The organism is Natronorubrum thiooxidans (genome assembly GCF_900156475.1).
GTDB classification, from domain to species: domain Archaea; phylum Halobacteriota; class Halobacteria; order Halobacteriales; family Natrialbaceae; genus Natronorubrum; species Natronorubrum thiooxidans.
Genome location: NZ_FTNR01000001.1, coordinates 222715 through 448614, shown reverse-complemented (window position 1 = coordinate 448614; position 225900 = coordinate 222715). Strand labels below are relative to the sequence as shown.

Annotated in this window: 221 protein-coding genes, 1 tRNA gene and 3 pseudogenes (2 of these 225 cut by a window edge); 145 read left to right on the top strand and 80 right to left on the bottom strand. The window is 62.7% G+C overall.

The features are described from left to right. From BW940_RS02255 to BW940_RS02225, 7 genes are all read left to right on the top strand, one after another. A protein-coding gene (locus BW940_RS02255) for an ATP-binding protein (protein WP_076607709.1) crosses the window boundary here: on the top strand, positions 1-1092 show its 3' portion. 318 nt of this gene lie to the left of the window's left edge; only the last 1092 of its 1410 coding nucleotides appear in the window; its start codon lies beyond the left edge, outside the window; the stop codon is at positions 1090-1092. A gap of 63 nt (positions 1093-1155) precedes the next feature. Next, positions 1156-1938, top strand: a complete 783-nt coding sequence (locus tag BW940_RS02250) for a PHP domain-containing protein (RefSeq protein ID WP_076607546.1) — start codon at positions 1156-1158, stop codon at positions 1936-1938. An 81-nt stretch (positions 1939-2019) separates the two neighbouring features. After that, complete coding sequence (locus tag BW940_RS02245) at positions 2020-2403, top strand: DUF2237 family protein (RefSeq protein WP_076607545.1); 384 nt, start codon at positions 2020-2022, stop codon at positions 2401-2403. A gap of 130 nt (positions 2404-2533) precedes the next feature. After that, the gene (locus BW940_RS02240) at positions 2534-3358 is read left to right on the top strand and encodes an MBL fold metallo-hydrolase (RefSeq protein WP_076607544.1); all 825 of its coding nucleotides are present in this window, start codon (positions 2534-2536) and stop codon (positions 3356-3358) included. An 81-nt stretch (positions 3359-3439) separates the two neighbouring features. After that, positions 3440-4162 (top strand): helix-turn-helix domain-containing protein, encoded by a 723-nt coding sequence (locus BW940_RS02235; RefSeq protein WP_084776710.1) that lies wholly within the window; start codon positions 3440-3442, stop codon positions 4160-4162. A 73-nt stretch (positions 4163-4235) separates the two neighbouring features. Next, a complete protein-coding gene (locus BW940_RS02230) occupies positions 4236-5681 on the top strand; it encodes an APC family permease (protein WP_076607543.1) in 1446 nt (481 codons plus the stop codon). A gap of 14 nt (positions 5682-5695) precedes the next feature. Next, positions 5696-6916: a M20 family metallopeptidase gene (locus tag BW940_RS02225; RefSeq protein WP_076607542.1), complete on the top strand. Its 1221-nt coding sequence runs from the start codon at positions 5696-5698 to the stop codon at positions 6914-6916. A 225-nt stretch (positions 6917-7141) separates the two neighbouring features. On the opposite strand, the gene BW940_RS02220 is transcribed toward BW940_RS02225, so the two are convergent. The 3 genes from BW940_RS02220 to BW940_RS02210 form a co-directional block, all read right to left on the bottom strand. Continuing rightward, positions 7142-9508, bottom strand: a complete 2367-nt coding sequence (locus BW940_RS02220; protein ID WP_076607541.1) for a PAS domain-containing sensor histidine kinase — start codon at positions 9506-9508, stop codon at positions 7142-7144. A gap of 308 nt (positions 9509-9816) precedes the next feature. Further along, positions 9817-10800, bottom strand: a complete 984-nt coding sequence (locus tag BW940_RS02215) for a DUF5787 family protein (protein ID WP_076607540.1) — start codon at positions 10798-10800, stop codon at positions 9817-9819. A 66-nt stretch (positions 10801-10866) separates the two neighbouring features. Continuing rightward, positions 10867-11862, bottom strand: a complete 996-nt coding sequence (locus BW940_RS02210; protein WP_076607539.1) for a phosphate signaling complex PhoU family protein — start codon at positions 11860-11862, stop codon at positions 10867-10869. A gap of 185 nt (positions 11863-12047) precedes the next feature. Between BW940_RS02210 and pstB the strand changes: the two genes are divergently transcribed. The 8 genes and pseudogenes from pstB (at position 12048) to BW940_RS21000 (ending at position 21277) form a co-directional block, all read left to right on the top strand. Continuing rightward, positions 12048-12938, top strand: coding sequence for a phosphate ABC transporter ATP-binding protein PstB (gene pstB, locus BW940_RS02205; RefSeq protein ID WP_235847761.1), 891 nt, complete (start codon positions 12048-12050; stop codon positions 12936-12938). 5 nt (positions 12939-12943) lie between these two features. Next, positions 12944-13621 (top strand): phosphate signaling complex protein PhoU, encoded by a 678-nt coding sequence (gene phoU / locus BW940_RS02200; RefSeq protein WP_076607537.1) that lies wholly within the window; start codon positions 12944-12946, stop codon positions 13619-13621. Positions 13622-13925: 304 nt separating this feature from the next. Beyond that, a complete protein-coding gene (locus BW940_RS02195; RefSeq protein WP_076607536.1) occupies positions 13926-14909 on the top strand; it encodes a PstS family phosphate ABC transporter substrate-binding protein in 984 nt (327 codons plus the stop codon). 51 nt (positions 14910-14960) lie between these two features. Further along, a complete protein-coding gene (gene pstC, locus BW940_RS02190) occupies positions 14961-15896 on the top strand; it encodes a phosphate ABC transporter permease subunit PstC (protein ID WP_076607535.1) in 936 nt (311 codons plus the stop codon). Positions 15897-16035: 139 nt separating this feature from the next. Continuing rightward, a complete protein-coding gene (gene pstA, locus BW940_RS02185) occupies positions 16036-17748 on the top strand; it encodes a phosphate ABC transporter permease PstA (protein WP_076607534.1) in 1713 nt (570 codons plus the stop codon). A 237-nt stretch (positions 17749-17985) separates the two neighbouring features. After that, positions 17986-18573, top strand: a pseudogene (locus BW940_RS22060) (metallophosphoesterase family protein); the annotation flags it as partial. Positions 18574-18654: 81 nt separating this feature from the next. After that, positions 18655-20860, top strand: a pseudogene (gene ppk1 / locus BW940_RS02180) (polyphosphate kinase 1). A 138-nt stretch (positions 20861-20998) separates the two neighbouring features. Next, entirely contained in the window at positions 20999-21277 is a 279-nt protein-coding gene (locus BW940_RS21000) for a hypothetical protein (protein WP_143823850.1), read from the top strand. Between the two features lie 111 nt (positions 21278-21388). Here the strand turns inward: BW940_RS21000 and BW940_RS02175 are convergent, their stop codons facing one another. Then, positions 21389-22174 (bottom strand): DUF7260 family protein, encoded by a 786-nt coding sequence (locus BW940_RS02175; protein ID WP_076607533.1) that lies wholly within the window; start codon positions 22172-22174, stop codon positions 21389-21391. Between the two features lie 276 nt (positions 22175-22450). Between BW940_RS02175 and BW940_RS02170 the strand changes: the two genes are divergently transcribed. From BW940_RS02170 to BW940_RS02140, 7 genes are all read left to right on the top strand, one after another. Further along, a complete protein-coding gene (locus BW940_RS02170) occupies positions 22451-22678 on the top strand; it encodes a DUF7511 domain-containing protein (RefSeq protein WP_076607532.1) in 228 nt (75 codons plus the stop codon). Between the two features lie 110 nt (positions 22679-22788). Beyond that, complete coding sequence (locus tag BW940_RS02165; protein WP_076607531.1) at positions 22789-23244, top strand: cupredoxin domain-containing protein; 456 nt, start codon at positions 22789-22791, stop codon at positions 23242-23244. A gap of 148 nt (positions 23245-23392) precedes the next feature. Beyond that, positions 23393-24625, top strand: coding sequence for a translation initiation factor IF-2 subunit gamma (locus BW940_RS02160; RefSeq protein ID WP_076607530.1), 1233 nt, complete (start codon positions 23393-23395; stop codon positions 24623-24625). Between the two features lie 16 nt (positions 24626-24641). Beyond that, positions 24642-25034 carry a PIN domain-containing protein gene (locus tag BW940_RS02155; protein ID WP_076607529.1) on the top strand — a complete coding sequence of 131 codons (393 nt, stop codon included), beginning with the start codon at positions 24642-24644 and terminating at the stop codon, positions 25032-25034. Next, positions 25035-25604: a DNA-directed RNA polymerase gene (locus BW940_RS02150; protein ID WP_076607528.1), complete on the top strand. Its 570-nt coding sequence runs from the start codon at positions 25035-25037 to the stop codon at positions 25602-25604. 2 nt (positions 25605-25606) lie between these two features. Further along, the gene (spt4, locus tag BW940_RS02145; protein ID WP_076607527.1) at positions 25607-25804 is read left to right on the top strand and encodes a transcription elongation factor subunit Spt4; all 198 of its coding nucleotides are present in this window, start codon (positions 25607-25609) and stop codon (positions 25802-25804) included. Positions 25805-25806: 2 nt separating this feature from the next. After that, the gene (locus BW940_RS02140; protein ID WP_076607526.1) at positions 25807-26382 is read left to right on the top strand and encodes a GTP-dependent dephospho-CoA kinase family protein; all 576 of its coding nucleotides are present in this window, start codon (positions 25807-25809) and stop codon (positions 26380-26382) included. Between the two features lie 19 nt (positions 26383-26401). Here the strand turns inward: BW940_RS02140 and BW940_RS02135 are convergent, their stop codons facing one another. Together BW940_RS02135 and BW940_RS02130 are read right to left on the bottom strand one after the other, a co-directional pair. Beyond that, a complete protein-coding gene (locus tag BW940_RS02135) occupies positions 26402-27793 on the bottom strand; it encodes a cryptochrome/photolyase family protein (RefSeq protein WP_076607525.1) in 1392 nt (463 codons plus the stop codon). A 72-nt stretch (positions 27794-27865) separates the two neighbouring features. Beyond that, positions 27866-29875 (bottom strand): SLC13 family permease, encoded by a 2010-nt coding sequence (locus BW940_RS02130; protein ID WP_076607524.1) that lies wholly within the window; start codon positions 29873-29875, stop codon positions 27866-27868. A gap of 331 nt (positions 29876-30206) precedes the next feature. Here BW940_RS02130 and BW940_RS02125 point away from each other — a divergent pair, with 331 nt between their 5' ends. Together BW940_RS02125 and BW940_RS02120 are read left to right on the top strand one after the other, a co-directional pair. After that, positions 30207-31298 carry a geranylgeranyl reductase family protein gene (locus BW940_RS02125; RefSeq protein ID WP_076607523.1) on the top strand — a complete coding sequence of 364 codons (1092 nt, stop codon included), beginning with the start codon at positions 30207-30209 and terminating at the stop codon, positions 31296-31298. A gap of 105 nt (positions 31299-31403) precedes the next feature. After that, on the top strand, positions 31404-32834 hold the full coding sequence (locus BW940_RS02120) for an MATE family efflux transporter (RefSeq protein ID WP_076607522.1): 1431 nt from the start codon (positions 31404-31406) through the stop codon (positions 32832-32834). A 58-nt stretch (positions 32835-32892) separates the two neighbouring features. Here BW940_RS02120 and BW940_RS02115 read toward each other — a convergent pair whose 3' ends face one another. Both BW940_RS02115 and BW940_RS02110 read right to left on the bottom strand, forming a co-directional pair. After that, the gene (locus BW940_RS02115; RefSeq protein ID WP_076607521.1) at positions 32893-33609 is read right to left on the bottom strand and encodes a DUF502 domain-containing protein; all 717 of its coding nucleotides are present in this window, start codon (positions 33607-33609) and stop codon (positions 32893-32895) included. A gap of 39 nt (positions 33610-33648) precedes the next feature. Next, positions 33649-34497, bottom strand: coding sequence for a proline dehydrogenase family protein (locus BW940_RS02110; protein ID WP_076607707.1), 849 nt, complete (start codon positions 34495-34497; stop codon positions 33649-33651). Positions 34498-34696: 199 nt separating this feature from the next. On the opposite strand from BW940_RS02110, the gene BW940_RS02105 reads away from it, so the two are divergent. The 6 genes from BW940_RS02105 to BW940_RS02080 all read left to right on the top strand — a co-directional run bounded on the left by BW940_RS02105 (position 34697) and on the right by BW940_RS02080 (position 42288). Continuing rightward, positions 34697-36079: an aspartate aminotransferase family protein gene (locus BW940_RS02105; protein WP_076607520.1), complete on the top strand. Its 1383-nt coding sequence runs from the start codon at positions 34697-34699 to the stop codon at positions 36077-36079. Positions 36080-36097: 18 nt separating this feature from the next. Beyond that, positions 36098-36487 carry a Rid family detoxifying hydrolase gene (locus BW940_RS02100; RefSeq protein ID WP_076607519.1) on the top strand — a complete coding sequence of 130 codons (390 nt, stop codon included), beginning with the start codon at positions 36098-36100 and terminating at the stop codon, positions 36485-36487. Between the two features lie 111 nt (positions 36488-36598). Further along, a complete protein-coding gene (locus tag BW940_RS02095; protein WP_076607518.1) occupies positions 36599-37879 on the top strand; it encodes an amidohydrolase in 1281 nt (426 codons plus the stop codon). An 85-nt stretch (positions 37880-37964) separates the two neighbouring features. Further along, complete coding sequence (locus tag BW940_RS02090) at positions 37965-38612, top strand: hypothetical protein (RefSeq protein WP_076607517.1); 648 nt, start codon at positions 37965-37967, stop codon at positions 38610-38612. Between the two features lie 555 nt (positions 38613-39167). Then, positions 39168-40802 (top strand): BCCT family transporter, encoded by a 1635-nt coding sequence (locus tag BW940_RS02085; protein ID WP_076607516.1) that lies wholly within the window; start codon positions 39168-39170, stop codon positions 40800-40802. Between the two features lie 124 nt (positions 40803-40926). Further along, positions 40927-42288, top strand: a complete 1362-nt coding sequence (locus BW940_RS02080) for an aminotransferase class III-fold pyridoxal phosphate-dependent enzyme (protein WP_076607515.1) — start codon at positions 40927-40929, stop codon at positions 42286-42288. A 200-nt stretch (positions 42289-42488) separates the two neighbouring features. On the opposite strand, the gene BW940_RS02075 is transcribed toward BW940_RS02080, so the two are convergent. From BW940_RS02075 to BW940_RS02065, 3 genes are all read right to left on the bottom strand, one after another. After that, positions 42489-42728 (bottom strand): glutathione S-transferase N-terminal domain-containing protein, encoded by a 240-nt coding sequence (locus BW940_RS02075; RefSeq protein ID WP_084776709.1) that lies wholly within the window; start codon positions 42726-42728, stop codon positions 42489-42491. Positions 42729-42830: 102 nt separating this feature from the next. Beyond that, positions 42831-44081: a threonine ammonia-lyase gene (ilvA, locus tag BW940_RS02070; protein WP_076607513.1), complete on the bottom strand. Its 1251-nt coding sequence runs from the start codon at positions 44079-44081 to the stop codon at positions 42831-42833. Beyond that, on the bottom strand, positions 44078-45379 hold the full coding sequence (locus tag BW940_RS02065; RefSeq protein WP_076607512.1) for an amidohydrolase: 1302 nt from the start codon (positions 45377-45379) through the stop codon (positions 44078-44080). The genes ilvA and BW940_RS02065 overlap by 4 nt, the downstream gene beginning before the upstream one ends. A 148-nt stretch (positions 45380-45527) precedes the next feature. On the opposite strand from BW940_RS02065, the gene BW940_RS02060 reads away from it, so the two are divergent. Further along, the gene (locus BW940_RS02060) at positions 45528-46499 is read left to right on the top strand and encodes an NAD(P)-dependent oxidoreductase (RefSeq protein WP_076607511.1); all 972 of its coding nucleotides are present in this window, start codon (positions 45528-45530) and stop codon (positions 46497-46499) included. 5 nt (positions 46500-46504) lie between these two features. After that, entirely contained in the window at positions 46505-49696 is a 3192-nt protein-coding gene (locus BW940_RS02055; protein ID WP_076607510.1) for an FAD-binding and (Fe-S)-binding domain-containing protein, read from the top strand. An 86-nt stretch (positions 49697-49782) separates the two neighbouring features. Here the strand turns inward: BW940_RS02055 and gdhB are convergent, their stop codons facing one another. Beyond that, entirely contained in the window at positions 49783-51066 is a 1284-nt protein-coding gene (gene gdhB, locus BW940_RS02050) for a glutamate dehydrogenase GdhB (RefSeq protein ID WP_076607509.1), read from the bottom strand. Positions 51067-51077: 11 nt separating this feature from the next. Next, positions 51078-52256, bottom strand: a complete 1179-nt coding sequence (locus tag BW940_RS02045) for a M24 family metallopeptidase (RefSeq protein ID WP_076607508.1) — start codon at positions 52254-52256, stop codon at positions 51078-51080. Between the two features lie 210 nt (positions 52257-52466). Here BW940_RS02045 and BW940_RS02040 point away from each other — a divergent pair, with 210 nt between their 5' ends. Then, a complete protein-coding gene (locus BW940_RS02040) occupies positions 52467-53012 on the top strand; it encodes a CDP-2,3-bis-(O-geranylgeranyl)-sn-glycerol synthase (RefSeq protein WP_076607507.1) in 546 nt (181 codons plus the stop codon). A 161-nt stretch (positions 53013-53173) separates the two neighbouring features. Here the strand turns inward: BW940_RS02040 and aglF are convergent, their stop codons facing one another. Together aglF and BW940_RS02030 are read right to left on the bottom strand one after the other, a co-directional pair. Further along, complete coding sequence (aglF, locus tag BW940_RS02035; RefSeq protein WP_076607506.1) at positions 53174-53908, bottom strand: UTP--glucose-1-phosphate uridylyltransferase AglF; 735 nt, start codon at positions 53906-53908, stop codon at positions 53174-53176. Positions 53909-53959: 51 nt separating this feature from the next. Beyond that, on the bottom strand, positions 53960-55423 hold the full coding sequence (locus tag BW940_RS02030; protein ID WP_076607505.1) for a flippase: 1464 nt from the start codon (positions 55421-55423) through the stop codon (positions 53960-53962). Positions 55424-55570: 147 nt separating this feature from the next. Between BW940_RS02030 and BW940_RS02025 the strand changes: the two genes are divergently transcribed. The 3 genes from BW940_RS02025 (at position 55571) to BW940_RS02015 (ending at position 58991) form a co-directional block, all read left to right on the top strand. After that, positions 55571-56698 (top strand): glycosyltransferase family 4 protein, encoded by a 1128-nt coding sequence (locus tag BW940_RS02025; protein WP_084776708.1) that lies wholly within the window; start codon positions 55571-55573, stop codon positions 56696-56698. Beyond that, entirely contained in the window at positions 56695-57813 is a 1119-nt protein-coding gene (locus BW940_RS02020; protein WP_076607503.1) for a glycosyltransferase, read from the top strand. The genes BW940_RS02025 and BW940_RS02020 overlap by 4 nt, the downstream gene beginning before the upstream one ends. 95 nt (positions 57814-57908) lie before the next feature. Beyond that, complete coding sequence (locus BW940_RS02015; RefSeq protein ID WP_076607502.1) at positions 57909-58991, top strand: glycosyltransferase family 4 protein; 1083 nt, start codon at positions 57909-57911, stop codon at positions 58989-58991. Positions 58992-59697: 706 nt separating this feature from the next. On the opposite strand, the gene BW940_RS02005 is transcribed toward BW940_RS02015, so the two are convergent. From BW940_RS02005 to aglG, 3 genes are all read right to left on the bottom strand, one after another. Further along, a complete protein-coding gene (locus BW940_RS02005) occupies positions 59698-59973 on the bottom strand; it encodes a hypothetical protein (RefSeq protein ID WP_076607500.1) in 276 nt (91 codons plus the stop codon). Positions 59974-60039: 66 nt separating this feature from the next. Continuing rightward, positions 60040-61182, bottom strand: a complete 1143-nt coding sequence (locus tag BW940_RS02000; RefSeq protein ID WP_076607499.1) for a glycosyltransferase family 4 protein — start codon at positions 61180-61182, stop codon at positions 60040-60042. A 63-nt stretch (positions 61183-61245) separates the two neighbouring features. Further along, positions 61246-62163 carry a glucosyl-dolichyl phosphate glucuronosyltransferase gene (gene aglG, locus BW940_RS01995; protein WP_076607498.1) on the bottom strand — a complete coding sequence of 306 codons (918 nt, stop codon included), beginning with the start codon at positions 62161-62163 and terminating at the stop codon, positions 61246-61248. A 165-nt stretch (positions 62164-62328) separates the two neighbouring features. On the opposite strand from aglG, the gene BW940_RS01990 reads away from it, so the two are divergent. Beyond that, positions 62329-65277, top strand: coding sequence for an oligosaccharyl transferase, archaeosortase A system-associated (locus BW940_RS01990; RefSeq protein WP_076607497.1), 2949 nt, complete (start codon positions 62329-62331; stop codon positions 65275-65277). Positions 65278-65365: 88 nt separating this feature from the next. Next, positions 65366-66292, top strand: a complete 927-nt coding sequence (locus BW940_RS01985; RefSeq protein ID WP_076607496.1) for a DUF368 domain-containing protein — start codon at positions 65366-65368, stop codon at positions 66290-66292. Between the two features lie 141 nt (positions 66293-66433). On the opposite strand, the gene BW940_RS01980 is transcribed toward BW940_RS01985, so the two are convergent. From BW940_RS01980 to glpA, 4 genes are all read right to left on the bottom strand, one after another. After that, positions 66434-67597, bottom strand: a complete 1164-nt coding sequence (locus BW940_RS01980; protein WP_076607495.1) for a Cdc6/Cdc18 family protein — start codon at positions 67595-67597, stop codon at positions 66434-66436. Continuing rightward, on the bottom strand, positions 67598-69025 hold the full coding sequence (locus BW940_RS01975) for an anaerobic glycerol-3-phosphate dehydrogenase subunit C (protein ID WP_076607494.1): 1428 nt from the start codon (positions 69023-69025) through the stop codon (positions 67598-67600). 75 nt (positions 69026-69100) lie between these two features. Further along, on the bottom strand, positions 69101-70390 hold the full coding sequence (gene glpB, locus BW940_RS01970) for a glycerol-3-phosphate dehydrogenase subunit GlpB (RefSeq protein ID WP_076607493.1): 1290 nt from the start codon (positions 70388-70390) through the stop codon (positions 69101-69103). A 1-nt stretch (position 70391) separates the two neighbouring features. Beyond that, the gene (glpA, locus tag BW940_RS01965) at positions 70392-72095 is read right to left on the bottom strand and encodes an anaerobic glycerol-3-phosphate dehydrogenase subunit GlpA (protein WP_076607492.1); all 1704 of its coding nucleotides are present in this window, start codon (positions 72093-72095) and stop codon (positions 70392-70394) included. Between the two features lie 309 nt (positions 72096-72404). Here glpA and glpK point away from each other — a divergent pair, with 309 nt between their 5' ends. The 5 genes from glpK to twy1 all read left to right on the top strand — a co-directional run bounded on the left by glpK (position 72405) and on the right by twy1 (position 77235). Beyond that, complete coding sequence (glpK, locus tag BW940_RS01960) at positions 72405-73940, top strand: glycerol kinase GlpK (protein ID WP_076607491.1); 1536 nt, start codon at positions 72405-72407, stop codon at positions 73938-73940. A 3-nt stretch (positions 73941-73943) separates the two neighbouring features. Then, positions 73944-75017, top strand: coding sequence for a hypothetical protein (locus BW940_RS01955; RefSeq protein ID WP_076607490.1), 1074 nt, complete (start codon positions 73944-73946; stop codon positions 75015-75017). A gap of 73 nt (positions 75018-75090) precedes the next feature. Then, positions 75091-75774, top strand: a complete 684-nt coding sequence (locus BW940_RS01950) for an HAD-IIB family hydrolase (RefSeq protein ID WP_076607489.1) — start codon at positions 75091-75093, stop codon at positions 75772-75774. 71 nt (positions 75775-75845) lie between these two features. Further along, positions 75846-76148 (top strand): hypothetical protein, encoded by a 303-nt coding sequence (locus BW940_RS01945; protein ID WP_076607488.1) that lies wholly within the window; start codon positions 75846-75848, stop codon positions 76146-76148. A gap of 52 nt (positions 76149-76200) precedes the next feature. Continuing rightward, the gene (twy1, locus tag BW940_RS01940) at positions 76201-77235 is read left to right on the top strand and encodes a 4-demethylwyosine synthase TYW1 (protein WP_076607487.1); all 1035 of its coding nucleotides are present in this window, start codon (positions 76201-76203) and stop codon (positions 77233-77235) included. Positions 77236-77370: 135 nt separating this feature from the next. Here the strand turns inward: twy1 and BW940_RS01935 are convergent, their stop codons facing one another. After that, the gene (locus BW940_RS01935; protein WP_076607486.1) at positions 77371-77544 is read right to left on the bottom strand and encodes a DUF1059 domain-containing protein; all 174 of its coding nucleotides are present in this window, start codon (positions 77542-77544) and stop codon (positions 77371-77373) included. 312 nt (positions 77545-77856) lie between these two features. Here BW940_RS01935 and BW940_RS01930 point away from each other — a divergent pair, with 312 nt between their 5' ends. From BW940_RS01930 to ribB, 3 genes are all read left to right on the top strand, one after another. Continuing rightward, entirely contained in the window at positions 77857-78591 is a 735-nt protein-coding gene (locus BW940_RS01930; RefSeq protein ID WP_076607485.1) for a histidine kinase, read from the top strand. Between the two features lie 200 nt (positions 78592-78791). Further along, entirely contained in the window at positions 78792-79499 is a 708-nt protein-coding gene (locus BW940_RS01925) for a DUF120 domain-containing protein (protein WP_076607484.1), read from the top strand. Further along, the gene (gene ribB / locus BW940_RS01920; RefSeq protein WP_076607483.1) at positions 79496-80203 is read left to right on the top strand and encodes a 3,4-dihydroxy-2-butanone-4-phosphate synthase; all 708 of its coding nucleotides are present in this window, start codon (positions 79496-79498) and stop codon (positions 80201-80203) included. The genes BW940_RS01925 and ribB overlap by 4 nt, the downstream gene beginning before the upstream one ends. Positions 80204-80225: 22 nt before the next feature. Here ribB and BW940_RS01915 read toward each other — a convergent pair whose 3' ends face one another. Further along, complete coding sequence (locus BW940_RS01915; RefSeq protein ID WP_076607482.1) at positions 80226-80606, bottom strand: DUF7471 family protein; 381 nt, start codon at positions 80604-80606, stop codon at positions 80226-80228. 225 nt (positions 80607-80831) lie between these two features. Between BW940_RS01915 and BW940_RS01910 the strand changes: the two genes are divergently transcribed. The 3 genes from BW940_RS01910 to BW940_RS01900 all read left to right on the top strand — a co-directional run bounded on the left by BW940_RS01910 (position 80832) and on the right by BW940_RS01900 (position 83140). Next, positions 80832-81359 carry a winged helix-turn-helix transcriptional regulator gene (locus tag BW940_RS01910; protein ID WP_076607481.1) on the top strand — a complete coding sequence of 176 codons (528 nt, stop codon included), beginning with the start codon at positions 80832-80834 and terminating at the stop codon, positions 81357-81359. Positions 81360-81437: 78 nt separating this feature from the next. Beyond that, a complete protein-coding gene (locus BW940_RS01905) occupies positions 81438-82367 on the top strand; it encodes a branched-chain amino acid transaminase (RefSeq protein WP_076607480.1) in 930 nt (309 codons plus the stop codon). A gap of 65 nt (positions 82368-82432) precedes the next feature. Further along, on the top strand, positions 82433-83140 hold the full coding sequence (locus BW940_RS01900) for a phosphoglycerol geranylgeranyltransferase (RefSeq protein WP_076607479.1): 708 nt from the start codon (positions 82433-82435) through the stop codon (positions 83138-83140). 51 nt (positions 83141-83191) lie between these two features. On the opposite strand, the gene BW940_RS01895 is transcribed toward BW940_RS01900, so the two are convergent. The 3 genes from BW940_RS01895 to BW940_RS01885 form a co-directional block, all read right to left on the bottom strand. Next, a complete protein-coding gene (locus tag BW940_RS01895; protein ID WP_076607478.1) occupies positions 83192-84082 on the bottom strand; it encodes a ZIP family metal transporter in 891 nt (296 codons plus the stop codon). A gap of 188 nt (positions 84083-84270) precedes the next feature. Next, positions 84271-85041: an SIR2 family NAD-dependent protein deacylase gene (locus tag BW940_RS01890; protein ID WP_076607477.1), complete on the bottom strand. Its 771-nt coding sequence runs from the start codon at positions 85039-85041 to the stop codon at positions 84271-84273. A gap of 107 nt (positions 85042-85148) precedes the next feature. Next, a complete protein-coding gene (locus BW940_RS01885) occupies positions 85149-85829 on the bottom strand; it encodes a helix-turn-helix domain-containing protein (RefSeq protein ID WP_076607476.1) in 681 nt (226 codons plus the stop codon). 148 nt (positions 85830-85977) lie between these two features. Here BW940_RS01885 and BW940_RS01880 point away from each other — a divergent pair, with 148 nt between their 5' ends. The 5 genes from BW940_RS01880 to BW940_RS01860 all read left to right on the top strand — a co-directional run bounded on the left by BW940_RS01880 (position 85978) and on the right by BW940_RS01860 (position 93974). Beyond that, positions 85978-87324, top strand: a complete 1347-nt coding sequence (locus BW940_RS01880) for a cytochrome P450 (protein WP_076607475.1) — start codon at positions 85978-85980, stop codon at positions 87322-87324. 145 nt (positions 87325-87469) lie between these two features. After that, positions 87470-88774, top strand: coding sequence for an aspartate--tRNA(Asn) ligase (gene aspS / locus BW940_RS01875; RefSeq protein WP_076607474.1), 1305 nt, complete (start codon positions 87470-87472; stop codon positions 88772-88774). Between the two features lie 298 nt (positions 88775-89072). Continuing rightward, entirely contained in the window at positions 89073-89858 is a 786-nt protein-coding gene (locus BW940_RS01870; RefSeq protein ID WP_076607473.1) for a hypothetical protein, read from the top strand. A 61-nt stretch (positions 89859-89919) separates the two neighbouring features. Beyond that, positions 89920-90753 (top strand): pantoate kinase, encoded by an 834-nt coding sequence (locus BW940_RS01865; protein WP_076607472.1) that lies wholly within the window; start codon positions 89920-89922, stop codon positions 90751-90753. 326 nt (positions 90754-91079) lie between these two features. Next, positions 91080-93974 (top strand): DUF1508 domain-containing protein, encoded by a 2895-nt coding sequence (locus BW940_RS01860; protein ID WP_076607471.1) that lies wholly within the window; start codon positions 91080-91082, stop codon positions 93972-93974. A gap of 24 nt (positions 93975-93998) precedes the next feature. Here the strand turns inward: BW940_RS01860 and BW940_RS01855 are convergent, their stop codons facing one another. Continuing rightward, complete coding sequence (locus BW940_RS01855) at positions 93999-94967, bottom strand: DUF6176 family protein (RefSeq protein WP_076607470.1); 969 nt, start codon at positions 94965-94967, stop codon at positions 93999-94001. 83 nt (positions 94968-95050) lie between these two features. Between BW940_RS01855 and BW940_RS01850 the strand changes: the two genes are divergently transcribed. Further along, positions 95051-95698, top strand: a complete 648-nt coding sequence (locus tag BW940_RS01850; protein WP_076607469.1) for a helix-turn-helix domain-containing protein — start codon at positions 95051-95053, stop codon at positions 95696-95698. Positions 95699-95702: 4 nt separating this feature from the next. On the opposite strand, the gene BW940_RS01845 is transcribed toward BW940_RS01850, so the two are convergent. Next, positions 95703-96401, bottom strand: coding sequence for a class I SAM-dependent methyltransferase (locus tag BW940_RS01845; RefSeq protein ID WP_076607468.1), 699 nt, complete (start codon positions 96399-96401; stop codon positions 95703-95705). A 446-nt stretch (positions 96402-96847) separates the two neighbouring features. On the opposite strand from BW940_RS01845, the gene BW940_RS01840 reads away from it, so the two are divergent. After that, positions 96848-97627, top strand: a complete 780-nt coding sequence (locus BW940_RS01840) for a 4-phosphopantoate--beta-alanine ligase (RefSeq protein ID WP_076607467.1) — start codon at positions 96848-96850, stop codon at positions 97625-97627. 18 nt (positions 97628-97645) lie between these two features. Here BW940_RS01840 and BW940_RS01835 read toward each other — a convergent pair whose 3' ends face one another. After that, complete coding sequence (locus BW940_RS01835) at positions 97646-98302, bottom strand: hypothetical protein (protein WP_076607706.1); 657 nt, start codon at positions 98300-98302, stop codon at positions 97646-97648. Between the two features lie 155 nt (positions 98303-98457). On the opposite strand from BW940_RS01835, the gene BW940_RS01830 reads away from it, so the two are divergent. Further along, entirely contained in the window at positions 98458-99438 is a 981-nt protein-coding gene (locus tag BW940_RS01830) for a tyrosine--tRNA ligase (protein ID WP_076607466.1), read from the top strand. Positions 99439-99532: 94 nt separating this feature from the next. Then, positions 99533-100672, top strand: a complete 1140-nt coding sequence (locus BW940_RS01825) for an acyl-CoA dehydrogenase family protein (RefSeq protein ID WP_076607705.1) — start codon at positions 99533-99535, stop codon at positions 100670-100672. A 25-nt stretch (positions 100673-100697) separates the two neighbouring features. Here BW940_RS01825 and BW940_RS21655 read toward each other — a convergent pair whose 3' ends face one another. Further along, entirely contained in the window at positions 100698-100868 is a 171-nt protein-coding gene (locus BW940_RS21655) for a hypothetical protein (RefSeq protein ID WP_173834831.1), read from the bottom strand. A gap of 196 nt (positions 100869-101064) precedes the next feature. On the opposite strand from BW940_RS21655, the gene BW940_RS01820 reads away from it, so the two are divergent. Continuing rightward, positions 101065-102009, top strand: coding sequence for a biotin--[acetyl-CoA-carboxylase] ligase (locus tag BW940_RS01820; RefSeq protein ID WP_076607465.1), 945 nt, complete (start codon positions 101065-101067; stop codon positions 102007-102009). 30 nt (positions 102010-102039) lie between these two features. Here BW940_RS01820 and BW940_RS01815 read toward each other — a convergent pair whose 3' ends face one another. Both BW940_RS01815 and BW940_RS01810 read right to left on the bottom strand, forming a co-directional pair. Beyond that, on the bottom strand, positions 102040-102513 hold the full coding sequence (locus BW940_RS01815) for a universal stress protein (RefSeq protein WP_076607464.1): 474 nt from the start codon (positions 102511-102513) through the stop codon (positions 102040-102042). Between the two features lie 79 nt (positions 102514-102592). After that, positions 102593-103615, bottom strand: coding sequence for an amidohydrolase family protein (locus BW940_RS01810; protein ID WP_076607463.1), 1023 nt, complete (start codon positions 103613-103615; stop codon positions 102593-102595). Positions 103616-103774: 159 nt separating this feature from the next. Here BW940_RS01810 and BW940_RS01805 point away from each other — a divergent pair, with 159 nt between their 5' ends. Continuing rightward, positions 103775-104221 carry an SRPBCC domain-containing protein gene (locus tag BW940_RS01805; protein ID WP_076607462.1) on the top strand — a complete coding sequence of 149 codons (447 nt, stop codon included), beginning with the start codon at positions 103775-103777 and terminating at the stop codon, positions 104219-104221. 180 nt (positions 104222-104401) lie between these two features. Further along, a complete protein-coding gene (locus BW940_RS01800; protein ID WP_076607461.1) occupies positions 104402-105010 on the top strand; it encodes a DUF6735 family protein in 609 nt (202 codons plus the stop codon). Positions 105011-105016: 6 nt separating this feature from the next. On the opposite strand, the gene BW940_RS01795 is transcribed toward BW940_RS01800, so the two are convergent. Next, the gene (locus BW940_RS01795) at positions 105017-106792 is read right to left on the bottom strand and encodes a MutS-related protein (protein WP_076607460.1); all 1776 of its coding nucleotides are present in this window, start codon (positions 106790-106792) and stop codon (positions 105017-105019) included. Positions 106793-107074: 282 nt separating this feature from the next. Between BW940_RS01795 and purF the strand changes: the two genes are divergently transcribed. After that, a complete protein-coding gene (gene purF, locus BW940_RS01790; protein WP_076607704.1) occupies positions 107075-108547 on the top strand; it encodes an amidophosphoribosyltransferase in 1473 nt (490 codons plus the stop codon). Positions 108548-108604: 57 nt separating this feature from the next. Here the strand turns inward: purF and BW940_RS01785 are convergent, their stop codons facing one another. Together BW940_RS01785 and BW940_RS01780 are read right to left on the bottom strand one after the other, a co-directional pair. Next, a complete protein-coding gene (locus BW940_RS01785; RefSeq protein WP_076607459.1) occupies positions 108605-109168 on the bottom strand; it encodes a DUF420 domain-containing protein in 564 nt (187 codons plus the stop codon). A 248-nt stretch (positions 109169-109416) separates the two neighbouring features. After that, positions 109417-109501, bottom strand: a tRNA-Leu gene (locus BW940_RS01780). A 138-nt stretch (positions 109502-109639) separates the two neighbouring features. On the opposite strand from BW940_RS01780, the gene BW940_RS01775 reads away from it, so the two are divergent. From BW940_RS01775 to BW940_RS01750, 6 genes are all read left to right on the top strand, one after another. Further along, positions 109640-110170 (top strand): helix-turn-helix domain-containing protein, encoded by a 531-nt coding sequence (locus tag BW940_RS01775; protein ID WP_235847760.1) that lies wholly within the window; start codon positions 109640-109642, stop codon positions 110168-110170. Positions 110171-110262: 92 nt separating this feature from the next. Further along, positions 110263-111501: a mandelate racemase/muconate lactonizing enzyme family protein gene (locus BW940_RS01770; protein ID WP_076607457.1), complete on the top strand. Its 1239-nt coding sequence runs from the start codon at positions 110263-110265 to the stop codon at positions 111499-111501. Positions 111502-111668: 167 nt separating this feature from the next. Continuing rightward, the gene (locus tag BW940_RS01765) at positions 111669-112322 is read left to right on the top strand and encodes a bifunctional 4-hydroxy-2-oxoglutarate aldolase/2-dehydro-3-deoxy-phosphogluconate aldolase (RefSeq protein ID WP_076607456.1); all 654 of its coding nucleotides are present in this window, start codon (positions 111669-111671) and stop codon (positions 112320-112322) included. Positions 112323-112587: 265 nt separating this feature from the next. Next, complete coding sequence (locus BW940_RS01760; protein ID WP_076607455.1) at positions 112588-112809, top strand: hypothetical protein; 222 nt, start codon at positions 112588-112590, stop codon at positions 112807-112809. 127 nt (positions 112810-112936) lie between these two features. Then, a complete protein-coding gene (locus tag BW940_RS01755; RefSeq protein WP_076607454.1) occupies positions 112937-114004 on the top strand; it encodes a glucose 1-dehydrogenase in 1068 nt (355 codons plus the stop codon). Between the two features lie 50 nt (positions 114005-114054). Next, on the top strand, positions 114055-115293 hold the full coding sequence (locus tag BW940_RS01750) for a mandelate racemase/muconate lactonizing enzyme family protein (RefSeq protein WP_076607453.1): 1239 nt from the start codon (positions 114055-114057) through the stop codon (positions 115291-115293). Positions 115294-115312: 19 nt separating this feature from the next. Here the strand turns inward: BW940_RS01750 and BW940_RS01745 are convergent, their stop codons facing one another. Next, on the bottom strand, positions 115313-117217 hold the full coding sequence (locus BW940_RS01745; RefSeq protein ID WP_076607452.1) for a glycoside hydrolase family 15 protein: 1905 nt from the start codon (positions 117215-117217) through the stop codon (positions 115313-115315). A gap of 175 nt (positions 117218-117392) precedes the next feature. Here BW940_RS01745 and BW940_RS01740 point away from each other — a divergent pair, with 175 nt between their 5' ends. The 3 genes from BW940_RS01740 (at position 117393) to BW940_RS01730 (ending at position 119227) form a co-directional block, all read left to right on the top strand. Then, on the top strand, positions 117393-118469 hold the full coding sequence (locus BW940_RS01740) for a S1C family serine protease (RefSeq protein WP_076607703.1): 1077 nt from the start codon (positions 117393-117395) through the stop codon (positions 118467-118469). A 147-nt stretch (positions 118470-118616) separates the two neighbouring features. Then, positions 118617-118790 (top strand): protein translocase SEC61 complex subunit gamma, encoded by a 174-nt coding sequence (locus BW940_RS01735; RefSeq protein ID WP_076607451.1) that lies wholly within the window; start codon positions 118617-118619, stop codon positions 118788-118790. Then, entirely contained in the window at positions 118790-119227 is a 438-nt protein-coding gene (locus BW940_RS01730; protein ID WP_076607450.1) for a transcription elongation factor Spt5, read from the top strand. Before BW940_RS01735 ends, BW940_RS01730 begins: the two co-directional genes overlap by 1 nt. 265 nt (positions 119228-119492) lie before the next feature. Here the strand turns inward: BW940_RS01730 and BW940_RS01725 are convergent, their stop codons facing one another. Continuing rightward, complete coding sequence (locus BW940_RS01725; RefSeq protein ID WP_076607449.1) at positions 119493-119885, bottom strand: cupin domain-containing protein; 393 nt, start codon at positions 119883-119885, stop codon at positions 119493-119495. A gap of 256 nt (positions 119886-120141) precedes the next feature. Beyond that, entirely contained in the window at positions 120142-120429 is a 288-nt protein-coding gene (locus BW940_RS01720; RefSeq protein WP_076607448.1) for a DUF7565 family protein, read from the bottom strand. Positions 120430-120662: 233 nt separating this feature from the next. Between BW940_RS01720 and BW940_RS01715 the strand changes: the two genes are divergently transcribed. Together BW940_RS01715 and BW940_RS01710 are read left to right on the top strand one after the other, a co-directional pair. Further along, a complete protein-coding gene (locus BW940_RS01715; protein ID WP_076607447.1) occupies positions 120663-121475 on the top strand; it encodes an enoyl-CoA hydratase/isomerase family protein in 813 nt (270 codons plus the stop codon). Between the two features lie 86 nt (positions 121476-121561). Then, positions 121562-122320: a PHP-associated domain-containing protein gene (locus tag BW940_RS01710; protein WP_076607446.1), complete on the top strand. Its 759-nt coding sequence runs from the start codon at positions 121562-121564 to the stop codon at positions 122318-122320. A gap of 36 nt (positions 122321-122356) precedes the next feature. On the opposite strand, the gene BW940_RS21650 is transcribed toward BW940_RS01710, so the two are convergent. From BW940_RS21650 to BW940_RS01695, 4 genes are all read right to left on the bottom strand, one after another. Beyond that, complete coding sequence (locus BW940_RS21650) at positions 122357-122512, bottom strand: hypothetical protein (protein WP_173834830.1); 156 nt, start codon at positions 122510-122512, stop codon at positions 122357-122359. Between the two features lie 80 nt (positions 122513-122592). After that, complete coding sequence (locus BW940_RS01705; protein ID WP_076607445.1) at positions 122593-123057, bottom strand: Mut7-C RNAse domain-containing protein; 465 nt, start codon at positions 123055-123057, stop codon at positions 122593-122595. A gap of 5 nt (positions 123058-123062) precedes the next feature. Then, on the bottom strand, positions 123063-124814 hold the full coding sequence (polX, locus tag BW940_RS01700; RefSeq protein ID WP_076607444.1) for a DNA polymerase/3'-5' exonuclease PolX: 1752 nt from the start codon (positions 124812-124814) through the stop codon (positions 123063-123065). Continuing rightward, positions 124814-125254, bottom strand: coding sequence for a DUF5788 family protein (locus BW940_RS01695; protein ID WP_076607443.1), 441 nt, complete (start codon positions 125252-125254; stop codon positions 124814-124816). The genes polX and BW940_RS01695 overlap by 1 nt, the downstream gene beginning before the upstream one ends. 128 nt (positions 125255-125382) lie before the next feature. Here BW940_RS01695 and BW940_RS01690 point away from each other — a divergent pair, with 128 nt between their 5' ends. The 4 genes and pseudogenes from BW940_RS01690 to BW940_RS01675 form a co-directional block, all read left to right on the top strand. After that, positions 125383-126327 carry a rhomboid family intramembrane serine protease gene (locus BW940_RS01690; RefSeq protein WP_076607442.1) on the top strand — a complete coding sequence of 315 codons (945 nt, stop codon included), beginning with the start codon at positions 125383-125385 and terminating at the stop codon, positions 126325-126327. A 56-nt stretch (positions 126328-126383) separates the two neighbouring features. Then, positions 126384-127175: an endonuclease V gene (locus BW940_RS01685; protein WP_076607441.1), complete on the top strand. Its 792-nt coding sequence runs from the start codon at positions 126384-126386 to the stop codon at positions 127173-127175. Between the two features lie 318 nt (positions 127176-127493). After that, positions 127494-128420: an SDR family oxidoreductase gene (locus tag BW940_RS01680; RefSeq protein ID WP_076607440.1), complete on the top strand. Its 927-nt coding sequence runs from the start codon at positions 127494-127496 to the stop codon at positions 128418-128420. A 96-nt stretch (positions 128421-128516) separates the two neighbouring features. Continuing rightward, positions 128517-128834 (top strand): annotated as a pseudogene (locus BW940_RS01675) (hypothetical protein); the annotation flags it as partial. Positions 128835-128857: 23 nt separating this feature from the next. On the opposite strand, the gene BW940_RS01670 reads toward BW940_RS01675, so the two are convergent. Both BW940_RS01670 and BW940_RS01665 read right to left on the bottom strand, forming a co-directional pair. Next, complete coding sequence (locus BW940_RS01670) at positions 128858-129094, bottom strand: DeoR family transcriptional regulator (protein ID WP_076607439.1); 237 nt, start codon at positions 129092-129094, stop codon at positions 128858-128860. 177 nt (positions 129095-129271) lie between these two features. Then, positions 129272-131071, bottom strand: coding sequence for an SLC13 family permease (locus tag BW940_RS01665; protein ID WP_076607438.1), 1800 nt, complete (start codon positions 131069-131071; stop codon positions 129272-129274). Positions 131072-131297: 226 nt separating this feature from the next. Between BW940_RS01665 and BW940_RS01660 the strand changes: the two genes are divergently transcribed. The 3 genes from BW940_RS01660 (at position 131298) to BW940_RS01650 (ending at position 133522) form a co-directional block, all read left to right on the top strand. After that, the gene (locus BW940_RS01660) at positions 131298-131672 is read left to right on the top strand and encodes a tautomerase family protein (RefSeq protein ID WP_076607437.1); all 375 of its coding nucleotides are present in this window, start codon (positions 131298-131300) and stop codon (positions 131670-131672) included. Positions 131673-131766: 94 nt separating this feature from the next. Next, positions 131767-132963 carry an MFS transporter gene (locus BW940_RS01655; RefSeq protein ID WP_076607436.1) on the top strand — a complete coding sequence of 399 codons (1197 nt, stop codon included), beginning with the start codon at positions 131767-131769 and terminating at the stop codon, positions 132961-132963. 97 nt (positions 132964-133060) lie between these two features. Continuing rightward, positions 133061-133522: a universal stress protein gene (locus BW940_RS01650; protein WP_076607435.1), complete on the top strand. Its 462-nt coding sequence runs from the start codon at positions 133061-133063 to the stop codon at positions 133520-133522. A 34-nt stretch (positions 133523-133556) separates the two neighbouring features. On the opposite strand, the gene BW940_RS01645 is transcribed toward BW940_RS01650, so the two are convergent. Then, positions 133557-134723, bottom strand: a complete 1167-nt coding sequence (locus tag BW940_RS01645; RefSeq protein WP_076607702.1) for an ArsA family ATPase — start codon at positions 134721-134723, stop codon at positions 133557-133559. Positions 134724-134967: 244 nt separating this feature from the next. Here BW940_RS01645 and BW940_RS01640 point away from each other — a divergent pair, with 244 nt between their 5' ends. Next, positions 134968-135225 carry a hypothetical protein gene (locus tag BW940_RS01640; protein ID WP_076607434.1) on the top strand — a complete coding sequence of 86 codons (258 nt, stop codon included), beginning with the start codon at positions 134968-134970 and terminating at the stop codon, positions 135223-135225. A 37-nt stretch (positions 135226-135262) separates the two neighbouring features. Here BW940_RS01640 and BW940_RS01635 read toward each other — a convergent pair whose 3' ends face one another. Next, complete coding sequence (locus tag BW940_RS01635; protein ID WP_076607433.1) at positions 135263-136363, bottom strand: pyridoxal phosphate-dependent aminotransferase; 1101 nt, start codon at positions 136361-136363, stop codon at positions 135263-135265. A 114-nt stretch (positions 136364-136477) separates the two neighbouring features. Here BW940_RS01635 and BW940_RS01630 point away from each other — a divergent pair, with 114 nt between their 5' ends. Both BW940_RS01630 and BW940_RS01625 read left to right on the top strand, forming a co-directional pair. After that, positions 136478-136990: a CinA family protein gene (locus tag BW940_RS01630; RefSeq protein ID WP_076607701.1), complete on the top strand. Its 513-nt coding sequence runs from the start codon at positions 136478-136480 to the stop codon at positions 136988-136990. Positions 136991-137062: 72 nt separating this feature from the next. Then, entirely contained in the window at positions 137063-137548 is a 486-nt protein-coding gene (locus tag BW940_RS01625; RefSeq protein WP_076607432.1) for a metal-dependent hydrolase, read from the top strand. Between the two features lie 99 nt (positions 137549-137647). Here BW940_RS01625 and BW940_RS01620 read toward each other — a convergent pair whose 3' ends face one another. After that, positions 137648-138613 (bottom strand): cell division protein CdpA domain-containing protein, encoded by a 966-nt coding sequence (locus BW940_RS01620; protein ID WP_076607431.1) that lies wholly within the window; start codon positions 138611-138613, stop codon positions 137648-137650. Positions 138614-138732: 119 nt separating this feature from the next. On the opposite strand from BW940_RS01620, the gene BW940_RS01615 reads away from it, so the two are divergent. From BW940_RS01615 to BW940_RS01600, 4 genes are all read left to right on the top strand, one after another. Continuing rightward, a complete protein-coding gene (locus tag BW940_RS01615) occupies positions 138733-139017 on the top strand; it encodes a DUF5789 family protein (RefSeq protein ID WP_076607430.1) in 285 nt (94 codons plus the stop codon). A 6-nt stretch (positions 139018-139023) separates the two neighbouring features. Beyond that, a complete protein-coding gene (locus BW940_RS01610) occupies positions 139024-139722 on the top strand; it encodes a CPBP family glutamic-type intramembrane protease (RefSeq protein ID WP_076607429.1) in 699 nt (232 codons plus the stop codon). Positions 139723-139773: 51 nt separating this feature from the next. After that, the gene (locus tag BW940_RS01605) at positions 139774-140238 is read left to right on the top strand and encodes a DUF302 domain-containing protein (protein ID WP_076607428.1); all 465 of its coding nucleotides are present in this window, start codon (positions 139774-139776) and stop codon (positions 140236-140238) included. Positions 140239-140334: 96 nt separating this feature from the next. After that, the gene (locus tag BW940_RS01600) at positions 140335-141450 is read left to right on the top strand and encodes an AI-2E family transporter (protein WP_076607427.1); all 1116 of its coding nucleotides are present in this window, start codon (positions 140335-140337) and stop codon (positions 141448-141450) included. A 15-nt stretch (positions 141451-141465) separates the two neighbouring features. Here BW940_RS01600 and BW940_RS01595 read toward each other — a convergent pair whose 3' ends face one another. Both BW940_RS01595 and nreA read right to left on the bottom strand, forming a co-directional pair. Further along, a complete protein-coding gene (locus tag BW940_RS01595; protein ID WP_076607426.1) occupies positions 141466-141648 on the bottom strand; it encodes a hypothetical protein in 183 nt (60 codons plus the stop codon). Positions 141649-141744: 96 nt separating this feature from the next. Next, positions 141745-143055 (bottom strand): DNA repair protein NreA, encoded by a 1311-nt coding sequence (gene nreA, locus BW940_RS01590; RefSeq protein ID WP_076607425.1) that lies wholly within the window; start codon positions 143053-143055, stop codon positions 141745-141747. Positions 143056-143266: 211 nt separating this feature from the next. Here nreA and BW940_RS01585 point away from each other — a divergent pair, with 211 nt between their 5' ends. From BW940_RS01585 to BW940_RS01575, 3 genes are all read left to right on the top strand, one after another. Next, on the top strand, positions 143267-143446 hold the full coding sequence (locus tag BW940_RS01585; RefSeq protein ID WP_076607424.1) for an HVO_2753 family zinc finger protein: 180 nt from the start codon (positions 143267-143269) through the stop codon (positions 143444-143446). 12 nt (positions 143447-143458) lie between these two features. Further along, complete coding sequence (locus BW940_RS01580; RefSeq protein ID WP_076607423.1) at positions 143459-143725, top strand: elongation factor 1-beta; 267 nt, start codon at positions 143459-143461, stop codon at positions 143723-143725. Positions 143726-143870: 145 nt separating this feature from the next. After that, on the top strand, positions 143871-145172 hold the full coding sequence (locus BW940_RS01575) for an MFS transporter (RefSeq protein WP_076607422.1): 1302 nt from the start codon (positions 143871-143873) through the stop codon (positions 145170-145172). Positions 145173-145196: 24 nt separating this feature from the next. On the opposite strand, the gene BW940_RS01570 is transcribed toward BW940_RS01575, so the two are convergent. Further along, complete coding sequence (locus tag BW940_RS01570) at positions 145197-145871, bottom strand: RNA ligase partner protein (RefSeq protein WP_076607421.1); 675 nt, start codon at positions 145869-145871, stop codon at positions 145197-145199. A gap of 164 nt (positions 145872-146035) precedes the next feature. After that, complete coding sequence (locus BW940_RS01565; RefSeq protein WP_076607700.1) at positions 146036-146482, bottom strand: hypothetical protein; 447 nt, start codon at positions 146480-146482, stop codon at positions 146036-146038. Positions 146483-146643: 161 nt separating this feature from the next. Here BW940_RS01565 and BW940_RS01560 point away from each other — a divergent pair, with 161 nt between their 5' ends. Continuing rightward, positions 146644-147774: an RNA ligase gene (locus BW940_RS01560; RefSeq protein ID WP_076607420.1), complete on the top strand. Its 1131-nt coding sequence runs from the start codon at positions 146644-146646 to the stop codon at positions 147772-147774. Positions 147775-147899: 125 nt separating this feature from the next. Here the strand turns inward: BW940_RS01560 and BW940_RS01555 are convergent, their stop codons facing one another. After that, on the bottom strand, positions 147900-148586 hold the full coding sequence (locus tag BW940_RS01555) for an MBL fold metallo-hydrolase (RefSeq protein WP_076607419.1): 687 nt from the start codon (positions 148584-148586) through the stop codon (positions 147900-147902). A gap of 175 nt (positions 148587-148761) precedes the next feature. Between BW940_RS01555 and BW940_RS01550 the strand changes: the two genes are divergently transcribed. From BW940_RS01550 to BW940_RS01495, 12 genes are all read left to right on the top strand, one after another. Further along, entirely contained in the window at positions 148762-149070 is a 309-nt protein-coding gene (locus BW940_RS01550; RefSeq protein ID WP_076607418.1) for a 50S ribosomal protein L21e, read from the top strand. A 6-nt stretch (positions 149071-149076) separates the two neighbouring features. Beyond that, positions 149077-149433: an RNA polymerase Rpb4 family protein gene (locus BW940_RS01545; protein ID WP_076607417.1), complete on the top strand. Its 357-nt coding sequence runs from the start codon at positions 149077-149079 to the stop codon at positions 149431-149433. Positions 149434-149683: 250 nt separating this feature from the next. Then, positions 149684-150940 carry an MgtC/SapB family protein gene (locus tag BW940_RS01540; protein WP_076607416.1) on the top strand — a complete coding sequence of 419 codons (1257 nt, stop codon included), beginning with the start codon at positions 149684-149686 and terminating at the stop codon, positions 150938-150940. A 107-nt stretch (positions 150941-151047) separates the two neighbouring features. After that, positions 151048-151644, top strand: coding sequence for a DUF655 domain-containing protein (locus BW940_RS01535; RefSeq protein ID WP_076607415.1), 597 nt, complete (start codon positions 151048-151050; stop codon positions 151642-151644). Between the two features lie 56 nt (positions 151645-151700). Further along, positions 151701-152543 carry a 16S ribosomal RNA methyltransferase A gene (locus BW940_RS01530; RefSeq protein ID WP_076607414.1) on the top strand — a complete coding sequence of 281 codons (843 nt, stop codon included), beginning with the start codon at positions 151701-151703 and terminating at the stop codon, positions 152541-152543. A 97-nt stretch (positions 152544-152640) separates the two neighbouring features. Further along, positions 152641-153825, top strand: coding sequence for a mechanosensitive ion channel family protein (locus BW940_RS01525; protein ID WP_076607413.1), 1185 nt, complete (start codon positions 152641-152643; stop codon positions 153823-153825). Beyond that, positions 153826-154404 carry a HemK2/MTQ2 family protein methyltransferase gene (locus BW940_RS01520; protein WP_076607412.1) on the top strand — a complete coding sequence of 193 codons (579 nt, stop codon included), beginning with the start codon at positions 153826-153828 and terminating at the stop codon, positions 154402-154404. Positions 154405-154442: 38 nt separating this feature from the next. Beyond that, positions 154443-155654: an outer membrane protein assembly factor BamB family protein gene (locus BW940_RS01515; protein WP_076607411.1), complete on the top strand. Its 1212-nt coding sequence runs from the start codon at positions 154443-154445 to the stop codon at positions 155652-155654. Positions 155655-155786: 132 nt separating this feature from the next. After that, complete coding sequence (locus tag BW940_RS01510) at positions 155787-156785, top strand: 5-methyltetrahydropteroyltriglutamate--homocysteine methyltransferase (protein WP_076607410.1); 999 nt, start codon at positions 155787-155789, stop codon at positions 156783-156785. Continuing rightward, positions 156782-157858 carry a methionine synthase gene (locus BW940_RS01505; RefSeq protein WP_076607409.1) on the top strand — a complete coding sequence of 359 codons (1077 nt, stop codon included), beginning with the start codon at positions 156782-156784 and terminating at the stop codon, positions 157856-157858. The genes BW940_RS01510 and BW940_RS01505 overlap by 4 nt, the downstream gene beginning before the upstream one ends. 231 nt (positions 157859-158089) lie before the next feature. Beyond that, on the top strand, positions 158090-158704 hold the full coding sequence (locus BW940_RS01500) for a nitroreductase family protein (protein WP_076607408.1): 615 nt from the start codon (positions 158090-158092) through the stop codon (positions 158702-158704). Positions 158705-158794: 90 nt separating this feature from the next. After that, complete coding sequence (locus BW940_RS01495; protein WP_076607407.1) at positions 158795-159742, top strand: carbohydrate kinase family protein; 948 nt, start codon at positions 158795-158797, stop codon at positions 159740-159742. A gap of 6 nt (positions 159743-159748) precedes the next feature. Here the strand turns inward: BW940_RS01495 and BW940_RS01490 are convergent, their stop codons facing one another. After that, the gene (locus tag BW940_RS01490; protein WP_076607406.1) at positions 159749-160591 is read right to left on the bottom strand and encodes a hypothetical protein; all 843 of its coding nucleotides are present in this window, start codon (positions 160589-160591) and stop codon (positions 159749-159751) included. 198 nt (positions 160592-160789) lie between these two features. Between BW940_RS01490 and BW940_RS01485 the strand changes: the two genes are divergently transcribed. The 10 genes from BW940_RS01485 (at position 160790) to BW940_RS01440 (ending at position 171233) form a co-directional block, all read left to right on the top strand. Further along, the gene (locus BW940_RS01485) at positions 160790-161866 is read left to right on the top strand and encodes a TrmB family transcriptional regulator (protein ID WP_076607405.1); all 1077 of its coding nucleotides are present in this window, start codon (positions 160790-160792) and stop codon (positions 161864-161866) included. Positions 161867-162046: 180 nt separating this feature from the next. After that, positions 162047-163513: an extracellular solute-binding protein gene (locus BW940_RS01480; protein ID WP_076607404.1), complete on the top strand. Its 1467-nt coding sequence runs from the start codon at positions 162047-162049 to the stop codon at positions 163511-163513. Between the two features lie 2 nt (positions 163514-163515). Then, the gene (locus tag BW940_RS01475) at positions 163516-164529 is read left to right on the top strand and encodes a carbohydrate ABC transporter permease (RefSeq protein WP_076607403.1); all 1014 of its coding nucleotides are present in this window, start codon (positions 163516-163518) and stop codon (positions 164527-164529) included. Between the two features lies 1 nt (position 164530). Further along, positions 164531-165529 (top strand): carbohydrate ABC transporter permease, encoded by a 999-nt coding sequence (locus tag BW940_RS01470; protein ID WP_076607402.1) that lies wholly within the window; start codon positions 164531-164533, stop codon positions 165527-165529. Between the two features lie 2 nt (positions 165530-165531). Then, positions 165532-166734 (top strand): ABC transporter ATP-binding protein, encoded by a 1203-nt coding sequence (locus BW940_RS01465; RefSeq protein WP_076607401.1) that lies wholly within the window; start codon positions 165532-165534, stop codon positions 166732-166734. Further along, complete coding sequence (locus BW940_RS01460) at positions 166727-166930, top strand: hypothetical protein (protein ID WP_076607400.1); 204 nt, start codon at positions 166727-166729, stop codon at positions 166928-166930. The genes BW940_RS01465 and BW940_RS01460 overlap by 8 nt, the downstream gene beginning before the upstream one ends. Before the next feature lie 60 nt (positions 166931-166990). Further along, the gene (locus BW940_RS01455) at positions 166991-168073 is read left to right on the top strand and encodes a Gfo/Idh/MocA family protein (protein WP_076607399.1); all 1083 of its coding nucleotides are present in this window, start codon (positions 166991-166993) and stop codon (positions 168071-168073) included. Positions 168074-168222: 149 nt separating this feature from the next. Further along, positions 168223-169185 carry a sugar phosphate isomerase/epimerase family protein gene (locus tag BW940_RS01450; RefSeq protein WP_076607398.1) on the top strand — a complete coding sequence of 321 codons (963 nt, stop codon included), beginning with the start codon at positions 168223-168225 and terminating at the stop codon, positions 169183-169185. Between the two features lie 102 nt (positions 169186-169287). Then, positions 169288-170457, top strand: a complete 1170-nt coding sequence (locus tag BW940_RS01445) for a Gfo/Idh/MocA family protein (protein WP_076607397.1) — start codon at positions 169288-169290, stop codon at positions 170455-170457. Between the two features lie 62 nt (positions 170458-170519). Next, a complete protein-coding gene (locus BW940_RS01440) occupies positions 170520-171233 on the top strand; it encodes a creatininase family protein (RefSeq protein WP_076607396.1) in 714 nt (237 codons plus the stop codon). Positions 171234-171241: 8 nt separating this feature from the next. Here BW940_RS01440 and BW940_RS01435 read toward each other — a convergent pair whose 3' ends face one another. The 5 genes from BW940_RS01435 to BW940_RS01415 all read right to left on the bottom strand — a co-directional run bounded on the left by BW940_RS01435 (position 171242) and on the right by BW940_RS01415 (position 177232). Further along, positions 171242-172786, bottom strand: coding sequence for an ABC transporter substrate-binding protein (locus tag BW940_RS01435; protein ID WP_076607395.1), 1545 nt, complete (start codon positions 172784-172786; stop codon positions 171242-171244). 4 nt (positions 172787-172790) lie between these two features. Then, entirely contained in the window at positions 172791-174782 is a 1992-nt protein-coding gene (locus tag BW940_RS01430; protein WP_084776707.1) for a dipeptide ABC transporter ATP-binding protein, read from the bottom strand. Continuing rightward, positions 174783-175718 carry a nickel transporter permease gene (gene nikC, locus BW940_RS01425; protein WP_076607394.1) on the bottom strand — a complete coding sequence of 312 codons (936 nt, stop codon included), beginning with the start codon at positions 175716-175718 and terminating at the stop codon, positions 174783-174785. It lies immediately after the preceding gene. Beyond that, a complete protein-coding gene (gene nikB / locus BW940_RS01420; RefSeq protein WP_076607393.1) occupies positions 175715-176662 on the bottom strand; it encodes a nickel ABC transporter permease in 948 nt (315 codons plus the stop codon). Before nikB ends, nikC begins: the two co-directional genes overlap by 4 nt. Positions 176663-176983: 321 nt before the next feature. Then, a complete protein-coding gene (locus tag BW940_RS01415) occupies positions 176984-177232 on the bottom strand; it encodes a hypothetical protein (protein WP_076607392.1) in 249 nt (82 codons plus the stop codon). A 145-nt stretch (positions 177233-177377) separates the two neighbouring features. On the opposite strand from BW940_RS01415, the gene BW940_RS01410 reads away from it, so the two are divergent. Next, on the top strand, positions 177378-178610 hold the full coding sequence (locus BW940_RS01410) for an HD domain-containing protein (RefSeq protein ID WP_076607391.1): 1233 nt from the start codon (positions 177378-177380) through the stop codon (positions 178608-178610). 234 nt (positions 178611-178844) lie between these two features. Here BW940_RS01410 and BW940_RS01405 read toward each other — a convergent pair whose 3' ends face one another. Then, a complete protein-coding gene (locus BW940_RS01405; protein ID WP_076607390.1) occupies positions 178845-179612 on the bottom strand; it encodes an SDR family NAD(P)-dependent oxidoreductase in 768 nt (255 codons plus the stop codon). Beyond that, on the bottom strand, positions 179605-179805 hold the full coding sequence (locus tag BW940_RS01400; protein ID WP_143823849.1) for a hypothetical protein: 201 nt from the start codon (positions 179803-179805) through the stop codon (positions 179605-179607). Before BW940_RS01400 ends, BW940_RS01405 begins: the two co-directional genes overlap by 8 nt. A gap of 122 nt (positions 179806-179927) precedes the next feature. Between BW940_RS01400 and BW940_RS01395 the strand changes: the two genes are divergently transcribed. Further along, a complete protein-coding gene (locus BW940_RS01395) occupies positions 179928-180698 on the top strand; it encodes an NAD-dependent epimerase/dehydratase family protein (RefSeq protein WP_076607388.1) in 771 nt (256 codons plus the stop codon). A 95-nt stretch (positions 180699-180793) separates the two neighbouring features. Continuing rightward, entirely contained in the window at positions 180794-181006 is a 213-nt protein-coding gene (locus BW940_RS01390; protein WP_076607387.1) for a DUF7535 family protein, read from the top strand. Positions 181007-181019: 13 nt separating this feature from the next. Here BW940_RS01390 and BW940_RS01385 read toward each other — a convergent pair whose 3' ends face one another. From BW940_RS01385 to BW940_RS01375, 3 genes are all read right to left on the bottom strand, one after another. Continuing rightward, positions 181020-182027, bottom strand: coding sequence for a glutathione S-transferase family protein (locus BW940_RS01385; protein WP_076607386.1), 1008 nt, complete (start codon positions 182025-182027; stop codon positions 181020-181022). Between the two features lie 109 nt (positions 182028-182136). Beyond that, positions 182137-182535, bottom strand: coding sequence for a DUF7344 domain-containing protein (locus tag BW940_RS22055; RefSeq protein WP_235847759.1), 399 nt, complete (start codon positions 182533-182535; stop codon positions 182137-182139). Between the two features lie 63 nt (positions 182536-182598). Next, positions 182599-183255: a helix-turn-helix domain-containing protein gene (locus BW940_RS01375; protein ID WP_076607385.1), complete on the bottom strand. Its 657-nt coding sequence runs from the start codon at positions 183253-183255 to the stop codon at positions 182599-182601. Between the two features lie 273 nt (positions 183256-183528). Here BW940_RS01375 and BW940_RS01370 point away from each other — a divergent pair, with 273 nt between their 5' ends. The 4 genes from BW940_RS01370 to BW940_RS01355 all read left to right on the top strand — a co-directional run bounded on the left by BW940_RS01370 (position 183529) and on the right by BW940_RS01355 (position 185322). Continuing rightward, positions 183529-184176, top strand: a complete 648-nt coding sequence (locus BW940_RS01370) for a helix-turn-helix domain-containing protein (protein WP_076607384.1) — start codon at positions 183529-183531, stop codon at positions 184174-184176. Positions 184177-184264: 88 nt separating this feature from the next. Next, positions 184265-184618 (top strand): HalOD1 output domain-containing protein, encoded by a 354-nt coding sequence (locus tag BW940_RS01365; protein WP_076607383.1) that lies wholly within the window; start codon positions 184265-184267, stop codon positions 184616-184618. Continuing rightward, complete coding sequence (locus BW940_RS01360) at positions 184615-184800, top strand: hypothetical protein (protein WP_076607382.1); 186 nt, start codon at positions 184615-184617, stop codon at positions 184798-184800. The genes BW940_RS01365 and BW940_RS01360 overlap by 4 nt, the downstream gene beginning before the upstream one ends. Before the next feature lie 144 nt (positions 184801-184944). Further along, the gene (locus tag BW940_RS01355; RefSeq protein ID WP_076607381.1) at positions 184945-185322 is read left to right on the top strand and encodes a hypothetical protein; all 378 of its coding nucleotides are present in this window, start codon (positions 184945-184947) and stop codon (positions 185320-185322) included. Positions 185323-185332: 10 nt separating this feature from the next. Here BW940_RS01355 and BW940_RS01350 read toward each other — a convergent pair whose 3' ends face one another. Next, a complete protein-coding gene (locus BW940_RS01350) occupies positions 185333-186292 on the bottom strand; it encodes a calcium/sodium antiporter (RefSeq protein ID WP_076607380.1) in 960 nt (319 codons plus the stop codon). A 180-nt stretch (positions 186293-186472) separates the two neighbouring features. On the opposite strand from BW940_RS01350, the gene BW940_RS01345 reads away from it, so the two are divergent. From BW940_RS01345 to BW940_RS01335, 3 genes are all read left to right on the top strand, one after another. Further along, positions 186473-188044: a Na+/H+ antiporter NhaC family protein gene (locus tag BW940_RS01345; protein ID WP_076607379.1), complete on the top strand. Its 1572-nt coding sequence runs from the start codon at positions 186473-186475 to the stop codon at positions 188042-188044. After that, entirely contained in the window at positions 188041-188316 is a 276-nt protein-coding gene (locus BW940_RS01340) for a DUF7513 family protein (RefSeq protein ID WP_076607378.1), read from the top strand. The genes BW940_RS01345 and BW940_RS01340 overlap by 4 nt, the downstream gene beginning before the upstream one ends. A gap of 91 nt (positions 188317-188407) precedes the next feature. After that, positions 188408-189466 carry a DNA methyltransferase gene (locus BW940_RS01335; protein ID WP_076607377.1) on the top strand — a complete coding sequence of 353 codons (1059 nt, stop codon included), beginning with the start codon at positions 188408-188410 and terminating at the stop codon, positions 189464-189466. A 303-nt stretch (positions 189467-189769) separates the two neighbouring features. Here the strand turns inward: BW940_RS01335 and BW940_RS01330 are convergent, their stop codons facing one another. Then, a complete protein-coding gene (locus tag BW940_RS01330; protein ID WP_076607376.1) occupies positions 189770-190432 on the bottom strand; it encodes a potassium channel family protein in 663 nt (220 codons plus the stop codon). Positions 190433-190582: 150 nt separating this feature from the next. Continuing rightward, positions 190583-191938 (bottom strand): glycerate kinase type-2 family protein, encoded by a 1356-nt coding sequence (locus tag BW940_RS01325; protein WP_076607375.1) that lies wholly within the window; start codon positions 191936-191938, stop codon positions 190583-190585. 285 nt (positions 191939-192223) lie between these two features. On the opposite strand from BW940_RS01325, the gene BW940_RS01320 reads away from it, so the two are divergent. After that, a complete protein-coding gene (locus tag BW940_RS01320) occupies positions 192224-193705 on the top strand; it encodes an NCS2 family permease (protein ID WP_076607374.1) in 1482 nt (493 codons plus the stop codon). 109 nt (positions 193706-193814) lie between these two features. Continuing rightward, the gene (locus BW940_RS01315) at positions 193815-194072 is read left to right on the top strand and encodes a glutathione S-transferase N-terminal domain-containing protein (RefSeq protein WP_076607373.1); all 258 of its coding nucleotides are present in this window, start codon (positions 193815-193817) and stop codon (positions 194070-194072) included. 26 nt (positions 194073-194098) lie between these two features. Here BW940_RS01315 and BW940_RS01310 read toward each other — a convergent pair whose 3' ends face one another. Then, on the bottom strand, positions 194099-195067 hold the full coding sequence (locus BW940_RS01310; protein ID WP_076607372.1) for a transcriptional regulator: 969 nt from the start codon (positions 195065-195067) through the stop codon (positions 194099-194101). Positions 195068-195247: 180 nt separating this feature from the next. Here BW940_RS01310 and BW940_RS01305 point away from each other — a divergent pair, with 180 nt between their 5' ends. From BW940_RS01305 to BW940_RS01285, 5 genes are all read left to right on the top strand, one after another. Further along, positions 195248-196543 carry a tRNA(Ile)(2)-agmatinylcytidine synthase gene (locus tag BW940_RS01305; protein WP_076607371.1) on the top strand — a complete coding sequence of 432 codons (1296 nt, stop codon included), beginning with the start codon at positions 195248-195250 and terminating at the stop codon, positions 196541-196543. 169 nt (positions 196544-196712) lie between these two features. Continuing rightward, the gene (locus tag BW940_RS01300) at positions 196713-197822 is read left to right on the top strand and encodes an OBG GTPase family GTP-binding protein (protein WP_076607370.1); all 1110 of its coding nucleotides are present in this window, start codon (positions 196713-196715) and stop codon (positions 197820-197822) included. A gap of 104 nt (positions 197823-197926) precedes the next feature. Further along, positions 197927-199636, top strand: a complete 1710-nt coding sequence (locus BW940_RS01295) for a Na+/H+ antiporter NhaC family protein (RefSeq protein ID WP_076607369.1) — start codon at positions 197927-197929, stop codon at positions 199634-199636. A 48-nt stretch (positions 199637-199684) separates the two neighbouring features. Beyond that, positions 199685-200476, top strand: coding sequence for a VOC family protein (locus tag BW940_RS01290; RefSeq protein WP_076607368.1), 792 nt, complete (start codon positions 199685-199687; stop codon positions 200474-200476). Positions 200477-201156: 680 nt separating this feature from the next. Further along, positions 201157-203568, top strand: a complete 2412-nt coding sequence (locus BW940_RS01285) for a BGTF surface domain-containing protein (protein WP_076607367.1) — start codon at positions 201157-201159, stop codon at positions 203566-203568. Between the two features lie 307 nt (positions 203569-203875). Here the strand turns inward: BW940_RS01285 and BW940_RS01280 are convergent, their stop codons facing one another. Beyond that, complete coding sequence (locus BW940_RS01280; protein WP_076607366.1) at positions 203876-204298, bottom strand: thiol-disulfide oxidoreductase DCC family protein; 423 nt, start codon at positions 204296-204298, stop codon at positions 203876-203878. Positions 204299-204445: 147 nt separating this feature from the next. Here BW940_RS01280 and BW940_RS01275 point away from each other — a divergent pair, with 147 nt between their 5' ends. Next, positions 204446-206023: an HTTM domain-containing protein gene (locus BW940_RS01275; RefSeq protein WP_076607365.1), complete on the top strand. Its 1578-nt coding sequence runs from the start codon at positions 204446-204448 to the stop codon at positions 206021-206023. A 122-nt stretch (positions 206024-206145) separates the two neighbouring features. Here BW940_RS01275 and BW940_RS01270 read toward each other — a convergent pair whose 3' ends face one another. After that, the gene (locus BW940_RS01270; protein ID WP_076607364.1) at positions 206146-207459 is read right to left on the bottom strand and encodes an FAD-dependent oxidoreductase; all 1314 of its coding nucleotides are present in this window, start codon (positions 207457-207459) and stop codon (positions 206146-206148) included. Positions 207460-207597: 138 nt separating this feature from the next. Here BW940_RS01270 and BW940_RS01265 point away from each other — a divergent pair, with 138 nt between their 5' ends. The 4 genes from BW940_RS01265 to BW940_RS01250 all read left to right on the top strand — a co-directional run bounded on the left by BW940_RS01265 (position 207598) and on the right by BW940_RS01250 (position 209833). After that, complete coding sequence (locus BW940_RS01265; protein WP_076607363.1) at positions 207598-207882, top strand: DUF357 domain-containing protein; 285 nt, start codon at positions 207598-207600, stop codon at positions 207880-207882. A gap of 172 nt (positions 207883-208054) precedes the next feature. Next, complete coding sequence (locus BW940_RS01260; protein ID WP_076607362.1) at positions 208055-209026, top strand: transcription initiation factor IIB; 972 nt, start codon at positions 208055-208057, stop codon at positions 209024-209026. 124 nt (positions 209027-209150) lie between these two features. Then, complete coding sequence (locus tag BW940_RS22050; RefSeq protein WP_076607361.1) at positions 209151-209330, top strand: DUF7836 family putative zinc-binding protein; 180 nt, start codon at positions 209151-209153, stop codon at positions 209328-209330. A 266-nt stretch (positions 209331-209596) separates the two neighbouring features. Beyond that, positions 209597-209833: a UPF0058 family protein gene (locus BW940_RS01250; protein WP_076607698.1), complete on the top strand. Its 237-nt coding sequence runs from the start codon at positions 209597-209599 to the stop codon at positions 209831-209833. A gap of 159 nt (positions 209834-209992) precedes the next feature. Here the strand turns inward: BW940_RS01250 and BW940_RS01245 are convergent, their stop codons facing one another. Further along, positions 209993-210493 carry a DUF555 domain-containing protein gene (locus BW940_RS01245; protein WP_076607360.1) on the bottom strand — a complete coding sequence of 167 codons (501 nt, stop codon included), beginning with the start codon at positions 210491-210493 and terminating at the stop codon, positions 209993-209995. A 148-nt stretch (positions 210494-210641) separates the two neighbouring features. Between BW940_RS01245 and BW940_RS01240 the strand changes: the two genes are divergently transcribed. The 3 genes from BW940_RS01240 (at position 210642) to BW940_RS01230 (ending at position 212300) form a co-directional block, all read left to right on the top strand. Then, the gene (locus tag BW940_RS01240; RefSeq protein ID WP_076607359.1) at positions 210642-211547 is read left to right on the top strand and encodes a DNA-3-methyladenine glycosylase family protein; all 906 of its coding nucleotides are present in this window, start codon (positions 210642-210644) and stop codon (positions 211545-211547) included. Positions 211548-211622: 75 nt separating this feature from the next. After that, positions 211623-211940 carry a DUF3784 domain-containing protein gene (locus BW940_RS01235; protein WP_076607358.1) on the top strand — a complete coding sequence of 106 codons (318 nt, stop codon included), beginning with the start codon at positions 211623-211625 and terminating at the stop codon, positions 211938-211940. Positions 211941-212021: 81 nt separating this feature from the next. Beyond that, positions 212022-212300 carry an acylphosphatase gene (locus BW940_RS01230; RefSeq protein WP_076607357.1) on the top strand — a complete coding sequence of 93 codons (279 nt, stop codon included), beginning with the start codon at positions 212022-212024 and terminating at the stop codon, positions 212298-212300. Here BW940_RS01230 and BW940_RS01225 read toward each other — a convergent pair. Together BW940_RS01225 and BW940_RS01220 are read right to left on the bottom strand one after the other, a co-directional pair. Then, on the bottom strand, positions 212297-212521 hold the full coding sequence (locus tag BW940_RS01225) for a hypothetical protein (protein ID WP_076607356.1): 225 nt from the start codon (positions 212519-212521) through the stop codon (positions 212297-212299). The genes BW940_RS01230 and BW940_RS01225 overlap by 4 nt on opposite strands. Positions 212522-212602: 81 nt before the next feature. After that, on the bottom strand, positions 212603-213100 hold the full coding sequence (locus tag BW940_RS01220) for a hypothetical protein (RefSeq protein ID WP_076607355.1): 498 nt from the start codon (positions 213098-213100) through the stop codon (positions 212603-212605). A gap of 346 nt (positions 213101-213446) precedes the next feature. Between BW940_RS01220 and BW940_RS01215 the strand changes: the two genes are divergently transcribed. Both BW940_RS01215 and moaC read left to right on the top strand, forming a co-directional pair. Next, on the top strand, positions 213447-214874 hold the full coding sequence (locus BW940_RS01215; protein ID WP_076607354.1) for a bifunctional ADP-dependent NAD(P)H-hydrate dehydratase/NAD(P)H-hydrate epimerase: 1428 nt from the start codon (positions 213447-213449) through the stop codon (positions 214872-214874). Beyond that, on the top strand, positions 214867-215379 hold the full coding sequence (gene moaC / locus BW940_RS01210; protein WP_143823848.1) for a cyclic pyranopterin monophosphate synthase MoaC: 513 nt from the start codon (positions 214867-214869) through the stop codon (positions 215377-215379). Before BW940_RS01215 ends, moaC begins: the two co-directional genes overlap by 8 nt. A gap of 95 nt (positions 215380-215474) precedes the next feature. On the opposite strand, the gene BW940_RS01205 is transcribed toward moaC, so the two are convergent. From BW940_RS01205 to BW940_RS01185, 5 genes are all read right to left on the bottom strand, one after another. After that, positions 215475-216218 carry a beta-ketoacyl-ACP reductase gene (locus BW940_RS01205; protein ID WP_076607352.1) on the bottom strand — a complete coding sequence of 248 codons (744 nt, stop codon included), beginning with the start codon at positions 216216-216218 and terminating at the stop codon, positions 215475-215477. Between the two features lie 176 nt (positions 216219-216394). Beyond that, entirely contained in the window at positions 216395-217849 is a 1455-nt protein-coding gene (phaC, locus tag BW940_RS01200; protein ID WP_076607351.1) for a class III poly(R)-hydroxyalkanoic acid synthase subunit PhaC, read from the bottom strand. Further along, positions 217846-218394, bottom strand: coding sequence for a poly(R)-hydroxyalkanoic acid synthase subunit (locus BW940_RS01195; RefSeq protein ID WP_076607350.1), 549 nt, complete (start codon positions 218392-218394; stop codon positions 217846-217848). Before BW940_RS01195 ends, phaC begins: the two co-directional genes overlap by 4 nt. 51 nt (positions 218395-218445) lie before the next feature. Next, positions 218446-218931, bottom strand: coding sequence for a hypothetical protein (locus BW940_RS01190; RefSeq protein ID WP_076607349.1), 486 nt, complete (start codon positions 218929-218931; stop codon positions 218446-218448). A gap of 4 nt (positions 218932-218935) precedes the next feature. Next, positions 218936-219247 carry an AbrB/MazE/SpoVT family DNA-binding domain-containing protein gene (locus tag BW940_RS01185; protein ID WP_076607348.1) on the bottom strand — a complete coding sequence of 104 codons (312 nt, stop codon included), beginning with the start codon at positions 219245-219247 and terminating at the stop codon, positions 218936-218938. A 269-nt stretch (positions 219248-219516) separates the two neighbouring features. Here BW940_RS01185 and BW940_RS01180 point away from each other — a divergent pair, with 269 nt between their 5' ends. The 3 genes from BW940_RS01180 (at position 219517) to cdd (ending at position 222210) form a co-directional block, all read left to right on the top strand. After that, positions 219517-220152 (top strand): MaoC family dehydratase, encoded by a 636-nt coding sequence (locus BW940_RS01180; RefSeq protein WP_076607347.1) that lies wholly within the window; start codon positions 219517-219519, stop codon positions 220150-220152. A gap of 171 nt (positions 220153-220323) precedes the next feature. Then, positions 220324-221772: a phosphohexomutase domain-containing protein gene (locus tag BW940_RS01175; RefSeq protein WP_076607346.1), complete on the top strand. Its 1449-nt coding sequence runs from the start codon at positions 220324-220326 to the stop codon at positions 221770-221772. A gap of 45 nt (positions 221773-221817) precedes the next feature. Then, the gene (gene cdd / locus BW940_RS01170) at positions 221818-222210 is read left to right on the top strand and encodes a cytidine deaminase (protein ID WP_076607345.1); all 393 of its coding nucleotides are present in this window, start codon (positions 221818-221820) and stop codon (positions 222208-222210) included. 51 nt (positions 222211-222261) lie between these two features. Here the strand turns inward: cdd and BW940_RS01165 are convergent, their stop codons facing one another. Together BW940_RS01165 and BW940_RS01160 are read right to left on the bottom strand one after the other, a co-directional pair. Then, positions 222262-224721 carry a heavy metal translocating P-type ATPase gene (locus BW940_RS01165; protein ID WP_076607344.1) on the bottom strand — a complete coding sequence of 820 codons (2460 nt, stop codon included), beginning with the start codon at positions 224719-224721 and terminating at the stop codon, positions 222262-222264. 184 nt (positions 224722-224905) lie between these two features. Next, positions 224906-225109, bottom strand: coding sequence for a cytochrome-ba3 oxidase subunit (locus BW940_RS01160; protein ID WP_076607343.1), 204 nt, complete (start codon positions 225107-225109; stop codon positions 224906-224908). 99 nt (positions 225110-225208) lie between these two features. Here BW940_RS01160 and BW940_RS01155 point away from each other — a divergent pair, with 99 nt between their 5' ends. Further along, a complete protein-coding gene (locus tag BW940_RS01155) occupies positions 225209-225406 on the top strand; it encodes a hypothetical protein (RefSeq protein WP_076607342.1) in 198 nt (65 codons plus the stop codon). Beyond that, positions 225403-225900, top strand: the 5' portion of a protein-coding gene (locus BW940_RS01150) for a cytochrome c oxidase subunit II (protein ID WP_076607341.1). 303 nt of this gene lie beyond the right edge of the window; the window shows 498 of its 801 coding nt (coding positions 1-498); it begins with the start codon at positions 225403-225405; its stop codon lies beyond the right edge, outside the window. Before BW940_RS01155 ends, BW940_RS01150 begins: the two co-directional genes overlap by 4 nt.

Here is a 225900-nt window from a genome sequence, read left to right as displayed (position 1 = left end):
TGGTTCGCCGAGCGCGTCGACGACGACCGCCTGCTCGAGAACCCGACGCTGGCCAAACACTTCACGACCCACGAGGAGTTCGGCGACACATTCGACGTCACCCACGAGGAAGCCCGGGAACAGAACCGCCCGATCCAGGCCGACCGCGTCTGGATCGACGGCTTACTCGAGGAGTATTTCGATGAGGAAGACGACGAGGAGATGCTCGACCTCGTCGAGGTCCGCGCCCCAGAGGAGGTCGACATGTCCCTGGACGACCTCGTGTTGACCAAGGACCAGGAGAACGAACTCGACAAGATCGCGAAGGCGATCGAACATCGCGATTACCTCGCGAACATCGGCCTGCGCGAGATCGGGAAACTGCTGTTCGTTGGCCCGCCGGGAACCGGCAAGACGTCGACGGCACAGGCACTCGCTCAGGACATGGATCTGCCGTTCGTCGAGGTCAAACTCTCGATGATCACGAGCCAGTATCTCGGCGAGACGGCCAAAAACGTCGACAAGACGTTCGAGGTCGCAAAACGGCTCTCGCCGTGTATCCTCTTTATCGACGAGTTCGACTTCGTCGCCAAGACCCGTCGCAGCGACGAACACGCCGCGCTCAAACGCGCCGTCAACACCCTGCTCAAAAGCATCGACAACATCTCGCTGATCGATGACGACGTCTTGCTCATCGGGGCGACGAACCACCCCGACCAGTTAGACGACGCCGCCTGGCGGCGCTTCGACGAGATCATCAACTTCCCCAAACCCGACCGCGGCATGCGGGCGGACATCCTCGGTCTCATCACCCGCACGATGGATATCGAGGAGTTCGACCCGCAGCTTATCGCCGAGGTCACCCAGGGACTGACCGGCAGCGACCTCCGGATGGTCCTCCGGGAAGCCGTCCTCGAGGCCTTGACCGAAGACCGGACGACGCTGACACAGCAGGATCTGCTCGACGCCGTCGAGGAGTTCGAAGAACGGGATACGCTGAAGAACATGGACATGATGGGCGGCGATCACGACGCACTCGTCGCCGGCGGCGACCTCAGCGGCGACGGTGGTCACTCACACGACCACGACCACGATCACGACCACAGCCACTGAGCCGACAGCGGTGTCGACAGTGCCGGGCGAAACGCCCAACTGCCCACCTGTTGTCGTCGGGGTATGCACGATTTCCATACGCATACGAACTACTCCGACGGCCGGTTTCTCGAGGGGATGGTACAGGCCGCCGACAGCGCCGGCCTCGAGGGAATCGGGCTGACGGACCACTGTACGATCTCCGCTCGCGACCGGCCGGCGACCGTTCGCAACGTCTACGGCTTCAATCTGGATCTGACCTACGAGCGCCGCCGCCGGGCGATCGACGAACTTCGTGACCGCAGCGACGTCTCGCTCGAGATTTACGACAGCGTCGAGATGGATTACGATCCCCGCGACGAGCGCGCGATTCGGGAGTTTCTCGCCGAGGCCGACTTCGAGTACACACTCGGTAGCGTCCACGCCGTTGACGGGCTGAACGTGCAGGTGCCGGGGAATTTTACGGGGCTGAGCGAGGGTGACCTCGACGCGGTCGTGGATGACTACTTCGAGACGCTCGTCTCGCTGATCGAGTCGGAACTGTTCGACGTCGCCGCCCACCTCGACCTGATCGAGCGGACACCACCGTTACGCGGCCGTGCGACGACGGATCACTACGACCGCGTCGCTCGAGCGCTGGCCGACTCGCGGACGGTCCCCGAGATCAACGCCGGGCGCGCAACGGCGGAGACGACGATCGTCCACCCCGACGAGGCGTTTCTCGAGGTGCTTCGGGAGTACGACGTGGCCGTCACCGTTGGGACCGACTCCCATCGGCCGGCCGAAATCGGCGACCGAGCCGCGTTTCTCGAGGCGTATCTCGCGAGCCGGGACCTCGAGCCGGTCAGTCCGCCGGGCCTCGAGTGAGCGTGAGTCACAAGCGGGCACTCGAGGCGAGGCGTGTCCGGTACCCGACTGCTTTTGCCCGCGGCAGCCAACGCTCCGGCAATGACTACGGATCGGAACGTCTACGGAACGGAGCTCGAGCCCTGCAGCACGGATCCCATGACCGGGTTTCTCCGAGATGGCTGCTGTCGGCGCGTCGAGAGCGATCGGGGCCGTCACGAACTCTGTGCCGTGATGACCGAGTCGTTTCTCGAGTTCAGTAAGGCCAACGGCAACGACCTCATCACGCCCAACCCCGAGTTCGACTTCCCCGGCCTCGAGCCCGGTGATCGGTGGTGTCTCTGTCTTGGCCGGTGGCTCGACGCAGTCGAGGCGGACTGTGCACCGCCCGTCGTGCTCGAGGCGACCCACGAGGCGGTCCTGCGTGACGTCGAACCGGACCTGTTGCGAGCCCACGAGTACGACGGCAACGGCGACGCGAGGTGATTGCTACGTCGCCGCGGGGAAAACCCATATGCCCTGCCTGCCAATCGAATCCTATGAGCGATGAATCGAGAGACGAGAACGCCGTCGATTCGGTCGCACCGTCCGGCGAGTGCAGGGGTGATCTCGAGCTGTGCGCGTAACGCTGCTCGGGACGGGCGATACGACCGGCACGCCGACCGTCGGCTGTGACTGTGACACCTGCGAGACGGCCCGCGAGCGCGACATCGAACGCACCCGGTTTTCGGTCCACGTTGAGAACGAACGCACCGGCGAGTCGCTGCTGATCGATTTCAGCCCGGACTTTCGCACACAGTTCCTGCGCGAGGACGTGGCCCTGCCGGATGCTGCCGTCATTACGCACATCCACTTCGACCACCTCGACGGGCTGGGCAACGTCTTTCGTGTCGTGGACGCACTCGACGTCTACGCAGCCGACGAAACCGATCCCAAGACGGACAAAAGCGTCGCCGAGACGGTCCGCGACGATTATCACTACCTTGAGATGCTCAAGGTCCATCCGACGACGCCGCTCGAGCCGGTTCGAGTCTGTGGCTTCGACGTGACGCTGGTGCCGGTCGAACATCCACCGCTGGTCTGTTACGGCGTTGCGATCGAAGACCCCGAAACGGGCGCGAAACTGTCGCTATCCGGCGATACGAGCTACGACATTCCTGAGCCCTCCCGGAGGGTGCTCGCCGATCCCGATCTGTTGCTCGCGGACGCAATCGTCCCCGCAGCCCTCTGTGAGTACCATCCGCTGGGCGGTCGCCACGAGAACGAGGCCGGAGTCCCCCGAACGTTCGGGACGAAACACATGACGCGAGAGGGGGCCCTCGAGTTGGCCGACGACCTGAACGCCGAGCGGACGCGGCTGGTCCATCTCGCCCACTACTACCCAGCCGACGAGGCGTTCGCGGAGCCGTTGGCAGTCGACGGCGAACAGTACGATCTCTGATTGCGGGTCTTTCACGTCCGAACGGACGATTCCCGGCGACGAACAGGTTTATTCGACCGCTCTGCATAGAGCAGGAACGTCTTGCCGAACTCGAACACCACCGACCGGATCGACGTCGGCTCGCGGTTACAACTCAACATCTGGCATCCCGACTGCTGGACGCTCGAGGTCACCGCGAACACGGCCGGCGGACTGCTCGGCCACGGCGTCCACCGGATCGACGGCATGGCGACCGGTCGGTTTACCGCCTACGCGCGGTCGACGGCGGACCTCGAGACGCTCGTCGACGCGATCGAGGCGTCGTCGCTGGTCGATTCGGTTTGGTCGATCGACCAGCATCGAGCGACAGCGGCGACGACACCCCGGACGGAGAACGCGACGACCGGACTCATCGTCCAGTACGATCTCGCGAACAGTATCAACGACGCGCTCGTCTCGCGCGGGTTCATCCCCGACGAACCCGTCCGCATCACTGGCGGCCGCGAGTACTGGACGGTCGTCACCCACGAGAATCGGGATACCGTCCGGAAAAAGCTGGACGAGATCCGCGACGAACAGTCAGCGTCGATCACGGTGGAGTTGATGACGGCGCTTCGCAACGACGTCGTGAGCGGGATGTTCCGGACCGATCGCCTCTCGGAACGCCAGCGGGAAGTGTTCGAACTCGCCCGCAGCCGCCACTACTACCGCTGGCCGCGGGAGGTCTCGGCCGCCGACCTCGCCGCGGAACTCGAAATCGCCGAGTCGACGTTTCTCGAACACCTCCGGAAGGCCGAAGCGAAGCTTCTCGATCGGCCAGAGTGACGGCTCAAATATTGCCACCCCCTGTGTATCTAGGGAGGGGAGATAACCGATCCGGGCATTGATAGGGGTACATATGTCAACAGGGAACTCGAAATCCGACCAGAGTCTCTCGCGGGACGTCGGTCCGTTCGCGGCGATCGCGACCGTGGTCGCCGGGACACTCGGTGCCGGACTGTTCGTCACGCTTGGGACCGCGAGCTCGACCACCGGTCCCAGCGTAATCCTCATCATCGCCCTCTCGGGGCTCATCGCGATGGCGATCGCCGTCAACTACAGTTGGCTCGCGACGATCTTTCCCGCGGCGGGGTCGACGTACTCCTACGTCTCTCGAGCGTTTCGGAACCGACTGGGCGGCTTCGTCGCGACGTGGTCGCTCTGGCTTGGGTATATGGCGGCCGTAGCCGTGTTGGCCATCGGATTCGGCAGCTACCTGCAGGTCTTCTACCCCGGCGTCGATCCGCGACTCGCCGGTGCGGGGCTGATCGCGCTGCTGTTTCTGGTGAACATGCTCGGCATCCGCCGGTACAGCGTCTCGCAGAACGCGATCTTCATCCTGCTGGTCGTTTCGATCCTGGTGCTCGTGGTACCGGGCTCGTTCACCGTCGAGTCCGCGAACTACACGCCGTTCTTCACGGGCGGGTTCGACGGCGCACTCGCCGCCGCAGTGCCGCTGTTTTACGCCTACATCGGGATCGCCGTCGCCGGCGAGATCGGCGCGGAGGTGAAAAACCCCTCGCGGAACCTGCCGCTGGCGATGATCGGCGGGACGCTGATCCTCGTCACACTCTACATGTGGACCGCCGCCGTCATCTACGGCGTCGTCGGCGACTACACGATTCTCGCGAGCTCGGACCGTCCGCTGGCGACCGCTGCCGAGACGTTCCTGCCGCTGAACGCGACCGCCGTCGTCGCGTTCGGCGGCCTGCTCGCAACCGCCTCGAGCGTCCACGCCGTGATGGCTGCGGGCATCAAACTCCCCTACTGCTGGGGATGGGACGAGGTGTTCCCGGCGCGGTTTTCCGAAGTCAACGAGCGCTGGCGGACGCCCCACTGGTCGCTGCTCACCCTCTTCGTGATCTCGACCGGCCTCACCTTCTGGACCAGCGGTCTCGATCAGGTGATCGCGATCGCGACGTTTAGCTACCTGATCGCCTACGGCGCGGCGTCGCTGACCGCGATGTACGTCTACGTCAAGAAACCGACGCTGCGGTCGAAAGCCGCGTTCGATCCGGGTGCATTGCTTCTCGTACCGGGGGTCATCGGGCTCGGCGGCTGTCTCGTCTTGCTCTCGCAGGCCTACCAGGGCTCGCTTTCGGTCTTCGTGCCGTGGCTCGCCGTCGGCCTCGCGGTCTTCGGCGTCTACTGGTATCTCGGCCAGCAGTCCGGCACAGACATCGACGCGATCCTCGACACGCTGCCGGGCGTGCCCACCGACGAGTACGACCCGAACATCCGCGGCGACCTCGAGGCGACCGACGATTCGACCACCCCTGACGGCCACGAGCCGGCCGACGACTGAACACGAACGAGACAATGACACCAACCACTATCGAGGACGCGGTCGACCCGACAGAGACGATCGACCTGCTCCAGGAGCTGGTCCGAATCGAGAGCCCCTACTTCGAGGAGGACGAAATCGTCGACTTCGTCTACGAGTGGCTCGCGGACAACGGCCTCGAGCCCGAGTACCACCCAGTTTCGGAGCCGGAGCTCACTGGCTACGAGGGAAATAACGTCATCGCCCGCCTCGAGGGGAGCGATCCCGACGCTCCGACGCTCTTGTTGAACGCCCACGTCGACACGGTCCAGCTAGTCGACGGCTGGGACGAAGACCCGCTCTCGGGACGACTCGAGGACGGGAAGTGCTACGGCCAGGGAGCCTGTGACATGAAAGGCGGGCTCGCGGCCGCGATGGTCGCGTTCCGGGCGCTCGCCGAGGCCGACGTCGATCTGCGCGGCGACGTGCTCTTCACTGCGGTCGTCGACGAGGAAGGCCCCTACGGCCTCGGGACGAACCAACTCCTTCGGGACGGGCTCACCGACGACTGCGACGCCGCGATCGTCACCGAACCCGGCCCCATCCTCGCCCAGTCGGACCTCGAGAACCCTGCACTTCTGCTCGGTGCTCGCGGCCGATTTCTCTACGAGATCACCGTCCACGGCCGCGCTGCACACGGCTCGAAGCCAGAGACGGGGACGAACGCCGTCGTCGACGCCGGGACGGTGGCCACCGCGCTGTCGGAGATGGACGTCGGCTCCCACCCGAAACTCGGCGCGGGCTCGGTCTGTCCGCTGTTGATCGAGGGCGGCAGCGAGACGCTCTCGGTCCCCGATGAGTGTCGGCTGCTCGTCGACCGCCACGTCGTCCTCGGCGAAGGACCCGGGGACGTCCTCGAGGATGCGAGAGCCGTCGTCGACGACCTCGAACTCGACTCTGAGGTTGAGATCGGTTTCCGCGACGCACCCGCGTCGGATGTTTACTATGGGCCGTATCTCACCGACGAGGACCACCCGCTCGTTCGCTCGCTCGAGGCCGGCACCGAGTCCGTCACCGGCACGAGCCCCGCGATCGGCTACTTCTCGAGTATTGGGGACTTCAACTACCTTGGCCACCGGGCCGACCTCCCGACGGTGATCATCGGCCCCGACGGCGAGAACATCCACGGGACTGGCGAGTTCGTCTACACCGACGAGGTCGTCGACGTCACCCGCATTCTCGTCTCGTCTATGGCCGAGTTCGTTGGGACAGCGTAGCGTAATAGTAGTCGATAATACCATTCCTTTATCTCGAATGAGGGGTGAAACTCGCGGTAAGTACAGGGCAAGCAGTTATAGAAGTAGCTATCGATCTATCCGAACTATGCCAAAAGCCGCCTGCTGAATAGAGAGCGCGTATGGTTCACGCTTGGTATCCAATCGTAGCGGCGTGGTGATCGTTCAATCCAAGTTCGGACAAAGGGAACGATACGTGAAGCGGGGTCACCCATCCTGATTCTGTACTGCAGGAAGCGTAAACGAGAACGTCGACCCCTCTCCGGGTTCGGAGTCGATCCAGATCTCGCCGCCGTGGCGCTCGACGACCCGCCGGGACAGCGCGAGGCCAATGCCCGTCCCCGAGTGTTCCTCGTAGGTATGCAGTCGTTGGAACACCTCGAAGATATGTTCCTGTTCATCAGGATCGATCCCAATACCGTTATCCTGCACTGAAATGATCCATCGGTCGTCATCACGCGTGGCGGAAATGTCGACCTGCGGTGGCTCATCGCCGCTGTACTCAATCGCATTACTCAGCAGGTTCTGGAAGACCTGGCGCAACTGGCTGGCGTCGCCATCTACACACGGGAGATCGTCGGTTGTGATCCCAGCGTTACTCTCGTCGATCCGCATTTGGAGATCTTCGCGAACGTCATCAAGGACATCATCGAGGTCGACCGGTTCGAATGGATCGCCACGCGTTTCGATGCGCGAGTACTCGAGCAGTCCGTCGATCATCTCGCGCATTCGCTCGGCGCCGTCGACGGCGAACTCGAGGAATTCTTCACCGTCTTCATCGAGCGCATCGCCGTACCGATCCTCGATTAATTGGAGGTAGCTCGTAACCATTCGCAACGGCTCTTGGAGGTCGTGGGAGGCGGCGGAGGCGAACTGCTCTAACCGTTCGTTCGACTCTTCGAGTTTGCGCTGGTACTCCCGTCGTTCGGTAACGTCTTGGACGACGAGCATCCCCGAAAACACCTCTCCGCCGTCGTTTCTGAGAGGCAAGGTGTAGGCGAACAGATTTTGATCGTTGTACTCGACCTCGAATGAATTCGCCTCGCCCTCTAGCGCAGCCTCGAAGTGCGGTTCGACCTCATCGACGATATTGTCCGGATAGATGTCGTAGACACTGTTTCCGATCCGATCCTCCGGAGAGACACCGGTCGCGTCCAGCAACTCCCCACCGACGGCCGTGTACCGCAGGTCATCGTCGAACAGGCCAACCGCACCGTTTGGGAAGTTTTTGACGAGTGTCCGGTAGCGCCGTTCGGACTCCTCGAGCGCACGTTCGCGCTCCTTTCGTTCGGTGATGTCAGTGTAATGTTCGATGCGGCCGCCGGCGTAGAGCCCAGACTCGATGGGCTGGCTCCAGTGATTTACCCAGCGTTCCTCAAGGCTCCCCTCCTCGAGGACGTGGCTCTCGAACTCCTCGGTATAGGTGTTGTCCTCGTAGGTGGCGGTCACGCGGTTGGCGAACCGTTCGGGCTCCTCGAAGATACCCGCGATCTCTTCCTCGATGAGCGTTCGTTTGTTGCGACCAACGATCGCCTCGCGATCGAGACCGAAGAACTCCTCGATGGCCTCGTTGATCCAGACGACCTCGAAGTCGGAATTCAGGATGAACGTTCCCACGTCTGATGTGTCGAGGACGTCATTCGTCAGCGACCGATAGCGCGCCTCGCTCTCCCTGAGTGCCTGTTCGCGCTCCTTGCGCTCGGTGATGTTTTCGATGGCGAACACAGCACTCTCGATCTCTCCACGGTCGTCGTAGACCGGCGCTCCATTGATGGAGATCCAGACTCGTTCTCCATCTGGACTAGATATTCCACTGACATGATCGAACACGGGTTCTCCGGACTCCATAATTTGCGAGAAAGGCTTCTCGTCATCCGGGAGTGGTTCGCCGTCAACGTCGACTTCGGTCCACTCGGGATCGTCAAAGCTGAGGTCGTTGATCTGGTCTTTGCTCCGACCGTAGATCTCCTCAGCGCGGTCGTTGGCGAACTGCATTTCGCCGTCACTGTCAACGATCGTGATGCCGATTGGATTCGTTTCGACGATCGTTTCGTAGCGAGTCAGTTCTTGTTCACGTCGCTTCCGTTCGGTGATGTCGCGGGAGTAGACCGACAAGCCTGATTCAGAGGGATAGATGGCGTTCAGAAACCACTTGTCCCACGGAGGATAGTAGTCTTCGAAGACTACGGCCTTTTGTGTTTCAAGAGCCTCATACAGTGCGTTCTCGTACGTCTCCGTGAGATTCTCGTTACGAATGTCCGAACCAATTGCGTCCTCATTCAGTCCAAAAAGGTCTGCTGCGGTGTCGTTCAGATAGCGAAAACGGAGTTCTTCGTCGAGGCCATAGAAGCTGTCCGAGATTCGATCGAAGACCTCGCCGAGGTCGCTGTCTACCGCATCCCTTTCCCGTTCCTTCGAAAACGCTTGTCCATTCGTGGATGGTTGCCACCACACGCGTCCGTTTCCCCCAACTTTCTTGGTTTCGAGCCGGTCGTGATCGACGAGCCGTTCGAGGCGCTCGTAGGTACTTCGGCGGCCAAGATTGAGTTGTTCGGCTACCTCAGTTGTCGTCATTGGTGCCCCTCCTGCTTCGAAGGGAGAAAGAGTCTCTCGAAGTGCGTCCGTCAACTGTGAGCCGGTCACTACTTCAGTTACTCGCGATACCGACCGATAAGGTCTCCGCCGTTGGAGGTAGTGTTCTAAGATGGGGGATTATAGGTGCGCTTCACGCAATACACGCGCTCTGTATTCATCACGACTCTTCGAACAGATGCGCTGATTGGTAGGAATCTCAGTGGTCAATAAGCAGCTGTCGTTACCGAATTGCCCTATTCCGTTTCGAGTATAATTATAATAAAAACTGCACCACTCTCTGCGGGTACTCAACCGAACTGGTCCAGCCCCGACTGCTGGCGTCGCTTGCCTGCTGGCTCGGCTACCCACGGCGTTCGTCGGTCGCGTTCGGCCTCGAGATCGACTTTCAGGACTTCTGCAGGCTTGTAGCCCGGACACGACGGCCCACACTCCGCGCTGGCGTCGACGACGCGGTCGTACTGCTCGCAGTAGGGTAGTGTCGCGCCACTCGAGTCCTCGGCCCGACAGGCCCCACAGTCGGGGAACGCGTACGTTCGCCACCCTTTGCCGTAGGCGCGTTCGGCGATCCGTCGCCGTCGCTGGGCTTTCGCTTCGGGGGAGACGACGGCGATATCGGTCCGTCCCGGCTGGTACTCGAGGGGTTCGATACCTGGCTCGTCGACGGACAGCGGCGTCGGTTCGCGAACGATCTCGATCTCGAGGTCGCCGTCCGCCGTGGCGTCGCGGTGGACGCGCCAGACACCGACTTCCTCGGGGATTCGATGCAGGTGTGCCCGCGTGACGTAGCTCTCGGTCGCGAGGACGATCTCGTCGACTAGCGCGAGGCTGACGTCCGTTCGCAGTTGGGCCTCGAGGTCGCCGGGCCGTCCGAGGTCGGGTTTGTTCTCGATGCCGACGAGACGGTCGTACCAGTCCGGATAGCGTGTGACCTGCCGGACGTACTCGCGGCCCTTCCGTCGGTCGCGTTCGAAAAAGCCGATCTCGCAGGCCCGGTCGGTGGCGCGACGGGCGCGATCCGGGTGACAGTCGAAGGCGTCTTTCCAGTAGCGTGTGCGGCCGGTCCCGACGGCGGATTCGATCGCCACCGCCGGAATGGACGCACTCGTCACCTCGAGACGCGTCGCGAAGTCTGGCCCGGGCTCGAGACAGACGACGTCGAGAATCCGTCCCCCGGGTTCGGCGACGCCAGCCCCGAGCTGGCGGGCGACGACTCCTTCACGGCGAGCCTCGAGGTGGGCACACAACTCGAGTTCGAACGCGAACTCACTCACGGGCGTCGAGAGGGGGCGAGCACCCAAAAATGTCGTGTCGTGGCACTACCGCGACGTCGGACGGGACTACGGTCGTGGGGCGGCCTTCTGGAGTGCCGTTTCGGCGATGTTCCCGCCGTAGTCGGCGCTCCGGGAGAGCGAGTCGAGGATCAGGCCGAGCGACTGGGCCTCCACGGAGTCGAGTTCGCGGAGCATGTCGTCGATCGTTCGCGTGTGGTCGTCGATTTCGAGGACGGACTCGAGGGCGTCGTGACCGAGTGCCGCTGCCTCGTCGCTGTCGTCGGCAAACAGGGCGTCCATCGCTTTCTCGAGGATGGCAGACGCATCAGCGTTGAGTTCGAGCAACGCGTCGGCGACGTCCTCGGGAATTTCGTCGAGTTTGCGCGCGAGCTGGCTGATTTTGACGGCGTGGTCGGCGACGCGCTCGAGTTGGCGGGCACTCGAGTGGTAGTCGAAACAGTCCTCGCGGGAGACGCCGAGCGCTTCCGCAGCCCGCGGCGAGCGCAGCGTCGCCCGGAAGATCCGCGAGACGACCAGCCAGAGCCGGTCAACGTCGTCGTCGCGGTCGACCACGTCGATTGCGATCTCGTTATCGTTCTCGACGAGTGCGGTCATTGCATCCTCGAGCATCGAGGTGGCGATCAGGCGCATTCGGGTGACGGCGTTGACGATCGACAGCTCTGAGGAGTCGAGTAAGTCCTGGATGATGACGCAATTCGTCCCTTCCTCAACGACTTCGACGCCGATGAGTCCCTGAATCGCACTGCGAATCGCTCGCCGCTGTGTTGTCGAAATCTCGCCTGACTCGAGACGAATAATATCGAACCCGCTGACGTACATCGTTAAGATGGCACGCGTCAGCTGTTCGCCCTCGAGTGTGGAGACATCGAGCTGTCCTTCCTGATGGTCAGTGTCACTCTGTGGCGTGACGAACAACATGTCGTCTTCAGAATATATCTCGACGGTTGTGCCACTACTAACGTCGTTCTCGAGTGCCCACGTCTTCGGAAGCGACACTGTATATGTCGATCCACCTGTCACCTGGACCTTGCGTGTCTCCATACGGCTCGCTTTCTATGGGGAGATCATAAATCTACCCGAACATATATAGAGATCCCTATGTCCGTGTATTTTTGCTCTACTGGCCTATAGAGCCGGAGTTACTGCACATAATGGCACATATCCGTATGCCAATAACAATACACACATATAGTACTATATAGCAGACATAGTGGAGTATTTAGTTGATGCAATACTACCGGGACTTGATGGGAACCGACGCACAGCACGAGCCGCCTCAATCCAGTTCTAGCGACTCATCGGACACGGGAGCCCAGACGGATGGGCGGATGGTCTCGGAGTCGGACGACCGATCACGCTCGGACTCGATCGCGCTCGAGTCCCGAAATCTCGACGTGTACTACGGCGACGACCAGGCGCTCCGGAGCATCGATATGCAGATTCCTGAGGGGCAGGTGACGGCACTCATCGGCCCGTCGGGCTGTGGGAAGTCGACGTTCCTGCGCTCGATCAACCGCATGAACGATCTTATCGACGTCGCACGCGTCGACGGCGACCTCTACTTCCAGGGGAAGAACGTCTACGACGAGGACGTTGATCCGGTCGCCCTGCGTCGGAAGATCGGCATGGTCTTCCAGAAACCGAATCCGTTCCCGAAATCGATCCGGGACAACGTCGCCTACGGACTTCGCGTCCAGGGCAAAGACGACGGCGACGTCGACGAGAAGGTTCGCACGGCACTCGAGCGCGCGGCACTGCTCGAGGAGGTCGAAGACCAACTCGACTCGAGTGGGCTGGATCTCTCCGGCGGGCAACAGCAGCGACTCTGTATCGCTCGCGCAATCGCGCCCGACCCGGAAGTCATTCTGATGGACGAACCGGCCTCGGCGCTGGACCCGGTTGCGACCTCGAAGATTGAGGACCTGATCGAAGACCTCTCGAAGGAGTATACGGTCGTCATCGTCACCCACAACATGCAACAGGCCGCCCGCATCTCCGACAAGACAGCCGTCTTCCTGACCGGCGGCGAACTCGTCGAGTTCGACGACACGAACAAGATCTTCGAGAACCCCGAACACGACCGCGTCGAAGACTACATCACCGGCAAGTTCGGGTAACTCCCATGTCGCGAACCGAATTTCAACAGCAACTCGAGCAACTGCGACGCGACGTCTACGAGATGGGAACGCTCGTCTGTCAGCGGCTTCGACAGGCACTCGAGGCGTTCGAAACGAACGACGATTCTCTCGCGGCTGACGTCATTACGGGCGACGGGGAGATCAACGAGCGGTATCTCGAGTTGGAACAGGACTGCGTCGAGCTGTTCGCACTCCAACAGCCCGTCGCAGGCGACTTGCGGTTCGTCGCATCCTCGTTCAAGATCCTCACGGATCTAGAGCGAATCGGCGATCTCGCGGTCAATCTGGGCGAGTACACGCGCCAGACCGAGTACCGCCGCTATTCGGACATCGACATCGCCTACATCGGCGAGCAGACGATCGACATGGTCGAGCGGGCGATGGCTGCCTACAAACGCAGTGACGTGACGTCGGCACGCGAAATCGCGGCTGCAGATGACGATATCGACACGCTGTGTGAAGGCGCAAGTGAACTCGTCGTTCGGGATCTCCTCGAGATCGAGACGGGTGTCGAACTCACGGAGAACACCGATACGCTCCTCGAGGACGTCTCGCGGATGCTGTTGACGATCCGCGACCTTGAGCGCGTCGGCGATCACGCGGTCAACATCGCGGCGCGGACGCTGTACATGGTCGACCACGACGACGAACTGATCTATTGAGATCAGCACCGGGAACTCCAAGTGAGAATCGTGCTCATCAAACGAATAGGGAGCTGACACCGCCACCGAAACCGTCTCGCGTTCGAAAAGATGGCTACTCAGCCGGTGCGCATAACAGGCGTCACTATATATTAATCCCTGGATCGGCTAGGATTTTCAAACCGGTGTATTTGGGCGTTATCGGGGGCTCTGCAGACACACGGCTCGGTTATGCTTTGTCGAGACGTACTTGAATATATAGCTACATACAAATATATATTAGTCATAGCATCGCTTTTCTATAATCTGTGGTATCCTTCTGTTGATGGCAGATAACCAGCTCGGACGGACGGTCGATGCGCTCTCACGACGAAAGTTTATCGCGACGGCCGGTGCAACGGGTGCACTTGCGGTTGCCGGCTGTACCGAGAACGAGGCGAGTGACGAAGATGGGCTCTCCGGCGAGGTCGTCATCAAGGGATCCAGCACGGTATTCCCGGTTTCGGACGCGATGGCCGAGCGGTTCATGGAGGAACATGAGGCTGTAAACGTCACGGTCGACTCGACTGGTAGTGGTGGCGGCTTCGAGAACCACTTCTGTCCCGGTGACTCCGACATCAACGGTGCCTCCCGACCGATCAAATCCGAAGAGGAGAGCCTCTGTGCAGAAAACGACGTCACGCCGATGGAGATGCAGATCGCGGGTGACGCACTCACGATGGCAGTCAGCCCCGAAAACGACTGGGTCGACTGCATGAGCTTCGACGAGATGGCCCAGATCTGGCAGGAAGACGGCGCCGAGACGTGGGCCGACGTCAACTCCGAGTGGCCCGACGAGGAGTTTACGCTCTACGGTCCCGACACGACCTCAGGGACGTTCGACTGGTTCACCGAAAACGTCGTCGGCGAAGGCGGCAACCACCGTACCGACTACGAGCCGACGGAAGACGACAACATCATCGTCGAAGGGCTTCAGGACGACCCGTACGCGATCGGCTACTTCGGCTACGCCTACTACGAGGAAAACAGCGACCGCGTGAAAGCACTCGACGTCAAAGAGAGCGAGGGCGACGACTGCGGCGAACCCAGCCTGCAGGCAGCCCAGGCGGGCGAGTATCCGATGGCCCGACCGCTGTTTATCTACCCCTCCGAGGAGGCCGTCCAACGGGAAGAGGTCTACGAGTTCATGAAATTCTTCCTCGAGAACTCGAGCGCCGAGTGGATCGCGGACGAGATCGGCTACGTTCCGTCGAGCCAGGAAGATGCCGACGCGAACCTGAGCGCGCTCGAAGACGCGGCGGGCAACTAACGCTATCGGGGAGCATCGCCGCCAGACGCTCGTAATCACCCATTTCTACACATGAGTACTGATCCAATAGACGCTGACCTCACCCGGTCAGTCGACGGACGTATCGCAAAAGAGCGGCTGTATCACTGGCTGCTGTTTGGCTGTGCAGCCTTGACTATATTTGTCACAGTCAGCATCGTTGTGACATTGGCAGCCGATGCAGTGACGTTCTTTAGACAGGTCAACGCGCTCGGATTTCTCACCGGCACGACGTGGGAATCGAGCCGGGACACGTTCGGCGTGCTCCCGCTCGTCAGTGCGACGCTCATCGTGACGATCGTCTCGGCGATGGTCGCGATTCCGATTGGCACTGCAGCCGCGGTTTACCTGAGCGAGTACGCAAGCGACCGCATGCGCTCGGTGTTGAAGCCGTCGCTCGAGATCCTCGCAGGCATTCCCACGGTCGTCTACGGCTATCTCGCGCTCGTCTACCTCACGCCGTGGCTCCGCACGGCCGGCCTCGAGTTGAACCTGTTCAACCTGCTTTCGGCGTCGATCATGGTCGGGATCATGATCATCCCGATGGTGTCGTCGATCAGCGAAGACGCGATGAGTGCAGTCCCTGACTCGTTGCGACAGGCCGGCTACGGCCTCGGCGCGACGAAGTACGAAGTGTCGACGGGGATCGTCATCCCGGCATCGATTTCGGGGATCTTCTCGTCGTACATTCTAGCACTGTCGCGAGCGATCGGCGAGACCATGATCGTCGTGATGGCTGGCGGAATGCAGGCACGGATGTTCGACATCACCAATCCGTTCGCGAATCTGTTTAACTCCGGCCAGACGATGACGGCCGCGATGGTCCACGCCGTGACGAGCGACGCCACGGGTGGGACGCCAGAGTTCTACTCGATGTTCGCGATCGGGCTAACGCTGTTTTTCATCACCTTCGCGATGAACCTGCTGAGCAATCGGATCGCTATGCGCTACCGGGAGGAGTACCAATGAGACACGACACGACGAACGCAGCCACGAGCGAGCGAGCGGCCGATCTCGGGCGACCGCCTCGGTTTCTCGCGAGTCGAATCGATCATCGATCGCACCGACATCTCGACCACGGACACCTGCTATCGGAGGTGCTAGCCTGATGACGACCGCAGACGAGTCCAGCGGGAGCTGGTTCGGCGCGGACGGCAAGGTCAGCCAGCGGCGCGGACTGCTATTCAAACTGAGCTGTCTGGGCGCGACGCTCCTCGCGTTGCTCCTCGTGTTGGTGTTCTTACTCTACGTCGCCAACGACGCGATTCAGCCGTTTACGGCTGATTCGGGGTGGCTCGCTACCGTCGCGGCAACGGTCGTGCTGCCGGCACTCGCGCTCGCTGCCTACTACTATCGCGACTCGGAGCCGTCGGGGTCTGTCGCATACATCTCGTTCGGCCTGCCGATCGCCGCAACGTTGCTCGCCGGCGGCGTGGTCATCGTCTTCAGGCATGTCATCTCACCACATGGATGGCTCGCACTCGCCATCGCCGGCGTGGTCGCGGCTGCCGTCCTCGAGGCTCATGCACGAACTCGAACCGGGAGCGCACTCGAGCGACTCGCCGTCGTCGTCGTCGTGCCGTGGTTCGCCCTGATCGGCATTCCCGGCTTCAGCGTCGATTACACGGTCACAACGCCGTTTTTGGGACAGGAACTGTTCGACCTGACGATGTCGGTCCCGACGCTGATACCGAGTCTGCGGGGCCTGATCGTCTCACTGCCGATCCTGCCGACGGCGGCGCTGTCGCTGTTGGCGTCGTTTACGCTGCCAATCGCCGCGGTAGCTGCTATGCACGTTCGGCGCGTCCGCGAATCTGACCGTGCCGGCGTGATCGGGGGCGTTGCAACGTTCGTCGCCGCCGGTGCTGGCATGGTCGCGGCACCGATCGCCGGCGTCGCTCCGGAGACGGGCGTGATTGCGGCGACTGTTATCGGCATGCCGGTTGGCCTGTACGTCGAGTCCGTCCAGCGACGCGGTGAAGGGATGGCTGGACTCGCCTTCCCCGTCGTGATCGGTGGCGGTGCGGTCCTCGCAGCCGTCCTCGTCAACGCACTCGGGTTCGCCGGTCCCGAGCTCTGGCTCGACTGGCAGTTCCTGAACAGTTCCCACAGTACGACACCGGCGGATGCCGGGATCTATCCCGCGCTGGTCGGTTCGGTGATGATGCTCACTGTCGTCGCGATTTCGGCGTTCCCGATCGGCGTCGGCGCGGCGGTCTACTTAGAGGAGTACGCGCCCAACCAGGGGCGTCCCGGACAGCTTGTCGAGTTCCTCGAGATCAACATCGCCAACCTCGCCGGCGTGCCGTCGGTCGTCTACGGTGTGCTCGGCCTCGCGCTGTTCGTTCGGACGGCCGGCCTCCAGAGCGGGATCGTCGTCGTCGGCGGGTTTACCATTGCGTTGCTCATCCTCCCGATCATCATCGTCTCCGCACAGGAGGCGATCCGCGGCGTGCCTGATTCGCTGCGACAGGCGTCGTACGGGATGGGTGCGACGAAGTGGCAGACTGTCCGAAGCGTCGTCCTCCCACGTGCGATGCCGGGGATCCTGACAGGGACGATCCTCGCGCTCGGTCGCGCGATCGGGGAGACGGCCCCGCTGTTGATGGTCGGCGTCGCCGCCGTCGTTCGGATCCCGCCGAACTCGTTTTTCGGCCTGTTCAGCGCGATGCCGCGCCAGATCTACTCCTGGTCGCGGCTCATCGCCACTGACTTCCGGTACGGCGTCCTCGCAGCCGGCGTGTTGACGCTGCTCATCGTCATGCTGATGATGAACGCGAGCGCAATCGTGCTTCGGAACAAGTACCAGCGAAACAGCTGACACTGCAACCCGCGTCTCGAGCCCCAACGATTCGCCATCGATCGTCGACCGTCCAACCACCCTCGAGACGCGCTGTCTACGTTTTCCGTCGGTATTGTCTCAATAGCGCGCGTCGCTGTCCGATAGTGGTGTGTCGACCCTTAACGAACGTCGGTCAGTACTGAGTGCTATATATCAGACTACGGGACTCATATAAACGGCTTATCTGAGCCTCTTCGAAACTCCGCTGAGTAACCCGTGACCACAACCAGCACTCCGTTCGACGACGGACTCTCGTTCGACACTCGGCACCTCGAGCTCGACGCCTACGACGACGTCTACGTCATCGGTGACGTCCACGGCTGTCTCGAGACCCTCGAGACGTTGCTCTCGAGGCTCGACCTCGGCCCGAACGATCTCGGCGTTTTCGTCGGCGACCTGGTTCGGAAGGGGCCGGCAAGCGACGCCGTCCTCGAGCGCGTTCGAACGACCCCACAGCTGCTGTCCGTGCGGGGAAACAACGAACAGAAGGTCCTCGACGGGGATACCACACTCGAGTCGCTCGACGACCGCGACCATGCGTATCTCGAGTCGTTGCCGACCGCAATCGCCTGGGACGGTGGTCTCGTCGTCCACGGCGGCGTCGATCCGAATCGACCGCTGGCGGCACACTCGGATGCGGACGTTATCTCGATGCGAGCACCCGACGGCGACGGCTATGACGGCCCGTTCTGGTTCGACGAGTATCAGGGGCCGCCGCGAGTCTTTTTCGGCCACACCGTCCTCGAGGATCCGCTCGAGAGCGAGTGGGCGGTCGGGCTCGATACGGGCTGTGTGTACGGCGGCAGCCTCACAGCGTACGACATCCGCAGAGACAGGTTCATACGTGTCTCTACGAGCGGTCACAAAGCGCGGTCGGATGAGAAAATCGTCACCCCACCGAACGGGACCGAGTCGGTGTCCGACACTGACGAAGGTGATGCATCGGCGTCCGAACCTGACGAGGGTGGTGCGTCGGCGTCCGAAATCGACAGGGGACCGTCCGACAGCGAAGAGCCGGCCAGCGTCGACGTGTCGGCTCTCGACCTCGACGATCCGGAGTACTACCTCAACCGCGAGCTCAGCGAACTCGCTTTTCAACGGCGCGTCCTCCACGAGGCCATCGACGACACGAACCCGCTGTTAGAGCGAGTGAAGTTTTTGGCCATCTTCACGACGAACATGGACGAGTTCGTCCGCAAGCGTATCGGTGGACTGAAACAACAGATCGCCGCGGGGATCACCGAGAAGACGCCCGACGGGCGAACGCCGGCCGAGCAGTGGGAAGCCGCCCTCGAGGAAGCTCGGGCGCTGTTCGACCGACAGAGCCGGTGCTATCGAGACGAGATCCGACCCGCGCTTTCGGACGCCGGGATTCAGGTCGTCGACCACGACGAGCTCTCGGAAGCCGAGCAAGCGCAACTGCGGACGCAGTTCGAGCGTTCGATCCTGCCAACGCTGACTCCGCTGACGTTCGACCCGGCCCATCCGTTCCCGTTCATTTCGAATCAGAGCCTCTCGCTTGCCGTCCTGACCCGAGAACACCCCGACGCCGAGGTCACGTTCTCGCGGGTGAAGATCCCCCGCAACCAGCGGCGGTTCATCCAGGTTGGCGACGAGACGCGATACGTCCTGCTCGAGGACGTGGTCCGATCGAACCTCGAGTTACTGTTTCCGGACGTCGAACTCGTCGAGACGGCGCTGTTCCGGGTGACGCGAAACGCCGAGGTGCGACGCGACGAGGACGTCGCCGAGGACTTAATCGAGCTGATCGAAGAGGTACTCGAGGAACGGCGCTTTGGGACCGTCGTCCGACTTGAGATCGAACGTGACGCGCCGGACGCGATTCGCGACGTGCTCACGCGGGAACTCGACCTCGACGATCGGGAAGTGGTCGAACTCGAGGGACCGCTGGATTATCGGGATTTCACCGAACTGACGGCGCTGGATCGGCCAGCGTTACAGGTTCCCGAGTGGACGCCACAGCCCCACCCGCGACTCGGCGCGCGCGAGGACGGGACGAACATCTTCGACAGCGTTCGTGAGCGGGACGTGCTCGTCCACCACCCCTATCACGCGTTCGAAGGAACCGTCCAGCGCTTTCTCGAGACGGCAGCGAACGATCCCGACGTGTTGGCGATCAAGGCGGCGATCTACCGCACGGCGAGCGATTCCCGGATCATCGAGAGTCTGATCGAGGCCGCCCGGAACGGGAAACAGGTCGCCGTCATGGTCGAACTCAAAGCCCGCTTCGACGAGCAGAACAACCTCGAGTGGGCGAAGAAACTCGAGGAGGAGGGCATCCACGTCGCCTACGGCACGGTGGGCTACAAGACCCACACGAAGACGTCGCTGGTCGTCCGCAGAGAGGACGATGGTGTTCGACTCTACTCGCACATTGGGACCGGCAACTACCACTCCGAGACCGCAAAACACTACGAGGATCTCGGCCTGCTGACGGCCGATCGAGATATCGGGCAGGATCTCGTCAGGCTGTTCAACTACTTTACCGGCCACTCGATGCACCGGGAGTACCGGAAACTCCTCATCGCGCCGGGGAACATGCGCGCGCGTTACCGACCTGATTCGGGCCGAAGCCGAGCAGGCGAGAGCGGGCGAGGACGCTCGGATCGTCGCCAAAATGAACCGACTCGAGGACCCCGAGATCGTCCGGGAGCTCTACCGAGCGTCGATGGCCGGCGTCGAGATTGACCTCATCGTGCGGGACATCTGTCGGCTCCGTCCGGGCCTCGAGGACGTCAGCGCGACGATCACGGTTCACAGCATCGTCGGTCGCTTCCTCGAGCACTCCCGGATCTTCTACTTCCACGCCGGCGGCGACGAGCGCTACTACATTGGCTCAGCCGACTGGATGGCGCGCAACCTCGACAGCCGCGTCGAGGCGGTCGCGCCGATCGAATCGCCGCCGCTGCAAGCGCGCCTCGAGGAGACCCTCGAGACGCTGTTAGCCGATACGGAAAACCGGTGGACGATGCGCTCGGACGGGAGCTACGAACGGGTGCAGTCGACTGACTCGAGTCTGGACGCCCACGAGACGTTTATGCAGGCGGCGCGCGAGCCAAACCAGGAGTGAGCCGCTCGCGGTCGTTGCGATTCGATATCGCCAATCGATTATCTCCGGCGGCGTCTCAATAGTCCTACGAGACACCCAACGGTAGTCCGGACGGCTCCTAGAAACGGCCTTGTACGGCTCGGTTGTGGTCGAAACTGGATGACGACCGCGCCGTCGAGAACCGGCGGCGGAGCCAGCAGTCATCCCGAACGCGACCCCCAACCGATGCGAGCGAGCATCGCGCGACGACGACCAGTGCCATCCCGCAGTTCCACACCCCACATGCCATCCATGCCCACCCAGACCGAGACCTGTCCGCTGTGTGCGTACACCGGCGAGACCGCCACCGACGTGTACACCCACCTGCAGACCAGTCACCGAAAAAGCGCGATCAGCACCCGGTTGCTCGAGCACCAGTCTCGCTCCCGACAGCGCTGAGCGCCGGCGGAACCGACACGCTTCGGATCCTCTTCTTTTGTCGGTACACAACCATCGAGCGTTGCTACCGTGTCGACTCGGTCGTTTATACACCCAGCCGCGCTGCCGTTGCTATCTGGCTGTTGTCAAGTAGCCGTCGACGCGCGACAGCGTCTGCTCGAGGTGATCGCCATACGTCGCGAGCGCGGCGAGCACCGGGTACGTCCGTTCGCACTCGCCGTAGCAGTAGCGCTCGAAGACACCGATGTCGGCGATCGTGAGCTGTCGCCGTCGCCAGATCAGGGCCTGTCGCGATGCAACGAGGTCGTCACACTGGGATCGAAGACGGACGAGGCGCGCTCTCGTGAGTCGGAGTGCGTTGAACTCGAGTCGTGCCAGCGGCTGGGCGCGGAGCGACTCGAGCTCCGCTCGGAGTGTCGCGAGGGTCTGTGTGGCCGTCTCGAGTGCGTCCTGCTCGGTTTCGATCGCCTCGAGCAGGTCGGCTCGAGCGGTCACGGCATGGCCGGCCGCCGCGACCATCGACTGTTTCAGCTGCGGGGTGAGCTGTGAGCCGTGTTCGACCGCCGCGGCCAGCTCCACGCCGAGTTCGCCGGCGAGATGCTCGTGACAGGGTTCGTCGTACACGTCGTCGTAGTGGGAGACCGAACAGACGGTGTCGCGATAGGCGTTGACGAGCGACTCGAGACTGCCCGTTCGGGGCGTCGAGTGCGTTTGGACGGCTATCGGCGATCCGGCCGTGTGTGATGCTACGGCGGCCGTGGTGGGTGCAGCCGTCTCGAGTCGTGTGACACGTGTGCGAAACCGTTCGAACGCGCGTCGTTCGGCGGTCAACTGCGTGTGTTCGCAGTCGAGTACCGCCGCTGCCGACTCGAGAACGGCCGTTCGAGGTGCGGACACAGCCGGAGTGGGGGCCCGCAACACGGTAAATCACGCTAATAGCGCTCTAGCGACGACCGTGCCGGTACTGAGTGGAACGTACTGCTACGGGCAGGCGATCGAGGACGGACAAATCACGGCCGTCACACCGGGAATTCACTCCCATCGCGCCGTGTCAGCCACTACCGGACGCTACTGATCGACTCGAGCGAGTACGGAGTCCTCAATACGGCAATTAGCAGCGGTTTTGTTGGTTTCCGACCGAGAGGGACGTACCGTGTTCGAGGTTACCAACCCATGAGCGGTTCTGCAACCGGCCACGACAATCGGAGCGTCAGCGATCGATTGGCCACAGCGGCGGCAAATACGGAGCACGCACCCGCACTCGAGTGCATCGTCGTCCGGTATCGGGATCGACCGGATCGATGTACGATCGCCCCACGCGAGTGTACGGAGAACGAACAGTTGACCAACTGGCTGTCGGCCGATCTGGCGGCAGTCGTCGACCTCGACGACGCTCGGTGAGCGCCTCGCCTCGCGGTGTGCCGAACCGTGCGCCGAGAGACTGCAACCGTGGTACGGCAGTCGAATACGGACGAACTGTTATGTCTGACGACTCCATAGGGCGGTATATAATGTGGACGCGACGGACGTTCGTCGGAACTGCTGCTTGCACAGCGACGCTGGTAGCGGGCTGTCTCGGGGACGATAACGGCGACGATGATGATGAAGCGGACGATGAAGGCGCGGGGAGCTACGAGACGCGACTCGACGAAATGGATGACTACGAACTGCTCGATTACACTGGTGAGTCGGAGGTCACAGTCGAGGTGTCGCCGAACCGTGATCCCGCGTTCGATCCTGACCCAATCAAGGTCGATGAAATGACGAATATCACCTGGCGATGGAGCGATAGCAGCGGCGAGATTTATCCAGCCGAGATCCCCAGTCCGTGTCAGTGGTCCGGCAGCAACGGCGGAACCAGTCACTCCTGGCAGTTCCCGTTCAAAGGAAAATACGAGATCGGCTACACCGAACCGGACGTCGAGGAGGTTATCGGCACCATGTTCGTCGTCAATCCGGACGACTGATCAAGGCCGGGGCAGATCCGTCCGCAAATGGGAAGACTGTACGTGACAGTCGCCGAAACGATGGCGAATAGCGGGACCGAACCGCCCCGAGAACAGTAGGTTTATCAAGCGCACGACGGAACTCTTATCCAAGATTACTCACCGTCTTATGGCAGGAAATCAACAACCGGAGGTGAACATCGGGCTCGTCGGTCACGTCGACCACGGCAAGACCACGCTGGTACAGGCCCTCAGCGGCTCGTGGACTGACCAGCACTCAGAGGAGATGAAACGCGGAATCTCCATCAGGCTTGGCTACGCCGACGCCACGTTCCGCCACTGTGCGGGCGTGGACGAACCCGAGTGTTACACCGTCGAAGAGGAGTGTCCGGATGGCTCGCCGAGTGAGCCGCTGCGGACCGTTTCGTTCGTCGACGCCCCGGGTCACGAGACCCTGATGGCGACGATGCTCTCTGGCGCATCGCTGATGGACGGTGCCGTGTTGGTCATCAGTGCCAGCGAACCCGTCCCACAGCCCCAGACCGAAGAGCACCTGATGGCACTCGACATCATCGGCATCGACAACATCGTCATCGCTCAGAACAAGGTCGACCTCGTCAGCGGCGACCAGGCCCGACAGAACTACGAGGAGATCCAGGAATTCGTCGAAGGGACCGTCGCCGAAGACGCACCCGTCGTCCCGGTCTCGGCCGGTCAGGAAGTCAACATGGACCTGCTGATGCAGGCGATCGAAGAGGAGATCCCAACTCCTGACCGGGATCCCGACGCCGACCCACGGATGCACGTCGCCCGCAGTTTCGACATCAACAAACCGGGAACGACCCACGAAAACCTCGCCGGCGGCGTTCTCGGCGGCAGTCTCGTCCAGGGCGAACTCGAGGTCGACGACGAGATCGAGATCCGTCCCGGCCGCGAAGTCGAGGAAGGCGGCCAGACCGAGTACGTCCCGATCGAGACGTCGATTCGCTCGCTGCAAGCCGGCGGCGAAACGGTCGACACCGTCACGCCGGGGGGGCTCCTCGGCGTCGGCACTGGACTCGACCCCGCACTGACGAAAGGTGACGCCCTCGCCGGTCGGCTGGCGGGCCCACCGGGCTCGCTGCCACCGACCTGGCAGGAGTTCACCATGAGCGTCGATCTGCTCGATCGTATCGTCGGAGCCGATCAGGGCGAGACCGTCGACGAGATCAGCACCGGCGAACCGCTGATGATGACCGTCGGAACCGCGACGACCGTCGGTGCCGTGACCAGCGCTCGGAAGGGCGAGTGTGAGGTCAATCTCAAACGGCCCGTCGCTGCCGAGCCAGGCGCAAAGATCGCGATCAACCGCCGTATCGGTGCCCGCTGGCGGCTGATCGGACTCGGAACGCTCAAAGAATAACGACGCGACGACGAGTATGACATCCCCGACGCAGGTCGCCCTCGACACGAGCGCGCTCATGATGCCGGTCGAACTCGACGTTCGGTTGTTCGACGAACTCGATCGAGTGCTCGACGGGTACGAACTGACGGCCCCACAGGCTGTCATCGAAGAGCTCCGTCGGCTCTCGGAGAAGGGCGGCCGCGAGGGGACAGCCGCAAACGTCGGTCACGATCTGGCGACCGAACGCTGTCTCGTCGTCGACACGGAGGCGTCGTACGCCGACGACGCGCTGGTCGAACTCGCTCGCGAGGGCGTCGTCGACTACGTCGTCACGAACGACCGCCCGCTGGGCGAGCGGGTACTCGAGGCGCGTGTACCGGTAATTGCATTACGCGGGAGAAACAAGTTAGCGATCACTCAACCATAGATGTACAAACGGGTCAGACTGAAGGATACGGTCGAAGTACCGCCGGAGGAGCTCGGTGACGTCTCACCGGACCTCGTGAAGCGACTGCTGCAAGACAAACTCGAAGGACGCATGGACGAAGAGGTCGGCAGCGTCGTCTCGATCACCGACGTCCACGATATCGGTGAAGGGACGGTGTTGCCGAACCATCCGGGCGTCTATTACAAAGCCGATTTCGACGCCGTCACATTCGATCCGCAGATGCAGGAAGTCGTCGACGGCACCGTCGTCGAAGTCGTCGAGTTCGGTGCTTTCGTCGGCATCGGCCCCGTCGACGGCCTGTTGCACGTCTCGCAGATCAGCGACGAGTATCTCGCCTTCGACGGCGAGAACCAGCAACTCGCCTCGAACGAGTCCAACCGCACCCTGGGCGTCGACGACGCCGTCCGCGCCCGTATCGTCACGAAAAGCATCGACGAGCGGAATCCACGTGACTCCAAGATCGGCTTGACGGCGAAACAGCCCGGCCTCGGCAAACACGGCTGGCTCGAGGAAGACCACGAGAAACAGGAAGCGACAGCAGGTGAATAACGATGGCTGCTGACCGTCTCGTCTGTCGTGAGTGTCACCGGGTCAACGACCCGGACAACGAGACCTGTGATGCCTGTAACTCCTCGTCGCTGACCGAGGACTGGGCCGGCTACGTCGTCATCGCCCACCCCGAGGACAGCGAGATCGCGACCGAGATGCAGGTGACCGAACCCGGCGCGTACGCACTGAAGGTCCGATAGCAGTGACTTGCGACGACGATCACGCGGCGTCAGCCGACGGCGACGAGCAGCTGCTGGTTCTTCCGGATGCGCTCCGACACGAACTCAAGGAGCCCATGGGACCGATCGAAACCGACGCTGAGCGGCTGCTCGAGGCCGTCGACGGCCCGCTGATCGCCGTCGGCGACGTCGTCACCTACCACTTCCTGCAAGCCGGCCGCGCGCCGGACGTCGCGGTCGTCGACGAACGGACCAAACGGGAGACGGTCGACGAGGAGATCCGCGAGACTGTCACCGAGTCGACACCTCTCGAGGCCACAAACCCGCCCGCAGCGCTCTCTGCGGAGATGGTCGAGACACTCCGCGAGGCCCTCGACCGCGAGGAGCCGACGACGATTCTGGTCGACGGCGAGGAGGATCTGGTCGCGCTGCCGGCGATCGCCGCCGCACCCGAGGGTGCAAGCGTCGTCTACGGCCAACCCGACGAGGGGATGGTCCACGTGACAGTGACCGATGAGCACCGCGCGGAGATGCGTGCCCTGCTCGAGCGATTCGAGGGCGACACCGAGCGGTTCTGGGACTTGCTCGAGCAGCACTAATCATCGAGGCCGCGGCTCGTCAATTTCGTTTTCCGAGCGCTCGCTCGAAGACCCGCTGGGCCCGCTCGTAGGCCCCGTTTCGATCGACGATCGGGGCCGGGTACTCGGGGGCGAGATGCTGTCGACGCTCACTCGAGAGCGTCGGCCACTCGACGATCCGTTCGGCCGGAATCGACGGATCGGCAAGTTCGGGGACGTACTCGCGGACGAACGTGGCGTCGGCGTCGTATTTTGCGAGTTGTGCGACCGGGTCGAAGATCCGTACGTCGACGGAGTCGGTGCCCGTCGACGCGATCCACTGCCAGTTCCCGGCGTTGACCGCTGGATCGTGGTCGACGAGACGCTCCCGGAAGTGGGCCGCGCCGCGTCGCCAGTCGATCAGGAGGTGTTTGGTCAGGAAACTCGCGACGACCTGCCGCGGCCGGTTGTGAATGTACCCCTCGCGCTCGAGTTGTCGCATGCCGGCATCGACGAGTGGATACCCCGTCTCGCCGCGTTTCCAGGCCGCAAAGTCGTCGGCGTCGGTTCGCCAGGCAATCTCGTTCGGCGGGTCGTCGTAGTTTTCGGTCTCGAGGGTGGGCGTGTAGGAGAGCAGATGATAGTTGTGTTCGCGCCAGGTGAGTTCGTCGGCGTACTTCTCGACGTTTCGCCGCTCGGCTCCGTCGACCGTCTCGAGGACGTCTATGACCCGCTGCCAGACCTCCCGAATGCCGATCGCGCCGACGGCCAGATACGGCGAGAGCCGAGAGACGGCCTGTGTCGGCTCGGCGACGGCCCGCGCGAGGTCGTCCCGCGTCTCGCGGTAGTGAGCAATTCCCGACGCACAGAATGACTCGAGTCGGTCGCTGGCAGCGTCATAGCCCGCCGCCGGAAGCTCGATGTCGGTCGCGGTCGTCGGGATCGACTCGGTGTCCGTGATGTCGGCGAGCGCGTCGGGGGTGGGTTCGGATGCCGGCGGTGCTTTTGTGTGTGTCTTCCAATCGGCGGCGAACTGCGAATACGTCGGATACGACGGCTCGAGGCTGGCGGGATCGACGAGCACCGAATCGACGTGGGACTCGAGTGGGACCTCGAGGGCGGCCTCGACGGCGTCGGTCTGTGCTTGGCGAGCAGCGTCGGTGCAGTCGTTGGAGACGATTCGATCGACATCGTACTGGTCACTGAGATCAGTGAGGACGTCTGCTGCGGGGCCGGTCCGGACGACCAGCTCGCGCCCCAGTTCGTGGTAGCGACGTCTGAGCGCGTCGACGGTGCATTCGACGAACGCCCGTTTCCGCTCACCCATCTGCTCGGTGACAGCGGGGTCGAAAATGTAGACGGGGACGACCGGCCCCTCGTCGGCGTCGACCGCCGCGGCTAGCCCGCGGTTGTCCGTGGTCCGTCGGTCGCGGCGATGCCAGAACAGGATCATAGCGGAGCTAGCGGCTGTGGCAGCTAAATCCCTCGAGTACCGGCACTGGTGGCCGAAATCAGGCGGTCGTCGCTACAGCCCCCAGATGAGGACGATCCCGGCTGTCGTGACACCTGCCAGCAGGAACTGGAGCGGGCCACCGACTTTCAGGAAGTCGGTAAACTCGTAGCCCCCGGGGCCGTAGACCATCAGATTCGTCTGGTAGCCCACGGGCGTCATAAACGACGTTGCGGAGGCGAACATCACCGCGAGCAGGAACGAAAACGCCGAGGCGTCCAGACTCGTCGCGGCGTTGATCGCGACCGGGCTCATCAACACCACCGTCGCGACTGGCGTGATGACGTTGGCGAGCAGCCCCGTCACGATCGAAAACAACAACAGGACGAGGACGAGCGGGAGATAGCTCGCCGTCGACACCAGTCCGGCAGCGATGAGCTGTGAGCCGCCGGTTGCCTCGAGGGCGACACCGAGCGGGATCACACCAGCGAGCAGAAAGATAACGTTCCAGGAGACGGCATCGTAGGCGTCGCCCATCGGGAGACAGCCGGTGACGACCATGAGGAAGACGCCGGCGAGCGCCCCGATGACGATGGGAACGATGTCGAACGCGGCTGCGCCGATCACTCCCGCCATGATCGCGATCGTGATTGGGGTCTTCGGCGACAGCGGCGCGAGGTCGTCGATATCGTCCTCGAGCAGCCGGTCGAAGGCGTCCTCTTCGACGACAACGAGATCGCTCGAGTCGGTGAAGTGTCTGATCGAACTGGGGATCGTCTGGACCAAGAGGACGTCGCCGACGGCGAGCCGATGGTCGCCGAGGTCGGTTCGGAGCAACTCGCCGTCGTGGCGGACCGCGAGCACGGTCGTCCCGTAGAGGTCACGGAGATGGGTCTCGGCGACGGTTTCGCCGACGTACGACGATTTCTCGGGAACGATCGCCTTCGCGAGCAGGTCTTCGCTGGTCGACTCGTCGAACGTCTCGTCGGTCACCGGTGTTCGAACCTGCTGGTGGAGCCCCTGACTCGCGACGAACTGGTTGACTGCCTGCAGGGTGCCGTGGACGGTGAGAACGTCGTCCGCCCGAATTCGCTGGTCGGTTCTAACCGCGACGTACGATTCGTCCGTGGCGTCGCGCTGGTCGCTCTCGGGCGTGTCGGTCACGGCGGGCTCGGACTCGAGGCCCTCGACTTCCTGTAGCTGTTGCTCTCGACTGCTCGCGACGGCGTCGTCGTCCGTGTCGTCGTACTCGAGGACTGGTCCGTCTCTCTCGGGTGGTGTCTCGAGGTCGGCTTCTCGGCGGAGCTGGAGGATTCGGACGTTCGCCTCGGCACGGTCCTCGAGGTCGCCGACCGTGCGGCCGACCGCCGCCGAGTTCGAGCCGACGCGAACGTGCGTGAGGTGGTCCTCGAGGTCGAACTCCTCGACGAGATCCGCATTGGCAGGGATTCGAGCGGGCGTCAGCCACCGGCCGACGGTCATGAGATACGTCAGTCCGACGAGCAGGATGACGAGTCCGAGCAGCGTGAACTCGAACATTCCGATGGGATCGCGACCGAGCAAGTCGACGGCGAACTCGCTGGCCAGCAGGTTCGTCGACGTGCCGATGACCGTCAAGGTTCCACCGAGGATCGCCGCGTACGACAGCGGCAAGAGCAGCTTCGACGGCGAGACACCGGTCTTCTCGGCGAGTTCGGAGATCATCGGGATGAAGACCGCCACGACAGGCGTGTTGTTGATAATGCCCGCGAGCGGCCCCGTCGTGGCAATCGTCGCCGCCAGTGCTCGTGTCTCACTGCCGCGAGTGAACCGGGCGAGATAGAGTCCGAGTCGCTGGACCACGCCTGTCCGCTGGATACCCGCGCTCAGCATGTACATGGCGACGATCGTGATCGTCGCGGTGCTCGCAAAGCCCGAAATTGCCGTCTGATAGCCGACACCTGTCAGTGGCTCGAGTGCGGCCAGTGAGACGATAATCCCGATCGCTGTCACGTCGGTTGGAATCGCTTCGGTGACGAACAACACGAGAGCGGCGGCGATAAGCCCGAAGACGACCAGTGCACCCGCCGAAACGCCGGCGATCATCGGAGGCCCTGCTGCGGGGTGGTATCGGGTGTTGGTCCCACCAGTCCGATCCGGCTATCCAGCATGGACGCTCCTGATCTCGCGTTCACACTGCACTGAGGACGGACAATTCACAAAATAATACCTGTTCACAGCGTCGTCGGTTTTATACGACGCCGTCGATTGGCCCGAGGGAGCGATCCGTCTCGGCGTGGCGCTCCCGTGACCTCGGCGAGTGGTTCGGGAACGATATTCCCGGGCAGAGTCGGTGAGACGGCGTTCACACGCGATTGCCGACCGTCGGATCGGTCCTCCGACAGTATATTTACTGCTCGCCGAGTACGTGGTTGATATGTACGATTTCGTCGTCGTGGGCGTCGGCCCGGCCGGGGCGCGCTTCTCGCGACGGGCCGCCGAACAGGGCTACGACGTGCTCGCCCTCGAGAAGGGGACAGTGGGGACGCCACTGGCCTGTTCGGGGCACGTGAGTACGGACATCTGGGAGTTTACTGGCGAGAGGGCACGCGAGGCGCTCTTTCAGAACGAGATCTACGGCGCGCGCTTTCACGTCGGCGGGCCACACAGCGACGCCTACCCCTTCTACAAGGACGAGGTTGCCTCGAACGTCATCGACCGCGTCGGCTTAGACCGCCACCTCGCCGACCTCGCGCGGGAGGCGGGCGCGGACGTCCGCGAGGAACACACCGTTACGGAGGTGACCGAACACGACGATCATGTCACCGTCGTCGCCAACGGCCCCAATGGTACCCTCGAGTTCGAAACGAAGCTCGTCGCCGGCTGTGATGGGCCTCGGTCGCGCGTCCGCGACGCGCTGTCGCTGCCCGAACCCAACGAACTCCTCCACGGTGTGTTGGCCTTCTCCGACGAGGTCGACCACCAGAACTTCGTCGACGTCCACCTGACCGCGCCGACGTTCTTCGCGTGGCGGATCCCCCGTGGCGAGGCTGGCGTCGAGTACGGACTCGCGGCCCCGCCGGGCGTCCAGGTGAACAAACACTTCGAAGAACTGATCGACGGCTACGAGATCGACGTTGCCCACCGCTGCTCGGGGGCGATTCCGATCGGGCCACCCAGTCGTGTCACGAGTCGCCGCGGCTTTCTCGTCGGCGACGCGGCCGCCCAGACCAAACCGTTCACCGGCGGCGGCATTCTGTATGGGATGACCTGTGCTGACCACGCTGCCCGCGAGATCGATCCCGATCGGCCCGCAACGCTTGCGGCCTACGAACGCGCCTGGCGCGACGATCTCGAGCGTGAGCAGTCACTCGGCCACGTCCTGCGCCGAGCCTACTCGTTCCCAGAGCCCGTCCAGCGGCTCGGCCTCAACGCGCTCTCGGGCGAGATCGGCGTCCACATGGACCGGCCGACCTCGCTCGTCTCGCCGACGCATCTCAAGGCGATGCTCTCGAGGCTGCGGCCCTAACTCGAGAACGACACATCGCTCGAGCGAGAGCAACGAGGCGACACGACGCGAGTCGGCAGCCGACAGCCGACAGACCGAAGCCGTCGCTCCCAAAACGACCAGTCGATGACAGGCTGGCAGACGGCAGCCGTCGCGTTCCTCGCCGAGACACTCGAGCGACTCGGCATCATCGACGCCGAGCGGTTTCGGCCGACGGTCGACCTCGCGTGGCCCCGGATCGTCACCGGCTTTGCGATCATGTCCAAGCAGACGGCCGACCTCGCGATGGTCGGCATCGCCGTCGGGACGGCCGGCACGGCGGGGCTTGCCTTCGCGCTCGCGTTCTGGGAGATCGTGACGATGCTGGGACTCGGACTGGCGGGCGGGACCGTCAGCCTCGTCTCACAGAACTACGGCGGCAAGCAGACCGATCGGGCCACGCTCGTCGTCAAGCAGAGCATCCTGCTCACCGTGGCACTCGCGGTGCCGATCGTGGCTGTCTTTCTCCTCTTTGCCGAGTCGCTGATCGGCCTGTTCGGTGCCGGGGACGAATCGCTCGCTCACGGGAGCACCTACCTCGTCTTCGTCGCGCCGGCCGTCCTGTTCGAACTGCTGAATCTGATCGCCAGTCGAACCTACACGGGCGTTGGCGACACGTTCACCGAGATGGTCGCCCGCGCTGGCGGGGCCGTGCTCAACGTCGTTCTCAGCGCGGCCCTCATCTTCGGGTTCGGACTCGGCGTCGCCGGCGCGGCGATCGGTACCTCCGTCTCGACGGGTTTTGTCACGCTCGTTCTCGCGTGGGGCATGCTGGGGCGTTCTTACGGCGTCCTCGGCATGGAACCCAGTCCGGTTCCGGTGGCGCTCTCTGGGCCGTGGCTCGAGCCGACGCTCCTGTGGCAGGTGATCGAAATCTCGACGCCGGAGATCGGCCGCCGCCTCGCACAGGGGATCGTCGTCTTCCCGCTGTTGTGGATCGCCGCCACCTTCGGCCCGGTGGTCGTCACCGCACTCGAGGTCGGCCGCCGCGTCCGAAGTCTGATCAACGGCATCAACTGGGGGCTCTCGTTGGCCTCGAGTTCGCTCGTGGGCCAACACCTCGGGGCGAACGACGAGGACGAAGCCGGCGCGTACGGCGCAGCGATTATCCGACTTTCAGCCGTGTGTTACACCGGACTGGCCGTCGGCGTCGTCGTCTTCGCGGAGCCGATCGCCGGGGTGTTCGTTTCGGGCCCGGACGAGGTCGCGCTGGCGGCCACGTTCGTCGCCGTCGGCGCAGTCAGTTCGATCGGCTTCGGGATCGACGGCGCTGCCGCGGGTGCGTTGCTCGGAGCCGGCGATACGCGCCTGCCCTTCGTCGCCTCGCTCGTCGGCCGGTACGCCTTCGCGCTCCCGGCGGCCGCACTGGGGCTTGTCACGCCGCTTGGAATCGGCGGCCTCTATCTCGCCTTGCTGCTCGAGACGGCCGTCCCCGGCGGGATCACCTACTGGCTGTTCCGACGCGGCCGCTGGAAGGCCGTGAGTCGGCGGTACCGTCCCACCTCGGATACCGGGTGAACGCTCCAGCCGGGTCTTTGCGGGTGTCAATTCGTATACTGACGTCTGTCCGACAGTCTCAGTCGTCGTCGGCCGTCTCGGCGTTTTGCTCGTCGAGTGTCCCAGCGCTCGCCTCGTCGACGACGTCGATCGAGACGCCGGCATCCATGCCACGGTTTCGGTTTGCGTCACCGAATCCGGCGCTGAGGACCCGAGTCAGGGCGTCTTCGACGTCCTCGTCGAGTTCGGTGATTCGATCGGATTCGACCTCAACAACAAACCCCGTCGTGATGTTCGGCGACGTCGGCAAAAACAACACTTCACGGCCATCTTCGGTCGTCTTTCCGGTTTTAAACGCCGTCATCCGCAACCCGTTCCAGGTCTCGAGTTTGACGGGTTTCTGGAGCGATTCCTGTTCGCCGAAGGCTGTTTCGGCGGCCATCTTCGAGGCGTTGTAGACGACCCGCATAACGGGGACACGGTTTGCGATGTTGTCGACGAGTCGTTCGACGAGGCCGCCGACGGTCGTCCGCATGAGATAGCCGACGGAAAAGGTGAGAATAACGAAGACGGTCAGTGCGACCACGACGCGGAGAAACTGTGCGAGCTGTTCGCGAGTCTGCTGGGCCTGTTGGCTGTCGCCGGGGATGAGCGACTCGAGGGCTTCGGCCTCGAGAATGAGTCCGGGTGTCATCCCGGCGATGAGTCCATAGAGCCAATAGATAACGTAGAGCGTGACGAGAATCGGGCCGAGGACGATCAGCCCACTCGCGAAATCCCGCTTCCACGAAGCCATGTACAGAAACTCACACTAAAGGCTAATGAGCCCTTCCCTTCACCGGTCGAGGATCGCCTCGAGGGCGAATCGGAGGTTTGTGTTTCGCTCTGTCATCCGACGATAGAAGTACGATTTCCAGCGGTCGCCGTAGGGGACGTACTGATAGACCGGGTACTCCGCAGCGAGGTCGAACTGGGCGGATTCGCGAACACCCATGAGCAGCTGGAACTCGAAGTCGGTGCCGTACTCATCGTGGAGTTCAATCGCGTGATCGATCATCGCCGGATCGTGACTGCCGACGCCGATGCCGCCGTCGAATCGTTCGAACGCGTACTCGAGGAGCGTCTTGTACTCCTGGTCGACGCGAGGCGACTCTCGATAGGCGACGGCAGCCGGTTCGTCGTAGGCCCCCTTGACGAACCGGACTTTGCCGGGAACGTCTGCGAGCCGCTCGACATCGTCGCGGGTTCGTCTGAGATTCGCCTGCACGCAGACACCGACCCGATACTGGTCATCGTCGCCGTACTCGCGGGCGAGGTCCTCGAAGGCGTCGAGGGTCGCATCCGTCGTCGTGTGGTCTTCCATATCGATCCAGACGAAGACGTCGTGGTCGGCCGCCGCGTCGACGACTGCGGTGAGTTCCTCGCGGAACACGTCCTTGCCGAGATTGAGGCCGAGTTGGGAGGGTTTGACCGAGAGGCAGGCTTCGAGCCTCGATTTCGAGATGTCGCCGGCCAGCGCCCGGTACTCCGCAGCGTCGGAGCGAACCGACGATCGATCCTCGTAGTGTTCGCCGAGCAGATTGACGATCGCTTTGACGTGTCGCCCGTTGAGCTGTCGAACGTGATCGAGTGCCTGTGCCGGGGATTCCCCGGCGACAAAGCGATTCGCGACCGGCGGGATCATACCGAACCGTTCGTTCGCCAGTAATAAGGGAGTTTGTCCGTCTCTCGAGATGATGTGTTCGTCCGACAGTGATGACACCCGTCTCCTGTCGGCCCACCGGAGCCGAGGACTCGATTACACATCGATAGTCGATATCTGTGTATGGTCTGTATGAATTCTGTGGACAAGATATTAATACCTGTTTCACCTGGGGTGACGTATGACAGCAGGACCACCGATCGAGGAACTTCACTACGATGACGCACCGAACGTCGACACCGTTCCCGGGCCGAACACCCGGGCGCTGCTCGAGAAACAGGAGAAAATCGACAGCAGCGCGGTCGCGTATCCGAACGACATTCCGATCGCCTTCGAAGAGGGCAAGGGCGCGACGGTTCGTGACGCCGACGGCAACACCTACATCGACCTCTTTGCGGGGATCGGCGTGCTCAACGTCGGCCACTCGAACCCGTACGTCTTGGAGGCCGTCCACGAACAGGCCGACAAGTTCGTCCACACGGTCGACTTCCCGACCGACGCGCGCCTCGAGTTGATCGAGAAACTCGACGAGATCGCTCCCGCCGGCCTGCAGGGCAACAACCGGGTCGTCTTCGGCGGCCCGACCGGCAGCGACGCGGTCGAAGCGTCGATCAAACTGTCCAAGTACAACACTGGGGGCGACGGCCTCATCGCCTTCCGCGGGGCCTACCACGGCGCGACCACCGGCGCGATGAGCGTCACCTCGAACAAAAAGTTCAAAGAGCACTACACGCCGCTGCTCTCGGACGTCGTCCACGCGCCGTACCCGCATCCGTTCCGACAGGACAAAGCGCCACAGGAAGCGGTCGATCACGCACTCGAGGAAGTGCAGGCGATCGTCGAGGACCCCTACGGCGGCCTCGCGAATCCTGCGGGAATCATCGTCGAGCCGATTCAGGGCGAGGGCGGGATCATTACGCCACCGGAAGGATTCCTGCAGGGGCTGCGCGACATAGCCACCGACAACGACGTTACGCTCGTCTTCGACGAGATCCAGTCCGGCCTCGGCCGCACCGGCCAGTGGTGGGCCAGCGACTGGGAGGGCGTCACGCCGGACGCGATGACCTCCGCGAAGGCACTTGGCGGCGCGGGCTTCCCGCTGTCGGCGACGATGTATCACGAGGATCTCGACACGTGGGGCTCGGGCGACCACGCTGGCACCTACCGCGGCCACGTCGTCGGCATGCGCGCCGGTACCCGCGCTATCGAGTACATTCAAGAACACGACCTGCTCGCCCACGCCCGCGAGCTGGGTGAGTACATCCAGGGTCGACTCCGCGAGGCCGCCGCTGAGACGGACCGCCTCGCAGACATCCGCGGCAAGGGCCTGTTCATCGGGGCCGAGTTCGTCGACGAGGACGGCAAGCCCGACGGCGACGCCGTCGACGAGATCCAGCAGTACTGTTTCGAACACGGTGTCCTGATCTGGACGGCCGGTCGCCACGGCAACGTCTTGCGATTCCTCCCGCCGCTTGTGCTCACGCACGAACTGGCCGAAACGGCACTGGACGTCGTCGTCGACGCCATCGAGCACGCGACGAAAGCGACGGCACAGACTGCCTGAACAGTCACTCGAGTCACGATGTCCGACCCCACTCCCATCGAAACCGACGGCGCGCCGAGCACCGACAACCCCTACTCACAGGGCGTCCGCGCTGGCGACACCCTCCACGTCTCCGGCTACGGTCCCGTCGATCCTGACACTGGCGAGGTCGTCGACGGCGGTATCGAGGCCCAGACAGAACGTGTCCTCGAGAACATCGCTGCCGTGGTCTCCGAGGCTGGCGGCGACAGCCTCGCGGACGTCGTCAAGGTGACGGTCTATCTGACCGATCTCGAGGACTACGAGCGGGTCAACGAGGCCTACGGCGCGCAGTTCGGCGACGAACCGCCGGCCCGCGTCTGTGTCGAAGTCTCGCGGCTCCCCGAGGACGTCCGCGTCGAGATGGACGCGACGGCGTACCTCGGTTGAGATAGGCTGCTGCCCGACGCTTTTTCGAGTGACAATAGCGGTTTTCGGTTCCCGCTCAGTATGCGATCAGTGAGCACGATTAAGTAGTTCTGCTCTCTAGCAGTGCCAAGCATGGCCTACGACACCCCCACTCGACTGCGAGACCTCCGGCGGGCGTTCCACCGCCATCCCGAACCTGGCTGGCGGGAGTTCCAGACGACGGCCCGCGTCGTCCGCGAACTCGAGTCGATCGGCGTCGACGGGATCGCCGTCGGCCGCGAGGCGCTGGCGACCGACGAACGCATGGCTGTCCCCTCCGACGCTGATCTCGAGCCGTGGCTCGAGCGGGCCCGCGACGCGGGGGTTCGCGAGGACATCCTCGAGCGGACGGCAGATGGTCACACTGGCGTCGTGGCGGTCCTCGAGCAGGGAGCAGGACCGACGGTGGGCTTGCGCGTCGACCTCGACGCGATCTCGATGGCGGAGTCGACGGCCGACGAGCATCGACCGGCTGCCGAAGGATTTCGCTCGAATCATGACGGCTACATGCACGCCTGTGGCCACGACGGCCACATCGCGATGGGGCTGGGAACGCTCGAGGCGGTCAAAGCGAGCGAGTTCGAGGGGACGCTGAAGGTCTTTTTCCAGCCCGCAGAGGAGATCTCCGGCGGCGGGAAGGCGATGGCCGCCAGCGGCTACCTCGACGACGTCGATTACCTGCTCGCGGTCCACATCGGCCTCGATCATCCGACCGGCGAGATCGTCGCCGGTGTCGAAAAGCCGCTGGCGATGGCACACCTGACGGCGACGTTCAAGGGCGCAAGCGCTCACGCCGGCAAAGCGCCGAATCAGGGCGCAAACGCGATGCAGGCAGCGGCGACCGCAATCCAGAACGCCTACGGCATCCCGCGCCACGCCGATGGGATGACCCGCGTCAACGTCGGCCAGATCGAAGGCGGCACCGCGAGCAACGTCATCGCCGAGGAGGTGTCGATCGAAGCCGAAGTCCGCGGCGAGACCACGGCGCTGATGGAGTACACTCGAACGGAACTCGAGCGCGTGCTGTACGCCGCCGCCGAGATGCACGACTGTGACGTCACACCGCGCGTGCTCGGCGAGTCGCCCCGCGTCGACAGCCATCCGGCGCTTCGCTCGCTCGTCGGCGACGTCGCCTGGGAGGTCCCGGGCGTCGATTCCGTCGTCCCGAAAACGGATCTCGGCGTGAGCGAGGACGTCACCTACCTGATGGAGCGCGTGCAGGCGAACAACGGGCTGGCGTCGTACGTGCTCGTGGGCACGGACCATCCGACGAACCACCATACGCCGACGTTCGACATCGACGAGGATAGCCTCGAGATCGGGGTTTCGGTGCTTGCAAACACTGCGATCGATCTCTCGCGACGGCGACCGTGACACTGGTCGATCTGCAAACATCTATGAGTGCTATCATGTCTGTGGGATCAGAACCATTAATTCGCGGGCTGTCCGTGTACTCTGTATGAGCCAAGACGACGTGCCGGACTCGCTGCGAACGGCGGCGGACTCGGATCGCCCGCGCGGTATTCTGACGCCCTCCGACCGCGATTTCTTGCTTGGCCGAAAGACGGATTACACGGATCACTCGAAAAAACAGAAGCGAAACCGGATCCGACGCCGGGTTCGCAACGCCGTGCTCGATTTCAGTATCCTCTTCGAGTATCTCGAGGAACGCGACCGACAGACGGTGTTCGACCCCGACGACGAGGATCGGGACGCCTACACGCAGGGGATTACCGACATGCTCGCCTTCCTCCATCTCGGGACGATGGGCTACTACACCCCGTTCAAGGACATGCTCTCGGAAGGCGTCGGCAAGGCCGAACAGCAACTCGCTGGCTCGAATTACCGGATGGTCAACGTCGAGTTCAACGTCGAACCGGTCGGCCAGATCGACGTCGACGAGGTCATCGACAAACTCGAGAACGAGGAGTTCGCCCAACTCACCGACGAGGAACTCCGCGCGTTCGTCCGACTGCTGACGATGTCCGAGAGCTTCTCACCCGAGGCGGCCCGCGAGAACATCCAGGACCGCGTCGACGAGTTCAGCCAGCAGCTCACCGAAAGTGCCGAGACGCGCGAGCAGAACCTCGAGGATCTGACGAACTGAGGCTACTGGAGTGATCGGGTGATAGCGACGTGCTGGCTGACTGTGTCATGCGTTTTCGACGGTGTTTTTTCGCGACTGAGTCGAACGAGCAGGTCACTCGCGGCGTAGCAGTTGGGCATCGATTACCCGGCCTCGAGACCGGTCGGGGGTAGTGTTCGCCCCAAGGCGCATCGACGTGCTGTAGCGTCCCCCGACTGGGACTCGAGTCATAACAGTATACAGTATATGATTTCGCCTCTCGTCGACACACTCTTCGGATCGTGGGGACTGCTCGAGTCGCCAACTACGTTCTGCTGCGTATAATCCCAACATCTGTATGATATAGACAAACTCTGTAAAATAATCATACGACCGTTTGGTTATGTATATCGTTGAGGCTGTGCTCTATAAGATCGTTCAATAAACGCAATCTGTGTATGTCGGGTACAGAAAAGAAATGTTTATACGAGATACTGACAATTGGTTCGGTATGCCATCGCAGCGCATGGCGAGTGGTAGACGAACGCACGGATTGGGGACCAAACAATCGGACCTGCACTCGACGGGGGTGAGCGCATGAGCGACTCCGAGATGGGGATGGTCGAACGGTTTACCGACGAACTCGATCCCGTCGTCTTCGTGTTCGGGGCGTTGATTACACTGGGGGTGATCGGGGCCTTCTTCATCGATCGAGACGCCGTTTCGAACGGTATTGCGACTGTAAACGCCGAAATGCTCAGCTACCTCAGCTGGGCGTTGCTGGTGATCGTCTTCCTCATCGTGCTGTTCTTGCTGTTCTTGATCGTCGGCCCGTGGGGCAAGGCCACGCTGGGCGATGAGGATCCGGAGTACAGCTTCCTGTCGTTTTTCTCGATGCTGTACTCGGCCGGATTCGCTGCCGGTGTCGTCTTCTGGGGCCCGACCGAGGCACTGTTCTACTACGACAGTCCCTCGCCGCTGTTCGGCGTCGAGGGAGGCTCGAGTGCGGCAATCTCGGTCGCCGTCCAGCAGACACTGTTCCACTGGGCGCTGCCACAGCTCGCGGTGTTTACGATTATGGGGATCGCGATCGGTTACTTCGCGTACAACTACGAGAACGTCCCACTGCGCGTTTCCTCGGCGCTCACGCCGGTCATCGGCAAAGAAAACCTCGACGGACCGGTCGCCAAGGTCGTCGACATTCTGGCCGTTTTCGCGACGATCGGTGGCGTCGCGACCTCGCTTGGCTTCATCGGCAGCCAGTTCATCACCGGGCTGGACTACCAGTGGGGAATCAGCATGGGTGACTGGGGTATTCTCCTGATCGTGACGACGATGACGATTCTGTTTACCGTCTCGATGGTGCTCGGGGTCGACAAGGGGATCCGGCGGCTCTCGAACTTCAATATGGGGTTGTTCGTCGTGATCATGCTCGCGACGTTCATCCTGGGGCCGACGATGTTCCTGTTGTTGCTTGGCTCACAGGCCATGGGCGGGATGATCAGCGACTTCGTGTCGATGAGCCTCTACACCGGAACCGGAACCGACGGCGGAACCGCCTGGGTCGAAGCCTGGACCGTCTTCTACTGGGCGTGGGCGCTCTCGTGGTCTCCGTTCGCCGGCCTGTTCATCGCGCGGATCGCTAAAGGTCGGACCGTTCGTGAGGTCGCATTTACCGGTATCGTTGCAACTTCGGCGGCGACCATTCCGTGGTTTACGTTCGTCGGTGGCTCGGCCGTCTGGGCCCAGCACAACGGCGTCGCGGATATCCTCGGCCCCGTGGGGGAACACGGCGCGCCAGTCGCTGGCTTCGCACTGTTCGAGGCGTTCCCGTTCGGTTCGGTGCTCATGATCGCCTTTATGATCATCGTCACCACGTTCTTCATTACATCGGCTGACTCCTCGACGCTCGCCGTCTCGATGATGACGACCGGCGGCAAGGAGCGTCCCTCGACCATCAACCGGGTCTTCTGGGGTATCGTCCTCGGGCTGACCGCAGCGATCCTCATGATCCTCGGCGATGGAGCTGGGGCTGATGCGCTCCAGCAGGCGGTCGTCATCACCGGCGCGCCGTTTGCGTTCGTCTGCTTCCTCGCCATGCTCTCGCTGATCAAGAACTTCAGCGCGACCGAGGGGCGAGTGTTGCTGCAGGATACGACAGTGCTCGTCGGCTCGACGCCGGACCAGTCCGACGACGAACCAGCCGCAAGCGCCGAGCCGAGCGACGACTAACTGTCGACTACTGCGTTCCGTTTTCGCCGCTCGTTTCAGCAGTGGCCCGTAAGTCAGTTCGATTCCCGCGACCATCGTTCCGATCTATAACAAGATTTAATGATGACGTACACATAATCTGTGTATGGATAGGGATACAGCGCAACCGGACGTGGACGCCTTCCCCGGACCCAACGGCCGCGAATGGGTCGAGTTCCACGGAAAGAACGCGGCACCGAGCGAGTACTCACACGAGTTCGTCTGGGATATTACCCGCGAGGCAGACGGCCCCTTCGTCACCGACGTCGACGGGAACGTCCTTCTCGACTTTACGTGTCATATCGGCGCGGCGCCGCTTGGCTACAACAACGAGAAAGTCACCGACAAGCTCCGGGAGTTCGACCTCGTCGAGCCGATGAAGATCGCTGGCCAAGATATGTACTTCGGCGCTGGCCCATCCCCCGACGAGTCGGCCGTGCCGGGCTCGAGTCACTTGATGGAGAAACTGACTGACGTCTCGAGTCAGTACGGAATGGACACCGTCTTCCTCTCGAACTCCGGGGCCGAGGCCATGGAGAACGCGATGAAGATCACGAACGACTACCGCGCGCCCTCGAAGTACGGCGTGGCGTTCTCAGGAAGTTTCCACGGCCGGACGTTCGGCACGCTGTCGATCACGAAATCCAAAGATGTCTACACGCGCCACTACCCCGAAATTAGCGGGATCGAGACGATTCCGTTCTGTGCCGACCGGGGCTGTTCGGCCGACACCTGTGACTGTGGGTTCTTTACCGGCGCGGGCTCACAGCTTCGCAACTCGCTTGCGCCCGAAGGCGGGCACATCGACCCCGACGAGATCGCCTTCCTCACCCTCGAGCCGATTCAGGGCGTCGGCGGCTACCGCTTCCCGAGCACCGAGTTCATGCAGGAGATCGCGGACGTCACCGACGAGTACGACATCCCGCTGGTCGTCGACGAGATTCAGTCGGGCGTCGGCCGCACCGGCGAGATCTGGGCCGCAGATCACTACCCGATCGAACCTGACGTCATCGCCAGCGCAAAAGCCCTGCGCGTCGGCGCGACGATCTCACGCTCGGAGATCTTCCCCAGCGAGAAGAACCGACTGGGCTCGACCTTCGGCGGCGGCGACCTGCTCGGTTCGATGATGGGAACGTTCACCCTCGAGGCCATCGACGAGTACGATCTGCTCGACAACGCCACCGAACGCGGCACGCAGGCCAAAGAACTCCTGCGCGACGACTCGCCGGAGTACGTCGAGGACGTCCGCGGCAAGGGGCTGATGCTCGCCGTCGAGTTCGACACGCCCGAGCGACGAAGCGCCGTCGTTCAGGAATCGCTCGAGCGCGGCCTGCTCACGCTTGGCTGTGGCAAAAAGACGATCCGCCTGCTCCCGCCGCTTGACTCGAGCGAACGCGAAATCGAACTGGGGATCGGCATCTTTCTCGAGGCGATCGAGGCCGTCGGCGCGAGCGCGAAAGCGGCGTAACCGCGAGCCCAGCGCTGGCGGACGCGGTACGCATCGCCGCCACTGTGGGCACGTGCTCGCTTGTGACTGTGAGACTAGTTCCGTCCCCAGCGTCGACTGATGAGTGAAATCGGGTGACAGCCATCGATTTCACCCATCAGTTCAGGCTGGGCCCGCCACTAGTGGCTATCGGTCAGTGAGACGACTCGTCTGGACCGTTATCAGCCGTACGTTTGCTCGAGATACGCGACGATATCCTCGCTCTCGACCATCCCTGAGACATCGTGTTCGGGGTCGACGAGCACTGGGACGCCTGATTGGCCGCTCACGGCTTTGACAGCCGAACGGCGAAAGCGAAACAGAGAGACGTTGTGACTCTTGTATTCTAACTCGAGTTCGTCGAGTTTCTGTTCGACCGTTCGACAGTACGGACAGCCACGGAGTCTGTATAGCTCGATCATCGAGATTGTACTGGTAGCGAAGTAGGCGGCGGAAACTATAGTAGCTACTGACCATCAGTGTACAGTCGATCGCACGACGACCCCGGGTCGGTGTGGAACGCTTCACTCGAGCGAGTGCTCGACCACCGACACGTCCTCGAGCCCGTCTAGTGCCTCGAGCACCCCACAAAGATGCTCGGGGCCACTGCCCTCGAGGCCGACGGTCACGGGGGTTCGGTTCGGATGATCGCCTGCGGTTCGACGCGTGCGCTCGAGACCGTCCAGTTCCGCCCGCTGTGATTCGACGGTGTCGACCACGTCGCCGACGGTCGTCGGCCAGCCCGAAACGGCCAGTCGGGCGTCGACGTAGCGCTCGAGGTCGTGGAGGCCGGTTCGGGTCAGTTCGGCGTGTTCGGTGAGGTTGACGTTCCCGCCCGAGATGACGACGACGACGTTCTCACCCTCGAGATCCAGCTCGTCCGAAAAGGCAGCCGCCAAGGGTGCTGCTCCAGCGCTTTCGGCGACGGTTTTCGCGCGCTCGGCCAGCAGCGTCACCGCGGTCGCGATTTCCGTATCGCTGACGCTGACCACGTCGTCGACAACGTCGCTGGCGACGGTGTACGTCTTGGTGAGCATGCGGGTGTCGGCGATCCCCTCGGCGACGGTGTCGACGTCCGCGAGTTCGTGAATTTCGTCGCCCTCGAGCGACGGCTTCGCGTGGGCAGCCCCGTCGGGCTGGACCCCGATCACGCGAATATCCGGGTCGTGTGCCTGCAGTACGGTCCCGATCCCCGAGATGAGGCCGCCGCCACCGATGGCGACGAGGACGGTGTCGAGGTCGGGATACTGCTCGAGTATCTCGAGGCCGACCGTCCCCTGTCCGGCGATGATCGCTTCGTCGTCGAAGGGGTGGACGAACGTCTCGCCGGTTTCAGCAGCGCGCTCGAGGGCGTACTCGTAGGAGCGTTCGTAGATCTCGCCCTCGACGACGACCTCGGCCCCATAGCCCCGTGTGGCCTCGATCTTCGCCGCGGGCGTGACCGCGGGCACGACGATGGTCGTCTCGATGTCGAGCAGTTGGCCGGCCAGCGCCACACCCTGGGCGTGGTTGCCCGCACTCGAGGCGATGACGCCCGCCTCGCGTTCCTCGGGGGTGAGCTTGGCCATCCGATTGTACGCGCCGCGGATCTTGAACGAGCCCGTCCGCTGGACGTTCTCGAGTTTGAGGCCGACGGCGTCGGCCCCGCTCAGCTCGGCGAACGTCCGCGAGGTGTCAAGCGGCGTGCGGTGGACGACGTCGGCGATGCGCTCGCGGGCGGCCTCGACGTCGTCGACGGTGACGAGCGGGCCATTCATCTCTTCGACCTCGTTCATCTCTCACCCTCGTTCCGTGCCACCGGATGCTGGTGCTCGAGTGTCCGAATCGTCTCGACTAAGACGTCGACGCCGTGGGCGAGGCTGTCCTCGTCGACGTCGAACGTCGGCGTGTGGTGGCTCGTCGGGTGGTCGGTGCCGACAATCATGTACGTCGCGAGGCCACCATCTCGCTGGACGCGCTCCATCAGGAAGGTTGCGTCTTCGCTCGCGCCGAAGTCGGCGGCCGGCAGCACGTGGTCGATGCCGTCGACCTCGCTTGCAACCCCGCTGACGAGTGCCTGCAGTTCGGGGTCGCTGTCGGCGCGCGGCGACTCGCTGACGACCTCGACGTCGGCCCGACAGCCGTGCATTCTGGCCGCGGATTTGACCGTGCGCTCGAGGCGGTCTTTCATGTACTCCATCAGCTCGGTCGTCTCGCCGCGGGCTTCGGCCTCCATGTGGGCGCGTTCGGCGATGACGTTGCTCGCCGAGCCTGCTTCCGCGTAGCCGATGTTGACGCGGGTCATCCCGTCGGCGTGGCGCGGGATGCCGTAGGCGTTCTCGATCGCTGCCCCCATCGCGTGCATGGCGTTGTCGCCTTCGTTGGGAGCCTTGCCCGCGTGGGCGGAGGTGCCCTCGATCGTCGCGTCGACGTGGCACATCGCCAGTGGCTTTTCGATCCCGGCGACCACCTCGCCCGTCGGGTGATCGAGGCCGACGTGGATCGCGAGCAGGTAGTCCAGATCGTCGGCGAACTCGCTTTTGGCCATCGGGCAGCCGCCGCCGCCGGTCTCCTCTGCGGGCTGGAAGAAGACGACCAGCCGTCCCGAAAAGTCGCTCTGTTTGATCGCCTCGAGGACGGCCAGCCCCCACGTCATGTGGGCGTCGTGGCCGCAAGCGTGCATCGTGCCGTCGATCTCCGAGCGAAAGCCTTCGGTTGCGGGGTCGTGGCCGTCGGCGTCCGACTCCTCGATGAACAGCCCGTCGATGTCGACGCGCAGCCCGATCGCCGGCCCCTCGCCGCGCTCGAGCACGGCGACTGCGCCGGTGTTGCCGCCGGTCATTCGCTCGAGCAGGGCGTCGTCGACGCCGCGCTCGCGGGCGCGTTCGACCCAGGGCTCGAGGTCAGCGTCGGGGACGGCCATCCGGTCGGCGGGGTCGTAGGCGTCCGGGCCGACGGCGAGTTCGTCGACGCCGATAGCCCGAATCTCCTCGACGAGTCGGGCTGTCGTGGCGAACTCTCGCCACGCCGGCTCGGGGTGGCGGTGCAGGCTCCGTCGGAGCGTCACGAGGCGGTCCCGGATCGGTTCGTTCATGCGAGTCACTGACGCGCCCCACTGACTTAATTGTACACAATCAGTGTTTACGATGGATACACAAAAAGGATAAGAGAGAGGATGACAATCGTAGGGTAGAGCTGCGTTTCGGTGGGACCAAACCGCCGTTGCGCCCACACATACCACTATGAGCACGAATCCAGATATCGTCGTTCTGAGAGAGGGGACCGAAGGACTGTCGATGGAATCCTACGCCGAACGGCTGCGTGAACGGTTGCCCGACCACACCGTCGCGCTCGCGCGGACGCCCAACGAAGAGCGCGAACTCGTTCCGCAGGCGAAGATCGTGACCGGCATCACCATCGAGGAGGACCTCCTCGAGGAAGCCGACCGACTCGAGTTGTTCGCCTGTACGTTCGCCGGGACCGACCACGTCCCGATGGACGCGCTGTCCGACCACGGCGTCGCCGTGACGAACGCGGGCGGGATCCACGCGCCCGGCATCGCCGAGCAGTCGATCGCGAACATGCTCGTTTTCGCACGGAACCTCCACGAGGGGTGGCGACGCAAGCAAAACGGCGAGTGGCGTCACTTCCAGTCCCACGAGTTCACCGACAGCACCGTCACGGTCGTCGGCCTCGGTTCGATCGGTCAGGAAATCGTCAAACGCCTCGAGGGGTTCGACGTCGAGACGATCGGCATCCGGTACACGCCCTCGAAAGGTGGCCCGACCGAGGAAGTGCTCGGCTTCGAGGACGAAGACATCCACGAAGCCTTTTCGCGCAGTGAGTATGTCGTCCTCGCCTGTCCACTCAACGACCTGACCCGCAACCTCGTCGACGAGGACGCGCTGGCGACGCTGCCGCCGAACGCCGTGATCGTCAACGCGGCCCGCGGCGGCATCATCGATACCGACGCGCTCGTTTCGGCGCTGCAGTTCAACGGCATCCGCGGGGCTGCCCTCGACGTCACCGACCCCGAGCCGCTGCCGAACGATCACGAGCTCTGGGACCTCGAGAACTGCCTCATCACGCCCCACACGGGCGGTCACACGCCGAAACACTGGGATCGACTCGCCGACATCGTCGCCACCAACGTGAGCGCGCTCGAGGGCGACGGTGACTTCGCGAACGTCGTCTATCAGCCGGGATCGAATTGAGTTCGATGGCAACCGATAACTCGCGTTCGACGACTGACCACAGCGACCAGACGTCGACGCCGGACGAGACCGAGCTCGGACCGCCGTCGGACCCGCGGGCGGGTGACCCTGCAGCGGACCCGCGAGCCGACTACGACTACGTCGGTGGCGACATCGATCGTCCCGACCTCGTCTCGGCACTGCGCGAGCGAATCGACGGCGAGGTCCGCTTCGACGAGTACAGCCGTCGACTGTACGCGACCGACGCGAGCGCCTACGAGATGACGCCCGTCGGCGTCGTCCTGCCGGAGTCGGCGGCGGATATCGCGAGCGTCGTCACCTACTGCGCCGACAACGGGGTTCCGGTGCTCCCACGAGGCGGCGGCACCAGCCTCGCCGGACAGGCGGTCAACGAAGCCGTCGTCCTCGATCTCTCTGCGCACATGGGCGAGGTACGCGAGATCAACCCCGACGAGCGACGAGCGACGGTGCAGGCGGGGGCGGTGCTCGCCGACCTCAACAACGAACTCGCGTCCCACGGCCTGAAGTTCGCACCGGACCCCGCCGCCGGAAATCGAAGCACGATCGGCGGCGCGATCGGGAACAACTCGACGGGGGCCCACTCGCTACAGTATGGCAAGACCGACGCCTACGTCGAGGCCTGCGAGGTCGTCCTCGCCGACGGCTCCGTCGAGCGCTTCGGCGAGGTGACGGTCGCCGAACTGCGCGAGCGAGCCAATCCCGACGGAAGCCTGCTCGAGCGAATTCACGAGGCCCTACGCCGCGTCATCGACGAGGAAGCCGACGCGATCCGAGACGTCTTCCCACAGCTGAAACGCAACGTCTCGGGCTACAACCTCGATCGGCTGGTCGCGGAGGCCTACGGCGAGCCGGCGGCGTTCGACGAGAACACCGAGGAAACCGTTGCGATCGACGGCGAGCCCGACCCCGACGCGACGGTCAACCTCGCTCGCGTCTTCGCTGGCAGTGAGGGAACTCTCGGTGTCGTGACGGCAGCCACGGTCTCGCTCGAGCCCGTCCCCGAGACGACGTCTGTCGCGCTGTTGACCTACCGCAAGCAGCTCCCAGCGATGGCCGACGTCGACACCATCGTCCGCAACCACGACCCGGCGGCGATCGAGGCGATCGACGACGTCTTGCTCGAGCTCGCCCGCGATACCGAAGAGTTCGCCGACCTGGTCGACAGACTCTCTTCAGGGACTGAAACCGCGCTGCTCGTCGAGTTCTACGCCGACAGCGACGACGACGGCCGCGAACAGGTCGCCGACCTGCTGGCCGATCGACTCCCCGACGAGACGGTCCCGGACCCGACCGCCGATGGGGGTGCGAACGTGGCGACGGACGCCGCGAGCGAGGCTGACACTGATCCCGTCCGCGCGTTCGACGCCCTCGAGGCCCACGACCCGGAGGGAATCGCCGAACTCTGGAAGCTCCGCAAGAGCGCCGCGCCAATCTTGCTCTCGCGAACCTCCGACGCGAAACACATCTCCTTCATTGAGGATACGGCCGTCCCGACGGAGAACCTCGCGGAGTACGTGGCGGACTTTCAACAGGTGCTCAAGGACAACGACACCTTTGCGAGCTTCTACGCACACGCGGGACCGGGCTGTATGCATATGCGACCGCTGGTCGACACCAAGAGCCCGGCCGGTCTCAATCAGTTCGAGGCGATTTCCGACGCCGTCACTGACCTCGTCGTCGAGTACGGCGGCAGCGTCTCGGGCGAACACGGCGACGGCCGCGCCAGAACCCAGTGGAACCGCAAACTGTACGGCGAGGACGTCTGGAACCTCTTCCGGGAGCTGAAGACGGCGTTCGACCCCGACTGGCTGCTCAACCCGGGTAACGTGTGTGGCGACCACGACATGACCGAGCACTTGCGGTTCTCCCCCGACTACGAGTTCGAGGCTGGCTTCGAGCCCGCCCTCGAGTGGGACATCGACAACGGCATGCAGGGCATGGTCGAACTCTGCCACGGCTGTGCTGGCTGTCGCGGCGACCAGGAAACCACCGGCGGCGTGATGTGTCCGACCTACCGGGCCGCCGAAGAGGAGAGTCTCAGCACCCGCGGCCGGGCGAACATGCTTCGAAGCGCGATGAACGGCGAACTCGAGACCGACGCGACCGACGAGGAGTTCTTGGCGGAGGTGATGGACCTCTGTATCGGCTGTAAGGGCTGTGCGCGGGACTGTCCGAGCGAGGTCGATATGGCCAAACTCAAAGCCGAAGTCGAACACGCAAATCACCAGCAAAACGGCGCGAGCCTCCGTTCGAAGCTGTTCGCGAACATCGACCGACTGAACGCCGTCGGCTCCGCACTCGCCCCCGTGTCGAACTGGGCGACATCGCTGCCCGGCGCTGGAACCGTTGCGGAAAAGACGGTCGGCATCGCCCGCGAGCGCGACCTGCCGACGTTCGCGAGCCAGAGCTTCGAGGACTGGTTCGAGAGCCGTGGGCCGCGGATCTCGCTCGAGGAGGCCGACCGAACGGTCATGCTCGTCCCCGATACGTACACCAACTACAACCATCCGCGGGCGGGGAAGGCAGCCGTACAGGTCCTCGAGACGGCGGGTGTCCACGTTCGGATTCCCGAGAATGTCGGATCGACTGGCCGTCCGGCCCACTCGAAAGGCTTTCTCGACGTCTCGCGCGAGCGAGCGCGGACGAACGTCGACGCGCTGGCTCCTGCCGTCGAAGACGGCTGGGAGGTCGTCCTCGTCGAGCCCTCCGACGCGGTGATGTTTCAGTCCGACTACCTGGATCTGCTCACCGGCCGTGACGTCGAACGCGTCGCCGTGAACACCTACGGTGTCATGGAGTATCTCGAGCGGTTCGATCTCGCAACGAAACTGCCGACCGCAGCGCCCGGCGAGCGGCTGACCTACCACGGTCACTGCCACCAGAAGGCGACAAAAAAGGACGGCCACGCGGCGACGGTGCTCGAGACGGTCGGCTACGAGGTCGACGCGCTGGATTCGGGCTGTTGTGGGATGGCTGGCTCCTTTGGCTACGAGGCCGAACACTACTCGCTCAGTCGGAAGATCGGCGAAATCCTGTTCAACCAGGTCGACACAAGCGACGGCGAAACCGTCGTCGCGCCCGGGGCCTCCTGTCGCACCCAGCTCTCGGAGTACGACGGCTGTGACGATCCACCGCATCCGATCGAGAAGGTCGCCGAAGCGCTGTCGGGGACGTAACGGCCCGGTTTTTCGATCACGTTGGGACTCGAGTGTCTCGTCGTGGACCCGACTCGGATACGCGAACGAAACCGAGTCGTGGCCGGCTACGGCCAGAGCCCGCGCGTCGCCTTCGCCTCGGCGATTCGGGAGAGCGCCACGACGTAGGCGGCGTCGCGCCAGGTGAGGTCTTTTGCTTCGACCTCCGCACGGACGTCGTTCCAGGCCTCGAGCATGTGTTCCTCGAGTTCGTCATTGACGCGCTCGAGACTCCACTGGCGGCGATTGATGTCCTGAAGCCACTCGAAGTAGCTCACGGTCACCCCGCCGGCGTTGGCGAGAATGTCCGGAATTACCTGTACGTCGCGCTCCGCTAAGATCGCGTCGGCAGCGAACGTCGTGGGACCGTTTGCTCCCTCGACGACGATGTCGGCCGCGATGGCGTCCGCGTTGTCCGCGGTAATGACGTTGCCGACGGCGGCCGGGATCAACACGTCGACATCGAGTTCGAGGACGTCCTCGTTGGAGATCGTTTCGGGGGCGTCCTGCTCGAGGACGGCTTCAGGTTCTTCCTCGTGAGTTGGAACGTCATGCGTCGAGAGGCCGTCGGGGTCGTAAATCGCGCCGTTGACGTCGCTGACGGCGACGATCGTCGCGCCCCAGTCCTCGAGCAGTCGGGCGGCATTGGCACCGACGCTGCCGAAGCCCTGGACGGCGACGGTCGTCTCCGAGAGGTCGCGGCCGTCGTACTCGATGACCTCGCGCGTGATGATCGCAGTCGAGCGACCGGGTGCCTCCTCGCGGCCGTAGGAGCCGCCGATGACGGGCGGCTTGCCGGTGACGACGCCGGGAACGGTCTCACCCTGTTGCATCGAGTAGGCGTCCATGAACCAGGCCATTGTCTGCGCGTCGGTCCCCATGTCGGGTGCGGGGACGTCTTTCGTCGGACCGACGACGTCGCGCAGTTCCTCGGCGAACCGGCGCGTGAGCCGTTCGGTCTCGTCGCTGCTCAGTGATTTGGGATCGACGGCGATACCACCTTTTCCGCCGCCGAAGGGGAGATCCATCACGGCGCATTTCCAGGTCATCCACATCGACAGCCCGGTACACTCCGCGGCGGTTACCTCGGGGTGGTACCGGAGCCCACCCTTGTACGGGCCGCGGACGTCGTCGTGCTGGGCGCGGTAGCCGGTGAAGACTTCGACGCTCCCGTCATCGCGCTCGAGCGGGACCGAGACCTGCTGGACCTTGGTTGGGTGTTTCAGTCGCTCGATCACGCCCGGATCGACGTCGATGTGGGCCGCCGCTCGCTCGAGTTGGCGGCGGGCGGTGACGAGCGCCGAATCGAGGTCGTCCGTCTCCGTCTCGTGTTGAGGTGGTGTCGTCGCCATTGTCGAGCGTATTAGGTCGTAAACAGCTCTCGCGGGAACTCAGCCAGTGTCTCGGCTCCGCTGTTAGTGACGCGGAACGTCTCGCTGATCTCCATGCCGATTTCGTCCGTCCAGATACCGGGGATCATATGGAAGGTCATGTTCTCCTCGAGGACCGTCTCGTCGCCCGGCCGGATGCTCGCGGTGTGTTCGCCCCAGTCCGGCGGGTAGCCCAGTCCCATCGAGTAGCCGATCCGATCCTCCTTCTCGAGGCCGTACTGGGCGATCGTCTCGCGCCAGGCCTTCTCGACGGCCTCGCAGGTCACGCCCGGTTCGACGACATCGAGGGCCGCCTCGATCCCTTCGACGACGATCTCGGCGGTTTCCTCGAGTTCTGCGGGTGGATCACCGACGAACGTCGTGCGCGCAAGTGGAGAGTGATACCGGTGGCGACAGCCCGAAAGTTCGATGATAACCGGGTCGCCGTCTTCGAACGGACGGTCAGTCCACGTGAGGTGTGGGGTACCGGTGTGGTCGCCAGAAGGCATCAACGGGACGATCGAGGGGTAGTCGCCGCCGTACGCTTCGGTGCCGGTAATCAGCGCCTCGTAGATCGCCGCCGCGGCCTCGTACTCCGGGACGCCTTCCTCGATCGCGTCGAGGCCCGCCTGCATGGCGGTTTCCGAAATGCGGGCTGCCTCGCGCATGTACTCGAGTTCCTGCTCCGACTTTTTGATCCGTACCCAGCCGACCAGCAGCGTGGCGTCTTCGAACTCGGCGTCGGGCAGGTTCTGTTGCAGACGCGTGTAGGACTTCGCGGTGAAGTAGGCCGCGTCCATCTCGAGGCCGATCCGGCCGTCCGCGACCTCGAGATCCTCGAGCACGCCCGCGATGTAGTCCATCGGATGGAGGTCGTGTGGCGAGTGGACGTGATCGTCGCTGTAGGTGAGGATGTTCGATTCTGACAGAGTGGTTGTCGCCCGCGCGCCGCCCCTGTCCATCTCGCGGCCGACCCAGACCGGCTCTTCGTGGTCCGGCGTGACGACGACGGCCTGGTGGACATAAAACGACCAGCCGTCATAGCCGGTGAGGTAGTTCATATTGGCCGGATCGGAGACGACGATCGCGTCGAGATCCTCCTCGCGCAACCGTTCTTTCGTCCGCTCGACCCGCCGTTCGTACTCGGCTTCGTCGAAAACATTTCGTGACACGGTAACAGGGCCTCTACAAAGGGAATCGATCAGCAGCGCTAAAAGTTTTTCGTGTATGTCTATTACAGATATTGTTTACGATTCTGGTGTCCTCAAGCTACCAACTAGCTTGACTCGAGGGCGCTGGTTCGTGGGCTGCTGATCGAACACGTCGGCTCGCTCGTCTGCGAACCACCGCCGATTAAGACACACCGGTTCGTTCGGCCGGATATGACACTCCTCGAGACGATTGTGATCGCGTTCTGGGCGATGTTGCCCGCCTACGTTCCGAACAACGCCGCAGTGTTGGCCGGCGGCGGGCGGCCGATCGACGGCGGTCGGACGTGGGGTGACAAACGTGTTCTTGGCGACGGAAAGACGTGGCGTGGCACTGCTGCGGGGATCGTCGCTGGGCTCGCGCTTGCCGGCTTTCTCACGCTGTTCGCGGCCGATGTCAGCGCAGCCACCGGTGTCGATGTCCCCGAGTTCACGCCGCTTGCCGCACTGGGACTGGCTGCCGGGGCCATGCTCGGCGACATCCTCGCCTCGTTTCTGAAACGCCGGTCGGGCCGCCAGCGCGGCGCGATGTTCCCCGGGCTCGATCAGCTCGATTTCGTCGTCGTCTCCTTGCCCCTGACGGCGCTGCTGGCGAGTGAGTGGTTCGTCGACGTGTTCACGTGGGAGGTTATCGCCGTCGTCGTGATCGTGACGCCGCTTCTCCACGTCACGACGAACATGATCGCCTACAAACTCGGCCTGAAAAACGAGCCCTGGTAGCCGGGTTTGGTGAGTCGACCTCGAGTCGGCGCTCGGTCGCGGAGTCGACAACTAACGACGTGACTCGAGTCGGCGCTCGGTCGCGGAGTCGACAACTAACGACGTGACTCGAGTCGGCGCTCGGTCGCGGAGTCGACAACTAACGACGTGACTCGAGACGGCTACTGTTCGGGCGCTGCTTCCTGCTCGTTTCGAATCCGCGCCTCTGCAGTCTCTCGATCCTCGGGGTAGCCGACGTCGATGCGCCAGCCGTCCATTCGGATCGCGTCGATGGTTCGGCCCGACTGAATCAGCAGATCGATCGCGTCGGGCAGTTCGTACTCGCCGCGGTCGCTGGGCTGGACGAGATGGCAGGCGTGGAAAATGGCAGGGGTAAAGGTGTAGAAGCCGGTCATGACGAGATTCGACGGCGGATCGTCCGGTTTCTCAACCACCTCGACGATCTCGCCGTACTCGTTCGTGTCGAGCACGCCGTAGCGAGAAGCCTCCTCGTAGGGTACTTCTTCGACGAGGAAGGCAGCGTCGGCACGATCTTCCTGCTGGCGATTAATTACGTCGCCGAGGTTCCCCCGGAAGATGTTGTCACCGAGCATCAACACGAACTCGTCGTCGATGTGTGGTTCGGCCTGCAAGATCGCGTGGGCAAGGCCCAGCTGCTCGCGCTGGTGGGCATAGGTGATCGGGACGCCCTCGTACTCGTCGCCGTAGCGCTCGATGATCTTCTCCTTCCTGTAGCCGACGACCACGACGAGTTCGGTGACGCCGATCTCGAGGAGGTTGTCGAAGACGTCCTCGATGAGGGGTGTGCCGTCGACTTCGACGAGGACTTTCGGCTTCTCTTCGGTGAGTGGCCGGAGGCGAGTGCCCTTGCCCGCGGCCAGCACGACTGCTTGCATGGTTGCAATGGTTCTGGTGGGGCGATATATACTTTGTGAGCGATAGGTTCGTCAGCGGAGAACGAAGGGGATATCAACGGGGAGATTCCGTTCGACGGTCGTTCGGAACTGCGACGAAATTGCAAACAGCGCGAGAAAGTAGAGCCCAGCACCGGCACCGGCAAGAAACAGAACGATGGCGACGTTGTGCTGGACGACCGCGGTCGTTTCGATGGTCTCGAGGAGTCCGAAGACCACTGCACCCATAACGAGGGCGGCGGCCACCTGACGGCCGATTTCGCCGAGCGGAGTGTGGAACTCGATCAACTGTCTGAGCGTCACGTACGCGAACGCGAGAGCGACGGTAACCGAAACGACGCTGGCGAACGCAGCCCCTTCGATTCCGAACTGCGGAATGAGGACGACGTTCAGGCCCGCGTTGAGGACGATGAACACCGCGTTGATGCGGAACGCCAGATCCGGCCGATCGATGCCGTTGAGGCCGTTCATCAGTTGCTTCTGGTAGGAGTACAGAAGCGTCGCGAAAATGAGCAGCGCAAGCACGGCCGCTCCCTGGACGAACTCCGGCCCGTAGATCCGCAGGAGTCGCTCGGCGAGAATCGTCCCGCCGACGAAGCCCGGAATGGCGATCAGACCTGTGAAAGCGAGTGAATCCTCGATCAGTCCGGCCGTCGCTTGCTTCGATTCCTGCGAGGAAGTATGGCTGATCTCGGGAAACATCGTCGAACTGATCGCGCCGCCGAAGAGCTCGAGGAACTTCGCGAGCGACCAGGCGATCGCGTAGACGCCGACCAGCGCCGACTGGACGAAGACGCCAAGCAGGAGAATATCGACCTCGTTGAACGTCCGGGACTTGAGCGACCCGAGCCACGAGAACTTCGCGTAGTCGAAGAGGCTCCGGAAGTGTCGCTTGCTCGGGAGCGCCGGGCGGACGGTGACCCAGTACAGACCGACGAGGCCGACGAGGATTCCGCCGATCGCGTAGCCGACGAGCATCCCTAATAGGCCGTAGCCCGCGACCACAAGCCCGATCTGGAAGAGGCTCTGTCCGCCGATCTTCACCGGATCGAGGAGCCCGGCGATGTGGACCTTTCGTTCGCCTTTCAGCGTCCGGAACACCATCTTGTAGAATAGTTTGACGAAGAGGATGACGACCACGAACCAGACGACCGACAGTGCGACGTACTGGTCGAATTCGGTGATGTAGGACTCGAGGAGGGGCTGACCGACGATGACCGCGCTCGAGAGGACGATTGCAAAGCCCGCTACCCAGACGAGGGCGGCCGAGAGATAGGCACCCTGTTCATCACCTTCGCTGATACGTTTCGTCGTTGCTTGTCCAACGCCAAGTTCGCCGGCGAGGATCAGCCAACCGACAACTGTCATGACTAACGCGTACAGACCGAGGACTTCTGCGCCAAGTTCGCGGGCAAAATAGAGTGTACCAATGAAACCAAGGGCTGAAGCCAGAAGTTTAGAGAGGAAAACAACGAGGGATGCTTGTCCGATTTTCATGAACTGTTTTAAATCAATATCGGAATGAAAAGTCGATCAATTAATATTTTTGTGGATAATTCCTGAGAGTGTTCGATACCAAGCATTCTGGTTTTTATAATCGTTGTGCATATATTTTACCATGTGATGGTATAACTGGACTTATAAATGCCCGATGAGGAGAATAGAATGATGAAGGTCGCCACAGTCTACACCGGTCAAAGTATGTCTCAACCAGTGTTATTGAATTTATTAAATAAATATAGGGATATTGAACTTACTATGTTTAAGGGTAGTGCCGACAAGATTAAGTTGCTCAATCTTACCCATGAGCACCGGTCCTATACTGTTGAGGACGTCAAAATCAACGGACAAACTGCACTCTGGTTAACACAACGCCGTCTACGAAAAAAGTGGCATGAATTCTTGCGTGAAAATTTAGACCGTAGTTTTGATATAGTTATTGGCATGAACGAATTAGCAACGCCAGCTGTCGAAGTTGCGGACACGTACGACATACCCTCCTTATTCTTTATCCGAAATCTAGAAACATCCGGTCAGGAGATGTATAACCCCGAGAGGGGGCATATTAAAAATTTTAGATCTGCTGATTTCGGAGCCAAAATTCAATACCCATTTTTCGTCGAGAACTTCAGATCCTATAAGAGAGGTATGAAGATGGCAGATGAAGTCATTGCAAACAGTGAATACGTTTCAAAACGCTTGAAAAACGATTTCAATGTCGATTCAGAGATTATTTATCCTCCAATAGAACTCGACCAATACAAGGTTGAAAACGATGAAGACGGCTACATAGGCATGGTGAATCCACGGAATAAAGAAAAAGGAGGGGATATATTTATGAATATTGTAGAAGATATGCCATCTGAAGAGTTTCTTGCTGTAGGTGTCTTCCGCGATCGGGAACTTGAGAGACGAGCCAACTCTTTGGATAATTTAACACACGTTGGATGGTGTGATAATATGAGAAATTTTTATAAACAAACACGAATGCTTTTAGTACCTACACAATGTAATGAAGCGTTTGGACGTGTAGCTGCTGAAGCAATGGTCAGCGGTATCCCATGTGTTGTCAGCAACCGTGGAGGATTACCGGAGGTCGTCGGAAATACTGGAGAGATCGTTCACGAGATCGAGTCAATAGATGCATGGAAAGATGCGATCCAGCAGGCATTGACCGACCACGAACCTGAAGCGCAGATGCAACGCGCTAAAAAATTCTCTGCGGAGAAACAGGGTTCGAAATTGAATGAAGTTGTTGAAGAAATCTTATGATAAATCTCGCAGTCTCGTACGACAAGTTCGCTACATCGAAATCAGGGGGAGCGCGGGAATCATTACTTACCTTACTTGATGGGGTTGCAGAACATCTCGATATTTCCGTTGATGTATATCAAACACCGCCCGTTGATGATCCTCCAAAAACTCAATTTGGATATGAAATATATGAAAATGATATGATTGGAATTCCGAAACTAACCTGGATGAATCAGGTGATTCGGAGGTTACAATGGCAGCGTTATCTCTCCGACGAAATTAGTCCAGATCACGACATACTAATTACGCAGAATGAACTTGCACCTGTTTCGATCAAAGTTGCCGAAAAAAAGGGAGTTCCGTCTTTTTTCTTTGTTCGCAGCATGGCACTGACGGGCTACGAGAAGTACTTTCCCAGTTTCGGACACGTAAAAAACATATCACAGACTGATATTGGAGGTCAAATACAGTACCCATTTCTTCACAAGAACTTCCACGATTACAAGCACGCTACGAAAAACGCGACACACACGATAGCCAATAGTAAATTTACAGCAAATAAGATAAACGAACTTTTTGATACTGATTCGACTATCATCTATCCGCCAATCAAACCCGACCAGTATAGAGTCAAGTACGATAGCACCGGTTACATCACAATGGTGAACCCCCGTGCGGAATACAAGGGCGCCGACATCTTCCTTGATATTGCCAGCGTGTTTCAAAGCGAGGAATTTCTACTCGTGGGGCCAATCTCGTCGTCAACGATCAAAGAGCGGGCGCAGCAGATGGGAAACGTAACTCACTGGGGATGGTGTGAGGACATGCGGGACGCATATTCTAAAACAAAGCTAGTAATAGTTCCATCCCGCGTTGAGGAGTCATTCGGTCGCATCCCTGCCGAAGCGATGGTGAGCGGTATTCCCTGTGTCGTCAGCGACCGAGGGGGATTACCAGAAGTCGTCGGAAGAACCGGAGAAGTAGTAGACGAGGTGGAGTCCATCGATCACTGGGAAGTTGCGATTCGACGTGCATTAGATTACCACGACCCGGATGCACAGATGGAGCGTGCAAGAACATTTTTCGCAAGAAATCAGTGTTCCAAATTAATCGATTTGCTGAATAGTGTTTAGACTGATGTATAATTAAAATATAAATGCCTATAGACAGTTCATTTTCTCATCTATAATCGGAAGGATTTATTTGCAGAAATTAAATTAAGTCAGTAATGCGGACAGCCATCATTCTCAAAACCTTCCCCCCAGACGTCATCGGCGGGATGGAAACCCAGACCAAGCGGATGGGCACAGAACTATCCAAAGCGGGCCATGACGTCACGGTCTTCACTAAACGCTACGGTGAACATACTGATAGTGACGTTCCTTACGATGTAGTCCGAGTCCGTAATTGGCAACTCACCCCCTTCATCAGTGATCTCACATTCCTTATTTTCGCACTACACACACTCCTTCGTCGACACGATGAGTTTGATATTCTCCAATGCATGATGATCTATCCGACCGGCTTTCTCGGATACGTCGTTAACAAACTCACTAGCCTACCGTACTTCGCATGGATCCGTGGCGGCGACTACTACCTGATGAACGATGTGTGGTGGAAACGCTGGATGATGCGTCGCGTCCTCGAGGACACACTCGTACTCGCACAATCCGCGGAAATACGCGAGGACGTTCGCACCGACTTCGACGATATCGACTGTGACATTGACGTACTCGGGAACGCAGTGTCGATCCCCGACAAAACGGCCGACGGTAACGGCGTCCTCTACGTCGGCCGGCTCGCGCCAAAGAAAGGCCTTGGGTACCTAATCGACGCGATAGCCGATGTAGACGCGCATCTTACCGTCGTCGGTGACGGTTCAGAACGTGATCGGCTTGAGGCCCGCGCCGCCGAAACCAGCGCGGACGTGACGTTCATCGGTGAAGTCCCTCCCAACGAGGTTGACGAGTTCTACCGTGATGCAGCAGTGTTCGTCCTCCCGTCGATCGAGGGCGAAGGGATGCCCAACGTCGTTCTCGAAGCGATGGCATGGGGGTTGCCCGTCGTCGCAACCGAAAGCGGTGGATTGCCGACGGTGATCGACGACGGGACGACGGGGTATATCGTCCCGATGCGAGATGCAGAGGCGCTCGAGAACAGCATCACGGAGTTGGTAACTGATCCAGTAAAACGTGAGCAGATGGGAACAACAGCCCGTGTGAAGATGCAGGAAGATCGATCGTGGGACTGGCTCGTAGCGGAACTCGAGGACGTGTATCGACGAGCACGCGCCGAAGAACGTAAACGGTAGGTGGATCAAAACGAAACAATCTCGGACACTGTAACTTCGAACTGACTCGAAGAGAGCAGATGACCACTCTCCGAACGGGTCAACATTGCGTCCGGTTGCGTTCGCGAACGACAGATTGCGATACCACTCGAATGGTGACTGATATCACGAAATCCGTTCGGCTATTGACGAAACGAATCGGTCAGCTGCCCGGGTTCAGACGGCCGGTTACTCGTCTCTGGAACACCTACGAGCATCTCAAGTTTACGTACTACGTTCGCCGACAACTCCGAAGCGAGGACCGAGTCGCACAGATCGACCCCCTATCGGATTCACTGGATCGATCCCGGTAGCGCAAAGCGGATGACTGAGTCTTCGTTCGACTCCTTTACAGAGACAGCCAAGACGACTAAGGGTGACTGGGACCGTGATTCCGTACCACTCGAGGAGAGTCCGGCTCACAACCGATTCTATCAACGGTTTCGTGAAGGGATCCCGTGGGTGGAGACGGAGAACTACCGGCGACTCGCTGAATCGATTCGTGGCGGGACACATCCTCGATATGCCACCCTCGAGGAATTATACGAGAAATTCCGACAGTACGAGGATCTATACGAGAAATTCAACGCAGGAACGTACCGCCTGCAGTCGGAACTCGTCGAAGAAGGAGTTATAACATGCTGGAGACGGTGGTCGTGCGCTATTTCCCTCACTGACCGACCACACGCTACTCCGGCACGAAATCTCCGTCAATATCGGTCGAAACGGAACGCTGCTTCGCAAAGATGGCCGTCATAGACTCGCGCTCGCGCTCCTCGCCGGCCTCGAGGAGGTTCCCGTTCGGATCGTCGTTCGTCACACACAGTGGCAATCGCTTCGGGACGACGTTGCCCGAACGATCGACGAGGCCCTCGAAGCAGGCCTGCCGCCGGAAGACGTCCGCGAGTACGTCGAAGAGACACTCGGCGACGACCTTGAGGACGTTTCCTGCGGTCTCGATCATCCAGACCTCGAGGTCATCTTCGCACAACGTCTACCGAGCAAGTGAATGTTGGCCCGTGTCGGACGCCTATTCGTCGGAGATTATCGATCGAAAAATCTTCTCGTACCGATTTACGGCCCCCTCGAGACTGTACGTCGTCGCGACCAACTCCCGGCCCTCCTCGCTGATCGCTTCGAGATCCGGCCGCTCGAGAATCTCCTCGATCAACGCCGCGAGCGCCGTAGGTTCGACGTCGTCCAACAAAAACCCAGTCTCTCCCTCACGTACGACGTCCGGTACTCCCGAGACCGGTGTCGCGAGTACAGGCGTTCCACAGGCCAGTGACTCCAGAATCACGGTCGGCAGGCCCTCGGTCGGTTGCGACGGCAACACCAACAGCCGAAGTTCGTTCAACTCTCGAGGCACGTCCTCGTGGTCGACCCAGCCCGCAAACTCCACCGCACCCGAATCGACCTCGTCGGCCAGTTCCCGCTCGAGTTCCGCTCGCAACTCGCCGTCCCCGATAAACCGGAACGTCACGTCTGCAGGCAGTTCTCGCGCCGCAGCCGCGAGCGCCCTGACGTTTTTTTCCTCGTCGAGTCGACCCAGGAATCCCACGACGTTTTCTCGGTCCTCGAACGGCGTCCATGGATGAAACCGGTCGGTGTCGACGTACCGTGCCCCGTTCGGGTAGAGTTTGTGCTCATATCGTTTGAGTCCGAGTCCCTCGGCCATCGAAGGCGTATATGTGACGATTGCATCGGACAGCCAGTACCCCGACTGCTCGAGTCCCCACACCAGACCGGCCAGACCTCGAGCGATTGGGGATGGAACGTGTTGTTCCCAGTTGAGGCGTAACGTCAGCGGAACGTTTCCGCGCGGTTCGAGCACGACAGTTCGCCCGAGCAATCGGGCGACGACGATCGGTAACAGATACGACGTCGCCCCGAAAAACAACACGACGCCCTCGTCTCGCCTGGCGATGGTCCGACACATTCGGATCTGATTCCGGACGAACCGAGCCGCAGCGACCGGAATCGACTCACCGACGCCGTACTCCGAAATTTCGAGCACCTCGTGTTCGTCCCGGATCGACGACTCTGCGGACAGATTCGTCGTCACGAGCGCAACTGACGTGATGGCAGAGAGGATCTCAAGCAGCGCTCGGACGTGGTTTTCGCTCGCCGGTGCGAGAGGATGGGTAACGACAAGGACGTCATCGTTCGACATTCGGGACAAGTCCCAGTTCTCGGATCAGAAATAAATATGAACTGGTACGGAAGCCGACCATGTTCAGTCGCCGGCCGCCGTTTCGTAGAGGTAGCCACATCCGACGGCACCGGTCAAAACAAACAACATGACGAGTTGTAGCGCGGTGGCAACTGACGGCGATCTGCTGAGCGTTCGCAATCGTTGGGGGACGGATTCGAAGAGCAACTGCTGGAGATACGTCGTTTCTTCGCTCTTCGAGGCCGTCTCCCGACGCTCGAGTCGTCGCTTCGATCGTCCCTGTTCGAACGCACGTGCGAGCAACCAGCGGAGTTGCGTTCGGTGGTCGAACACCTTGTGTGCGACGACGGCGTCGGGATTGTAGACGACACCACGGCCGTATCTGGCCCGTAACCGAGTTCCGATTTCGGCCCCCTCCGAGTGGCTGTACGAATCCGCGTCCGGGCCAAGGTCCGGATCGAACCCGCCGAGATTCAGGAAGACGTCACGTCGAAACGAGATGTTGGACTCGAAGGTGTTTCGCACTTCGTCGCCGGAGTCGGCAAACCCTGGATAGGTGACGCCGATCAACCAGTAGAACTCCGCCGGCAAAGCGGCCGGTTTCCCGGCGACCCAGTCGGCGGTCATCTTTCCACCCGCGGCGATCGCATCGGTTTGTTTGTACACACGTGCCAGTTCTTCGACCCAATTCGGCGACGCGACCGCATCGTCGTCGATGAAGGCGACGACGTCCCCCGTAGCTAACGTGGCACCCTTCGTTCGACTAGCGGACACGCCGCTGTTTTCGTCGTTGCAGTGGAGGACGACATCCCCGAGGTCCCCGTAGTCGTCACAGACGCGATCGAAGACGGCGTCGTTCCCGTCGACGACGATGACGACCTCGAGTGGCTCGTACGTCTGGTCGAGCACGCTGTCGACACACTCCGAGAAGACGTCGTAGCGGTCCATCGCGTAGGTACAGATGACGACAGAGACCTTCATCGAGAATCGGTTGCTGTGAGCGGTGAATAAGTGTTTTCCTTCAGATGAGTCGGGATCGCCGTTGATATCCGTGGTTACTTGGACTCGTCACAGCCGACACTAACATATCAAAGAGCGACAGATAGATGACAAGGCTTATTCTTGGGTTGTGTCTGGTGGAACCTAATGAGTACGGACACTGAACACGTCGAAGACGAGGGTGCTGAAACAGCGCCGTCGTTCCTCGAGACGTGGGCTGACTGGTATCACATCCCCGTAATCGGGGCCGTGATGCTGTTTATGTTTTGGGTGCGGACCCAGTCGTACGGGAGATTCGTCACCGAGGATGGAACGCCCGCGCTGGGTGGCGTCGACTCGTGGTATCACTGGCGGACGATCGAGTGGACAGCTGAAAACTATCCAAACACGATGCCCTACGAGATATGGACGGGGTTCCCGACCGGCAACTACGTCGGCCAGTTCGGGACGCTGTTCGACCAGATCATCGTCACGATTGCGATGATCGTGGGACTCGGTGATCCATCCACGAGCACGCTCTACACCGTCGCGTTGCTCACTGTTCCAGCAATGGCAGCACTCGTTGCGATCCCGGTCTTCTATATCGGTCGCCGCCTCGGCGGCACTGTCGGCGGCCTCGTTTCGGTCGTCATCCTCGCGCTTGTTCCGGGATCGTTCCTCTACCGAACGACCGTTGGCCAACTCCAACACCACGTCGCCGAGGTGCTGTTCATGGCCATCGCCGTTCTGTCGATGATGGTCGCCTTGCGAGTCGCCGAACGCGAACAGCCAATCTACGAACTCGTCGTCGACAAGGACTGGGAGACGCTCCGCGAACCTGCCAAGTACAGCGCGCTGGCCGGTGTTGCCCTCTCTCTGTATCTCTGGGTCTGGCCACCGGGAGTCGTGCTGATCGGTATCTTCGGTGTCTTCTTCGCTATCCAACTCTGTCTCGACTACGTTCGCGGGGTCTCTCCCGATCACGTCGCCTTCGTCGGCGCGATCAGCATGGCTGTTCCGGCCGTCTTCATGTTGGTGATGATAGAGGAAGTCGCGTTGAGCAGCACTACCAGCTTCGGACTCCTCCAGCCGACCGCTGCGCTTCTCGTCGCCATCGGCTGTGTATTCATGGCCTGGCTCGCACGGGAGTGGAACAATCGCAATGTCGACCGCCGCTACTACCCGGCCGCAATCGCTGGCCTCATCGTCGCGGCGTTCGGGGTCATGTGGCTGGTTCTCCCTGACCTCTACAGTACGCTGGTCGGGAACCTCACGAGTCGCCTTCTGCCGCTTGACCCGAGCGACACGGCACTCACCGTCTCCGAGGCCCAGTCACCGGCGGACTTCACCAGCCACGTCTTCAACGAGTTCGGCGCGGCCTTTTACACGATGCTCGCGGGCCTTGCACTCCTCGTCGCTCGTCCGCTGTTCGGCCGTGAATACCGCGCCGAATATACGTTAATAATCGTCTGGTCTGCGTTCCTGATCAGTATGGCTGCGACACAGCTTCGCTTTGCGTACTACCTCGTGCTGGCAGTCGCAGTCGTCAACGCCGTCTTCGTCGCTGATGTCGTCCGCATCTTCAACCTCGATATCAGCGGGGGAATCGACTCGCTTCGGCAGGTCGAGACCTACCAGATCATCGTCTTGCTGATGGTCGTCTTGCTCCTGTTTGCTCCACTGCTCCCACCGATCGCGGCCGACACTGACACAGCGTGGAATCGGAGCGAAAACGTCGGCCCGCACAACGAAGCGATGGTCTGGGAGGAATCGAATCACTGGCTCGCAGACAACACACCCGAGCCGGGTAACTGGGGCGGTGCGGACAACGCTGATAAACTCGAGTATGACGGCACTTACGCCTACCCCGATGGCGGGGATTACGACTACCCCGAAGGAACGTACGGTGTGATGTCGTGGTGGGACTACGGCCACCTGATAACGACCCAGGGCGAGCGGATTCCCCACTCGAACCCGTTCCAGCAGAACGCCCGGTCGTCGTCGGCGTTCCTGACTGCCGAGTCCGAAACACGCGGCGAACTGGTCCTCGATGCCATCGCTGCGGGCGAGTCGCCGCGTGGGACCGACGTTCACACGAACGAGGACCTCGAGGCGATGGCTGAAGACGCTACCCACGAGGAGCTGCGGTACGTGATGATCGACCACTCGATGGCCGGTGGGAAGTTCCCCGCGATCACCCAGTGGACGGGGCCGGGCTACACCCATTACATGACACCAGCGGATTATCAGCCGGGACAGCCGCTCGCTTCGGACGAACTCGCGGAGACATTCGGCGACGTGCCGTATCACGACACGATGCTCTCCCAGCTGTACTTCGACGACGCGGCGGGCATGGAACACTACCGCGTCGTTCACGAGAACGAAGGCGCTGGGATGGCGATCTTCGCTAGTTACGCACAGGTGTTCGCCGCGGAGGCATTCCCGGAACAGACCGTCCAACAGTTAGAAGCATGGGGGTACGAGGACGGCGACGTGCTCTACGTGCAAGACGGCGAGCTCGCCCCACCCGGTGAGGGTCAACTCGCGATACAGGTCAACCAGCGAGTCGGACAGGAACAGCTGTTCCAACTCGAGCAGGGCCCGACCACGGAGCTCTTCGACGCCCGGAGCGCCGCCGCGGTGAAGACGTTCGAACGCGTCGAGGGGGCGACGCTCACGGGGACCGTCGAGGACGACGGCGACCTCCTCGAGGCGAACGACACGGTCACCGCAGAAGTCGAACTCGAGACGAACGCCGGACGGTCGTTCAACTACACGCAGGAAGCCGACCTCGCCGAGGACGGGTCCTTCGAACTGACGGTCCCGTACGCGACAAACGACGAACTCGGTGTCGAGGACGGCTACACGAACAGCAGCGTCGAGGCAGTCGGCGACTACACGCTGACCGTCGGCGAGCCCGGCGAACAGGGGTACGAAGCAGAGACGGCGGTCCCCGAAACGGCAGTGGTTCAGGGTGAGACGATCGATGAGATCGCGTTCGAGCAGGTCGAACTCGAGGACACCGAGGAGACGGAAGCCCAACCTGACGATGTAGCTGTAGACGACGATACGGTCGAAGACGGCGGTTCGGAAGACAACGACACGGCTGAACCCTGATCCGTCTCGAGGGCTCGAGGTGAGCGATCTTCGCGGCCCGCTCGGAGAGTAAGAAGCCTTTTCCCGTCGTCCGGAATACCCTCGAGCAATGCGGGAGTTTCTCGCCGTCTACCTGAAAGGGTTCTCGATGGGGGCAGCCGACGTCGTCCCCGGTGTATCGGGCGCGACGATCGCGTTGATCGTCGGGATCTACAATCGGTTAATCCGGGCGATCACGGCTATTGACCCGCGAGCCTTTCGACCGGCACTTCGCCCCCACGAGCCCGAGGCACGAGCAGCACTCTGGGCGGAACTCGAGCGGATAGATATTCAGTTTCTGCTCACGCTCGGGCTGGGGATCGCCACGGCGATCGTGATCCTCTCGCGGGTGATGCACGGAGCAGCGACGACGTATCCGGTGCCGACCTACGGCTTTTTTTTCGGGTTGATCGCGGCATCGGCGATCGTTCTCTACGGTGAGATCCAGACGTGGACGGGGGGACGGCTGCTGGTTTCGGCGGTCGCGATCGTGCTTGCGTTCCTCGTGACGGGCGTGACCGCAGATGGCGTCTCCCACAGCTCCCTGGTAGTCTTCGTCGCTGGCGCAGTTGCCATCTGTGCGATGGTTTTGCCGGGGGTTTCGGGAGCCTTTTTTCTCTTGATCCTCGGCCAGTACGAGTACATGACCGGCACGTTGAGCACGTTCGTCGACGGGCTGATCGGCCTCCTCGAGGGTGACGCGATCGCGCCCGTAATCGAGTCCGGAACGGTCGTCTCCGTCTTCGGTGTCGGCGCGGTTCTCGGGCTGTTCACGATGGCCCACGTGGTGGGCTATGCCTTAGAGCGCTATCGAGCCGCGACGCTCGCGTTTCTGGTGAGCCTGATGGTCGGATCGTTGCGACTGCCCGTCGTCGAAGTCTGGGATAATCTCGGCGGTTCGCCCGCCGGAACGCCCGCCGTGGCTCTCGTCGCGAGTCTCGTCGGCGCGGGTGCGGTCTTGCTCGTCGATCGATACACCGACGACCTCGAGTACTAACGTACGCGAAGGGCAGATCAGCGCCGTCGCTGGTGGCTTCTCTTTCGGGTTGGTTCCGTTTCATACGGATCGTTGTACCGTTTTGTCGGTGATCGCCGCCCCGATCGGGCGATCACCGGGACCGTATCACAACAGACCGTCTCAGTCGCCGTTCGTAGTCGGTCCCAGTGCTTGGAAGGCGATCGTTGGAAACCGCGGGACAACGGCGCTCGGTCGACGGCCGCTTCCGTCTGCGGGCAGCGGAACGCGTTCGATGATGCCTCGATCCGCCAGTTCGTACAGAAACCGTTTGACGGTCCCGGCAGTCAGCGAGGACCGATCGGCGATCTCCGCGGCGACCTCGCGGATGGGCCTCTCGACTGACCCGACGGCGACGAGATCGGACAGCACCCGCTGGCGCGTCTCCGAGAGCGAAAGCACCCGATCGAGGTGGACACCGTCTTCGGGGACGTCGGCCCACGCGGTCTCGAGGTGCTGTGATTCGATCCGATCGCTGCCGTCGTCGGTTGCGAGCACGCCAGCGCCGAACAGGGCGGCGAGCGCGTCGTGTGCGTTGCCGTCGGCCCACGTCGCGACGTCGCGAATCGACTCGTGATCGATGGCACCTGCCGCGAGGCCACTCGAGGTGCGGTCGGTTACGACATCGACGAGTTCGTGGTGGCGGTAGGCTGGCACTGGGACGGTCGGCTGCTCGTCGCCCCAGTCGTCGGGGACGGTCTGGCCGACGGCGACGGTCGAGACGCTGTCCGCGACTGGCTCGAGCAGCTCGTGAATCCGATCGTACGCGAGGGCTTCGGGCTCGTCGTGGTGGTCGATCCCAATCACTGCCCGATGGTTCGGCCGGTCGAGTCGCTCATAAAGCCGCTCGCACAGTTCGTCAGTACCGACGCCGCTTTTGGGGACAGGATCGGACGCGAGGACCGACAGTACGGCCCGGTAGAAGGCAAAGGCGCTCTCGACGCGTCGTCCATCGACGTAGACGAACCACGTCACTGGACCGGTGCTGCCAGCACGGGTGGTCGTGCCGATCGTTCGGGTTGGCTCGCTCAGTCGCTCGTTCAACGCGTCGAACAGGGCGGTGACGATCGCCGACGTTCCGGAGCCGGCGGGTCCGACGACCGAAACCGGCGGCGGTAACTCGCCGTCGAACACCGACTCGAGGGCGTCGAGCAACTGCTCTAAGACTGGGCCACGGCCCACTGGCTCCGGACGATGGACGACCGGGCTGAGGTGGTCGCGTTCGACGATGATCTGCCGTCCCGTTCGTGAGGATCGCCGTCGGGCGATACGCTCTTGTAACTCCATCTACCTCGTCTCCTGGCCCCGGCGCTGGTCCACGTCGTGGTCCGTTCCCACGAGCGCCGCCGCGAGGATCTCGAGAGTGTGTTTGATCTCGTAGCCGGTGCCGTGTTCCATCTGCATCGAGCAGGTCGGACACTCCGTCAGGCCAGTCTCGGCGGGCGCGTCGTCCATGTGCTCGAACATTTCCTCGCCGATTTTCATCGACGTTTCGTAGTTCTCCTCCTTCCAGCCGTACGTGCCGGAGATCCCCGAACAGGAATCACCGACGTCGTGTGCGTCGATGCCATCGATTGCGCCTAGCACTTCGATCGTCTGTCCATCGAGGCCCTGGTTACGTGAATGACACGGTGCGTGATAGGCAAAAGACTCGTCCTCGAGGGAGGTGCCCTCGAGTTCGCCCTCGAGATCTTCGTGGACGCGGAGGTATTCGACGGCGTCCCAGGTGTTCGCGGCGACGTCGTCGGTCCCTTCGAAGTCGAACAGTTCGGGGTACTCTTGGCGGATCGACATCGAACAGGAGCTACAGGAGGCGATGATATCTGCCCCGTCTTCGATTGCGGCTGCGAGTTCGCGAACGTTCGTCTCGGCGGCCCGACGGGCGTCCTCGAGCATGCCGTTTGCGAACATCGGCGTTCCCGAACAGGATTGCTCGGGGACCATGACCTCGTAACCGAAGTGTTCGTAGACGCGGACGAGCGCCTTGGCGACTTCGGGCGTGTTGTAGTTCGAGTAACAGCCGTGGAAGTAGGCGATGCGTTTGTCCTCGCTCTGGCTCTTCGCATCACCTCGCTGTGCTCGCGCGTCCTGCGCTCGCTGTTTCGAGGTGGCGTTGCCACCTCGTTTCGTCCACCACTCCCGGAACGTCTCGGTCGCGAACTCGGGGAACTCCCGCTCGCTCGTGATTCCCAGCGTCTTCTCGCCGATCCACTGGGTGACCGACAACCCCATCACGAAGTTCGCCGTCCGGGGGAAGGCTGCGGCCAGCGGCGCGAGTCGCCGGTAGTTCGCCAGGATTCGGTTGCGGATGTACTCTCGAGAGAGTTTGTTCATGTGCTCGTCGACGTACTCCCCCCGGGCCGTGTTGTGCATCTGCGAGAGCGGGACCTCGGAGGGGCAGGCGCTATCACAGCGCATGCAATTCGAACACTTCATCACGGAGTCGTCGATGTCGTGATCCTCTTGGCGCTTGAGTCGCCACTGTTCGGGCCCCTGGAACTTCGGGCCGGGGAACTCGTCGTCGACCTCGGCGACGGGACAGTTGGTGTCGCAGGTCGAACACTTATAACAGTTGTCGGCTCCCGGCCGGAGATCCATCTCCTCGGCCTCGGGGAAGACCTGAATCGGTTCGAACTCGTCGTCGCTCGATACGCTGTCGTCGATTGGGTAGTCGCCCGGTGCACCGTCGTCGGTCGGGTGTTCTGCGTCGCTCATGAAATCACCTGTTTCGGCCGCTCGCACTCGATTTATTGCTCGAGTCGCTCGATCGCACACTGTGTCGATCAGCGGTCATTCGCCGCCCTCCTCGCCGGCGCGTGTCCCGGCGACGTAGCCCGTCGCGAGCGAGACGCCGCCGCCGGATTTCTCCGCCGCGAAGTCGTAGCCGCTCAGAACCGCCCCAGCCGCGCGCAGGTTCGAAAACTCCGGCTCGTCGTCGGCGGTCAGCGGTCGCAACTCACGGTCGACGCGCAGGCCGAAGCGCGCGTAGGGCTGGTCGCCGAAGACGTCGTCGACGAACCAGTCGTAGCGGTCGGCGGCGTGGGGAACGTGACAGTCGAAGAGCGGTTCGTACACCCGCTCGCGTTCCGAACGGACGCCCTTGCCGACGAGTCCGCCCGTCGCGAGGACGTACTGGTCGGCGCGGTGGGGGAGTTTCGAGCCGGTGCGGTCGACGACGACGTGATCGATTCGGTCGCCGTCCGTGCCCGTCTCGTACTCGACCACCGGCACGCCCGAGGTCACCCGCACGCCCGCATCCTCGAGTGCATCGTAGAGTAAATCCTCGAGTCGCAGTCCCGGCAGGCTGGGCGGCCCCATTGGGACTTCGAAGACGTCGACGCCGAGGGCGTCCGCGAGGTCGGCACGCACTTCGGCGGCGTGCTCGTCGCCCAAGATTGCGGGGAAGCCGACTCGAGACTCGTCCTCTACGTGGGCCTCGACGGCCGCAGCGAGCGCCTCGCGCGCGCCGGTTTCGCCCGCGCCCGTCGAGACGGATTCGTTCTGGTCGAGCAGGTGGGCATACCGCGTCACCTTCGCGTCGTCGCGGACGATACCGGGGAACGACAGCGTGACGCCTCGAGCCGTAAACGGCACGCCGGCGGCCTCGAGGTGGGCTGCAGCCAGTGGGGCCTCGAAATCCGGGAGGGTCTCGAAGCCGACCAGCAGCGTGTCTCGGTCGTCGCTCGCCAGCCCGGCGGCCGTCGAAGCCGGGTAGCGCGCGGTCGGTTTGACCGTGCCACCGTGGGTCGGGACGAGTGCGTTCGCGCCCGTGTGTGCGCCGGCGTACGCCTCGCCCGCAACGTCGTCGAAAAACGAGAGCGCCTCGCGGACGGCCTCGACTCCGACGCGCTCGTAGGGGTGGCCGTCAGGGAGATCGGAGAGGGCGTCGAAGGGGTCGACGAGCGGGCCGTCCCCCGCGGGCGTGTAGCCGAGCACGTCGATCAGCCCGCTGGCGTGGCGCAGCGTGCTCTGTTTGTGCGTCACGAGTCGAACCTGCACGTCTTGGTCCGCCGCGGCGAGGGCCGCCGTCGTCCCGGCGAGCCCGCCGCCGAGAACGAGGACGTCGTCTTCGATGGCCATCTCAGTTCCCCCCGTCGGCACGCCGCTGGGGCGTCTGCCGACCGCTGTCGAACGCCGCGTACTCGAGGTCACCCGACTCGCTTGCGGGGTCGCGGTCGCGGTTCATCGTCGTCGCGTGCAGGGCGTAGTTGAGCATCGCCTGCGAGAGCTGTTCACCCCACAGGGCGTGGCGTTCGCCCTTCCAGCGCTCCTGAAACAGTTCGTCGAGCGCTGCCCGGACGGTCTCCTCGTCGTACTCGGGGTGAAGCTCGTTCGCCATATTCTGACAGCAGAAGCCGCCCTGACAGTTGCCCATCGAGGCGCGGGTACGGATGCGGACCGCGTTCAGATCCGTTCCCGACTGGGTGATTGCGTCCTGAATCTCCGCGCGCGTAACACCCTCACACTGGCAGACGACCGGATTCGCCGCGTCGGTGTCGAGCACCTCGCTTGCGCGACTGCCGAGGCGCTGTTTGCTCCGGCGGGCGACCGGCGAGCGCAGCCCGAAGTCGTCCATGCCGGCCTCGAGGGTCTCGATAGTCTCGCTGCCGGGAAGCGGTTCGTCCGCGGTGGCACACGAGGCACGCACGCCGAGTTTGTCACAGACGTGGTCGGCGATCTCTTCGGCCATCGCGCGGTAGGTCGTCAGCTTCCCGCCGACGATGGTGGACATGCCGGAGACGCCGTCGCGCTCGGCGTGATCGAGCAAAAAGAACTCCCGCGTGATGTCCGTCGGGTCCGTGGTGCCAGTTCCCGGCGGCTCGTACAGCGGGCGAACACCCCAAAAGGAGCGGATCGTCCGCGCCTCCGAGAGGATCGGGACGAGTTCCGAGAGGGTGTCGATCATCTGGTCGACTTCCCACTGCTCTTCGGGGTAGTCGTCCGGATCGTCGACCTCCTCGTCGGTGGTGCCGAGGATCGCCGTCGTCTCGTGGGGGACGATGATGTCGGCGTCGCCTTTCGGCCGACAGCGGTTGATGACGGTGTCGACCTGCCGGACGTTCATGATCGTCATGACACCCTTCGACGGGCGGACTTCGATCTCGAGGTCGGCCATGTTTCCAATCTGGCCGGCCCACGCGCCCGTCGCGTTGACGACGTAGTCGGCCGTGATCTCCTCAGTCGTGCCGGCGACGGTGTGGGTTCGTTTGCCTGGCCCAGACTCGTGGCGCACTTCCACGCCGTGGATGTCGTCGCCATCACGCAGGAGGTCGATCACCTCGGCGTGGGTCTCGATGCGTGCACCGTGGGTTTCGGCGTCGATCGCGTTCGCCACGCAGAGTCGGAACGGATCGACCGCGGCGTCGGGAACCTCGATCGCGCGTTTGACGTCGTCTGCGAGATAGGGTTCGATCTCGCGCGCTTCCCGTCCCGAGAGAACGCGCGCGGGAATGCCACACTCGCGACAGCCCTCGAGTTTCTCCTGGAAGTAGTCGTCCGAGTCCTCGGGTCGCTGGACGAACAGGCCGCCGGTCGCTTCGACGCAGTGGCCGGCGATCTCCCGGAGGATTTCGTTTTCCTCGATACACTCTCTCGCGCTCGCCTGATCGGAGACGGCGTATCGGCCCCCGCTGTGTAAGAGCCCGTGCATCCGGCCCGTCGTCCCCTCCGTCAGATTGCCCCGTTCGACGAGGGTCACCTCGAGGCCGCGCATCGCCAGATCCCTGGCGATGCCACAGCCGGTCGACCCGCCGCCGAGAACGAGGACGTCAGTGTGGGTTGTCATCCCTTGGTTCGTACCTCGTTCTCCCTGCTCTTTATTTTATCGACGCTCCATCAACGCCCATAACAAATGAACATGAGTGAGAACATCACACATTCTCTGACGACAGTTCGGCCCCTATTTCCGATGAAACGACGATTTCCGGGTGAACCACTCGGCTGTTTTGAAGAGATAGCCGTAATATTGTTAGAGCAATATAATGGGGCTATTACACTTACAGGAACATTTATAATGATCGTCAAAATTGTTTACCAGTAGCATGCGACCGTCGATAAAGACGTCGCGTGAGCAGTAACACACGGGTGACCACTAATGACAGCACAGACATACGTCGGTGCGGTAGACCAGGGGACGACTGGCACACGCTTTATCGTATTCGACCACGGCGGGCAAGTCGTCGCGAACGCATACGAAAAACACGAACAGGTATATCCAGAACCCGGCTGGGTCGAACACGATCCGCGGGAGATCTGGGAAAACACCAAAGCCGTCATCACGCAGGCACTCGGGCAGGCGGGGATCGGTCCCGACCAGCTCGAGGCGATTGGCGTGACCAACCAGCGCGAAACGACGCTGCTGTGGGACGCTGACACGGGTCGGCCGGTCCACAACGCGATCGTCTGGCAGGACCGGCGCACGACCGACCGCGTCGAGGCCCTCGAGGCCGACGGCATGGTCGACACCATCCGCGAGAAGACCGGCCTCGAGGCCGACGCCTACTTTTCGGCGACGAAAGCGGAGTGGCTGCTCGACAACGCCGACCCGATCAAACTCGAGCGATCGCGGCCGGACGATATCCGTGACCGCGCGGAGAAAGGCGAGGTGCTCTTTGGGACGATCGACACCTGGCTGATCTACAACCTCACGGGCAACCACATCACCGAGGTGACGAACGCCTCGCGGACGATGCTCTACAACATCCACGACCTCGAGTGGGACGACGAACTCCTCGCGGAGTTCTCGATCCCCGAGGCGATGTTGCCCGAGGTGCGACCCTCGAGTGACGAAGACACCTACGGGACGACCGATACCGAAGGATTCCTCGAGGCCGAAGTGCCCGTCGCCGGCGCACTCGGCGATCAGCAGGCAGCTCTGTTCGGCCAGACCTGTTTCGACGCTGGGGACGCCAAGAACACCTACGGCACGGGGTCGTTTTTCCTCATGAATACCGGCAACGAGGCCGTCGAGAGCGACCACGGCCTCCTGACGACGATCGGCTTCCAGCGCTCGGGTGAAGACGTCCAGTACGCCCTCGAGGGCTCGATCTTCATCACCGGCGCGGCGATCGAGTGGCTCGAGGACATGTCGTTGATCGACGACCCCTCCGAGACCGCGGAACTCGCCCGTAGCGTCGATTCGACCGACGGCGTCTACGTCGTCCCGGCCTTTACTGGCCTCGGCGCGCCCCACTGGGATCAGCGCGCACGCGGCACCATCGTCGGGATGACTCGCGGCACCCGGAAAGAACACGTCGTTCGGGCGACCCTCGAGTCGATTGCCTTCCAGACGCGTGACGTCGCGGAGGCGATGGAGGCCGATTCGGGCATCGAGATGACGAGCCTGAAAGTCGACGGCGGCGCGGTCAAGAACAACTACCTCTGTCAGCTCCAGTCGGACATCATCGACTCGGAGATCGTCCGCCCGGTCGTCGACGAGACGACGGCACTGGGGTCGGCCTACGCGGCCGGCCTCGCCGTCGGCTACTGGGATGACGTCGACAGCCTGCGCGACAACTGGCAGATCGACCGCGAGTTCGAGCCGGAGATGGGCAGAGAAACGGCTGACAAGCGATACGATCGCTGGAGCGAGGCCGTCGAGCGCTCACTGAACTGGGCGACGGAGGAGTAACCGATGTTTCAGGCACTCCTGCAGCTCCCGGTCATCGGGCTGGAGGTCGAACAGTTCCTGCTCCTGTTGATCGCCGCCCTCGCCGGTGGCGCGTTCGGCGCGGCGATCGGTGCGCTGCCCGCGTTCATCTTTACGGGCTTTGTCGTTTTCCTCGGCGAAGGCGTCGCGATCCTCCAGCGAGAACTCGGCACGCTCGAGGCCGTCGAAACCGGTGGACTCGCCGCAGATATCACCGGCGTAATCGGATTCGGGATGGTGACCGGTCCGCACGTCGCCTTCGCCGGCGGTGTCGCCGCGACGGCCTACGCCGGCCGAAAATACCCTGAGATGGAGCCCGCCGGCTGGGACTACCACTTCGGGAAGAACATCCTCTATGCGTTCGGGACCAAACCCGACATCCTTGCCGTCGGTGCGGTCTTCGGCGCAGCCGGGATGCTCATCACCCAGGTCATGAACGGCGTCGGCTTCCCGACAGACAACATCGCGCTGTCGGTCGTCGCGACGGCGTTTCTAGCCCGAATCGCGTTCGGGTATCCGCTCGTCGGCACGATCGCCGGCGAAGGCATTCTCGACATGTCGCCGTTCGAGCGCGGTGAGAAACGCATGGCAACAGATGGCGGCACCGAGACCAACCGACTGGCGACCGAACCGTGGCTGCCCCACCAGTACAAGTGGTCCGGCATCGTCACCATCGGCCTCATCGGTGGCGTCCTCGGCGGCTACATCTGGCTCGAGACGGGAAGCATCTTCATGGGCTATGCGATCTCCGCGATCAGCCTGCTGTTTCTCAACCTCGGCGTCGAGAAGATCCCTGTCACACACCACATCACGCTGCTCGGCGCGGTGGGGGCGATTCTCGCGATGCCCGTCATCGGGAGCGAGCCGGTCGCGTTACTCGCCGCCGGCGCGTTCGGCGCGATCAGTGGCCTGTTCGCCGAAGTGACCCAGCGCATGTTCTACTCCCACTCCGGGACCCACGTCGACCCGCCGGCGATGGCGATCGCGATCTTCATGTTCCTCCTCGGCATCCTCTATCTGCTCGGGCTCCTCCCCAACGCGGGCTACCTCGCGCTCTGAACGAGCCTCGAGGAGCCACCGCCACTTTCCGTGAACCGACTCCTTTAGGTGACGGAACGCTCGAGTGACGGCTATGACTGCCGATCCGCCGCTCGTGCTCGACATCGACGGCACGCTGACCCGGCCCGACGGGTGGGGTATCGACCCGCGCATCTTCGACCCCATCCGCGAGTGGGAGGCACCCGTCGTGATCGCGACCGGGAAGGCGTTTCCCTACCCCGTCGCACTCTGTCATTTCACCGGGATTCCGGAACTCGTCGTCGCCGAAAACGGCGGCGTCGTCTACACCGGCGACGACGTCTTCTTTACCGCCGATCGCGAGGCCGCCCAGGCCGTCACCGAGGAGTACCGCGCCGCCGGCTACACGCTCGGCTGGGGCACAGAAGACACTGTTAATCGCTGGCGGGAAACCGAGATCGCCATCAATCTCGAGCAGCCCATCGAGCCATTGCGCGAGATCGCTGCGAAACACGGCCTCGAGGTGATCGACACCGGCTACGCCTACCACGTCAAGGATACGACCCCGACGAAAGGCGACGGCCTCGAAACGATCGCCGACCACGTCTCGTTCGACCTCGAGGCAGCCGTCGCCGTCGGCGACTCGATCAATGACGTCTCGTCGTTCGACGCCGTCGGCCGGAGCTTTGCCGTCGCGAACGCCGACGAGATGGCCAAAACCGCGGCCGACGAAGTGCTCGAGGCGACCCACGCGGATGGAACGTTGGCCGTGCTTGAGCAGGTCCGCGGAACGGCGTAGGCGGTGGGAGGACTCGATCGAATCCGTGTGAGACGCAGAACGCTTTTCTTTTCGCCGGCTAACCACCGTGTATGGTAGCTGCTGTCCTCGTCGCCGTCTTCGGACTCGTGGCGACGGTCGGTCTCTTTGGCGTGACCTACTGGGATGCGATGCGAGTCGACGTCTCGCGGCCGCTGTTGTGGGCCGTGCTCGTGGCGGGGACCTTCGCAGTTGGCGTCGGGCTGTATCTGTTCGTCCCGACAGCCCCGATGACCGGCGTTCTCCTGACCGCCAACACGGGGCTGGTCCTGTACGGCTTCGAGCGCGAGGTGACGACCGAGGACGACGAGCCCGCCGAACCGGGCGAGCTCCCGCACAAATCGAACGGCGAGTAACCCAAACCCACACCACACGGCTTTTGTCCGCGCCCACCCAATCGGGGGCAACATGAGCAATTCCGCCGAGACAGGCGTCGACGCCGGATCCGACGCCGAACAGAACGAGGGCGACGGCGACGGCGGTGCGATGCAGGTCTCGAGTCCAGATTATCACAGCGAGAACCACACCGCCGCCCAAACGTGTGGGTGGACGGCAAACGCCATCCGTGGCGAGGGAAAATGCTACAAGAACATCTATTATGGAATCGAGTCCCATCGCTGTATCCAGATGACGCCCGTCGTGCGGTGTAACGAGCGCTGTGTCTTCTGCTGGCGCGACCATCAGGGTCACTCCTACGAGATGGACGACGTCGAGTGGGACGACCCCGAAGCTGTCGTCGACGCCTCGCTCAAACTCCAGAAACGACTCCTTTCCGGCTTCGGTGGCAACGACGACGTTCCACGCGAGGTGTTCGATCAGGCGATGGAGCCCCGCCACGTCGCCATCTCGCTCGACGGCGAACCGTCGCTGTATCCCTACCTGCCGGAACTCATCGAGGCCTTCCACGACCGCGACATCACTACGTTTCTCGTCTCGAACGGCACCCGACCGGAGGTGCTCCGGGAGTGTGACCCCACACAACTGTACGTCAGCGTCGACGCCCCCGAACGCCACACCTTCGATCAGGTCGTCGGCGCGATGGAAGACGACGCCTGGGAGAAGTTACTCGAGACGATGGCCGTTCTCGCCGACAAGGACGAAACCCGAACCGTGCTCCGGACGACACTCGTCAAAGGCGAGAACATGCACCACCCCGACTGGTACGCCGGCTTTTTCCAGCAGGCCGATCCGGACTTCATCGAGATGAAAGCCTACATGCACGTGGGTCACTCGCAGGGTCGACTCGACCGCTCGGCGATGCCTGACCACGAGGAAGTCGTCGAGTTCACCGAACGGGTCGGGGAGTACATGCCCGAGTTCACGGAGTGTAAGGGCGTTCCTGCCTCCCGTGTGGCACTCCTCTCGAAGACGAACGACACGTGGGTTCCAAAGCTGAAAAAAGACAGCGAGTTCTGGGCGCGCGATTCGGTGACCGGTAACTGATACTGTTGGCCGGCAGTCTCTGAGGACGTGCTTCCTCCGCCCTATCGGAACCACTGAACGGCAGCACATATCTGATCGAGCGACGGCCCCGCGACCGGTGTGAAACCCACTCAGATATCATGATAAAAAGAGGAGTCACACCACTTGCAGGTGTTCTTCTTGAAGCTCCTCGTCGGTGACGTCTTTCCCGTGGACATCCTTCATGTGGTCTCTGGCCAGTTCGATCGCCTCTGTTTCGTTTTCCGATTGAATAATGAACCGGCAATCCGCTTCTGCCGATTCACAATCGAGTTTGTGTGCTTTCGCCATGTGCAATCACACCGTTTTCCGCGTCCCAAGCGGTGATCTGTGTCCTGTCATGTGGTCCTTGTTACTAAGCACCAGTATTTCTCCGATAGTATATTACTTAGTTCTTTTTGTGGAATTATGTTCAACCCGACCGAACCGTCCGGCGGGCAATCCAGTTGTCTCGCCATCGACACTGTGATTCGGCGTTCGGCGATGGACAAGCGACACGAGAGTCCGACGATGGATGTGTTCATCAGTTCGGTCGCCACAGTAGACGTCAGGTGAGTTGAATGAACGAACTCTTTAGCGCTCCCAGCCACAACCGTTCCGTAGATGACCCTGCGATCGTTCATCGAGGACACTGGTCCCCCAACGGCGACGATTGCCGTCGTCGGCGACGACCAACCCGGCCCGCTCGAGGCGATGCTCGACGAGACGTTCGAGACGCAGTCGATCACCGTCGAGACGAGCACCAGCGACGCTATCGAGTTTACTGGCGAGTTCGACCTCGAACTCGAGGCCGATGGCGGCGATATTGCCGTGCTCCTCGAGGACGGCGTCCCCGTGGCCACCTCGTCGATGGCCGACCTCTACGAGTCGCTCCTCGCGATCAACTCGGATCTGTTCGTGACCGGCACGCGCGGCCTCGGCGAGATCGAGTTCCCGGAGGTCCTCGCAAACCTCGACGAGACCAAGCTTCGGCTGCGTGGCTCTCCGGTCGCCCACAAGGAGAAGCTGCTGTTGATCATCGTCTCCAGGCGCATCGAGCAACTGGCCTGGAACGGGAACGGTGGCACGCTGCGCAGCGCGGTCCAGCAACTCTCGCGGATCACCGACGAGATTGGGACCCACGAGGTGTACACGGAACTCGCGGCGAGCGACGTCGACGTGCACGTCTACGGCGTCGATGACGCGGCGATCGATCTCGACGTCACCGTCCACAGCGGGACGGAGCAGCGGTATCGAAACGCCTGGTTCGTCGTCTACCGTCCCGACGATCCGGCCGACGGCGACGGATCCGCCCTGGTCTGTCTCGAGGACGAGCCACGCGTCTGGGACGGGTTCTAGACCGACGATCCGGAGCGTGTCGTCGCGATCGACGAGGCCATCGCACGCGAGTTCTGACCGCCCGACGCGTGACCGATGGCTTTTTGCTTCGACTCTCCAACGAACGGACACCGCGGATAAACGCTCGAGAACTGCATCACAGTTTCGTTATGCATGCCACATTCGGTATGCTTTTAGGCGATCCCCCCAAACTCACTGGTATGCCAGTGTCAGCTGAGTCCGCTGTCGGGCACGACGAACTCGCCGTGCTCAAACTGCTCGCACTCGAGGGTGGACTCGAGGGCGACGTCAAGATTTCCTGTTCTCACCTCGCGGATCGTCTCAACGCCTCGAACCAGACCGCGTCGCGCCGCCTCCAGCGCCTCGAGAGTGCGGGGCTGCTCGGGCGCGATACGGTCAGTGACGGCCAGTGGGTGGCGATCACCGACGACGGAGAACGGACGCTTCACGCCGAGTACGAGGACTACCGTCGAATTTTCGAGGCGAACTCGGAGATCGAACTCGACGGCATTATTACCAGCGGCATGGGCGAGGGTCGCCACTACATCTCGCTGCCGGGATACCAACGCCAGTTCGAAGACCGCCTCGGCTACGAGCCGTTTCCGGGAACGCTGAACGTCGACTTGCACGACGACAGCGTTCGCCGACGCAGCGCAATCGGCTCGCTCGAGCCGGTTCCGATCGACGGCTGGGAAGACGACGACCGGACGTACGGCCCCGCAGTCTGCTATTCGGCCACGATCGAGACGGCCGACGGCGAGCGCTACGACACCGCCCATATCATCGCCCCCGAACGGACCCACCACGACGAGGACCAACTCGAGGTCATCGCGCCGGACAAACTCCGCGAGGAACTCGGTCTCGAGGACGACGATCACGTCGTCGTCTACGTGGGTGATCGCCAATGACGGGCCATCACGCCGGCCCTCGATCGAACGCGAACGCGGATCGCGGGTCCACGGCGACGACGGCCGCGATCGACAGCGCCCTCGAGTCACTCCGGGCTGGCGAGCCAATCCTCGTCCACGATGCGGCCGACCGAGAGGGTGAGACGGATCTGATCTATCACGCCGATAGCGTCACGCCCGACGCCGTTGCCCGACTGCGAAACGATGCCGGTGGATTGGTCTGTGTCGCACTCGGCCACGAGGTCGCTGAGGCGTTCGAGTTGCCCTTCTACGGCGAGGCGGTCGATCATCCCGCAACGGGCGACCACGAACTCGGCTACGACGAGCGCTCGTCGTTCTCGCTGACGGTCAACCACCGAGATACGTACACCGGGATCACGGACGTCGATCGCTCGACGACGATTCAGGCACTCGGCGAGGCCGCGGCGAACCCATCGGCGACGGACTTCGCCGCGGCGTTTCGCGTCCCCGGTCACGTGCACTTGCTGCGGGCAGCGCCAGAACTCCTCGCACAACGTGAAGGACACACCGAGCTTGGCGTCGCGCTCGCCAACGCAGCCGGACTCTCTTCGGCTGTCGTGGTCTGTGAGATGTTGGACGACGAAACCGGCGAGGCGCTGACGCCTGTCGACGCCCGTGCGTACGCGGACCGATACGACTTCCCCTATCTCGAGGGCCGGGACGTCCTCGAGCGACTGGGGTAGATCAGTCGGTCAGTCGACGGTATCAGTCGTCGTTCGAGTCCGGCGGGACGGCTCCGGAATCGACGGCGTTCTCAGCAGTCGTCCCTGATAGCGGCCCGCTTCGATAGACGGCATACAGGATGAGTACGGCGATCGTAAAATCGACGCTGTGTTCGACGAGATGGTGGACCGTCATCGGAACCAGCCCGAAGACGGTCCCGAGGCCGACGATCGATCGTCCCACGAGCAATCCGAGAACGATCGTGATCAACAGATACCGGGTCGATCGCCGTTGCAAATAGGCGACGACCCCACAGCAAAAGAGGATCGTCGTCCCGATGACGGCGAGGACGATAACGCCGAGGAGCACTGGAGCCAGTTGCGGGTCCAGCCACGCGATATCGAAAGGGTTCATATGATCCATCTCCGCGACCGTCTTTCGGGGCGAGAGTTACCTATGTGCTTCGGTCGCTCGTTCCGGACATAGGGGTGCGGTCGGCACCGGTTCCCTGGGATCGAACAAAACGGGCCATATGACCCGTTCTCACTCCTCGGGAACGATCAGAAGCCGTTATCAGGACAGCATTACTAGTCTCAATTAAGAGCGCGCTCTCGGCCACGGGAGCAAAAACACGGTGTAAGAGATTCCATGAGTGACACTCGACGACAAATCAGAGCACACGTCCAGGCGAACGCCGGCATCCACTTCAACGAACTCGTCCGGACGTCGGAGTTCGCACCGGGACAGATACAGTATCACATCCGTCGGTTGATCGACGCCGACGATCTCGTTCGCGAGGAACTCTACGGCCAGACCCACTACTACACGCCACAGTACAGCGAGTGGGAACGCGGTGCGCTGGCGCTATTCCGTCGCGAAACGGCTCGAGAGATCGTTATCCACTTGATCGAGCACGAATCGAGTCGCCCCGCTGCAGTCGCAGACGAGTTGGGGATCGCCCGGAGCACGCTCGAGTATCACCTCGATCATCTGGTCGAGCGCGATATCGTCGACAAACGCTACGACGAACGTAACCGGGTCACGCTCTCGCTCGCAGATCCCGATCGGACCGCCCCGCTGCTCTCGGAAGTGACGCCAACGGTGCCCGATCGGCTGGTCGATCGGTTCACCCGGCTCGTCGACGGGCTGCTCGAAGGTAGCCACGACGCGCGGTAAGACGGCTCCTGCTTCGTTCTGCGGTCTCGTCCCGCAAATCACGAATACTTACTACAGTGGGTTTCCTCACAGTCGAGCATGGGATTTGACGAGATGGATGTCGACACGATTTGGATGGACGGCGAGTTCGTCGACTGGGACGACGCGCAGGTCCACGTGCTTACACACGGCCTTCATTACGGCAGCGGCGTCTTCGAGGGCGCACGCTGTTATGACACCGAAGACGGCCCTGCAATTTTCCGCTGGGAAGAGCATCTCGAGCGGCTGTTTCAGTCCGCGAAACCGTACGAGATGGAGATCGACCACACCAAGGAGGAACTCACCGAGGCGACCAAACAGCTCATTCAGCGCCAGGAGCTTCCCTCCTGTTATATTCGACCGATCGCCTTCTACGGCTACAACTCCCTCGGCGTCAGCCCGAAAGACTGCCCGACGCGGACTGCCGTCGCCGTCTGGCCGTGGGGGGCCTACCTCGGCGAGGAAGCCCTCGAGGAGGGCATCGACGTGATGATCTCCTCGTGGCGCAAACACGCCTCGAGCCAGATTCCGACGAACGCGAAGACGACGGGCCTGTACGTCAACAGCATGCTTGCCGGCGAGGAAGCCCGCCGAAACGGCTACGCCGAAGCAATCGTGTTGAACAAGGAGGGCAACGTCGCGGAAGGCCCTGGCGAGAACATCTTCCTGGTTCGTGATGATGAGATCTACACGCCCGGCCTCTCGGAGTCGATTCTCGACGGCATCACCCGCGACAGCGTGATTCAGATCGCCGAGGATCTCGGCTACACCGTCCACGACAACGTCTCGATCTCCCGTGGCGAACTCAACACGGCCGACGAACTGTTCTTTACCGGCTCGGCCGCCGAAGTCACGCCGATCCGGAAAGTCGATAACGTTGTCATCGGCGACGGCTCTCGCGGTCCCGTCACCGAAGACATCCAGTCGCGGTTCTTCGATATCGTCGAGCGCAAAACGGACGCGTACGACGAGTGGTTCGAGTACGTCTGAACTGCCAATTTTCTGTAACGGTCGCATTCGTAGCGTTTTTGCCGGTTGTCGGGAAACGGAGCGGTATGACTACCGCCTGCCCCTGGGACGACTGGAACCACATTCTCAAGATCGATCCCGACAAGCAGCTTCCCGAGGGCGTCACCTACGGAGACCTCTGTGCGACCGGCACCGACGCGATCGAGGTCGGCGGCACCATGGGCATCACCGAGGAGAACATGGAGGCCGTCGTCGACGCCTGTGCCGAACACGACGTGCCGCTCTATCAGGAGCCGTCGAATCCCGAGGTCGTCATCGACAACCGGGCGCTCGAGGGGTATCTCATTCCGACGGTGTTCAACGCCGGCTCGCCGTTCTGGATCACGGGCGCACACAAAGAGTGGGTCCGACTCGACGGCGACATGGACTGGGATCGCACGTGGACGGAGGCGTACATCGTCATGAACCCCGAGGCGGACGTCGCGACGTACACCGAAGCTGACTGTGACCTCGATGCTGACGACGTCGCCGCCTACGCGGAGGTCGCCGAACGGATGTTCGGTCAGGAGATCGTCTATCTCGAGTACTCCGGGACATTCGGCGATCCGGACGTTGTCCAGGCTGCAAGCGAGGCGACCGAGGAGTCGACGCTGTTCTACGGCGGCGGCATCCACGACTACGACTCGGCCGCGACGATGGCCCAGTACGCCGACGTCATCGTCGTCGGCGACCTCGCTCACGACGAGGGCGTCGAGGCCGTCCTCGAGACGGTCGAAGCGGCCAACAACGTCTGAACTCGCGGCTATTCTTGCATTCGGGTTCGTGTCCGCTGTCGGATGCCCGACTTAAATGAACAGTAGCGGAACCATCGCTGCGACGCCGGCACCGAAGCCAGCGAGGAGTTCGTAGTGACCACGGTTCGGGAGCGCAGCACCGGTCTCCAGTGCCTCGGGAATAAACTCCGTCGCGACCAGATATACCATCGCGCCGGCGGCGAACCCGAAGCCGAACGGGAGGAACGCCTCGGCCCACGAGACGAACGCGAACGCGATGACCGCGCCGATGGGCTGGGGCAGACTCGAGAAGATCGCCGCGCCGACCATCCGCCATTTCGACAGGCCCATCGCCCGCATCGGGATCGCGATGGCGGTCCCCTCCGGAATGTTGTGGATGGAGATGGCGACCGTCATAAACACCGCGAGCAGCGGGATCGTGAACCCGAGGATCGGGGTACCGCCGTCCAGCCCGAGTTCGGCGAACGAAACGCCGACCGCGACGCCCTCCGGGAAACTGTGCACCGTGAGGATGCCGAGGATGAGAACGAGCGTTTTCAGGTCGCCCTGAGCGAACGCCTTGGCCTCGAGCGCGTGCTCGTCGTGGTCGTGACCGACGCCGTCAGTGCGGAGTTCATCCCCGGTCGCACCGTGGTCGTGTTCGCGGTCGTCGTGAAGGTCGACGCCGTCGAGCACCTTGTCGGAGACGATCACCAGTGCGACGCCCGTGACGAGGCCGCCGACCAGCAGCGTTGGAAAGCCGTCCGTGGCGTAGGCCAGCCCTTCGTCGACGAGCCCAAAGACTGACACCGCGACCATGATCCCGGACGCGATGCCCCACAGCGCCACGTTCCACCGATCACTGAAATCGTCGACGAAGAAGAACGGGATCGCCCCAAGTCCCGTCGCGATCGCGGTGACGAGGCCCGCGACGAACACCAGCACGTAGTTTTCCATGTTCATCTACGACTTGTGGGTACAAGGTAAAAAGCTTTTCAGACTGAAAAAGAATTATTTGGCCAACCGAAAAATACAGCGTGAGGTTGGAATATATTTTGGCTGACTGAACCCGGTTGGGATCTCCACTCCTCTCCGCGACAACCCGAAGTCGGAACGGTTGATCGGTCTCGATACTGGTTCGCGAACCGATATCACTCCGCAAGCAGGTCGCGAAGCCGCGGCAACACAGCTGTCACGTCCTCTTGACAGACGACGTCGGCCGTCGAGTCGACCGGTGTCGGCTCGAGGTTGACGATGCCGACGGTCGTCTCTGGCGACGCCGCGAGTCGGGGCAGCGACGCGGCGGGTTCGACCACCAGCGACGAGCCAATCGCGAGGAAGACGTCGCTTTCGCGGGCGAGTGCTCGAGCGCGCTGGATGACCGCCCCCGGAAGCTGTTCGCCAAAGAGGACGACGTCGGGTTTGTAGACGCCGCCACAGTCACAGGTCGGCGGCAACTCGCCGTCGGCAGCGCGTTCGAAAACCGGATCGCAGTCGGTACGACGCCCGCAGTCGGGACAGTGCACGCGCCGAGCGTTGCCGTGGAGTTCGAGCAGCGTCGTCTCACTCGAGTCGCTCGAAACCGAGTCGGCGGCATCCGCATGCAGCCCATCCGTGTTCTGGGTCAAAATTGCTTCGAGGTGTTCCTTACGCCCCATCGCAGCCAGCGCCTCGTGGGCTACGTTGGGTTCGAACTCGCCGTCGAACATCACCCGCTGCAACTCGAGGCGATCCGCCCAGAACCCCTCCGGATCGCGCTGAAAGCGCCCGTAGGTGAACTGGCCCTCGTCGAAGTGCTCCCAGACGCCGTTGTCGCCGCGGAAGGTTGGGACGCCGGAGGGTGCAGAAATCCCTGCGCCGGTGAACGCAACCACAGTGTCTGCACGCCCGATGTCGGCGGCGAGTCGCTCGAGGTCGTCCATACCGGGCGATTATCGGTGTAGAGTGAAAACGGGACTGGTGCCAGCCAGCGCAGGCTCGGACGGCTGATCGGCGTCAGCGACTGGCTCGAATCGAGCCATCGTCCGAGTCAGTGATCCTGCGACTGGATCGACGCGGCGTAGGCGCTCGCGAACGCCGACTCGATGCGCTGGAGGTGTTCAGCGACGGTTCCCGTCGCGCAGTCGAGTTGGTCGGCGAGGTCGCGCTGTGTCGTCTCCCGTGGCACCTCGTAGTAGCCCTCCGCGAGCGCCAGCTCGAAGACCGCTCGCTGGCGCTCGGTGAGCGTCGCAAACTGCTGATCTGCCTGCGGGCGGTAGCTACCGAGTCGGTGGAGTTCGAGGGTGACGCCATCGGGCAGATCCGTGGCTGCCTGTTCGATCGCCCAGCTCGTCCCGACCACCGTCAACTCGAGCCCGCGATCGGTCTCGGTTTCGACGGCCGTGATCGGCCAGTCGACGACAATCTCGCGCTGGTCGAGGATCGAGAGGAGGTCGCCGACGAGTCCGATGGTGCGCCACTGGACGTAGGCGACGCCCCGGTCGTCATCGCCGACGAGGTCGTATTCGATCGCCTCGGACGAATCCTCGAGTAACGTCCGCGCCCGCTCGAGGTCGCCACGCAGGTCGAGCAGTTCGACGTATCGGCCGTCGTGGATGGGATTGACGTAGCGGATCGATTCGAGGGAAACCGTGTCGTCGGTACCGAAGACGTCGGGGATCGGGTTCTCGTGGCTGTGGTCCCACGAGAGCGTCACCGTCGCGGCTCTCATCTCGACACCCGGCGTCGCGTATGTGTCGCTGGGGTTCGTTTGCTCGAATCAGTTTGCATGCCAGGAGACGAGGCCGGGTCGTAATTAAGCGTGCCGAGGATGCTCGGCCGTAGACATAGGTGGTTCGCGTCCCTCAAAACGAGTTGTAATGAGCAGCGACACCCCCGCGATCCGTAACGAGCAGCCGCCTGGTCCCAGTGGACTGCCGCTTCTTGGCAACCAACTCGCCTTTCTCCGCGATCCGTACGGCTTCATGACAGACACGGCCAAAGAGTACGGCGACATCGCCCAGTGGGAGGACCCCGGTGGTCCCGTCTACCAGCTCAACCACCCCGACTACATCGAACAGGTACTCGTCCAGAACAACCAGCACTACGTCAAAGGTGAGCGGTTCCAGTCTATTCTCGGACCGGTCACAGGCAACGGCATCCTGAACAGCGAGGGCGCAGTCTGGCGGCAAAATCGCCACCTCATCCAGCCCGCGTTCCACCCCAACCGGATCCAGGAATATGCCTCGATGATGACCGAGTTCACCGAGGCGGCCCTCGAGGAGTGGGACGACGGCCAGACCCGGCTGTTCCACGAGGACATGATGGAGGTGACGCTGAAGATCGTCGCTCGAGCGCTGTTCGGGGTGGATATCGATGACTACGTCGACACCGTCGGCGACGCGCTTGAGGAGTTCATGCTGGCGAGCGAGAGCCTCTCGCATCTGGTCCTCCCGCCGAAAGTTCCAACGCCCTCCCGACGGCGAATCCAGCGCGCACGCGAGGACCTCGACGCCGTCGTCTACCGATTGATCGACAAGCGGCGGGCGAACCCTACAGATGAGGACGTCATCTCGAAACTCCTCGAGATGAGCGACGAGGAAGGGGCCACGCTCTCGGACGAGCAGATCAGAGACGAGGTCGTGACGCTGTTGCTCGCCGGCCACGAGACGACGGCGCTCTCGCTGACGTTTACGGCGTATCTCCTCGCGACCAACCCGGCTGCCGAGCAGCGACTCGTCGAGGAACTCGAGGAGGTACTCGACGGTGAGACGCCAACGATGGCGGACCTTTCGGAGCTGACGTACACGGAGCAGGTCGTCAAAGAGTCGATGCGCCTCTACCCGCCGGTGCCGGGAATCGTCCGCGAGCCGGTCAAGCCGGACGTCATCGGCGGCTACGAGATCCAGCCGGGATCGACGGTCCGGATGCACCAGTGGGTGGTCCACCGCGATCCGCGCTGGTACGACGACCCGCTCGCGTTCCGGCCCGAGCGCTGGACCGACGAGATGGAGTCCAATCTCCCGAAACTCGCCTACTTCCCGTTCGCGGCGGGGCCGCGCCGGTGTATCGGTGACCGGTTTGCGATGCTCGAGGCCCGACTCATGCTCGCGACGATCTACCAGAACTATCACCTCGAACTCGTCCCCGGAACGGACCTCGATCTGATGGCGACGATCACCGCGCGCCCGAAACACGAGATTCCGATGACTGTCCACGAGCGCTGAAACCGCCGGACAGTCGCGGCTCACAGCCATTTTATTGACCGTCCGCTCCCTCGTCTATCTCGCATCGCGTCGATACTCGGTCTCGAGCGCACTCGGCCGGCACAGAACGATTGCGCTTAAGTTCCGGCGACGGGAACCGAGTGGTATGCAGGACAGAATCCATACTGCTGACGCCGAGCCGGGCGACGACGTAACGGTCGCCGGCTGGGTGCACGAAATCCGCGACCTCGGTGGCATTGCCTTCTTGATTCTCCGGGACAGCACGGGCAAGATCCAGATCAAGTTCGAAAAAGACGAGATGGACGAGGAGCTCGTCGACACCGGCCTCGGCGTCTCTCGAGAGAGTGTCGTCTCGGTCTCGGGCGCCGTCGAAGAGGAGCCGCGCGCGCCGACGGGCGTCGAGATCACGCCCGAAAGCGTCGAGATCGTCGCGCCAGCCGACCCCGAACTGCCGCTTGACCCCTCGGGGAAGGTCGACGCTGACCTCTCGACGCGACTCGACAACCGCACGCTCGACCTCCGAAAAGACGACGTGCAGGCCGTCTTCGAGATCCGTTCGGAGATCCTGCGTGCCGTCCGCGAGCAGTTCCGCGAGTTCTCCTGTACGGAGATCACCACGCCGAAGATCGTCGCCACGGGGACTGAAGGCGGCACCGAACTCTTCCCGATCACCTACTTCGGCGAGGAGGCCTTCATGAACCAGTCACCACAGCTGTTCAAGCAGCTGATTGCCGGCTCGAACGTCGAGCGCGTCTTCGAGATCGGCCCGATCTTCCGCGCCGAGGAACACAACACGCCGCGACACCTGAACGAGGCGACCTCGATCGACTTCGAGGGCGCGTTCTGCGACCAGAACGACGCCATGGACGTCGTCGAAGGCGTCGTCAAAGCCGCCTACGAAGCCATCGCCGAGAACTGCGCCGACGAACTCGAGGCACTCGGCCTCGAAGACGAGTTCGAGGTGCCCGAGGAGGCGTTCCCACGCATCAGCTACGAGGAGGCCATCGAGCGCATCAACGCGACGGGCGAACTCGACGAGCAACTCGTCTGGGGCGACGACCTGCCGACCGAGGGCGAGAAAGCACTCGGCGACGACGTCGGCGGCCACTACTTCATCACCGACTGGCCAAGCGAGATCAAGCCGTTCTACATCAAAGACCACGATGACGACGACCAGCTCTCGACGGGCTTCGACCTGATGCACCCGCGGATGGAACTCGTCTCCGGCGGCCAGCGCGAACACCGCCACGAGAAGCTCATCGAAGGCTTCGAACAGCAAGGGCTCGACCCCGAGCAGTTCGAGTACTACACAAAGATGTTCAAATACGGCATGCCGCCCCACGCCGGCTTCGGCCTCGGTGGCGAGCGCCTGATCATGACAATCCTCGGACTGGACAACATTCGAGAGGCTGTTCTCTTCCCGCGAGATCGTCAACGTCTGAGCCCGTAGGACGAAGACGTTGAGAGCTAGCAAGGCGTCCGAAGGACGTCTTGCGAGATCGCCAGCGACTGAGCCCATAGGGCGAAGTCTCTGGGAGCCAGCGAGACGGTCGCGTGCGAACGCCTCGCCGGACCGGCAGCGTCTGAGCCCGTAACCGGGCTCGCCGTTTGCTGACGACTCGAGTCGACCACGAACCCCGAATTCTCACGATTGGGGAACGGTCCGCTATTGCTACCACTCCTCCGACCGTATCGACCGCCAGTGGCCGGTGTCTCGGTTTGCGAGGGTCGTCCGCTCGAGGAACACGATGAAAGACAAACGCACAATCGTCATTGGACTCGTGGCGCTGGTTGTTGTCGCTGCGCTCGTGATCGGCGGGCTCGCCCTCCTCTCCGACTCACTTGCAGAGGACAGCTACACGAGCGAGTACAGCTACGACGTCGAGGTGTCGACAAACGGGACGTTGACGAACGCAACGGTGCTCGTCCCGGTGCCGATCGCCGACGGCGAAGTCTCCGTCACGGGCGCGCTCGAGGACGGCGACTACTATGCCCAGCCCGAGGCGTTCTCGAGTCGGCTCGTCGAGACTGACCGCGGCCCGATGCTCGAGGTGACCGTCGACGAGTTCGTCGTCGAACCCGAGTACTACCGGGTCGTCGAGGACGGCGACCTGGGTCGAACGGAGCCGATCACGGCCGAGGAGTATGATCCGGACGATCCCGACATGTTCGTCCGCGACCGCGAGCAGTACGAACTACACCTCCGACTCGAGAGCGACGACCCCATCGAGACACGTGACCCAGTCGGGATCGAGCCGGTGCTCGAGCCACGCACCGACGTCACCGAGACGACGTGTCTCGACGGAACAGACCGCTGTCTCGAGTACGCGAGCGTCGTCTACGCCGAGTACGACGCCGATCCGTCTACCGAGGTTTCGATCCGGGTCACCCACCGCGGCGAGAACTCGTGGTGGGTGGGCGGCTGGAACGGCAACCGGTACACGGACGAGTTGACCGTCGATCTCACCGGCCCGCAGGCGGACTGGGTCGCCGTCTCCGGCGGCCTCGAGGCGGAGCAGGGCTCGTATCGGTAACGGGTGACTGAATCTATGTCGAATCTTCACTGTTATATCGCCGCGGTCGCAAGGGTCCCCAATGCGTGAGGAGGCGACCGCGTTCGTACCGGGGCATATCACGGGCTTTTTCAGCGCCCACCCAGCCGAGGATCCGACGATAGCGGGCTCTCGCGGGGCCGGGCTGACGCTTACCAATGGCGTCGAAGTCACAGTCGAACCGGCAGCTAGCGGGGAGTCGACGATCGTCCTCGACGGCGAGGAACTCGAGATCGATCCCGTCGACACCGTTCTCGAGACACTCGAGACGCCGGCCCGCGTCGTGGCCAAGTCGGAACTGCCACTCGGGTCGGGCTTTGGCGTCTCGGGTGCGATGGCGCTTGGCACCGCGCTCGCGGCCAACTGCGTGTTCGAACGCAAACTCTCGCGAAACGAACTCGTCACGATCGCTCACGGGGCCGAAGTGCAGGCTGGAACTGGACTGGGCGACGTGGTCGCACAGGCCCATGGCGGCGTTCCGATCCGCCTCGAGCCCGGTGGGCCACAGGAGAACAAACTCGATGCGATTCCCGAGCGAGCGCGCGTAGAGTACGTTTCGTTCGGCGAACTCTCGACGGCGGAGGTCCTTTCCGGTGAGACCGACCAGCTGTCGGCGGCCGGGAAACAGGCGCTGTCCCGTGTCGTCGAGGAGCCGACGCTGTTGTCGTTCATGTACGCCTCCCGGCTGTTCGCCCGCGAGGCAGGGCTGTTGACCGACGAGGTTGCAGCGACGATCACGGACGTTGCAGACGCTGGGGGGCAAGCCTCGATGGCGATGCTCGGCGAGACTGTCTTCGCCCTCGGAACGGGCCTGTCGGACGCTGGCTACGAGCCGACCGTCTGTGCGACCCATCCGGCGGGTGCACTGTTGAAATAAATTACATCCGTCGATCTTTGCAGCGATCTGACCGGTTTGGTTTCGAATCGCCTGACAGTGTCGTGAGACTCCGTTTCGTCGTCGCTTAACTAACTCTTGACTGCCCATGCCGTTCGGCAGTATCGATCCCATCCCAGAAACAGGGTCTCTGTTCCGTCTCGAGCGGTGTTTCTCGAGCTGGTAGTGTCCCCACGATCAACCGTTAGGTCGTGTTAGGCGACTAGTCTTCGCTGCGTAACAGCCATAGTTTAACGAACATATCTAGAATTTGTACCGTGGCCGGAACTTTATTATGATGTATTTCAGTTATCGAGTCAAGTTCACGAATGTCCTCACTAAGTGAAATTCATCACAAGCTGTTTCGACTGTACGAACACTACGTCGGTGAACCCGACTCGAGCACGGACGTCTACGGCTACTGGGTGTTCATCGTGGGCTACATCCTCGGTGCGGCAGGAGTGGCCGTGTTCGTCGTCGGCTACGCGGGGAGTGCGGACTCCTATACGCTAATCAGGGGCTCAGGGGTGACAGCGGCGGCGGGCCTCGCGCTCTGTCTGTTCGGGATCGTGTTGATGCTCCCGGTTCGCAGGATCGGGATCTATGCGAGCGTGCTGGGGCTGGTCGTTGCGCTCTCCGGCGTCGTCTTTTTCGGCTGGGCGTATCCGTACAACTGGCGGGAACTCGGTGTCGACTACAGCGTGCAGGTCATTACCGTCTATACGCTCGGTGTCGGACTCATCGCAGGCGTCACCGCCCTCGTCCCCATTCTGACGGGCCGGAAAGGGATGTTCGTCGACGAAGAAGGCACAACCGACGATCCAGCTATTCTGACTGGTGATGCGATAGAGGGCGCACAGTTCGCTGTCTTCCGCGACGAACACGGCGACTGGAAGTGGCATGTCCTGCATCTAGAAGCGCTCGCAGCGAGCAACGAAAGTGCCGTTACGCGACCCGATGCGACCCAGAGCATCGAACGCGTGCAATCCCAGATCAGTTCTGCGGGTCTGATGGAGTTGACCACCTCTGCGTTCCGACTCTACGAGGATCGTGATGGGACGTGGCAGTGGACCCTCGCCCGCGACGACGGCAGCGTCGTCGGTGCCAGTGCCGGCGAGTTCACCGAGCGAGACGACGCCGAAGGGTCGGTGAGCTTCCTGAAAGACCGCGGCCCCAACGCGGACGTCATCGAGATCGACGGTGCCGCGTTCACCTACGCCGAGCGCCGGGATCAGTGGTACTGGCAACTGGTCGACGACGACCGAACCCCACTGGCCGCAAGCGAGACGGGACACGAAACCCAGTCACGAGCGGAGGACGCCGCCCAGACGTTCGTCGATCGATTCGGCCATGCGAGCCTGCTCGATATCGAACACGTCGGGGTCGAACTCGTCGAGCGACTCGAGGGCTGGACGTGGCGGCTCGTCGACGACGGCGACGACGTCGTTGCCACCTGCTCGGAGACGTTCGAGAGTCGACGCGATGCCGAGGCGGCTGCCGAGACGTTGCTCCCCGCACTTGAGTCGGCGTCGGTGACCGTTGCGGGCGAGCCAGCCTACGAACTGTACGACGCGGGCGACCAGCGGCGCTGGCGGCTCGTCGACGAGACCGAGCACGTCGTCGCGCGGAGTCCCCACGAGACGACGGCAGACGCAGCCGTCGAGCGCAGTGCCGACCAGTTCGCCGAGCACGCACTCGAGGCCGACATCGTCGAAATCGAGGACGCGGAGTACGAAGTCTACCCGGACGACCACGCCGCCACAGCGGCCGCCGAACCCAACGACGACCTCCCGGTGACGGCTGACGAGCCCGCAGCGACACCGGACGGCGGCACCACACTCGAGTACGACGACGACACCGGCTCCGACTGGCACTGGCGGCTCGTCACCGACGACCGCGAGGTGGTCGCTGCAAGCACCGAGCCCCATCCCGACGCCGACACGGCGACCGAGGCGATCCAGCGGGTTCGCGAGCAAGCCAGCGAGGCCGAACTCATCGAGTTCGAACACGCGGCGTTTCAGGTCTACGAGGCCGACTCCGGCGAGTGGCGCTGGCGACTCATCGACGAGGACGGCAACGTCTTGGCCGACAGCGGCGATGAACACACGTCGCGTGGAGAGGCCGCAGAGACGATGATGACGCTCAAAGAGCAGGCCCCCGACGCCGAGTTGCTCGAGATCGAGACGGCTGCGTTCGAGTTGTTCGTCGACGAAGACGACGGCTGGGGCTGGCGACTCATCGACGAGGGCGGCCAACTCGTCGCCGAAGGTCCCGAGACCCATTCGACTCGCGGGGCCGCCCGACAGGCGATGAACCGGCTGCTCGAGCATCTCGATGCCGACGTTCGGACGATGGATCGGGCAGTGTTCCAGACGTACGCCGACGACGATTGGCACTGGCGGTTTGTGCTGCCATCGGGCGAGGTCGTCGCGGATGACGCGATGGCACATCCGACCCGCGACGAACTCGTCGACGGCATCGACGACGTTCGCGAGTCGGCTGCTCGCGCGTCCAGTCACACCATCGGCGACGTCACCGTACAACTGTACGAAAGCGGCGACTGGCACTGGCGGCTGCTCGATCGCGACCGCGAGGAGATTGCTGACTCGACCGTCTCCTACGGCGACCGCGACGCCGCGATGAACACCGCCGAGACGCTACAGGCACGCGCCAGTGACGCGCCGATCTTCGCGATCGAAGACGCTGCGATCCGACTGGACCGAACCGACGACTGGACATGGGAACTCGTCGACCGCGATCGCGAGGTGATCGCAAGCGCAGTTGCCTCTCTTTCGACGAAAGACGCCGTGCGATCGGCCATCGAGGACGTTCGCCAGCTCGCGCCGATGGCCGGCCGGGTCGATTTCGATATCGCCTCGTTCGAACTCGTTGCCGACGACGAGGACCACTGGCGCTGGCGGCTCATCGACGAGGACGGGCAGACGGTCGCCACCGGCACCGAAACGCACGCCTCGAGCGAGGCCGCACGCGCTGCCCTCGAGAACGTTCGGACCCTGATCGAGGACGCGAGCATTCTCGAGATCGATAGCGTCTCCTTCGAACTCCACACCGCAGCGGACGGCTGGGTGTGGCGGCTGGTCGACGAACACGGCTCGACGATGGCTGAGAGCACACAGACCTACGAGAGCCGTACAGCGGCCCGCGAGGCGATGAACGACGTGAAATCGCAGGCTCCCGACGGCTGGATCACGTTCACGGAATAAGGCTCGACCTCGAGCCCGAACCGTTCACCGTTTTTGCCTGTTTTCCGTTTCGAGACAGTCACCGACTCGCCGGGGGCGGTCCGGGTCGATTGCGTGTGCCAGCAGTTCGAACTCAGTTTCGAGCGGGTACTCGAGGATGCACGCCGGATTCTCGAGCAGTCGGCCCATCAGGTGTTCGGCAACCCGAGCGACCGGATTCCAGGTATCGTAGTAGGCGTCGTACACCTGCTGCATCTCGTCGGCTTCCATGTACTGGTACAGCGTGTAGCCGTTGCGCCGGTCGAGAACGATCGATTCCGTATACATCCGCTCTTGTTCGAGCATCTCGGCGCTCCAAGATTCAAGTCGGTCGAGCGTTCGCTCACCGGAGATCACCTGCTGGGTCAGGCGTTCGAACCAGTCTGCGAGCCGTTCCGGAAGACCGGGCTTGAGACGCATCCGTACCAGTTCGACATCGACGGCTGGCTGGGTGGAAGCAGCCGAATCCTCGAGAGAGCGTCCGGTCCTGTTTTGACCGGGGTCGGTCGTGCGCGGTCGCCCTGGATGCACGGCGTGGACAAGCAGCGTCCGTTCGTCCGGGTGGTCGACTGGCTCGAGCGCGTCGTGATCGACGGGAAACGCGCTCGCCACTGTCGACCGTGGATCGTCCCACTCGTCGACGACCGCGCGTGGGAGTTCGACGTACCAGACGAGTTCGGGGGTAGCCTCGCTCCGGTTGATAAAAAGTGACGCCGTACTCGCCTCCTCGAATCCAAGCACGCGGTTCGGATCGACTCCGAGACACGTCCGTGAGACCTCGTTTTTGATCGTCTCGACATGACCGGGGTCGATCCGTCGACTGACGAGAACGGCGGTCGCGTGACGTTCCGTGATGATCGTCCCCTCGTCAGGCGAGCGCTCGATTCGAGACCGATATCGAGCGGACACACCAGCGAGGCCCGCACCGAGCAGGAGGCCACTCCAGCACAACCGTCGGAGTCGTTGACTGTCCATATTCAGACTCGTACTGGGTGCGCCCTCGGGATACTCCCGATAGCTATCGGGGATTTAAGTTCTCACCTCCGGATTCTCGAGCCATGAAATCGATGCGAATCGAACTCCGCTACACGGCGGCAGCGATCCCCCCACTACACGAGGGGATCTGTACCTCACCGGACCTCGAACGGGAGATTATCGTCGGCGGGCAGGCTGTCGATGGCGTCGAAACGATCACGTCCTTTGTCTACGGCGATCCCGAGGCCTACGAACCGCTGTTAGACGACCTTGAGGCGGTTCTCGAGTACGAGATAACGCCAGCCGACGACGGCTTCTTTCTCTATCTTCGTCGTGATCTCGGGCCGGATGGGCTGTCGCTGTTGAACGCGCTCGCACAGGACACCGTCGTGGTCGTCCCGCCGATCGAGATCCGATCCGACCGCACGATTCGACTGACGCTTGTCGGGCATTCGTCGGCGCTCACCGCCGTTATGGCGGAGATTCCCGACGGAATGAAACACGACGTGCGCTGGCTCAGTCAGGCGATTACGACCACCGACACGGCGGTTTCCGATCGACAACTGGCCGCACTACAGGCCGCCTGGGACGTCGGCTTCTACGAGGTGCCGCGCGAAGGTGGCATCGAGGCCGTCGCCGACGAACTCGAGTGTGCCGTCTCGACGGCGTCAGCACTCGTCCGGCGCGGCGAAGCGAACGCGGTCGAACGCGTGCTCGAGCGCGGCCCGTAGGCCACTAGCTCTCTTTTTCGCAGACGACAGTGTAGAGAGTCCCGGCTAACGAACTGTCGACGAGTTCGTGGGTGTCGAAGACAGTTGCGAGCGCATCCACGACGTCGTCGTCGGGGTTCCAGTTCGCATACCAGCGAAGGAACCGCCACAGCAGCGGGTTCAGGACACGAGCGGGGCCGTCAGGGACCGGTCGAACATCGACGACCACGAACGTCGTGTCGGAGACCAGCGACTGGGAGACGGTTTCGGCGGCACGGCGGATGTCAGGCATGACGGACAACGAAAGCGTCGCGATCGCCGCATCGAAGGGGTCGTCGAACGCGGCCGTCGTCGCGTCGGCGCGGCGAACCTCGACGTTCTCCCAGCCGTGATTCTCGATTCGCGCCCGTGCCTTTGCGATCATCTCCGGGCTGTAGTCGACGGCGACGAGTTCGCCCTGCTCGCCGACCTCGCCGCGAACCCGCTCGAAGTTGACGCCCGGCCCACAGCCGATCTCGAGAACGCGATCGCCCGGCTGCAACTCGATTCGATCGATGGCCGCCTCGCGCAGCGGCTCGAGGTCGGTCTCGCTCATCGTGTAGTAGTCACTCCAGCGGTCCCAGACGGTTCGACTACGCTCGAGATGGGCCGCATACTGGCTGTCGCCCGGGTCGCGTGTCTCGTTCGCCGGCGCGTGTTCTCGATCGGGAGTCTCTGTGGCCATAGTTGCAGTTGGCTCGAGAGCGGCGAGTACCTCATCACGAACTGTATCGGGAATTTATATTCCTCTCGAGGATAGCAGTAGACAGTATCACGATTTCTGTATTCAGAACGATACCTGTGAATCAGGCAGTTCGGTAACTACGTCTGCAGACCGAACTTTTGCGCTGCGGGCGCGACGGAGTCGCGCCCTCGGCAAAACTTCGATGAAAAGCACTCCTCCCTCCCCTACGGGTCGGTCGTCGGCCCGCTCGCTCCTTTCAGTCGCTCGCGGTGAGTGCACACTGCTCCGCCTGTACTTACCACGGGTTTCACGAGCAACTCTAAATAAAGAAACCGTATAACCAACTACCGGTCGGATCGATTCCGACCACCGCAGTCCCACGGCCCACGGGAGTCGATCGTCGAGCGATCGGGCCGTTTTTTATCGACCGAAACCAGTGATCGATCGTGACCGATTACGACACCGTCTCAGCCGACGTCGAACACGAAGAGGAGATTCCGAAGGACCATCCCAGATACCAGGACCTGCTCACCCGCCACCGAATCGAAAAGGGTGTCGAGAAGGGGATCACCCATTTGCAGGGGATGCACGCCGAGGGTCGGGGGAGCGCGTTCGACTACCTGCTGGGCGAAGCGACGATCTCCAGCGCGGAGGAAGCCGAACGCGTCGCGGCAGCCCACCTCCTGCTGGCCGACCACCCTGTGCTCTCGATCAACGGCAACGTGGCGGCACTGGTTCCCGGCGAGATGGTCGAACTGGCCGAAGCCACGGGCGCTGACCTCGAGATCAACCTCTTCAATCGCACACCCGAGCGGATCGAAGCCATCGCGGACCACCTCCGCGAGCACGGTGCTGAAGACGTCAAGGGCCTCGAGGCCGACGCCCGAATTCCGAACTTGGATCACCAGCGCGCGAAAGTGGACGAAGACGGCATCTACGCGGCCGACGTCGTCGTGGTGCCACTCGAGGATGGCGATCGTGCGGAGGCGCTCAACGAGATGGACAAAACCGAGATCGTTATCGACCTCAATCCGCTCTCGCGGTCGCCACAGGTCGCGGACGTCCCGATCGTGGACAACATCATCCGTGCTGTGCCGAACATGACCGAGCATGCCCGGGTGTTGGCCGACGAAGACGAGGCCGAACTGCGATCGATTATTGACGAGTTCGATCGTGAGGCGGCACTCGAGCAGGCAGAGGACCGAATTCGATCGGGCGAGCTGTGAGTGAGCGACGGCAGCTGATTAGAACTCGTCCGTGATCGTCGGCGAGACGGCGTCCCGTTTTCCGTCGCGGTCAATAATTCTGTTCTTGTCCCCGTCGAGCACAGGGAGCCGGGATCTGAGCGCTGTCAGGCGTTCTTCGATCTGATAGTACGACACCGAGAGATACTCGCTCGCGCGCCGTGATAGCGAGTCGTCGATCTCGTACGCGATGCCACTCGAGCCGTTGAGTCGCTCGTCGCCAGCATCGACGAGCCAGCGGCGGGCCAGTTCGACACCTTTCTCGGCGTCGTAGCCGCGTGCGACGTAGTGGTTGTACGGATGGCGGATCCAGGAACACTCCCAGTGGGCGTAGACGTCGACTTTCTCGGCGTCCTCGAGTTCGTGGAGAACAATATGAAGCTGGTTGTCAGCAAGCGGGGACGCACGCCAGACCCACGACCCTTCGGCGGTGTTGCCGTCCATCCGAACCTTCAGCGACGCGATGGGGTTGCGCGAAAAGCCCAGTCGCTCGAGAATCGCTTCGATCGTTTCCTCCGAACAGTGGGCGGTCAGGGCGTACTCGTCGACCGTGGTGTGGCTGACGGCGTAGCCGTCGAAGCTGCCCTTGAACAGGTAGTGGAGCTGTGGAATAACCGTTCGGCGGACGGCGTTGACGGCGTCTTCTCGATAACCCATGTGATCGACTGGGATACGGCTGCCCGCGGAAAGTGTGTTCGGCAGGCATTCGCCACGAGGCGAGAACGAGTGCCGCCGATCGCCGTCGCCGTTGTGGTCGCTCGCTCGAGGATCTTTCATCGACTATAAATTCCTGCTCCGGTTTCAGTCCACATATGGATACGTACGACCTGATTATGCGAAACGCCGAGGAGGTCGTCACCGACGAGGAGGTACGCGAGCTTGCCGCCGATCCTGACGGTAAGCGCGTCTACGTCGGCTACGAACCCTCCGGCGTGCTCCATCTCGGGCACCTGCTGACGGCGAACAAACTCATCGACCTCCAGGAGGCGGGTCTGGAGATCGTCGTCTTGCTCGCGGACGTCCACGCCTACCTGAACGGGAAAGGTACATTCGAGGAGATCCGTGAGACCGCCGAACAGATGAAAGCCCAGTTCGTCGCCTACGGCCTCGAGGAGGAGAACACCGAGTTCGTCTACGGCTCGTCGTTCCAACTCGACGAGGACTACACCCTCGACCTGCACGAACTCGAGCTGTCGACGACGATGAACCGCGCCCAGCGCGCGATGGCCGAACTGCAAAGCGGCGAGACCGCGAAGGTCAGCCACCTTGTCTACCCGCTGATGCAGACCTTAGACATCGAGTACCTCGACCTCGACCTCGCCGTTGGCGGCTTAGACCAGCGGAAGGTCCACATGCTCGCCCGCGAGGAACTGCCGGACCTGGGCTACGACGCCCGACCCTGTCTACACACCCCCATCGTCGCCGACCTCACCACCGGCGAGGGGAAGATGTCCTCGAGCGAGGGCGTGACGATCTCGATGGAGGACTCCACGGAGGAACTCGAGGAGAAGGTCAACTCGGCCTTTTGTCCGCCGACCCGAGACCCGGAGGACGACCTCGAGAACCCCGTGCTCGAACTGTTCGAGTACCACGTCTTCCCGCGGTTCGAGGAGGTCGTCGTCGAACGGCCCGAGAAGTACGGCGGCAACCTCACCTACGAGGACTACGAGACCCTGGCCGAGGACCTCGAGTCCGGCGAACTCCACCCCGCCGACGCGAAGGGGACGCTTGCGACCTACCTCGACGAACTGATCGCGCCGGGCCGCAAGAAGCTGCGCGAACTGCGGAACTGATCGGCACAGCGGTCCTGTCACGGCTCTTTGTTCCACTCGCCTCGTGGCGAATCCCGTCGATGCGTTGACGATGGTGGCACTCGAGTATCGTGACATGTCCTACCAACTCACGGCAGAACACGAGGCGATCCGCGACGCGGTTCGCGAGTTCGGAACCGAAGAGATCCGGCCGATCGCCGCCGAGTACGAACGCGAGCAGCGCTATCCCGATGGGCTGCTTGCGGACGCAGCCGACCTCGACCTCGTCGCACCGCACGTGCCGGCCGAATACGGCGGCGCGGGCATGGACGCGATCGCGACGGCGATCGTGACCGAGGAACTGTGGCGGGCCGATCCTGGCGTCGGCGGCTCGATCTCTGCGGCCGACTTCGGCACCGGAATGCTCCTCGAGTACGGCGACGAGTGGATGTGCGAGGAGTGGCTTCCGACGGTGACGGCGGGCCAGACACCGATCGCGACCGGCATTTCGGAGCCGGCACACGGCTCGAACGTGGCCGGAATGGAAACTCGAGCCACCGAAGACGGCGACGAGTGGGTCATCAACGGGCAGAAGATGTGGATCACGAACGGCACCGTCGCAGACGTCGCGATCGTCATGGCCAAGACGTCACCCGAGGCGAGTCACAGCGGGATCACCGCCTTTCTCACCCCGACCGACGTCGACGGCTACGAGGCGACACAGATTACGAACAAACTGGGGATCAAAGCCCAAGACACCGCCGAAATCGTCCTCGACGACCTTCGGGTCCCCGCCGAAAATATCGTCGGCGAGGTCGACCGCGGCTTTTACCAACTGATGGACTTCTTCCCACCTGCTCGAGTCGACGTCGCCGCGCAGGCAACTGGGGTGGCACAGGCCGCCCTCGAGGAAGCCATCGCCTACGCTACGGATCGCGAGCAGTTCGATCGATCGATCGCGGAGTTTCAGGCCATCCAGCACACGATCGCCGAGATGGCCACGACCGTCGAGGCGGCGCGATCGCTTGCGTATCGAGCGGCGGCGAGCCTCGAGTCAGGCGACGGCGACAACGCGACGAGACTGGCCTCGATGGCGAAACTCTTCGCGAGCGAACGTGCCGTCGAGGTGACCGACGACGCGTTGCAAGTTCACGGGGGCGCGGGCTACGTCTCCGACCACCCGGTCGAGCGGTTCTATCGGGACGCGCGGATCACGAAAATCTACGACGGAACGAGCGAGATTCAAAAGAACATCATCGCTGACCAGTTGCTGTAGCGGACCCGTCCCGAAAAAATCGCGGTCAGAACTCGACCGCGCCGATCCACGGCTCGTCACCGCAGTACCGACACTCGAAGCTCGTCTCGTACGCCTCGCACCGTTCGTGGACGTCTCGACCACACGTGTTGCAGTGGACACTCTCGTCGTCCCCGATACGCGTGTTGCAGACCGTACAGGTCGTTCCGATTTTCATGCTCCTTGGGGTCACACCTCTCGTTCAGTTACACCTCCGCCAACCATCGGCAAAAGCCTAGGGAATCGTAAACGAACGAACCTATTTTTTGTACGATCAGTCGGCATGGCTGCCCCTGCGTCCCGAGACGAGCGCGATCCCAGCCGGTCGGCGACGATCCCGCCGATTGAAGTACGAGCGTCCCCCTTTCGAGCCCATGACCACGAACGAGACACGACGCGCGATTCTCGAGGCGCTTGCAGACGGGCCGGTCTCGGGACCGGAGTTGGCCGAGTCACTGGACGTCTCGCGAGCGGCGATCTGGAAGCAGATCGACGGGCTTCGCGACGCCGGATTCGAGATCGAGAGCGGGCCAACCGGCTACGAATTGGTCGCTGTCACGGCCTACACCGGCCCCACGGTCGAGTATGGACTCGAGGCCCCGTTTTCGGTCGAGTACCACGACTCGGTCGGAAGCACCAACGCTCGAGCGCGCGAGTTGGCGACCGAGGGGGCGGCAGACGTGGCCGTCCTCGCGGACGAACAGACCGGCGGGCGCGGCCGACTCGAGCGCGCGTGGTCGGCTCCCTCGGGTGGCGTCTGGGTCAGCGTCCTCACCCGGCCCGAGATCACGCCGGCACAAGCGCCGTTGTATACGCTCGCGGCGTCGGTCGCGATGGCGCGGGCGATTCGTGAGGCCGGCGTCGACGCCCGAATCAAGTGGCCGAACGACGTGGTCATCCCGGTCGGTGAGGACGGCGACTACCGGAAGATCGCAGGGATTCTCACCGAGATGGAAGGCGAAACGGACCGCGTCGAGTGGATCGCCGTTGGGATGGGGATCAACGCGAACATCGACGCCGAGAGTCTCCCCGAGGGGGCGACGACGATCCGTGATGAGGCTGGCGACGTCGACCGGCGGCTGTTCGTCCAGCGAGTGTTAGAGGAGTTCGACGCCTATCGGAACGACCTCGAGTCGGTCGTGCCGGCCTGGCGCGACCTCGCGTTGACGCTTGGCCAGCGGGTCCGAATCGATCGAGCCGCGGGCGATATCGTCGGCGAGGCAGTCGACGTCACGGCCTCGGGCGCGCTCGTGATCGACACTGATGAAGGCGAACAGATAGTTTCGGCGGGCGACTGTGAACACCTGCGTCCCGTTTGATCGCTGGCTGGATACGCCCTCTCGTGACAGTCACTCGAGGGCTGCGTGTTGTTCCGACTGATCCTCGTTGCTCCCCGGATCGACATGGACCGTCAACACCGGCACCGGTGCCTGCCGGACGACGCGTTCGGTGACGCTGCCGAGCAGGAGGCGATCGATCCCGCCGCGGCCGTGGGTCCCCATCACGACGAGATCACACGCCCCCGGCTGGGCCTGATCGATGATGGTGCGACTCGGCGTCCCCTCGAGAATCATCGTCTCAAGCTCGATATCGTCTGGTGCGAGCTCCTCGACTCGACGGAGGGCGGCCTCGCCTTCGTCCCGAAGCGCACCGCTGATTCCTTCCAGCGCACTTTCCATGGGGAGGCTCCCGTAGCCGGCGACGTTGACCACGTAGATCGCCCGAACCGTCGCGTCGTGTGCGCGCGCCAGCTCGAAGGCGTGCTCGAGGGCCCGCTCGACTTCCGGCGATCCGTCGGTCGGAACGAGGATACAGTCGTACATACGGTGTATGCTAGCGTACGGCAGAAAAATATAATAGCGTTGCTGTGTCGATCCGACACGCAGCTGTCTTTCCCCGCCGTCAGATCCCGAAGCAGACCTCCTCGACATCGCTGACGCCGGCCCGTCGAACCACGGCTCGAACCGGGTCCCGCACGCCCGCGAGGTTTGGCGAATCGCCATCGAGCACCAGCAACCGGGCCTCCCGTCCCGGCTCGATGAGCCCGTACTCGAGATCGGCAATCTCGGCCCCGTGTATCGTCGCCATGCGAAGGATCTCCGCGGCCGGTAGATCGGAGAATTTGGCGAGAAACTCCATCTCCCGGAACATCGAGGGGGAGTTGAGCATCACGTTGTCCGTCCCGAGTGCGAGCGTCGTCCGCTCGTTTAATTCCGCGTAGGGAGAGAGGCCGACGTCCGTGACGAGGTTCGAACGCGGGCAGACGACAATCGGGATCTCGCTGTCGGCGAGCCGGTCGAGATGAACGGATTCGGGGTGGACCATGTGCACGAGAAAGTCCGGCTCGAGGTCGAGCGCCGGGTGGATGTCGCTCGCGTCGACCTCGCCGGCGTGGATCCCGAACGGTTTGCCGGCGCGGCGGGTCGCCCGCCGCTCCCGATCGAAGGTGTCGTCGTTCGCGCCGCTCGCGCCGAACCCATCGCCCGCTGCCATCGCCTCGACGGAGCCGCGGGCGAACGATCGGGCGTCGATCTCGAGTCCAGATGCAGCCTCCTCGAGCATGCGAACACCCGCAACGTCATTCTCGCGGAAATCGAGACAGGCCGCGGTGCCGGCTCGTTGCATGAACTCGAGAGATGTGCGCATCCCAGCGACCAGTTCTTCACGCGAGGCCTCCCGGAGCAGACGGTGTTTCAGCCCGTCCGGCGGCGCGACCAGTTCCTCGAGTGAAAGACCGCCACCCGCCTCTTTGGCGATCGAGTCGCCGATGTGGGTGTGGGCGTTGACGAACGCCGGCAGGATGATGTTCGAACTGTCGGCTGCCGTTTCTTCAATCGCCTCGATCCGCCCGTCGTCGTCGATCACGACCCGTCCCTCGACGGGCTCGAACTCACGACCCCGGAGGATCGTCCCCGTTCGTTCCATACCACTGTCTTCGTCGTGTGTGCCTTCAACGGTTCGGCGTCGACTGCTCACGTCTTCGCCACTGGCAGCGGCTCGCCGCCAGTTGTCGTCTGCACACTCCCTACCGTCCCAGTCATGACACCGACACTGGGATGATACTCAAGAGCGTGACTTGCTAGCATGAATCAGATCGAAGTGTTCGAAGAGATCGACGCCCCGCCCGACGTCGTCTGGGACGTCCTCCTCGAGTTCGAGAGCTACCCCGAGTGGAACCCGTTCGTCCGCGCGATCGAGGGTGAGCCGACCGAGGGTGAACAGCTTCGGATCCGGATCGAACCGCCCGGCGCTCGAGGAATGACGGTCAACCCGGAGGTCGTCGCCGTCGAGGAGCATCGCCGGCTCGTCTGGCTTGGCCGACTCGTCGTCCCGTTCGTCTTTGACGGCTACCACGAGTTCCATCTCGAGCCGATCAACAACGGCGAGCGAACGCGGCTACTCCACCGCGAGACGGTCCGCGGCGCGCTCGTACCGCTGTTGTTCGATCGGGACGCACTCGAGGCAGGGTTCGCGGTGATGAACGCCGCCGTAAAACAACGCGCCGAAGCGCGGGTTGAACTGGCGAACTAGCGAGCTGCCCCGCCGAGTCCCGGCTGGTGGCGCTAGATTACGGTTCGACCCGCGCCGGCAACCGGTCCGCAGGTTCAAGTACGGACGGGCGACCAGCACCAGCGATGGCACGCCAGACTACGATCCGTCGTCGCTCGAGGGACACACACAGCCGTTCGGTGCGTTCGAGGCAGGGTGCCGATGGGACATAGAGCGCTTGTCGCCTACCGACGGCCGGATCGACTCTACGACCTGCGGTACAGCCACTGGGGCGGCGAGGACGTCGCCCTCGGCGAGCGGATCAGCGACGAGACACCGCTCGCTGCCGGCGCGATCGATGCCACCCTGCTCGCGGATTCGGTCGCTCGAGAGCGCATCCTGACGGACTTTCTCGACCCCTGTATCCACGAGGCGCTGTATCTCGTCGCCCCCGATGCCGACTACGACGTCACCGCCTACCGCGTCTGCTGGCTCGAGTGGGGCGACGGCCGCGATGGCGGCCGCGGAGCGATCATCGCCGTCGACAGCGACGCCGCCGACCGGCGCGTGCGAACGTGGTTTCGCGCGACCAAGACGGCCCTCGCCGATCTCATCGAGATGGGCGCGCTCTCGCGGCGTGCGGCACAGGCGTATCTCGAGTCCCGGGTCTGTGCGGACGAGGACGGAACGGTCTACACCTACACCAGAGCCGAATCGGGGTCGGACGACTCGTACACGCCGACGCCGGACAGCTGGCTCGAGGACGACATGCATCGGGACACAGACGCTGAGGACGGCGACAGGGGAACGGACGACGAGAATGGAGACTAACCCACACTACTCGTCGTCCCAGTGGACGTCAGCCAGCGTCTGCTGGACGACGTCGCTCCCGACTGCCTCCGCGAGCGTCTCGAAGCCCGCTTGCTCGCTCCGGTCGTCGGCGTTCGCGATGAGTCTCGAGACGATGAACTCCGGCGTCGATCGCCCGACGGTGTCAAACCGGGGTTGGTAGTCGACCAGTAGCTCCAGCTCGGAGTCCAGTCCCTCCGCAAAGATGCCGTCGACGCGTGCGGTCGCCGGCAACGGCGCTAAGTCGTCGGCCAGATGGGTGACGAAAACGCCGAGAGCGTCCTGATCGACGGCGAGTTGGACGAGCCCGTGCAGTAGCTCCGCCGCGCTGCCGGGTTCGGTGATCGCCTCGAACTCGTCGACCAGCATCAGGGTGCGCCCGCCGGCCGACAGTGGCGGCACGATCGAGCGCAACGTCGACTCGAGGACGCCTGCGTTGAAACTCGCGTGTCTGCGGTGGAAGACGAGCGACTCGACGGGCGGTACCTCGGCCCGCTCGGCAGGGACGGGGATCCCCATCATCGCGAGCAAGACGACCTGACACAGCGTCTCGAGCAGCGTCGTCTTCCCGCCGCTGTTGGCTCCGGTGAGGACGGCGACGCGTTCCGTGTCGGGAACCGCGTTGACGCCGTCGGGAACGCGCTCGATCCCGTGTTCGCCCAGCGCGTAGGTGACCGGCTGGACCGATTCGGCCGCGTCGTGTGCGGCGAGCGTGAGGTTTCGGGCGTCGACGACGGAGACTGCAGCGCCGGGTTCGGTGACAAACCGCGGTCGCGTGCAGTCGTAGGCGAGTGCAAACCGCGCAAGCGAGAGCGACAGGGCGATGTCGTCAACCGCCGTGACAGCTTGATCGACGGCCGCACGGGAGGCGTCGAGGGTTGCCTCGAGGTCGCTGGCAACGGTTTCCTCGCGCTCGTCGATCGCCGCGGTGAGATCGGCGCGGAGGGTTCGGAGGGTGGTTCTGATGAAATCCGTCGCGTCGGCCGCGTCGGTCGCCATCGCTTCCCGAACCCGGTCGACCGTGACTGCCGTCTCGGTCAGCAGGTGCTCCTCGATGGCCTCGCGGAACTGCCCGACGTCACGCACGCCATCCGAGCGAAGTTCCGCGAGCAGGTCGGATGCGTTGGCGTCGATATCCTCGATCGCCCCTAGCGTCTTCCGGAGCCGGTCGAGTTCCCTGTCTGCGCCCTCGTTGACGCGGCCGTCGTCGAGGGCGGCAAGTGCGCGTGCCGCGTCGGTCAGTCGCGCCCGCTCGAGGTCGGCGACCGCTGCGAACGTCCCGGAATCGACGCCGGACTCGAGTAAGGCGAGTGCGGCCTCGACGGCGGCGTGTTCGCTCCCATTGCGCTCGTCGTAGCGTTTGTAGGCGGTGAGGACGGTTTCGCGGTCGTCGTCGGCGAGTGCCGCCCAGGCGTCGCGAGCCGCGAGGACGTCGTCCAGCCGATCGTCCATGGCCTCGCGGCTCGAAAGCGGCGTGAGCACCCTGATGCGGTCGGCTGCACGTTCCGTAACGGCGTGTTCGACCACGATCTCGAGCAGTTCCTTATACGCCGCGCGGGCGTCGCTCGTTGCCAGCGTGTCCATCCCGCCGCTGCCCGTCGCCCGGCGGAGGATCCGTGTCGCTCGCCCGCGGGCGAGCCCGGCGTCCGAGAGGGTGCGCACGTCGCCGCTCTCGATCGCCTCGATCGCCCGTTCGCTGCCCAGTTGTTCGACTAACGTCGCGCTCGTCTTCGGACCGACCCCCCAGTACTCCTCGAGTCGCATACACAGAGACTCGAGGCAACGGTCTTGAACACGTGGGGATTTGCGTTGCCACCAGGTGTGGTTCTGTCCCGTCGGCGACTTGTAGGGCGATCGAGTCACATGGGGGCTCACGACATGGGAACCGAGTGCCGTCGCCCGGATATCGACAGAGTATGCACAAACATGGATAGTAACGAAGTTCGGTGGGTAGCTGAAAAGCACAAACACGGGGATTTTTATCGACTGGGAGCCCTACTGACTTCCATGACTGATGGGCGGGGCGAAACTCCCCGGCGAACAGGGATGACCGAAAAGTGTGGCGTCGTCGGCGTCTCACTGGACGGTCGAGACGCGGCACGACCGTTGTACTATGCGCTCTATGCACTCCAGCACCGCGGCCAGGAGTCCGCTGGAATCATTACCCACGACGGGTTCCAGCAACACAGCCACGTCGATATGGGGCTCGTGGGCGACGTCTTCGATGAAAGGGACCTCGACACGCTCAACGGGTGGGCGGGGATCGGCCACGTCCGGTATCCGACGGCCGGCTCCGTCGACTCCTCGTGTGCCCAGCCGTTTTCGGTGTCGTTCAAAAGCGGCTCGCTCGGGCTCAGCCACAACGGCAACCTCGTCAACGCCGACGAGATCCGCGAGGAACTCGCGGCGGTGGGCCACGCCTTTACCAGCGACGGCGACACCGAGGTCATCGCCCACGACCTCGCGCGCAACTTGCTCGAGGAAGACCTCGTCCGCGCGGTCAAGCGAACAATGGGGCGGATCCACGGCTCGTATGCGCTGACGATTAGCCACGACGACACCGTCCTCGGGGTCCGGGACCCGCAGGGGAACCGACCGCTGTGTATCGGTAAAATCGATGATGGCTACATTCTCGCCTCGGAATCGGCGGCGATCGATACACTCGACGGCGAACTCGTCCGTGACGTTCGGCCGGGCGAACTGGTCGTCCTGCAGGAAAACGGCGCTGGATACGACTCGTATCAGCTCGTCGAAAACAAGAACACGGCCCATTGCTTTTTCGAACACGTGTACTTCGCCCGCCCGGACAGCGTCATCGACGAGACGTTAGTCTACGAAGCACGCCGGAACCTGGGTCGCAAGCTCTGGGAGGAAAGCGGTGTCGAGACCGACGTCGTGATGCCGGTTCCCGACTCCGGACGGGCGTTCGCCTCGGGCTATGCCGACGCGGCGACGGAGACGACGGCCGACGGCGACCTTCGAGACGAGGACGACGACGGCGTCGAGTTCGCAGAAGGGCTGATGAAAAACCGCTACGTCGGCCGGACGTTCATCATGCCGACACAAGACGAGCGCGAACGCGCGGTTCGGCTGAAGCTCAATCCGATCAAATCCACCATCGAGGGCAAGACCGTCACGGTCATCGACGACAGCATCGTCCGCGGGACCACCTCGACACAGCTAGTCCAGTTGCTCAAAGACTGTGGGGCCGAAGAGGTCCACGTCAGAATCGGTGCCCCGGAGATCGTCGCGCCGTGTTACATGGGGATCGACATGGCGACCCGCGAGGAACTGATCGCCTCAGATAAGACGACCGAGGAGATTCGTGACACCATCGCCGCCGACAGCCTCGCGTACCTCTCGACCGATTCCGTCGCCGAGGTCCTCGGCAAGGAGCGTATCGACCTCTGTCTCGGCTGTGTCACCGGGGAGTACCCCTACGATATCGACGGCGAGGAAACCGACCGCGACGTTCGCCGGCCGGATCTCGGCGGGCAGCCGTTACAGGCCGACGACTAAGACACGCAGCAGCCGATTTTTCTGTTTCCGCTGGCTCGAGGGACCCACTCGAGGGACTCAGTAGACGCCGTGCAAGAGCACGTAGACGACGATACCGAGCGAGAAAGAGATCAGCCACAGGCTTGCCGCGAGCCGGCCGACGCGGGCGTGGCTGGTGTGGTACAGCTCCGTGATGGGCCGTGAGGCGGCGAGCAACAGTGCGTAGTAGACCAGCGGCACACAGATGACCGCCAGCAGGATGTGAATCGCGAGCACCGGCAGATAGACGAACTGGTAGATGACATCGGGGCCGGGAAACGGCTGTGGGCCGCCGGTTGCGACCAGCCGATACAGATAGAACGTCAGGAAGGCCACGAACAGTCCGAACGAGGTGACCATCGCAACGCGGTGTCGCTCGACGTTTCCGCGGCGGATCGCTCGCCAGCCCAGCGTGATCGTCCCGATCGCCGTGATGCTGATTGCGACGTTGAGGTGGGGAATCGCGTCGAGGAACCACTGGGGCGCGGCCGGCACCGCCGAGGCCGGAATCCGACCCCCTGCCGCCGCGAACACCACCGCAAGCGAGACGATACTCAAGACAGCGGTGAGAGCGGTGACGCGCTCTCGAGGAACGTACTCCATATGTCGTCGTTCGACCGAGACAGGAAAGGGGTTGCTGTCCGCGACGACGCGGACGGCTTGGGAGGCGATTCGCTGTCAGCCGTCGCTTGTCGCGTGTGGCCTGCCTCGAGGAACGACGCTGTTGCTGTGTAGTGTAGTTTCCTCAGAAGTTATGCGTGGGTGATGTCCGCGAAGGGAAATCACCTGCATCGTCGTGCTCGGCGGTTTCACCGCCTTGCGGTTCGCGGCGCGTCGCGCCGCGCATGCGATGCGTGGGACCGGATTTGAACCGGCGGACCCCTACGGGACAGCGCCCTCAACGCTGCGCCGTTGGCCTGGCTTGGCTACCCACGCTCGCGGTCTCTGTCTTGCTGCACTCAATCGTAGCCACGGGTATTACAAAAGCCCTTTCTTTTCATCCCGCCCTGCGCTGGGATGACACGGGACCGATCGGAGCGGAGATTTGAAATGCGGCAGTTGCCAAAGAATACCATGGCTAAGTATTCAACGGGTTCGTCCTCCGGCGGCGGCGGGACGAACTGCGAACTCTGCGGTGCCGAGAGCGATTCGCTTCGACTCGCCTCTGTTGCGGGTGCCGAACTCGAGGTCTGTCCGGACTGTGCACCACACGACGACAATCAGAGCCGTTCCCACGGAAGCGGGGGCCAGCGCGGATCCCAGGGCGGCCACGGTGGCTCGAGCGACGGGCCGACTCGCAAACAGAAGGCTGCCCAGAACGCCGCCAAAGCGAACCCTGTCTGGGACGGCGACTCCGAACACTGGGAGAAAGACGGGACGAATTACAACGAGGATCCACTGCCGTATCTCGTCTCCGGCTACGGCGAGACGCTGATCGAGGCCCGCCGGGATGCCGGACTCCAGCGCGAGGAACTTGCCGAGGAACTCGGCGCACGCGAAAAGGACATTCTCGCGGTCGAACAGGGGCGGGCGACGCAAGCCGGCATCGGCGGCGGCTTGATCGAGGCGCTCGAGGAACAACTGGATGTGACACTGGCCGAGTAGGGGCGATAACGCGGCGGCTATGGACTGCGCTCGCTCGTGCCATCGGCGACCGTGGTGAAACCTATTATTAGTGTGGTGGTGATCGATCCGGTATGGGAGTCGATTACACACAACTGCGTGATCCGAACGCGGAGTATACGATGCGCGATCTCTCCGCGGAGACGATGAACGTCACGCGAGAACGCGGTGCTGGCCGGGATATCGAGATCACGGACGTCCAGACGACGATGGTCGACGGGAACTTCCCGTGGACGCTCGTGCGGGTTTACACAGACGCCGGCATCGTCGGCACCGGTGAGGCCTACTGGGGCGCGGGCGCGCCCGAACTCATCGAGCGAATGGCACCGTTCCTTCGTGGCGAGAACCCCCTCGACATCGACCGCCTGACCGAGCATCTCGTCCAGAAGATGTCCGGCGAGGGGTCGATTGGTGGCGTCACCGTCACTGCAATCTCGGGCATCGAGGTCGCGCTCCACGATCTGGCGGGCAAGATCCTCGAACTCCCGGCCTACCAACTACTCGGGGGAAAATACCGTGACAAGGTTCGGGTCTACTGTGACTGTCACACCGAGGAAGAGGCCGATCCAATCGCCTGTGCTGACGAAGCAGAACGCGTGGTTGAAGACCTCGGCTACGACGCCCTGAAGTTCGATCTTGATGTCCCCTCGGGCCACGAGAAAGATCGTGCGAATCGCCACCTCCGGGCGCCCGAAATCGAGCACAAAGCCAGTATCGTCGAGGCGGTCACCGAACAGGTCGGCTCACGGGCTGACGTCGCCTTCGACTGTCACTGGACGTTCTCGGGGGGCAGCGCGAAACGCCTTGCCGAGCGTCTCGAGGAGTACGATGTCTGGTGGCTCGAGGACCCGGTGCCGCCGGAGAACCACGACGTCCAGCGGGAGGTCACGCAGTCGACGACGACGCCGATCACCGTCGGCGAGAACGTCTATCGGACACACGGCCAGCGCCGGCTGCTCGAGGAACAGGCCGTCGACATCATCGCGCCGGACATGCCCAAAGTGGGCGGCATGCGAGAGACGGCCAAAATCGCTGATCTCGCGGATCTCTACTACGTCCCCGTCGCGATGCACAACGTCGGCTCGCCCGTGGCGACGATGGGGAGTGCCCACGTCGGCGCGGCGGTCTCGAACACGCTGGCCGTCGAGTACCACTCCTACGAACTCGGCTGGTGGGCGGATCTGGTCGAAGAGGACGTCATCGAGGATGGGTATATTGAGATTCCCGAGCAACCGGGGCTGGGTGTCACCCTCGATATGGACGCCGTCGCCGAACACATGGTCGAGGGCGAGGACCTCTTCGACGACGCGTAGCGTCCTCACGCTGGACAGTCGCAGCCCTGTATTTCGACTGTGAGTAAATTTATTGATACAGAGCGCGAACGGATCCCCATGATGAGACGGCTGTCCACAGACCTGCGAGCAAGCGGCCAAGCGGCGACGCCACCGGAACCACACCAGCCCTCGAGCGGAGGGGTTCGATGACTGACGCGCGTAGTATCAGGGATCGGATCGTCGACGGCGGCGTCATCGCCGTCCTCCGTGGCGTCGACGAGGACGATATCGTGCCGGTCGCGCGGGCGATCCACGACGGCGGCGTCGCCGCACTCGAGGTGACGGCCGACGGAAAACGGACAAGCGAGAAGATCACGGCCATCGACAGGGAACTCGCCGACACCGACGCCATCGTCGGCGCTGGGACGGTCCTCGACGCCGCAACTGCACAGTCAGTGATCGACGCGGGCGCAGAATTCGTCGTCTCGCCACACACCGACGCCGAGATCGTTCGCACCTGCAACCGACACGGCGTGCTCTGTGCGGCGGGCGTCATGACGCCGACGGAGGCCGTAACCGCGATAGACGCCGGTGCGGACGTGCTCAAACTGTTCCCTGCATCGTCGATGGGGCCGGGTCACATCGGTGCGCTTCGGGGGCCGCTCGGCGACGTCGACGTCATTCCGACCGGTGGGATCTCGCGTGAGAACGCCGCTGACTACCTCGAGGCCGGCGCTGTCGCCGTCGGCGCGGGTGGTGCGATCGTCGACGACGACGCCATCGCCGCCGGCGATATGGAGCAGGTCCGAGAAACGGCCGCCGCGTTCGTCGACGCCGTCGACGACGCGCGCAGCGAGTGATCCGAGGGCGACTCGAGTCGCGGGTTACTCGCCGCGCTCCGGCCGCCGATCGGTAGTGACTCTCGGTGGCCCGGCATCGGTATATCCACCACGAACGCGAACCGCCGTTTGTCCGAGCCGCAACCGAGATCAGAACGACACCACGGACGTCCCACTACACTCGATTTTGACCGGGAACGCGCTACCTCGATCGAATTCAGCCGCGAACACCGGCCAGATTATGATCGAGAATATGATATTTACTGTCGGTCGACCATCGCTATTCATGAATGCGGCGACGGCGGCCAACGGACCGGCCGACGTGATCAGTTCCCCGTTGAACGACCGTCGAAATCGGCAGCAGACTCGACGGCTGACGCTCGAGGACGAGGGATCGTCCGACTATGGCAACTGTCACCGGCTCCGGAGATTGCGTGTCTGGTTAGATTACATTCCGGGTAGCGTCGTTCTCGGCGGCGAAAACGCGATCTACGGCGGTCGCGCATGACGCTTCGCTCGAGTCCCACGATCGATCGTGTCTGTTTCCGGAGAGGTACTGTCGGTCGCGCAGCGCTGTTCAAACATTTACTACGGATAGGGTAAATCTTTTATCGACTGGCAGCCTTACTCGAGATATGAAAGCGATCGCTGTCGAACCCGGGGCCGGGGAACCCGTCCTCGTCGAGAAACCCCGTCCCGAACCGTCCTCTGGCGAAGCGCTCGTTCGCACGCTTCGCGTCGGCGTCGATGGGACCGACCACGAAGTCATCGCGGGCCACCACGGTGCGCCACCCGAGGGTGCAGACCGACTCGTGCTCGGGCACGAAGCCGTCGGCGTCGTCGAGGACCCGAACGGGACCGACCTCGAGGAAGGTGAGTTCGTCGTCCCGACGGTTCGGCGCCAACCGAACGGGACGAACGAGTACTTCGAGCGCGGCGAACCCGACATGGCTCCCGACGGCCAGTACACCGAGCGGGGCATTGTCGGCGCGCACGGGTTCATGTCGGAGTATTTCACCAGCCCGGCGGAGTACCTCGTGTCGATCCCCGACCGACTCGCCCCGCTTGGCTTTCTGGTCGAGCCGATCAGCATCTCCGAGAAGGCTATCGAACACGCCGTCGCCTCCCGTTCGGCGTTCGAGTGGGACCCCGAATCGGCGCTCGTCCTCGGGAACGGCTCGCTCGGGCTGATCACGCTCGCGATGTTCGAGACGGTACTGGACATCGACCGCACCTACTGTCTTGGCCGGCGCGACCGCCCGCATCCGACGATCGATATTATCGAAGCGCTCGGCTCGACGTACATCGACTCCCGCGAAACGCCAGTCTCCGAGATTCCGGACGTGCACGAACCCGCTGATCTGATCTACGAGGCGACCGGCCACGCCAAACACGCCTTCGAGACGGTCGATGCGCTCGCTCCGAACGGCGTCGGCGTCTTGCTCGGTGTCCCCGAGCCCTGGGAGTTCGAAGTCGACGGTGGCCGACTCCACCGCGAACTCGTCCTCCACAACAAGGCGCTGCTGGGGACCGTCAACTCCCACCGTGGCCACTTCGAGTCCGCGGTCGACACCCTCTCACAGCTCCCCGAATCGTTCACCGACGACCTCGTTACCGGCGTCTACGGCCTCGAGGAATTCAACGCCGCCTTCGAAACCGGTGACGACATCGTAAAGACGGCGGTCGAATTCGACAGCGTCTAATCTCGGCAGAAACGGAAATTATTACTACTTTCGAAGTTAGTATTCAACGCATGGGTGTCGATTACACGCAGTTACACGACCCGAACGCGGAGTATACGATGCGAGACCTCTCTGCGGAGACGATGCAGGTCACGCGCGAGCGCGGCGACGGCCGCGACGTCGAGATCACGGACGTCCAGACGACAATGGTCGACGGCAACTTCCCGTGGACGCTCGTGCGCATCTATACTGATGTCGGGATCGTGGGCACCGGCGAGGCCTACTGGGGCGCGGGCGCGCCCGAACTCATCGAGCGAATGGCACCGTTCCTCCGTGGCGAGAACCCCCTCGATATCGACCGCCTGACCGAGCATCTCGTCCAGAAGATGTCCGGCGAGGGGTCGATCGGCGGCGTCACCGTCACTGCAATCTCGGGCATCGAAGTCGCGCTCCACGATCTGGCGGGCAAGATCCTCGAGGTTCCAGCCTACCAGCTCCTCGGTGGGAAATATCGCGACGAAGTGCGCGTCTACTGCGACTGTCACACCGAGGAAGAGGCCGACCCGATCGCGTGTGCCGACGAAGCCGAGCGCGTCGTCGAGGACCTCGGCTACGACGCGCTGAAGTTCGACCTCGACGTTCCCTCGGGCCACGAGAAGGATCGTGCGAACCGTCACCTCCGCGGCCCGGAGATCGAACACAAAGCGTCGATCGTCGAGGCGATCACCGAACGCGTCGGCTCGCGCGCCGACGTCGCCTTCGACTGTCACTGGACGTTCTCCGGTGGCAGTGCAAAACGCCTTGCCAAGCGTCTCGAGGAGTACGATGTCTGGTGGCTCGAGGACCCGGTGCCGCCGGAGAACCACGACGTCCAGCGCGAAGTAACCCAGTCGACGACGACGCCGATCACCGTCGGTGAGAACGTCTACCGCAAACACGGCCAGCGCCGCTTGCTCGAGGAACAGGCCGTCGACATCATCGCCCCCGACATGCCGAAAGTCGGCGGGATGCGCGAGACCCGGAAGATCGCTGACCTTGCGGACATGTACTACGTCCCCGTCGCGATGCACAACGTCGCCTCGCCCGTCGCGACGATGGCAAGCGCTCACGTCGGTGCAGCGATCCCGAACTCGCTCGCCGTCGAGTACCACTCCTACGAACTCGGCTGGTGGGAAGACCTGGTCCAAGAGGACGTCATCGAGGACGGCTACATCGAGATCCCCGAGAAACCGGGGCTCGGTGTCACCCTCGACATGGACGCCGTCGCCGAGCACATGGTCGACGGCGAGGACCTGTTCGACGAAGCGTAACCTGGCTGATGGCCGTCGGTTACGTCCCCGGCGAATCGCCACGGCGAAACAGCGTCTCGACGTTTTCGGGATCGAAATCCGCCGGCGTGACCTCGCCATCGCACTCGAGCGCCCGCGTCAGGTAGGTCACGCTGTTTATCAGGCCCAGGTGGGAGAACGCCTGCGGAAAGTTCCCCAGCAACTGGCCGGTTTCGGGATCGACCTTTTCGGAGTACAGGCCAAGCGGCGTCGCGTACTCGAGCAGGCGCTCAAAATACTCTCGAGCACGCGCGACGCGGTTCGAGAGGACAAGCGCGTCGACGAGCCAGAACGAACACAGGAAGAAGCCTTTTTGTTCATCACGGCGGATATCGCTGTCGACGAACCGGACGACGAGCCCGTCGTCAGTCGTGAGCCGCTCGAGGACGGCATCGATCGTCGCCTGCACGCGGTCGTCCGCCGGCGGGAGGAATTCGTAGATCGGAATCAGGAGGGCGGTCGCGTCGAGTGCCTCGTCGGTCTCGAAGTGCTGGACGAAACTGTTCGCCTTCTCACTGAATCCGCGCTCCTCGATGGCCTCACGGACGGCGTCGCGCTCTTCGAGCCAGGCATCGAGCGGTGCCTCGAGGTCGTTTTCGGTCGCGAGGGCGATACCGCGGTCGAGGGCGACCCAGCACAGGAGTTTCGAGTGGAGGAAATGGCGGCGCTCCTCCCGGAACTCCCAGATTCCGGCGTCGCGTTCGTCCCAGTGGTTACACACGTGGTCGACGATATCGCGGACCGCGCCCCACTCGTCGCCGGTGATCGTCGTTGCCGAGTCGAACTGCATCGTCTCGTAGACGGCCTGCACGATCGTCCCGTAGATGTCGAGTTGCTGTTGGGGGCCGGCAGCGTTCCCAATCCGGACGGGACCCGTCCCGCGATAGCCGGCGAGGTGCTCGAGCGATCGCTCCTCGAGTTCGTCGCCCGACTCGCCGTGGAGCCCGTAGACCGGCGTGATTGACGCCGGATCGGTGCGGGCGATGTCGGAGAACCACTCGAAGTACTCTCGCGCTTCCTGTGTGTGTCCCGTATCGTGTAGCGACTGGATGGTAAATTTCGCGTCGCGGATCCAGTTGTACCGGTAATCCCACGTACGGTCCGAGCCGATCGTCTCGGGGATCGACGTGGTCGCCGCAGCCGGAATAGAGCCGGTTTCGTGGTGGATCAACAGCTTCAACACGAGTTCCGAGCGGATCACCATCTCGTGCCAGCGTTCTAGCATCGAGTCCGGCGCGCTGTCGCGGCTGCCGACCCACTCGCGCCAGTAGCGTTTCGTCTCGTCGAGCACGCGCTCCTGATCGGCTGACGAGGCTGGCTCTCGACCCCCGTACTGCACCCAACACCAACACTGCTCGCCCGCCTCGAGCGAGACGGTTCCCGTCGCCGTCGTCGAGGTCGTGATCTCGAGGGTTCGCGCGAGTGGGCCGTCAGCGGCAAGCTGGAGCCGCTCGCCGTTGCCAGTCGCCAGCACGCCGTCGTCGGTTCGCTCGAGCGCCGGCTCGGTTCGCGCGTAATCGAACCGTGGCGCGAACTCGACGTCGAACTCGACGCGACCGCGATCGCACTCGAGATAGCGATAGATCGCCTGCTGGAACCGATCGTCGTCCGGCTCCCCGCCGTTGCACAGTGGCATGAAATCCGTCACCGTCGCCTGCCCATCGGCCGTCTCGAACGTCGTCTCGAGGACGTTTGTCCGATCGAGATAGCGGTGGTTCGATTCGTAGTCGGCGGTCGGGGACACGGCGAAGTGGCCGCCCCGCTGGGCGTCGAGAATCCGAGCGAAGACACTCGGCGACTCGAGGTGGGGAAAGCAACACCAGTCGATCGATCCGTGGCGACTGACGAGTGCACAGCGGTCATCGTTGCCGATGAGACCGTACTCACGAAGCGGTGGGTACTCCATGCGAGCGGGCAAAGTGGCTGGTGACGGTGACTGGTCAGCGAGCGTTCCGGGTGGTTCAACAACACAGACCAGCTCCAAGAAGCGTCGGCAGGCAGCGGCAGGGAACGGTCGCGTTCGCTGCCGGGATGGCCGTGCTGGCCAGTGTTTTATAATACTCGTCGGGGTGGCACTGTACGTGTCATCACCAACTCACACCCTTCCTCGGCGGCAATTCCTGCGATTGGCCGCCGGATCGACCGCGGTACTCGGTCTCGGCGGCTCTACAGCGACAGCGGCTCAGGACGATGACCTCGAGTCGGATCGCCGGTACGTAGACATCTACGAGGAGACGATCGACGACGTTGTGCTCGTCAACGTGTTCGGAACCGACGGCGAGATGGCTGGCGGACTCGGTTCCGGATTCGTCATCGACGACGAGCACGTCGTAACCAACCAACACGTCGTTCAGGACGCGAACGAGGTCGAACTCCAGTTTCGCGACGAGCAGTGGCGAACGGCCTCGGTCGTCGGGTCGGACGTCCACAGCGACCTCGCCGTACTCGCCGTCGACGACCTGCCCGACGGCCCCGACAGCCTCGCGTTTGCCGACGGAAAACCCGAAATCGGTGCGGAGGTGCTCGCGCTGGGCAATCCCCTGGGCCTCGACGCGTCGATTTCCCAGGGGATCGTCAGCGGAGTCGATCGCTCGCTCCCGAGTCCGACCGGGTTCTCGATCCCGGCGGCGATTCAGACCGACGCACCGGTCAACCCCGGCAACAGCGGTGGCCCGCTCGTCGATCTCGAGGGTGACGTCGTCGGCGTCGTCTTCGCCGGGGCCGGGCAGGCGATCGGCTTTGCGATCTCCGGGCTGCTCGCCGACCGCGTCGTCCCTGCACTCATCGAAGACGGTGCGTACGACCACCCGTACATGGGCGTGAACGTCTTGCCCGTCGGGCCACAGATCGCCGACGCCAACGACCTCGAGGAGCCACGGGGCGTGCTGGTCATCGACGTCGTTCCCGATGCGCCGGCGGACGGCATCCTCGAGCCAGCGGATGAGACGGAGCCCGTCGACGGAGCCCCCGTCCCCGTCGGCGGTGACGTGATCGTCGCCATTGCCGACCAGGAAATTCCCAATCAGGACATCCTCTCCTCGACGCTCGCGCTCGAGACGGCCCCCGGCGAGACGGTCGCGGTCGAGGTCGTCCGGGACGGCGAGCGCGAGACGGTCGATCTCACTCTCGAGCCCCGACCGGACGTCGACGTGCCCTGATACGGGCTGCTGTCGTCACTGACCGCCGATCACCGACACCATCGACCGCACAGGTCCGTTTATTGACGTTCTTGAGGACCGGCCACTCCGGGTTTCCCAGCAGACACGAAAGACAAATAAAAGACGCAGCGCTGTGTCTAGGCATATATGGACGTTCCGTACGACCTGACCTCGTACGTTCGGGTGTTGAAGATGGCGACGACACCCACGACTGAGGAGTTCCTTCAGGTGTCGAAGATCGCCGGTGCAGGAATCCTGCTCATCGGGTTGATCGGCTTCCTTATCGGAGTCGTGATGCTCGTCTTGACTGGTGGTTTCTGATGGGTATTTACGCAGTCAAGACCACGGCGAGCCAAGAGCGCACCGTCGCGGATATGATCATCAACCGTGAGGAGCCAGAAATTCATGCCGCACTCGCGCCTGATTCGCTGACCTCCTATGTAATGGTCGAAGCGGAGGGCAACGCCGTGTTGAATCGTGTCCTCGAGGACATTCCCCACGCCCAGAGTATCGTGCCCGGCACCTCCGATATTTCAGAGGTCGAGCACTTCCTCTCGCCAAAGCCGGACGTCGAGGGGATCGCCGAGGGCGACATCGTCGAACTCATCGCTGGTCCGTTCAAAGGCGAGAAAGCACAGGTCCAGCGCATCGACGAGGGCAAAGACCAGGTGACAGTCGAACTGTACGAGGCAACGGTTCCGATTCCGGTTACGGTGCGGGGCGATCAGATTCGCGTGTTAGACAGTGACGAGCGCTAACGCGCTCGTCAAGCAGTCAGCGCGGCAGAGCCGGGCTGAATACAGCGACGAACGGTAGCGAGTCGGCTGTTTTATATTACATGTTGCACGGAGCGGTGAGCGACCGACGTGAGCGAACGCGACGCAATAACATATCGGAGCGCGGTGGCTCCGATTTCGGTAACGGTGCGGGGCGATCAGAGTCGTGTATGAGACTCCGACGAGCGTGTGATACTGCACCCATGATAGATCGCACTGATCTCGTTGCCCGCGGCAGATGCGCCACCTACGAACTCTCCTCCACCTTCTCGCGGATGTGTTCGATAACCGCCCCGTGTTCGTGCTGTGGACTAAAGAGGACGACATCCGTGTCTTCGTCGGCCCGGACGGTATGTCCCGGTGGCCAGTAAAACACGTCGCCGCGCACGTCGACCTCCTCGCTCCCGTCGGTATAGGTGACGGTCAGCGCGCCGTCGACAATGTATCCCCAGTGGGGCGACTGGCAGAGATCGTCCTCGAGTCCTTCCAGTAGTGCGGTGATGTCGGTCCCCTTCGTAAACGTAAAATATTCCGCGGCGATGTGCCCGTAGTCGGCTGTATCACCGAACTCGGGTTGATGGCGAGCCACGGCATCTGGGGTATCGATCTTGACTGGGATGTCTTCTTTTGCTACTTTCATGTTTCCTCCAGTTACAGCGCTCAGTTCGGCCCGACGCCAGCCTGGCCGCACACCGAGCACCGTGTCCCCTTTCGCCGCGATCCATGATAGAGGTCCCCATATAGCATATTTTGAGAGCGTTCATCGACGGCCCCGCCTTTGGGGCCAGCAAGCGGACGGCTGTCTCGACTCGAGTGGCGACACCACGGCTGGGTGAGTCACCTCGCTCTGCCGACTGGGATCCGAGGCTCCAAAAGGGAAGTCAACGCGCGGGAGGTCACCGTTTCAGTTCGGTCGCGATCGCTTCCATATCCGCGACGTCGTCGATCTCTTCTAAGAGCGCTTCCCGATTGCGGACCTCCTCGGAACTCGCGCCGTAGGCGCGGACGTATTCGGCGCGGCTATGTTCGGTGAAGGCGTGTCGAATCGCGAGGTACCCGTCAGGGACGACGGTGCCACAGACTTTACACTCCTGTCGGGTGTGTTCGGTCGCTTGATGGACGATCGTCGACTCGACGTCCTCGAACACCGCATTACAGCCGTCGATTCCGCATTCCCAGGCCATTCACTCTCATTGAAGGCTTCGAGTGGCGTGCCTAATGATCTTTTCGCAGCCATCCGCCACAATCCGGCCGGACTGACCGATGGCGAGGCCGCTGTTCGTTCGGCACACCCTTCCGCAAGGACTCGAGTGCGCCCTGAACGACGCTTACCCACTCGTCGGGGGGAACCAGCGCCAGCGGGCGATCGATCGATTCATAATGATTGTTGTCATCATATCACTGTACGTGATCTCTCATGTCGAGTGACCCGTCCACCACCGAGCAGTTCGAATCAGTGACAGTCAGCCACGACGGCTACGTCGGGCAAATCACCCTCGACCGACCCGAGGCGATGAACACGTTCAGTACGGGACTCGCACGGGACCTCGACGACGCGTTGCACGCACTCGAGGCAGACTCTGAGGTCCGGGCGATCGTCATCGATGGGGCCGGCAAGACGTTCTCGGCCGGGATCGACCTCTCCGAACACGGCGACCACGAGACCGAAGCGGAGTACGAGGAGTGGGTCACGGTGATGGAAGCGCCGTTCCAGACGGTCACGGAGATGGGCACGCCGGTGATCGCCGCCGCCCACGGCCACGCGGCCGCCAACGGCATCGGGCTGGTCGCGGCCTGTGATCTGGCCGTGGCCGCCGAGGGGACCCAGTTCGGGGCGACAGCGCCCAAAGTCGGCCTGTTCTGTATGGGGCCGTCCGTGCCGCTGATGAAGGCCCTCTCCAGAAAGCGGTGTCTCGAGTTGGTTCTGACCGGTGACTTGATCGACGCCGAAACGGCCCTCGAGTGGGGGCTGATCAATCGCGTGGCACCGAGCGGCGAACACCGAGCACACGCCCTCGAACTCGCCGAAACCATTGCGACCAAGAGTCCGACAGCCGTCCAGATGGGCAAAAAGGCGGTCTACGAAATGTTCGACCGCGAGTACGACGACGCACTTGAGTACTCTAACGAACAGTTCGGGGCACTCTGTACGACGGCGGACGCGCGTGAGGGGATCGACGCGTTCCTCTCGGGCGACCCACTCGATGCCGACGAGTGGCCCGGCGAGTAATCGGGCCCGCGACAACCGACGTTCGTGGCCGACAAATCAGAATTCATAACTCAATTGTCCCAAAAGGGACTGCCGTGAGCGACGGCATGGCAGCGGAGGCCCGAGTCGACTGTCACGTGAAGGTGCTCAACGACGCAGTCGTCGAGCGAGCCCGTGCTGTGGGACTCGATGCGATCATTTACGCACCACATTTCACTCGACTCCCGGACATCCGACGACAGGCAGCCAGCTACTCGAGCAACGACCTCCTGGTGATCCCCGCACGGGAGGTGTTTACCGGCTCGTGGCGAGATCGCAAACACCTTTTGGCGGTCGGCCTCGAGGAGCCGGTGCCGGATTTTATTCCGCTCGAGGCGGCGATGGACGAGTTCGAACGGCAGGAGGCTGCGGTGCTTGCTCCCCATCCCGAATTTGCCAACGTCAGCCTCACAGAAGCGGATTTACAACAGTATCGAAACGACATCGATGCCGTCGAAATATTCAATCCAAAACATCTGCCACTACACAACGAGCGGGCGCGTGGGATCGCCGAACGACTGGGGTATCCGCCGTTTACGTCGTCGTACGCACATCTTCCGCGTTCTGTCGGGGTTGCACACACCGCGTTCGAGCGAGCCATCGAAACCGAAGCCGACCTCGTCGCTGCACTCAAAGACGGTGTCGCCAGACGAGTCGTCTACGACAACGGCTGCAAGCGGTGGCGAACGACAGCACGCGAACTCGCCCATCTCGCGTACGAAAACACCTGGGAGAAGGTCGACCGACTCTTTCTGTCGGGCACTGAGCCGACACATCCACACCACATCGCCTACGACGGTCGGTTCGACGACGTTTCGGTCTACTGATCACCCGGTTTCGTCTCCGACGTCCGCACCCCTTGCTTACTCGTCTTCGAGTGCATCCGCGATCCGCTCGAGTTGGATCCCGACGTAACAGAGCGCCTGCGTCTGCATGATCGCCGGATCGTTGCTCCACTCGTTGGCAATATACGCTGCCTGTCTCCCCGCTCTGTCGAGATCGTTGTTACCGTTTGTCATTGCTCCAGTACGTTCGTCGTCGACCGACGAAACCGTTCGGGTCAGTTCACCGCTGTGAGAGTCCCGAGTGCGGTCGCAGCTTACGGCTCGTCGCCGCCTCGCCGGATCGTCGAGAGTGTCTCTGCAACCCGGTCCCAGTGGCTGCCGCGCCAGAAGTACTGCCCGCAGCGTCGACAACGCCGAACGTCGACCGTAGCGAGATCGGGCGCGTACTCGGGTGTCGACGCCGATTGCTCGACGTCCTCGAGCGGGCCGTTACACCGCCCGCAGAACGCGGGGTTGGTTGCGAGCGTCAGCTCGACGCCGGCAGCCTCGAGTTCGGCAAGTTGTTCCTCGACGTCGCGTGACTCGAGCAAGATCGACTCGTCGGCGCGGTTCGCGAGGTGGACGTCTCGAGTGACCAGCGTTCGATTTTCGTCTCGGGCCACGTCGAGGAGGGCGTCGTCGGCCTCGAGGTCGCGGTCGCCGGCGTAGACGGTGTCGTGGTTGCACATCCGAAGATACGAGACCACGCCGCCACACATGACGTCGAGCAGGAGCTTCATCGGAGTCAGTGCAAGAACGCGCGCAGGTCCTCGAGCCCCCACGTGTTGATCACGTCCGCTGGTTCGGCCCAGCCCCGCCGGGCGGTGTGGACGCCCCAGCGCATGTACTCGAGGGTCGACGGCTGGTGGGCGTCGGTGTTGACCGCGATCGGTGCCCCCTCCTCGAGGGCGGCCTGAACGGCGCTGCCCCAGAGATCGAGTCGTCGGGGATTGGCGTTGATCTCGAGGGCGGTGTCGTTGTCGGCGGCAGCGGCCCCGAGGGCGGTCGCGTCGAACTCGAGGCCGGAGCGTTCGTTGAGCAGTCGCCCGCTGGGGTGGCCCAGCACGTCGACTGCTGGGTTTTCGATCGCCCGAACGAGTCGCTTCGTGGCCGTCTGGGCTTCCTGATCGAGGCCGCTGTGTGGCGAGGCGACGACGACGTCCAGCGCGTCGATCACGTCCTCGGAGAGCCGGATCTCGCCGTCGGCGTCGACGTTGGCCTCGATGCCCGCGAAGACGGCAATCTCGCTGTCGGCGGCGACCTCGCGGACGATTTCGATCTGTTCTAGAATCTCGGTGTTCGAGAGCCCCATCCCGCCGACGATGCCGGGGCCTTCAGCGTGGTCGGCGACGCCGTAGTACTCATAGCCCATGTCCGCGGCCCCCTCGACCATCGCCTCGAGCGAGGTGTTGCCGTCGGACCACTCAGTGTGGGTGTGGAGGTCGCCCTGAATGTCTGCGCGTGTAAGCAGGTCCGGCAACGCGTCGTTCTCGGCGGCGACGATCTCCCCGCGATCCTCGCGCAGCTCCGGCGGGATCCACGGCAGGCCAAGCGCCTCGTACATTCCTGCCTCCGTGTCGCCCGCGACGCGGTCGCCGACACGCAGCCCGGCATCGGGGTCGTCGATCTCACTGACGTCGAACGCGCCGTACTCGTTGAGTTTCATCCCGCGGTCGATCGCGTAGTTGCGAAGCCGGACGTTGTGGTCTTTGCTGCCCGTAAAGTACTGCAGCGCCGAGCCGAACTCCTCGGGGACGACGACCCGCAGGTCGACGCGAATCTCACCGACGCGGACGCTCGCCTTCTCGGGACCGGATTCGATCTCGCCGTCGACTGATTCCCAGTCGACGAACGCCTCGACGACGTCCTCGCCCGCATTCGTCGCCGCGAGCACGTCTACGTCGCCGATCGTCTCGCGCCACCGGCGGATCGAGCCGGCGACCTCACAACGTTCGACTGTCTCGAGCCCTTCGAGAAACGCCAGCACGTCGTCGGCGAGGGGTCGCCCTTCCCCCAGCAGGTAGCGCTGGCCGATCTGGCGGGCGAACTCGAGGTTGTCCCGAATGTTCTGTTCGGTCTTCGGGCCGAAGCCCTTGATCTCCTGAATGTCGCCGGCTTCGGCGGCTGCCTCGAGGTCGTCTAAGCTCTCGACACCCAACTCGCGATACAGTTTGCCCGCGGTTTTGGGACCGACGCCTTCGATGCGGGTGATGTCGGCGATGTCGATCGGCAACTCCGCGCGCAGTTCCTCGAGTTCCTCGATCGTCCCGGTTTCGACGTACTCGACGATTTTGGCCGAGATAGCGTCGCCGACGCCGTCGATCTCCTCGAGGACGTCCTCGTTGCCGCTCGCGACGGGATCAGCGATCGGGACGGGGTGGGCGCGGATGTTCTCGGCTGCCCGGCGATAAGCACGTGGTTTGTACTCGACGTCGTCGGCCTCAAGCAGGTCGGCGAACTCCTCGAATCGGCCAGCGATCTCGGCGTTGGTCGCCATCAGCGCCCCCTCCGTGACGCACCGTCGTCCTCCCGGCCGAGTGCTTTCTGCAGGAACGACATCCAGCGTTTCCTGTCGGCGGCCTGCTGGGCTTGTTGCTCGCGCTCGAGATCCGTCGGGCCGAGGCTCTCCAGGGCGTTCAGCGCCCGATCGATCCCGATGATGCTCCCGGCAAGTTCCTCGCCTTCCTCGCGGGTGATGTCACCCTCCTCGATCAGTTCGATGCGCTCGGTTCGTTCGCGTCTCAGGTTGCGTTTTGCCTGTTCGACACGGTCGCGTTCCCCGGCTGGCACCGTCTCGCGGCGTTTGATCTCGAAGACGAACGTTCGGAGATCGATATCTTTGCCCTGGACGGTGATCGTCTCGGGGATGTCCGCGCCGACGGTCGCGCTCTCGCGTTCGACCCGCTCGAGCAACTGCTTGCGCTCGTATGCTTGCACAGTTCGATATCCGGGTTGGGTGGGCAAAAATGTACAGTCCGACGACTCGAGGCCGTCGCCGCGAGCGCAAACCGACGAGACGGCCTGAACCCCAAATCCCTTAGCGGTGCCACACATATCCCCGGGCAATGGCCACGTGCGACGTCTGTGGGAAAGAAGAAAGCATGCCCTACAACTGTCGGCACTGCGGGGGGACCTACTGTTCAGAACACCGGCTCCCCGAAAACCACAGCTGTACGGGGCTGCAGAACTGGAACGATCCGCAAGGGGTGTTCGACAGCGGCTTTGACGACAGCGTCGGGAACAGTGGCAGTACGGCGCAGTCCTCGAGCATCACTGATAAACTTCCGATCGATACGGGTCCAGGTGGGCCACTCGCGTACTTCCGCGGGAACGCGACCTACACGTTCCTCGCGTTGATGTGGATTACCTTCCTGTTACAGTTGGTCGTGCAGGCGACACTCGGTGCCGGGACGATGCGGACGGTGTTCGTCTTGACGCCACAGAACCCCGAGTACGTCTGGACGTGGTTCACGTCGATCTTCGCCCACGGCGGCTTCATGCACATCGTGTTCAACAGCATCGTGATATTCTTCTTCGGCCCGCTCGTCGAGCGCTACGTCGGCTCGAAGAAGTTCGCGATCCTCTTTCTCGTCAGCGGTGCGCTTGCCGGACTCGGCCAGATCGGGATCCAGATCTTACAGGGTGGCATCACCCCATTCACACCCGGCGTGCTCGGCGCGAGCGGTGCCGCACTCGCGATCATGGGTGTGATCACGATTCTGAACCCGAACCTGACGGTCTATCTCTACTTCATCCTCCCAGTCCCGATCTGGGTGCTGACGGCGGGGACGGCGCTCATCAGCGTTGTCTTCATCGGCACCGGGGGCGGGGGGAACATCGCCCACATGGCCCACCTCGTCGGCCTCGTGATCGGGCTCGGCTACGGAGAGTACGTCAAACGCACCCAGAACGTCCGAACACCGAGTCAGTTCCAACTCGGCGGCGGTGGTCCCGGTGGGCCGGGCGGTCCTGGTGGCCCCGGTGGGCCGGGCGGTCGGCGTCGCTTCTGAGCCCTCGTTTCGAACCCTGAAACTGATTTTCGCCCGCTGCCAATCCTCGAGCAGCTATGGCTCCACCCCGGCCCGACCTCGCACCCGATCCCCGACTTGAGCGCGCGGAGATGGAAGCCCTCCAGCGCGAAATCGCGGACGCCGCCGCCTTCGAGGACGACTTCGCGTTCGACCCCGCCGTCCTCGGTGACCCGTTAGCGGCATCCTCGAGTGCCGACGCGCCGCCGATCGTCGCCGGCGTCGACCAGTCGTTTCTCACCAACGCCGACGGCGAGCAGGATCGCGCGCTTTCCGCCGTCGTCGCCATGCGCGGCGGCGAGGTGATCGAGCGCGTCCACGCGGTGACGCCACTCGAGATCCCCTACATCCCAGGCCTGCTCGCGTTCCGCGAGGGTGGGCCGATCCTCGAGGCGCTCGAGGTACTCTCCGTCGAGCCTGATCTGTTCCTCTTCGATGGCAGCGGGCGCATCCACTTCCGTCAGGCCGGTATTGCGACCCACATTGGCGTCGTCCGGGACGTGCCAGCCATTGGTGTCGCCAAGAGCTTACTCTGTGGCTCGCCACAGGGCGACCTCGAGACCCTCGAAGCGGGGACTCGAGTGCCAATCGAGGCCAACGCGCGGGTCGATGCGCCCGATGGCACCCTCCTTGGATATGCCGTTCAGACGCGCCAGTACGACTCGCCGAATCGGTACATCAACCCGCTGTACGTCAGCCCCGGCCACCGCGTCGGGCCCGACACCGCGGCCGACATCATCCTCGCGCTTTCCGACTCGTACAAGCTCCCCGAGCCCGTCCGACTGGCCGACAGCTACGCTGGCGAGGCCAAACGCGGCCTCGAGGAGTGACGATCAACCGCGTGCGAGAGTCCTGCCGACCCACGCTCGAGAGCTGATTGACTATCCACCGGCGATAGCTACCCAACCAGCCGCGCGCGGGTGGGACTGAAAGGGGCCGGGCCAGTCGGCCACGCACGACGACGCAAGCACGCGAACGAAGTGAGCGCGCAGCGAGGCGCGCGATCCGACTGGATCGGGGGCTTTCGGGCTGTTCGTCCCACTGCTGACTCGAGGCATTCTCGAGAAACAATACTTACGCCAATTGGACCGTCCGACGAGCGCGACAAACCGTCGATACTTAGGTATCGTCTCTCGAACCAGTCACGTATGGCCACCGCTGAGGACGTCGAGGAAACCGACGACGGGCCAGTTGGCACCGTCGTCGAGGACGATCACGAAACGGACCAGAGAGACGACCGCTACACCCGAAAGAAATGCGTGCTGATCACCGGCTGTTCGTCGGGCATTGGCCGGGCGACCGCGACAGCGTTTCTCGAGAACGACTGGCAGGTGTTCGCAACGGCGCGAAACACCGACCATATCGAGGCACTCGAGGAGGCGGGCTGTACAACCCTCGAACTCGACGTCACCAACCCCGACCAGGTCGCACGGGCGGTCGAGCAAACCGTCGAAATCGGCGGCTCGATCGACTGTCTGGTCAACAACGCCGGCTACGCCCAGATGGGGCCGATGGAGGACATCTCGACGACGGACCTGCACCGACAGTTCGACGTCAACGTCTACGGTCCCCACCGGCTCGTCCGCGCTGCACTGCCCCACATGCGCGCCCAGGGCGAGGGACAGATCATCAACGTCTCGAGCGTCGTCGGCCGGATCTCGATCCCCGGCTCGGGCGCGTACGCGGGCTCGAAACACGCCCTCGAGGCGATGAGCGACGCGCTGCGCGCGGAAGTCGAAGAGTTCGACATCGACGTCACTGTCATCGAACCCGGGCCCGTCGAGACGGACTTCACCGAGCGCGTCGACGAGGAGTTACCCGGCGACCAGCGAACGCCGGCCTACGAGACGCTGTACGAACTGTACGACGAGATGCAGCTCATCGGCGGCGGCTCGGGCGGTCCCTTCGCCTCCTCGCCCGAGGACGTCGCGGATGCGATCCTCGAGGCGAGCACCGTCTCCGAACCGCCGGCTCGGTACCCAGTTGGCGCGCTCGCACAGTACGCTGTCTACGCCCGGTTCTTGCCCGACACGCTGCGTGATGCAGGCTATCGGCTCCTGCAGAAACTCGTCTGAACTCGTCTCCGTTTTGGGCCTCGAGGACGCCGACCGCGAGAGTCAGCGGAATATTCATGTCATATACCCAATAGCTGCTAGCTGATTCGAGATGTCCGACTCGAGCGCCGCCACGCGCCGGCGCAGTTCGGGTGGATCCAAAGCGTCGACCAGCGAGTGATCCGTCCCGACGAACAGTGCTCCGAACGCTGTGTCGCCTGTGGCACACGAGTCGAGCAGGGGATGGTTCGGCGCTACCGCGAGGAGTACGCCGTTGCGGGCATTCCCATCTATACGAGGTCTGTCGGCTACAATCACTACTGTCTCGAGTGTGCAACGACCGAACTCCGAGGCGGCGAGCCGTCGCCGTCCGCTGTCGGGACAGCCAACGAGTACGAGACAAACAAGAGCAAGCCATCCCTCGAGCGACGGTAATTTCGAGCGCGTCGAACAACCAGTCAGTCCGCGAGTCGCGTCGGCAGTCGCTCCGTACTGGTTTCGACGAGCGTGTACATCCCGCCCGTACAGCGGCGAATACAGCCATCCCGCTGCAGCATCTGACAGTGGCGTTCGACAGTCATCGGGTGTGTCTCGAGTGTGGTCGCCAGTTCGGCAGTCGTCGCCGGACTCGAGTCGTCGAGTGCCTCAAGGATGGCGTCAGTCTGTTGCTGTGCGAGTGAGTCCGAGTCTGGCATTCCGTCTCATCCAAGTCATGTGCCGAGAGTGGTATCAACCACGACGCCGGTTCTCAGTCGGTTGGAATCCGATTACTGATAGTTATGACTCGGGCTCGAGGAGAGAGCGCTGTGACTGGCTATCGAGTAACGCTGGTCGAATCGAAAAGAGCGGTCCGCCCGGTCGGGCGTCGATCGCTACGAGTTAAACGCCGCCTCGAACGCCGACGGGAGCGTCGTGATGTCGATCCCCCACGCAAACGGCAGCCACGCGATCGCGACGATCGTGATCAGGATGATCCCGATGACGTTGAGACCAGCCCCAACGCGGGCCATCTGGGGCAGCGTGATGTAGCCGCTGCCGAAAACGATCGCGTTTGGTGGCGTCGCAACCGGCAGCATGAACGCAAAGGAGGCCGCGGTCGCACCCGCGATCATGAGTCCGTAGGGGTGGACGCTGATCCCGACCGCGACGCCGGCGAGGATCGGCATCAACATCGCCGTCGTCGCCGTGTTCGAGGTCACTTCGGTCAGGAAGATCGTCATCATCACGACGGCCAGCAGGATGAGGACCATCGAGACGCCCTCGAGCAACTGGAGCTGTTCGCCGATCCAGACTGCGAGGCCGGTTTCACCGAAGCCGGTCGCGATCGCGAGGCCGCCACCGAACAGGAGGATAACCCCCCACGGGATATCGACCGCGTTCGACCAGTCGAGCAGGAAGGTTCGGTCACCGTCTTCGGTCTTCGTCGGCAGGGTGAACAGAACCAACGCGCCGCCGATGGCGACGATCGTGTCGGCGTCGTCGGGCGGCGTGATCCCGAGCACTGGCTCGAGCAGGCTGGAACCGATCCAGGTGGCAGCCATTCCGATAAAAACGACGAGCACCCACCGTTCCGGCGACCGCATCGGACCGAGCGCGGTGAGTTCACGATCGATCGTGTCGGCACCCATCGGTAACCGGTCGAACTCGGGGGACATCGCAATGCGAGTGACGTAGATGTAGACGGCCACGAGGCCGACGATCGAGATTGGGACGCCGTAGAGCATCCACTCGGCGAAGCCGATGGTCGTCCCGAAGAGTTCGCCTGCCTGCCCTGCAAAGAGGATGTTCGGCGGCGTGCCGATGAGCGTCGCGACCCCGCCGACGGACGCGCCGTAGGCGATACAGAGCATGAGCGCGATCCCGAACGAGAAGTTGCCCTCGCTGGTGTCGATGTCGAGGCCAGTTTCGTCGACCAGATCTGCGGTCTGATAGATGACTGCCAGCGCAATGGGGACCATCATCATCACGGTCGCGCTATTCGAGACCCACATCGAGAGGAACGCCGTGGCGATCATAAAGCCGAGAATGAGTCGCGAGGGCTTCGTGCCGACGGCCTTGATCGTGCGCAGTGCGATTCGCTTGTGGAGCCCCCACCGCTGCATCGCCATGGCGAGGAAGAAGCCACCCATAAAGAGGAAGATTAGCGGGTGCCCGTACGACGGTGTCGTCGCATCGACCGGAAGCGCGCCGGTCAACGGGAACAGGACGATCGGCAGTAACGACGTCGCGGGGATCGGAATCGCCTCCGACATCCACCAGACGGCGACCCACGCGGTGACAGCCGCGACGGCTTGTCCCGCGGGCTCGAGGCCAGCCGGTGTCGGCGCGAGGAAAATGAGCGCGAACAACACCGGGCCGAGGACGAAGCCGATTTTTTGACGAAGACCGTACGAGCCGTCGACGTCGAAGGGCGATTTGTCGTTGCCACCTTGCCCGTCACCACTGCCTCCAGCGCTGGCAGCCGACCCGGCTTCATCACTGGCCGTTTGGCCACCGTCACTGAACGCTTTTTCCGCAAGGCGTTTTTCCTCGTCTGACACACCGTCCATATCTTTGACCATGGCCGGCCCATCGAGCGTGAGGTACGCTTTCGTCTGTGCGTTGAGCCGCCACAGATATAGCCAGATGTTCTGAATGAACTTTTGAAGTGTTTTTCGAGAGTCGTACACCATTTTTGAATCTGTTTTCAGCAGTCAGTATAAATAGTGTCGATCTCCGCCAATAAATATCACGAATATTTCGGTGTGTAATCGAGTGTCAAGTAAACAGATGACTAGTTGGATCGTGATAAGTTGGCGTGGTTTCGAAACGGCCTGGCTCGAGCGCGGGGGACTCGAGTCCGCATTTCGCTCGCTCGTCCGTCGGAACCCACAAACCGGCGGCTGGCCAACTCGAGGTATGCCCCTGTTGCAGTTCGATACGACGCTGTCGCTGTCGGCCGAGGAAAAGACGGCACTTGCGGATCGGGTGACGGAACTGTATACGACGGAGATGGCGACGACGGCGGGTCACGTCGCGGTGACGATCCGCGAGCGTGAGTCGGCTGATCTCCACCTCGGACGGGCCGTCGAAGGGCCGCTGGTGTTTCTCGACGCCGAGATCCGACGGGGTCGACCGTTCGATCGCAAACGTGCGTTCGCCGTCGCCACCATGGCGTTTCTCGGCGAGACGTTCGACGTCCCCGACGAGAACATGAAGGTCGTGTTCACCGACCATCCTGGCAAGTCGATGATGGGTGTTGACCGCGTCGGCGGCGAGTGGGACGGCGAGTGATGGTAGGAGACGGTTGACCCCACGTCCCGGCTGTCGAATACACCACCGAGATCAGCACAGTGATACACGTCCCCGCGTAAGCACGCGACATTCGATGGACCGATCGTACTGGCGGACCGTCTCGCTTGTGACTCTGTGGCAGGTTTCGGCGAGTATCTGCTACTACGCCGTCTTCGCGGCGACGCCGTTTTTCCGCGACGAGTTCGGTCTCTCGAGGTTTTCGGTGGGGCTCGTCGTCACCGCGCTCACGCTTGGATACGCGATCTGGTTGTTGCCGGTCGGCGCGGTGGTCGATCGCTTCGGTGAGGGACGGACACTCACGCTCGGCCTCGTCGGGTTGGCCGCCGGCGTCACGCTGGTTGCCGGCGCGCCGACGTATGCCGCCTTGCTCGCGGCGGTGTTCGTCCTCGGGTCGCTGTATGCGACGGCGATGCCGGGGACGAACAAGGCGATCTACGACACCATCCCCGCGGGCCGGCAGAACCTCGCGATCGGCATCAAACAGGTCGGCGTCACCGCCGGCAGCGGGATCAGTGCACTCCTCGTGACCGGGCTTGCAGGGATTCTGTTCTGGCAAGCCGGCTTTCTGCTCGCCGCGGGTGTCGGCGTCGTCGTCGCCGGCTGTTTTGCACTGTGGTATCCACACCGAAGGGACGGTGGCCGGGCGTCGTATCCCGACTTCAGAGGCCTGTTGGATAACCGACCCTACCGAGTATTCGTCGCCGCGGGGTTTTTCCTCGGCGCGGCGCTGTTTACGACGACCGGCTACACCGTCCTCTACGTCGAGGAAGCGGTCGGCGCTTCAGTCGCCTTCGGTGGCGTCGTCCTCGCGCTCGTCCAACTCTTTGGCAGCGGTGGCCGTCTCCTCACGGGCTGGTTGAGCGACACCCTTCCCGGTGACCCACAACACCGGATCGGCGCGATCCTGATCGTTCAGGCCCTGGCCAGTGCCGTGTTGTTCGTCGTCGTCGCGACGACCTCGAGTCCGTGGGGCGCTGCCATCGCGTTCTCCGCGCTCGGCTTTTTCGTCCTCGGCAACACCGGCGTCTACTACTCGTATATGGCGACGCTAGTCTCGGCCGACGAGATGGGCGGGGCGACCGCCGGCGGCCAGCTCTCGCTCGTCGCCGGTTCGGTCGTCGCCCCACCCGCCTTCGGCTATCTCGCCGACACCGTCGGCTACCGTGGCTCGTGGTGGCTGCTGGCCACTGGCACCGTCGTCGCCGCTGGCCTCCTGCTCTATGCCGTCCGACTCGAGTCGCCGGTCGACGAGCCAGCGATGCGTGAGTGACGAGTCTCTCCGCGATCGGAACATGTGTGTCGGTAGCAAAACGCGGCTACAGTGGCGAGAAAGGATCATTTTTGCCCTCTGAAACCAAACATCGACTATGTACCGTGTCTTACTGCCAGTTGATACAAACGAAGCGCGAGCGCGTGCCCAGGTCGACGCCGTCCTCGAGATCCCCGCAACGGCCGACGAGATTCACATCGACGTAGTTCACGTTCACGACGAAACGACGCCGGACGCCGAGTGGGCAGCCGGCGGGTTCTCCGAGAGTTACACGGAGGAGATGGCGGCGAACGTCCGAGAGAGCAATCGCATTCCGGCGGCGGTCGAGGCCGTCGTCGACAGCCTCGAGGCGGGTGACGTCGAGTACGTGGTTCACGAGGCAGTCGGTGAGCCGGCCGAGACGATTCTGGAACTCGCGACCGAACAGGACAGCGACGTGATCATGCTCGGAAATGGCGATCAGTCGCCGGTCGGCAAGATGCTCTTCGGGAGCATCGCTCAGGACGTGTTACTCGAGAGTAATCGACCGGTCACCGTCGTTCCACTCGACGACGAGTAACGCGTTCAGCCGTCGCTACGTGACGAGCCGCGGCTCAGCGTAGACAGGCCGCGACGACCTCGAGCATCTCCTCACCGCGAACCTCATCAGCGAAAAGCGGAACCCGGCGAACGTCGGTTCCACGGAAGAGGTCCTGTGCTTCCACAAGTGCGGATTGCTGGACATCCCAGCGTTGCTGGCAGAACGCACAGTCGTCTAAGTTGGGCTCGAGGAACTCGCCGTGGACGTCGTCAGTGACGTCCGAGAGTGGTTCCATGACGCGGTTGACGACGACGGTGCCGACCGGAATGTCGAACTCGTCGAGTTGCTGACGCAGGCGTTTCGACTCGAACACGCTCATCTCCTCGGGCACCATGACGATCCGGAAATCCGTTCGGGCGGGATCGCGCAGGACCGCCCGAAGCCGTTCGATCCGCTCCCGAAGTTCCTCGAGATCATCGAGGTCGGCCTCGTCTTCTGGCGGCTCCTGGCCGCCGAACATCCCTTTCATGCCCTCGAGCATCCCGCTGATTCGCTGGCGAAACTTGAGGATGCGCCCCATCATCGAGTCCATCAGTTCGGGCAACTGGAGCAGTCTGAGGGTGTGGCCTGTGGGTGCGGTGTCGACGACCACGCGCTCGAATCGTGGGTCGTCCAGATACTCGAGCAAGAGCTGCATCGCGGCGGCCTCGTCGGCACCGGGCATTGCCCCGCCGAAGAGGGCGTCCATCGGCGACTCCTCACCGCCGAGCAGTTCGCCAAGCCCACCCATCGGACCGCCAGCACCAGCAGCCCCCGGACCGCCCTCGCCGCCGAGGAAGGCCGCCTGGCCCTCTTCCATGGCGCGCTCCGGGTCGATTTCGGCACCATACAGCGGGATATCCTCTCGAATGCGGCCGGGTTCGGCCGGGACGTTGGTCTCGAAGGTGTCCGACAGGGAGTGTGCCGGGTCCGTCGAGACGACGAGCGTGCTGGTCCCGCCGCGGGCGCTCTCGAGGGCCGTCGCGGCGGCCATCGTCGTCTTCCCGACGCCGCCTTTCCCGCCGTAGAGCACGTAATCGGGGCCGTCGAACGGCTCGTCGGACGGCGCGACGTCGATCGTCTCCTGTTCGTCGTCAGTCACGGAGTCCGTTGGCGTCACCTCGATACTGTGTGCGCCGTCATCGTCCGTCCTCGTGTCCTCGTCCGTCTCATCGACCGGTTCGACGTCGATTCCACTCATACCAGCCGTTTTCCCGCCCCGACACGAGTAGTCGTCGGTCCCGGCCGAGAGCTGTCTCTCACGAGACGCGGTCGTGTCTACCATCCGCTGCTGGCACGACATATAATACCGACCTAATACATACTAGGACATACTGCTGTTCTGCCCATCATCATAATTGTTTTAGCCCCAACATTAATTAGGAGAACGTTGGCCTTCCAGCCAGACAACAGCGGTGATGATTCATCACCGTTTCACCAACCCCATGACATCCCAGCTCATTCAGAACTCCAGCGACTCGACGACCGACCGCACGGACAACGAACGATTCCCCTACGAGGGTGACCGCTCCGGCTACTCACTGCCGACGCCGACCGCTCGAGGCGTCCTCCGGCCGACCGAGACGGCCGGCGCGATTGGTGCCGCCGGCTCGCTGTCCTGTCCGGCCTGTGACAGCGAGACAACCAACGGCGCTGGCCTGTTCACGTGTACCGACTGCTCGTGGTCGGGCACGCTCCGATAGTTACCGGTCGGTGTCGAACAGCCGTCCAACTCCGTCGTCAGTCGAAGTAGGCTGCTAGTCGCTCGGCTGCCGCCTCGACGCGTGGCGTCACGAGGGCAAACCGGAGCCACTCCGACCGCGAGTTACCGAACGCCTCGCCGGGCATTCCGGCGACGCCGGCCTCGTCGATCAGCCGTTCGACGTTCTCGAGGGTGCCGGGATAGCCGTCGAAGCGCGCCAGCACGTAAAACGAACCCTGCGGCGTCGTGTACGACGCACCTGCGGCATCCAACGCGTCGGTGAACGTCTCGACGCGCTCGCGGAGTAATTCGCGATTTTGTTCGTAGTACTCCGGTCCCGTCTCCCGGAGCGCGTGTAACACGGCGTACTGGCTGGGACGGCTCCCGGCGACGTTGACCAGCATGTGTCGGCTCTTGGCGTCTTCGACGAGTTCCGGCGGAAAGATCGCGTAGCCGACGCGAAAGCCCGTGATCGCCAGCGACTTCGAGAACGCGTTGGTGATGATTCGGTGGTCCGAGTCGACAGCGAGCGCACTCGAGAACGTCCCCGAGAGGTCGTAGTGGTCGTACACCTCGTCGCTGACGACGATTGCGTCGTACTCCTCGGCGATCTCGACCAGCGCCTCGACCGTCTCCTCGGGGTAGACCGCGCCCGTCGGGTTGTTCGGCGAGTTGACCACGATCGCCGCCGTCTCCTCGCTCGCGGCGGCGCGGACGTCGGCAGGATCGAGTTGGCCTGTCTCGTCCGTTGGGACGAACCGCTGTATCCCGCCGAGCATCGTCGTCTTCCCGGGATAGTAGGGGTAGACCGGGTCCGTCAGGATGATCTCGTCGCCGCGGTCGCGCTCGAGTGCGCGCGCCATCGCGAGGTAGTTCGCCTCACCGGCCCCGTTCGTGACGACGACTTGCTCGCTGTCGACGCCCCGGCGGGCGGCGATCTCCTCGCGCAACTCGCCCAACCCGTGACTCGGCGGGTACTGGAACTGGTCGGGCTCGAGGTCGGCGTACTCGTGGAGCCCGTCACGAAGCGCCTGCGGCGGCTCCCAGTCGGGGTTGCCGCTGACCATGTCGATCACGTCGCGGTCCGCCCGCCCCGCATACTCCATCACGTGAAAGAACAGCGGCGTCTCGTAGTTCATATCGGAAGCACGGGGGCCACGGACCGTCGTTCTTTCCGTTTCTCGTCGGCGAGACAGCGCCCCACTCGACCCTCGGCTTTGACGGTCCAGCAACGCGTCGGCTCGCATATGAACATGACCGACGACATCGATCGCGACCTCCCTGTAGCAGTCGGCGACGCGCTTCGAGACCGCAACGAAACCGTCGCCGTCGCGGAGTCCTGTACTGGCGGGTTGATCGGGGCTGCCATCACGGCCGTCCCGGGCGCAAGCGACTACTTCGATTCGGCGCTGGCGACCTACGCGTACGACGCCAAACGTCGCCATCTCGGGGTCAGCCGTGAGGCACTCGACGAACACGGCGCCGTCTCCGAACCCGTCGCCCGCCAGATGGCCCAGGGTGTTCGGGACGTCACCGACGTTACCTGGGGCGTCGCAACGACGGGAATCGCCGGCCCGACCGGCGGAACCGAAGAAAACCCGGTCGGCACCGTCTACATCGGCGTCGCCTACGCCGGCCCATGGGGCAGCGAGTCGTCGTTTGCGTCCGTCTCCCGATACGTCTTCGACGGCGACCGCGCCGCTGTCCGGTCGAAAACCGTCGACCAGGCACTCGAGGACCTACTCGCGGCGATTGATTCGCAGTAGACAGATTAGTACCACACGGAGACAGTCCCCGAAAGAAAACTATTCGAGGCTCGCGTCGCCAGTAGCGGGTAGATGAACAAGAAGGGACACGTACTCAATGCCATCCTCTTGAGTCTCGGACTGGGGTATCTCCTCGAGCCAGCAGGGGATCTCGAGACGTTTCGGACGATCGTCGCGATCGGGGTACCGGTGACGCTCGGGGCGATGGTGCCCGACATCGACACGGCGTTTGGCAAACACCGCAAAACGTTACACAACCTGCCGCTTCTGGCCGCCTTTCTCGCCTTCCCGTACGTCTTCGGCAACCTCGAGTACGTCTGGATCGGCGTCTTGACCCACTACGTGCTCGACATGGCGGGCAGCAGGCGCGGGATCGCGCTATTTTACCCACTGCTGAAACAGGAGTACGGACTCCCGACAGGTGTCACCGTCAGCAGTAGTCGCGCGGATCTGGTAACGGTGATCATCACCGTCCTCGAACTGCTGATCGTCGCCCTGATCGTCTACGAGGTCCCCCAGTGGGGCTTCGAGATGGGACGACAGGCAGCCGGCTTCTAGACCGACGGCTTCGAGTTCGATCACTCGAGGGCGTTCGGAACTGACATCCTCGAGATGAAAACACAACAGGACCGAGAGGATCGGGATCGGGTCGAACGGCTAGTTGTTCGGCGTCCACTCCGCACAGGCGTCCATATCGTCCATCGCCGTCTCGTGGTGGGCACAGTAGGGGACCATCCCGTCCGACGAGCGAACGTATTCGAACTGGCTGCAGTTGCCACAGTAGCGGTCCGTAGCTTCGGTTGGCTGTTCCGTCGGCGCGTCGACGATCTCTGCGTCACGACCGTCGCCAGCATCGAGCGGCGAGGAGATATCCGAGGCGGCCGTGCCGCCGTCACTGGTCGCCACGCCGGCAGCCTGGGCTCGAGTGCGGCCGTTGCCGGATGTCGATTTCGATGTCGACTGGGCCGACGCATCGTCGTACGAGAACGTGGTGTCGTCAGCGTCGTCCGTATTGGTCTGTGTTTCGACCTCGCCGTCGGGCGTTCCACCGAGGAAGCCGATCCCGCCGAGCCCACCCGAGTCGTTCGATTCGGTGACTTCGACGACGGTCTGGTTGTGGCGAGTGACGTTCATCTCGAGGGCACCACCGGGGTCGTTACGCGTTTTGAAGTTGACGACGGCGGTAAACAGGCTCCAGACGGCGGTAAAGAGCCCGAGCAGGTAGACGGCTGAGACACGCAGTGTCAGGTCCTTGTTGTAGCCTCGCCAATGATGGGGGTAGGCGTCCCAGAAGAGGACGACGCCGAGCAGGCACAGGCTCACGCTGATCGCGGCGGCGGCCTGGACGCGGCGACCGGCCGGTAACACGAGGAAGACGCCGACGAGCGCGGTCGGCACGCCGAGCCCGGCGAGGACACCCGCGATCCGGATCGACGCGTAGTGGGCATCCATCCCCGGCGAGAGCGTCGTCGCGTACCCTCCGAAAAGGTTGGTCGTCGCCAGAAGCACGGCGACGACGGCCAGGATCGCGCCAAGCAAGACGAGTACCGTCCCGGCATACAGCCGCCTGGAACTCGTCACCTCCCGTGCGCTCCCGTCGTAGGCCTCGGTCAGGCTTGTCATGGCCGGTGATTGTACCTCCCGTCACAAAACGATACGTCAGACACATTTCGAAGGATAGAGAGGTACCGACGACCCACGGAAACGAAAGCTTGAATCGACACGCTCGCAAACGAAGCCGTATGAGCGACGAGGACGACGAGGAGCCGGCCGTGACGCTCGGAGATCAAACCCCCGTCGAGGGTGCCCCCCTCGCCCGCGTCACGTCGCGTTTGACGTGGCCAAAAGAAAAGAGCGAAGTCGACCGTCTCGAGGGCGACAGCGAGATCCGGACGCCAGACGGGCCACAAGCGCTGTCGAGCATCCTCGAGGACGTCGACGAGACGTACTTCCAGCGCCATCAGGAATTCGAGGCCCACGTCCGGGACGTCATCGGCACTGGACCGATTCCGACCGCAGACGAGTAACGACTCGTGGCAACCGAGGGGACACGCAGCGCCGGCGGCTGGGTTCGTGATCAGTTCGATCGCCTCTCGTGGGTCCAGAAGTCGCTGCTGACTGGTGCCGTCCTGACGCTGGTGTGGATGCAGTACGTCCCCGCCGGCCTCGAGCGACGGGCCGTCTTCGACGGCGTGGTGTTGATCGGCGGCCCGCTCGCCCTGGGCCTGTCCCATGGCAACCACGTCGGCTGGAACGTCAACCGCGTCGCCGTTCGCAACACGGTCTTGCTCTCGTTGTTCGTGCTGCCGTTCTACCTCGTCGGATCGACGCTGCCGACGATCCGAACGTATTACCCCATCTGGGAGACCTCGAGTGCGCTTGCGGCGTTTCTCCCACACGCAGTGCAGTTGTTTTTGCTCGCACTGGCTGCTGAGACGTACTACCGCGGACTGCTCTGTGTCGGTGTCACGGAAATCGGCTTCAAGGCGGTGCTCATCAGCCCTGTCGTCTACATGTTTCACCATGCGGGGAAACCGCCGATCGAGTTCCTGCTGTCGGGGCCAACCGACGTCCTCTTCGGTGCCGTCGACTACCAGTCGAACTCGATTCTGCCGTCCGTGGTCGCCCACGGGGCAGGACTCGTCTTGCTCGACTGGCTGGTCCTCCACGAGCCACTGTTCGATCCGCTGGCACTGCTGGGCCGCCTCGAGTGGCTGCCGATCCCGCTGTGATCGAGCGCGTGGACGGTGGGGCTTTAGTAGGATCCAGGCATTGACTCGAGTATGACGCTTCCAATCGATCCCGCCACCATCGACCCGGACGAGTACGGCGAGAAACAGGCCGTCCTCGAGATGGACCACGAGGTGGCCATCGAACACGTTCGCGAGGTCTGTACGGATGCCGGCTTCGGGATTCCCGTCGAGTTCTCGCCCTCAGAGCTGTTAAACGAGAAAGTCGACGCCGACCGCGACCCCTACTACGTGCTCGGCGCTTGCAACCCCGCCGTCGCAAACAAGGCGCTCGAGGAATCGATGCAGATTGGCGGGCTCTTTCCCTGCAACATGATTATCTGGGAGGAGGAACCGGGTCGCCAGCGCGTCTATCACGTCTCGATCATGCGGATCGCCCGCCTACTCGGGATGGCACCGGACACCGACGCTTGGGGCGAGATTCTCGAGGAGACCGGCGAGATTACCGACAAGGCGTTCGCAAAGCTCGAATCGGTCGAAACTGCAGAAACGGACTGACTCGCTCCGACGGCTCACTCGAGTCGGGAACCGTCGCTGATCGCGTCGCGAGGAGAAAATGTCAGGTTTTATGTACGACACGGCTCACGGTGTCGTATGGACGTCCGAACCGCGTTTTTCGCCCTCTTGCTCGTCGTTCTCGGTTCGATCGCGACCCTGATGATCGCCCCACTGTTGCAGTACGTGATGGCTGCGGCCCTCCTCGCCTTTGTCCTCTATCCCGCCTACCGGCGGCTGGTGCCACGGCTGGGCCCGCGCCCGTCCGCACTGGTGTTGACGGGGTTTGCGATCGCTGCCATCGTCGTCCCACTGCTCGTTGTTTCGGTCATTATTCTCCAAACCCTGTTCTCGTTTCTCAACGAGGTCGACGAAGCGTTCGTCCTCGAGACCGTTCGGGACCTGGCAGAAGACGAGTTCGGGCTCGAGGCCGAGCAGGTCGAACTCCTCGAGGCGGCCGTCCTTTCGGAAGTCGAATCGTCGGCTTCGGGGGCTGTCGAACTCGCCGTGCGCGAACTGATCGGGCTGGTCAACACGAGCGTCGAGATGGGGGTCGGCCTGGTCGTCTTCGTCTTCTTGCTGTATTATCTGCTCGTCGACGGCCGAACGTTCATCGAGTGGCTTGGGGAGGTTGCGCCGATCGAGTCGCACGTCCGCGAGGAGTTGTTCGAGGAGGTAAGCGTCGTCACGTGGGCCGTCATCTACAGCCACGTGCTCGTCGCCGTCGTCGAAGGACTGCTTGGCGGCCTCGGACTGTACCTGTTCGGTGTGCCGAACGTCGCCTTCTGGACGGTCACCATGGTCATCGTCTCGTTTCTCCCGGCGATCGGTGTCTGGCTCGTCTGGGGTCCCGCCGTGGGCTATCTCGCGATCTCGGGAGAGCCCGCCAGCGCCGTGTTACTCTTACTCTATGGGGTTACCGTGCTCTCGGTGGTCGACAACTACCTGCGGGCCATCTTCGTCGACCGCGGCTCCGGGCTCCACCCGGCGGTCGTCATCATCGGCGTCATCGGCGGAATCTACCTCCTCGGGATCATGGGGCTGTTCCTCGGGCCCGTCTTGCTCGCGGTGTTCAAAGCGGGTCTCAACGTCTTCAACCGGGTCTCGCTCGAGGGAGACGAGGGCGAGCCCGATTCGGAACCCCAGTCGGCGGCAGGATCGACCGTCGCCCCTGCTCCCGAGCAACGACTCTCGGAGTCCGACAGCGCAGACTGACTACGAACGCACGGACTACCCGTCGTCGTCCGGTGGAGACACGTCGCTCTCGAGGTCCTCGAGATACTGCTCGGCGTCGTGTTGCAGATAGCCCGTGACGACGGCGATAACGGCGATAACGAACAGCGGAACGCCGATGAGCACAACGACGATTGCCATCGCGGTGAGAAATTCGGTGCTGACGAGTGCGAGGACCATACCTCGACCACGCAGTCGGATCGCTTAGGCCTCGTGGTTTCGGAGCACGATAGCCGCCAGCACCCCTTCGTCGGCTGACTCGAGTGCGACGAACCGCTATCGATCCGGTCCGGAACTCGAGAAGGCACTGAGATTCGACTGCAGGCCGGCTGCAAGCTCCGATTTTCGCTGGAGACGCGCATACGAGATCGGGAGCTGTGTTGCGACCTCGCTGACTGCGTCGTGGAACGTCTCGGCTTCGCCGTACTGGCCCTCGAAGGCGTTGCGAACGCTTTCACGGACCTGCCAGACGCCGACGGGGGCCCAGTAGTCGTCCGAGACCTCACGCAAGACGAGACATTTGGCCTGTCGGTCGATCGACTCGAGGTGCTCCAACACACCCAGTCGGGCCGCGTAGTAGGCCCCTGCAGTCTCCTCGACGTAACTCGAGCGCCCCTCGAACCCTTCGCTCGCGCTCTGGAGCCAGACGTCGTCGTGGGGGTTCGGATTCCAGATGCTGCCGGGGGCTTTCATTTCGACGAGTTCGAACTCCCAGTTGCCGGGCGCGAGAATGACCCAGTAGCGGTTGCCCATGTATTCGTTGGCCCAGACCTGCACCTCGTCGATACTCGGGGCGGTTCGGATGCCACCACGCAGGAACTGGCCGATCGTGTCGTCGACGGCCGTGATCGACCACCGCGTCGGCACGAGTCGGCGCTGTTTCGTCTCGCCGAGTGCGCCAGCCGAGAGGATCGAGTTGATGTCGTAGACGTCGAACCCGCGACGGTAGAGGTAGGTCATCGCACCCTGGGCCTGCCAGTCGTCGTCCTTGAGGGTCTTCTTGATCGGTTTCGGGACGTAAGGATTCTCCCGAAGCTCGGCGTTTCGGGCGTTTGCACGGGGGCCGCGAGGCGTCGCGACGTCGGTGCCAGCATCGAGGCCGAGATCAGGTTTTCCGTCCAACCCGATCTCGAGATCGACCGGTCGATCGGCGATGGCGACCTCGCGCTGGATACCGACGAAGCCGTCCCAGGTGTCGTGGACCGACGGGGCCAGTCGGCTCGCGATAGACGGCGACTCGACGTTTGCACGCTTGCTCGAGTTCAACAGCCCTGTCCGGCGCTGGAGGACGTCGGTAATCTCGTGGCCCTGCTGGTACCAGTTACCGTCGGTGACGTACTCCTCGGCGGCGTCCTCGTCGCCAACTGGCGAGAGCACTCCGACGGGAATATCGGGATAGTTCGACCGCCCGACGAAGATCGAGGGCGCTGTCGAGCCCACGAGGGAATCACCACTCAAGGCGTCGTCGAACCGCTGTTCGAACGTCTCGAGATGGTCGGTGATCGCGTAGGATTTCTCCTTTGCGAGTCGCCGTCGCTCGGCTTCCTCGTCCGGCTCGAGATCCTCGATGTAATCGTCGAGGCGCATTCACTCGCAGTAGGATCTCACTCCGTTTGAATGTTACAGTCGGCCGGCAGAATGTCAGAGGCAAGGCCCGGTTGGCGTTATGCCACCGGACCTCACCCACACCTTTCGCGTGGACCCTCATGTATATACACGCGCGTTCTCTCGAACTGAAAACGCTCGGCGAGTCCCACAAAAGACAACGGTTAAAAACGGCGGGCGGGAAAGGACGGGTATGAGTACGACGGACGATCGAAAGACGCGATCCTGCGTTTCCTGTGGGATCAACATCGCTGGCACGAACGCTGCTGCGTTCAAATGTCCAGACTGTGGCGCACAGATTTACCGCTGTGCCAAATGTCGCAAGCAGAGCAACCTCTATGAGTGTGACGACTGCGGTTTCACCGGACCATAAGGTGTTCTGAACATGGGAAAAGTCGCTGCCAAGATCAAGGTCATGCCGGACAGCCCCGAAATCGATCTGGACGCGCTTCAAGAGCGCCTCGAGAGCGCACTGCCTGAAGGCGCAAAGATCAACGGCGTCGAACGCGAAGACGTCGCGTTCGGCCTCATCGCCCTCTACCCCACCGTGATCGTCCCTGACGGCGCGGGTGGCACGGAAACCGTCGAGGAGAACTTCGCAGATGTCGAAGGCGTCGAAAGCGTCGGCGTCGAGAACGTCGGCCGTATCTGAAGTCGAACTGATTTTCGGCCGTTTTGCATCCCGGAACTGTGTTGCTGGTGAGCCGCCGGCATCGAGGGCAGTCATGTGATCGGCGTCAGCCCGCGGCTTGCCAGTCTCACAACGCTTACCACGCCCCTCGAGAAACGTCTCCAGCGTGAACGTGCTGTCGGACCCCACCAAACGACGATGGCTGGCGTGGGCTGCGTTGGCGACCGTTTTCCTGCTCGTCAATCTGCACCGCCTCTCGACGGCCGTTCTATCGGAACGGCTAACCACCGATTTCGGGACGACGGCAGCACAGCTCGGCACACTTCACGCCTCGTTCTTTCTTATCTACGCCGCCATCCAGATCCCGACGGGCGTGCTGGCAGACCGGGTCGGGCCACGCTATGTCGGCTCGATCGGCGGCATCGCGTTGAGTCTCGGTGCGGTCGGCTTTGCGATGAGCGACAGCTATCTCGCGGCGTTCGCCTCGCGGGCGCTTATTGGTCTTGGCAGCGGCGTCATCTTTGTCTCGATCCTTCGCTTTTGTGCGAACTGGTATCGCGCGGGCGAGTTCGCGACGATGACCGGCCTGACCGGGAGCATCGCCGGACTCGGCGCGATTCTCGCAACGACACCGCTTGCGATCACCGTCGACCGGGTCGGCTGGCGGCCGACGATCTTCTCGCTGGGACTCGTCGGGATCGTCGCCGCCGGTGGCGTCTTCGTCCTCGCACGCCAGTCCCCGGCCGCCGCCGGCCTCGAGCCGATCACGGGCGTCCCGGAACAGCCCTCGGTCACGCTCGCGGAGCTGGGCGGTCACCTGCGGGCGCTCGCACGGGACGTCGATCAATGGCTGCTGTCGGTCGTCTTCTTCGCGGGCAACGGCGCAACGTTGACGCTCGTGGGAATGTGGGGGGTGCCGTATATCGTCGTGGTCTACGGGCTGGACGTGACGACGGCCTCGTATTTCACCCTCCTCGCGTCGGTCGGGATCCTGCTCGGGCCGCCGACCATCGGGTGGCTCTCGGATCGGCTCGAGCGACGCCTGCTGCCGATGACGGCCGGAATCGGGCTGTTCGCGGTCGCACTCGGCACCGTTCCCGTCTTCGGCCGGCCGCCGCTTTCCGTCATCGCCGTCTCCTATCTGGCCTGTGGCTTTCTCTTCGGCGCTGCGATGCTGTCGCTGTCGCTCGTCAAAGAACGGTATCCGGCCGGTGCCAGCGGCGTCGCGATGGCGACCGTGAACACGGCGGGGTTCATCGGCGGCACGATCCTGCCGACAGCAATGGGGCTGGCACTCGACGCGTATCAGACGGGCGAAACCGTCGGCGGCACCGTCGCTTACACCCAGTTCGGGTATCGGATCGCCTTCGGCATTCTCGCGGGAACCGTCGCCATTGGCTTCCTGTGTGCGTGCTGGCTGGTCGTCCGCGACCGGAACGGGCACGCGGCGTCGCCGAAAACGCTGTGAGACGCCGTCAGCACAGCCCGCCGATCACTCCACCGAGCGCCTCGAGTCCGGATCGACCGCGGTGAGATACTGCTCGAGTAAATCGGGAAACTCCCGGCCGCGAATGTATCGCAGCCCGAAGTCCTCGGTCCAGCCGATGATGCCTTTGTCTTCGGTGACGACGCCAGCCTCGAGTTCGCGTGCGAGGATCAGAAGGTCGAAGTCCTCGCGGGAGTCGAGCACGCCGGTTCGCATCGCCGAGCGGTACTTATCGCGCAGGTTCGAGATGACGGCATCGACGTCGGTCATGTGGTCGTGTTCCTCGAGCAGTTCACCGTCGGTCCGTTCGGCCTCACGAACGGCCTGTTCGGAGACGCGCAGGCCCCGGTCGACGCGGTCGCTCATCTCATCGACGAAGCTGTAGACGACGTTTGCGGGGATCGACACCGCGTACCGATCGGGGTGTTTGCGGATCACCCACGTGTTCAGCTTCGAGTAGACCTCGTCGTCGACGTCCCGGGTCTCGAGCATCGTCGTGAGTTCGTCGTGGATCGTCGGCGGGACGTAACAGGAGATGCCGAGGTTGAGCCGCGCGTTGGCGATCAACTCGAGCACGCGACAGACGGCCTCCTGCAGCGACTCGTCGGGCTGGCGAATGTCCTCGGTGAGAAAGAGCGACGTGTCGAGGACGAACCGCTGTTTGAACGCCTCGGTGGACATACCAGTGTGTTCGACTCGAGCGGACAAATAAGTGGAGTGTGCTGACAACAGCCCGGCGACGGGGGTCGCTCGAACGGTGGCTGTTTCATACGGACTGCTGTCGTCAACTCTTGTCGATCACTGACACTGCCGTGATCGTCGGTCAATCGGCACAGCAGCCCGTCTCAGTTGGTCGGCTGGCGCTCGGGGTCGGCACCGAGACCGGCCTCGGAGACGATCTCTGCGCCAGTCGGCGAGAGGTCGACGGTGACGTCCTCGTGGACGGCTTTACTGATCTCGTCGACGTTGCCCGCAAGCACGGTCAGGATGTCGTCCGGGTTCGCATACAGCAGCATGTTTCCGTCCTGGCCCTCCGCGACGAGTTGGGTATCGTTCAGGACGATCTGATTGTTCTGGATCGTCGCCGCGACGACTGGCAGCGCCTCCGGTTTCCCCTGTTCGTCGTCGCGAACGCGGCGGATGTGGACGGCCTCGAGGTCGAGGACGTCTTTGTGCTCTTGGATCTTCTCGGCACAGTTAACCATGTCCTGCAGGAGGAGTGATTTCTGCTCGCCGCCGTGGCCGTCGTCGCCCTCGAGACAGTGCTGACAGACGCGAAGTTCGAGTCGCATACGAAACCGGTTGTGGCCGGACACCGATGAGAATTCCGCTTCGAGCCGTTTCGTCCGGCCGCCCTCGGAGCCGTGTCGACCATTACCGGTCGACCCCGTTTTGATCAGTTTGTGTGACGGTTGGACCGTGTTTCTTGCCGCCACACGGTGTAGTGTCGACGATGAGAGATACCGAGTACCACAGGTTGCTCGGAATGAACCGGGACGCGTTCGAAGAACTCGAGGCTCACCTCGAGGAACGGACCTACGACGGACAGACCTATCGGCACGTCCCGGACTACCGTCGAGGCGTCGAGCGTGGAACCACCCTGATCGACGACACGATCGTTCGTGGCTTTCCGAAAGTACCACGAACGCTCGTCCTGTCGGACGGCGTCCCGGAGCGATTCGCCGACCAGCCCGACGATCGAATCGCCGTCGAGGAGAAACTGAACGGGTACAACGTCCGCGTCGTCCGCCTCGACGGCGAGCGCCTCGCGTTTACTCGAAGCGGGATGATCTGTCCGTTTACGACCCGCATCATCGAGCGACTGGTCGACTTCGAGGACCTGTTCGAGCAGTACCCCAAGGCGATGGTCTGTGGCGAGATGATCGGCCCCGAAAACCCCTACACGGCCCACGACTACCCGGAGGTCGACTCGCTCGCGTTCCGGGCGTTCGACTGGCGTGATCGCGAGTCCGGCGAGCCACTGCCCGTCGAGACCCGGCGTGAGCGCTACGAGACGTTCGACATCCCGCAGACGCGGCTGTTCGGCCGGTTCGAGGTCGACGAGGCAGCGACCGAAATCCGTCGTCTCATCGAGAAACTGGACGCTGAGGACCGCGAGGGCGTCATCATGAAATCGCTCGACGGCACGGCACAGCTAAAGTACACGACGTCGGCCGCAAATCAGGGCGATCTGGCCTACGCGTTCTCGCTGCCCTTCGATTACGGCCAGCCGTTCATGTTCCGGCGACTCATCCGGGAAGGCTTCCAGAGCGTCGAGTGGGACGAATCCGACGCCGTCGCTCGCGAGCGCGCCCACGAACTCGGCGAGGCGATCTTACTGTCGATGCACGAGACCATCGAAACCGTCGACGCGGGTGATCCGGTCGGCGAGCGCCACACCGTCCGCGCCAGCCCCGAGACCGTCGACGTCTTGTTCGAGCACCTCGAGAGACAGGGACTCACGATCGACATCGAGGCCGACCGCCGCGAGGACGGCGACCGCGTCTGTACGTTCCTCAAACAGACTCGATCGACCATCGACAAGACGCGAAACTATCTCGACGGACATATCGTCAAAGAGTGAGCCGGCGCGACGACCGCGATACTCATCGGGAGTCTCGTCGCTATGCAGAGATGTGCGACACGGAGACCGAGCCACGGAACCTGCACAGCTGGATAGCGACACCCGGCTGGCGACGAGAATCCCTATCAGTCAGCTCGTCGCTCGGCGATCTCTCGGATCGTCTCGCTGCCGCGATCGACGTAGCCGCCGTGATGGCAGACGACGTGGTCGATCTCGAGGGCCGCGAGGCGGGCAACCGACTCGAGTGCGCAGTCCATGTCGGGCGTGAACTCGGGTTTCGGGCCGGCAAGTGGCTCGCTGCCGTCTGCGACGAGCGCATCGCCGGCGAGCAGCAGGTTGCCCTCGGGGAAGTACAGCGAGCAGTGGCCCGGCGCGTGGCCGGGCGTCGCGACGATTTCCATCGGTCCCGCGAGCGTCGGGATACGGACGCCGTCGGCCAGTTCAATATCGACCTCGACGGGCGGGTAGCGGTCACCATCGCCTTTGATCGGGGCGCGCTCGCCCGTCACGAACGGGGCTTCTTCACGGTGGGTCGCGACGACTGCGTCGACGGCCTCGAGCAAGTCACTGAGGCCGCCCGCGTGGTCGCCGTCGTGGTGGGTCAGGACGACGAGCCAGACGTCCTCGAGGTCGTACCCGAGCGAGCGGAGATGGGTTCGGATGCCGTCGACGGCACCCGCCGGCCCGACGTCGATCAGGACGAGGCCGTGGTCGGTCTCGACGGCCGTGGGTGTGATCGTCATCGTGCGGCCGTACTCGATCGTCATCGGGAGCGTGTGGACGCCTGCGCCGCGCTCGTGGTCGGAGTGCATGCTTGAGGCGAGGACCGCCGGGCTCAAAGGGCTATTCGTCCGGATTAAGCCCGGGTTTTCGACCGCAACCGGACGTCCTCGTCCTCGAGACAGCCGGTAATCTGAGGGGATCGTAAAGCGGTGAGCGCAAGACGTGCATTTTATAACCATCACCAAGTAAGAGGGGCGTACGACTATGCCGAACTCTAATGGCCCTCGTCAGGGATCCCGACGAAAGCTCGCGAACGCTCCTCGAGACCGTGGCTCCTCGCCGCCACAGCGAGCGATTCAGGAGTACGAAGCCGGAGAGAAAGTCCACCTGAAGATCGACCCAAGCGTTCCAAACGGACGCTACCACCCACGTTTCGACGGCCGAACCGGCGAAGTTGTCGGGAAACAGGGCGACGCCTTCAAGGTCCAGATCAACGACCGCGGCAAGGACAAGACGCTGATCGTCACTGCAGCCCACCTGCGCGCCCAGAACCAGGAAAAGAGCCGAATCTGAGCCAGGATGACGATCTTCAAAGAGATCGTCGACGAGGAGTTCCTGACAGTCTCGGAAACGAAGGAACTGCTCGCCGACATCGAAGCCGAACGCGCGATCGACGAGGACCGCGAGCTGCGCTACGAACTCGCACGAGCGATCGAGCACGTCAACCGATTTACCGTCCTCGACCCCGAGGAGGCCCAGCAACTCGTCGACGACCTCCAAGAGATCGAAAAGGTCGACGAAGCCACGGCGTACAAGATTGCCAACCTCCTGCCGCGTAATCGGGACGAGCTCCGATCGGTGTACGCACAGCAACGGTACTCGCTGTCAGGAGAGGAACTCGACGAGATTCTCAACGTCATCGCGAAGTACGCCTGAGCGCGGCCGCGTTTGGAGCCGCTGTTTCTATCGTCGCTGACACGCTGGTCGATGCCGTTTCGACGCGATCGAAACAGGCCAAACCCGAAGACGATGGTGGCAATGACGTCGTTGATCTCACAGCGCAGCCGAGCCCGTAAGCGCGCCCAGTCGGTAGTACGAACGGCAGCAGTCTTCTTCTCGAGTCGGTGACCGATTTCGGATGGTGTTCCGGAACGTTGACTGAAGTGGGACTGGAAGGGGAAACGGAATGGTCGACCCCGCTACCGAGCCGCTGTTGGTGCTTGTATCGCGCATCGCCGTGGCGTTCGGTATTGGGGCGCTCATCGGACTGGAGCGCGAACGGAGCGAATCCGGTGGACTGTTCGCAGGGAGCCGCACGTTCCCGTTGTTCGGGCTCTTCGGTGCGCTGGTGCAGGCGTTCTTTCCGACGTTGCTCCCTATTGCACTGATCGCTCTCGCCGTTCCACTGACCGTGGCCTACGGCGGCAAGATCGTGACGGAAGGCGACATCGGTCTCACGACCCTGACCACCGCACTACTGACCGTCGTCCTCGGGGCGTTAGTGACCCACTCACACCGCGGCATGGTGATCGCGATCATCGTGGGCGGTGTCGTCACGGTACTCCTTTCGGCCAAGCATACAATTCATGGATTTGCCGATCGGATCGACGAGAGCGAACGCCGGGCCTCGGTCAAATTCATTCTCGTCGTACTGGTCGTCCTTCCGTTGTTACCCGATCGAGACCTCGAGGTTCTGTTCGGGCTCAACCCACGGTTCGTCTGGCTCATGGTCGTGTTCGTTACGGGATTGAGTTTCGTCGCCTACGTGCTAAGCCGGACCGTCGGTGCCGAGCGCGGCATCGCACTGACCGGGGTTCTCGGCGGGTTCGTCTCCTCGACCGCGACGACGGTGTCGATGGCCGAACGGACGGCAGATACACCCTCGCTCTATCGGATCTGCGCGTTCTCGACGGTTATCGCGTCGGTCGTGATGTTTCCACGGGCAGCCGTCGAGATTGCGGTCGTCAATCCGGCGTTGCTCTCCCACGTCGCGATTCCACTGGGTGCGATGACAGTGTCGGGCGCGCTCGCGGCTGCCGTCGTCTACTGGCGGTCGGCTCCGGAATCCGCGATCGAGACCGACATCGAGAACCCGTTCCGGTTGCGACCTGCGCTGTTTTTCGGGGCCGTCTTCGCCGTGGTCCTGCTGGTGTCCGAACTCGCACACACACGGGTCGGTGCGTCTGGCGTCTACGCGATGGCGTTTCTCTCCGGGCTCGCCGACATCGACGCGATCTCGATCACGTTGAGCAGGCTCGCGGCGGAGGGCGCGATCTCTCAGCAGGTAGCGACGACAGGGATCGTCATCGGTGCAATCGCGAACACGCTCGTCAAAGCGGGACTTGCGTGGCTGCTCGGAACACGACGGCTCGCACTTCTGGTCACGGCAATACTCGGTGTCGTCTCGGTCGTCGGTCTCGTGTTCGTTCTGGTTCCATTCTGAGCACCACGACAGCGCCTGTCGATAGTCGCCCATCGAAAACGAGGCTCCCCTGTCTCCAATGAAACTGTGCCGACTCTTTAAGTACGCCGTTACCGTACTGTACCCCAATGAGTGAAGCCGACAGCGACGGGACAGATGTTCGCCGCGCAGTCGTGTTGGATTATCTCGCCCATGGACTCTCGAACGATGGTCGTCCCCAGTACGAGAAGTCTCCGGCCGGCTACGCCCTCGACATCGACGACTTCCAGCTCTATCAGGTCGCATTCGACGAAAACGAGCGTCTCACCATCGGGAGCGAGGTCGTCGTCAAGCCGCGCGAGGAACGCGACATCGTCACCGAATCTCACCGCGTCGACTACGAGACGCTCTCCTCGGGCGCGCAGTCGGAACTCGAGTACGTCGTCGCCGACTTGGTCGAGGAAAACGAAGAGCGATTCGTCGACTTCTACAACGACGCCCAGCCGATCACGTTGCGGCTCCACCAGCTAAATCTGCTGCCGGGAATCGGCAAGAAACTCCGCAACAGCATCCTCGATGAGCGCAAACGAAAACCGTTCGAGAGCTTCGAAGAACTCTCCGAACGCGTCTCTGGACTGCATGATCCCGACGAAATTCTGGTCGAACGGATCCTCGAGGAACTGCGCGAGGACGATCTCAAGTACCAGACGTTCGTCGGTCGGCGTGAACAGGAACAAAACCAGTAGCGTCGTGCTGCCGTCGAGACGGTGCGTTTACACCACTCCCCCCCATAGCGGCGGCAATGAGAGATCCAGACGCACTGATCGCCCGGGCGGGGGTCCGTGGCGATCCGGACCGCGACCAGCACTTTCTCGTCGACGACCGCGTTCTCGATCGATTGCCGACCTATCTCACAGAGATCGGCGCCGACACAGCCCACGTCCTCGAGATCGGTGGCGGGACGGGCGTTCTGACGGATCGACTGCTCGAACTCGCCGACGAAGTGACCGTGATCGAGCGCGACCGCACGCTCGCCACGTTTCTCACCGAGGAGTTCGCCGACGAGATCGGTGCAGGGCGGTTGACCGTGATCGAAGGCGACGCCCTCGAGGTCGACCTGCCAGAGTTCACGGCGTCGGTGTCGAACCTTCCCTACGGCGTCTCGAGTGAGATTACGTTCCGCTTGCTGCCAGCACAGCGCCCACTCGTCTTGATGTTCCAACAGGAGTTCGCCGAGCGGATGGTCGCCGAACCTGGCACCCCCGAGTACGGCCGACTTTCGGTGTCGACCCAGCATTACGCGGACGCCGACCTCGTCGAGTCGATCCCGAAGGAGGCGTTCTCGCCCCCGCCAGCCGTCCAGAGTGCCGTCGTCAGACTCGAGCCTCGCGACCCCGACTACGAGGTCGACGACGAGGCGTTTTTCCTGCGATTCGTCAAGGCGCTGTTCACCCAGCGCCGGAAGACGATCCGCAACGCGATCCGGAACACGGCCCACATCTCGGGGCTCGAGGAGCCCGATGCGGTCGTCGAGGCGGCCGACGAGGAGCTCCTGCGAAAGCGAGCCGGCGCGGTGGCCCCCGCGGAGTTCGCGGCGCTGGCCCAGCTCGCTGCCGACGTCAGCCCAGTCACCGACGGCCAGTAGCGAGACGGCGAGTGCGCGGGTCGTTCGCACTGTCGTTTCCGACCGACGGATACTCGTAGCTGCACGGCTCATTCGCTCGAGAGACGACCACTAACCGATGTCCGGGACACTGTCTACGCTCAATCGACTGTCGGTGACCGCGATCGATCGGCTGTCGGAGGCGTTCGGGCCGAACGTCAGGATCGCGGTGACGATCGCGGCGGTCGGCGTGTTGTTGCTCGTCTTGCTCTCCTATCGACAGCTCCAGGACTGGCTCAACGAGCGAACCAAGCCGCTGTACGGCGATATCATCTCGACGGCGGTGCTGATCGGTACCTGTGCGGTGACGGTCTCGGTCATTTTGGGTGCCTGGGGACTGACTGGTAACGTCTACACGATCTACACGGAGCAACTCGATCTCGACGATGTCATCATCGGCCGAGCGATCGTCTCGTTTATCCTGATTATCGGCACGCTCATTTTCACGCGGTTCGTCAAGCGGATCGTCAGCGAGGTTCTCGGATCGGCGTCGGCCGTTACGGACCACCAGCGCGAGATAACCCATCGGATCTCGCAGGTGGTCATCTGGGCCGTCTCGATCGTCGTTATTCTCGGCATCTGGGTCGACGACCTCGGTGGCCTGCTCGTCGGGGCCGGATTCCTCGGCATCGTCGTCGGTATGGCCGCCCGCCAGACCCTCGGCACGGTGATCGCTGGCTTCGTGTTGATGTTCGATCGCCCGTTCGAGATCGGCGACTGGATCGAGGTCGAAGACCACGAGGGGATCGTCACCGATATCTCGATCGTCAACACGCGCATCCAGTCGTTCGACGGTGAGTACATCATGATCCCCAACGACCTCATCTCCTCGAGTATGGTAATAAACCGCTCGAGACGGGGTCGACTCCGCGTCGAGATCGATGTCGGCGTCGACTACACGACGGACGTCGAACGGGCCGTCAAAATCGCACACGAAGAGGTGTCGAATCTCGAGAAATCGCTCAATGGCCCGTCGCCACAGGTCATCACCAAGGAGTTCGCCGATTCGGCAGTCGTCCTCGGCGTGCGCTTTTGGATCGATCGACCAAACGCCAGACGGCGAGCAGAGGCCCGGACAGCCGCGATTCACGCGATCAAAACGGCGTTCGACGACGAGGGGATCAAGATCCCCTACCCACAGCGCGAACTGTCCGGGCGGGCCGAAACCGGCGGCTTTCGGGTCGCCGACGACGGGACTCGAGTACCTGACGGGCAAACGGAGAGCCGGGAACCACACCACGGGATGACACCAGAGGACGATTAGATGACACTCAGAGACCAGCGTGATGTCGAAACGGACGTGTACCAGCCAGCAGAGGACTCGCAACTGCTCGCCGAGGCGGCCTGTGAGCGGCTGCCCGACGACGAGGACCGACTCGTCCTCGAGGTCGGCACGGGCTCGGGATACGTCGCGGGTCGAATCGCCGAGGAGACGCCAGCGCGCGTGATCGCCTCGGATCTGAACCCCCATGCGGTTCGCCAGGCCCGCGGCGAGGGCGTCGAGGCGGTCCGCGCTGACCTCGTTGCGCCGTTTGCCGACGGGGCGTTCGACGCAGTCGTGTTCAACCCGCCGTATCTCCCGACGGATCCCGACAACGAGTGGGACGACTGGATGGAACGGGCGCTGTCGGGCGGCGAGGACGGCCGAGCCGTCATTGATCCGTTCCTCGAGAGCGTCGGTCGCGTGCTCGCTCCCGACGGCGTTGTCTTCCTGCTCGTCAGCAGTCTCACCGGTGTCGACGAGGTGGTCGAACGCACCGGCGAGGAAGGGTTTAGCGCCGTTGCCGTCGCCGACGAGTCGTTTCCCTTCGAGACGCTGACCGTCCTCGAGTTGCTCCGGTGAGCGAAATATACATTTCGGAAGTCGAGAAAAGACTGATAATGCCCTCCACTCGACGAGCACTCCTGACGAGCGTCGTCGCCGGGAGTGCCGCCATCGCCGGCTGTTCGACCGTCACGCGATCACCGACGCCGGACGAACCGCCGCCGGCGGGCGTCGACGAACTGCCGGATCCGGACGGCCACGTCGCCGGTGCGAACGGCTCGTGGTCGGGTTTCGGTTGTAACGCCGCCAACACTCGTGAAGTCGCGGACGGCGAGGCGCCAGTCGAAGAGGTATCCGAACGCTGGCGCGTCGAGACCGCACAGACGACCTACCACGAACCCGTCGTCGCCGACGGGACCGTCTACCTGCTTGAGGCCCAGTCGCGTCTCCGCGCGCTGGACGCCGACAGCGGCGACGAACTGTGGACGCTCGAGGACGCGAGAGCGGTGCCGGTGGTCCGGGACGGGGTCGTCTACATCCCGTCGACCGATACCGTCCGGGCACTCGAGGCAGACACCGGCGATCCCCTGTGGGAACGAGAGTTCGAGGTGCCGGGGCGAGTGACCGGCCCGGCGACCTACGCCGGGGATCGACTGATCTGTGGCGCGGGCGAAACTGTCGTCGCACTCGAGGCCGAGACCGGCGAGGAGGAGTGGCGACGCGACGTCTTCGGACAGGTGCTCGACCACGCCGCGTTCGTTATGGGCTACTGGGTTGTCGTCGCCACCGAGGCGGGGATGGTCTACCTGCTCAGTGAGGGTAGTAGGATGGGGGGACGGCGATGGCAACTCCCGGCCGTCCCGATGGCACCACCGAGCGCGGACACGGACACGATCTACGTCAGCTGTCGGGACGGGACGACGTACGCGCTGACCGACGAGGACGGTTACGCGGACGAGGCGTACTGGTCGGCCGATACCGGCTGGACGGAACGTGGTATCTGTGTCGCGAACGGTCGGGTTTTCCTCCGGGGCGCCGGAACGCTCCACGCGCTCGGTACCGACGACGGAACCCGCTACTGGAGTCACGATGTCGGCGGCTGGCAACACACCGCGCCAACGTATGGCCGCGAGACCGTGTTTATCGGCGGCGACGCCCTCTACGCACTTGATCCGACTCCGGACGGCGTTCTCGAGGACGGCCCTGCAGTCCGATTCCAACGCGAGTTCGAGGGCCGGGTCGGCCCCGGGCCGGTGCTCGACAACGGCGTGCTCTACGTCGTCGCCGAAGTCGAAGACGGCGAGTACGCGCTCGTCGCCCTCGAGTAGAGCCCCCATCTGCCCCGTGTTCACAGGAATCGTGAATGCGTAGCCGAACGCGAAGAAACCTGCAAAAATTACTGCAACGCATTAGCATGGATGGAAAATATTAAGCGTCGGTATAGCCTAGCCGCTCCCACGATGACTGAGTACGTTTCGACCACGCCGGGGCTCTTTCCGCTCCCGGACTGGGCGAAAGACGATCTCTCGGAACTGAAGGGCCACCAGAAACACGACCTCATCAGCGGTGACGAAGATGAGGAGATTTCCTCGGTATATGAGCAAGCACGCGAAGAAGTGATCGAGACCCAGCAGGCGGCTGGTCTCGACCGCATCGTCGAAGGACAACTCCGCTGGGACGACATGCTCGCTCACCCGCTGGCCGTCCACGACAACGTCGAAACCCGCGGCATCGTCCGCTACTACGACAACAACAACTTCTATCGAGAGCCCGTCGTCAGCGGCGACCTCGACGTCTCGGGCGACGTCGCAAACGAACTCGAGGCCGCGGCCGAACTCACCGACGACCTGCAGGCGGTCCTCCCCGGCCCGTACTCGCTGGCAGACCTCGCCACCGACGAACAGTACGGCGACGAAGCCGAGTTCCTCGGCGCGATCGCTGACTTCCTCGCAGGCGAAGTCGACGCCTTCCCAGACGTCGAGACGCTGTTCCTGCTCGAGCCCTCGCTCGTCGAGAACGCACCCGAAGACGGCGCAGATGAACGCGCAAGCGAGGCGATCGATCAGGTCGCGAGCGCGACCGACGCCGACGTCGTCGTCCAGCCCTACTGGGGCGCACTCGAGGAGAAGGTCTACGCCCACCTGCTCGACGCCGACATCGACGCGGTTGGCTTTGACTTCGTCGCGAATCAGGACGACAACCTCTACAACATTCAGGAGTACGGCGCGACCGGCGACGTCTCGCTCGGCCTTGCCGACGGCCAGAACACGCTGGTCGAGGATCCAGAAGCGATCCGCGACCGCGTCGACTGGGTCGAAGAGCAGTTGCAGGTCACCGAGTTCGAAACCGTCTATCTGACGACGAACACGGAGACGTTCTACCTGCCATACGCCAAGTACGAGGAGAAACTCGAGGTGCTTGCCGAGGCCGCGGATCTCGCAGAGGTGACCGTCGCATGAGCGCAAACGAGAACAAAGACCAGTTCCGACCGGAGAATCACGAAAACGACCACTTCCTGCTGACGACCGTCGTTGGCTCCTACCCGAAGCCCAAGTGGCTCAACCGCGCCAAAGAGCTGTATCAGGACCCTGATCACGGCTTTGATGAGGACGACTATCAGGAAGCGAAAGACGACGCTGCCCGCCTGATCACGAACGAACACGAGCGCGCGGGCCTCGACGTCGTCGTCGACGGCGAGATGCGCCGCAACGAGATGGTCGAGTTCTTCGCCCACCGGATCGAGGGCTACGAGTTCAACGGCCCCGTCAAGGTGTGGGGACACAACTACTTCGACAAGCCGAGCGTCGTCAGCGACGTCGAGTACACCGACTCGTGGCTTGTCGACGAGTACGAGTTCACTGCCGCCGCGACCGACCGTCCCGTCAAGGTCCCGATCACGGGCCCCTACACGCTCGCCAACTGGTCGTTCAACGAGGCCTACGAGGACGACGACGAACTCACGCTCGCACTGGCCGACCTCGTCAACGAGGAGATCGAAAAGCTCGTCGACGCCGGCGCGCGCTACATCCAGATCGACGAGCCCGCCCTCGCGACGACCCCCGACGACCACGCCATCGTCGGCGAAGCGCTCGAGCAGATAGTTGCCGACATTCCCGAGGAGGTGCGCATCGGCCTCCACGTCTGTTACGGCGATTACTCCCGGATCTACCCCGAAATTCTGGAGTTCCCCGTCGACGAATTCGACCTCGAGCTCGCAAACGGCGACTACGAACAGCTCGACGTTTTCAAAGATCCCGAGTTCACCGCAGATCTCGCACTCGGCGTCAGCGACGTCCACGTCGCCGAGGTCGAATCCGTCGAGCAGATCGAGGAGAACATCAAGAAGGGCCTCGAGATCGTCCCGCCGGAACAACTCGTCGTCTCGCCGGACTGTGGCGTGAAGCTGTTGCCCCGTGAGGTCGCCTATGGCAAGATGGCGAACATGGTCGAAGCGGCCCGCAACGTCGAGGCCGAACTCGACGAGGGCACCATCGACATCGAACGCGATACGGCTGCACCCGCCGACGACTAACGACCGACCCATCTCGATCGACGGCACGCGCCGTTTCGAACACCGCGCGCTTATTCTGTTTTCGCTGTTTCCACTCGAGAACACCAGTAGCTATTTCTGGCATAACATATCAGTCTACAACTAGAGTCCTCGTTTCATGGCTGCTGTCCACATATATCGACGACATCGATGTTACCTGGTAACCCAAATGTCCGGAAGGATACATATAAGCAGCAGCCATAGATGAGGGCGATGCAACACCCAGTGTCACCACAACGTGACCTCGACGAGGACGTCGCCGACCACCGCAGTCCCGACCACGATATCGACCCGCTTTTCGTCAATCGCTGGTCGCCGCGGGCGATGACCGGCGAACCGCTCGAGGAAGCCGACTTCCTCCCGCTGTTCGAAGCTGCACGCTGGGCCCCATCGGCGTTTAACAACCAGCACTGGCGGTTCGTTTACGCGACCCGCGAGGACGACGAGTGGGAGACGTTCGTCGACCTCCTGAGCGAGGGGAACGCGTGGGCGGCCGACGCCGGCGTGCTCGCGGTGATCCTCTCGAAGACGACGTTCGACCACAACGGCCAGCCAGCGCCGGTCCACTCCTTCGACACCGGTGCGGCGTGGGAGAACCTCGCCCTCGAAGGTGCCCGTCGCGGGCTCGCGGTCCACGGCATGGCCGGCTTCGACTACGAGCGCGCCGCCGAGGAACTCGACGTGCCCGAAGAGTTCGCGGTCGAAGCGATGTTCGCCGTCGGCGAGCGCGCGCCGCCGGAGACGCTGCCCGAGGACCTACAAGAGCGCGAACAGCCCAGCGACCGCAAGCCCCTGTCGGAGATCGTCTTCCAGGGCCGCTTCGAGTAACGCGTCCCGGTCTCACCCACCGTCCTCGTCCGTCTCCGCCACTCGTGGGGATTCGTAACACATTATCCAGCGGACGGCGAACGAAGCGGCGTGTCCCACGACGTGCTGATCGCCGGCGAAACGCTGATCGACTTTCTCCCGACTGCTTCAGGGCCGATCGACGCGGTCGAGGGGTTCGAACGACGACCCGGCGGCGCGCCCGCGAACGTCGCCGTCGCCCTCGCGCGCCTCGAGCACACGCCGACGTTCTGGACCCGCGTCGGTGACGACCCCTTCGGGCGGTACCTCCGTGAGACGCTCCGCGAGCACGGTCTTGCCGACCGATATGTCGAACTGGACCCTGATGCGAAGACCTCACTCGCCTTCGTCACCCACGACGAAACCGGCGACCGTGAGTTCTCGTTCTATCGCGACGGCACCGCCGACACGCGCCTCGAGCCGGGACGAATCGACGATGCGACCCTCGAAGCGCACGAGTGGGTCCACGTCGGCGGCGTCACGCTCTCGAGCGGGCGCTCCCGAGCGGCGACCCTCGAGTTGCTCGAGCGGGCCGCCGAACGAGGCTGTACCGTCTCGTTCGACCCCAACGAGCGCCCGGAGCTGTGGGCCGACGACGACACCTACCAGCGCGTCGTCCGCGACGCACTCGCGACCGTCGACGTGCTGAAAGCCACCGCGGGTGAACTCGAGCGCCTCGGCTTCGAGGGCGATAACGCCGAAGCGATCGCTCGAGACGCGATGACGGCCGGCCCGTCGGTCGTCTTCGTCACACGCGGCAGCGAGGGCGCGATCGCCGTCGCCGACGACGGGACGCCGTGGGCGGGCACAGCGTCACACTCTGGCTACGAGCCCGACGTCGTCGATACGACCGGCGCGGGGGACGCCTTCGTCGCCGGCGCAATCGTGGGGTTGCGCGAGGACCGCGACCTGGCCGACACGCTCGCCTTTGCCAACGCTGTCGGTGCCGCCGCGACGACGGCCGCCGGCGCGATGGCGGCGCTGCCGACTCGAGCGGCTGTGACATCGTTCGAAGACTGAACACGCTCAGCGTTCCGCGTCGTCGAACGTAAAAACCCGCTCGTCGCAAGTGGGACAGACCAACTTTTCCGACGGCGTCTGACCGATGGGCGTCGTTTCGCCACAGCAACTCGACTGCGTGATCGTCAACTCGTCTCCACAGAGGGGACACGCCTCGAGCAGCGAGCGCAGCGGCCGGCCGGCGGCCCGGCGGATCGGGGCCGACTCGACGCGGGACTCAAGAGAGCGTGCGGCTGCGAGTTCGGCGACGGCGACGCCGCGCCGAAGCGTGACCGGCACGCCGCCGTCGCGCTCGAGGACGAGCACCGACCGGCCCCAGCGTCGCTCCGCTCGCGCGTCGACCGACGCGTCGGTCTGGTCGTCGGCGATCCGTGCGAGCGTTGCCATTTTTGCCTCCCGAAGCGTTCGCATCTCGCGTCGCCAGTCGTCGCGCGCAGCATCTGTGAGCCGAATTTCGTCGCCCTCGGGGACGACGACGCCGGCCTCGAGGAGCGTCGTGAGGACGGCTTCGCCGGTCGGCTCGGCCGTCTCGCTGGCCTCGGCGGATGCGATGCTCGAGTCCGAGAGCGAACCCGTGGCAGCGACCGGGCGGCTGTGGTCGAACAGGTCGATCGGAAGCGCGGCGACGAGCGCGGGCGCGAACCGCGGTGTGTACGGGACGACGTAGCCACGCAGGGCGATCACTGCCGTGCCGACGACGGCGACCGCTTTCGCGGCGGTTCGGCGACCGAGAAGTGAGAGCCCGCCGACGGCGATGGCAACCAGCACGCCGTTCGTGATCGTACACGGCCAACATCGGTTCTCGCCGGTGTACTCGCGCCGTCGAATCCGCTCTCTGAAATCGGTCATGGGCCATGCGTTCCGAGTGCACTGTCTTGAGTGTAGCGCCAGCAGTAGCTTTTTTTGTAACAGGTCTAAGGTTCAGCCAGATGAACACGCGTGCGATAGCGAACCAACGACCACCGCTGAGTGACCGCCAGCAGCGTCACTCGTCAGACTGTCACCGGTCGACGAGTCCTCGAGATCCACTGCAGGTGATAATTCCCGATGGACAGTGACGAACTCACCGAAACGCTCGAGGACGCGGGCCTCTCGCCCTATCAGGCCGATGCGTTCGTCACGCTGCTGGGACTCGGTTCCGCCTCGGCGACCGACGTCGCACAGGCCAGTTCGGTCCCCGATCCGCGCATCTACGACGTTCTACGCGACCTCGAGGATGACGGCTACATCGAAACGTACGAACAGGACAGCTTACACGCTCGAGCGCACGATCCGGCGGACGTCCTCGCGGATCTCCGCTCGCGTGCCAACCGGTTCGAGACTGCTGCCGAGGAGATCGAGGATCGCTGGAGTCGACCTGACCTCGAGGAGCATAAAGTCAGCATCGTCAAACGCCTCGACACGGTCTTGGCGCAGGCCGACGACTTGATTCGAGCGGCCACGAATCAGGTCCAGATCGGCCTGACGCCGTCGCAGTTCCGCGACCTCTCGGATGCGCTCGCGACGGCCACCGAAAACGGCGTCGACGTGAAGGTCTGTCTGTTCCCACAGACGGGAGCCGAGCCGGAGTTACCGTCGACCGACGAGCTTTCCCGTGCGTGTACGGAGGCCCGCTATCGCGATATTCCCTCGCCGTTTCTGGCGTTGATCGACCGATCGTGGACGTGTTTCTCCCCACACGGCGGCTCGACGAACGAGTACGGCATCATCGTCGACGATCGAACCCACGCCTACGTCTTCAACTGGTACTTCCAGACCTGTCTCTGGGAGGTCCACGAGACGATCTACTCGGCACGCGACGACGAGTTGCCGATCACCTACGTCGATCTCCGGCAGTGTCTCCGGGATATCGTCCCGCTGCTCGAGGACGGCCGGCAGATCGAGGCGACGATCCACGGCTTCGCAACTGATACAGGCCACGAGGTGACCCAACATGGGACGATCACCGACATCACTTACGCCGGAGTCTCGACGAGTGACGACCGTGAGACACCGCTTACACAGCTGGCAGGCGAAGCCTCGCTAACGCTTGCGACCGACGACGGCACGTACTCCGTCGGTGGCTGGGGGGCGATGATCGAAGATTTCGAGGCGATACGGATTACGATCGAATCAATCACTTAAGATCGGTCCGTTTTCCGACGTCTGCTGTGCGATGGGCGCGACGATGAGCTGTTGCTTTGTGCGGTGCTGAGCCGATTCTGGAACGGCCCGTGCTCTCGATGGATTTGACTGAATTGGTTAACTACACCTGTTGTACCTCACCAGTAATTATAAATACCAGAGACTATCATATTCTTTCCTATGAGTGAGAGATACTCACAGGCAAATGAGAATAACAACTCGAGCGTCTCACGGCGGACGTTCGTCAAGGCAGCGGGTGCAGGCGGGGCTGCAGTCGGCCTCGCGGGCTGTATCTACGGCGACTCGACGTCCGAAGACGCCGTCGTCTGGGGGATCGACCCGAACGCCGACGAGGCAGTCGGCGACGAGATTATCGACCTCCTCGAGGAGAACGGGGCCGACGGGATCGACATCCGGCTGCAACCCGGCGACGAAGACACGGACGACCGACGAGACTCGTATACGAACTTGCTGCAGGCCGAAGAGACCCAGCCGGACTTGTTCTTGATGGACAACGGCTGGGTGAACGTCTTCATCCAGCGCGGCCACATCGCCAATCTGAGCGAGGAACTCGACGACGAGGACCTCTCGCTCGTCGAAGACGAGTACTTCGAATCCTTTACCCAGACGGCTCGCGATCCGGAGACGGGCGACCTCTACGGCGTTCCGATCTTCCCGGACTACCCGACGATGCAGTACCGCAAGGACTACGCTCGGGAAGCCGGCTACGACGACGACGACTTCGAGGAGTGGGCAACCGAGCCGATGACCTGGCAAGAATGGGCCGAACTCACCGAGGAGATCGTCGAGGCCTCTGACGCGGAGTACGGGCTCGCGACCCAGTGGGACCAGTACGAGGGAACGTCCTGTTGTACGTGGAACGAAGTCATGTCCTCGTTTGGCGGCGCGTACTTCGGCGGTCGCGAGGACCTCTTCGGTCCAATCGGCGAGCGAGACGTGACCGTCGACGAACCCGAATTCATCGAGGGGCTACAGATGATGCGGACGTTCGTCGCCGACGAAGCCGACGAGCACACCCTCGAGGACGAGTACCCGCTCGGTCTCGCCACCTCGGATATCACCTCCTGGACCGAAGAAGACGCTCGTGAAGCGATCCTGTCGGGCGAAGCGGTCATGCAGCGCAACTGGCCGTACGCGATCAACACGAACCTCGAGAGCGACGAAGGCGACGATCTCACGGTCGACGACTACGGCGCGATGCCGATGCCCTACGCCGTGACCGAAGACGAGGCCGCCCAGCCCGGAACGGGCGGCTCGACGTCCGCACTCGGCGGCTGGCACATCGTCCTCAACCCCAACTCCCAGAACAAAGAGGAGGCACTCGAGGTAATTCGCGCGACGATGACCGACGAGTTCAATCTCGGCATGTTCGATCTCTACGGCTGGGTTCCACCGAAGCCAGCCCTGTTCGACACCGAGGACGCCGAATCGGTCGAGCCGATGGGCAACTACATGCAGACGCTACGCGTCGCCGGGGAGAATGCGATGCCACGCCCCGTGACGACGGTCTGGCCGGACCAGTCCAGTCTCATCTCTGAGGAGGTCAACCTCGCCGTTGCCGGGGACAAAAGCCCCGAGGATGCAGCGGCTGATCTGCAGGACGGGCTCGAAGCCACGGAAGAGTAAGGATGAGCACAGAAGACCGAACGACGGGTCCCACCCGGCAATCGAATCGATCGGGACCGGTCGTCGCGATCACGCGCTGGATGGAGAACCTCGGCGAGACGGGGTTCGCCTACCTGCTGTTGACGCCGGTGATGCTCCTGTTGGGGACGATCGCGCTGTATCCGCTCTTGCGGACGTTCGAGCTGTCGCTATATCAGAACGTGCTCTCTGACCCGGAGTTCGTCGGGTTCGAAAACTACGTCCAGCTGTTCACCGGCGGCGCGAGCCCGCGGTTCCCCGGCTCGACGACGTTCCTGCCCGGCGTGAGCACGAGTGGGAGCTTCCCGTTCGTCCACCTCGAGGGACTGCTCCGAAGCGCACTCGCGGTGACGCTGCTTTTCACCGTCGTGAGCGTCTTCTTCGAGACGATCATCGGCTTCGGGCAGGCGCTGGTCCTCGATCAGGACTTCCGGGGTCGGCGCTGGGTCCGCGCCGCGATCATCATCCCGTGGGCGATCCCGATCGTCATCCAGGGGATGATCTTCTACCTGATGTTCCACCCGAGCGCCGGCTTCCTCACCGAGCCGCTGGCGAACTGGGGCCTCGTTGCCGCGGACAACACGCTCAACGATCCGATGAGTTCGCTGTTGATCGTCACCGTCGCGGACATCTGGAAAACGACGGCGTTCATGGCGTTGCTCATCCTCGCCGGCCTCCAGAGCATCGACCGGAGCCTCTACGACGTGGCGAAAGTCGCCGGCGCGACCAAGTGGCAGCAGTTCAAGCTGATCACGTTCCCGCTTGTCTTGCCCGCCCTCGGGATTGCAGTGTTGTTCCGCACCATCGACGCGATGCGGATCTACGGTCTCATCGACTCGGTGTCGGGCTGTACGACCGTGCCATCGCTGTCGTGTATGGTCGTCGCGACGTTCAACACGAACCGCGGCCTCGCGGCCGCCGTCGCGTTCGTCACGGCCGGCGTCATTGCGATTGCCGTGTTGGGCGTCATCTACCAGCAGTACAAGGAGGGGTTCTGAGATGGGGGCCGCATCCGACTCCACCCAGACAGCCGACGACGAGATGGGACCACTCGAGCGCTGGACCCACGGCGTCGTCAATGATCAGGAAAAGCGCAATCGACTGTACAAAGCGCTGTTCTACGTCGCGGCGGCGTTTTTCCTCGTCACGACGCTGTTCCCGTTCTACTGGCTGTTAGTGTTGGCACTGACGCCAAGCGTTCGACAGGCTGATTGGAACGTCTCGATCCCGCTGCTAGGTGAGGTCCCGTTCCCGACGCCACAGGGGTTCAACGTCTACGCGTTCGTCGAGGTGTTCCAGCAGGTGCCGTTCCACCTCTACGTGTTCAACAGCTTCGTGCTCGCAACGGCGACGACGGTCATCGTCCTGTTGCTCGCGAGCCTCGCCGGCTACGTCTTCGGCCGCCTCGAGTTCCCCGGCCGCGGTCTGATGATGCTCGCCATTCTGGCAGTGTCGTACTTCCCGCCGGCGGCGTTCCTGATCCCGCTGTACGATGCGTTCCTCGGGAACGCGGTGTACATTCCGTTCCTGGACATCGAGCTGTTCGAACCGCCACGACTCGTCAACACGCCGGGCTCGATGATCATGCCCTTCAGTGCGTTGTTCCTCCCGCTGTCGATTTTCATCCTCACCACGTTCTATTCGCAGATTCCGGACGGACTCGAGGATGCGGCACGCGTCGAGGGAACGACCAGACTGGGCGCGCTGTTTCGCGTGATTATGCCGCTTTCGGCACCCGGCGTCGCCACGGCGGCCGTGTTGACGTTCATCGCCGTCTACAACGAGTACTTTTTCAGCTCGATTATGGCGTTACAGAACCAGCCCGAGCAGTGGTCGCCACTGGTGGGCGGGATATTGAGCTACCAGACCCAGTACACGACGGACTTCAATCTGATGGCAGCCGCCAGTATTGTCGGCGTGTTGCCGATGTTGATCATCGTCGTGGTCGCACAGGAAAAGATCGTGAGCGGACTGACCGACGGCGCACTTAAAGAGTAACCATGGCACGAGTACACTTAGACGACGTAACGAAACGCTACGAAGATATCGTCGCCGTCGACGAAATGAATCTCGAGATCCGAGACGGCGAGTTCGTCTGTCTCGTCGGCCCCTCCGGTTGTGGCAAGTCGACGACGATGGAAACCATCGCCGGGCTGACGAAGCCGACAGAAGGGACGGTGACGATCGGTGAGACGGACGTCACCAACCTGCCGCCGAAAGACCGTGGGGTCTCGATGGTCTTCCAGAACATCGCCCTGTTTCCCCACATGAACGTCTACGAGAACATCTCCTTTGGCCTCCGCCTGCGGAAGTTCGACACAGACGAGATCGATCGTCGAGTCGAACAGGCATCCGACGTCGTCCAGCTCGAGGGGATGTTAGACCGGGAACCGAGCGAGCTCTCGGGTGGACAACAACAGCGCGTTGCGATCGCACGCGCGATCGTCCGCAAACCCGACGTCTTCCTGATGGACGAACCGCTCGCTAATCTGGACGCGAAGCTGCGGGTGCACATGCGCACGGAACTCCAGCGACTCCACAAACAGCTGGATACGACGATCATCTACGTCACCCACGACCAGGCCGAGGCGATGACCATGTCCGATCGGATCGCAGTCATCAACGCTGGCGAACTCCAGCAGATCGATCCGCCGCTGGTCTGTTACAACGAGCCCAAAAACCGGTTCGTCGCCGGCTTCATCGGCTCCCCGTCGATGAACTTCGTCGAAGGCAACCTGACCGACGACGGACTCACGACCGACCACTTCGACCTCGAGTTCGATTCCGACGGCCTCGAGCCCATCGACGACGACGTCACGATGGGGATTCGCCCGGAGGACATCTCCCTCGAGCGCGAGGCCGACTCGGCGACGAGCACGTCCGAGACGATCGAGGCGCGAACGGACGTCCTCGAGCCGATGGGTGATGAGATCTTTATTTATCTCTCACTCGACGGCGCGAGCAGCGAGATGATGACCAGCAACGAGGCCTCGACCGCATCGAACCAGCTGCTGATGAGCGTCGATCCGGACACCGAAGTCGGTGAGGACGAGTCCGTCTCGGTCGTCCTCGATCGCTCGAAGGTACACCTGTTCGAGACGGCCTCGGGCGAGGCGATCACCCACGGGATCGCCGATCTCTCGGACGCCACGCCGACCGCGAGCGTGGCTCCGGAGGCCGAATCAGGAGGCCAACATGAGTGAACTCGTCGCCGTCGTCTACTACGGCGGGCTGACGGTCCTGTTTTTCTTCTGGATCTACGGGATCGTCTCGTTCGCACTCGACGTCAAAAACAAGCTCATCCCCGTAATTCGACAGTATCGACGCGCAAGAACCGAACGTAGTCGACAACAGGAACACGACAATGACAGACAGGACCGAGAAGAGCAGTTGTACTAAGCGCAGCGACGACGCCCGATCGCAGCGAGCCCCCGACGCGACCGACCCAGTGGAGGAGCGATGACGTCGGAGCCACCAGCCGTCCGAACCGGCATCATTGGCCTCGGCAACATCGGCCAGTACCACGCCGACCGACTCGAGGAACTCGGCGTTCCGATCGTCGGCGGGATGGACGTCTCGGCCGAGGCCCGTGATCGGTTCGCCGAGCGCTACGGTGTCGACGTCTACGACGATCATCACGACCTCTACGACGTCGCCGATGCTGTCGTGATCACGACCCCGAACAAGTTCCACGAGGCCTACGCTGTCGACGCCTTCGAGCGCGACCTCCATACACTCCTCGAGAAGCCACTGGCCCACTCCCTCGAGAGTGCCGAACGGATCGCTGCCGCGGCCGAAACGACTGATGGCACGTGCATGATCGGGTTTAACAATCGATTCCGGAACACGGTCCGGCTCCTCAAAGAGCGGATCGACAGCGGCGAACTCGGCGAGATCACCCACGTCGAGGCCAACTACGTCCGCCGGCGGGGGGTCCCGGGCCGTGGCTCGTGGTTCACCCGGCGCGAGATTTCAGGTGGCGGCGCACTCATCGATCTCGGCGTCCACGCTATCGACCTCGCGCTGTACCTACTCGGCGAACCGACCGTGGAGGAAGTCTCGGGTGTCACCCGATCAGCGTTCGGCTCGCGCGAGGACTACACCTACCTCGAAATGTGGGGCGATGACAACGGCCCCGACGCGTTCGACGTCGACGACTCCGCCAGCAGCTTCATCCGCTGTGCTGACAACCGGACGATCTCACTCGAGGTTGCCTGGGCGACGAACCGGCCACCGACCCACGAGTTCGTCGTTCGAGGGACGGACGCTGCGGCCCGATTCAACCTGCTCGAGAACGAACTCACGCTCCACTCGGCGAGTTCCGACGGCGCGGATCACTTCGTCGACACGACGATCGAACCGAAAGAGAACGACCCGCACGCGGACGAACAGCGCGCGTTCTACGAGGCGATCGACGCCGGTCGCGGAGTCGGGAGCGGCCTCGAGGAGGCGCTGGGGGTCCAGCGGGTCGTCGACGCGATCTATCGCTCGAGCGATGACGGGCAGACGGTTGCCCTGAACGCGCCGCCCCACGACCACTAACCGGACCGGCCACGCGCTCGGTCGATTCGACTCGAGTCGACGGACGTCCCTGTACGAGACAGAAACCGGTACGCAGCGACGCCTCTGCAATTAAATTACAATATTGCATCCGGTGAATTTATACTGGACAAGGTCCTCGAATCTCACGTATGGATATCGGCGTACACACCCCGCCACTGGCAGACGAATCGCTCGAGGGAGCCCTCGACTATCTCTCCGAAATCGGCGTCGACGCGATCGAACCGGGCGTCGGCGGTTACCCCGGCGATGCCCACCTCGTCCGCCGGGACTACCTCGACGACGAGGACGCCCAGACAGACCTGCACGACCTCCTCGCGGAGTACGACATGCGAATCAGCGCCCTTGCGACGCACAACAACCCGCTCCATCCGGACGACGAGCAAGCCGAAACCGCGGATACCGAACTCCGCGAAGCGATCCGTCTCGCCGACCAACTCGGTGTCGACACCGTCACCTGCTTCTCGGGCCTGCCCGCGGGCGGCCCCGACGACGAGGTGCCAAACTGGATCACCGCGCCGTGGCCGAGCGAACATGCCGACGCCCACGAGTACCAGTGGGACGTTGCGATCGAGTACTGGGCCGACCTCGCGGCGTTCGCCGACGACCACGGCGTCGACCTCGCACTCGAGATGCACCCGAACATGCTCGTCTACGAACCTCACGGGATGGCTCGCCTGCGCGAGGCGACGAACGAACGCGTCGGCGCGAACTTCGACCCCTCACACCTGTACTGGCAGGGCATCTCGATCACTGACGCGATCCGACACCTCGGCGACGCGATCCACCACTTCCACGCCAAGGACACGCGGATCTACGAGGAGCAGGCACGTGAGAAGGGCGTCCTCGACACGACCGACTACGACGACGAAGCCAATCGCTCGTGGCTCTTTCGCTCAGTCGGCTACGGCCACGGCGAAGACCACTGGAAGGACGTCGTCTCGACGCTGCGAATGGTCGGCTACGACGGCGCGTTGAGCATCGAACACGAGGACTCGCTGACGAGTTCCCGCGAAGGCCTCGAAAAAGCCGTCGATCTCCTCGAGCGAGCCGTCTTCCGCGAACAGCCCGGCGCAGCGTACTGGGCCGAGTAGCGCGTCGCTACCTCAACCGTCTCCCGAGTCGATTCATCACGGATCGTGAGACTGTCACTCGTGACGAAAAGCACTAACTACACCTATTGTGAATGAGTATGCATGACGCTCGAAGTCGGTGTACTCGGCTATCGATTTATGGGGAAAGCCCACGCAAACGCCCTGTCGCGGCTCTCGATGTTCTTCCCGGACGCGCCGGATATCGAACGCAGCGTACTCGTCGGCCGCGACGAAGCCGCGCTTTCGGACGCGGCGGATCGGCTCGGGTTCGAGTCGATCGCGACCGACTGGGAGACTGTCGTCGACGACGTCGACGTTTTCTACAACCTCGGGCCGAACCACGTCCACGCCGAGCCCTCGATCGCCGCCCTCGAGGCCGGCACGCCCGTCTTCTGTGAAAAGCCCCTCGCGCCGACGCTCGAGGACGCAGAGCGGATGGCCGACGTCGCAGACGAGGCTGGCGTTCCCAACGGCACCGCGTTCAACTACCGCTTCGTGCCCGCGATCCAACACGCCAAGGGGCTGCTCGAGGCCGGCGAACTCGGCGAGATTCACCACGTCCGCGGGCGCTACCTCCAGGACTGGCTGGTCGACCCCGAGGCTCCGTGGTCGTGGCGCAACGACGCAAAGATGGCAGGGTCGGGTGCGCTGGGAGACCTCGGTGCCCACACGGTTGACCTGCTTCGATTCCTCGTCGGCGACGACGACCTCGCGGGCGAGATGGAACGCGTCAGCGGCCACCTCAAGACGTTCGTCGACGAGCGACCTGTAGAGAGCGAGACTCCAGCGGAGTCTCGAGGGAACGAAGACGGCGAAGCCGTCGAGCACGATGAGATGCGAGCCGTGACCGTCGACGACGCCTACTCCGCCCAGGTCGAGTTCGAAAACGGCGCGATGGGGACCCTCGAGGCTTCCCGGTTCGCGACGGGGCATAAAAACGACCACACGATCGAGATCCACGGTTCGAAGGGCAGTCTGCGATTCTCCCTCGAGCGACTGAACGAACTCGAGGTACTGCGGGCCGACGAGAATCGCGGCTACGAGACGGTGCTGGTCACCGACGAGAGCGACCCCTACGTCGACCACTGGTGGCCGCCGGGACACGTCCTGGGCTGGGAGCACACCTTTGTCCACGAGAACTACGAGTTCCTCAGCGCAGTGGCTGCCGACGACACGTTCGAACCCAGCTTTGCGGACGGGCTCGCTGCCCAGCGCGTGCTCGCAGCGATCGAAGCGAGCGACGAGCGCGGCGAGTGGGTCTCGATCAACTGACGACGATCCCCGTTCGCGTCGATATCGCAGTCGCTTATAGTCCGCTGTGAGTACCGCGGTCTATGCAACTCGAGACGAGTTCTTGGACCGAGGTCGAAGACGGAGCGCCGACGACGGCACTGCTCCCCGTCGGCAGTACGGAACAACACGGTCCCCACGCCCCGGTCGGGACGGATACGATCATCGCACGGTCGATCGCCGCCGACGCCGACCGGGAGAGCTCTCTCGACGCAGTCGTCCTTCCATCACTGCCCGTCGGCGTCGCTCCCTACCACGGGCGGTTCCCTGGCACCCTTTCAGTCTCGCCCGAGACGCTTCGGCGCTACGTGCGCGACGTCGTCGAATCGCTGTCGGAGACGAGCATCGAAACGGTCGTCTTCGTCAACGGCCACGGCGGCAACGGCGACACGCTCGCCCAGCTGGCTCGAGAGCTGACCGAGTCGCCGTCGCTCGACCTCGAGGCCTATCGCTGGGAGTGGATGCGAGCCGTCGATGATCACGTGGGTCACGCGGGCGAACTCGAGACGGCCGTCTTACTCCATCTGTGTCCGGACGACGTCGGCGAGCCGGTCGCTGGCGACGCAATGAGTTGGGACGATACGGTCGACGGCGGCACCATCCACCAGTTTACCGACGAGTTCAGCGAGAACGGCGCTGTCGGCGACGCGACGGGAGCGACAGCAGAACAGGGCAAACGCGTGTTCGAGACGGTCGTCGACGCCCTCGTCTCGTTCCTCGAACGGGTCGACTCGAGTACGGGCGAGAGCGACGAGTAAGCGCGGCGTTACTCGGCGTCGAGGTCGATCGACTCGAGGCCGTACCGAGACTCCGTCGGATGCGGTTCGTAGCCACTGAGTTCGGCTGCCGTCGCGACAACGTTCGTGTAGGTCGTCAGGAACGCAACCGGGGCGTCCTCGAGGACGAGCGACTGCACCTCGTGATAGCGTTCCATCCGTTCCGCTCGGTCGTCGAGTTCGCGGGCCTCCTCGAGCAGCGTATCGACGCGGTCGTTTTCGTAGCCGTGATGTAACGCCGCGCCCGTCGAGTGGAACATATCCGACAGCCGGTCGGGATCGGGGTACCACAGCGTTCCCCACGACGTGAGATAGCCGTCGAAGGAGTCCTGTCCCACGCGGTCGACCATCGAGCTGTACTCCATCGTGGTCACGTCGACGTCGATCCTGATATCGGCGAGCTGGTCTTGAATCACCTCGGCGATCAGCGGGAGGCTTCTGGCGTCGAACGTGAGGAACTCGACCGTCAGCTCCTCGCCGTCGCGCATTCGAACGTTATCGTCTCCGACAGTCCAGCCGGCCGCGTCCAGCAGGGAACGTGCGTCCTCGAGGTCGTGGTCGTACCCCTCGAGATCCGGATTCGCCCAGTCGGAGATATCCGGCGAAAACGGCCCGACAGCCGGTTCGTCGACGCCTGCGAGGACCGAATCGACGATCGCATCGCGGTCGATCGCGTGGTTGACCGCTCGCCGAACGCGGTCGTCGTCGAACGGCTCCGACTGGGTATCGAAGGTGAGGAATCTGATCCGCGGAATCTCTGGCGTATACGTGTCGATACCGGCTGTCGACTCGAGGTCGTCAACCATCTCGAGGGGAAGAATGCGAGCCATCTCGAGTTCGCCGTTCTCGAGTTTCATGCGGCGGGTCTGGTCGTCGTCGACGATCTCATAGCGGACGGACTCGATCTCGGGCGTCTGGCCGTAGTAGTCGTCGTTACGGACGGCTCGCAGTTCGGAGCCAGCCTGGTAGGTATCGAAAACGAAGGGCCCGGTGCTGATCGGCTCCGTGACCGCATCATCGTCGTCGACTGCGGCCGGGCTCAGGATGACCGCTTCGTTCCGCGAGAGATGGGCCGGAAGTGGCGAGAACGGCTGTCCGGTTTCGACGTCGATGGTCAGCTCGTCGGTCGCCTCGACAGTGTCGATAGGGACGTCGGCAAACGCCGCCGACGAGACGGTTCGTTGCAGCGAGTCGACGGCGGCCGCCGCATTGAACTGTTCACCATCGTGAAAGGTCACGTCGTCTCTGAGCTCGAATCGCCACTGCTGCTCGTCGAGACGTTCCCAGTCGGCCGCAAGCCCGGGAGCCGGATTCGCGTCGTAATCGACGCTGACGAGGGCTTCGGTGATCCCAAGACGGCGAAGCTGGCTCCCACCATCCAGCGGATCTCTGTTTGCCTTCCACGGGCCACCGATACGAACCTCGGCGTCGTCAGAGGCACTCGAGAGACAGCCAGCAACGGCGAGCGTTGTCGCTCCAAGTGTTGTTTTCAGTGCGGTCCGTCGGTTCATCGTCTGGGATGTGTCGTCTGTCATAGCGTTATCGTGTGTTCGGTGATCGTGAGGTAGTGTCGCTGTCCGAATCGGGGTTCGACCTCTCGGTCGTTCGGTCGCCGGGAGTTGCCTCGAGCAACGCCTGTGTAGAGGGGTGTGACGGGGTCGAGAGTACCCGGCTCGTCGGTCCCGTCTCGAGCAGTCGACCGTCGTCCATCACGGCCACGCGGTCGGCGACGTGGCGAATCACGTCGAGATCGTGGGAGATGAACAGGTACGTGAGCCCGAGGGCCGCCTGCAGATCGGCGAGGAGGTTGAGAACGGTCGCCTGCGTCGAGACGTCGAGTGCCGCCGTCGGCTCGTCGAGGACGACTATCGACGGCTCCAGCGCGAGCGCGCGAGCGAGCGCCACGCGCTGGCGCTGGCCACCAGAGAGCTGCCGGGGATACCGACTCGCGTGCTCGAGGGAAAGCTCGACGAGTCCGAGCAGTTCCTCGACGCGTTCGGCCCGGCGTGAACGGTCCCAGCCGGCCTCGAGGAGCGGTTCGCGGATCGACTCGCCGACCGTTCGCTTCGGGTTGAGACTCGTCCCCGGATTCTGGAAGACGACGCCGATTGCGGCAATCTGGGCTTGCTTTCGCGCATCGACGCCGCCGACAGCCTCGCCACGAAGCCGGACGATGCCGTCGGTCGGTTCCTCGAGGCCCGCGATCAGTCGGGCAAGCGTCGACTTGCCACAGCCGCTCTCGCCGACGAGGCCGACGGTTTCTCCGGGTCGGAACGCCAGCGAGACGTCTTTGACGGCGACCGTTCGGTCATCGACCCTGAGAAGTCGATCGACGAGCGCGTCGGATTGTCGGAACGACTTCGTGACACTCTCGAGGTCGACGAGCGATCCGTCGGCCGCTTTCGGTTTCGAAGCCGTCGACTGTGTGCTCGTTCCTCCGTCTGCGGCCGGCGTCGACAGCCTCGAGCGACTGGCTGACGTGGTTGATTCTCCCCTCATCGAGTCGATGGCTGCGTCGCGTGCGTCCGAGACGCCACACCGAACGACGTGATTCTGGCCGACCGAGACGAGCGGCTGTGGGCGCTCGTGACAGTCGTTGGTCGCAACCGGACAGCGATCGGCGAAGGCACAGCCCGGCGACGGCGCGGAGCCATCGGGCGGTGTCCCGCCGATCGTCGGCAGCTGTGATTTCGGCTCGGAGCGGTGTGGCAGACAGCCAAGCAGCGCCTTCGTGTAGGGGTGGGACGGATTCGAGCGGACCTCGTCGGTCGGCCCCCGTTCGACGACGACGCCATCGTACATCACGACGACCCGATCACACAGCGTCGAGACCACCCCGAAGTCGTGGCTGATCAACAGCGTTCCCATCCCGTACTCGGCGCTGAGTTCCCCGAGTCGATCCAGGATCGCGGCCTGGGTCGTCGTATCGAGCGCCGTCGTCGGCTCGTCGGCGATTAGTACCGACGGCTGGCGGGCGAGTGCGATCGCAAGCATTACCCGCTGGCACAACCCGCCGCTGAGCTGGTGGGGGTAGGCGTCGATCCGTTCTTCAGGCTGGGGAATCCCGACGGTCTCGAGCAACTCGAGGACCTCTGACCGCGTCCGGCTGGCACGAAGACACGAGCCGATACCGGCTGCAAGCTCTCTGAAAAACGGCTGGTGGTCCGGATTTCGACGAATCCGCAACGCCTCGGCGATCTGCTCTCCGACCGAGTACACCGGGTTAAGCGTCGTCGACGGGTCCTGAAACACCATCGCGAGCTCCCGGCCGCGGAGCCGCTGTAACGTGCGGTCGTCGGCCGTCGTCAGCTCCTCGCCGTCGAATCGGATGCTGCCGTCGACGATCTCGCCGGGCTCCTCGAGGCGGACGATCGACCGCGCGGTGACGGACTTTCCACAGCCACTCTCACCGACGAGGCCGACGATCTCACCGGAAGCGATCTCGAACGACGCGCCGGAGACCGCGTGGACGGGCTCCGTGCCGGTCTGGAACCGGACGTGGAGATCCTCGACGGCGAGTCGTCCGGCCATTTAGGTTCGCCTCCGTTCACGGTCCTCGAGATGGTCTGGGTCGAGGACGTCCCGCAGGCCGTCGCCGAGCAGGTTGAACGCGATGACGGTCACCGCGATCGCGACGCCAGGGACAGTGATGAGCCACGGTGCCGACCGGAGGTAGGTTCGGCCGTCAGCGATCATCGTTCCCCACTCGGCCGTCGGTGGCTGTGCGCCCAATCCGAGAAATGAGAGCCCTGCAGCCGCGAGCACGACGGTGCCGAGATTGAGCGTCGCGAGCACGAGCACCGGGTTGAGGATCGTCGGCAGCAGGTGGCGTCGTGCGATCCGTCGTCGTGGCGTCCCGTAGAGTCGGGCCGACTCGACGTAGGCGCGGTCTTTTACGGAGAGCACGCTCCCGCGGACGACCCGCGCGTAGGTGGCCCACCCAACGACCGAGAGCGCGATGATGACGTTTGTCAGGCTCGGGCCGAGCACGCCGGCGATGACGAGTGCAAGCACGAGTCCCGGAAACGCAAGCTGGATATCGACGACTCGCATCACGATCGCGTCGACGACCCCACCACCGTAGCCCGCAATCAGCCCGATCGTCGTCCCGATCACGAGCCGAACCGTCGTCGCCACGAGCGCCAGAGCAAGCGAGATCCGGGCTCCGTAGACGAGCCGCGTCGCGACGTCGCGGCCGAGCGCGTCGGTTCCAAGGGGGTGGGCGACTGATGGCCCCTGCAGCCGGGCCTCGAGAGCCTGCGCGGACGGATCGTAGGGGGTAATGACGGGGCCGACGATCGAGACGATCGCCAGCAGACAGACGATCCCGCCGCCGAGCCGGAGGTGTGGATTCCGCCGGATCGCCCGCCCTCGCTGTGAGTCGACGAGTGTGCGCCCTCGTTCGAGGAGCGAACTCGGGTGGAGTCGTGGCCACACGGAATCTGCGTTCCGGTGCCGATCACTCACGGCTGCTCACCTCCACGTCGGTCGATACGAGGGTCGAGCGCGACGTACGCGAGATCGACGAGCTGGTTCGTGAGAACGAACGCGAATGCAGTCACCAGCACGACGCCCTGAACGATCGGGTAGTCGCGGGCGAAGATCGCATCGACGAGCAGCGTGCCGAGCCCCGGCCGCTGGAAGACGACCTCGACGATGACCGCGCCGTTGAGCACGAATCCGAACTGGAGGCCGACGATCGTCACGACCGGGATCAACGCGTTCCGAAGCGCGTGTTTGTACACGACGAGCCGTTCGCGAACGCCTTTCGAGCGTGCCGTATCGATGTACTCGGCCTCGAGGACCTCGAGCATCGACGTTCGAACGAGCCGCGTCACGATCGCGGCCATCCCGGTCCCGAGCGTGATGGCGGGAAGCACGAGGTGGCCGAGCGTCCCCGACCCTGAGACGGGAGTCAGCCCGAGCCAGAGCGAACAGATCAGAATCAACAGGTAGCCGAGCCAGAAATTCGGCATCGAAACGCCGAGCAACGCGACGAACTGGCTGGTCCGGTCGAGCCACGTGTCCCGGTGGACGGCACTGACGACGCCCGTCGGAACGGCCAGCAATAGCGAGACGGCCATCGCCGCCAGCGCGAGCTCGAGTGTGTTCGGGATGTGCTCGATCAACAGCGACGTCACGGGTTCCGACCGGTAGTAGGAGGTGCCGAGGTCACCCCGTACGGCGTCGGTGAGCCACGAAAGATACTGAACGAAGAACGGCTCGTCAAGGCCGTGTTCGGCGCGAAACGCTTCGACTTGACGCTCCGAGGGCGGACTCTGTCGTTGTTCCCGGAGGATCGTATATGCTGGATCGCCGGGCGTGAGAAAGACGAACCCGTAGGTGAGCAGCGAGACGCCGGCCATCACGACCGTCAGCGACCCGAGCCGGGAAAGAAGCGACCGTCTCATCTCGAGTCGTGCAGGTGACGACCACTCCAGTACACGCGGTCGTCTCGAGTCGTCTTGAACCGACCCCTGTCGATTCGGAGACGGCTGCCATCGAGCGAAGCACTCATCCAAATCAGGTTTCAGTAGTGAAAACGAGATTGTAAAACTTCGGATTCCGTCCGCGCCGACGGATCGACGTCTCCTCCAGTGTTCGATAGACGACGTTACTGATACAGCCCATACCAACTATTCTGAGAAGCGCATATAATAATAGTTGTTATTTAGTAGTATAGAATTATTAAAATTCATCGGGTATTCGACATCCCTGTCTATTGTTCCCCATCACGAGGATTCGACTCGAATTACCGACCCAATCTCGTCGTAGCGAACGCTGCTGTCGGTGGGTGACTGACCGTCGAGTTCGAGATAGCCCGGCCCGAGATCGGTCACCGTCCCGGTATGTTTCGGATCGTCGCCGCTGGCCCGTTTTCGGTCCCAGATTTCGACGGTGTCGCCCGTCGACACGTGTTCGCGGAGCAGTTCCGCAGTCTGTTGTTCGTTGGCGTCCGGCGGAATCGTGAGTTCGGTCATCGTCGGTCTGGGGAAAGACCGCGATGGGGGTAAGCGACCACTCGTCAGCTGATGGGCGTTTTTATATCGTCGAGCGCCCCGCATCGACTGTCCCACGATCTATATCGGACGACAGTTTTTCCGTGAGAGCGCCGAACCGAGTGGTATGACGACGATCAAGGACAGCGTCCACGACCACATCCGGATCGACGGTGTGGCCCGCGACCTCCTCGATACGCCCGAGATACAACGGCTTCGCCGTATCCGTCAGCTCGGCACTGTCTCGATGGTCTACCCATCAGCCAACCACACCCGATTCGAGCACAGTCTGGGTGTCTATCATCTCGCCTGTGAGGCGCTCGAGTATCTCGGTATCGACGGGAGACAGGCCGACTGCGTCCACGCGGCGGCACTCCTCCACGACGTCGGCCACGGCCCGTTCAGCCACAACCTCGAGTCGCTGACCCACCGCCGAACGGGGCGCTACCACGACGACGTCCACGCCCTGTTGACCGAGGGCGACGTCGGCGAGGTCCTGCGAGCGCACGACCTCGAGCCGGCGGCGGTCGCGGATCTCGTAGCAGGAGAGGGCCGATTCGGACAGCTCGTCTCGGGCGAACTCGACGTCGATCGGATGGATTACCTCGTTCGGGACGCCCACCACACGGGCGTTCCCTACGGCACGATCGACCACGGCCGGCTGATTCGTGAGTTGACCTTCGTCAACGGCGAACTCGTCCTCGATGAGGGGAACGTCCAGACCGCAGAGAGCCTGCTGGTCGCCCGGGCGTTGATGAACCCGACCGTCTACAGCCACAGCGTCGCTCGGATCAGCAAGGCGATGCTTCGCCGGGCGGCCGAGCGATTGCTCGAGTCGCCACACAACGAGGTCGATGCCGACCGACTCCAGCGGATGGACGATCACGATCTGATCGCCGCCCTGCGATCGTGTCCGTCGACGGGCGAGTTCTCGCGGCGACTGGATCAGCGCGACCTGTTCAAGCGGGCGGTATGGGCCGAAATCGACGACGTCCCCGGCGGGATCATCGAGGCTGACCACGAGTCGATCCGGGCGTTCGAACGCGAGATCGCAGCCGACGCGGGTGTCGAGCCCGACAGTGTGATCCTCGACGTGCCGGGCCGGCCTTCGATGAAAGAGTCCACGACGCGGGTGATGGTCAACGGCGACGTTCGCCAGCTTGGCCAGCAGTCGCCGCTCGTCGAGGCGCTTCGAGCGGCTCAGTACTCACAGTGGCGGTTCGGCGTCTACTCGCCAGCACCGGAGCGGGATCGGGTCGGCCGGGCTGCAGTCGACGTCCTGGGCCTCGACATCGACGGCGCGCTGGTCAGCGAGGTTCGAGACGGGCTGGATACGACGCTCGATCAGTTCGTCGACTGACGGTTCGGTCGGCGCTCAGCTGTCGGCTTCGTCCCGGGGAGCCCACTCGCGGGCGCTCGAGCGAAAAGGGCTGTGCCGGCCTGTCCAGACTGCCAGACGACAGTCAGTAACCGCCCGATCGCGTCTCACGGCTCATCGCCGCCGGCGACGACCGTTCGCGTGCGAGCGGTGCATGAATCGTTTTGTCCGGCAGTATCACTGGCGAAGACGGATGCGACCGAGCGGTGGATCGTGTCAGTACCAGGCTCCGCCCGACGAGACGTTGATGTCCTGGCCGGTGATGTGACGAGAGCCCGGCCCCGCAAGCTGTCGTGCCGTTTCAGCCACTTCCTCGGGCGGAACTAACTCGTTCATAGCGAAGCTCTCGAGGAGTTCGTCTTTGACGTCTTCGGCGTCGATGCCGCGCTCGTTGGCCTGTCGCTTGAAGACGGCCCTGATGCGCTCGCCCTCGACTGGCCCCGGACAGATCGCGTTTACCGTGACGTCGTCGCCGAACTCGAACGCCAACGCGCGAGTCAACCCGATCACGCCCATCTTCGAGGCGGCGTAGGGTGTCCGGTTCGGATACGGACGCTTGCCGCCGATCGAGGAGATGTTGATGATGCTGCCGGTGGCCGACTCCCGGAGGTGTTGGGCCGCCTCGCGGACCGTTCGCACCATCCCGACGACGTTCACGTCGAGCGTCTCGAGCCACTCGTCGTCGGTCGTTCGTTCGACAGGGGCGGTCGGCCCGGCGATGCCGGCGTTGTTCACGAGACAGTCCAGGCCGCCGAACGCGTCGACGGTGGCGTCAATCGCGTCGGCGACCGACTCGGAATCGGTAACGTCGGTTTCGACCGCGAGCGTTCGCTCCGGTGCGTCGATCAGCTCCGCGGTTTCGTTGATCCCGTCGCTTCGCGCTGCGAGAGCGATGTTTGCACCCGCCTCGGCGAACGTGATGGCGATTTCGCGGCCGAGTCCCTGACTCGCGCCCGTCACGAACGCTGTGGTATCGTCACGCATACGTAAGCCGTCGAAAAAGATCACTAAAAACGTTCCTGCCACAGCACGGTTCGATGGCTGCATCGAGGGAGTCGTTCAACTCGAGGAGCCTCGCGAGGCCATCGTGGCGATGCAAGGTCTGGGAAACGTCGGCAAACCCGTCGTCGAACCGTCGCCCGGTGGGTTCGATCGAGGACGCGATTGTATCGGTCACCGGTTCCACCGCTGGATGGTTGGTTATCGACGCCGTCGAGACCGGCGTTTCTACGCTGTACCCACTAACGAACCGGAACGCGCTGGCCAGACCTATTTCCGCCCGCTCGATGTCGACCGACTATGACTGACATTGCCATCACTGGCGCATCCGGACAGGTCGGCAGAAAGGCCATCGAGGCGCTCTCAGACGAGACTCTCACACTCTTTTCGCACAGCGACACCGAGGATCTGGAGACGGAACCGATCGAGATCGCCGACCGGACGGCGTTCGTCGACGCCCTCGAGGGACAGGACGTCTTGCTCCACCTCGCGGCCAACCCGAATCCGCGCGCTGAGTGGGATGCGGTCTCCGGACCGAATATCGAGGGCGTCTACAACGCCTACGCGGCCGCCGTCGAGAACGACCTCGAGCGCGTCGTCTTCGCGAGTTCGAACCACGCGGTCAATATGGGAAACACCGTCTCGCCGATCCGGCCGGAGTCGACGGTCGGCAAGCCGGATATCGTCCGCCCGGACGACCCGATGGACCCGGACACCTACTACGGCGTCACCAAGGTCTTCGGCGAGGCGATGGGCGACTATTACGCAACCCGACACGGACTGGACGTTGTCAATCTGCGAATCGGCTGGCTGCTCTCACCCGACGAACTCAGAGCGGAGTGTAACGACCGCGACGCCGCCGGCGAGCGATACGCTCGCGCGATGTGGCTCAGTCCCGAGGATTGCCGGCGGGTGATCGACGCCGCCGTGACGACGACGCTCGACTCGACTCCCACGACTGCCCACGGAATCTCCGACAACTCCGAGCGGTTCCTCTCGCTGTCGGAGACAATGCTCGAACTGAACTACCGGCCACAGGACGACTCGGCCGCCGTTCTCGACGGTGCGTAGACGATACTCGAGATAGGGTCTCGAATCCCGGACGGTGGATGACTGTCGGTCGAAAAACCGTAAGGTCGATTACCGCTAGATTCGTACTGAGACATATGTCTACAAAAGTAGCCGACTCGACGGGCTACGGGCCGAACTTCCAGATGTCGGCGTTCGGATATATTATGGCGGGGATTCTGGTAATCGTACTGCTGCCGTTGCTCCCAGTGGCGATCCCGGCGTACGTCCTCTGGCGGGTATTCGTCGCGGACGAACCCGAACACAGCTTCGAGTCGTGGCGCAGCGGTCGCTCATCAAACGGATCGTAACGGGTTCGCTTTTTCAATCGTCGGCGCTCGCCGTGACCAGTGCCGACGGCGGCTCGCCCGGCAGGTCGTCGCGATCGTGTGGTGCGTCGAACGCGAGGTCGGGGCCGCGAGCGATGATCCCGTGTGGAGTTACCTCGGGATGGGTCGTGTAGTAGTGTTCTTTGATGTGGGCCATGGTCACCGTCTCGGCGACGCCCGGCGTCTGATACAGATCACGGAGGTACGGCCAGAGGTTGTCGTACTCCCGGATGTACTGGACGTTACACATGAAGTGCGTGTGATAGACGTTGTCGAACCTGACGAGCGTCGTGAACATCGCGATATCAGCTTCGGTCAGTCGATCGCCCGCGAGATAGCGCTGATCCGCTAGCACGTCGTCCCAGTGCTCGAGCGCCCCGAAGAGGTCGTCGATCGCCGCGTCGTAGGGCGCTTGCTCGGTCGCAAAACCGGCCCGGTAGACGCCGTTGTTGATCGGTTCGTAGATGGCCTCGAGGATTCGGTCGATCTCTTCTCGATACCCCTCCGGGTAGAGATCCACGTCGTGCGTCGCGAGGTCTCCGAACGACGTGGCGAACATCCGCATGATCTCTTTGGATTCGTTGTTGACGATCGTCTCCCGCTCGGTGTCCCACAGCACCGGCACCGTCACGCGACAGGTCGCGTTCGGGTCCGCCTCGACGTACAGTTCACGGAGGAAGTCGGCGTCGCGAACGTGATCGCGCGTACAGCCGTCCTTTTCGGGCGTGAACTGCCAGCCGTCGTCACCGCGATACGGGTCGACGACCGAGACGGAAATCGCGTCCTCGAGGCCCAGCAGTGCTCGCGTCACAAGCGTGCGGTGGGCCCACGGGCAGGCGTATGAGACGTAGAGGTGGTACCGGCCGGCTTCGGGCTGGTACTCGGCGTCTGGATCGTCTCGAATCCAGTCACGGAACGGTGCCTCCTGCCGATCGAACGAGCCGTCCTCTCCGGCCGTCTCGTACGCGTCTGTCCGCCACTCACCATCGACGAGCATGTTCATACCCCTCGTAGGGGCTGGCTGACACAAATGCTCTCGCTAACACTCGTGTTACCGCCGAATAAGTCGTCGAAACGGGTCCGAACCGGCAACCAAGCCGACCGCGACGGAGTCACTCATGTGCTGTGTACGACTCGAGTGTCGTGAGCAGCTCCTGACTCGGTTCACCGGTGACGTTCCGGACCTGATTCGTTTCGGGATCGTGGACGATCATTCCGCACGCATCCAGTTTTGGGAGATGGATATGATGGAGTGCGGTGCGGACGCGTTGTCGGTGTTCGTCGGCCGACTGGTCTCCGCTTTGTACGTGCTCGGTAACCCGTTCGATAAGCGTCGAAACCGCCATCACGTCCGTATCCGTGTGGTTCAGTATTCGAAGGACAGCCCGGCGGTGTTCGTGAGCGACCATCGAGAGGACCACATCAGGAGCGGTCGATTTCCCACGCTCGGTTGTAGTGGTCGTCGCAACGTCTTCGGCGTCCGGCCGGTCTGCTCTCGGCGTATGATCCATGCCCGCCTAGTCCCTCGCTAGCCTCGTGTTCCTTTGGCATGGCTCACAATGGAACTGCGTATGTTACATTCCCGAATCTGGCGAAAGTAGTGTATGCGTGGTGAGCGCCACGATTGCACGGCGGAGTCGTTCCGTCACGGCCTGATCGGAAATCCCGAGTTCGTCCGCGAGCTCTTTGGTTGTACAGCCTCTCGGAATATCGTAGTACCCGTTCTGTACGGCGAGCGTAATCGCTTCACGCTGGAGATCGCTCAAGCCATACCACGGGCCAGCGTCCGGTTTCGTCGGGTTATACACACGAGTTACCTCCAACGAGATCTGCGCGTCTTCACAGTGTGTCGTGAACTCGCTGAGGGCGTCGTGATCGGGAAATCGCAGTTCGAAATCCCACTTCTCGGGTGTTCCGATGGCACTCAACAGCTGTCCGTTATGCTCGCTAATGCCATTGAAAACGTGATCCTGGTTCGCGTCCCAATCGAGCGTAAAGAGTGTTCTGTCGTCGAATTCGTCCACCGCCGATGCATTGCTGACAGTCGGATGGCGTTGGACGGATTCGACGAACGAGTTCCGTGTCGAGTTATGGATCCAGAAGAGTGGCACGGTGGCTCCACCGATCGGGACGAGACTCTCGAGTTCGATAGAGGTGATCCCCTCGACACGGAGAATCCGTCCGAGTTCGAAGTCAGCAGATGAGAGCCGAAATTCTGCAATTACGCTCATTACTTGCTCGTGCCAGCTTGGTTGGCCATGACCGCACAAAATGGGGTGGCCTGATACACCATGCTTGCGCGAAATCAGCAGGAAACTGCTCGATTTTGTGCGGTCTGGTGTCACTATGCTCCGGCGACCGTGATCGAGGCTTGATACGAACTGCTGTCGTCACGTCCCGCTGATCACCGACCCCGTCTCTGGTAATCGGCGGGAACTCGATCCAGCAGACCGTATGATACACCACCCACGTGGGTTATCCGCCCTCGAGACGAATCGGTCGACATGGCTACCGTGATTGAGTTTACGAGTCCGGCGGACGAGTTTCCACTGGGAACGGTCTTCGAAAACCTGCCGGGGGTGACGATCGAACTCGAGCGACTCATCCCACACGAGACCCTGATAATCCCGTACTTCTGGGTCCGTGGCGCGGAGGCTAAGGACATTGAAGCCGCGTTCGAAGCCCACGCTGGCGTGGTCAGCATCGACCTCATCGACAGCGTCGAAGACGAGTATCTCATGCGTGCCGAGTGGGAAGAACAGTACTTCGGCATCCTGAGCGCGCTTGCCCAGGCCAACATCGCCGTCCTCTCCGGGATCGGGACGAAAGACGGGTGGGACTTCGAGGTCCGCGGTGAGAGTCGCGAGGCGATCAGCGAGTTTCGGACCAACTGCCAGAACCACGACATTCCGATCGAGATCACCGCCGTCCACGCGTTGCTTCCGATCCAGGGCGACAGCTACGAACTCACTGACACCCAGCGAGAAGCGCTGGTGTTGGCCTACGAACGTGGCTACTTCGATTCGCCACGCGAGGTGTTACTCGAGGATATCGCCGACGAGCTCGGAATCGCCCAACAGTCGCTTTCGTCTCGACTCAGACGCGGGCACCGGCGGCTCATTGCCGGGACGCTCATCAGTCAGGAGGCCTGACCGAAACGTCCGGCGGGGTATTAATACCCTATGTATAATCAGTAGCCCTGCTAAACCGAGTCTGGCCACTAAACTGAGGTAGAATAGCATGACAGCCAGCCTAGCCAGTGTCGAGTTGGAATCACTCGAGTACTCTCGAGCGTCAGAAACGTATCGTGCCCGGTACGACCAAGACACGACGTCTACAAGCATTGCCGTTGTCGCAGCGATGACGAACATTCTGGACGTCGGTCCGCTCGAACTGGACCAACTCTACTACACGATCGACACCGATGCCCTTGACAAACTCGGACGGATTCAGGGGACGCCGAACGGAGCCGTCGACATCTCGTTTGCGTTCGAAGGATACGGGATAACCGTGTCCAGCGACGGGGTGGTAGCAATCTCGCCACCGGACCACGAACGAACGGGCGGCCGGGACACAGGAGCCACGAACGAATGACCACCGAGGAGTCAGCACTTTCGTCCGAAGCGGAATTAAACGCCGAACTGAAGGCACTCCTTCGTCGAGCCCACTCTAACGGGATCGACGTCGAAGGGGGGTGGGAATGTCGAAACGGTACCGAACACCCGGACTGGGACGTGATCGTTACCGAAGTAGAGAAAAACGGCGAATCGGAGTGACTCGCCTCGAGCAGTTCTGACTCTGGCACATCGCTGACACTGGCAGCTGTTGAACGGAACGGGCTGATCGATACGGGTCTCGAGCGCCACATCGATCTCGATGCAGTAGCGTGTTTTATCCCATTCACGCCCGTGTCCCACTGTATGGCAGATACGAAAAAGGGACGAGACAAGCAAGCACGTGACGCAGATGACCGCCAGCGGGAGCGGGAACTCACGGAGGCGCGTGACCGTGCCGACGAAGCCGAACCACCAGCTGACGAAGACGAGGTCGACGAGGCGGACGACTCGCTCGAGTCGGCTCGAGAGTGTCACCGTCGAGGCTGTACCGAACCGGCGATGTTTGTCGTCGTCGAACGGTACCAGGAAGAAACCGGCCACGGTGCCGTCGAAGCAGAGGCCGTCTTGTGTCGAGAACACACCACCGAAGAGAGTCCCGTGAATCTCGATGGGGCCTATGCAGATTACCTATTTCGTATCGAACCCCTCCCCGAAACGGGGATGACGGAGACAGAGACGTGAACAGCTCGTATTACACGACGGCGCTTGCGAGCCAGTAGCCCACCCCGACCGCGACGAGGACGACGCCCTCGAGTCGAGTCACCCGCCTCCCGGTGGCGACGAGCACCGTCGCGATGACGGTCAGTGCGATCAGCCAGGCCAGGCTGGGAAAGACGGCGGGGTCGACGACCGTCGGGCGGACGAGGGCGGCAAGTCCGAGGACGCCGAGGAGATTGAACACGTTCGAGCCGATGACGTTCCCCGCCGCGATCGTGACGTCGCCCTGTCGCGTTGCGACGATTGACGTCACGAGCTCCGGCAGTGAGGTCCCGGCAGCGACGACGGTCACACCCACCAGCCACGCCGAGACACCGAACGAGAGGGCGATCGCCGTTGCTGAATCGACCAGTAGCCGCCCGCCGACAGCGACGAGAACGAGACCGACGACGAGGCGACCACTCTCGGGGCCGTACTTGACGCGGATGTCGGCGCTGGAACTCGCCGTCTCGGCGACCGCATCGTCGTCCGGCGCGGGCGACCGTCGGACCGCCAGTCCGATCACGACGAGATAGCCCGCCAACAGCCCGACGAGCAAGGCCCCCTCGAGTCGCGAAACGATACGGTTTGCGAGGACGAGCGCGGCGATTCCCGTCGCGCCGGCCATCGCGACCGCATCTCGTCGGAGCAGCGTCTCCGTGACGCGGAACGGAGCCAGAATGGCGACGATACCGAGGATCACGCCGATGTTGAACACGTTCGAGCCGATGACGTTGCCGACTGAGACGTCGCCTTGTCCCTCGAGTGCCGCCGTCACCGAGACGGCGATCTCCGGCGCGGAGGTCCCGAAGGCGACGACGGTGAGACCGATAACGAGCGGGGAGATACCGGCCGCGCCCGCGAGTCTCGAGGCCGCATCGACGAGCCATTTGGCACCGAACCACAGCGAAAGGACACCGACGCCGAGCAACGCGGCGTTCTCGAGGAGAGCCATCCGTTCGCTATGTCGATTGATATCGTCAAAAGCGTCGGGCCGACGGAGGTGGCCACCAACCGTCAGCGATTCGACTGTCGGACCGTCTGGGTCCTGTTCGGGGCGTCGTCTTTTTATTCACCATTGAAGTGTTGAGAAGACTTATCAACGATGGTTTGAGTATACATATCGTGTGTTCATATGAGTGGTACTAGTGATGATTCAATCGATGGTGACCCGACTGATGCATTCGTGCAGGGAACCAGCGATGAAGCGCCACGAATAACGTTTTATGGCGGCCGCGGAATGAGCGCGTTCCCAATCGCGTTTTTCATCCTCTGGGCGGTCGCACAGACGGCGCTTTGGCGAATATCCGATACGGGCGGGTTGATCGTCGGCATTCTGGTCGGCCTGATCGCCGGGATGTTCTTCGTTCGCGGAAGTTGGAAAACGTACGCGAACACGATCTTTGAGGGGATGACCCAGCCCGTCGCGGTGACCGCGATCGTCGCCTGGATCTGGGCGGGAATGTTCGCCGAACTGTTACAGGACGGTGGATTCGTCGACGGGCTCGTCTGGTTTGCCGACGTTGCGGGCATCGGCGCGACGCTGTTTCCGGCAGTCACGTTCGTCCTCGCAGCGCTGTTCACGACGGGGATCGGAACCGGGTACGGCGCAGCGATCGCGTTCGTCACGCTGTTCTTTCCAGCGGGAATCTTACTCGGCGCGAATCCCGTCTTGCTGTTCGGGGCGATCCTCTCGGGGGCGATCTTCGGCGACAACCTCGCGCCCGTCAGTGATACGACGATCGTCAGCGCCGTCACACAGGACTCCGACATCGGCGGCGTCGTCGCCTCGCGATTCAAGTACGTGATCATCGCCGCGCTCATTGCACTCGTCGGCTACATCGTCGCCGGCCAGTTCATGGGCGGTCTCGACATCGCCGGAGACGCCCAGGAGATCCTGGTCGCCCAAAGCGAACCCGTCGGGCTGATCCACCTCGTCTCCATGGGCGTCGTGATCGGCGCGGCGGTCGCCGGCCGTCACATCGTCGAGGCAATCTCGTGGGGGATCGTCTTCGCGATCGGCTTCAGCCTCCTGCTGGGGCTGACGACGATCGGTGATATCGTCTCCTTTAACGCGCCGACGGACGCGCCGGTTGCGGAACCACTCGAGTTTCTGCCGTTCCTGACGATCGTTGATGATCCCAACGCGGTCGGCGTCGGCGGGAGCCTGATCAACGGTGCGGCGGGCTTTTTCGAACTCGCAATTCTCGTCCTGTTGATCATCGCCGCGGCCCAGATCATGATTCGGGGCGGCGCGTTCCAGGCGATCCTCGATTGGTCGCTCGAGAACCTCGCGACGAACGTCCGCAATGCTGAACTCACGATGGTCGGCTCTGCAGCACTGATCAACGCCGTGATCACCATCAACACGGCCGCCGAAGTCGCGATCGGGCCGTACATCTCGAAGATCGGCGAGCGATTCAACTTGAACGGCTACCGGCGCGCGAACATCCTCGACGGCCAGACCGCTGCACTGGGGTACATCTTCCCGTGGTCTGGCGGCGTTCTCGCCGGCTACACGGCGATGCAGGACCTACCTGGCCAGTACGACTGGTTCGACACGAGCATGCTCGTGACGCCGATCGACGTCGTGCCGTTCGTCTTCCAGGGGTGGCTGCTGGTGGCCGTGTTCGTCATCGCAGCGATCACTGGATTCGGCCGTGAGTACGTTACCGACCGCGAAACCGAGGAGGTGGCACGAATATGAGCCTATTCAAAAAATATTTCAAAGGATGGACGCTCCGCACCACGACCCCATCGTTCGAGGTGGGCGACGAAATCAACGTGTTCGTCGCGGCGTCGAACAGCGACGGTAACGGACACGCCTACATCGGTGACACACACCTGCTCATCGAGGGGGCCGGCCCGCAAACCGTCGAGAAACGCGTTCGAATCCGCGTCACCGAGTTCGACGAAACCGACGCGACCGGACGCGGCGAGTTCCTCGAGGTCGTCGGCGAAAGCTCCTACTCAGGGTAGCCCGACTGTCGTTTCTTTTGGCTAACGGTGTCTGCCCGAGCGACGGGACCGAGAGCCACGACTTTAAGCACCCACGGTATCCACTCGAGATATGACAGATGACGGGGACCGGCATCGCCAGAGTCGCCTGGTCACGGATGAAGACGGCGGGTTCGACGCCGAACGCGCTCGCGACGAGTCCCTCCCAGTCGAGGACGGCGAACTGGTCGACACCGACTCACTCGCCGACCACCAGCGCTATCTCGAGGGCCGAGGGATCTACGACGAGCGAAACCGAGTCAACGATCTCACGGGGAAAGAGTGGAAGTACGCGACGAAATCCGTCCTCGCGGAGGGGTATCCCCCGGCCGTCCAGCACGACCTGCGTAGCGAACACGGCGGCCAGAAACCACCACGACTCTGTGCCGAACTGATCGGTCGGTTCAGCAAGGCCGGCGACACCGTTCTCGATCCGTTCGCCGGCGTCGGCGGCACCTTACTCGGCGCGAGTTTCTGTGAACACGAGGGGACCGGTCTCCGTGAGGCGATCGGGTTCGAGCGCAACGACCGCTGGATCGAGATTTACGAGACGGTCCTCGAGCGCGAAAACGACGAGCGACGAGCCCGCGGCGAGGCCCCACTTGCCGAACAGGACCTGCGCCACGGCGACTGTGCGGACCTGATTGCAGACCTTCCCGACGATTCGGTCGAGTTGCTGTTGACTGACGTCCCCTACTGGCACATGGACGAACTCGAGCAGACGCGAAACGAACGCGAGACACGGAAGAGCAAGCTCGGGTCGTTCAATGGCGCGGGAGACGCCACTACCGAGTCAACAGCGGCCGACGACGCGGACGGCAAGACAACACAGACGAAAGCCGAGTGGCTGGCGGATATGGCCGAGAAGTTCGATCGATTCACCGACGCCGTCACGCCCGACGGGCATCTGGTCGTCTTCATCGGCGACATGTACCGCGACCAGTCCTACGAGTTCCTCTCGGCGGATCTCGCCCGCGCGATCGAGTCGACCGCCCCGGTGACGCTCGCGGCGAATTTGATCTGGTACGACCCCACGAAAGATCTCCACGTCTACGGCTACCCGTTCTCGTTCGTCCCGTCGATGGTCCACCAGAACGTGCTCGTCTTCCGGCTCGAGGACGAGCGTACCTAACGGTCTGACTCTCGTCTGTCGGGTGTCTGACGCGGTTTTATTGGGACACAGCGTGATGAATTAATTGGCGCGCACTGGCAGAGACCTCCCCCATCCCACTCTATCCACCCATTCGCGCGCCAGCATCCCACTTTCACTCCCGTTTTCGCGTTCGTCCAGCCGAGCGGCCGTTATCCGACAGCCCGCGGTCAGCTTGAGTCCGTTCAGTGGCGAGCCCGTATCAGACGGACTGCCGTCCGTCAGTTCCGGCACGACTGCCGGACGGCTCGCGGTCGCACCGGGACGTCGGGACAGCAGACTGTATCAGGCGTTCGTGGGCAACAGCCTCGCCCGAACCTCGTCCGCTCGAGCAGTTTCGGTGATCACCGCGACCTCGTCGCCGGCTGCAAGCTCCGTTCCCGGGAGCGGAATCGTCAACGACTCGTGTTCGCGACCGTGCGCGTAGATACGTGCGCCCTCGGGAAGCTCGAGTTCGCTCATCCGTTTGCCGACGGCTGGCGACCCGTCCCTGATCTTGAGGACGGTCAGTTGCAGGTTCGCGGCGAGGTCGGCGACGACGTTGAAATCGCCGCCGAGCATGGCCGTTTTGGCACCCGCAGCCCCGAGTCGCTCAGGGTAGATGACCTCGTCGACGTCTTCGGCGTATCGCTCGTAGATCTCCTCGCGGTAGTCTTCGTCGATCCGCAAGACCGTGCGACAGCCGTGGTGGGTGCCGACCATACAGGCCGCGAAGTTGGCGTTGAGATCTGGCGTGAACGCACCGATCGCATCGGCGGTTTCAATGCCCGCATCGACGAGCACCGCCTCGTCAGCGCCACTGCCATGAATCGCCTCGAACCCGTCCTCTCGAGCCCGCTTAACGCGATCGAGATCGTCGTCGACAACCACGGTCTCGTGGCCTTCCTCGGCGACGATGCGTGCCGTTCGCGATCCGACCCGACCATAACCCACGATGACAAACCTCATGAGACGGAGGTACACGCCCCGAGGTAAAATATACTGTGGGCGTTCAGTGGCTGGTGGCCGACAGGACGGATCGCCGGGACCGACTTAACGATCCACCAAACCCCCTACTAACACACCGTTTCCGGTGGCCCGACGCGTCGGATACCGTGGCTACTCGTCGTCGGAGCACCTGTCGGCTGCGGCGGGTTCCTCGATGACGAACACCCGAAGATCGTTCAGATTCGTTCCGGTCGGCCCGGTTTTGACGAGTGCGTTTCGCTTGTCGAGATAGGGGAAGACGTCGTTTGCTGCCAGCGCGTCCTGCGCGTGTTTCGGGTCGTCGACGGTCCCGTCGTCGACGATGCCACCCGCAGCGTCGCTCGCCCCGTCGATCCCGTCGGTGTCGACGGCAGCGACGGTGATTCCGCCCTCGAGGGAACACGCTGCGCTCGTCGCGAACTCCTGGTTCGGCCCGCCCGTCCCGTCACCGGTGACCGTCACCGTCGTCTCGCCGCCCGAAAGGAGCACGGCCGGCGGCGAGACGGGCGTCCCCGTCGCCAGCACTTCCTCCGCGATGGCGACGTGGGTCGTCGCCGACTCGCGAGCCTCACCACGCATGCGAGTGGAGAGAACGAGCGGCTCGTACCCCCGTTCGGCAGCAACCTCGGAAGCGACCTCGAGGACGGTCATGCCGTCGGCGACGATGTGGTTCGAAACCCGATCGAAGACAGGATCGTCGGAGCCCGGCGTTTCCGGAATCGCGCCGGTAGAGCCGCGCTCGAGACGGTTAGCGACGGCCACGGGGACGTCGATCTCGTAGCGGTCGATGACCGTGAGCGCGTCGTCGAACGTCGACTCGTCGGGAGCGACGGGACCGCTCGCGATCACGCTCAGGTCGTTGCCGACGACGTCGCTCAAGAGAACACCGACGACCGTCGCCGGGGCGAGCCGACGGGCGAGCTGGCCGCCTTTGAGCGCCGAGCAGTGTTTGCGGACGGCGTTGATCTCGTGAATGTCGGCCCCGCTCTCGAGCAACGCGTCAGTGGTCGCCTGCAGGTCGGCAAGCGAGATGTCGCCCGCGGGTGCGGCCATGAGCGCGCTGCCGCCGCCCGTGATCGCCGCCAGCACGAGCGTTCGCTCGTCGGCCGCGTCGGCCGCTTCGAGGAGGCGGCGTGTTCCCTCGACGCCACGCTCGCTCGGTACGGGGTGGTCGCCCACACAGACCGTGACAGACTCGAGGTCGGTGGGATCGTCCGTGACGACGACACCACGGTCGATTCGATCGCCGAGGACGGCCTCGAGTGCCGCAGCGACGTGTGCAGCGGCGTTGCCGCCGCCGAGGACGACAAGGTCGTCGTACGCGCCGAGGTCGTAGGTTGTGTCGGCCACGTGGAGGGTGTCGCCCTCGAGTGCGACCGCCTCGTGGATGACTCGTCGTGGATGGCCGGCGTCGATTCCCGCCTCGAGACAGGCGAGAGCGACGTCGCGCGCGTCGGTCGTCGCCAGTTGAGTTCGGTTTCCGATCACAGACGACCACCCAACTCGAGGTCCGAGGACCGGTGGCTGCCCCCGGCTGGGTCGCCGACTGAGTTGATGACGGACGGGAGAGAACGCTCGAAGCACATAGCCGAGCGTTCTTTATGAGCGTGCTAAAATCAAGGGGATCGGCTGTGCGGTGAGTGGACTGTTGATATTCACGGCCAGTGACAGAATCGGTAGCCAAAGCCCACAATGCACAAACATGAACATCTATCTGGCGACCTCGGACGGGAACTTTTAACTAATCGGTCTTGCTATGCTCGAGCGTCCAATATGGGGGCTTCCGATACAATCGCAGAGTACTTCGGGTTCGACGAATCCGACACTGACTATCGAACAGAAACGCTTGCGGGGGTGACGACGTTCCTGGCGATGGCCTACATCATCGTCGTCAATCCGGCAATCCTGAGCAGCGCAATCCTCTGGAACCACGAGACCGGCGAGTTCCAGGGTGAGGCAACGATCAACGGGGCCGTCTACGGTGCCGGCGAGATTATCCAGATGCTCGCCGTCGCGACGATCCTCGCGTCGGTCGTTGCAACCGTCGTGATGGCGCTGTACGCCAATCGACCGTTCGGGCTCGCGCCCGGCATGGGGCTGAACGCCTTCTTTACGTTTACGGTCGTCGTCATCCTCGGCGTCCCGTGGCAGGTCGCGCTCGCGGCCGTCTTCGTCGAAGGGCTGGTCTTCATCGCACTGACGGCCGTCGGCGCACGACGGTACGTCATCGAACTCTTCCCGGAACCGGTCAAGTTCGCCGTCGGGGCCGGTATCGGTGTCTTCCTGCTCTTTCTCGGCCTCCAGGAAATGCAGGTCGTCGTTCCGTACGACGCGACGCTCGTGACGCTCGGCAACGTCCTCCAGAGCCCGGTCGCCGCGCTGTCTCTCGCCGGGCTGTTCCTGACGCTGTTGCTGTATGCGCGTGGCGTTCGTGGCTCGATCGTCATCGGGATCGTGACGACGGCCGTCGCCGGCTGGGCGCTCACGCTCGCGGGCGTCGTCTCACCTGACGTGCTCACGCCGGAGGGATCCTACGACGACGTCACGAACGAAGGGATCGTCTCGATGCTGACCTCGGTTCAGTACGACTTTACCCCACTGTTCTGGGGATTCGTCGACGGCCTCGGCATGATCACCGAGGATCCGTTCGTCTTCTTGCTGGTCGTGTTCACGTTCTTTTTCGTCGACTTCTTCGACACCGCGGGCACGCTCATCGGCGTCTCCCAGATCGGCGGCTTTCTGGACGAACACGGTGACCTCCCGGAGATCGAAAAGCCACTGATGGCCGACGCGGTCGGGACGACCGTCGGCGCGATGATCGGGACCTCGACCGTGACGACGTTCATCGAGTCCTCGACCGGCCTCGAGGAAGGCGGTCGGACTGGCTTTACGGCGCTGGTCGTCGGCGGACTGTTCGCACTTTCCTTGCTGGTCGTCCCGCTGATGGCCGCGATCCCCCAGTATGCGACCTATCTGGCGCTGGTCGTCGTCGGGATCATCATGCTCCAGGGTGTCACTGACATCGACTGGCAGGATCCCGCGTGGTCGATCTCCGCCGGATTGACGATCACGGTCATGCCGCTGACCACCTCGATCGCGAATGGGCTCGCCGCCGGGATCATCAGCTATCCGTTGGTCAAAGCCGCGATAGGCGAGACTCGAGACGTCTCACCGGGCCAGTGGGCGCTTGCACTCGCGTTCATCGGCTACTTCATCGTCTACTTCTCCGTCGAATCAGGGGCAGTGACGTTCTAAGCACGCCGACACGCACGCTCACATCCTGCAGTCGCTTTCCACCACCAGCTTCCCGGCATCATACCGGCTAACCGGTGGTCTCTTGGCCACCAGGCCACTTCCTCGAAATATGGCAGACATCACGCTGTACGATCTCCCCGGCTGTCCGTTCTGTGGAATAGTGCGCTCGAAACTCGACGAACTCGACCTCGAGTACGACACGATCGACGTTCCTCGTTCACACGCTGCACGAACGGAAGTCAAGGAAGTAAGCGGTCAAACGGGCGTCCCGGTCATCACCGACGAAGCCCAGGGTGTCGAGGGCATGCCCGAAAGTAGTAACATCGTCGACTATCTGGAAGAAACGTACGGCGAAGATGGAGCGTAACTGCGACGGGCCGGTTCGCGAGCGACTCAGGCTGCTTCTTCGTACTCCGCGCGCTCGCGAATAACTTTCCGCAACTCTGCGGCGTCGTGGAGGTCCTCGAGTTCCTCGCGTTCGACCAGTGCGGTGCCGTCGACCGACTCCTGTTTTGCGCGGTCGACGACGTAAACCGATCGCGTGTGAGTGACCTGACCGATCGAACTCATGATTCGGGCGCGCTTTTCGGCGGCTTTCGTGAACTTTGAGTGGCCGGTCAACACGACGCCTTCGTCGTCGTCCTCGTCACGGCTGACGGCTTTAAACGGCGAGCGCAGCGTCGGATGGACGTTGTAGCCGGCCCGTGTGAGCACGGCGACGACCTGCTCGTCGTCCGGATCGGCGTCGGGATCGTCCGGCGTCGCCTCCGTTTCGTGGACCTCGTCGGCCCCCTCTAAGACGTCAACGGGGCTCGTCAGTGGCGCTTCGAAGAGATCCTCAAGTTCCATCGCGACCTCGACGGAGGCGTTCATCCCATCCTCGTACTTCGAGACGGTGCGCCTGGAGACGCCGAGTTGGTTCGCCAGTTGGCCGAGACTCCACTCTCGATCCTGGCGTTCGTCGGCGAGCAAGTCGCCGTCGATGTTGACGTAGAGGCCGCCGGGGGCGGCGTAGATCAGCGGCGGGACGCGCTCGATGAACAAGTTGTACGCCGTATCGGGGCTGAGGACGGGGACACCGTGTCGGAAGTAGACGACGTCCGGCTTGAGATCCTCGTCGCGACTTCGGAGGCCGACCACCATCGGCGTCGCATCGAGATAGGTACCGAGTCGACGCATCTCGTGGCCAGTCGCCTCGTTGAACGCGTCGATGTTGCCGAGGATCTTGAGCAGGAGCAGGTCGTCACCACGCCGGGCTGCGATATCGAAACTCTTCGGCCGGATCGCACACCGGTCGCTCACCACGAATCCCGCGTCCTCTAACATCGCGGTCACGTTGCCGACCAGTGCGGAGCGGGACATACGGGGGTGTAAGCGATTCCTCGTATAAAACCTTTCCTCCCGGCGGGCCGTCTTCGGTGTCGCGATTCGTGGCTGCGCTGGCAGTATACTTATATAGGAGAGTACGCCCCCGGCGGGACCGATCCTCGAGCCGGCTGGCGTCCCGAAAGGGGTTAGCCGCTCCCAGTCCAAACGCCGTCGATGACTGTCGTCGGGATCGATGATACGGATTCCCGCGAACGTGGGATGTGTACGACCTACGTCGCCGCACAGGTCGCCGAGCGACTGCGTCGAGCGGGTGCCGTGGTCGACCGACTCCTGCTCGTTCGACTGAATCCGGCCGTCGAGTACAAGACGCGGGGCAACGCCGCGCTCGCGATCCACACCGACTGCGATCCCGCCCGGGCGTTCGAGATCGCCCGCGCCCGTCTCGAGGACCTCGCCGAAACGGCCGACGAGCGGACGAATCCGGGACTCGTGGTGACGGCAGACGACCCCGACGACACGCCCGACGACGTGTGTGACTTCGCGTGGCGAGCGATCCGCGAGCATCTCGAGCCCGCCGACGCGGTGGCCCTGATCGAGCGATACGGCTACCGATCGTGGCACGCCGACGACGGCCGCGGACGGATCGGTGCGCTGGCCGCGATCGGCAGCTGGCGCGCACTCGAGGACTGGACGTACGAACAGATTTCCTACCGCAAATCCGAACGGTGGGGGACGCCGCGGGCGGTCGACCACGAGAGCGTCTTCGACGCGGCCGACTGGGGCCGTCCAGAGGTGTGGGATACAGTCGACCGCGGCGAGAACGACACCGTCTGCGTTCCCCACACGCCCGGACCGATCCTCCACGGGATCCGTGGGGACGACCCCGACGCCGTTCGCGCCGTCGCCGACCGGATCGCTAGCGAACCCGTCGCCTCGAGCCAGCTGTTCGTGACCAATCAGGGGACGGACGTCCACCTCCGGGACGGCGCGCTCGGGTCGGTCACGGATGACCACGCTTACCGCGTCGACGGGCGGGTCTCGAGCGCGCCCGAAACCCGGCGCGGTGGGCACGTTTTCGTCGACCTCGAGGCCGCAGACGGCGGTGGGGGAGACGCTGGCGAGCCAGCACGACTCGAGTGTGCTGCTTTCGAGCCGACGAAACGGTTTCGCGACCGCGTGCGGGCGCTGCGGGTCGGCGACCGGCTCACTGTCTGTGGTGAAGTCGCTCGCGGGACACTCAAACTCGAGAAGTTCGCCGTTCGCGACCTCGTGACGACCGAGCGCGTCACGCCGACCTGTCCCGACTGCGAGCGCCGGATGAAAAGTGCCGGCCGGAATCAGGGGTATCGCTGCCGGGATTGTGGGACCAGTACGGACGGCAAGGCGGAACAGCCGCTCGAGCGCGACCTCGAGGTCGGCTGGTACGAGGTCCCCCCGTGTGCGCGCAGACACATTTCGAAGCCGTTGGTGCGTGGCGGGTTCGACGCGCCGACACATCCCGAACGGTAGCCTCGATGTCACTCGAACGAGCACGAGCCGTCGACCGTAGCCCGTGCTGTATGGCGTTTCACGGCGACGGATCGACACTGGTTCCCACCGAACGAGTGATTCGGTCCACTCCTCGCCCGGCGGCTCGCATGGAAAGTGTTTTTCGGCACGGGCGGTTGGATACAGGCAAATGGGGCTCGAGGACGAGATCGAGAAGATCGAAGACGAAATCGCCAACACGCCCTACAACAAGTCGACAGAGGCCCATATCGGCCGGCTGAAGTCCAAGCTCGCGGAGAAAAAAGAGAAGCTCCAGAATCAGAGCTCGGCTGGTGGCGGAACCGGCTACTCCGTCGAGAAACACGGCGACGCGACTGTTGCGCTGGTTGGCTTTCCCAGCGTCGGCAAATCGTCGCTGTTGAACTCGTTGACCAACGCCGAAAGCGAGACGGGGTCCTACGAGTTCACGACGCTGGATGTCAACCCGGGGATGCTCCAGCACCGCGGGGCGAACATCCAGATGCTCGACGTGCCCGGGCTAATCGAGGGCGCGGCGTCGGGACGCGGTGACGGCCAGCAGGTGCTGGCGGTCGTCCGCAACGCCGACCTGATCGTCTTCGTGCTCTCGGTGTTCGATATCGACCAGTACGATCGGCTCCAGGAGGAGCTGTACGACATCAACATCCGCGTCGACCGGGAGCCACCACGGGTGACGGTGCGTCCGAAGATCAAAGACGGCATCAAGATCACCTCGAGCACCGAGCAGGACTTAGACGAGAAGACGATCTCGGACGTCCTCCGCGATCAGGGCTACGTCAACGCCGACCTCAACCTCCAGGAGAACGTCGACATCGATCGGCTGGTCGACGGCCTGATGGAAAACCGGGAGTACATCCCGTCGATCACGTGTGTGAACAAGGTCGACCTGATCGAACCCGACTACAAGGAACAGGTCGACGAGCAGCTACGCGAGCGTGACTTAGATCCCGAGGAAGTGACGTTCATCAGCGCCGAGGTGGAGAAAGGGCTCGATGTCCTCAAAGATCGTATCTGGGAGAACCTCGGTCTCATCCGCGTCTACATGGAAAAACCCGGCCGCGGGATCGACTGGGAAGAGCCACTGGTTGTCGAGGGCGGGACGACCGTCGGCGAAGCCATCGAAAAACTTGGCGGCGAGATGGAAGATCGATTCCGCTTTGCCCGTGTGACCGGCCCTAGTGCGACCCACGACGAACAGCAGGTCGGCAAGGATCACGTCCTCGAGGACGAAGACGTGCTCAAACTCATTTTGCGTCGCTGAGTCGTCCCTGCAGACGCCGAACACGCGTTTCACCGCCGATCTGTGTGAAAATTCACAGGTGTCGAATGGGCAGGATTATCCCGATGCTCGATGAGTAACCGGGTATGTCGGAATTTGGGGCACTATCGCTCGTTCCACCGCTGCTCGCGATTGCACTCGCGATCGTGACGCGTCGGCCGATGCTGTCGCTGTTCCTCGGCATCTGGTCGGGCGGGGTCATCGCGACTGGAAGTATCGGACTCGGACAGGCGTTTACCTGGATCGCCGAATCGATCGCGGACATGTTTCACGCCCAGATCCTCATCTTCACCTTACTGTTGGGTTCGGGCGTCGCACTGATCTGGCGACTCGGCGGGGCGACCGCCGTCCGCAACTGGGCCACCGAACGGCTCGAGACCCAGCGCAACGCCGGGCTGGCGACATGGGTGCTCGGCATGCTGTTGTTTTTCGACGACTACGCCAACACGGCCATCGTCGGCTCCACGATGCGCGAGATCTCCGATCAGATGCGGATCTCCCGCGAAAAGCTCTCCTATATCGTCGACTCGACGGCCGCTCCCGTGGCGACGATCGGCCTCTCGAGTTGGGTCGCGTTCCAGCTGTCGATGATCGACGAGGGGTACGCGAGTCTCGTCGAGAACCGCGACGTGGCGGCGGCCGACACGCCGGGCGTGTTCGAAACGTTCGTCAGTTCGATTCCCTTCAACACCTACTCGCTGCTCGCGATCGTCATGGTGGGGCTCATCGTTGCCTCGCGGCGTGACTACGGCGAGATGCTCGACGCCGAACACCGCTCGTGGCAGACCGGGAAGGTCAACCGCGACGAGGCCCAGCCGCTGCAGGAAGTCGAGAAAGACCTCGGTGCGCCGATCGAGGATAAACCGATGCTTCGGACCTTCTTCGCGCCGATCGTCGTGTTGATCGCCGTCACGCTCGCGGGGGCGTTCTGGACCGGCTACCAGTCCTGGCTCGGGGAGCAGGCCGAGGCGGATGCGACGATGTCGCTCGAGGCGGCGATGAGTCAGGACGGCGTCGTGCAGGTGCTCGTCGACGTCGTGGGTGCCGGCGACTTCGCGGCCGCGCTCATCTGGGGGTCGTTCGCGATGGTGGCGACGGCGATCACCATCGGGCTCGTCTACGATCTCTTCGATCTCGGTGCTGGCGTCGAGACCATCCTCGACGGGTTCAACCTGATGCTGACCGCGGTGACCGTACTGGTGCTGGCCTGGTCGATCAGTGCGGTCGCCGACGAGCTCGGGACGGGGACGTACGTCGCCGGGGCCGCGGAGGGTGTCGTCTCGCCCGCCGTTCTCCCGATCGTCGTCCTACTTGTGGCCGCGTTCGTCGCCTTCACGATGGGGTCGTCGTGGGCGACGATGGGAATCGTGACGCCCATCGCGATCACCGTCGCCTACGATCTGACCGGGACGTTCGACCTCATGCCCGTGATGGTCGGCGCGGTGTTCTCGGGGGCGATCTTCGGCGACCACACGTCGCCCATCTCCGACACTTCCGTGCTCTCGTCGACGTTTACGGGGGCCGACCTCATCGACCACATCCGCACGCAGCTGTACTACGCCGCGACCGTCATGCTGGTCGTGGTCGTCTGCTACGTGTTGTATGGATTCCTCGGCGTCTCGCCGCTTTTGTTCCTCCCGCTTGGCGTGGCCCTGCTGGTCGGCCTCGTCTACACCTTCTCCGAACTCGACGCCCGGCGCAAGGGTGTCGATCCCAAAGCCTCCTCGGTGGCACGAGACCCAGATAACCGAGAACCGGAGTCAGCGGCCAGCTCCGCCCCTGGAAACGACGACTGAACCACCGTCTTCGCCACGTTTTTGCCGCCTGCAGGTGTGGGTTCGCGTATGGACGGAACGCTCGATCACACCATGCTACGCGTCGCCGACCTCGAGGAATCACTCGACTGGTATCAGACCCACCTCGAGTACGAGGAAAAGGACCGCTTCGAGGGCGACGGCTTCACCATCGTCTACCTCGGGCCCGAGGAGATGCACGAGGACGGCGCGTTGCTCGAGTTGACCCACAACGAGGGCGAGGACGACCTCGCAGTCGGCGACGCCTGGGGACACGTCGCAGTTCGGGTTCCCGAGGGCGAACTCGAGGCCCACTACGAACAGCTCATGGACGAGGGCGTCGCGGACTACCGGGACCCCGAGAGCTGTGGCGGCCGCTACGCGTTCATTAAAGACCCCGACGGCCACGAGATCGAGATCGTCCAGCGCGACCAAGGCGCGCTGTGGTCGCTCGACCACACCATGATCCGCGTCGAAGACGCCGACGAGGCGCTTGGCTACTGGACCCGGAAGTTCGAGTACGACGAGGTCGGCCGCTGGGAATCGGACACCTTCGCGAATTACTTCGTCGAACCGCGAGACGCCGCCGACGAGGCGATGTCGCTCGAGCTCACCTACAACTACGACGGCCGGAGCTACGAGCAGGGCGACGCCTGGGGCCACCTCTGCGTTCGCGTCGACGACCTCGAGGCCGACTGGGAGACGCTGCTCGAGCGCGAGGCCCCCGACTACCGCAATCCCGAGAGCAACGACAACATGTACGCGTTTACGAAAGATCAGGACGGCCACGAGATCGAACTCCTCGAGCGCGACCCCGAGGCCGAGTCGCTGTTCCCGTTCTGAGTCGACACGGCCAGTATCGACACCACCACGGCCAGAGCGCGCTGGGGCGATTCGCCGCTGCGTCGGTGGGCAGCAAACCAGATTTTGACGTCGGTTTCGACATCACACTAGTGTGGTCAGCGACGAGTCCGGATTCCGTCGTCGCAGGCGAGCATAGACTGTCACCGACTGAGACAGTCTGTTGTCCGTTAGTTTCGGCGTGACCGCAAAGCGGCTCGCGATTGCGCCGAGGCCATCGATACCACAGCTCGAATGACGTTTCGAACGGGCAGTCTGTTACTCGAGCCGAGAGATCGACTCGAGTCTCGAGGCCGGTAAGCAGTTCTTACAGAGACTCTCGCACATAACAGTATCTCCGCGTGCGTGACCGGATCAGTGCCCGCTCGAGGAATCATCCATTCCGTCCGAGGTGTCCGGCGGTAATTTATGCTTGCGAACGTGTCTCATGATACGTTATCAATTCGATCGAACAGCTCTAAAGGCGACGCAGTCGTGCGTTCTCGAGTCGATTTCTCACCAGAATGGACTGTTGAAATATCCAGAAAGCTTATTACGCGATGCTTTATACGTTTGTATACCCCTACCCGGTGCGAGTCAGTGCGGGTTCCCGCATTGTATCACACTCGCACTCCGATCGTACCGTGCGACGACTAACACAACACGAAATACAAGACAACTTAATGACAAACGAAACTACATATCGCGAAAAGGGACGCGCACTGTTCCTGGCCGCGCTTATGGTAATGTCGGTTGTTGCCATGTCCGCAGCGTTTGTGGGCGGCGCAGCAGCAGCAGACAATACGGTAAATGATCCAGCTGACTTCGGCGAAGTCTGGCAGGGTCAAGAGGTTGAGGTGAATAATTCTAGTGCAAACTGGGAAGCAGACGACCCAGTCCAGCTTCGAGAGGGTATCTCTGGCGACTCTGAGCGCATCGATATCCTTCGTGCCGACAGTGATGGTAACGTGACCTTCGACACGTCTGACCTCGAAGGATTCCACTTCCTCGAGTACAATGAAACGGAGTACCAGTTCTACGTGGACGTTGAGGACTCCGAGTTCGAGTTTGAACCATCCATCGTCGACAACCGCGGCGAAGGTGACTCCGAAGCAGAACTCAACTTCACCGAAAGCAACCGTGACAACATCGACGTTGTCATCACCGCTGAGCTTGACGGTGAGGCAGTCGACGCTGAAGCGCTCGACGACATCTTCGGTGCACAGGGTACCTCCGTCGAAGCAGCTGACGACGACGAGATGGACACGGACTACTACGAAGTTAGCGGCTGGAACGTTGGCGACAACCTAACGTCCGACTTCGAGGACCAGGACCTTGGTGACTACGAGTTCACCGTCAGCACCGCTGACTCGACGGCTTCCGACACCGCTGAGATCTCCGTCCTCGAGCGATTCGACCCAACGATCAACTTTGCAGAGCGAACCTCCGAGGGTCAGATCGGTAACATCGTCACTGTCGACATCAACGTCGAAGACTACGACGACGAAGTCAACCTGAAACTCGGCGACGAAGAGGAAGTCGGCGTTGAGGCTCACTACAACGTGACGCCTGGCGACGACGGAATCACGCTCGAATACGACACCACGGAGAACCTCACCAATGGAGTTACATTCACTGAAGGAACTCCGGCTAACGGTGATGCCAACGTCGTTGCAGATGTCGACGAAGCTCCGCTCGCAGCGATCGATTACGAGCTGAGCGTTGGTATTGAAGGATGGGACGGAAACAACGTGCAGAACGAGCAGGACACCGGTCTGCTCCTCCTGAACGATCGCACGCCGATTGACGACGACGCAGTCGCAACGTGGACGGCTCCGAACGACGACAGCCTCGAAGAGGCTGACTCGTTCGAAGACCTTGCTGAGTCGGCAACGCTGACGCAGACGAGCGAACTTGCTGAGAACGACCACCTCGCACTCAGCTTCGAGAACCCGAGCGTTTACTCCTCCATCGAAGCAGGAGACAACGAAACGGATCTCGCTAACAACGGCTTCGAAGTCGTTGTCACCGAACAGCGTGAGCGCGCAAACCGTGCCCCTGCAACGTGGGCATCCAACATCAGCAGTGTTGACAACGCAGACCAGCTTAATCTGACTGTCCTCTCCGCAAACCAAGAGGACGGCACAGTGGTCATTGCAGTCGACAATGTTGAGGACCTCACAGTCGGTGAGGACCTCGAAGCCGAACTTATGCTGACCGAACAGAGCGTCTTCTACGATGAAGACGCCGAGGAAAGCGCCTCGTCCGAACTCTCGATTGAAGAGCGAACGATCGCGTGGGACGACAGCGCTGCCGAACTCCCTAACAGCGAGGACGCTGTTGCAGCAGGGACCTCCAACGCAGCACCCGGCACGGAAATCGATACTCGTGCCCGCTCGTCCGGTAACTTCGTGATGCCGGTTACCGCAGTCGTTACTGAAGACGGCACTTTCGAAAGTGCATTCGACTTCAGTGACTACGACGCAGGCACTGAGCTTGACCTCCGTGCACAGGACCCACTGCACTCCTCGTCTAACGAAATCCGCGACGAGACCGGTGCTGTCCTCGTCGAGAGCGGCGATGAGCCTGCAGAGGCTGACCTCGACTGGAACGTTAACACGGATCCAGCAGAGCCTGTTGCGGGCGACGACGTTGACGTGACTGTCTCCGCCGAGAACCTCGGCGACGAGACCGGCAACGCCTCCTACGAGTTCATCTTCAACGGCGACACCCTGCTCGAGGGCGACGACGTCTCCCTCGAGGGTGGCGAGTCCGACTCGTGGACCGAAACCGTGACGGCTGAAGAAGCCGGTGACTACGAGTGGGAACTCAAGGTCGACGGTGAGGTCGCAGAGTCCGGTACGCTGACCGTCTCCGAGGAGACGACTGACGACGGCGGCAACGCTGACGACGGCGGCAACGCTGACGACGGCGACGCTGACGCCGACGGCGAACCAGCTGACGACGACGGCGAACCAGCTGACGACGACGGCGACGATGGCGGCGACGAAGACGGAACGCCCGGCTTCGGTGTCGCTGTCGCTGTTGTCGCTCTGCTCGCAGCCGCCATGCTGGCCCTGCGACGTCAGAACTAACTCGTAACTAACTACCGGATTTCATCCGGCCCTTTCCGAACTTCGACTTTTTTGACATTACAACACCCACGAGCGATCCGCTCGCTCGAGTCGCGAGATACCCATCGCGAATCACTGAGCAACCGTTGTCAGCACCCGTCACAACGGCACGCTGTCTGATCGGTGCTGCTGCCGACCAACTCACTGATAACAGCCGCGACGCCACGGAGTTCACTCGAGGCTGTTGCACCGAGCAATACACTGCTGGCGCTGGTCGAAAATAGCTCGACAGTTGAGTCAGCACTCACTGTGCTGGCGCTCGAGGCTGCTACTCGAGAAAGCGCTGCTGGACGTCGCCGGTGGGCATCATGCACTGCTCTTTTTTACCGAACAGTCGATAGCGGTTGGCCGCGACGAGATCGTACAGCAGATCGCGAACCGGCCGTGGCACGAACCGAAACGGGCCAAGCAGTGCGTAGGCACCGCCGAGGATCGAGGCGATGCGGATCACGGCCGCCGATTTCACGTAACACGTCTCGCCTTCGATGAGGACGATCGACTCGAGGTCGTCAGTCGGCAGGTCGTGTTCGGCCAGCAGCTCCGTCCCAACAGCCGACTGTAGCGATGCGAAGTAAAACTTCTCCTCCGTGTCCCGTGGGACCAGAAACTGCACGAAGCCGTTACAGAGGTTACAGACGCCATCGAAAAGAACGATTGGGTCCCCATCGGGAACCGGTGTGGTGGCGCTCATTCGGGTGGGCTTGCTAGGGTGTGGTACCAATTCAGCGTTTCGATGAACTATGTGCAAGCGGCCGGGCGAAGCTGAAATATGTGTTTGAGCGTACAACAAGCTTATGCCAGTCTACCAGAGAGTCGCGATACAGATACGATCACGAGAATGTCACAAGATCAGTCACCGCAGCCGACACTACGGGACCGCCTGACGACCAGTTGTGACTGGGTTGGGCGTGCAACCCGGCGACGGTTGGCGATCGACCGGCGTGGACTCGCTGCGTTTCGAATCTCGATTGGGGTACTGCTGCTCGTCGACCTCCTGCGGCGAACACGGATGTTCGAGGCGTTCTACACGGACGCTGGCGTGCTCCCACGAGAGGCGCTCTTTTCGGATTATTCGTCGATCTACTCGTTGCACGCCCTGTCCGGCGAGGCGTGGATACAGGGGCTCCTGTTTCTCGTCGCCGGTGTGTTCGCCCTTGCACTGGTCTGTGGCTATCACACGCGCATCGCAGCAGTCGTCTCGTGGCTCCTGCTGATCTCGCTTCACATCCGCAATCCAATGATCCTCAACGCCGGCGACGTGCTGTTGCGGATGTTGTTGTTCTGGAGTCTCTTCCTCCCACTCGGCGCTCGATGGTCAGTCGATGCCTACAGAAGCGAACCAGATACCCACCACTCGACGACGCTGGCCTCAGTCGCGACGATGGCGATTCTCTTGCAGATACTGCTGATGTACGTGACAAACGCTATCCACAAGACCAGGAGTGACATGTGGATGGGCGGTGAAGCGGTCGTTCACATCTTTCAAGCCGATCATCTGACGATCCTGCTCGGAAACACGCTCGCAGGCCACACGATGTTGCTCGAGGGGTTCACATACGCATGGATGGGGCTCATTCTTCTTTCGCCGCTGCTGCTCTTGCTCACCGGAATTCCGCGGGCAGCGTTCACGACGCTGTTCGTCGGGATGCATCTCGGGATGCTCGTCACACTGCGGATCGACCTGTTCCCCGTGGTCGTCGTTGCGGGCCTTCTATTATTTTATCCGCCCGTTGTCTGGGACTGGGTCGCTACACTGGCGACGCGGCTCGGGATCGCCGAGCATCTTCGCTCCGGGCTCGAGCGGCTCCAGATGACGCTGCCCGATACGAGCATGAAACCGTCGTTCTTCGGGCAGCAGAACGAACGTGAGACATCCGTCCGTTCGGCTGTCAGCACGCGCGGACGCGTGTTCTTTGCGACGGTCATCCCCTGGCTCATCCTCGTTCTGGTTGTGCTTTCGAACGCCGAAGCGGTCGATTATACCGAGGTTCCCGACCCCGGCGACGAGGTCCTCGATACGATCCAGTCCAGCCAGAGCTGGCGGATGTTCGCACCGAACCCGACATCGACCGCCCAGTGGCTTGTCGTTCCCGGTGAGTTGGCAGATGGATCGACGGTTGATGCCCTGCACGAAGCCGAGGTCGACTGGGATCGACCACCGAACGTCGACGAAACCTACGAGACCTCTCGAGAGCGAAAGTACATCTCGAATATGCGCTATGCCGGCAACGAGAACCATCGCTCGTACTTCGCCAACCACCTCTGTGAGCGCTGGAACAGCGAGCACGAGACTGAACTCGAAAGTGTGACTGTCTATGGCATGTCAGACCGATCCGGGCCGTACGATGACGAACCGGATATTGCAGAGTTCACGCTGATCGAGTACGACTGCTCGGGCGAGTTCATCCAGAACTAGGATGGCAGGCTGAACGTCGTATCCCCCTCTAAGGAGGGATCTGTCGTATAAATGTGGCAACGTGACGGGTAGTCAAAGATCGCTGGCGATGGTGAGTTCGGTGAGCGAAAACTCGAGCGGCCTCAGTCGTCCGCCGCAGCCGTCTCGACTTCGCCTGTCGCGTCCGCCCGCTCGAGATCTTCGAGATATTCATCAGCATCGAGTGCGGCCTTCGAGCCCATGCCGGCCGCGGTGACGGCCTGCTGGTAGTGGAAGTCGACGACGTCGCCAGCGCCGAAGATGCCGGGGACGTGGGTTTCGGTCTGGCCGCCGCCGTCGCCGCCGGTCGTCTTGAGATAGCCCTCGGCGTCGGTCTCGACGCCGGTGCCCTCGAGGTAGTCGGTGTTGGGAGTGTGGCCGATCGCGAAGAAGACGGCACCGACGTCGAACTCGAACTCCTCGGTATCGGGGTCCTCGAGGCGGTCGGTCGGGTGGCCCTCGTCGTTGCGCACGAGGGTGACGTGGTCGATGCCCTCTTCTCGAGAGCCGTGGAGTTCAGTGACCTCCGTGTTTTTCATGATCTCGATCTCGCCTGCCTCGACCTTTTCGTGGACGCGGTCGATCCAGTAATCTTCGGCGCGGAACTCCTCGCGGCGGTGGGCGATGTAGACGGTGTCGGCGAACTTGGTGAGGAAGGTCGCCTCTTCCATGGCGGCGTCGCCACCGCCGACGACGAGCATGTCCTCGTCGCGGAAGAACGCACCGTCACAGGTCGCACACGTCGAGAGGCCATAGCCCATGAGTTCCTCCTCGCCGGGAATGCCGAGCGTGCGGGCGCTCGCCCCGGAAGCGGCGATGAGGGCGTCCGTGGTGTAGACGTCGCCGTTAGTCAGTTCGACGCGGAACGGCTTGCTCGAGGCGTCGACGCTCTCGATGATCCCATTTTTGAGGTCGGCACCGAACTGGGTGGCCTGTGCTTTCATGTTGTTCACGAGTTCGGGACCGCTGATCCCCTCGGGGAAGCCGGGGTAGTTCGCGACGTCGGTGGTCAGCGTGAGCTGGCCGCCGGGTTCGTCGCCTTCGATGACCAGCGGTTCGTTGTTCGACCGGCCGGCGTAGATCGCGGCGGTAAGGCCGGCGATCCCGGTGCCGGCGATGATGAGCGTGCGGTGTTCGACGGCGTCGTCGATCTCGAGCCCGAGTTTGTCGTCCAACTCGCCCGTCTCGTTGAGCGCGCTGGTGTCGTCCCAGCCGCCGATGAGTTCGTCGTCAATGAATACCTCGGGAGCGGTCTTGCGGCCGTCGGCGCGCTCGATCATCTCCTCGAAGCGCTCCTCGTCGCCCGTGACGTTGTACGTCTCGTACTCGATGCCTTTCGCATCGAAGAGGTCCATCGCTTTGACGCAGTACGGACAGTTGTCCTTCGTATAGATCTCGACTCGAGGCTGGTCGCTCATGGCCAACAGTTGGGAAACTGGGCCTAAACGCCTTGCGTTCTCAGCAATCGCCCGTCGGAACTACTGTGACAAACAGGGCCGAAAAGAGCGCTCGCTGGACGCCGACGCACTTACGGTGTCGACGGTGGATTATCGATTATGGCTGCGGATCTCGAGGAGAAGACGGATCGCTACGGTGAGTTGCTCGGAGCTGCACTCGAGGAAGCGTCGGTCGCGCCGCCAGCGGGGACCCCGATGGCCGAGGCGGCCGACGACTGTTATGAGATGGCCGAATCGTACCTCGAGGACGGGACTCACTTCCGCGAGGCGGGAGACCTCGTCAACGCACTCGCATCGTTCTCGTATGGACACGCGTGGCTCGATGCGGGCGCACGCGTGGGGCTGTTCGATGTGCCGACGGAGGGACATCTATTTACCGTCTGACCATAACGATTAATGGCTATATAATCGAAACGTATATAACTACTTTCCCGAACAGTTTATAAAGTAGGCGAAATCTTTATAAGACTTCCGGCCTAACGATATGTTAGGCGAGGCGACCGGGTTTCTTCTGGTTTCCCCACCCGGGAGCCCCGAGTAACCAACTCGATACACCATGACAGACACGACAATTAGAACCTATACGGAGGAAGTAGAGACGGAAGAGACGACCGAGCGGTCGGGTGAGCAAGAGTACTGCCCGGAGTGTGGCGGCCGACTCATCTCCGACGAAGAGCACGCCGAAACGGTCTGTACGGACTGTGGCCTCGTCGTCGAGGAAGACGAGATCGACCGTGGCCCAGAATGGCGTGCGTTCGACGCCAGCGAAAAAGACCAGAAGTCCCGCGTCGGTGCACCGACGACGAACATGATGCACGATCAGGGGCTTTCGACGAACATCGGCTGGCAGGACAAAGACGCCTACGGCCGCGCGCTCTCGAGCCGCCAGCGCCAGAAGATGCAACGGCTGCGAACCTGGAACGAGCGGTTCCGTACTCGCGACTCGAAAGAGCGCAACCTCAAGCAGGCGCTCGGCGAGATCGATCGCATGGCCTCGGCGCTCGGCCTGCCCGAGAACGTACGCGAGACGGCAAGTGTCATCTACCGACGTGCCCTCGAGGAGGATCTCCTCCCAGGCCGCTCGATCGAAGGCGTCGCGACGGCCTCGCTGTACGCTGCCGCTCGACAGGCCGGCACGCCACGTAGCTTAGACGAAATCTCGGCCGTTTCCCGCGTCGAGAAGATGGAGCTGACCCGAACCTACCGGTATATCATCCGGGAACTCGGCCTCGAGGTCAAACCCGCAGACCCCGAACACTACGTCCCGCGGTTCGTCAGCGACCTCGATCTCTCGGATGAGACCGAACGCATGGCCCGCGAACTGCTCGAGTCGGCCCGCCAGGAGGGCGTCCACAGCGGCAAGTCGCCGGTTGGCCTCGCCGCTGCCGCCGTCTACGCCGCTGCGCTGTTGACCAACGAGAAGGTCACGCAAAACGACGTCAGCGACGTCGCTAGCATCTCCGAGGTCACGATCCGAAATCGGTACAAAGAACTCCTCGAGGCCTCCGATGCGGCGGCTCCCGCATAACGACGATCTGTTGGTGTGTCATGGGCTGTCGTTTGGGATCCGGTCGAGTTTGAGATTCGGTCGAGAGTGATTCGCGGTCGAGAAAGCGACAACACTTTTGACGGGTGGTGTGTAATAACGTGCCATGGATGAAACGACTGTGAAACTGTTGTGCCCCGAATGTGCGAAAAACTGGCAAAGTTCTCCTGCTGATCTTGACGCGCCGGCAACGATGTTTCACTGTCCCAACTGTCATGCGTCCAGACGGTTGTCCGAGTTTATGCGAACGGATCGGGATCTCCAGACGTTGAAGCAACTCGGCTGAGCACATCGCGACCGTGGACGGTCGTCTGGTTTTCCCAACAGTGTATCGGTATTAATTGCCTGAACACCGCTGTCGGAAATTTGAAGGAAATAATATATTGTAGCAGTAACAACCGGTTGTAGTCGTTCCATTCGGGGAGTATTCGGCTGGTAGGCCTTTCTTTCGATTAGATATACCTGCTGACATACAGGGTATCGAACATGGGGCGCGTGCTAACGAGACTCAAGATAATAATATAACCCTGCAGTGGGTAGGATTTGATGGTTATGAAGAAACAGGAGCTCATTCACCTTCACGGCCTTCTCGCGGAGGTATCGAATCAGTGTGCAGCGTGGGACGACTGTCAGATCGATCTTGACGAGTATGAATCGCTTGGTATTCGGCCGACATCAATTCACAAATCGAAAACAGATCACAAAGCTGCTGTTTTTGCGCTCGCTGGCGGCATCACGATGAACATGCGCGAAGACGAGCAGGAAGCAGTTGCCGCTACCGCGGACTGAGAAATTCGTCGTCTCCTTCGATGATCACTACCCGATACTGACAAGACTCCCAACGGTCTGTTACAGCCAGTTTCGATCAGGTCACTGCACTTTTTCCAACACGGAACCGAATCAATCACCGATTCATCGACGGCTCTCTCGAGACGGTGCTCGAAACGGTCAGTCTCGTTCGACTAAATCCTCAAATTCGGGAAGAATGTCGTCGTCGCTGGTCTGTTCGTCGGCCGAATCGGCTGTGTCCTCGACAGTCGACTCGGAGCCGTTTCCATCGGTTTCCGATGTGTCCGCCTCGGTGTTCGTGTCTGTGGCGTCTTCGTCGTCGTCCTCCTCGAGTTCGTCGATCTGTAACACCTCAAGCGGGATGTTCTCGAGGAGTTGGCCGATCTCTTTGCGGGCGATCCGCGACGCGTGTTCCTCGCGCTCGACGTTGAACACGGTCATCTCTAACTCGAGTGCGACGAGTGCCTCATCGGCGGCGATGAACGCGGGTGGGAGTTCCTCCCCCGATGGCGACGTGCGTTCGCCCATGTTGATCTCGACGTAGTTCAGGTCAGGGTTCAACATCTCGCCCGTCTTCGAGATGGCGATGCGAATCGCCTCGTCTTCCGTCTCGACATCGAACACCGGCACGGCAGCCTCGACGACAACCCTGCAGTCCATACCATGGTATTCTCTCGCCACCAGTATGAAAGTTCGCCCCAACGGATGAATCGGCCGCCAATAGGGTGTCTGCGTGGTTGTAATGCTGGCTTCATTGCTGTCGTCCGGTTCGAAAGGCAAAAGCATCCGCCCCCAAAGGGACGGACAGATGGAAACAGGGACCATCCCCCTCGGCGACCTCTCCGGCGGCCTCGATCTGTACCGCACGCTCGAGAGCGGCCAGAGCTACTGCTGGCGACGGAGCGACGGCGAAATGTACGGCGGCTCGCCCGCGCCAGATGCGTGGTATCACACCGTCGTCAGCGGCTCGGAAGACGGCTCGACGTCCAACGCGGTGCTCCGCGTTCGTGATCACAATGGGCACCTCGAGTGGGAGTCGACGACTGACGCCGACACGATCGTCCGCCGGCTGTTACGATTGGACGACGACCTCGAGGCGATTGTCGCGGCCGCGCCGGACGATTCCTTGCTGGATGAGGCCTACGAGGCCCACCGCGGGATGCGACTGGTCGAAGACCCATCCTTTGCCTGTCTGATCTCGTTTATCTGTTCGGCCCAGATGCGCGTGAGTCGGATTCACACGATGGTCTCGACGCTGGCTCGCGAGTACGGCGACCAAATCGAGTTCGACGGCGACACCTACCACGCGTTCCCGACACCAGCCCAGCTCGCGACGGCAACCGAAGCCGAACTGCGCGACCTCGGACTCGGCTATCGGGCCCCCTACGTCGTCCGGACGGCGGAGATGGTCGCTAATGGCGAGGGCCATCCCGACGAGGCACGCGACCTCGAGTACGAGGACGCGCGCGACTACCTCACCCGCTTCGTCGGCGTCGGCGACAAGGTAGCCGACTGCGTGTTGCTGTTCTCGCTTGGCTTCGACGAGGCTGTGCCGCTCGATACGTGGCTCAAATCGGCGATCGAGGAGTACTACCCCGACTGCGATGGGGGTTCCTACGCGACGACCTCGCGAGCGATCCGCGATCGACTCGGCGGCGAGTACGCCGGCTACGCACAGACGTACATCTTCCATCACCTGCGGACCGGAGCGTGAGCGACACGTCAGCTCACTCGAGTCGGACAATCGGTCGCGCAACCGTTTTGTGAACCACGTGTCACGTACCGATCTATGGTCAATGGCTCGTTGATCGTGTTACTCATTGCGACAGGTATCGTCGCGGCGCTGGGGGTCCTGATCGCGTACTTCGGTCACGTCGAGTTAATCGCTGGCTACGATTCGGACCGTGTCGCCGACGAAGCGGGGCTGGCGACGTTCATCGGAACGAACATTCTGTACGTCGCCGTGCTCATGGGACTCGTCACGGTCGTTGAGTTGCTCGAGTTGCTCGACAACACCGACGTCCTCTGGCTCGCATTCACCGTCGGCGTCCTCGCCCTCACCGTTCGGATGGTCCTCGGCAGTCGACGCTACGAGACGCCACGATAACCGACCAACACCACCGATCGAACGCGAAAATCGGCTCGACGGAGAGCCGGCTTTTTCCCGAACGCACTCGATCATCCAGCCATGGCAGAACCAACCCGCGCACACGTCTTCGTTTCCGGAACGGTCCAGGGTGTCTACTATCGTGCGAACACGCGCGACACGGCTCGCGAGAAGGGCGTCGACGGCTGGGTGAAAAACCTCGAGGACGGTCGCGTCGAAGCGGTCTTCGAAGGCCCCGAGCCAGCCGTCGAGTCGATGCTCGAGTGGTGTCATACGGGCAGTCCCGCAGCCGAGGTCGAGGCTGTCGAAGCCGAGTACGAAACGCCACAGGGCGAAGACGGCTTCGAGATTCGGTACTAGTCCTTGTCGTCGTAGATGTCGATGTGGTGGATCGCCTGCGGTGAGAGCAGTCGGTCACCCTCGAGTTCGATCCAGCCGTTCGCGTGGACGACAATCGGTCCCTCGTAAAGGGTGTCGTCCGACGCGGCGTCGCCGTAGATGACGACGTCGTGGTAGGCTCGCGTACAGGGGTGCATCTCATCGGAGAGGATCGAGTCGCGGGAGGCAATAGGCGGGAACATCGGTAATGGGCAGTAACGTTGTTACTCTAGATAATAGTATTGTATCCGACACCATCGGTGAGCCGAAACGAGCCGCTGTGTCTACGTCTGATCCAGCAGGTAGTCCTCGAGCCACGGCGGCTCGTCGGTGTACTTCCATTCGGCCCACGAAGCCTTCTCGCCGGCGTAGTAGGCACGATACGCGTCGACGGGATCGCCTGGGCGCTTGTACTCGTCGGGCATCGCCTGTGGCCGTGGCGTCGGCTCCGTCGTGGGGAACGCAATCGCATCGGGATCGATGCGCTCGATCACGCCCCAGCTCGCGTGGTCGTCGTCTTTTTTATAGCGCTCGACGAACTCCGAATTGAGTGCGTTGGCGTGCTCGCGCAGCCGCAGCCAGTTCGCTCGCGATTCCGCGGCCCACTTCGTGACTGGGTGGCCGATGTGGGTCGATCCGTAGAGGAACTCTGCCTCGTACCCGTTCTCGCGGGCCGCCGTACAGAGTATCTGTGCGGCCTCGAGCAGCAGCTTGTTCACGTGCTGATCGCAGTGATACCGCGCGGCGAGCCGCGGGTCCTCGTCGAGCCAGAAGACGTTCACACGAAATAATGGCGCTCGAAGGACGAGACGCTACCGGTCGCAGCCAAATAGAGCTGTGGGGTGAGAATCCCGACCCCAGCCAGGATAACGAACGTCACCACAGCACTCTGTGCGCCAATGCCGTGAGTCCGATCACGATCACGGCGAGCCAGACGGCCAGCAGTGAACCGATGAGGACGCGGTTTTCACAGGAGACCATGGTATACTGACTCCTATCACCTCTCTTAACTCTGGGCATCGTTGATTACTACTCGAAGCATCGGGGTCGAACCGACCCGACGATCGGTCGTCTCGAGAAGCGGGCACTCCCACACGCTTAACGCGACTGCGGGCAAACCCACTGGATATGATTACAGGCGAACGAATGGCTGCCGTCGACGAGAACGCGGCAGCGCTGGGCGTGCCACGGAAGCAACTGATGGAGTCAAGCGGCAACGCCGTCGCTCGCACGGTCCGCGACGTGGCCGAGCCAGGCTCGAGCGTTGCGATCGTCGCCGGCCGGGGCAACAACGGTGGGGACGCGTTCGTCGCCGCGCGCTTTCTGGACGGGTACGACGTCACCACGCTCCTCCTCGGCCGAGCCGAGACCATCGGGACCGAGATCGCTCGCGAAAACTGGCAGGCCCTCGAGGACGCTGACTACAACAGCCGCGAGGTAACCGACTCGAGTGCGTTCGATCTCTCCGATGCGGACGTGATCGTCGATGCGATGCTGGGAACGGGGATCAGCGGCGACCTTCGCGAACCCGCGGCGACCGCTGCCGAAGCAATCAACGTCGCCGACGCGACCGTCGTTGCGGTCGACGTCCCCTCGGGGTTCGACGCTGACGACGGCGACCACGCTACCAACGGCGTCACGGCCGATCGTATCGTCACCTTCCACGACACGAAGCCGGGACTCGAGGCACTCGAGGCCGAGAGCACTGTCGCCGATATCGGCATTCCGGCCGCTGCCGAACGCTTCGTCGGCCCCGGTGATGTGACCCTCGCACGTCCTGAAGATCGTACGGGGCGTGCCTTTGTCGTCGGCGGCGGTCCGTACACCGGCGCACCGGCGCTCGCTGCACAGGCGGCGCTCCGTACTGGGATGGAGCTGTCGTTCGTCGCCGCGCCCGACGCTGTCGCCGGCGAGATCCAGGGCTACAGCGAGGATCTCATCGTCCAGCCCTACGAGCAGGATATCCTTACACCGGCACAGGTCGACGACCTCGTCGATACCGCAGAACGGTACGACGACATCGTCGTGCTCGGGCCCGGACTGGGAACCGCCGACGAGACGCTCGAGGCAGCCCGCCAGTTCCTCGAGTCCTACACCGGCCCGGCGGTCGTCGACGCTGATGCGCTCGAGGTCGTCCCCGGCCTCGAAACCGATGCGACGCTGGTCTGTACGCCCAACCGCCGCGAACTCGCGCGGATGGGCGGGCCGGACGTGGACTCACTGGCGACAGCGCCAGCCGAGATCGAGGCCTTCGCCGCGGAACTGGGACACGTCGTGCTCGCGAAGGGTGTCGACGACGTTGTGACCGATGGGGAGCGAACCCGAATCAGCCGGTCTGGAACCGCCGGCATGGCCGTCGGCGGCACTGGCGATACGCTCGCCGGCATCGTCGCCGGGTTGCTGGACCACGCCGAGCCACTCGAGGCCGCGGCGGCGGCCGCACGGGTCAATGGCATCGCAGGTGAACGCCTCGCCGAACGAGACGAGTGTGGGTTGCTAGCGTCCGAGCTGCTCGATGAAATTCCTGCGACACTGTGGGGTGAGCACGATGCGTGACGACAGACCGAACGCGACGGACTCGACCGCCGACGGCCTCACCCACACCACGGATGACGGTGACGTCCAGATGGTCGACGTTGGCGACAAACCCGACAGCAAGCGCCGCGCAGTTGCGGCCGGCGAGATTCGCCTTCAGTCGTCGACGATCGAGGCGATCCGCGAGGACGGAATCGGCAAAGGCGACGTCCTTGCAACTGCACGCGTCGGCGCGATTCAGGCCGTCAAACACACCTGGGAGACGATCCCGATGTGCCATCAGATTCCGATCACGAACGTCGACACCGAGTTCTCGCTCGCCGACGACCACGTCGAACTCGAGGTTGCCGTCGAGACAACTGGTAAAACGGGGTGTGAGATGGAAGCCCTCGAGGGCGTCACGACCGGACTCAACGTCGTCTGGGATATGGTCAAGGCCGTCGAGAAAGACGACGAGGGTCAGTATCCGGCGACGGGTATCGAGAACGTGCGGGTGCTCGCGAAGGAGAAACATCGGGAGGACTAGCGACCAGACCGTTCAGGAGTGTTTCGGAGCGCAGATGGAGGTTCGAGAACCGTTTTGCGGAGACTGCTATCCTGCGGAGTCGAGGATGAACGATCTTAGAGGTCCATCCCGCCGTTGACGTCGATCACTTCGCCCGTGACGTAGGACGACTCCTCACTGGCGAGGAAGCGAACGACAGCGGCGATGTCCTCGACTTCGGCCAGTCGCTCGAGTGGAATTCCCGAGATAATCCGCTCTAAGACCGACTCCGGGACGCTCTCGAGCATGTCCGTAAGCGTGAATCCGGGCGCGACACAGTTGGCCGTCGACCCACCCTTGGCGAGTTCGAGGGCGATCGTCCGAGTGAAACCGAACATCCCACTCTTGGCGGTGGCGTAGTTCGCTTGCCCGAAATTGCCCTGTTTCCCGACGACACTCGAGATGTTGACCAGCCGTCCCTCGTGTGCGTTCCAGATATCATCGAAGAACACCTGTGTGCAGTTGAACATCCCGCCGAGGTTGACGTCCATGACTCGATCCCACTCCTCACGGGTCATCTCGGTGAACTGTTCGTCGGCCGTGATCCCGGCATTGTTGACTAACACATCCGCCGGCCCGAACGCCTCGTGACAGACCTCGTGCATGTGTTCGACGTCCGAACGGTTGGAGACGTCTGCACGCGCCGTAACCGCCTGTCCGCCCGCCGCTTCGATCGCTTCGACGACTTCGTGTGCTGATCCCTCCGACGACCGGTAGTTGATCACCACGTTCGCGCCTTCTTCACCGAGGTGTTGTGCGATTCCTCGTCCGATGCCACGTGCCGAGCCGGTGATCACGCAGGTACGCCCATCCATTGACATGATGCATGGTCATTGTATCCCCGATGGTAAATAACAACCTGTTAACTTTCAAAACCGAATCTGTTCGGTTTATCCTTCCGTGTGTCGGTGGGAGAGATGGCACTAGGTAGTACTAACGCCCAGCACGACCGATGGCGGCGGAGAAAAACGGTTCGCAGCAGTGTTCGACAACGGTATCAGCGACGCTGGGCCTGTTCGATCCAGTCTTCGATTCGGCTTGGGGCGATCCCCGTCTCGGTGGCGAGCTCCGCAACGTCGGCCCCGGCAAGCGCGTCGAACGTCTCGATACCGGCGTCGGATAAGTCGTTCGCGTACGCCTGTCCGATGCCAGTGAGTTCGGTAAGATCGTCCGTGTCGGTTTCCGACGCGGGTTCCTCGGTGTCGTCGGTCGACTCGAGGCCCGTTCCGCCGTCGGTGAAGTCTTCGAGCCCGGATTCGTCGCCAGCAGCGTTTGCGGTGAGTGCCGTGTCTGTGTCCGTGGCTGCTCGTGTCTCGACTTCGGGTTCGGCCGCAACGTCGCTCGCTGCTTCTGCTTCGGCCTCGGTTCCGTTCGAGCGTGCCTCGAACCACTCACAGACGTCCGGCCAGAGTTCGTCGTGGCTGCGTGAGGAGACGGACATCCCGATGTGGCCCGTCGCGAACTCGAGGACCTCGGTATCGTCGGACGAGACGAACTCGTTGAACGGTTTAGAGGCCTCCGGCGGAATGAGGTGGTCGTACTCCGCGACGATCTGAAGCAGCGGCATGTCGATGTTCTCGAGGTCGACGTGTTTGCCGTCCAGATAGAGTTCGTTGTTGATCAGCTTGTTCTCCTGGTAGATGTCGCGGATGAACTCCTCGTAGACGACGCCGGCGACGTCGATGCCCTCGTCAAGCCAGCGTTCCATGCGAGCGAAGTTCTCGACGAAGTCCTCGTCGTCCATGTTCTCGTAGAATCGGACGTACTTCGTCACGTTGTTTGCGACGGGGTCCATCAGCGCGAACCCGACGTCCAAGAAATCAGCCGGAACGTTGTCGAAGGTGTCCGTCACCGTATCGGGGTCGTAGAACTCGTCGCTGCCCCAGAGTTCGAGCACACCACCGTCGCCAGCAAAGCAGAGTCCAGCAGCCATCAGAGCCAGGTTCTGGACCTTCTCGGGGTGTAACGCGGCGTACATAGCCGACATCGTGCCGCCCATGCAGTAGCCGAGAATATTGATCTTCTCTTCACCGGAACGGTCGCTTACGACGTCGACACAGTTGTCGATATAGCGGTTGACGTAGTCGTCGAGCGAGAGCTGTCGATCCAGCTTCGACGGCTCGCCCCAGTCGATCAGGTAGACGTCGAAGCCGGCCTCGAGGAGCGTCTGGACGACCGAGCGGTCGGGCTGGAGGTCGAGGATGTACGGCTTGTTGATCAGCGCGTAGACGACGAGGATCGGAATATCGTGTTGCTCCTCCGTCATCGGCTCGTAGTGGAGGAGTCGCAGTTTGTTCTCCTCGTAGACGACCTCGCTTGGCGTCTGGCCGACGTCGGCGTTCTCGAGCGTTTCGGTTCGCTCGGGGGCAACCTGGCTCTTCTCGGCCAGATCGGCGGTCGCCTCCCAGGCCTCTCGTTGCATGTCCAGTACGGTTGCGTACGGGTTTTTCATTGTTCGTCGTCCAGATGCTCGAGAACGCGGTCGAGTTTCTCTTCGACGGCGTGCTGGCGGCGCTCGAGTTCGATCAGTCGGTCACCAACCTCGACGACGTCGTCCTCGGTTGCAAAGCCGAGCGTCCGCAGGGTGTCCTGGGACGCCTCGTCGGCCTCCTGTTGCAGTTCGAGCACGTCGCCGACGGTCTCGCCGGTCATTCTGGCGAAGGCAGTCGTCGACATGACGTCTTTGAACGCCTCGTTGGCCGTGTTCAGCCAGATATCACGGAACTCATCGACGTCGACATCCTCGCCCTCTAACGTGTCGTTCATCCGCTCGACCATCTGCTGTGAGGCGTTCATCCACGTCTCGTAGGCGCGGGCGTACCCCTCGACGCCGTCGGAGAGTTCGTTGTCGTCGCTGACTTCGCCGACGGTCTCCGACCAGCTCTCGACGAACTCTGCCTGGGCTTCCATGTTGTCCTCGAGGGCGTCGAGAAACTGTTCATTCCACTGTTCGACAAACGCGTTCCAGTTTTGCATCTGGGGCTGTGAATCTGTCATTGGGATAAAATTGGGGATCGACTGTCAAAAGGCTACGGCCTATTCGCCGTTCTACGCGGAGACGTCGAACTCTTCGGTGGCCTCTTCGACGTTCTCGGCGACGGCAGTGACGTTCTCTTCGACCTGACCGTGGGCCTCGAGGACGGCATCGAACGAGCTGTCGACCATCTCGGAGTAGTTGGCAGCGAACTCGTCGTAGGCGGCTTCGGACTCGTCGAGCATCTCGAGCATGGACTCCATCGACTGGGTCTGGGCTTCGGAAGCGGAGTCGAAGCCGTCGTCAACGAGTTCACGCATCTCGTCGAAGTCGGCGGCGTCCTCGGGCATCGAAGCCTCGAGGGCGTCGAAGTAGGCGTGGACGGCGCCTTTGGTCATCTCTGCGTTGGACTCGAAGAGCGTGCTCGAGGACTCCATCGCGTCGCTGAAGGCGCTGATCGACGCCTTCTGGGCCTCGAGGGCGTCGTGAGTGAGGTTTTGGGACTGTTCAACTGCGGTGCGCTGTGCGTCGAAGACGGCGGTGAATGGGTTCTGTGTCATGGTATTAGTCTCGGTTTCGTTTGACGGGTACGACGATCGTCTGGACGATATCTCCCTCTTCGATGTCGAGGGCTTCCCGTTCTGGACCGGGAATACTGATCCGACCACCGCTCTGGACACGGGCTTTGAACGTCGCCGTTCCCATGTTCATCGGGCCAAGCGCCGAACTCGTATCGAACGGGTTCGAGCCACCTGCCTGCATCATCTTCCGTAACAGCTCCTGCTGGGATTCGGCAACCTGCTCGCCCGCCTCCTGCATCTGTTCGGTGAACATCGCAGGTGGAAACCAGGGCGTTCGGTCGGAGTCGTCCGTCATCACCTGTACCAACGAACCCGACCCACATAAAGGTTCCCACTAGATACCATCTGAAACCAATCAATGGCACAGCCAGTAGTTATTCACCACTGAATATTCCGATTCAGTAGTACACATGATAGACATGAGACATTATGTGACATAGTCTCTAATCGGAAGATCGATGTATAGAGCGCCTCTGTCGGTAAATTACTTGGTAACATATCGTGTAACTTCTGTTCGAGTAAGCCAAAGAAGTCATAACCGTCACACACCTACAGACAGACTAGATGTCCCACCAGAACACTGCGAAAAACAATTTCGCTGCAATGACTGACGCGTGGGCGACGATGACACAGACCGTCCTCCAGAGTGCAACCGCTGCAAACCGTGCGGCAATGTCCGCAATGTTGGCTCCGAACCTCTCGAACGGGTCGGAAAGCGAGACCGTCGCGGCATCGATTCCCTCGATCGATCACTCGCATCTCGACTGGCAGTTCGACCGAACCGTCGACGATACCGAGAATATCAGCGTTGGCGACACCGTCACGTTCGAGAAAGTCCTCAGCGAGGACGATGTGCGTGCGTTTGCACACGTAAGCGGTGACACAAACCGGCTTCACCTCGACGAAGCGTTCGCAAGCGACACCCGATTTGGCGAACGGATCGTTCACGGGACGCTTGTCTCCGGACTTATCAGTGCCGCGCTGGCTCGACTCCCCGGACTGACGATCTATCTCTCTCAAGATCTCGAGTTCAGTGGCCCCGTTGGCATCGGCGACCGCGTCTCCGCCCGCGTCGAAGTCGTCGAGGACCTCGGGAACAGACAGTACCGACTCGAGACGGTTATTCGAAACGAAGACGACGACGCGACCGTCATCAACGGCGAGGCGGTCGTCCTGATCGACAACCTGCCCGAAGAATAACTCCGTCGCATACTCGTCCCCGAAGCCGTGGGCTCGCTCGAGGTCACGCAGTTGCTGGTTCGGCGGCCCCGCTTTTCGTGCCGTCTGAGCGGATATCCTCGGTGGACGAGTAATCGAGGCGATCTCGTGAATGTCCGTCAGTATAAGTATTTCCTCGGAAAAACGCACCCTATGACCGTATTCGGGACTGCAGGGATCCGTGGTCCAGTCGAAGAGGTGACGCCGTCGCTGGCACTCTCAGTCGGCCAAGCCGTCGGAGAACCTGGTGAGACAGTCGTTGTTGGCCGCGATGGACGAGAAACCGGACCCGCACTCGCCGCAGCCGTCGAAGCCGGCCTCGAGGGCGCCGGCGCTGACGTCCAGCGGCTCGGCGAAGTACCCACCCCAACGCTCGCGTTTGCCTCGCGTGGGCAAACGGGCGTGATGCTCACTGCGAGCCACAACCCGCCCGAAGACAACGGGATCAAACTCTTCGCGGACGGCGTCGAGTACGACCAAACCGCCGAGCGAGCGATCGAAGACCGACTCGAGGGTGACGAACACGCGACCGGACTCGCTTCGTGGGACGAGTGGGGCCAGTCGTCGACTCTCGAGATCCTCGATCAGTACCGCGACAGCGTCGTCTCCTACGTTCGCGAGCGCTTTGGCGACACGGACTCCTCACAGCCAGCGCCTGCCACCCCGCTTGCCGGGCTCTCGATCGCCGTCGACTGTGGTAACGGGATGGGATCGGTCGCGACACCACAGGTCCTCGACCGACTCGGTGCCGACGTCGTCGCGGTCAACGCAAACGTCGACGGCCACTTCGTCGCCCGCGAGAGCAAACCGACACCCGAGACGCTGTCGGCGTTTAGCGACTTCCTCGAGGAGGGAAACGAGGCGCGAGACGCTTTGGAACGTGCGAGCGAAGACACTGCAAGCGACGGGTTCGACCTGGGACTGGCCCACGATGGGGACGCCGACCGACTCGTCGTGCTCGATTCGGATGGAGAGGTGATTCACGAAGACACGATCCTCGCCGTCGTCGCAGCCCACTACACCGACGCGGCCGACGTCGACGATCCCGTCGTCGTCACGACACCCAACGCCTCGGCTCGTATCGACGAACGGGTCCGCGACGCCGGCGGCCGCGTCGAACGCGTCCGGCTCGGTGCGCTTCACGAGGGAATCGCTCGAGAACGGAGCCACGGCGACAACGACACTGAAATCATCTTCGCCGCCGAGCCGTGGAAACACATCCACACTGCCTTCGGTGGCTGGATCGACGCCATCGTCAGCGCGGCCGTCGTCGCCGCGCTCGTCGCCGACGCCGGCGGAACGGCTGCCCTTCGTGCTCCTGTCACCGAACGGCCCTACCGGAAAGTGAGCGTCGACTGTCCCGACGATGCCAAGGCCGAGACGATGGCCACCCTCGAGACCGCCCTCCCCGAAGCGTTCCCCGACGCCACGGTCGACACCGACTACGGCGTTCGCCTCGAGTTCGACGACGCCTCGTGGGTACTCGTCCGCCCAAGCGGCACCGAGCCGTACGTTCGGATCTACGCCGAGAGCGACACCGTCGACGAACTCGTCGATGCGACATGCAGCGTCGTCGAGTCAGCAATCACCGAGTCGACGTAGCACACAGTAGGCAGTTTCTTGGTTCGCCCTGAGTCAGTAGCGACCATGCACGAGCTGATCGACGCCGCCCGCGATGTCCAGACAACTGCCCACGTTCCCTACTCGGAGTATGCCGTCGGTGCCGCCCTCGAGACCGAAGCCGGTGAGGTGTTCGTCGGCTGTAACATCGAGAACGCAAACTACAGCAACAGCCTCCACGCCGAAGAAGTCGCGATCGCCGAGGCGGTTAAAAACGGCCACCGCGAGTTCGCCCGCATCGCCGTCAGCTCCGGCCGCCGCGATGGTGTCACTCCCTGTGGGATGTGTCGCCAGACGCTCACTGAGTTCTGTGACGACGACCTCCTCGTCATCTGTGACGAAGGCGAGGGAGAACCGCCGACCGAGTACACCCTCGGCGAACTGTTACCGAATACGATCTCCGAGGAAACACTCGAGTAGCATCGCTCGGAGTTGACCAGACGACCGCCAGCCGCGCCGACCCGCAGCCGATCATAGCGACCGCGAGGAGTTAAGAACGACGAGTAGGCTACTCGCCGCCATCGCAACCGCCGCAAGCAGCGGGTTCAGGAGGCCGAGGATTGCGAGCGGAATCGCGATTGTGTTGTACAGGAACGCCCAGCCGAGGTTCTGACGGATTCGCCAGTAGGTCCCCGAGGCGATATCGAAGATTTCGACGACCGATTCCAGGTCGTCGCCGACGATGACGGCGTCAGCGGCATCGGTCGCGAGCTGTGTCCCACTCCCCATCGCGATACCGACATCTGCGGCGGCCAGCGCCGGCGCGTCGTTGCTCCCGTCGCCGACCATCGCCACCGTCCCGCGACCGCGAAGTCGCCGAACAGTCTCGGCTTTTGCTTCGGGCGGGACCCCAGCGAAAACCTCGTCGACGCCGTCGACGGCCCGGAACCGGTCTGCCGACGCGCCCTCGTCGCCGGTGAGAACGACGACCTCCCGGCCGTCGGCGAGCGTCTCGACGGCCGCTTCCCAGTCCTCGCGTGGCGAGTCACCCACGACGACGACGCCGCGGGCACGACCGTCCCAGCCGACGACGACCGGAACGTCGCCCGCTGCTCGCACGCGGTCGATCCGATCCTCGAGTGCTGCGGGAATCGCGAGGTCGTGCTCTCGAAGCAGGTCCGGATGGCCGACGAACACCCGGTTTCCGTCGATGGTCCCGCTGACGCCGCGGGAGTATCGTTCGAACCCGTCTGCGTCAGCAGTCGCCTCGAGATCGCGATCTTCGGACGCTGCTTCGGCGATTGCCTGTCCGATCGGGTGTTCTGAAAGCGCCTCAACGGCTCCAGCACGCCGCAAGATCGTGTCGGGGCTGGCATCTGTGGCCGTCGAGTCCGATTCCGTGGCGACGTGAACGTCCTCGACGGACATTCGCCCTTCGGTGAGTGTTCCGGTCTTGTCGAGGACGACGATGTCGATATCCGGCGCATCTTCGAAAATCGTCTCCGCGGCGACGACGATGCCCCGTTTCGCGGCCGTCTGGACACCCGAGGCGATCGCAAGCGGCGTCGCGAGCCCGAGGGCACAGGGACAGGAGACGATGACGACCGTCAGGCCGACGAGAAATGCCGTTGCGGGCGTCGAGCCAGTCGCAAGCAGGAAACCCGTGACGACGACTGCGAGGGTGACGACTAGCGGGACAAAAATCGTCGCAAGCTTGTCCGCGAGCCGCTGGACACCGGGTCGGGCGCTCTGGATCGACCACAGTAGGGAGACGAGTCGATCGTGGGTGCTCTCGGCGTCATCGCCGACTTCGACGACCAGCGGCGCATCGGTGACGACCGTGCCGCCCCGAACCGGATCGCCCGGCCGTTTTTCGACGGGGAGTGATTCACCAGTGACGAGTGATTCGTCGACGGCAGCCTGTCCGTCGACGACGTCGCCATCGAGTGGCACACGCTCGCCGGGCCGGACGAGCAGGTGCTCGCCGGGGTTGACAGCCGAAAGCGGGACCATCTCACCGTCGTCCGCACGACGAGCCTCGTCGACCTGTGATTCGGTAAGATCCGAGAGGAGGCCAGCTGCACGACGTTTGATTACGCCCTCGTAGTAGGTCCCGGCCGTCACGACGAGGATGATCGCGACCGTGACGTCGAAGTAGAGATCCGTCCGGCCGAGGACCATCGCAAGCGTGCTGTAGGCATACGAGCCGGTTGCCGCGAGCGAGACAAGCAGGTCCATGTTCGGCATGCCTGCCCGGAGACTCACGTACGCGCCACGCAGGATCGGATAGCCGGTGTAAAACAGCACGAACGACGTCATGAGCCAGATGTTCGCGACGACGTAGTAGCCGTCGTAGCTGCCGAACTCGGCCAGCGGCTCGTAGCCGAAGTACGTCGGGTACAGAAACAGCGCATACCAGATCATCACCATCATCCCGAACATCCCCCCGCCGATCAGGAACTTCACCAGCGCCGCATCCCGCGGCTCGTCGCTTCGATCCTCGCCCCGGTCACGAGCGTCGTAGCCGTAGCCCGAGACGAGTTCCGGAAGCGACTCCACCTCGAGCGAGTCGGGATCGTACACCAGCCGGAGCGTATCCGTGGCGTAACTGGCTTCCGCCCCCTCGATACCGTCGGTGGCAGTCGCCCGCGTCTCGAGAAACGCCTCACAGGTCGAACAATGCATCCCGTCGACGGCAAGGAACGCGTCCTCGCCGTCGCACTCGTCAAGGTCGGGGCCGTCGTCGTCGAGTCGGTCGCGGACAGTATCGGCATCAGTGTCGTCGACCGTCTCGAGCGTTCGATGAACCTCGAGACAGCCCTGACAACAGAACGTCCCGTCGACGTCACCCGCGGTGATCGGGTCAGCGGGTGTGGGGAACGAGCAAAGCGTACACTCGCCGTCTTGAGAGAGGTCGCTCCCCGCGGTAGGGTCGCTAGTGCTCGGTTCGGTGTCTGTTTCGGCGTCGGAGCGTAACGGAAGTCGACTCATAACGGGAATTTGAGATTACTGGCTCGTGGTAGGTGGTAACAGGGGATGGCAGACGGAAGCGGATACCGTCTCCGATTGAAACGGATCGCAAGCGCACAGTTTGGATCATCGACTGTCCCGTCACGTGGTGCGTCGAACAGGTGCGAAAGATCCACGCGAGCTCGACGCGACTCGAGTTCGGGTGTTACGACGCCTTGTTCGACCCGTGGGCGTGCGGTTCCGAGACGGGGCCAAACGCGATGTAGAGGCTCGTAATGATGATCAAGACGTTGAGTCCGGAAATCGCACCAGCCGGCAGTGAACTCCCGAACGCGTACCAAGAGACCGGCAAGAGCGCCAGCAATCCGACCACGAGCGGGACTCGTGGGGAAAGGTCTTCAGCTACCATGCTGAGACGTTGTACCCAGAGTCTCATAATAGCACATCTTGTTCTTACACGCTGGGAATGAGTCGAGAGGTTAAGGAATGACTATTCATAGACGGGCGTATGAGTCAGGCGACAGAAGAGCCAGAGCAACTACAGGAGATCGGACACGATGAATACAATCCGATCGGGACGCTCGCGCTAATCGGGTTGTACTTCGTTATCCTGGTGTTGCTGTGGTTGTTCGTGTACTTCGTCGAGTTCCTTGGAAATGATCCGACTGTGATCGGGGCTGTGTTAACGATGGTGGGGCTCCAATGAATATCCACACTTACGAGAAAGTGTGGCTGATCGCTGCATTACTGCTGATCGTTGGGTTCATCGCGACGATCACGTACGGGTCGGTCGGGCTTGGCATCGCAATGATCGACGACAGCGAAGAGACCGTCGAACCAAGCGAACTCGACGAAGACTTCGGTGAGCCACGCGTCGAGCACGTGGGTGAAAACGAGTACGAGGCGTACGTTATCGCCCAGACGTTTATTTTCCAGCCGGATCCAATCGAGGTGCCGGCAAACAGTAAAGTCACGTTTTACGTGACGAGTCGAGACGTCATCCACAGCTTCAGCGTCGTCGGGACCAACATCAATACGATGGTAATCCCCGGCGAGGTGTCGACGATGACCGCCGAATTCGACGAGTCTGGGGAGTACGGGATCATCTGTAACGAGTACTGTGGCTCGTTCCATCACACGATGGAGGGACAGCTACACGTCGTCCCCGAGGACGAGTTCGATATGACCGAACTGTCCGTC

Coding starts and splice junctions, on each gene's coding strand:
- BW940_RS01725 (WP_076607449.1), bottom strand. CDS start 119,885: ATGAAAGTAGCAAAAGAAGACATCCCAGTCAAGATCGATACCCCAGAT.
- BW940_RS01160 (WP_076607343.1), bottom strand. CDS start 225,109: ATGGTAGCTGAAGACCTTTCCCCACGAGTCCCGCTCGTGGTCGGATTG.
- BW940_RS01990 (WP_076607497.1), top strand. CDS start 62,329: ATGAGTACGGACACTGAACACGTCGAAGACGAGGGTGCTGAAACAGCG.
- BW940_RS01770 (WP_076607457.1), top strand. CDS start 110,263: ATGGGAGTCGATTACACACAACTGCGTGATCCGAACGCGGAGTATACG.
- BW940_RS01225 (WP_076607356.1), bottom strand. CDS start 212,521: ATGTTCCCGCCTATTGCCTCCCGCGACTCGATCCTCTCCGATGAGATG.
- BW940_RS02090 (WP_076607517.1), top strand. CDS start 37,965: ATGAGCCAAGACGACGTGCCGGACTCGCTGCGAACGGCGGCGGACTCG.
- BW940_RS22055 (WP_235847759.1), bottom strand. CDS start 182,535: ATGGATCATACGCCGAGAGCAGACCGGCCGGACGCCGAAGACGTTGCG.
- BW940_RS01595 (WP_076607426.1), bottom strand. CDS start 141,648: ATGGTCCTCGCACTCGTCAGCACCGAATTTCTCACCGCGATGGCAATC.
- pstC (WP_076607535.1), top strand. CDS start 14,961: ATGAGTACTGATCCAATAGACGCTGACCTCACCCGGTCAGTCGACGGA.
- BW940_RS01835 (WP_076607706.1), bottom strand. CDS start 98,302: ATGGGTTATCGAGAAGACGCCGTCAACGCCGTCCGCCGAACGGTTATT.
- spt4 (WP_076607527.1), top strand. CDS start 25,607: ATGGCTGCTGACCGTCTCGTCTGTCGTGAGTGTCACCGGGTCAACGAC.
- BW940_RS01585 (WP_076607424.1), top strand. CDS start 143,267: ATGAGTACGACGGACGATCGAAAGACGCGATCCTGCGTTTCCTGTGGG.
- BW940_RS02225 (WP_076607542.1), top strand. CDS start 5,696: ATGACACCAACCACTATCGAGGACGCGGTCGACCCGACAGAGACGATC.
- BW940_RS01275 (WP_076607365.1), top strand. CDS start 204,446: ATGTCACAAGATCAGTCACCGCAGCCGACACTACGGGACCGCCTGACG.
- BW940_RS01705 (WP_076607445.1), bottom strand. CDS start 123,057: ATGAAGCTCCTGCTCGACGTCATGTGTGGCGGCGTGGTCTCGTATCTT.
- BW940_RS02170 (WP_076607532.1), top strand. CDS start 22,451: ATGAGCGGTTCTGCAACCGGCCACGACAATCGGAGCGTCAGCGATCGA.
- BW940_RS01715 (WP_076607447.1), top strand. CDS start 120,663: ATGTCGAGTGACCCGTCCACCACCGAGCAGTTCGAATCAGTGACAGTC.
- BW940_RS01485 (WP_076607405.1), top strand. CDS start 160,790: ATGGACAGTGACGAACTCACCGAAACGCTCGAGGACGCGGGCCTCTCG.
- BW940_RS01480 (WP_076607404.1), top strand. CDS start 162,047: ATGAGTGAGAGATACTCACAGGCAAATGAGAATAACAACTCGAGCGTC.
- BW940_RS01890 (WP_076607477.1), bottom strand. CDS start 85,041: ATGGACGACCTCGAGCGACTCGCCGCCGACATCGGGCGTGCAGACACT.
- BW940_RS01235 (WP_076607358.1), top strand. CDS start 211,623: ATGGTCAATGGCTCGTTGATCGTGTTACTCATTGCGACAGGTATCGTC.
- BW940_RS01830 (WP_076607466.1), top strand. CDS start 98,458: ATGGATACGTACGACCTGATTATGCGAAACGCCGAGGAGGTCGTCACC.
- BW940_RS01530 (WP_076607414.1), top strand. CDS start 151,701: ATGAGAGATCCAGACGCACTGATCGCCCGGGCGGGGGTCCGTGGCGAT.
- BW940_RS02250 (WP_076607546.1), top strand. CDS start 1,156: ATGCACGATTTCCATACGCATACGAACTACTCCGACGGCCGGTTTCTC.
- purF (WP_076607704.1), top strand. CDS start 107,075: ATGACCGAAAAGTGTGGCGTCGTCGGCGTCTCACTGGACGGTCGAGAC.
- BW940_RS21655 (WP_173834831.1), bottom strand. CDS start 100,868: ATGAAAATCGGAACGACCTGTACGGTCTGCAACACGCGTATCGGGGAC.
- cdd (WP_076607345.1), top strand. CDS start 221,818: ATGCACGAGCTGATCGACGCCGCCCGCGATGTCCAGACAACTGCCCAC.
- nikB (WP_076607393.1), bottom strand. CDS start 176,662: ATGAGACGGTCGCTTCTTTCCCGGCTCGGGTCGCTGACGGTCGTGATG.
- BW940_RS01655 (WP_076607436.1), top strand. CDS start 131,767: ATGGACCGATCGTACTGGCGGACCGTCTCGCTTGTGACTCTGTGGCAG.
- BW940_RS01915 (WP_076607482.1), bottom strand. CDS start 80,606: ATGGATCATATGAACCCTTTCGATATCGCGTGGCTGGACCCGCAACTG.
- BW940_RS01760 (WP_076607455.1), top strand. CDS start 112,588: ATGAATGCGGCGACGGCGGCCAACGGACCGGCCGACGTGATCAGTTCC.
- BW940_RS01180 (WP_076607347.1), top strand. CDS start 219,517: ATGTCCCACCAGAACACTGCGAAAAACAATTTCGCTGCAATGACTGAC.
- BW940_RS01625 (WP_076607432.1), top strand. CDS start 137,063: ATGAACAAGAAGGGACACGTACTCAATGCCATCCTCTTGAGTCTCGGA.
- BW940_RS02095 (WP_076607518.1), top strand. CDS start 36,599: ATGGCCTACGACACCCCCACTCGACTGCGAGACCTCCGGCGGGCGTTC.
- BW940_RS02005 (WP_076607500.1), bottom strand. CDS start 59,973: ATGATCGAGACCGCAGGAAACGTCCTCAAGGTCGTCGCCGAGTGTCTC.
- BW940_RS01930 (WP_076607485.1), top strand. CDS start 77,857: ATGACCCTGCGATCGTTCATCGAGGACACTGGTCCCCCAACGGCGACG.
- BW940_RS01385 (WP_076607386.1), bottom strand. CDS start 182,027: ATGAACATGCTCGTCGATGGTGAGTGGCGGACAGACGCGTACGAGACG.
- BW940_RS02080 (WP_076607515.1), top strand. CDS start 40,927: ATGGATAGGGATACAGCGCAACCGGACGTGGACGCCTTCCCCGGACCC.
- BW940_RS01885 (WP_076607476.1), bottom strand. CDS start 85,829: ATGAGAGCCGCGACGGTGACGCTCTCGTGGGACCACAGCCACGAGAAC.
- aspS (WP_076607474.1), top strand. CDS start 87,470: ATGCAGGACAGAATCCATACTGCTGACGCCGAGCCGGGCGACGACGTA.
- BW940_RS02195 (WP_076607536.1), top strand. CDS start 13,926: ATGGCAGATAACCAGCTCGGACGGACGGTCGATGCGCTCTCACGACGA.
- BW940_RS01755 (WP_076607454.1), top strand. CDS start 112,937: ATGAAAGCGATCGCTGTCGAACCCGGGGCCGGGGAACCCGTCCTCGTC.
- BW940_RS01935 (WP_076607486.1), bottom strand. CDS start 77,544: ATGGCGAAAGCACACAAACTCGATTGTGAATCGGCAGAAGCGGATTGC.
- BW940_RS01310 (WP_076607372.1), bottom strand. CDS start 195,067: ATGTCCCGCTCCGCACTGGTCGGCAACGTGACCGCGATGTTAGAGGAC.
- BW940_RS01395 (WP_076607388.1), top strand. CDS start 179,928: ATGACTGACATTGCCATCACTGGCGCATCCGGACAGGTCGGCAGAAAG.
- BW940_RS02210 (WP_076607539.1), bottom strand. CDS start 11,862: ATGGAGACACGCAAGGTCCAGGTGACAGGTGGATCGACATATACAGTG.
- BW940_RS02125 (WP_076607523.1), top strand. CDS start 30,207: ATGTACGATTTCGTCGTCGTGGGCGTCGGCCCGGCCGGGGCGCGCTTC.
- BW940_RS01800 (WP_076607461.1), top strand. CDS start 104,402: ATGGGACATAGAGCGCTTGTCGCCTACCGACGGCCGGATCGACTCTAC.
- BW940_RS01540 (WP_076607416.1), top strand. CDS start 149,684: ATGGTCGACCCCGCTACCGAGCCGCTGTTGGTGCTTGTATCGCGCATC.
- BW940_RS01340 (WP_076607378.1), top strand. CDS start 188,041: ATGAGCCTATTCAAAAAATATTTCAAAGGATGGACGCTCCGCACCACG.
- BW940_RS02110 (WP_076607707.1), bottom strand. CDS start 34,497: ATGATCCCGCCGGTCGCGAATCGCTTTGTCGCCGGGGAATCCCCGGCA.
- BW940_RS01285 (WP_076607367.1), top strand. CDS start 201,157: ATGACAAACGAAACTACATATCGCGAAAAGGGACGCGCACTGTTCCTG.
- BW940_RS01640 (WP_076607434.1), top strand. CDS start 134,968: ATGACATCCCAGCTCATTCAGAACTCCAGCGACTCGACGACCGACCGC.
- BW940_RS01415 (WP_076607392.1), bottom strand. CDS start 177,232: ATGACCGAACTCACGATTCCGCCGGACGCCAACGAACAACAGACTGCG.
- BW940_RS01985 (WP_076607496.1), top strand. CDS start 65,366: ATGCGGGAGTTTCTCGCCGTCTACCTGAAAGGGTTCTCGATGGGGGCA.
- BW940_RS01290 (WP_076607368.1), top strand. CDS start 199,685: ATGGACGGAACGCTCGATCACACCATGCTACGCGTCGCCGACCTCGAG.
- BW940_RS01560 (WP_076607420.1), top strand. CDS start 146,644: ATGAGAGATACCGAGTACCACAGGTTGCTCGGAATGAACCGGGACGCG.
- twy1 (WP_076607487.1), top strand. CDS start 76,201: ATGAGCAATTCCGCCGAGACAGGCGTCGACGCCGGATCCGACGCCGAA.
- BW940_RS01505 (WP_076607409.1), top strand. CDS start 156,782: ATGAGCGCAAACGAGAACAAAGACCAGTTCCGACCGGAGAATCACGAA.
- BW940_RS02030 (WP_076607505.1), bottom strand. CDS start 55,423: ATGAAAATCGGACAAGCATCCCTCGTTGTTTTCCTCTCTAAACTTCTG.
- BW940_RS01365 (WP_076607383.1), top strand. CDS start 184,265: ATGACAGCCAGCCTAGCCAGTGTCGAGTTGGAATCACTCGAGTACTCT.
- glpB (WP_076607493.1), bottom strand. CDS start 70,390: ATGGCCATCGAAGACGACGTCCTCGTTCTCGGCGGCGGGCTCGCCGGG.
- BW940_RS01165 (WP_076607344.1), bottom strand. CDS start 224,721: ATGAGTCGACTTCCGTTACGCTCCGACGCCGAAACAGACACCGAACCG.
- moaC (WP_143823848.1), top strand. CDS start 214,867: ATGCGTGACGACAGACCGAACGCGACGGACTCGACCGCCGACGGCCTC.
- BW940_RS01865 (WP_076607472.1), top strand. CDS start 89,920: ATGCGTGAGGAGGCGACCGCGTTCGTACCGGGGCATATCACGGGCTTT.
- BW940_RS01670 (WP_076607439.1), bottom strand. CDS start 129,094: ATGCCAGACTCGGACTCACTCGCACAGCAACAGACTGACGCCATCCTT.
- BW940_RS02115 (WP_076607521.1), bottom strand. CDS start 33,609: ATGGCTTCGTGGAAGCGGGATTTCGCGAGTGGGCTGATCGTCCTCGGC.
- BW940_RS01635 (WP_076607433.1), bottom strand. CDS start 136,363: ATGAACTACGAGACGCCGCTGTTCTTTCACGTGATGGAGTATGCGGGG.
- BW940_RS01320 (WP_076607374.1), top strand. CDS start 192,224: ATGGGGGCTTCCGATACAATCGCAGAGTACTTCGGGTTCGACGAATCC.
- BW940_RS01490 (WP_076607406.1), bottom strand. CDS start 160,591: ATGACCGATTTCAGAGAGCGGATTCGACGGCGCGAGTACACCGGCGAG.
- BW940_RS01665 (WP_076607438.1), bottom strand. CDS start 131,071: ATGGTGTACGACTCTCGAAAAACACTTCAAAAGTTCATTCAGAACATC.
- BW940_RS01185 (WP_076607348.1), bottom strand. CDS start 219,247: ATGACGGACGACTCCGACCGAACGCCCTGGTTTCCACCTGCGATGTTC.
- BW940_RS01555 (WP_076607419.1), bottom strand. CDS start 148,586: ATGCACTCCGACCACGAGCGCGGCGCAGGCGTCCACACGCTCCCGATG.
- BW940_RS01620 (WP_076607431.1), bottom strand. CDS start 138,613: ATGACAAGCCTGACCGAGGCCTACGACGGGAGCGCACGGGAGGTGACG.
- pstB (WP_235847761.1), top strand. CDS start 12,048: ATGCAATACTACCGGGACTTGATGGGAACCGACGCACAGCACGAGCCG.
- BW940_RS02150 (WP_076607528.1), top strand. CDS start 25,035: ATGTACAAACGGGTCAGACTGAAGGATACGGTCGAAGTACCGCCGGAG.
- BW940_RS01730 (WP_076607450.1), top strand. CDS start 118,790: ATGGGTATTTACGCAGTCAAGACCACGGCGAGCCAAGAGCGCACCGTC.
- BW940_RS01260 (WP_076607362.1), top strand. CDS start 208,055: ATGACAGACACGACAATTAGAACCTATACGGAGGAAGTAGAGACGGAA.
- BW940_RS01175 (WP_076607346.1), top strand. CDS start 220,324: ATGACCGTATTCGGGACTGCAGGGATCCGTGGTCCAGTCGAAGAGGTG.
- BW940_RS01630 (WP_076607701.1), top strand. CDS start 136,478: ATGACCGACGACATCGATCGCGACCTCCCTGTAGCAGTCGGCGACGCG.
- BW940_RS01270 (WP_076607364.1), bottom strand. CDS start 207,459: ATGAGCGACCAGCCTCGAGTCGAGATCTATACGAAGGACAACTGTCCG.
- BW940_RS01925 (WP_076607484.1), top strand. CDS start 78,792: ATGCCAGTGTCAGCTGAGTCCGCTGTCGGGCACGACGAACTCGCCGTG.
- BW940_RS01820 (WP_076607465.1), top strand. CDS start 101,065: ATGACCACGAACGAGACACGACGCGCGATTCTCGAGGCGCTTGCAGAC.
- BW940_RS02230 (WP_076607543.1), top strand. CDS start 4,236: ATGTCAACAGGGAACTCGAAATCCGACCAGAGTCTCTCGCGGGACGTC.
- BW940_RS01245 (WP_076607360.1), bottom strand. CDS start 210,493: ATGGACTGCAGGGTTGTCGTCGAGGCTGCCGTGCCGGTGTTCGATGTC.
- BW940_RS01205 (WP_076607352.1), bottom strand. CDS start 216,218: ATGTCAATGGATGGGCGTACCTGCGTGATCACCGGCTCGGCACGTGGC.
- BW940_RS02120 (WP_076607522.1), top strand. CDS start 31,404: ATGACAGGCTGGCAGACGGCAGCCGTCGCGTTCCTCGCCGAGACACTC.
- BW940_RS01720 (WP_076607448.1), bottom strand. CDS start 120,429: ATGGCCTGGGAATGCGGAATCGACGGCTGTAATGCGGTGTTCGAGGAC.
- BW940_RS01215 (WP_076607354.1), top strand. CDS start 213,447: ATGATTACAGGCGAACGAATGGCTGCCGTCGACGAGAACGCGGCAGCG.
- BW940_RS01190 (WP_076607349.1), bottom strand. CDS start 218,931: ATGACACAGAACCCATTCACCGCCGTCTTCGACGCACAGCGCACCGCA.
- BW940_RS01510 (WP_076607410.1), top strand. CDS start 155,787: ATGACTGAGTACGTTTCGACCACGCCGGGGCTCTTTCCGCTCCCGGAC.
- BW940_RS01650 (WP_076607435.1), top strand. CDS start 133,061: ATGTACCGTGTCTTACTGCCAGTTGATACAAACGAAGCGCGAGCGCGT.
- BW940_RS01600 (WP_076607427.1), top strand. CDS start 140,335: ATGGACGTCCGAACCGCGTTTTTCGCCCTCTTGCTCGTCGTTCTCGGT.
- BW940_RS01430 (WP_084776707.1), bottom strand. CDS start 174,782: ATGGCCGGACGACTCGCCGTCGAGGATCTCCACGTCCGGTTCCAGACC.
- BW940_RS01870 (WP_076607473.1), top strand. CDS start 89,073: ATGAAAGACAAACGCACAATCGTCATTGGACTCGTGGCGCTGGTTGTT.
- BW940_RS01660 (WP_076607437.1), top strand. CDS start 131,298: ATGCCCCTGTTGCAGTTCGATACGACGCTGTCGCTGTCGGCCGAGGAA.
- BW940_RS01905 (WP_076607480.1), top strand. CDS start 81,438: ATGGGATTTGACGAGATGGATGTCGACACGATTTGGATGGACGGCGAG.
- BW940_RS01475 (WP_076607403.1), top strand. CDS start 163,516: ATGAGCACAGAAGACCGAACGACGGGTCCCACCCGGCAATCGAATCGA.
- BW940_RS02100 (WP_076607519.1), top strand. CDS start 36,098: ATGTCCGACCCCACTCCCATCGAAACCGACGGCGCGCCGAGCACCGAC.
- BW940_RS01955 (WP_076607490.1), top strand. CDS start 73,944: ATGTTTCAGGCACTCCTGCAGCTCCCGGTCATCGGGCTGGAGGTCGAA.
- nreA (WP_076607425.1), bottom strand. CDS start 143,055: ATGCGCCTCGACGATTACATCGAGGATCTCGAGCCGGACGAGGAAGCC.
- BW940_RS02065 (WP_076607512.1), bottom strand. CDS start 45,379: ATGAACGAACCGATCCGGGACCGCCTCGTGACGCTCCGACGGAGCCTG.
- aglF (WP_076607506.1), bottom strand. CDS start 53,908: ATGCAAGCAGTCGTGCTGGCCGCGGGCAAGGGCACTCGCCTCCGGCCA.
- BW940_RS01500 (WP_076607408.1), top strand. CDS start 158,090: ATGCAACACCCAGTGTCACCACAACGTGACCTCGACGAGGACGTCGCC.
- BW940_RS01950 (WP_076607489.1), top strand. CDS start 75,091: ATGACTGCCGATCCGCCGCTCGTGCTCGACATCGACGGCACGCTGACC.
- aglG (WP_076607498.1), bottom strand. CDS start 62,163: ATGAAGGTCTCTGTCGTCATCTGTACCTACGCGATGGACCGCTACGAC.
- BW940_RS01735 (WP_076607451.1), top strand. CDS start 118,617: ATGGACGTTCCGTACGACCTGACCTCGTACGTTCGGGTGTTGAAGATG.
- BW940_RS01455 (WP_076607399.1), top strand. CDS start 166,991: ATGACGTCGGAGCCACCAGCCGTCCGAACCGGCATCATTGGCCTCGGC.
- BW940_RS02000 (WP_076607499.1), bottom strand. CDS start 61,182: ATGTCGAACGATGACGTCCTTGTCGTTACCCATCCTCTCGCACCGGCG.
- BW940_RS01680 (WP_076607440.1), top strand. CDS start 127,494: ATGGCCACCGCTGAGGACGTCGAGGAAACCGACGACGGGCCAGTTGGC.
- BW940_RS01850 (WP_076607469.1), top strand. CDS start 95,051: ATGAAATCGATGCGAATCGAACTCCGCTACACGGCGGCAGCGATCCCC.
- BW940_RS01350 (WP_076607380.1), bottom strand. CDS start 186,292: ATGGCTCTCCTCGAGAACGCCGCGTTGCTCGGCGTCGGTGTCCTTTCG.
- BW940_RS01280 (WP_076607366.1), bottom strand. CDS start 204,298: ATGAGCGCCACCACACCGGTTCCCGATGGGGACCCAATCGTTCTTTTC.
- BW940_RS02075 (WP_084776709.1), bottom strand. CDS start 42,728: ATGATCGAGCTATACAGACTCCGTGGCTGTCCGTACTGTCGAACGGTC.
- BW940_RS02085 (WP_076607516.1), top strand. CDS start 39,168: ATGAGCGACTCCGAGATGGGGATGGTCGAACGGTTTACCGACGAACTC.
- BW940_RS01440 (WP_076607396.1), top strand. CDS start 170,520: ATGCAACTCGAGACGAGTTCTTGGACCGAGGTCGAAGACGGAGCGCCG.
- glpK (WP_076607491.1), top strand. CDS start 72,405: ATGACAGCACAGACATACGTCGGTGCGGTAGACCAGGGGACGACTGGC.
- BW940_RS02040 (WP_076607507.1), top strand. CDS start 52,467: ATGACACTCCTCGAGACGATTGTGATCGCGTTCTGGGCGATGTTGCCC.
- BW940_RS02160 (WP_076607530.1), top strand. CDS start 23,393: ATGGCAGGAAATCAACAACCGGAGGTGAACATCGGGCTCGTCGGTCAC.
- BW940_RS01295 (WP_076607369.1), top strand. CDS start 197,927: ATGTCGGAATTTGGGGCACTATCGCTCGTTCCACCGCTGCTCGCGATT.
- BW940_RS01465 (WP_076607401.1), top strand. CDS start 165,532: ATGGCACGAGTACACTTAGACGACGTAACGAAACGCTACGAAGATATC.
- BW940_RS02020 (WP_076607503.1), top strand. CDS start 56,695: ATGATAAATCTCGCAGTCTCGTACGACAAGTTCGCTACATCGAAATCA.
- BW940_RS01810 (WP_076607463.1), bottom strand. CDS start 103,615: ATGGAACGAACGGGGACGATCCTCCGGGGTCGTGAGTTCGAGCCCGTC.
- gdhB (WP_076607509.1), bottom strand. CDS start 51,066: ATGGCGACGACACCACCTCAACACGAGACGGAGACGGACGACCTCGAT.
- BW940_RS01410 (WP_076607391.1), top strand. CDS start 177,378: ATGACGACGATCAAGGACAGCGTCCACGACCACATCCGGATCGACGGT.
- BW940_RS01815 (WP_076607464.1), bottom strand. CDS start 102,513: ATGTACGACTGTATCCTCGTTCCGACCGACGGATCGCCGGAAGTCGAG.
- BW940_RS01860 (WP_076607471.1), top strand. CDS start 91,080: ATGTCCTCACTAAGTGAAATTCATCACAAGCTGTTTCGACTGTACGAA.
- BW940_RS01765 (WP_076607456.1), top strand. CDS start 111,669: ATGACTGACGCGCGTAGTATCAGGGATCGGATCGTCGACGGCGGCGTC.
- BW940_RS01445 (WP_076607397.1), top strand. CDS start 169,288: ATGACGCTCGAAGTCGGTGTACTCGGCTATCGATTTATGGGGAAAGCC.
- BW940_RS02055 (WP_076607510.1), top strand. CDS start 46,505: ATGGCAACCGATAACTCGCGTTCGACGACTGACCACAGCGACCAGACG.
- BW940_RS01375 (WP_076607385.1), bottom strand. CDS start 183,255: ATGAGCGTAATTGCAGAATTTCGGCTCTCATCTGCTGACTTCGAACTC.
- BW940_RS01895 (WP_076607478.1), bottom strand. CDS start 84,082: ATGAACATGGAAAACTACGTGCTGGTGTTCGTCGCGGGCCTCGTCACC.
- BW940_RS01775 (WP_235847760.1), top strand. CDS start 109,640: ATGGCTAAGTATTCAACGGGTTCGTCCTCCGGCGGCGGCGGGACGAAC.
- BW940_RS01305 (WP_076607371.1), top strand. CDS start 195,248: ATGACTGTCGTCGGGATCGATGATACGGATTCCCGCGAACGTGGGATG.
- BW940_RS01240 (WP_076607359.1), top strand. CDS start 210,642: ATGGAAACAGGGACCATCCCCCTCGGCGACCTCTCCGGCGGCCTCGAT.
- BW940_RS01355 (WP_076607381.1), top strand. CDS start 184,945: ATGGCAGATACGAAAAAGGGACGAGACAAGCAAGCACGTGACGCAGAT.
- BW940_RS01525 (WP_076607413.1), top strand. CDS start 152,641: ATGTCCGGGACACTGTCTACGCTCAATCGACTGTCGGTGACCGCGATC.
- BW940_RS01300 (WP_076607370.1), top strand. CDS start 196,713: ATGGGGCTCGAGGACGAGATCGAGAAGATCGAAGACGAAATCGCCAAC.
- BW940_RS01535 (WP_076607415.1), top strand. CDS start 151,048: ATGAGTGAAGCCGACAGCGACGGGACAGATGTTCGCCGCGCAGTCGTG.
- BW940_RS01805 (WP_076607462.1), top strand. CDS start 103,775: ATGAATCAGATCGAAGTGTTCGAAGAGATCGACGCCCCGCCCGACGTC.
- BW940_RS01855 (WP_076607470.1), bottom strand. CDS start 94,967: ATGGACAGTCAACGACTCCGACGGTTGTGCTGGAGTGGCCTCCTGCTC.
- BW940_RS01570 (WP_076607421.1), bottom strand. CDS start 145,871: ATGTCCACCGAGGCGTTCAAACAGCGGTTCGTCCTCGACACGTCGCTC.
- pstA (WP_076607534.1), top strand. CDS start 16,036: ATGACGACCGCAGACGAGTCCAGCGGGAGCTGGTTCGGCGCGGACGGC.
- ilvA (WP_076607513.1), bottom strand. CDS start 44,081: ATGAACGAGGTCGAAGAGATGAATGGCCCGCTCGTCACCGTCGACGAC.
- phoU (WP_076607537.1), top strand. CDS start 12,944: ATGTCGCGAACCGAATTTCAACAGCAACTCGAGCAACTGCGACGCGAC.
- BW940_RS01345 (WP_076607379.1), top strand. CDS start 186,473: ATGAGTGGTACTAGTGATGATTCAATCGATGGTGACCCGACTGATGCA.
- BW940_RS01745 (WP_076607452.1), bottom strand. CDS start 117,217: ATGGAGTACCCACCGCTTCGTGAGTACGGTCTCATCGGCAACGATGAC.
- BW940_RS01605 (WP_076607428.1), top strand. CDS start 139,774: ATGACGCTTCCAATCGATCCCGCCACCATCGACCCGGACGAGTACGGC.
- BW940_RS02060 (WP_076607511.1), top strand. CDS start 45,528: ATGAGCACGAATCCAGATATCGTCGTTCTGAGAGAGGGGACCGAAGGA.
- BW940_RS01900 (WP_076607479.1), top strand. CDS start 82,433: ATGACTACCGCCTGCCCCTGGGACGACTGGAACCACATTCTCAAGATC.
- BW940_RS01685 (WP_076607441.1), top strand. CDS start 126,384: ATGGCTCCACCCCGGCCCGACCTCGCACCCGATCCCCGACTTGAGCGC.
- BW940_RS02155 (WP_076607529.1), top strand. CDS start 24,642: ATGACATCCCCGACGCAGGTCGCCCTCGACACGAGCGCGCTCATGATG.
- BW940_RS01470 (WP_076607402.1), top strand. CDS start 164,531: ATGGGGGCCGCATCCGACTCCACCCAGACAGCCGACGACGAGATGGGA.
- BW940_RS01330 (WP_076607376.1), bottom strand. CDS start 190,432: ATGAGGTTTGTCATCGTGGGTTATGGTCGGGTCGGATCGCGAACGGCA.
- BW940_RS01910 (WP_076607481.1), top strand. CDS start 80,832: ATGAGTGACACTCGACGACAAATCAGAGCACACGTCCAGGCGAACGCC.
- ribB (WP_076607483.1), top strand. CDS start 79,496: ATGACGGGCCATCACGCCGGCCCTCGATCGAACGCGAACGCGGATCGC.
- BW940_RS01880 (WP_076607475.1), top strand. CDS start 85,978: ATGAGCAGCGACACCCCCGCGATCCGTAACGAGCAGCCGCCTGGTCCC.
- BW940_RS01795 (WP_076607460.1), bottom strand. CDS start 106,792: ATGCGACTCGAGGAGTACTGGGGGGTCGGTCCGAAGACGAGCGCGACG.
- BW940_RS01785 (WP_076607459.1), bottom strand. CDS start 109,168: ATGGAGTACGTTCCTCGAGAGCGCGTCACCGCTCTCACCGCTGTCTTG.
- BW940_RS02105 (WP_076607520.1), top strand. CDS start 34,697: ATGACAGCAGGACCACCGATCGAGGAACTTCACTACGATGACGCACCG.
- BW940_RS01645 (WP_076607702.1), bottom strand. CDS start 134,723: ATGAGTGGAATCGACGTCGAACCGGTCGATGAGACGGACGAGGACACG.
- BW940_RS01435 (WP_076607395.1), bottom strand. CDS start 172,786: ATGACAGACGACACATCCCAGACGATGAACCGACGGACCGCACTGAAA.
- BW940_RS01825 (WP_076607705.1), top strand. CDS start 99,533: ATGTCCTACCAACTCACGGCAGAACACGAGGCGATCCGCGACGCGGTT.
- BW940_RS02025 (WP_084776708.1), top strand. CDS start 55,571: ATGCCCGATGAGGAGAATAGAATGATGAAGGTCGCCACAGTCTACACC.
- BW940_RS01450 (WP_076607398.1), top strand. CDS start 168,223: ATGGATATCGGCGTACACACCCCGCCACTGGCAGACGAATCGCTCGAG.
- BW940_RS02015 (WP_076607502.1), top strand. CDS start 57,909: ATGCGGACAGCCATCATTCTCAAAACCTTCCCCCCAGACGTCATCGGC.
- BW940_RS01980 (WP_076607495.1), bottom strand. CDS start 67,597: ATGGAGTTACAAGAGCGTATCGCCCGACGGCGATCCTCACGAACGGGA.
- BW940_RS01370 (WP_076607384.1), top strand. CDS start 183,529: ATGGCTACCGTGATTGAGTTTACGAGTCCGGCGGACGAGTTTCCACTG.
- BW940_RS01360 (WP_076607382.1), top strand. CDS start 184,615: ATGACCACCGAGGAGTCAGCACTTTCGTCCGAAGCGGAATTAAACGCC.
- BW940_RS01580 (WP_076607423.1), top strand. CDS start 143,459: ATGGGAAAAGTCGCTGCCAAGATCAAGGTCATGCCGGACAGCCCCGAA.
- BW940_RS01545 (WP_076607417.1), top strand. CDS start 149,077: ATGACGATCTTCAAAGAGATCGTCGACGAGGAGTTCCTGACAGTCTCG.
- BW940_RS01750 (WP_076607453.1), top strand. CDS start 114,055: ATGGGTGTCGATTACACGCAGTTACACGACCCGAACGCGGAGTATACG.
- BW940_RS01615 (WP_076607430.1), top strand. CDS start 138,733: ATGAGCGACGAGGACGACGAGGAGCCGGCCGTGACGCTCGGAGATCAA.
- BW940_RS01975 (WP_076607494.1), bottom strand. CDS start 69,025: ATGAGCGACGCAGAACACCCGACCGACGACGGTGCACCGGGCGACTAC.
- BW940_RS01390 (WP_076607387.1), top strand. CDS start 180,794: ATGTCTACAAAAGTAGCCGACTCGACGGGCTACGGGCCGAACTTCCAG.
- BW940_RS21650 (WP_173834830.1), bottom strand. CDS start 122,512: ATGACAAACGGTAACAACGATCTCGACAGAGCGGGGAGACAGGCAGCG.
- BW940_RS01335 (WP_076607377.1), top strand. CDS start 188,408: ATGACAGATGACGGGGACCGGCATCGCCAGAGTCGCCTGGTCACGGAT.
- BW940_RS01155 (WP_076607342.1), top strand. CDS start 225,209: ATGAGTCAGGCGACAGAAGAGCCAGAGCAACTACAGGAGATCGGACAC.
- BW940_RS01550 (WP_076607418.1), top strand. CDS start 148,762: ATGCCGAACTCTAATGGCCCTCGTCAGGGATCCCGACGAAAGCTCGCG.
- BW940_RS02130 (WP_076607524.1), bottom strand. CDS start 29,875: ATGATCGCCGGCGTTTCGGCGGGTGCACTGGTCGTCTTCGGGCTTATC.
- BW940_RS02165 (WP_076607531.1), top strand. CDS start 22,789: ATGTGGACGCGACGGACGTTCGTCGGAACTGCTGCTTGCACAGCGACG.
- BW940_RS01195 (WP_076607350.1), bottom strand. CDS start 218,394: ATGACAGATTCACAGCCCCAGATGCAAAACTGGAACGCGTTTGTCGAA.
- BW940_RS01945 (WP_076607488.1), top strand. CDS start 75,846: ATGGTAGCTGCTGTCCTCGTCGCCGTCTTCGGACTCGTGGCGACGGTC.
- polX (WP_076607444.1), bottom strand. CDS start 124,814: ATGGCGACCAACGCCGAGATCGCTGGCCGATTCGAGGAGTTCGCCGAC.
- phaC (WP_076607351.1), bottom strand. CDS start 217,849: ATGAAAAACCCGTACGCAACCGTACTGGACATGCAACGAGAGGCCTGG.
- BW940_RS02245 (WP_076607545.1), top strand. CDS start 2,020: ATGACTACGGATCGGAACGTCTACGGAACGGAGCTCGAGCCCTGCAGC.
- BW940_RS01710 (WP_076607446.1), top strand. CDS start 121,562: ATGGCAGCGGAGGCCCGAGTCGACTGTCACGTGAAGGTGCTCAACGAC.
- BW940_RS01460 (WP_076607400.1), top strand. CDS start 166,727: ATGAGTGAACTCGTCGCCGTCGTCTACTACGGCGGGCTGACGGTCCTG.
- BW940_RS01265 (WP_076607363.1), top strand. CDS start 207,598: ATGGCTGCGGATCTCGAGGAGAAGACGGATCGCTACGGTGAGTTGCTC.
- BW940_RS02135 (WP_076607525.1), bottom strand. CDS start 27,793: ATGATCCTGTTCTGGCATCGCCGCGACCGACGGACCACGGACAACCGC.
- BW940_RS01845 (WP_076607468.1), bottom strand. CDS start 96,401: ATGGCCACAGAGACTCCCGATCGAGAACACGCGCCGGCGAACGAGACA.
- BW940_RS01230 (WP_076607357.1), top strand. CDS start 212,022: ATGGCAGAACCAACCCGCGCACACGTCTTCGTTTCCGGAACGGTCCAG.
- BW940_RS02220 (WP_076607541.1), bottom strand. CDS start 9,508: ATGACGACAACTGAGGTAGCCGAACAACTCAATCTTGGCCGCCGAAGT.
- BW940_RS01515 (WP_076607411.1), top strand. CDS start 154,443: ATGCCCTCCACTCGACGAGCACTCCTGACGAGCGTCGTCGCCGGGAGT.
- BW940_RS01565 (WP_076607700.1), bottom strand. CDS start 146,482: ATGCGACTCGAACTTCGCGTCTGTCAGCACTGTCTCGAGGGCGACGAC.
- BW940_RS01690 (WP_076607442.1), top strand. CDS start 125,383: ATGGCCACGTGCGACGTCTGTGGGAAAGAAGAAAGCATGCCCTACAAC.
- BW940_RS01405 (WP_076607390.1), bottom strand. CDS start 179,612: ATGCGTGACGATACCACAGCGTTCGTGACGGGCGCGAGTCAGGGACTC.
- glpA (WP_076607492.1), bottom strand. CDS start 72,095: ATGACAACCCACACTGACGTCCTCGTTCTCGGCGGCGGGTCGACCGGC.
- BW940_RS01315 (WP_076607373.1), top strand. CDS start 193,815: ATGGCAGACATCACGCTGTACGATCTCCCCGGCTGTCCGTTCTGTGGA.
- BW940_RS01520 (WP_076607412.1), top strand. CDS start 153,826: ATGACACTCAGAGACCAGCGTGATGTCGAAACGGACGTGTACCAGCCA.
- BW940_RS21000 (WP_143823850.1), top strand. CDS start 20,999: ATGACGACCGCGCCGTCGAGAACCGGCGGCGGAGCCAGCAGTCATCCC.
- BW940_RS01250 (WP_076607698.1), top strand. CDS start 209,597: ATGAAGAAACAGGAGCTCATTCACCTTCACGGCCTTCTCGCGGAGGTA.
- BW940_RS22050 (WP_076607361.1), top strand. CDS start 209,151: ATGGATGAAACGACTGTGAAACTGTTGTGCCCCGAATGTGCGAAAAAC.